Annotated in this window: 237 protein-coding genes, 3 tRNA genes, 1 other RNA gene and 2 pseudogenes (2 of these 243 running past the window's edge); 81 read left to right on the plus strand and 162 right to left on the minus strand. The window is 68.4% G+C overall.

Annotation, left to right across the window (positions count from 1 at the left end; all coding sequences use genetic code 11):
- The 6 genes from topA to LRQ07_RS13110 form a co-directional block, all read right to left on the minus strand.
- Positions 1–2439, minus strand: the 5' portion of a protein-coding gene (gene topA / locus LRQ07_RS13085; protein ID WP_256534859.1) for a type I DNA topoisomerase. It extends 438 nt beyond the left edge of the window; 2439 of the gene's 2877 nt are visible here — the first part of the coding sequence; its start codon is at positions 2437–2439; its stop codon lies beyond the left edge, outside the window.
- Positions 2440–2516: 77 nt separating this feature from the next.
- Entirely contained in the window at positions 2517–2846 is a 330-nt protein-coding gene (locus LRQ07_RS13090) for a helicase (protein WP_134351979.1), read from the minus strand.
- Positions 2846–3214: a TadE family type IV pilus minor pilin gene (locus LRQ07_RS13095; RefSeq protein ID WP_232763604.1), complete on the minus strand. Its 369-nt coding sequence runs from the start codon at positions 3212–3214 to the stop codon at positions 2846–2848. The genes LRQ07_RS13090 and LRQ07_RS13095 overlap by 1 nt, the downstream gene beginning before the upstream one ends.
- 14 nt (positions 3215–3228) lie before the next feature.
- The gene (locus LRQ07_RS13100; RefSeq protein WP_047521780.1) at positions 3229–3426 is read right to left on the minus strand and encodes a DUF4244 domain-containing protein; all 198 of its coding nucleotides are present in this window, start codon (positions 3424–3426) and stop codon (positions 3229–3231) included.
- Positions 3427–3482: 56 nt separating this feature from the next.
- Entirely contained in the window at positions 3483–4382 is a 900-nt protein-coding gene (locus LRQ07_RS13105) for a type II secretion system F family protein (protein WP_319944131.1), read from the minus strand.
- The gene (locus LRQ07_RS13110) at positions 4379–5380 is read right to left on the minus strand and encodes a TadA family conjugal transfer-associated ATPase (RefSeq protein ID WP_256534861.1); all 1002 of its coding nucleotides are present in this window, start codon (positions 5378–5380) and stop codon (positions 4379–4381) included. The genes LRQ07_RS13105 and LRQ07_RS13110 overlap by 4 nt, the downstream gene beginning before the upstream one ends.
- Before the next feature lie 402 nt (positions 5381–5782).
- Here LRQ07_RS13110 and acs point away from each other — a divergent pair, with 402 nt between their 5' ends.
- A complete protein-coding gene (acs, locus tag LRQ07_RS13115; protein ID WP_131491406.1) occupies positions 5783–7750 on the plus strand; it encodes an acetate--CoA ligase in 1968 nt (655 codons plus the stop codon).
- A gap of 81 nt (positions 7751–7831) precedes the next feature.
- Here acs and LRQ07_RS13120 read toward each other — a convergent pair whose 3' ends face one another.
- Positions 7832–8290, minus strand: coding sequence for a RidA family protein (locus LRQ07_RS13120; protein ID WP_256534862.1), 459 nt, complete (start codon positions 8288–8290; stop codon positions 7832–7834).
- Positions 8287–8511 (minus strand): hypothetical protein, encoded by a 225-nt coding sequence (locus LRQ07_RS13125; protein ID WP_047521785.1) that lies wholly within the window; start codon positions 8509–8511, stop codon positions 8287–8289. Before LRQ07_RS13125 ends, LRQ07_RS13120 begins: the two co-directional genes overlap by 4 nt.
- Before the next feature lie 89 nt (positions 8512–8600).
- On the opposite strand from LRQ07_RS13125, the gene LRQ07_RS13130 reads away from it, so the two are divergent.
- From LRQ07_RS13130 to LRQ07_RS13155, 6 genes are all read left to right on the plus strand, one after another.
- Positions 8601–11171 (plus strand): transglycosylase domain-containing protein, encoded by a 2571-nt coding sequence (locus LRQ07_RS13130; protein ID WP_232763600.1) that lies wholly within the window; start codon positions 8601–8603, stop codon positions 11169–11171.
- Complete coding sequence (locus LRQ07_RS13135; protein WP_256534863.1) at positions 11162–12103, plus strand: metallophosphoesterase; 942 nt, start codon at positions 11162–11164, stop codon at positions 12101–12103. The genes LRQ07_RS13130 and LRQ07_RS13135 overlap by 10 nt, the downstream gene beginning before the upstream one ends.
- Positions 12104–12159: 56 nt before the next feature.
- A tRNA-Pro gene (locus LRQ07_RS13140) sits at positions 12160–12236 on the plus strand.
- Between the two features lie 66 nt (positions 12237–12302).
- Positions 12303–12779, plus strand: coding sequence for a VanZ family protein (locus LRQ07_RS13145; protein WP_134351989.1), 477 nt, complete (start codon positions 12303–12305; stop codon positions 12777–12779).
- Positions 12776–13531 carry an HAD-IIB family hydrolase gene (locus LRQ07_RS13150; protein WP_256534864.1) on the plus strand — a complete coding sequence of 252 codons (756 nt, stop codon included), beginning with the start codon at positions 12776–12778 and terminating at the stop codon, positions 13529–13531. The genes LRQ07_RS13145 and LRQ07_RS13150 overlap by 4 nt, the downstream gene beginning before the upstream one ends.
- Before the next feature lie 53 nt (positions 13532–13584).
- Positions 13585–14427: a DUF1295 domain-containing protein gene (locus LRQ07_RS13155; protein ID WP_232763596.1), complete on the plus strand. Its 843-nt coding sequence runs from the start codon at positions 13585–13587 to the stop codon at positions 14425–14427.
- Positions 14428–14457: 30 nt separating this feature from the next.
- Here the strand turns inward: LRQ07_RS13155 and LRQ07_RS13160 are convergent, their stop codons facing one another.
- The 16 genes from LRQ07_RS13160 to ffs form a co-directional block, all read right to left on the minus strand.
- Positions 14458–15717 (minus strand): alpha-hydroxy acid oxidase, encoded by a 1260-nt coding sequence (locus LRQ07_RS13160; RefSeq protein WP_256534865.1) that lies wholly within the window; start codon positions 15715–15717, stop codon positions 14458–14460.
- A 10-nt stretch (positions 15718–15727) separates the two neighbouring features.
- Positions 15728–16450, minus strand: coding sequence for a FadR/GntR family transcriptional regulator (locus LRQ07_RS13165; protein WP_256534866.1), 723 nt, complete (start codon positions 16448–16450; stop codon positions 15728–15730).
- A 207-nt stretch (positions 16451–16657) separates the two neighbouring features.
- On the minus strand, positions 16658–17311 hold the full coding sequence (locus LRQ07_RS13170) for a thymidine kinase (protein ID WP_047521800.1): 654 nt from the start codon (positions 17309–17311) through the stop codon (positions 16658–16660).
- 9 nt (positions 17312–17320) lie between these two features.
- Positions 17321–18793, minus strand: coding sequence for a malate:quinone oxidoreductase (locus LRQ07_RS13175; RefSeq protein WP_232763593.1), 1473 nt, complete (start codon positions 18791–18793; stop codon positions 17321–17323).
- A 63-nt stretch (positions 18794–18856) separates the two neighbouring features.
- On the minus strand, positions 18857–19927 hold the full coding sequence (locus tag LRQ07_RS13180) for an aspartate-semialdehyde dehydrogenase (protein ID WP_256534867.1): 1071 nt from the start codon (positions 19925–19927) through the stop codon (positions 18857–18859).
- A 180-nt stretch (positions 19928–20107) separates the two neighbouring features.
- A complete protein-coding gene (locus tag LRQ07_RS13185) occupies positions 20108–21388 on the minus strand; it encodes an aspartate kinase (RefSeq protein ID WP_047521813.1) in 1281 nt (426 codons plus the stop codon).
- 113 nt (positions 21389–21501) lie between these two features.
- Positions 21502–22419, minus strand: a complete 918-nt coding sequence (locus LRQ07_RS13190; protein WP_256534868.1) for a DMT family transporter — start codon at positions 22417–22419, stop codon at positions 21502–21504.
- On the minus strand, positions 22416–23009 hold the full coding sequence (recR, locus tag LRQ07_RS13195; protein WP_047521806.1) for a recombination mediator RecR: 594 nt from the start codon (positions 23007–23009) through the stop codon (positions 22416–22418). The genes LRQ07_RS13190 and recR overlap by 4 nt, the downstream gene beginning before the upstream one ends.
- Entirely contained in the window at positions 23009–25267 is a 2259-nt protein-coding gene (locus LRQ07_RS13200; protein WP_256534869.1) for a DNA polymerase III subunit gamma and tau, read from the minus strand. Before LRQ07_RS13200 ends, recR begins: the two co-directional genes overlap by 1 nt.
- A 187-nt stretch (positions 25268–25454) precedes the next feature.
- Positions 25455–27962 (minus strand): glycoside hydrolase family 65 protein, encoded by a 2508-nt coding sequence (locus tag LRQ07_RS13205; RefSeq protein ID WP_256534870.1) that lies wholly within the window; start codon positions 27960–27962, stop codon positions 25455–25457.
- A complete protein-coding gene (locus tag LRQ07_RS13210; RefSeq protein ID WP_256534871.1) occupies positions 27959–28717 on the minus strand; it encodes a beta-phosphoglucomutase family hydrolase in 759 nt (252 codons plus the stop codon). The genes LRQ07_RS13205 and LRQ07_RS13210 overlap by 4 nt, the downstream gene beginning before the upstream one ends.
- A gap of 100 nt (positions 28718–28817) precedes the next feature.
- Positions 28818–30035 (minus strand): acetate/propionate family kinase, encoded by a 1218-nt coding sequence (locus LRQ07_RS13215; protein WP_256534872.1) that lies wholly within the window; start codon positions 30033–30035, stop codon positions 28818–28820.
- Positions 30032–32149: a phosphate acetyltransferase gene (gene pta / locus LRQ07_RS13220; protein ID WP_232763588.1), complete on the minus strand. Its 2118-nt coding sequence runs from the start codon at positions 32147–32149 to the stop codon at positions 30032–30034. Before pta ends, LRQ07_RS13215 begins: the two co-directional genes overlap by 4 nt.
- Positions 32150–32213: 64 nt before the next feature.
- A complete protein-coding gene (locus LRQ07_RS13225; RefSeq protein ID WP_232763587.1) occupies positions 32214–32912 on the minus strand; it encodes a hypothetical protein in 699 nt (232 codons plus the stop codon).
- Positions 32909–33517 carry a rhomboid family intramembrane serine protease gene (locus LRQ07_RS13230; protein ID WP_256534873.1) on the minus strand — a complete coding sequence of 203 codons (609 nt, stop codon included), beginning with the start codon at positions 33515–33517 and terminating at the stop codon, positions 32909–32911. Before LRQ07_RS13230 ends, LRQ07_RS13225 begins: the two co-directional genes overlap by 4 nt.
- 62 nt (positions 33518–33579) lie before the next feature.
- Positions 33580–33676, minus strand: an RNA gene (gene ffs / locus LRQ07_RS13235) — signal recognition particle sRNA small type.
- 173 nt (positions 33677–33849) lie between these two features.
- Here ffs and LRQ07_RS13240 point away from each other — a divergent pair.
- The 3 genes from LRQ07_RS13240 to LRQ07_RS13250 are packed head-to-tail and all read left to right on the plus strand — an operon-like array spanning position 33850 to position 38295.
- The gene (locus LRQ07_RS13240; protein WP_047522165.1) at positions 33850–34839 is read left to right on the plus strand and encodes an AAA family ATPase; all 990 of its coding nucleotides are present in this window, start codon (positions 33850–33852) and stop codon (positions 34837–34839) included.
- A gap of 11 nt (positions 34840–34850) precedes the next feature.
- Positions 34851–36041: a DUF58 domain-containing protein gene (locus tag LRQ07_RS13245; RefSeq protein ID WP_256534874.1), complete on the plus strand. Its 1191-nt coding sequence runs from the start codon at positions 34851–34853 to the stop codon at positions 36039–36041.
- The gene (locus tag LRQ07_RS13250) at positions 36028–38295 is read left to right on the plus strand and encodes a transglutaminaseTgpA domain-containing protein (protein ID WP_256534875.1); all 2268 of its coding nucleotides are present in this window, start codon (positions 36028–36030) and stop codon (positions 38293–38295) included. The genes LRQ07_RS13245 and LRQ07_RS13250 overlap by 14 nt, the downstream gene beginning before the upstream one ends.
- Positions 38296–38328: 33 nt before the next feature.
- On the opposite strand, the gene LRQ07_RS13255 is transcribed toward LRQ07_RS13250, so the two are convergent.
- From LRQ07_RS13255 to LRQ07_RS13310, 13 genes are all read right to left on the minus strand, one after another.
- Complete coding sequence (locus LRQ07_RS13255) at positions 38329–39219, minus strand: rhodanese-related sulfurtransferase (RefSeq protein ID WP_232763584.1); 891 nt, start codon at positions 39217–39219, stop codon at positions 38329–38331.
- 57 nt (positions 39220–39276) lie between these two features.
- The gene (locus LRQ07_RS13260; RefSeq protein WP_256534876.1) at positions 39277–40005 is read right to left on the minus strand and encodes a hypothetical protein; all 729 of its coding nucleotides are present in this window, start codon (positions 40003–40005) and stop codon (positions 39277–39279) included.
- The gene (locus tag LRQ07_RS13265) at positions 40002–40730 is read right to left on the minus strand and encodes an ABC transporter permease (protein WP_256534878.1); all 729 of its coding nucleotides are present in this window, start codon (positions 40728–40730) and stop codon (positions 40002–40004) included. The genes LRQ07_RS13260 and LRQ07_RS13265 overlap by 4 nt, the downstream gene beginning before the upstream one ends.
- A complete protein-coding gene (locus LRQ07_RS13270) occupies positions 40727–41443 on the minus strand; it encodes an ATP-binding cassette domain-containing protein (protein WP_256534880.1) in 717 nt (238 codons plus the stop codon). Before LRQ07_RS13270 ends, LRQ07_RS13265 begins: the two co-directional genes overlap by 4 nt.
- Positions 41436–43085, minus strand: coding sequence for a daptide biosynthesis intramembrane metalloprotease (gene mpaP, locus LRQ07_RS13275; protein WP_256534881.1), 1650 nt, complete (start codon positions 43083–43085; stop codon positions 41436–41438). The genes LRQ07_RS13270 and mpaP overlap by 8 nt, the downstream gene beginning before the upstream one ends.
- 31 nt (positions 43086–43116) lie before the next feature.
- Positions 43117–43956 (minus strand): daptide-type RiPP biosynthesis methyltransferase, encoded by an 840-nt coding sequence (gene mpaM / locus LRQ07_RS13280; RefSeq protein WP_256534882.1) that lies wholly within the window; start codon positions 43954–43956, stop codon positions 43117–43119.
- Positions 43957–44020: 64 nt separating this feature from the next.
- Positions 44021–44140 carry an MpaA3 family daptide-type RiPP gene (mpaA3, locus tag LRQ07_RS18530; protein WP_308191516.1) on the minus strand — a complete coding sequence of 40 codons (120 nt, stop codon included), beginning with the start codon at positions 44138–44140 and terminating at the stop codon, positions 44021–44023.
- A 34-nt stretch (positions 44141–44174) separates the two neighbouring features.
- Positions 44175–44300 (minus strand): MpaA2 family daptide-type RiPP, encoded by a 126-nt coding sequence (gene mpaA2 / locus LRQ07_RS13285; RefSeq protein WP_256534883.1) that lies wholly within the window; start codon positions 44298–44300, stop codon positions 44175–44177.
- A 42-nt stretch (positions 44301–44342) separates the two neighbouring features.
- A complete protein-coding gene (gene mpaA1 / locus LRQ07_RS13290) occupies positions 44343–44477 on the minus strand; it encodes an MpaA1 family daptide-type RiPP (protein ID WP_256534884.1) in 135 nt (44 codons plus the stop codon).
- 4 nt (positions 44478–44481) lie between these two features.
- Entirely contained in the window at positions 44482–45666 is a 1185-nt protein-coding gene (mpaC, locus tag LRQ07_RS13295) for a daptide-type RiPP biosynthesis dehydogenase (RefSeq protein ID WP_256534885.1), read from the minus strand.
- Positions 45663–46916 carry a daptide-type RiPP biosynthesis aminotransferase gene (mpaD, locus tag LRQ07_RS13300; protein WP_232763619.1) on the minus strand — a complete coding sequence of 418 codons (1254 nt, stop codon included), beginning with the start codon at positions 46914–46916 and terminating at the stop codon, positions 45663–45665. The genes mpaC and mpaD overlap by 4 nt, the downstream gene beginning before the upstream one ends.
- Positions 46917–46918: 2 nt before the next feature.
- Positions 46919–47968: a daptide biosynthesis RiPP recognition protein gene (mpaB, locus tag LRQ07_RS13305; protein WP_256534886.1), complete on the minus strand. Its 1050-nt coding sequence runs from the start codon at positions 47966–47968 to the stop codon at positions 46919–46921.
- Positions 47968–48690 carry a hypothetical protein gene (locus tag LRQ07_RS13310; RefSeq protein ID WP_256534887.1) on the minus strand — a complete coding sequence of 241 codons (723 nt, stop codon included), beginning with the start codon at positions 48688–48690 and terminating at the stop codon, positions 47968–47970. Before LRQ07_RS13310 ends, mpaB begins: the two co-directional genes overlap by 1 nt.
- Before the next feature lie 192 nt (positions 48691–48882).
- On the opposite strand from LRQ07_RS13310, the gene LRQ07_RS13315 reads away from it, so the two are divergent.
- A tRNA-Ser gene (locus LRQ07_RS13315) sits at positions 48883–48970 on the plus strand.
- 166 nt (positions 48971–49136) lie between these two features.
- Here LRQ07_RS13315 and LRQ07_RS13320 read toward each other — a convergent pair.
- From LRQ07_RS13320 to LRQ07_RS13355, 8 genes are all read right to left on the minus strand, one after another.
- Positions 49137–49739, minus strand: coding sequence for a GNAT family N-acetyltransferase (locus LRQ07_RS13320; RefSeq protein ID WP_232763577.1), 603 nt, complete (start codon positions 49737–49739; stop codon positions 49137–49139).
- A gap of 28 nt (positions 49740–49767) precedes the next feature.
- Complete coding sequence (locus LRQ07_RS13325; protein ID WP_232763576.1) at positions 49768–50397, minus strand: phosphatase PAP2 family protein; 630 nt, start codon at positions 50395–50397, stop codon at positions 49768–49770.
- 31 nt (positions 50398–50428) lie between these two features.
- A complete protein-coding gene (locus LRQ07_RS13330) occupies positions 50429–51817 on the minus strand; it encodes a multidrug effflux MFS transporter (RefSeq protein ID WP_232763575.1) in 1389 nt (462 codons plus the stop codon).
- Between the two features lie 127 nt (positions 51818–51944).
- Positions 51945–53111: a cystathionine gamma-synthase gene (locus LRQ07_RS13335; protein WP_153242749.1), complete on the minus strand. Its 1167-nt coding sequence runs from the start codon at positions 53109–53111 to the stop codon at positions 51945–51947.
- Positions 53112–53184: 73 nt separating this feature from the next.
- Entirely contained in the window at positions 53185–54561 is a 1377-nt protein-coding gene (locus LRQ07_RS13340; RefSeq protein WP_256534888.1) for a cystathionine beta-synthase, read from the minus strand.
- 98 nt (positions 54562–54659) lie between these two features.
- Positions 54660–55622, minus strand: coding sequence for a carbohydrate ABC transporter permease (locus tag LRQ07_RS13345; RefSeq protein WP_134352039.1), 963 nt, complete (start codon positions 55620–55622; stop codon positions 54660–54662).
- On the minus strand, positions 55619–56758 hold the full coding sequence (locus LRQ07_RS13350) for a carbohydrate ABC transporter permease (protein ID WP_256534890.1): 1140 nt from the start codon (positions 56756–56758) through the stop codon (positions 55619–55621). The genes LRQ07_RS13345 and LRQ07_RS13350 overlap by 4 nt, the downstream gene beginning before the upstream one ends.
- A 102-nt stretch (positions 56759–56860) precedes the next feature.
- Positions 56861–58177 (minus strand): ABC transporter substrate-binding protein, encoded by a 1317-nt coding sequence (locus LRQ07_RS13355; RefSeq protein ID WP_232763571.1) that lies wholly within the window; start codon positions 58175–58177, stop codon positions 56861–56863.
- 285 nt (positions 58178–58462) lie between these two features.
- On the opposite strand from LRQ07_RS13355, the gene LRQ07_RS13360 reads away from it, so the two are divergent.
- Positions 58463–59467, plus strand: a complete 1005-nt coding sequence (locus LRQ07_RS13360; protein ID WP_232763570.1) for a LacI family DNA-binding transcriptional regulator — start codon at positions 58463–58465, stop codon at positions 59465–59467.
- A gap of 78 nt (positions 59468–59545) precedes the next feature.
- Here the strand turns inward: LRQ07_RS13360 and rplL are convergent, their stop codons facing one another.
- The 3 genes from rplL to LRQ07_RS13375 all read right to left on the minus strand — a co-directional run bounded on the left by rplL (position 59546) and on the right by LRQ07_RS13375 (position 61827).
- Positions 59546–59929, minus strand: a complete 384-nt coding sequence (gene rplL / locus LRQ07_RS13365) for a 50S ribosomal protein L7/L12 (RefSeq protein WP_017829128.1) — start codon at positions 59927–59929, stop codon at positions 59546–59548.
- Positions 59930–59977: 48 nt separating this feature from the next.
- Positions 59978–60466, minus strand: coding sequence for a 50S ribosomal protein L10 (gene rplJ / locus LRQ07_RS13370; RefSeq protein WP_017829129.1), 489 nt, complete (start codon positions 60464–60466; stop codon positions 59978–59980).
- A 377-nt stretch (positions 60467–60843) separates the two neighbouring features.
- Positions 60844–61827: a type IV toxin-antitoxin system AbiEi family antitoxin domain-containing protein gene (locus LRQ07_RS13375; protein ID WP_256534891.1), complete on the minus strand. Its 984-nt coding sequence runs from the start codon at positions 61825–61827 to the stop codon at positions 60844–60846.
- Between the two features lie 309 nt (positions 61828–62136).
- Here LRQ07_RS13375 and LRQ07_RS13380 point away from each other — a divergent pair, with 309 nt between their 5' ends.
- Entirely contained in the window at positions 62137–62817 is a 681-nt protein-coding gene (locus tag LRQ07_RS13380) for a YqaJ viral recombinase family protein (RefSeq protein ID WP_232763568.1), read from the plus strand.
- 50 nt (positions 62818–62867) lie between these two features.
- On the opposite strand, the gene LRQ07_RS13385 is transcribed toward LRQ07_RS13380, so the two are convergent.
- The 5 genes from LRQ07_RS13385 to LRQ07_RS13405 are packed head-to-tail and all read right to left on the minus strand — an operon-like array spanning position 62868 to position 65863.
- Positions 62868–63362 (minus strand): hypothetical protein, encoded by a 495-nt coding sequence (locus LRQ07_RS13385; RefSeq protein ID WP_256534892.1) that lies wholly within the window; start codon positions 63360–63362, stop codon positions 62868–62870.
- A complete protein-coding gene (locus tag LRQ07_RS13390) occupies positions 63359–63991 on the minus strand; it encodes a hypothetical protein (protein ID WP_256534893.1) in 633 nt (210 codons plus the stop codon). Before LRQ07_RS13390 ends, LRQ07_RS13385 begins: the two co-directional genes overlap by 4 nt.
- Positions 63988–64614: a signal peptidase I gene (locus tag LRQ07_RS13395; RefSeq protein ID WP_256534894.1), complete on the minus strand. Its 627-nt coding sequence runs from the start codon at positions 64612–64614 to the stop codon at positions 63988–63990. The genes LRQ07_RS13390 and LRQ07_RS13395 overlap by 4 nt, the downstream gene beginning before the upstream one ends.
- The gene (locus LRQ07_RS13400; protein WP_256534895.1) at positions 64611–65228 is read right to left on the minus strand and encodes a SipW-dependent-type signal peptide-containing protein; all 618 of its coding nucleotides are present in this window, start codon (positions 65226–65228) and stop codon (positions 64611–64613) included. The genes LRQ07_RS13395 and LRQ07_RS13400 overlap by 4 nt, the downstream gene beginning before the upstream one ends.
- Before the next feature lie 8 nt (positions 65229–65236).
- Positions 65237–65863, minus strand: coding sequence for a SipW-dependent-type signal peptide-containing protein (locus LRQ07_RS13405; RefSeq protein ID WP_134352053.1), 627 nt, complete (start codon positions 65861–65863; stop codon positions 65237–65239).
- 274 nt (positions 65864–66137) lie between these two features.
- Here LRQ07_RS13405 and LRQ07_RS13410 point away from each other — a divergent pair, with 274 nt between their 5' ends.
- Both LRQ07_RS13410 and LRQ07_RS13415 read left to right on the plus strand, forming a co-directional pair.
- Positions 66138–67859, plus strand: a complete 1722-nt coding sequence (locus tag LRQ07_RS13410; RefSeq protein ID WP_256534896.1) for an MDR family MFS transporter — start codon at positions 66138–66140, stop codon at positions 67857–67859.
- Positions 67846–68334 carry a MarR family winged helix-turn-helix transcriptional regulator gene (locus tag LRQ07_RS13415; protein WP_248541130.1) on the plus strand — a complete coding sequence of 163 codons (489 nt, stop codon included), beginning with the start codon at positions 67846–67848 and terminating at the stop codon, positions 68332–68334. Before LRQ07_RS13410 ends, LRQ07_RS13415 begins: the two co-directional genes overlap by 14 nt.
- On the opposite strand, the gene LRQ07_RS13420 is transcribed toward LRQ07_RS13415, so the two are convergent.
- On the minus strand, positions 68273–69217 hold the full coding sequence (locus LRQ07_RS13420) for a LysR family transcriptional regulator ArgP (protein ID WP_194239284.1): 945 nt from the start codon (positions 69215–69217) through the stop codon (positions 68273–68275). The two genes, LRQ07_RS13415 and LRQ07_RS13420, sit on opposite strands and share 62 nt — an antisense overlap.
- A gap of 70 nt (positions 69218–69287) precedes the next feature.
- Between LRQ07_RS13420 and LRQ07_RS13425 the strand changes: the two genes are divergently transcribed.
- A complete protein-coding gene (locus LRQ07_RS13425; protein ID WP_256534897.1) occupies positions 69288–69950 on the plus strand; it encodes a LysE/ArgO family amino acid transporter in 663 nt (220 codons plus the stop codon).
- Positions 69951–69956: 6 nt separating this feature from the next.
- On the opposite strand, the gene LRQ07_RS13430 is transcribed toward LRQ07_RS13425, so the two are convergent.
- The 9 genes from LRQ07_RS13430 to LRQ07_RS13470 form a co-directional block, all read right to left on the minus strand.
- Positions 69957–70313, minus strand: coding sequence for an iron chaperone (locus tag LRQ07_RS13430; protein ID WP_256534898.1), 357 nt, complete (start codon positions 70311–70313; stop codon positions 69957–69959).
- Between the two features lie 39 nt (positions 70314–70352).
- Positions 70353–71156: an amino acid ABC transporter ATP-binding protein gene (locus LRQ07_RS13435; RefSeq protein WP_256534899.1), complete on the minus strand. Its 804-nt coding sequence runs from the start codon at positions 71154–71156 to the stop codon at positions 70353–70355.
- Entirely contained in the window at positions 71143–71808 is a 666-nt protein-coding gene (locus tag LRQ07_RS13440; RefSeq protein WP_047522873.1) for an amino acid ABC transporter permease, read from the minus strand. The genes LRQ07_RS13435 and LRQ07_RS13440 overlap by 14 nt, the downstream gene beginning before the upstream one ends.
- 3 nt (positions 71809–71811) lie before the next feature.
- Positions 71812–72633, minus strand: a complete 822-nt coding sequence (locus LRQ07_RS13445; RefSeq protein WP_256534900.1) for an amino acid ABC transporter substrate-binding protein — start codon at positions 72631–72633, stop codon at positions 71812–71814.
- Between the two features lie 186 nt (positions 72634–72819).
- Positions 72820–73509 (minus strand): 50S ribosomal protein L1, encoded by a 690-nt coding sequence (gene rplA / locus LRQ07_RS13450; protein WP_047522875.1) that lies wholly within the window; start codon positions 73507–73509, stop codon positions 72820–72822.
- An 11-nt stretch (positions 73510–73520) separates the two neighbouring features.
- Positions 73521–73952, minus strand: coding sequence for a 50S ribosomal protein L11 (gene rplK, locus LRQ07_RS13455; protein WP_033106100.1), 432 nt, complete (start codon positions 73950–73952; stop codon positions 73521–73523).
- A gap of 341 nt (positions 73953–74293) precedes the next feature.
- Positions 74294–75328, minus strand: coding sequence for a transcription termination/antitermination protein NusG (gene nusG, locus LRQ07_RS13460; protein WP_232763557.1), 1035 nt, complete (start codon positions 75326–75328; stop codon positions 74294–74296).
- A gap of 42 nt (positions 75329–75370) precedes the next feature.
- Positions 75371–75643 (minus strand): preprotein translocase subunit SecE, encoded by a 273-nt coding sequence (secE, locus tag LRQ07_RS13465; protein ID WP_017201518.1) that lies wholly within the window; start codon positions 75641–75643, stop codon positions 75371–75373.
- Between the two features lie 40 nt (positions 75644–75683).
- Positions 75684–75756, minus strand: a tRNA-Trp gene (locus LRQ07_RS13470).
- A gap of 195 nt (positions 75757–75951) precedes the next feature.
- Between LRQ07_RS13470 and LRQ07_RS13475 the strand changes: the two genes are divergently transcribed.
- Positions 75952–77775 (plus strand): HSP90 family protein, encoded by a 1824-nt coding sequence (locus LRQ07_RS13475; RefSeq protein ID WP_256534901.1) that lies wholly within the window; start codon positions 75952–75954, stop codon positions 77773–77775.
- A 23-nt stretch (positions 77776–77798) separates the two neighbouring features.
- Positions 77799–80597 carry a hypothetical protein gene (locus tag LRQ07_RS13480; RefSeq protein ID WP_256534902.1) on the plus strand — a complete coding sequence of 933 codons (2799 nt, stop codon included), beginning with the start codon at positions 77799–77801 and terminating at the stop codon, positions 80595–80597.
- Between the two features lie 8 nt (positions 80598–80605).
- Here the strand turns inward: LRQ07_RS13480 and poxB are convergent, their stop codons facing one another.
- The 8 genes from poxB to gabT form a co-directional block, all read right to left on the minus strand.
- Positions 80606–82330 carry a ubiquinone-dependent pyruvate dehydrogenase gene (poxB, locus tag LRQ07_RS13485; protein ID WP_256534903.1) on the minus strand — a complete coding sequence of 575 codons (1725 nt, stop codon included), beginning with the start codon at positions 82328–82330 and terminating at the stop codon, positions 80606–80608.
- Positions 82331–82550: 220 nt separating this feature from the next.
- Positions 82551–82988, minus strand: a complete 438-nt coding sequence (locus tag LRQ07_RS13490; RefSeq protein ID WP_047522352.1) for a pyridoxamine 5'-phosphate oxidase family protein — start codon at positions 82986–82988, stop codon at positions 82551–82553.
- A 112-nt stretch (positions 82989–83100) separates the two neighbouring features.
- The gene (locus tag LRQ07_RS13495; RefSeq protein WP_256534904.1) at positions 83101–84465 is read right to left on the minus strand and encodes an NAD-dependent succinate-semialdehyde dehydrogenase; all 1365 of its coding nucleotides are present in this window, start codon (positions 84463–84465) and stop codon (positions 83101–83103) included.
- A 58-nt stretch (positions 84466–84523) separates the two neighbouring features.
- Complete coding sequence (locus tag LRQ07_RS13500; RefSeq protein WP_047522356.1) at positions 84524–85990, minus strand: NAD-dependent succinate-semialdehyde dehydrogenase; 1467 nt, start codon at positions 85988–85990, stop codon at positions 84524–84526.
- 22 nt (positions 85991–86012) lie between these two features.
- Positions 86013–87560 carry an APC family permease gene (locus LRQ07_RS13505; RefSeq protein ID WP_256534905.1) on the minus strand — a complete coding sequence of 516 codons (1548 nt, stop codon included), beginning with the start codon at positions 87558–87560 and terminating at the stop codon, positions 86013–86015.
- Positions 87560–88444, minus strand: coding sequence for a universal stress protein (locus tag LRQ07_RS13510; RefSeq protein ID WP_256534906.1), 885 nt, complete (start codon positions 88442–88444; stop codon positions 87560–87562). The genes LRQ07_RS13505 and LRQ07_RS13510 overlap by 1 nt, the downstream gene beginning before the upstream one ends.
- The gene (locus tag LRQ07_RS13515; protein ID WP_256534907.1) at positions 88444–89826 is read right to left on the minus strand and encodes a flavin monoamine oxidase family protein; all 1383 of its coding nucleotides are present in this window, start codon (positions 89824–89826) and stop codon (positions 88444–88446) included. Before LRQ07_RS13515 ends, LRQ07_RS13510 begins: the two co-directional genes overlap by 1 nt.
- A gap of 105 nt (positions 89827–89931) precedes the next feature.
- On the minus strand, positions 89932–91299 hold the full coding sequence (gabT, locus tag LRQ07_RS13520) for a 4-aminobutyrate--2-oxoglutarate transaminase (RefSeq protein ID WP_052193443.1): 1368 nt from the start codon (positions 91297–91299) through the stop codon (positions 89932–89934).
- A 98-nt stretch (positions 91300–91397) separates the two neighbouring features.
- Between gabT and LRQ07_RS13525 the strand changes: the two genes are divergently transcribed.
- Positions 91398–92906: a PucR family transcriptional regulator gene (locus tag LRQ07_RS13525; protein WP_232763550.1), complete on the plus strand. Its 1509-nt coding sequence runs from the start codon at positions 91398–91400 to the stop codon at positions 92904–92906.
- Positions 92907–92983: 77 nt separating this feature from the next.
- Here LRQ07_RS13525 and LRQ07_RS13530 read toward each other — a convergent pair whose 3' ends face one another.
- Complete coding sequence (locus tag LRQ07_RS13530; RefSeq protein ID WP_256534908.1) at positions 92984–93391, minus strand: riboflavin kinase; 408 nt, start codon at positions 93389–93391, stop codon at positions 92984–92986.
- Positions 93388–93897 (minus strand): flavin reductase family protein, encoded by a 510-nt coding sequence (locus tag LRQ07_RS13535; RefSeq protein WP_131494309.1) that lies wholly within the window; start codon positions 93895–93897, stop codon positions 93388–93390. Before LRQ07_RS13535 ends, LRQ07_RS13530 begins: the two co-directional genes overlap by 4 nt.
- A 103-nt stretch (positions 93898–94000) precedes the next feature.
- Here LRQ07_RS13535 and LRQ07_RS13540 point away from each other — a divergent pair, with 103 nt between their 5' ends.
- Positions 94001–94600: a PadR family transcriptional regulator gene (locus LRQ07_RS13540; RefSeq protein ID WP_256534909.1), complete on the plus strand. Its 600-nt coding sequence runs from the start codon at positions 94001–94003 to the stop codon at positions 94598–94600.
- Between the two features lie 4 nt (positions 94601–94604).
- Here the strand turns inward: LRQ07_RS13540 and LRQ07_RS13545 are convergent, their stop codons facing one another.
- From LRQ07_RS13545 to LRQ07_RS13570, 6 genes are all read right to left on the minus strand, one after another.
- On the minus strand, positions 94605–95489 hold the full coding sequence (locus LRQ07_RS13545) for a ribokinase (RefSeq protein WP_256534910.1): 885 nt from the start codon (positions 95487–95489) through the stop codon (positions 94605–94607).
- Entirely contained in the window at positions 95482–96861 is a 1380-nt protein-coding gene (locus tag LRQ07_RS13550) for an NtaA/DmoA family FMN-dependent monooxygenase (RefSeq protein ID WP_232763546.1), read from the minus strand. Before LRQ07_RS13550 ends, LRQ07_RS13545 begins: the two co-directional genes overlap by 8 nt.
- 113 nt (positions 96862–96974) lie before the next feature.
- Positions 96975–97823 carry an ABC transporter permease gene (locus tag LRQ07_RS13555; RefSeq protein WP_256534911.1) on the minus strand — a complete coding sequence of 283 codons (849 nt, stop codon included), beginning with the start codon at positions 97821–97823 and terminating at the stop codon, positions 96975–96977.
- A complete protein-coding gene (locus LRQ07_RS13560) occupies positions 97816–98628 on the minus strand; it encodes an ABC transporter ATP-binding protein (RefSeq protein ID WP_131494303.1) in 813 nt (270 codons plus the stop codon). Before LRQ07_RS13560 ends, LRQ07_RS13555 begins: the two co-directional genes overlap by 8 nt.
- Complete coding sequence (locus LRQ07_RS13565) at positions 98613–99716, minus strand: ABC transporter substrate-binding protein (protein WP_256534912.1); 1104 nt, start codon at positions 99714–99716, stop codon at positions 98613–98615. The genes LRQ07_RS13560 and LRQ07_RS13565 overlap by 16 nt, the downstream gene beginning before the upstream one ends.
- Positions 99717–99828: 112 nt before the next feature.
- The gene (locus LRQ07_RS13570) at positions 99829–101271 is read right to left on the minus strand and encodes a helix-turn-helix domain-containing protein (RefSeq protein ID WP_256534913.1); all 1443 of its coding nucleotides are present in this window, start codon (positions 101269–101271) and stop codon (positions 99829–99831) included.
- A 249-nt stretch (positions 101272–101520) separates the two neighbouring features.
- Between LRQ07_RS13570 and aceA the strand changes: the two genes are divergently transcribed.
- Positions 101521–102846, plus strand: coding sequence for an isocitrate lyase (aceA, locus tag LRQ07_RS13575; RefSeq protein ID WP_131494298.1), 1326 nt, complete (start codon positions 101521–101523; stop codon positions 102844–102846).
- Positions 102847–102989: 143 nt separating this feature from the next.
- Positions 102990–104660, plus strand: coding sequence for a malate synthase A (gene aceB / locus LRQ07_RS13580; protein WP_256534914.1), 1671 nt, complete (start codon positions 102990–102992; stop codon positions 104658–104660).
- A 125-nt stretch (positions 104661–104785) separates the two neighbouring features.
- Here aceB and LRQ07_RS13585 read toward each other — a convergent pair whose 3' ends face one another.
- Positions 104786–105784 carry an aldo/keto reductase gene (locus tag LRQ07_RS13585; protein WP_256534915.1) on the minus strand — a complete coding sequence of 333 codons (999 nt, stop codon included), beginning with the start codon at positions 105782–105784 and terminating at the stop codon, positions 104786–104788.
- A gap of 69 nt (positions 105785–105853) precedes the next feature.
- Between LRQ07_RS13585 and LRQ07_RS13590 the strand changes: the two genes are divergently transcribed.
- Complete coding sequence (locus LRQ07_RS13590; protein WP_256534916.1) at positions 105854–107308, plus strand: PLP-dependent aminotransferase family protein; 1455 nt, start codon at positions 105854–105856, stop codon at positions 107306–107308.
- Between the two features lie 13 nt (positions 107309–107321).
- Here the strand turns inward: LRQ07_RS13590 and LRQ07_RS13595 are convergent, their stop codons facing one another.
- Positions 107322–107840, minus strand: coding sequence for an Lrp/AsnC family transcriptional regulator (locus LRQ07_RS13595; protein WP_413775523.1), 519 nt, complete (start codon positions 107838–107840; stop codon positions 107322–107324).
- A gap of 105 nt (positions 107841–107945) precedes the next feature.
- Between LRQ07_RS13595 and ald the strand changes: the two genes are divergently transcribed.
- Both ald and LRQ07_RS13605 read left to right on the plus strand, forming a co-directional pair.
- Positions 107946–109040, plus strand: coding sequence for an alanine dehydrogenase (ald, locus tag LRQ07_RS13600; protein WP_256534917.1), 1095 nt, complete (start codon positions 107946–107948; stop codon positions 109038–109040).
- Positions 109041–109121: 81 nt separating this feature from the next.
- Positions 109122–110321, plus strand: a complete 1200-nt coding sequence (locus tag LRQ07_RS13605; RefSeq protein ID WP_131492341.1) for a pyridoxal phosphate-dependent aminotransferase — start codon at positions 109122–109124, stop codon at positions 110319–110321.
- Positions 110322–110438: 117 nt separating this feature from the next.
- Here LRQ07_RS13605 and LRQ07_RS13610 read toward each other — a convergent pair whose 3' ends face one another.
- The 8 genes and pseudogenes from LRQ07_RS13610 to LRQ07_RS13645 form a co-directional block, all read right to left on the minus strand.
- Positions 110439–110840, minus strand: coding sequence for a VOC family protein (locus LRQ07_RS13610; RefSeq protein ID WP_047524843.1), 402 nt, complete (start codon positions 110838–110840; stop codon positions 110439–110441).
- A gap of 30 nt (positions 110841–110870) precedes the next feature.
- Positions 110871–112004, minus strand: coding sequence for a UDP-N-acetylmuramate dehydrogenase (locus LRQ07_RS13615; RefSeq protein WP_256534918.1), 1134 nt, complete (start codon positions 112002–112004; stop codon positions 110871–110873).
- A 13-nt stretch (positions 112005–112017) separates the two neighbouring features.
- A complete protein-coding gene (locus tag LRQ07_RS13620; RefSeq protein ID WP_256534919.1) occupies positions 112018–112416 on the minus strand; it encodes a MaoC/PaaZ C-terminal domain-containing protein in 399 nt (132 codons plus the stop codon).
- On the minus strand, positions 112416–112883 hold the full coding sequence (locus tag LRQ07_RS13625; protein ID WP_047524846.1) for a MaoC family dehydratase N-terminal domain-containing protein: 468 nt from the start codon (positions 112881–112883) through the stop codon (positions 112416–112418). Before LRQ07_RS13625 ends, LRQ07_RS13620 begins: the two co-directional genes overlap by 1 nt.
- Positions 112884–112912: 29 nt before the next feature.
- The gene (locus LRQ07_RS13630; protein WP_047524847.1) at positions 112913–113710 is read right to left on the minus strand and encodes a sulfite exporter TauE/SafE family protein; all 798 of its coding nucleotides are present in this window, start codon (positions 113708–113710) and stop codon (positions 112913–112915) included.
- A gap of 37 nt (positions 113711–113747) precedes the next feature.
- Positions 113748–115294 (minus strand): annotated as a pseudogene (locus LRQ07_RS13635) (tripartite tricarboxylate transporter permease).
- Positions 115294–115785, minus strand: coding sequence for a tripartite tricarboxylate transporter TctB family protein (locus tag LRQ07_RS13640; RefSeq protein WP_256534920.1), 492 nt, complete (start codon positions 115783–115785; stop codon positions 115294–115296). Before LRQ07_RS13640 ends, LRQ07_RS13635 begins: the two are co-directional and overlap by 1 nt.
- Before the next feature lies 1 nt (position 115786).
- Positions 115787–116806 carry a Bug family tripartite tricarboxylate transporter substrate binding protein gene (locus LRQ07_RS13645; RefSeq protein ID WP_256534921.1) on the minus strand — a complete coding sequence of 340 codons (1020 nt, stop codon included), beginning with the start codon at positions 116804–116806 and terminating at the stop codon, positions 115787–115789.
- Between the two features lie 163 nt (positions 116807–116969).
- Between LRQ07_RS13645 and LRQ07_RS13650 the strand changes: the two genes are divergently transcribed.
- Together LRQ07_RS13650 and LRQ07_RS13655 are read left to right on the plus strand one after the other, a co-directional pair.
- A complete protein-coding gene (locus LRQ07_RS13650; protein WP_256534922.1) occupies positions 116970–118190 on the plus strand; it encodes a PAS domain-containing protein in 1221 nt (406 codons plus the stop codon).
- An 88-nt stretch (positions 118191–118278) separates the two neighbouring features.
- Positions 118279–119853, plus strand: a complete 1575-nt coding sequence (locus LRQ07_RS13655) for an AMP-binding protein (RefSeq protein WP_256534923.1) — start codon at positions 118279–118281, stop codon at positions 119851–119853.
- 66 nt (positions 119854–119919) lie between these two features.
- Here the strand turns inward: LRQ07_RS13655 and rplQ are convergent, their stop codons facing one another.
- From rplQ to rpsL, 35 genes are all read right to left on the minus strand, one after another.
- Positions 119920–120477, minus strand: coding sequence for a 50S ribosomal protein L17 (gene rplQ / locus LRQ07_RS13660; RefSeq protein ID WP_153242811.1), 558 nt, complete (start codon positions 120475–120477; stop codon positions 119920–119922).
- 33 nt (positions 120478–120510) lie between these two features.
- Entirely contained in the window at positions 120511–121500 is a 990-nt protein-coding gene (locus LRQ07_RS13665; RefSeq protein WP_047524097.1) for a DNA-directed RNA polymerase subunit alpha, read from the minus strand.
- 133 nt (positions 121501–121633) lie between these two features.
- Positions 121634–122032, minus strand: coding sequence for a 30S ribosomal protein S11 (gene rpsK / locus LRQ07_RS13670; protein ID WP_017829189.1), 399 nt, complete (start codon positions 122030–122032; stop codon positions 121634–121636).
- A gap of 31 nt (positions 122033–122063) precedes the next feature.
- The gene (gene rpsM / locus LRQ07_RS13675) at positions 122064–122438 is read right to left on the minus strand and encodes a 30S ribosomal protein S13 (protein ID WP_047524098.1); all 375 of its coding nucleotides are present in this window, start codon (positions 122436–122438) and stop codon (positions 122064–122066) included.
- Between the two features lie 148 nt (positions 122439–122586).
- Positions 122587–122703: a 50S ribosomal protein L36 gene (gene rpmJ / locus LRQ07_RS13680; protein ID WP_005050492.1), complete on the minus strand. Its 117-nt coding sequence runs from the start codon at positions 122701–122703 to the stop codon at positions 122587–122589.
- A 64-nt stretch (positions 122704–122767) separates the two neighbouring features.
- The gene (gene infA / locus LRQ07_RS13685; RefSeq protein ID WP_017201569.1) at positions 122768–122989 is read right to left on the minus strand and encodes a translation initiation factor IF-1; all 222 of its coding nucleotides are present in this window, start codon (positions 122987–122989) and stop codon (positions 122768–122770) included.
- Positions 122990–123153: 164 nt separating this feature from the next.
- Positions 123154–123819, minus strand: a complete 666-nt coding sequence (locus tag LRQ07_RS13690) for a DsbA family protein (RefSeq protein ID WP_256534924.1) — start codon at positions 123817–123819, stop codon at positions 123154–123156.
- Positions 123819–124670 (minus strand): type I methionyl aminopeptidase, encoded by an 852-nt coding sequence (gene map / locus LRQ07_RS13695; RefSeq protein WP_256534925.1) that lies wholly within the window; start codon positions 124668–124670, stop codon positions 123819–123821. Before map ends, LRQ07_RS13690 begins: the two co-directional genes overlap by 1 nt.
- Position 124671: 1 nt before the next feature.
- Positions 124672–125277, minus strand: coding sequence for an adenylate kinase (locus LRQ07_RS13700; protein WP_047524100.1), 606 nt, complete (start codon positions 125275–125277; stop codon positions 124672–124674).
- Positions 125274–126596, minus strand: coding sequence for a preprotein translocase subunit SecY (gene secY / locus LRQ07_RS13705; protein ID WP_047524101.1), 1323 nt, complete (start codon positions 126594–126596; stop codon positions 125274–125276). The genes LRQ07_RS13700 and secY overlap by 4 nt, the downstream gene beginning before the upstream one ends.
- A 183-nt stretch (positions 126597–126779) precedes the next feature.
- Positions 126780–127415, minus strand: a complete 636-nt coding sequence (gene rplO / locus LRQ07_RS13710; protein ID WP_256534926.1) for a 50S ribosomal protein L15 — start codon at positions 127413–127415, stop codon at positions 126780–126782.
- Positions 127415–127600: a 50S ribosomal protein L30 gene (rpmD, locus tag LRQ07_RS13715; protein ID WP_017201575.1), complete on the minus strand. Its 186-nt coding sequence runs from the start codon at positions 127598–127600 to the stop codon at positions 127415–127417. Before rpmD ends, rplO begins: the two co-directional genes overlap by 1 nt.
- A complete protein-coding gene (gene rpsE / locus LRQ07_RS13720) occupies positions 127600–128277 on the minus strand; it encodes a 30S ribosomal protein S5 (RefSeq protein WP_269406194.1) in 678 nt (225 codons plus the stop codon). Before rpsE ends, rpmD begins: the two co-directional genes overlap by 1 nt.
- 20 nt (positions 128278–128297) lie before the next feature.
- Positions 128298–128657, minus strand: coding sequence for a 50S ribosomal protein L18 (gene rplR / locus LRQ07_RS13725; protein WP_017201578.1), 360 nt, complete (start codon positions 128655–128657; stop codon positions 128298–128300).
- Between the two features lie 2 nt (positions 128658–128659).
- Positions 128660–129196: a 50S ribosomal protein L6 gene (gene rplF, locus LRQ07_RS13730; protein WP_047524102.1), complete on the minus strand. Its 537-nt coding sequence runs from the start codon at positions 129194–129196 to the stop codon at positions 128660–128662.
- Between the two features lie 6 nt (positions 129197–129202).
- A complete protein-coding gene (gene rpsH / locus LRQ07_RS13735) occupies positions 129203–129601 on the minus strand; it encodes a 30S ribosomal protein S8 (RefSeq protein ID WP_047524103.1) in 399 nt (132 codons plus the stop codon).
- Between the two features lie 132 nt (positions 129602–129733).
- Positions 129734–130324 (minus strand): 50S ribosomal protein L5, encoded by a 591-nt coding sequence (rplE, locus tag LRQ07_RS13740; protein WP_047524104.1) that lies wholly within the window; start codon positions 130322–130324, stop codon positions 129734–129736.
- Entirely contained in the window at positions 130324–130683 is a 360-nt protein-coding gene (gene rplX / locus LRQ07_RS13745; protein ID WP_047524105.1) for a 50S ribosomal protein L24, read from the minus strand. Before rplX ends, rplE begins: the two co-directional genes overlap by 1 nt.
- A 2-nt stretch (positions 130684–130685) precedes the next feature.
- Positions 130686–131054 (minus strand): 50S ribosomal protein L14, encoded by a 369-nt coding sequence (gene rplN / locus LRQ07_RS13750; protein WP_017201583.1) that lies wholly within the window; start codon positions 131052–131054, stop codon positions 130686–130688.
- Positions 131051–131383, minus strand: a complete 333-nt coding sequence (rpsQ, locus tag LRQ07_RS13755; RefSeq protein ID WP_047524106.1) for a 30S ribosomal protein S17 — start codon at positions 131381–131383, stop codon at positions 131051–131053. The genes rplN and rpsQ overlap by 4 nt, the downstream gene beginning before the upstream one ends.
- Entirely contained in the window at positions 131383–131700 is a 318-nt protein-coding gene (gene rpmC / locus LRQ07_RS13760) for a 50S ribosomal protein L29 (protein ID WP_017829202.1), read from the minus strand. The genes rpsQ and rpmC overlap by 1 nt, the downstream gene beginning before the upstream one ends.
- Positions 131700–132119 (minus strand): 50S ribosomal protein L16, encoded by a 420-nt coding sequence (rplP, locus tag LRQ07_RS13765; protein WP_047524107.1) that lies wholly within the window; start codon positions 132117–132119, stop codon positions 131700–131702. Before rplP ends, rpmC begins: the two co-directional genes overlap by 1 nt.
- Positions 132119–132874 carry a 30S ribosomal protein S3 gene (gene rpsC, locus LRQ07_RS13770; RefSeq protein ID WP_017201587.1) on the minus strand — a complete coding sequence of 252 codons (756 nt, stop codon included), beginning with the start codon at positions 132872–132874 and terminating at the stop codon, positions 132119–132121. Before rpsC ends, rplP begins: the two co-directional genes overlap by 1 nt.
- Positions 132874–133272 (minus strand): 50S ribosomal protein L22, encoded by a 399-nt coding sequence (gene rplV / locus LRQ07_RS13775; RefSeq protein ID WP_021201121.1) that lies wholly within the window; start codon positions 133270–133272, stop codon positions 132874–132876. Before rplV ends, rpsC begins: the two co-directional genes overlap by 1 nt.
- Positions 133272–133553 carry a 30S ribosomal protein S19 gene (gene rpsS, locus LRQ07_RS13780; RefSeq protein WP_017829205.1) on the minus strand — a complete coding sequence of 94 codons (282 nt, stop codon included), beginning with the start codon at positions 133551–133553 and terminating at the stop codon, positions 133272–133274. Before rpsS ends, rplV begins: the two co-directional genes overlap by 1 nt.
- A gap of 12 nt (positions 133554–133565) precedes the next feature.
- On the minus strand, positions 133566–134405 hold the full coding sequence (gene rplB / locus LRQ07_RS13785; protein ID WP_017201590.1) for a 50S ribosomal protein L2: 840 nt from the start codon (positions 134403–134405) through the stop codon (positions 133566–133568).
- A 20-nt stretch (positions 134406–134425) separates the two neighbouring features.
- On the minus strand, positions 134426–134749 hold the full coding sequence (gene rplW, locus LRQ07_RS13790) for a 50S ribosomal protein L23 (protein ID WP_017829206.1): 324 nt from the start codon (positions 134747–134749) through the stop codon (positions 134426–134428).
- Positions 134746–135408 carry a 50S ribosomal protein L4 gene (rplD, locus tag LRQ07_RS13795; RefSeq protein ID WP_047524108.1) on the minus strand — a complete coding sequence of 221 codons (663 nt, stop codon included), beginning with the start codon at positions 135406–135408 and terminating at the stop codon, positions 134746–134748. The genes rplW and rplD overlap by 4 nt, the downstream gene beginning before the upstream one ends.
- Positions 135409–135410: 2 nt before the next feature.
- Positions 135411–136070 (minus strand): 50S ribosomal protein L3, encoded by a 660-nt coding sequence (rplC, locus tag LRQ07_RS13800; RefSeq protein WP_047524109.1) that lies wholly within the window; start codon positions 136068–136070, stop codon positions 135411–135413.
- An 8-nt stretch (positions 136071–136078) separates the two neighbouring features.
- The gene (gene rpsJ, locus LRQ07_RS13805) at positions 136079–136387 is read right to left on the minus strand and encodes a 30S ribosomal protein S10 (RefSeq protein ID WP_017201594.1); all 309 of its coding nucleotides are present in this window, start codon (positions 136385–136387) and stop codon (positions 136079–136081) included.
- A gap of 834 nt (positions 136388–137221) precedes the next feature.
- The gene (locus LRQ07_RS13810; RefSeq protein ID WP_045264638.1) at positions 137222–137434 is read right to left on the minus strand and encodes a hypothetical protein; all 213 of its coding nucleotides are present in this window, start codon (positions 137432–137434) and stop codon (positions 137222–137224) included.
- 150 nt (positions 137435–137584) lie between these two features.
- Positions 137585–138775: an elongation factor Tu gene (gene tuf / locus LRQ07_RS13815; RefSeq protein ID WP_047524110.1), complete on the minus strand. Its 1191-nt coding sequence runs from the start codon at positions 138773–138775 to the stop codon at positions 137585–137587.
- A gap of 157 nt (positions 138776–138932) precedes the next feature.
- Positions 138933–141047: an elongation factor G gene (gene fusA / locus LRQ07_RS13820; protein WP_047524111.1), complete on the minus strand. Its 2115-nt coding sequence runs from the start codon at positions 141045–141047 to the stop codon at positions 138933–138935.
- Positions 141048–141134: 87 nt separating this feature from the next.
- Entirely contained in the window at positions 141135–141605 is a 471-nt protein-coding gene (gene rpsG / locus LRQ07_RS13825; protein WP_017201608.1) for a 30S ribosomal protein S7, read from the minus strand.
- Between the two features lie 5 nt (positions 141606–141610).
- The gene (rpsL, locus tag LRQ07_RS13830) at positions 141611–141979 is read right to left on the minus strand and encodes a 30S ribosomal protein S12 (RefSeq protein ID WP_017201609.1); all 369 of its coding nucleotides are present in this window, start codon (positions 141977–141979) and stop codon (positions 141611–141613) included.
- A gap of 232 nt (positions 141980–142211) precedes the next feature.
- Between rpsL and LRQ07_RS13835 the strand changes: the two genes are divergently transcribed.
- On the plus strand, positions 142212–145427 hold the full coding sequence (locus tag LRQ07_RS13835) for a BTAD domain-containing putative transcriptional regulator (protein WP_256534927.1): 3216 nt from the start codon (positions 142212–142214) through the stop codon (positions 145425–145427).
- A gap of 34 nt (positions 145428–145461) precedes the next feature.
- On the opposite strand, the gene LRQ07_RS13840 is transcribed toward LRQ07_RS13835, so the two are convergent.
- The 11 genes from LRQ07_RS13840 to LRQ07_RS13890 form a co-directional block, all read right to left on the minus strand.
- On the minus strand, positions 145462–146295 hold the full coding sequence (locus LRQ07_RS13840) for an ABC transporter permease (RefSeq protein ID WP_256534928.1): 834 nt from the start codon (positions 146293–146295) through the stop codon (positions 145462–145464).
- Positions 146292–147293: an ATP-binding cassette domain-containing protein gene (locus LRQ07_RS13845; protein WP_256534929.1), complete on the minus strand. Its 1002-nt coding sequence runs from the start codon at positions 147291–147293 to the stop codon at positions 146292–146294. Before LRQ07_RS13845 ends, LRQ07_RS13840 begins: the two co-directional genes overlap by 4 nt.
- Positions 147294–147386: 93 nt before the next feature.
- Positions 147387–148034, minus strand: a complete 648-nt coding sequence (locus LRQ07_RS13850) for a spermidine/putrescine ABC transporter substrate-binding protein (RefSeq protein WP_194239285.1) — start codon at positions 148032–148034, stop codon at positions 147387–147389.
- 67 nt (positions 148035–148101) lie between these two features.
- A complete protein-coding gene (locus tag LRQ07_RS13855; protein WP_256534930.1) occupies positions 148102–148536 on the minus strand; it encodes a hypothetical protein in 435 nt (144 codons plus the stop codon).
- Positions 148537–148601: 65 nt separating this feature from the next.
- Positions 148602–149642 (minus strand): ABC transporter, encoded by a 1041-nt coding sequence (locus LRQ07_RS13860; RefSeq protein ID WP_256534931.1) that lies wholly within the window; start codon positions 149640–149642, stop codon positions 148602–148604.
- A 115-nt stretch (positions 149643–149757) separates the two neighbouring features.
- Positions 149758–149910: a hypothetical protein gene (locus tag LRQ07_RS13865; RefSeq protein WP_153242816.1), complete on the minus strand. Its 153-nt coding sequence runs from the start codon at positions 149908–149910 to the stop codon at positions 149758–149760.
- 73 nt (positions 149911–149983) lie between these two features.
- Positions 149984–150637, minus strand: coding sequence for an HAAS signaling domain-containing protein (locus LRQ07_RS13870; protein WP_256534932.1), 654 nt, complete (start codon positions 150635–150637; stop codon positions 149984–149986).
- Positions 150638–150639: 2 nt separating this feature from the next.
- Positions 150640–150966, minus strand: coding sequence for a PadR family transcriptional regulator (locus LRQ07_RS13875; RefSeq protein ID WP_256534933.1), 327 nt, complete (start codon positions 150964–150966; stop codon positions 150640–150642).
- Between the two features lie 67 nt (positions 150967–151033).
- Positions 151034–151942, minus strand: a complete 909-nt coding sequence (locus tag LRQ07_RS13880) for a sugar ABC transporter permease (RefSeq protein ID WP_131492372.1) — start codon at positions 151940–151942, stop codon at positions 151034–151036.
- Between the two features lies 1 nt (position 151943).
- Positions 151944–153548, minus strand: coding sequence for an ABC transporter permease subunit (locus LRQ07_RS13885; protein ID WP_256534934.1), 1605 nt, complete (start codon positions 153546–153548; stop codon positions 151944–151946).
- 73 nt (positions 153549–153621) lie between these two features.
- On the minus strand, positions 153622–154830 hold the full coding sequence (locus tag LRQ07_RS13890; RefSeq protein ID WP_256534935.1) for a maltose ABC transporter substrate-binding protein: 1209 nt from the start codon (positions 154828–154830) through the stop codon (positions 153622–153624).
- Between the two features lie 200 nt (positions 154831–155030).
- On the opposite strand from LRQ07_RS13890, the gene LRQ07_RS13895 reads away from it, so the two are divergent.
- Positions 155031–155675 carry a hypothetical protein gene (locus LRQ07_RS13895; protein WP_256534936.1) on the plus strand — a complete coding sequence of 215 codons (645 nt, stop codon included), beginning with the start codon at positions 155031–155033 and terminating at the stop codon, positions 155673–155675.
- A 9-nt stretch (positions 155676–155684) separates the two neighbouring features.
- On the plus strand, positions 155685–156176 hold the full coding sequence (locus LRQ07_RS13900; protein WP_047524120.1) for a YajQ family cyclic di-GMP-binding protein: 492 nt from the start codon (positions 155685–155687) through the stop codon (positions 156174–156176).
- Positions 156177–156199: 23 nt separating this feature from the next.
- On the opposite strand, the gene LRQ07_RS13905 is transcribed toward LRQ07_RS13900, so the two are convergent.
- Together LRQ07_RS13905 and LRQ07_RS13910 are read right to left on the minus strand one after the other, a co-directional pair.
- The gene (locus LRQ07_RS13905) at positions 156200–157285 is read right to left on the minus strand and encodes a tyrosine-type recombinase/integrase (RefSeq protein ID WP_256534937.1); all 1086 of its coding nucleotides are present in this window, start codon (positions 157283–157285) and stop codon (positions 156200–156202) included.
- Complete coding sequence (locus LRQ07_RS13910) at positions 157282–157818, minus strand: helix-turn-helix transcriptional regulator (RefSeq protein WP_256534938.1); 537 nt, start codon at positions 157816–157818, stop codon at positions 157282–157284. Before LRQ07_RS13910 ends, LRQ07_RS13905 begins: the two co-directional genes overlap by 4 nt.
- Positions 157819–157918: 100 nt before the next feature.
- On the opposite strand from LRQ07_RS13910, the gene LRQ07_RS13915 reads away from it, so the two are divergent.
- The 23 genes from LRQ07_RS13915 (at position 157919) to LRQ07_RS14025 (ending at position 172668) form a co-directional block, all read left to right on the plus strand.
- Positions 157919–158122 carry a helix-turn-helix domain-containing protein gene (locus LRQ07_RS13915; protein ID WP_256534939.1) on the plus strand — a complete coding sequence of 68 codons (204 nt, stop codon included), beginning with the start codon at positions 157919–157921 and terminating at the stop codon, positions 158120–158122.
- Positions 158122–158973: a hypothetical protein gene (locus LRQ07_RS13920; protein WP_256534940.1), complete on the plus strand. Its 852-nt coding sequence runs from the start codon at positions 158122–158124 to the stop codon at positions 158971–158973. The genes LRQ07_RS13915 and LRQ07_RS13920 overlap by 1 nt, the downstream gene beginning before the upstream one ends.
- Positions 158970–159215: a hypothetical protein gene (locus LRQ07_RS13925; RefSeq protein WP_256534941.1), complete on the plus strand. Its 246-nt coding sequence runs from the start codon at positions 158970–158972 to the stop codon at positions 159213–159215. The genes LRQ07_RS13920 and LRQ07_RS13925 overlap by 4 nt, the downstream gene beginning before the upstream one ends.
- A complete protein-coding gene (locus LRQ07_RS13930; protein WP_256534942.1) occupies positions 159212–159556 on the plus strand; it encodes a hypothetical protein in 345 nt (114 codons plus the stop codon). Before LRQ07_RS13925 ends, LRQ07_RS13930 begins: the two co-directional genes overlap by 4 nt.
- On the plus strand, positions 159556–159756 hold the full coding sequence (locus tag LRQ07_RS13935; RefSeq protein WP_256534943.1) for a hypothetical protein: 201 nt from the start codon (positions 159556–159558) through the stop codon (positions 159754–159756). Before LRQ07_RS13930 ends, LRQ07_RS13935 begins: the two co-directional genes overlap by 1 nt.
- Positions 159753–160076 (plus strand): hypothetical protein, encoded by a 324-nt coding sequence (locus LRQ07_RS13940; protein ID WP_256534944.1) that lies wholly within the window; start codon positions 159753–159755, stop codon positions 160074–160076. The genes LRQ07_RS13935 and LRQ07_RS13940 overlap by 4 nt, the downstream gene beginning before the upstream one ends.
- Positions 160077–160122: 46 nt before the next feature.
- Positions 160123–160572, plus strand: coding sequence for a hypothetical protein (locus LRQ07_RS13945; protein WP_256534945.1), 450 nt, complete (start codon positions 160123–160125; stop codon positions 160570–160572).
- Between the two features lie 103 nt (positions 160573–160675).
- Positions 160676–160873: a hypothetical protein gene (locus LRQ07_RS13950; RefSeq protein WP_256534946.1), complete on the plus strand. Its 198-nt coding sequence runs from the start codon at positions 160676–160678 to the stop codon at positions 160871–160873.
- Positions 160870–161169 (plus strand): hypothetical protein, encoded by a 300-nt coding sequence (locus LRQ07_RS13955; protein ID WP_256534947.1) that lies wholly within the window; start codon positions 160870–160872, stop codon positions 161167–161169. The genes LRQ07_RS13950 and LRQ07_RS13955 overlap by 4 nt, the downstream gene beginning before the upstream one ends.
- Positions 161160–162842 (plus strand): hypothetical protein, encoded by a 1683-nt coding sequence (locus tag LRQ07_RS13960; protein ID WP_256534948.1) that lies wholly within the window; start codon positions 161160–161162, stop codon positions 162840–162842. Before LRQ07_RS13955 ends, LRQ07_RS13960 begins: the two co-directional genes overlap by 10 nt.
- Positions 162843–162893: 51 nt before the next feature.
- Positions 162894–163943: a hypothetical protein gene (locus tag LRQ07_RS13965; protein WP_256534949.1), complete on the plus strand. Its 1050-nt coding sequence runs from the start codon at positions 162894–162896 to the stop codon at positions 163941–163943.
- 1 nt (position 163944) lies between these two features.
- The gene (locus tag LRQ07_RS13970) at positions 163945–165654 is read left to right on the plus strand and encodes a hypothetical protein (protein ID WP_256534950.1); all 1710 of its coding nucleotides are present in this window, start codon (positions 163945–163947) and stop codon (positions 165652–165654) included.
- Position 165655: 1 nt separating this feature from the next.
- Entirely contained in the window at positions 165656–166072 is a 417-nt protein-coding gene (locus LRQ07_RS13975) for a hypothetical protein (RefSeq protein ID WP_256534951.1), read from the plus strand.
- On the plus strand, positions 166062–166460 hold the full coding sequence (locus LRQ07_RS13980) for a hypothetical protein (RefSeq protein ID WP_256534952.1): 399 nt from the start codon (positions 166062–166064) through the stop codon (positions 166458–166460). Before LRQ07_RS13975 ends, LRQ07_RS13980 begins: the two co-directional genes overlap by 11 nt.
- Positions 166461–166462: 2 nt before the next feature.
- A complete protein-coding gene (locus LRQ07_RS13985; RefSeq protein WP_256534953.1) occupies positions 166463–166870 on the plus strand; it encodes a hypothetical protein in 408 nt (135 codons plus the stop codon).
- Positions 166871–166872: 2 nt separating this feature from the next.
- Positions 166873–167373 (plus strand): hypothetical protein, encoded by a 501-nt coding sequence (locus LRQ07_RS13990; protein ID WP_256534954.1) that lies wholly within the window; start codon positions 166873–166875, stop codon positions 167371–167373.
- On the plus strand, positions 167373–168683 hold the full coding sequence (locus LRQ07_RS13995; RefSeq protein ID WP_256534955.1) for a hypothetical protein: 1311 nt from the start codon (positions 167373–167375) through the stop codon (positions 168681–168683). Before LRQ07_RS13990 ends, LRQ07_RS13995 begins: the two co-directional genes overlap by 1 nt.
- Positions 168680–169033 (plus strand): hypothetical protein, encoded by a 354-nt coding sequence (locus LRQ07_RS14000; RefSeq protein WP_256534956.1) that lies wholly within the window; start codon positions 168680–168682, stop codon positions 169031–169033. The genes LRQ07_RS13995 and LRQ07_RS14000 overlap by 4 nt, the downstream gene beginning before the upstream one ends.
- Positions 169030–170736, plus strand: coding sequence for a hypothetical protein (locus tag LRQ07_RS14005; RefSeq protein ID WP_256534957.1), 1707 nt, complete (start codon positions 169030–169032; stop codon positions 170734–170736). Before LRQ07_RS14000 ends, LRQ07_RS14005 begins: the two co-directional genes overlap by 4 nt.
- Position 170737: 1 nt before the next feature.
- On the plus strand, positions 170738–171565 hold the full coding sequence (locus LRQ07_RS14010; protein ID WP_256534958.1) for a hypothetical protein: 828 nt from the start codon (positions 170738–170740) through the stop codon (positions 171563–171565).
- The gene (locus LRQ07_RS14015; RefSeq protein WP_256534959.1) at positions 171552–172166 is read left to right on the plus strand and encodes a hypothetical protein; all 615 of its coding nucleotides are present in this window, start codon (positions 171552–171554) and stop codon (positions 172164–172166) included. Before LRQ07_RS14010 ends, LRQ07_RS14015 begins: the two co-directional genes overlap by 14 nt.
- 38 nt (positions 172167–172204) lie before the next feature.
- Positions 172205–172375, plus strand: coding sequence for a hypothetical protein (locus LRQ07_RS14020; RefSeq protein ID WP_256534960.1), 171 nt, complete (start codon positions 172205–172207; stop codon positions 172373–172375).
- Positions 172375–172668: a hypothetical protein gene (locus LRQ07_RS14025; RefSeq protein WP_256534961.1), complete on the plus strand. Its 294-nt coding sequence runs from the start codon at positions 172375–172377 to the stop codon at positions 172666–172668. Before LRQ07_RS14020 ends, LRQ07_RS14025 begins: the two co-directional genes overlap by 1 nt.
- Positions 172669–172699: 31 nt before the next feature.
- Here the strand turns inward: LRQ07_RS14025 and LRQ07_RS14030 are convergent, their stop codons facing one another.
- On the minus strand, positions 172700–172936 hold the full coding sequence (locus LRQ07_RS14030; RefSeq protein WP_256534962.1) for a hypothetical protein: 237 nt from the start codon (positions 172934–172936) through the stop codon (positions 172700–172702).
- Positions 172937–172972: 36 nt separating this feature from the next.
- On the opposite strand from LRQ07_RS14030, the gene LRQ07_RS14035 reads away from it, so the two are divergent.
- Together LRQ07_RS14035 and LRQ07_RS14040 are read left to right on the plus strand one after the other, a co-directional pair.
- On the plus strand, positions 172973–173266 hold the full coding sequence (locus tag LRQ07_RS14035) for a hypothetical protein (RefSeq protein WP_256534963.1): 294 nt from the start codon (positions 172973–172975) through the stop codon (positions 173264–173266).
- Positions 173267–173609: 343 nt separating this feature from the next.
- Positions 173610–174248 carry a GntR family transcriptional regulator gene (locus LRQ07_RS14040; protein ID WP_256534964.1) on the plus strand — a complete coding sequence of 213 codons (639 nt, stop codon included), beginning with the start codon at positions 173610–173612 and terminating at the stop codon, positions 174246–174248.
- 25 nt (positions 174249–174273) lie between these two features.
- Here LRQ07_RS14040 and LRQ07_RS14045 read toward each other — a convergent pair whose 3' ends face one another.
- From LRQ07_RS14045 to LRQ07_RS14065, 5 genes are read right to left on the minus strand one after another with little or no spacing between them, the layout of a single operon-like run.
- Complete coding sequence (locus LRQ07_RS14045; protein ID WP_256534965.1) at positions 174274–175281, minus strand: alpha/beta hydrolase; 1008 nt, start codon at positions 175279–175281, stop codon at positions 174274–174276.
- Between the two features lie 60 nt (positions 175282–175341).
- Positions 175342–176715: an FAD-dependent oxidoreductase gene (locus tag LRQ07_RS14050; protein WP_047524122.1), complete on the minus strand. Its 1374-nt coding sequence runs from the start codon at positions 176713–176715 to the stop codon at positions 175342–175344.
- A 59-nt stretch (positions 176716–176774) separates the two neighbouring features.
- Complete coding sequence (locus LRQ07_RS14055; protein ID WP_256534966.1) at positions 176775–177836, minus strand: polyprenyl synthetase family protein; 1062 nt, start codon at positions 177834–177836, stop codon at positions 176775–176777.
- 46 nt (positions 177837–177882) lie between these two features.
- On the minus strand, positions 177883–178602 hold the full coding sequence (locus LRQ07_RS14060) for a class I SAM-dependent methyltransferase (protein ID WP_256534967.1): 720 nt from the start codon (positions 178600–178602) through the stop codon (positions 177883–177885).
- Positions 178599–179162: a DUF402 domain-containing protein gene (locus tag LRQ07_RS14065; RefSeq protein ID WP_256534968.1), complete on the minus strand. Its 564-nt coding sequence runs from the start codon at positions 179160–179162 to the stop codon at positions 178599–178601. The genes LRQ07_RS14060 and LRQ07_RS14065 overlap by 4 nt, the downstream gene beginning before the upstream one ends.
- Before the next feature lie 56 nt (positions 179163–179218).
- Here LRQ07_RS14065 and LRQ07_RS14070 point away from each other — a divergent pair, with 56 nt between their 5' ends.
- A complete protein-coding gene (locus LRQ07_RS14070; protein WP_256534969.1) occupies positions 179219–180472 on the plus strand; it encodes an isochorismate synthase MenF in 1254 nt (417 codons plus the stop codon).
- Here the strand turns inward: LRQ07_RS14070 and LRQ07_RS14075 are convergent.
- From LRQ07_RS14075 to LRQ07_RS14085, 3 genes are read right to left on the minus strand one after another with little or no spacing between them, the layout of a single operon-like run.
- Positions 180469–181311: a polyphosphate kinase 2 family protein gene (locus tag LRQ07_RS14075; protein ID WP_256534970.1), complete on the minus strand. Its 843-nt coding sequence runs from the start codon at positions 181309–181311 to the stop codon at positions 180469–180471. The genes LRQ07_RS14070 and LRQ07_RS14075 overlap by 4 nt on opposite strands.
- Before the next feature lie 16 nt (positions 181312–181327).
- Entirely contained in the window at positions 181328–182974 is a 1647-nt protein-coding gene (gene menD, locus LRQ07_RS14080) for a 2-succinyl-5-enolpyruvyl-6-hydroxy-3-cyclohexene-1-carboxylic-acid synthase (protein ID WP_256536443.1), read from the minus strand.
- 14 nt (positions 182975–182988) lie between these two features.
- A complete protein-coding gene (locus tag LRQ07_RS14085) occupies positions 182989–183339 on the minus strand; it encodes a PLD nuclease N-terminal domain-containing protein (protein WP_047524129.1) in 351 nt (116 codons plus the stop codon).
- A 75-nt stretch (positions 183340–183414) separates the two neighbouring features.
- Between LRQ07_RS14085 and LRQ07_RS14090 the strand changes: the two genes are divergently transcribed.
- From LRQ07_RS14090 to LRQ07_RS14110, 5 genes are all read left to right on the plus strand, one after another.
- A complete protein-coding gene (locus tag LRQ07_RS14090) occupies positions 183415–183843 on the plus strand; it encodes a hypothetical protein (protein ID WP_256534971.1) in 429 nt (142 codons plus the stop codon).
- A gap of 73 nt (positions 183844–183916) precedes the next feature.
- The gene (locus tag LRQ07_RS14095; RefSeq protein ID WP_256534972.1) at positions 183917–184567 is read left to right on the plus strand and encodes a DsbA family protein; all 651 of its coding nucleotides are present in this window, start codon (positions 183917–183919) and stop codon (positions 184565–184567) included.
- A 96-nt stretch (positions 184568–184663) separates the two neighbouring features.
- On the plus strand, positions 184664–185470 hold the full coding sequence (locus LRQ07_RS14100; RefSeq protein ID WP_256534973.1) for a tyrosine-protein phosphatase: 807 nt from the start codon (positions 184664–184666) through the stop codon (positions 185468–185470).
- Between the two features lie 41 nt (positions 185471–185511).
- Complete coding sequence (locus LRQ07_RS14105; RefSeq protein WP_256534974.1) at positions 185512–187590, plus strand: bifunctional lysylphosphatidylglycerol flippase/synthetase MprF; 2079 nt, start codon at positions 185512–185514, stop codon at positions 187588–187590.
- Positions 187591–187594: 4 nt separating this feature from the next.
- Positions 187595–188422, plus strand: a complete 828-nt coding sequence (locus LRQ07_RS14110; RefSeq protein WP_256534975.1) for a nucleotidyltransferase domain-containing protein — start codon at positions 187595–187597, stop codon at positions 188420–188422.
- Between the two features lie 237 nt (positions 188423–188659).
- On the opposite strand, the gene arfB is transcribed toward LRQ07_RS14110, so the two are convergent.
- The 4 genes and pseudogenes from arfB to LRQ07_RS14130 form a co-directional block, all read right to left on the minus strand.
- The gene (gene arfB, locus LRQ07_RS14115; protein ID WP_134352114.1) at positions 188660–189100 is read right to left on the minus strand and encodes an alternative ribosome rescue aminoacyl-tRNA hydrolase ArfB; all 441 of its coding nucleotides are present in this window, start codon (positions 189098–189100) and stop codon (positions 188660–188662) included.
- Positions 189101–189168: 68 nt separating this feature from the next.
- On the minus strand, positions 189169–190170 hold the full coding sequence (locus tag LRQ07_RS14120) for a TIGR00341 family protein (protein ID WP_256534976.1): 1002 nt from the start codon (positions 190168–190170) through the stop codon (positions 189169–189171).
- Positions 190171–190292: 122 nt separating this feature from the next.
- Positions 190293–190368, minus strand: a pseudogene (locus LRQ07_RS14125).
- Positions 190369–190452: 84 nt separating this feature from the next.
- Complete coding sequence (locus tag LRQ07_RS14130; RefSeq protein WP_256534977.1) at positions 190453–191439, minus strand: helix-turn-helix transcriptional regulator; 987 nt, start codon at positions 191437–191439, stop codon at positions 190453–190455.
- Between the two features lie 63 nt (positions 191440–191502).
- On the opposite strand from LRQ07_RS14130, the gene LRQ07_RS14135 reads away from it, so the two are divergent.
- The 4 genes from LRQ07_RS14135 to LRQ07_RS14150 all read left to right on the plus strand — a co-directional run bounded on the left by LRQ07_RS14135 (position 191503) and on the right by LRQ07_RS14150 (position 194671).
- Positions 191503–192543, plus strand: a complete 1041-nt coding sequence (locus LRQ07_RS14135; protein ID WP_256534978.1) for an ATP-binding cassette domain-containing protein — start codon at positions 191503–191505, stop codon at positions 192541–192543.
- On the plus strand, positions 192540–193319 hold the full coding sequence (locus LRQ07_RS14140) for an ABC transporter permease (RefSeq protein ID WP_232763510.1): 780 nt from the start codon (positions 192540–192542) through the stop codon (positions 193317–193319). Before LRQ07_RS14135 ends, LRQ07_RS14140 begins: the two co-directional genes overlap by 4 nt.
- 119 nt (positions 193320–193438) lie before the next feature.
- The gene (locus LRQ07_RS14145) at positions 193439–194356 is read left to right on the plus strand and encodes a hypothetical protein (protein WP_256534979.1); all 918 of its coding nucleotides are present in this window, start codon (positions 193439–193441) and stop codon (positions 194354–194356) included.
- Positions 194357–194365: 9 nt separating this feature from the next.
- Entirely contained in the window at positions 194366–194671 is a 306-nt protein-coding gene (locus tag LRQ07_RS14150; RefSeq protein ID WP_232763508.1) for a DUF4229 domain-containing protein, read from the plus strand.
- Between the two features lie 15 nt (positions 194672–194686).
- Here LRQ07_RS14150 and LRQ07_RS14155 read toward each other — a convergent pair whose 3' ends face one another.
- Genes LRQ07_RS14155 through LRQ07_RS14165 form a run of 3 tightly spaced genes read right to left on the minus strand, consistent with a single transcriptional unit; the run spans position 194687 to position 196384 of the window.
- Positions 194687–195661, minus strand: coding sequence for a 1,4-dihydroxy-2-naphthoate polyprenyltransferase (locus LRQ07_RS14155; RefSeq protein WP_047520930.1), 975 nt, complete (start codon positions 195659–195661; stop codon positions 194687–194689).
- A 51-nt stretch (positions 195662–195712) separates the two neighbouring features.
- Positions 195713–196003: a DUF4287 domain-containing protein gene (locus LRQ07_RS14160; protein WP_256534980.1), complete on the minus strand. Its 291-nt coding sequence runs from the start codon at positions 196001–196003 to the stop codon at positions 195713–195715.
- A gap of 18 nt (positions 196004–196021) precedes the next feature.
- Positions 196022–196384, minus strand: coding sequence for a cupin domain-containing protein (locus tag LRQ07_RS14165; protein WP_256534981.1), 363 nt, complete (start codon positions 196382–196384; stop codon positions 196022–196024).
- 45 nt (positions 196385–196429) lie between these two features.
- Here LRQ07_RS14165 and LRQ07_RS14170 point away from each other — a divergent pair, with 45 nt between their 5' ends.
- Positions 196430–197455 carry an ArsR/SmtB family transcription factor gene (locus tag LRQ07_RS14170; RefSeq protein ID WP_256534982.1) on the plus strand — a complete coding sequence of 342 codons (1026 nt, stop codon included), beginning with the start codon at positions 196430–196432 and terminating at the stop codon, positions 197453–197455.
- 9 nt (positions 197456–197464) lie between these two features.
- Here LRQ07_RS14170 and LRQ07_RS14175 read toward each other — a convergent pair whose 3' ends face one another.
- Entirely contained in the window at positions 197465–197923 is a 459-nt protein-coding gene (locus LRQ07_RS14175; RefSeq protein WP_226531346.1) for an Lrp/AsnC family transcriptional regulator, read from the minus strand.
- Between the two features lie 72 nt (positions 197924–197995).
- Between LRQ07_RS14175 and LRQ07_RS14180 the strand changes: the two genes are divergently transcribed.
- The gene (locus LRQ07_RS14180) at positions 197996–199435 is read left to right on the plus strand and encodes a DUF6421 family protein (RefSeq protein ID WP_232763505.1); all 1440 of its coding nucleotides are present in this window, start codon (positions 197996–197998) and stop codon (positions 199433–199435) included.
- 131 nt (positions 199436–199566) lie between these two features.
- Positions 199567–200226, plus strand: coding sequence for an SDR family NAD(P)-dependent oxidoreductase (locus LRQ07_RS14185; RefSeq protein WP_256534983.1), 660 nt, complete (start codon positions 199567–199569; stop codon positions 200224–200226).
- A gap of 24 nt (positions 200227–200250) precedes the next feature.
- Here the strand turns inward: LRQ07_RS14185 and LRQ07_RS14190 are convergent, their stop codons facing one another.
- Positions 200251–201714 carry an MFS transporter gene (locus tag LRQ07_RS14190; RefSeq protein ID WP_232763503.1) on the minus strand — a complete coding sequence of 488 codons (1464 nt, stop codon included), beginning with the start codon at positions 201712–201714 and terminating at the stop codon, positions 200251–200253.
- 55 nt (positions 201715–201769) lie between these two features.
- Between LRQ07_RS14190 and LRQ07_RS14195 the strand changes: the two genes are divergently transcribed.
- The gene (locus LRQ07_RS14195; RefSeq protein WP_256534984.1) at positions 201770–202837 is read left to right on the plus strand and encodes a threonine aldolase family protein; all 1068 of its coding nucleotides are present in this window, start codon (positions 201770–201772) and stop codon (positions 202835–202837) included.
- Between the two features lie 200 nt (positions 202838–203037).
- Here the strand turns inward: LRQ07_RS14195 and LRQ07_RS14200 are convergent, their stop codons facing one another.
- Positions 203038–203643 (minus strand): NUDIX hydrolase family protein, encoded by a 606-nt coding sequence (locus LRQ07_RS14200; protein ID WP_047524563.1) that lies wholly within the window; start codon positions 203641–203643, stop codon positions 203038–203040.
- A gap of 218 nt (positions 203644–203861) precedes the next feature.
- On the opposite strand from LRQ07_RS14200, the gene LRQ07_RS14205 reads away from it, so the two are divergent.
- On the plus strand, positions 203862–204518 hold the full coding sequence (locus LRQ07_RS14205) for an alpha/beta hydrolase (RefSeq protein WP_256534985.1): 657 nt from the start codon (positions 203862–203864) through the stop codon (positions 204516–204518).
- Here LRQ07_RS14205 and LRQ07_RS14210 read toward each other — a convergent pair whose 3' ends face one another.
- Positions 204519–204809 carry a hypothetical protein gene (locus LRQ07_RS14210; protein ID WP_256534986.1) on the minus strand — a complete coding sequence of 97 codons (291 nt, stop codon included), beginning with the start codon at positions 204807–204809 and terminating at the stop codon, positions 204519–204521.
- Positions 204810–205092: 283 nt separating this feature from the next.
- Between LRQ07_RS14210 and LRQ07_RS14215 the strand changes: the two genes are divergently transcribed.
- Genes LRQ07_RS14215 through LRQ07_RS14230 form a run of 4 tightly spaced genes read left to right on the plus strand, consistent with a single transcriptional unit; the run spans position 205093 to position 213029 of the window.
- Complete coding sequence (locus tag LRQ07_RS14215) at positions 205093–206784, plus strand: ABC-F family ATP-binding cassette domain-containing protein (RefSeq protein ID WP_256534987.1); 1692 nt, start codon at positions 205093–205095, stop codon at positions 206782–206784.
- A gap of 49 nt (positions 206785–206833) precedes the next feature.
- Positions 206834–211438, plus strand: coding sequence for an ATP-dependent helicase (locus tag LRQ07_RS14220; protein WP_256534988.1), 4605 nt, complete (start codon positions 206834–206836; stop codon positions 211436–211438).
- A gap of 23 nt (positions 211439–211461) precedes the next feature.
- Positions 211462–212256 carry an EI24 domain-containing protein gene (locus tag LRQ07_RS14225; RefSeq protein WP_131492426.1) on the plus strand — a complete coding sequence of 265 codons (795 nt, stop codon included), beginning with the start codon at positions 211462–211464 and terminating at the stop codon, positions 212254–212256.
- Positions 212256–213029: a DNA-formamidopyrimidine glycosylase family protein gene (locus tag LRQ07_RS14230; RefSeq protein ID WP_256534989.1), complete on the plus strand. Its 774-nt coding sequence runs from the start codon at positions 212256–212258 to the stop codon at positions 213027–213029. The genes LRQ07_RS14225 and LRQ07_RS14230 overlap by 1 nt, the downstream gene beginning before the upstream one ends.
- Here the strand turns inward: LRQ07_RS14230 and LRQ07_RS14235 are convergent, their stop codons facing one another.
- Positions 213030–213731: a helix-turn-helix transcriptional regulator gene (locus LRQ07_RS14235; RefSeq protein ID WP_256534990.1), complete on the minus strand. Its 702-nt coding sequence runs from the start codon at positions 213729–213731 to the stop codon at positions 213030–213032.
- A 73-nt stretch (positions 213732–213804) separates the two neighbouring features.
- Here LRQ07_RS14235 and LRQ07_RS14240 point away from each other — a divergent pair, with 73 nt between their 5' ends.
- Both LRQ07_RS14240 and LRQ07_RS14245 read left to right on the plus strand, forming a co-directional pair.
- On the plus strand, positions 213805–214545 hold the full coding sequence (locus tag LRQ07_RS14240) for an alpha/beta fold hydrolase (protein WP_256534991.1): 741 nt from the start codon (positions 213805–213807) through the stop codon (positions 214543–214545).
- Between the two features lie 98 nt (positions 214546–214643).
- The gene (locus tag LRQ07_RS14245) at positions 214644–215051 is read left to right on the plus strand and encodes a DapH/DapD/GlmU-related protein (protein ID WP_256534992.1); all 408 of its coding nucleotides are present in this window, start codon (positions 214644–214646) and stop codon (positions 215049–215051) included.
- A gap of 25 nt (positions 215052–215076) precedes the next feature.
- Here the strand turns inward: LRQ07_RS14245 and LRQ07_RS14250 are convergent, their stop codons facing one another.
- Both LRQ07_RS14250 and LRQ07_RS14255 read right to left on the minus strand, forming a co-directional pair.
- Positions 215077–215733, minus strand: a complete 657-nt coding sequence (locus LRQ07_RS14250) for a LuxR C-terminal-related transcriptional regulator (protein WP_232763495.1) — start codon at positions 215731–215733, stop codon at positions 215077–215079.
- The gene (locus tag LRQ07_RS14255) at positions 215726–216979 is read right to left on the minus strand and encodes an ATP-binding protein (RefSeq protein ID WP_256534993.1); all 1254 of its coding nucleotides are present in this window, start codon (positions 216977–216979) and stop codon (positions 215726–215728) included. Before LRQ07_RS14255 ends, LRQ07_RS14250 begins: the two co-directional genes overlap by 8 nt.
- Before the next feature lie 106 nt (positions 216980–217085).
- Between LRQ07_RS14255 and LRQ07_RS14260 the strand changes: the two genes are divergently transcribed.
- The 4 genes from LRQ07_RS14260 to LRQ07_RS14275 all read left to right on the plus strand — a co-directional run bounded on the left by LRQ07_RS14260 (position 217086) and on the right by LRQ07_RS14275 (position 220437).
- The gene (locus LRQ07_RS14260; RefSeq protein WP_256534994.1) at positions 217086–218624 is read left to right on the plus strand and encodes a PspC domain-containing protein; all 1539 of its coding nucleotides are present in this window, start codon (positions 217086–217088) and stop codon (positions 218622–218624) included.
- Positions 218624–218929 (plus strand): hypothetical protein, encoded by a 306-nt coding sequence (locus LRQ07_RS14265; RefSeq protein WP_256534995.1) that lies wholly within the window; start codon positions 218624–218626, stop codon positions 218927–218929. The genes LRQ07_RS14260 and LRQ07_RS14265 overlap by 1 nt, the downstream gene beginning before the upstream one ends.
- Before the next feature lie 61 nt (positions 218930–218990).
- A complete protein-coding gene (locus LRQ07_RS14270; protein WP_131494280.1) occupies positions 218991–219680 on the plus strand; it encodes a substrate-binding domain-containing protein in 690 nt (229 codons plus the stop codon).
- 40 nt (positions 219681–219720) lie between these two features.
- On the plus strand, positions 219721–220437 hold the full coding sequence (locus LRQ07_RS14275) for a glutamine amidotransferase-related protein (protein ID WP_232763491.1): 717 nt from the start codon (positions 219721–219723) through the stop codon (positions 220435–220437).
- A 1-nt stretch (position 220438) separates the two neighbouring features.
- On the opposite strand, the gene LRQ07_RS14280 is transcribed toward LRQ07_RS14275, so the two are convergent.
- Both LRQ07_RS14280 and LRQ07_RS14285 read right to left on the minus strand, forming a co-directional pair.
- Entirely contained in the window at positions 220439–220909 is a 471-nt protein-coding gene (locus LRQ07_RS14280) for a glutaminase (RefSeq protein ID WP_232763490.1), read from the minus strand.
- Complete coding sequence (locus tag LRQ07_RS14285) at positions 220906–222120, minus strand: cation:proton antiporter (protein WP_047524585.1); 1215 nt, start codon at positions 222118–222120, stop codon at positions 220906–220908. The genes LRQ07_RS14280 and LRQ07_RS14285 overlap by 4 nt, the downstream gene beginning before the upstream one ends.
- 86 nt (positions 222121–222206) lie before the next feature.
- Between LRQ07_RS14285 and purU the strand changes: the two genes are divergently transcribed.
- On the plus strand, positions 222207–222941 hold the 5' portion of the coding sequence (gene purU, locus LRQ07_RS14290; protein WP_047524587.1) for a formyltetrahydrofolate deformylase. Its footprint extends 117 nt past the window's final position; 735 of the gene's 852 nt are visible here — the first part of the coding sequence; its start codon is at positions 222207–222209; its stop codon lies beyond the right edge, outside the window.

A 222941-nucleotide genomic window follows, 5' to 3' on the forward strand; every position in this document is an offset into this window, starting at 1 on the left:
GGCACCGTACTTGGGCTGCGCGTAGATCTCGAGCGCCTGCTCGAGCGTGATGCTGAAGATCTGCGACTCGCTCTCGAGGGAGCGGGAGTCCGTGCCCTTCTTCAAGTACGGACCGAAGCGGCCGTTCTGCGCCGTGATCTCATCGCCGGACTCCGGGTCGACACCCACCACGCGCGGGAGGCTGAGCAGCTGCAGCGCCGTGTCGAGGTCGATCTCATCGACGGACATCGAACGGAAGAGCGATGCCGTCCGCGGCTTGGGAGCCGCTTCCTTCTTCGCTCCGCGCTTCGGCTTCGGGGCCTCGACGACCTCTCCGGTCGCTTCATCGATCGCGGCGTCTTCCGCCACCGGATCGTTCTCCTGCACATAAGGCCCGAAGCGGCCGTCCTTGACGACGACGATCTTGCCGTTCGCCGGGTTCTCCCCGAGCACACGGTCGCCCGCGACAGGAGCATCGATGAGCTCCTGCGCCTTCTCCGCTGTCAGCTCGTCGGGCGCCAGGTCTTCCGGCACGTTCACGATGCGCGGCTTCGCCTCCGGGTTCTCAGGGTCGGCGACCTCCAGGTACGGGCCGTATTTGCCGAAGCGGAGAGTGGCCGTGTCGGTGATGCGCGTGGAGTTCAGCGCACGCGCATCGATCTCGCCGAGGTTGTCGACGACCTGACGGAGACCGACGTGCGAGTCCGAGCCGAAGTAGAACGACTTGAGCCATTCGACACGGTTCTGTTCACCGCGCGCGATGGTGTCGAGGTCGTCTTCGAGCGCTGCCGTGAAGTCGTAGTCGACGAGGTCCGCGAAATGCTCTTCGAGCAGACGCACCACGCTGAACGCCAGCCACGTCGGCACCAAGGCCTGGCCGCGCTTGACGGCGTAGCCGCGGTCGAGGATCGTCTCGGGGATCGACGCGAAAGTGGAGGGACGACCGATGCCCTTCTCCTCGAGCACCTTGACGAGCGAAGCCTCGGTGTAGCGCGGCTTCGGCGTCGTGCGGTGGCCCTTCGCCTCAGCGTCCGACACCGCGAGCTGATCGCCCACGGCGACGGCCGGGAGCGACTGGTTCTCCGCGGCATCCGCGTCACCGCGCTTCTCGTCCCGCCCTTCCTCGTAGGCCTCGAGGAAGCCCTTGAAGGTGTAGACGGTTCCGGACGCCGTGAACTCGGCCTTCTTCCCCGCGGCATCGACGGCGATCGTGACCGTGGTGGTCTCGTACTTCGCGTCGGCCATCTGGCTGGCGACCGTGCGCTTCCAGATGAGGTCGTAGAGGCGCTGCTCATCGCGATCGAGATCGGACGACAGCGATGCCGGCGTCCGGAAGTTGTCGCCCGAGGGACGGATGGCCTCGTGCGCCTCCTGCGCGTTCTTGCTCTTGGACTTGTAGACCCGCGGCTTCAGCGGCACGGCGGCATCACCGTAGAGGGCCACCGCCTGGCTCCGCGCCGCCTGCACCGCCTGGGTGCTCAGCGACGTGGAGTCGGTACGCATATAGGTGATGTACCCCTTCTCGTACAGCCGCTGGGCGACACCCATCGCCTGCTTGGCTCCCATGGAGAGCTTGCGCCCGGCCTCCTGCTGCATCGTCGAGGTCGTGAAGGGCGCGTAGGGGCTGCGCGTTCCCGGCTTGGCCTCGACCTTGGTGACGGAGCCGGAGCCGACCGCGTCGATCGCCTCGGCGAGAGCGGAAGCCGCGGCTTCATCGAGGACGACGACGGCCTTCTTGAGCTTTCCGTCGTCGTCGAAGTCGGCGCCTCGTGCGAGCTGGCCGCCGTCGACGCGGACGAGGCGGATCTTGAAGGACGTGCCGGTCGCCGCGGCTGCGGCGTCGACGTCCCAGTACTCGGCGGAGGTAAACGCCATGCGCTCACGCTCCCTGTCGACGATGAGTCGGGTCGCCGCCGACTGGACGCGTCCCGCGGAGATTCCGGTCTTGACCTTGTACCAGAGCACCGGGGAGACGTCCCAGCCGTACAGACGGTCGAGGATGCGGCGGGTCTCCTGGGCATCGACGAGGTCGTGGTCGAGCTCGCGGGTGTTGCCGACGGCCGCCTGGATCGCATCCTTGGTGATCTCATGGAAGACCATGCGCTTGACCGGGACCTTGGGCTTGAGGGTCTCCAGAAGGTGCCAGGCGATCGCCTCGCCTTCGCGGTCCTCATCTGTCGCGAGCAGGAGTTCGTCGGCACTCTTGAGGGCGCGCTTGAGCTCGGCGACCGTCTTGGTCTTGCGATCGGACACGACGTAGTACGGGTCGAACCCGTTGTCGATGTCGATCGAGTACTTCCCGTAGGCCTGCTTGTCCTCCGCCGGAATGTCCTTCTTGTCGGCGAGGTCGCGGATGTGGCCGACGGAGCTGAGCACCTCGTAGCCGTCGCCGAGGTATCCCTGAATAGACCGCATCTTCGTCGGGGACTCGACGATGACGAGCTTCTTGCCTTCAGCCAAGGGTGCGTCCTTTCTTCGAAGCACACCATACACACCACTGTGTGGGGTCATTCACAGTGAGCGAGGTCGCGCGGCCGTCACTGTCCCTCGGGTGGCCCGGCACGGGCTCGGGAGACGGCTGCGAGTCCAGCGTACGCCGCCTGCACCTCCACGGTCGCCACGAAGCCCTCCAGAACGCATCCGGTGAGGTCGGCACCGGCGGCCTCCGCGACTGTCGCGGCGAGGGCGCACGGCTCCGCCGAGGTCGGCACGGCGCCGCTGGCGGCATCGGCCGCAGCGAGTGCCGCGGCATCCGCAGCGCCCGCCGCCCGCTGCGCCGTCACCGAGGCACCGGCCACCGCCGCCAAGCCGAGGGACAGCGCGGCCGCCACGGCGAGGACACCCGCAGCGAGCGCCGTGCCCGCCATCAGAGTCCTCCGTCGAGCGCGCAGCTCGACGCCCGCAGGGGCACCCGCACCGCCGCACCCCACGAGACCTCCACCGACGAGGTGACGCACACGAGCTCACCGCGGCGCGACGCGGACACCCCGGCGCCCGGGACCGCCGCACGCACAACCCCCTCCGCGGCGCCGAGTCCTTCTCCCCGACCGAGCAGGCGAGCGGCATCGGCCGACGCATCCTGCAGCGCGACCTGACGCGATGCGGCTCCGAGCGCGCCCGCGCCCAGCAGCAGCGCCAGCACCACAGCGGGCACGGCGAGCGCGAGCTCTGCCGCGACCGAGCCCCGCTCGCCCTCGACGGCGATGAGCGATGTCGTCCGTCGCCGCGGGGCCATGATCCGCAGGCTCCTCACGACACGGTCAGGGCGCGCCGCACGAGATCCGTCAGGATGCCGCGGACTTCATCGGATCTCATGATCACGACGAGGAGACCGGCGAACGCGACAGCCGCCATTGTCGTGATCGCGTACTCCGCTGTGGCCGCACCGGTGTCGTCGCCGAACAGCATCGCCGCCCTGCGCCGGTCGAGTCGGGGAATGGTCGTCATGGTGTTCCTTCTTTCTCTGAGATGTTCGTATGGAGGACGGATGGCCACGGGGGCGATCACAACGGCAAGGGTGTCGATGACAGGACGCTCAGGAGCATCGGGGCCACACCGAGCAGGAGGAACGCCGGCAGGGTGCACACTCCGAGAGGGATCAGGAGTCGTGTCGAGAGCTTCGCCGCGCGGAGACGGCCTCCGACCCGAGCGGCATGGCGGTCCTGCGCCGCGGACGCGCGGAGCAGTTCCACCGCGGGCACCCCCGCCGCTCGGGACAGATCGAGCACGGCGCGGATCCGCTCGTCACTCCCTCCCGAAGCGGAGCTGTCGTCCACGAGTGCAAGCGCCCGGTCGATGGACGCTCCTCCGGCGAGCGCGACGGCCACGAGTTCCGCGCGCATCCCTGGCGTGCCCGGCCCTGGCTTCGCCCGCCGCAGAAGTCCCTTCGTCCACTGTCGCGCCGCCAGCACCAGGAGCAGGCCCACGACCACGCAGCCGGCGCCGAGGGGGGTGCCGACGATGACGCCGAGGGTGTCGAAGCCGAGCGCGAATCCGAGAAGGAGCCCCGCGAGCGGCATCCAGAGCAGCAGACGGGCTGTTCCCGCGGGTTCCGCGAGGGCGATGCGGACGTCGTCGGCTGCCGAGGCGGCATCGCGCAGCGACTCCGCGATGATCCGGAGCACTTCCGCGAGAGGTGCGCCGACGGTCGTCGCGATCTCCCACGCGGCTGCGAGATCGGTCCACGCCCCCCGCTCGGCTTCGATCGCCGAGAGGAGAGGGACGCCCTCGTCGACCCGCCCGACCACGGCCACCGCATGCGGGTCGCCGGTGCCTGCGAGATGTCGCCACGCAGTGAGAGGAACCGCGCCCGCCTGCAACAGCACCGCCAGCGTCTGCACCGATGTCGCGGCCTCTGCGGCGCCTGCCGACTCATTGCGGTGCGCCTGCCTGAGTCGGATCACCACGGGGACACTTCCTGGATATCCAGGCGATCGGCCACGAGCACGAGGCGACCGGCCTGGCGTATCCGACGGACACCATCCGGGGTTCGATCGAGATGGAGAACCACGGAGAACGCGCTCACCGCCTGCCGTGCGAGCGCAGTGGCATCCATCCCCGCGAGCGCACCGAGCGCCTCGAGTCGGGCGGGCACGTCGCGCAGACCGCTGGCGTGCATCGTGCCCGCTCCCCCGTCGTGCCCGGTGTTGAGCGCGCTGAGCAACTCACGCACCTCCTCCCCTCGACACTCCCCGACCACCAGCCGGTCGGGCCGCATGCGCAGGGACTCCCGCACCAAGCGAGCAAGGGTGATTCCACCCACCCCCTCCAGATTCGCCTGGCGGGCTTCGAGCGCGACGTGGTGCGGGTGCCGGGGACGCAACTCCGCCACATCCTCGATCGTGACGATGCGCTCGGTCGGCGGGACCTCGGAGAGCAGCGCGGACAGCAAGGTGGTCTTGCCCGTTCCGGTGCCCCCGGTGATGAGGATGTTCGCTCGGTCGGTGACGAGCCCGAGCAACCAGGCCTGCTGGCGCGCGTCGAAGGCGCCGAGGGCGGCGAGCGCCGAGAGATCCGCCGCGCGCACCCTCGGGATGCGGATCGAGAGCGCCGTTCCCGTCGTCGAGACCGGCGCGAGCACGGCATGCACGCGGATACCGGAAGCGAGACGGACGTCGACGCACGGCGCTTGATCATCGAGGTGTCGTCCGCCGAGACCGACGAGAGCAACCGCCAGATCCCTGACCTCTCGCTCGGAGGCCCGCCACTGCGTCGCCGGTTCCGCGCCGCTGCCGCGGTCGACGAACAGCCCGGCCGTGCCGTTCACGAAGACATCGGTCACGGTGTCGTCGATGTGGGCGAGAAGCGGACCGAATGCGGGATCGAGGTGCAGGGGGTCGAGAAGGGAGTCCGTCCGGGCGGCGGCCGCTCCCCGGGGCTGGATGACGAACGAATCGGGCATACCGCGACGCTAGGCGGCGCCCCCGGCACGAGAACGTGGTCGAGTACGGGCGGAGCGAGGCCTGTGTAGAAGTGCCATCCGGCAACGCCCGTGCAGGAGTCGATCGGGCATCGCGGGAGCCATCACGCGGGAGCGCTCCCAAACGAAATGGGCGGCACCTCACGGGGGGAATGAGATGCCGCCCACGGTGGGCCACGATCGGGGGAATCGGGCGCACCAAGGCCGGAATGAGATTTCGGCTGTCGTCGAGTGTACGCAAGGCAACCGTCCTCACAAAACCGAAACCACTACCGACTTTCGGCAGTATGCGAGGGGAGTTCGCGGGGATAGATTCACCCTGAGCTGGTCGTCCACCCCACGACCATGCTCGAACGACCGAATGCCGCAAAGGAGCGCCTGCCGATGAGCAGCCAGATCGACCACCTTCTCGATGAGACCCGGCGATTCCCGCCGTCGGAGGAATTCATCGCCCAGACCATCTCCTCGCCGGAGCTGTACGAGCGCGCCGCGGCTGATCGCGAGGCCTTCTGGGGGGAGCAGTCCCGCGAACTCGTGCACTGGCACAAGCCGTTCACGCAGGTGCTCGATTGGACGAATCCGCCGTTCGCGAAGTGGTTCGACGACGGCGAGCTGAATGTGGCGTACAACTGCCTCGACCGTCACGTCGAGGCCGGCAACGGCGACCGCGTCGCGCTGCACTGGGAGGGAGAGCCCGGCGACTCCCGCCGCATCACCTACGCCGAGCTGACCGACGAGGTCAAGCGTGTCGCCAACGTGCTCGAAGGGTTGGGAGTGGGGCAGGGCGACCGCGTCGCGATCTACCTGCCCATGATCCCCGAGGCGATCGCCTCGATGCTCGCGGTCGCGCGTCTCGGCGCCATCCACTCGGTCGTCTTCGGCGGATTCAGCGCCGACAGCCTGCGCTCACGCATCGACGACGCCGGAGCGAAGCTGGTGATCACGGCGGACGGCGGATACCGCAAGGGCCGTGTCTCGGCGCTCAAGCCCGCGGTCGACCAGGCACTGGCCGATCGGGGCGACGGTGAGCAGCAGACCGTCGAGCACGTGCTGGTCGTCAAGCGCGGCGAGAACGACGTCGACTGGGTCGAGGGCCGCGACGTCTGGTGGCACGACGTCGTCCCCGCAGCGTCGTCCGAGCACACCGCATCGGCGTTCCCGGCGGAGAACCCCCTCTTCATCCTGTACACCTCGGGGACCACCGGAAAGCCGAAGGGCATCCTACACACCTCCGGCGGCTACCTCACCCAGGCGGCGTACTCGCACAAGTACGTCTTCGACCTGCACCCCGAGACCGATGTCTTCTGGTGCACGGCTGACATCGGCTGGATCACCGGGCACAGCTACGTGGCCTACGGCCCGCTCGCGAACGGTGCGACCCAGGTGCTCTACGAAGGCACGCCGGACACCCCGCATCCCGGCCGCTGGTGGGAGATCATCGAGAAGTACAAGGTCTCCATCTTCTACACCGCGCCGACCGCGATCCGCTCCTTCATGAAGATCGGCCGCAGCGTCCCGCAGAAGTTCGACCTGTCGTCGCTGCGCCTGCTCGGCTCGGTCGGCGAACCCATCAACCCCGAGGCGTGGATGTGGTACCGCGACGTCATCGGCGCAGGCAAGACCCCGATCGTCGACACCTGGTGGCAAACCGAGACCGGAGCGATCATGGTCTCCGCCCTCCCCGGCGTCACCGAGACCAAGCCCGGGTCCGCCCAGGTGCCGCTGCCCGGGATCTCGATCGATGTGGTCGACGAGAGCGGTGTCGAAGTCGGCAACGGCAACGGCGGCCTGCTCGTCATCACGGAGCCCTGGCCGAGCATGCTGCGCGGAATCTGGGGCGACCCGGAGCGCTACCGCGAAACCTACTGGGAGAAGTTCGAGGACCAGGGCTACTACTTCGCCGGAGACGGGGCCCGCCTCGACGAGGATGGCGACCTGTGGCTGCTGGGGCGCGTCGACGACGTCATGAACGTGTCGGGCCACCGCCTGTCCACCGCCGAGATCGAATCGTCGCTGGTCGCGCACGAAGCCACCGCCGAGGCCGCCGTGGTCGGGGCATCGGATGAGACCACCGGGCAGGCCGTCGTCGCGTTCGTCATCATCAAGGAGAGTTACCTCGCGGCGCATGAGCCCGCAGGACTCGCCCAGCTGCTGCGGCTGTGGGTCGGCGAGCAGATCGGCGCCATCGCGCGTCCGCGTGACGTCTACATCGTCGGCGAACTCCCCAAGACGCGATCCGGCAAGATCATGCGCCGTCTGCTGCGCGATGTGGCCGAAGGCCGCGAGGTCGGTGACACGACGACCCTCGCCGACACCGCAGTGATGAGCATCATCTCGGCCCAGGTGAAGTAAGCCCCCCTGAAAGATCGAAAACGCGCCTCCCGGGCTTCCGGGAGGCGCGTTTTCGATCCCGCACGCGGGCGGGGCGGCGGGTCAGGCGAGGCGGAAGGCCACCTCGACCTCGACCGGGCTGCCGAGGGGAAGCTCCGCGACGCCGACGGCCGCGCGGGCGTGGCGCCCGGCGTCCCCGAAGATCTCGCCGAGCACATCGCTGGCACCGTTGATGACCCCGGGCTGCCCGGTGAAGCCTTCGGCGGAGGCGACGAATCCGCCCACGCGCAGCACACCGGCGATGCGGTCGAGTCCACCCGCGGCATCCGCTGCCGCGGCGAGGGCGTTCAGCGCACAGGTCCGTGCGTAGGTCTTCGCATCCTCGGCGGAGACCTCCGCACCGACCTTGCCCATGGCGGGGAGCGCGCCTTCGACGAACGGCAGCTGGCCCGAGGTGTACACGAGCCCGCCGTGCACGACCGCGGGCACGTAGGCGGCCACCGGTGCGGCGACCGGGGGCAGCTCGATGCCGAGCTCGGCCAGGCGGGTTGCGACGGTCATGCCTGCTCCCCCTCGAACTGGCGGGCGGCCTGTTCCGCCGCAGCGAGGCCGGCGTTGGCAGAAGCCTCGGCTGTGACAGGGCGCTTGAGGTAGGCGACGAGCCCACCCTCGGGGCCCTGCACGACCTGGACGAGCTCCCAGCCCTGCTTGCCCCAGTTGTTGAGGATCGCGGCGGTGTTGTGGATGAGCAGCGGCGTGGTGAGGTACTCCCACGTGGTCATGGCACTCCTGTCGATCGGGGCGCGACGCCGTGATTCCGCGTCGGGCTCGTCAAAGGCGGTATTCAGGGAACTCCCCTACGATCAAGCGTATGCCCCAAAAGAATCGCACGGTGAGAGGCGTGCTCGGCGGACTCGTCGGGCTCGTCGGGCTGAGTGCCGTCGCCGGACTCCTGGTCGCAGCGAGCGTCACGCCCGTCCTCACGATGACCGGCCTCGCCGGCACCCAGGCCCTCACGCTCTTCGACCAGCTGCCCGAGAACCTCAACCCGGGTACGCCGATGGAGCAGTCCACGATCTACGCCACGACGCCCGACGGCAAGAACGTCGCCCTCGCGTCGTTCTACGAGCAGAATCGTGTGCCCGTGACCTACGAGCAGGTCTCCCCGGTGCTCTACGACGCGATCCTGTCCAGTGAGGACAAGAGCTTCTACAGCCACGGCGGCGTCAACGTCGGCGCGACGGTGAAGGCGCTGATCGACAACGTCCGCGGCACCTCCAGCCGCGGTGCATCGACCATCAGCCAGCAGTACGTGAAGAACGTGCTGATCCAGGAGTGCGAGCAGAAGGTCGACACGACCTCGGAGACGCACAACGAGGATCTGCAGCAGTGCTGGAAGGACGCGACCAACGCGACGGGCGCCGACGGCATCGAGCGCAAGCTCCAGGAGATGCGCTATGCGATCCAGATCGAGAAGGACTTCTCGAAGAACGACATCCTCCTCGGCTACCTGAACATCGCGAACTTCGGCGGAACGGTCTACGGCATCGAGGCCGCGGCCAACTACTACTTCAACACGACCTCGGCGAAGCTCACGGTCGCGCAGGCGGCGACGCTGGCCGGCATCGTGCAGAACCCCAACACGTACCGCATCGACAAGCCCGAGGGCACCGTCACGAATTCGAAGGGTGAGGCGCTCAACACCGCCGAGAGCGGCTACGCCCTCACGAAGGATCGGCGTCACTACGTGCTCGGCCGCATGCTCGCGGACGGCAAGATCACCCAAGCGCAGTACGACGAGGCGGACGCCTCCGAGATCACGCCCTCGCTCAACCCGCCCACGCAGGGTTGTGCCTCCGCGGGCGCCAACGCCTACTTCTGCCAGTACGTGAAGTCGATCGTGCTGAACGACGAGGCATTCGGCAAGGAGCCGCAGGACCGGGCGGACCTGCTCCGCCGCGGGGGCCTCAAGATCTACACCTCGCTGGACTACCGCATCCAGGACCCCGCCGCGCAGGCGATGAAGGACATCGTGCCGGCCAACTACGACAACGACTACTTCGGTGCTGCCGGAGTGTCGATCGAGGTGGGCACCGGACGCATCCTGTCGATCACGCAGAACACGCAGTTCGATGAGACGAGCACGGATGACCTGGCGAAGAGCTCGCTGGTCTTCGCCGGGGATATGAAGAACGGCAACTCGGGCGGGTTCCAGGTCGGATCGGTCTACAAGCTCTTCACCCTGATCGACTGGCTCGAGAAGGGCCACTCCGTCAACGAGGTCCTCAACGGCCGGGTGCAGACAAACATGAAGTTCACGACGGCGTCCTGCGGCGGGGGAACCCTCATCGCCGACACCAAAGAGATCGGCAACTTCGGCGGCGGCGGCGGCTACACCGCCAGCGTCATGGACTTCACCCGGCAGTCCCTGAACAGCGGATACTTCGCGATGGCCTCGAAGCTGGACATCTGCGAGATCAACCAGGTCGCCGACCGCATGGGCGTCACGCTCGCCAACGGTACAAAGGTCACTAAGGAGAACGTCGTGTACGACGTGCTCGGCCCGAAGAACATCTCCCCGATCGCGATGGCCAACGCCTACGCCACGGTCGCCAGCGGCGGAAAGTACTGCACGCCGCGCGCGATCGACCGCGTGGTCGGCCCCGACGGCAAGGACCGCGAGCTCCCGAAGTCGTCCTGCACCGACGGCGTCATCTCGAAGGAGGTCGCGGCGACCGCCGCCTACGCGCTTCAGGGTGTGATGTCCGGCGGCGGCACCGGTGCCCGCGCCAACCCGTTCGACGGCACGCCGCTCATCGGCAAGACCGGGACCCACGACCGCTGGTCGACCATGATGATCGAGTCCAGCACCAAGGTCACGACCGCGGTGTGGGCCGGGCGCTGGAAGGGCCAGTCCGACATCTACCAGAAGTGGGCCGGGAACTACCAGCTCAACAACATGCGGTACCCGCTGGCGTTGGCTGCGCAGGCTGCGGCCAACGGTGCCTATGGCGGAGACGCCTTCCCCCGCCCCGACAACAACCTGACCCGTCGGGTGCTCACCGAGGTGCCGAATGTCGTCGGGATGACGATGGACGAAGCGCGGTCGACGCTGGAGAGCCGAGGCTTCTCGGTCACAGACGGGCCGGCTGTCGACAGCGACCAGCCGACGAACATCGTCGTCGCCCAGGATCCCTCCGGGCAGGCCGCAGGAGGCACGACCGTGACGATCTCCCCCAGCAACGGGCAGGGGACCACGGTTCCGGGGAACCTGGCCGGGATGTCCCGTGCGGACGCGGCGGCCGCGCTGGGAGCCGCCGGCTTCACGTCGATCGACTTCGACAACTCGTGCAACCCGCCGAACGCTGTCGTGAGCTCCACGGATCCGGCACCCGGCACCGCCACGAGCAAGTCCACCGCCGTGCGAGTGACGTGCGAGTAGCCTCGCGCCGCACGGCCCACCCGGCCCTCATCGCGCTCGGCGCGGTGGGGGCCGTCGGTGCTGCTGCCGCCGTCTGGGGCATCGGCATCGAGCGCTACCTGTTCACGGTGCGCGAGGTCACCGCCCCCGCCCTCCCCGCCGGTTCAGCTCCGATCCGCATCCTGCACCTCTCGGATGCGCACATGGCGCCGTGGCAGCATCGGAAGCAGGATTGGCTGGCATCGCTCGCGGAGTTGAAGCCCGATCTGATCGTCAACACCGGCGACAACCTCGGCCACCTCGACGGCCTCGCCGGCATCCGCCGGGCGTTCGATCCGCTCGCCGGTATCCCCGGCGTCTTCGTGCACGGGTCGAACGACGTCACCGCTCCCTCCCCGCGCAACCCGCTGCGTTACTTCCTCGGTCCGTCGAAGAAGCATCATGAGCCGACGCCGCTGGACACTGCGGCGATGGACCGGTACTTCACCGACGAGCTGGGGTGGACCGACCTCAACAACTCCGCAGCGCGCCTCACGGTCGCCGGCACGGTGGTCGACGCCTTCGGCGTGAATGACGCGCACCGGGACTGGGACCGCCTCGATGTGCTCCCCGACGCGATCGGTGCCCTCGGTCCGCGCGACGCATCGACACCGTTGCTCGGCGTCACCCACGCCCCCTACCAGCGCGTGCTCAATGGATTCACCGCCCTCGGCGCCGATGCGATCCTCGGCGGCCACACACACGGCGGTCAGGTCTGCCTGCCCGGATACGGTGCACTCGTCGCGAACTGCGATATCCCGCTCAAACAGGCCAAGGACCTCAGCACCTGGTCGCACGGCGGGCGCACGGTCCCGCTCAACGTCAGCGCGGGGTGCGGTCACTCGATCTACGCCCCGGTCCGCTTCGCGTGCCGCCCCGAGGCGACGCTGCTCACGCTCACGGCCCGGAACTGATCCCGGTCTCGATTCGGCGCACGGAGCATTTCCCTGTAGACTCGGAGGGTTGCAAACGGGGTGTGGCGCAGCTTGGTAGCGCGCTTCGTTCGGGACGAAGAGGTCGCAGGTTCAAATCCTGTCACCCCGACCAGTGACACCGGAAGGCCGCCCTCAGGGGCGGCCTTCTCTGTATCGGCTTCACGCACGAAGGGAACGCATGGGGTCTCTGCTCCCGCCGCCGCGCCGGTTCACCCGCGCCTGGGCCCTCGCCCTCGGCATCCCGTTCCTCCTCGTCCTCGCGGCGCTCACGCTGACGCCCTCACGCGTCGAACACACGATGCCCAATCTGCTCGACGTGATCCTCGGCATGGCCCATCGCCTCGGCTGGGCGTCGCTCGACTTCACCCGCCTCGAGATCCTGGCGAACATCCTCGTCTTCATCCCGGTCGGCATCCTCGCCTTCGTGCTGCTCCCCCGCCGCGTCTGGCCTCTCGCACTGCTCGTCGGACCGGCGCTCTCCCTGGCGATCGAGACAGTTCAGCGCCTCGCACTCCCCCATCGTGCAGCGACCCTCACCGATGTCCTGGCGAACTCGACGGGCGCCGTGTTCGGCGTGGCCCTCGCTGTCATGTGCACCCTGCTGTTCGCGCCGCGAGCTTCCCCGCGCCCACCTTCTAGGCTGGAGACACCATGACCACGCCTGTCCTCGTCGCCTTCGATCTCGACGACACACTCGCGCCGTCCAAGGGAGTGATCGACCCGCGCATCGCCGAACAACTGCGGGCTCTGCTGCGCACCGTGGACGTCGCGATCATCTCGGGCGGCAACGAGGCGCAGTTCCGCTCGCAGGTCGTCGCCCGCCTCGGTGACGCGGCCCCTGCGGCGCTCGCACGACTCCATCTGCTGCCCACCTGCGGCACGCGGTATCTGCGCCATGACGGGGCGGACTTCGTGCCCGTCTACGCGCACGACCTCAGCGACGAGGAGAAGCAGGCGGCCCTGATCGCTCTGCGCGAAGAGGCCGAGCGTCTCGGGCTCTGGGAGGCGGACCCCTGGGGCGAGATCCTCGAGGACCGCGGATCGCAGATCACCTTCTCCGCGCTGGGCCAGCGCGCCCCGCGCGAAGCCAAGCACGACTGGGATCCGACCGGGGCGAAGCGCGCGGCTCTGCGGGATGCGGTCGCCGCTCGCCTCCCCGGCCTCGAGGTGCGCTCCGGCGGATCGACCTCGATCGACATCACCCGCGCCGGCATCGACAAGGCCTTCGGGATGACGCAGCTCGCCGCTCACACCGGAATCCCGCTCACGGACATGCTGTTCTACGGCGACCGGCTCGACGAGGGCGGGAACGACTACCCGGTGCTGGCCATCGGCGTGCCGTCGGTCGCCGTCGACGGCTGGGAAGACACCGCCGACAAGCTCGACGAGCTCCTGCGCTCGCTCTGAGCCGCCGCGGTGTCGCACGGCACGACGTCACCGCGTGGCCCTAGCATGGCGACATGGACGCCTTGCTGATCGTGATCATCGTCGCCGCGGCCACCAGCGCGGCCTGCTGGATCCTGTCCCTGGCCACCCGCGACACCTCGTGGGTCGACCGTGCCTGGTCGATCGTACCCGTGGCCTACGTGTGGATCTTCGTCGCCGGTGCCTTCGCGCAGGGCGACGGATCGGCGCGCGTCGTGCTGATGGGGGTGCTCGTGACCGCCTGGGGAGCCCGCCTGACCTTCAACTTCGCGCGCAAGGGCGGCTACACGGGCATGGAGGACTACCGCTGGGCGATTCTTCGCGCACGCATGCGGCCCTGGCAGTTCCAGATCTTCAACCTGCTGTTCATCATCGGCTATCAGATGACACTGCTCGTCCTCATCACCTTGCCGGCCCTCGTCGCCGCGCAGAACCCCTCGGCGCTGACGGGGTGGGACGCGCTCTTCATCACGGCGTTCCTCGCCTTCCTGGTCGGCGAGACCATCGCCGACCAGCAGCAGTGGGCCTTCCATCAGCGCAAGAAGCAGGCGGGCGGCTCCCTCTCCCCCGGCTTCGCGACCACCGGGCTGTTCCGCTACAGCCGACACCCGAACTTCTTCTTCGAGCAGGCACAGTGGTGGGCCCTCTACGCGATCGGCGCGACGGCCGCCACTGCGGCGGGCGCGGGTGTGCTCGGTGGCGTCCTGAATCCGACGATCATCGGCCCTGCCCTGCTGACGGTGCTCTTCATCGGCTCGACGATCTTCACCGAGTCGATCACCGCGTCGAAGTATCCGGCCTACGCCGAGTATCGCCGTACGACGTCGATGCTGGTGCCGTGGCCGCCGCGCCGCAGGGCCGTCGCCCCGCAGGCCTGAGCCTGTCCGGGGGCGCCCCGCCACTCCCGCTCAGCGCGTGCGCGCGTCCGCAGCCGCCCTCGCCACGGGCACCAGGCGCGTGAGCTGAGTGACGTGTCCCGGTTCGAGCTCCGCAAGTGAGGAGACCCCCAGCAGACGCATCGTGCGCTCGATCTCACTGCGCAGGATCGCGATCGTCCGGTCGACCCCCTGGCGCCCGCCGGCCATCAAGCCGTAGAGGTACGCGCGCCCGATCAGGGTGAAGTCCGCCCCGAGCGCCACGGCGGCGACGATGTCGGCACCGTTCATGATGCCGGTGTCGATCATGACCGTGAAGTCGTCGCCGACGGCCCGTCGCACCTCGGGCAGGAGATGGAACGGAATCGGCGCGCGATCGAGCTGTCGTCCGCCGTGGTTCGAGAGCACGATGCCGTCGACTCCCGCATCACGCAGGCGCACCGAGTCCTCGACGTTCTGCACGCCCTTGATCACGATCTTCCCGGGCCAGATGTCACGGATCACGCCGAGATCGTCGTAGCTGATCGTCGGGTCCATCGCGGCGTCCAGCAGCTCACCGACCGTTCCGCCCGTGGTGCTCAAGGAGGCGAACTCCAGCTTCGGAGTCGTCAGGAAGTCGAACCACCACCACGGCCGCGGGATCGCGTTGATGATCGTGCCGAGCGTGAGCTGCGGCGGGATGCTGAAGCCGTTCCGCTTGTCCCGCAGACGGGCACCCGCGACCGGGGTGTCCACTGTGAACTGGAGGGTGTCGAAGCCGGACGCGGCGGCGCGGCGGGTGAGCTCGTACGAGATCTCCCGATCGCGCATGACGTAGAGCTGGAACCAGTTGCGACCGTGCGGGTTGGCGGCCGTGACGCCCTCGATCGACGTCGTGCCGAGGGTGGACAGCGTAAACGGGATGCCCGCAGCGCCGGCGGCTCCGGCACCGGCGACCTCGCCCTCGGTCTGCATCAAGCGGGTGAAGCCGGTGGGCGCGATCCCGAAGGGCAGCGCGGAGGGGCCGCCGAGGATCTCGACGCTCGTGTCGACGTCGGGGGCGGGCCGCAGGATGCCCGGGTGGAACTCCACGTCCTGGAACGCCTGCCGGGCGCGCGAGAGCGAGAGTTCGCCCTCGGCGGCGCCATCGGTGTAGTCGAAAGCCGCCTTGGGTGTGCGGCGCTTGGCGATCAGACGAAGATCGTCGATCGTGAGCGCGGCATCGAGACGGCGCTTGCGGCCGTCGAACTCGGGCTTCTTGAACTTCATGAGGTCGAGGAGTTCGACGGGATTCGGGAGCTGGCGCTGCACCATGGTGTGCCTCTCAGTTCAGGGGATGGAGGTCGCGGGTCAGCCCCGCGGACGTGTAGTAGCCGGTGATGTGCGAATGGACCAGAGTGCGAGCGGCATCGCCATCGCCCTCGTCGATCGCGGCGACCAGGGCCCGGTGTTCGGTGCGCAGCCGCTCCGCCATCGCGTCCCAGTCGGGGATCGCGGCGACGCCCGCCTGCACGTAGGACTCGATGGATGAACGCAGGCCCGCCATCATCGCGGCGATGACCGTGTTGCCGCTGGCTTCAGCGAGGGAGAGATGCAATTGGGCGTCGAGGGCGAGGAACTCCGCCGCAGCAAGGCCTGTCGCGTCCATCGCCTCGAGCAGCTGGTGCGCGCGTGTCGTGTCGCGATCTGCGGAGGCGGCGAGAGCCGTCACCACTGCGTCTTCGAGCACCAGGCGCGTGCGCACCACGTCGTCCAACGGGAAGCCCTGCGCGGCGACCTGCAGCCGGAGGAGCGCGGACATCCCTCCGGTCGGGGTCGCGATGACGATGGCGCCGGACTGCGGACCCGAGCCTGTCGCGGTGCGGATGAGACCCATCACCTCGAGCACACGGAACGCCTCACGGACGCTGGAGCGCCCGACACCGAGCTCGCTCGCGAGGTCACGCTCCGAAGGGAGCCTGTCCCCCGGGCCCAGACGAGCGTCGAGGAGGTCGCGCTCGATGTGTTCGAGTACGAGCTGCCAGGCGCGCGCCGGCTGTTCACCCATCGATCCTCCTGTGGTCTGACCACAGCGTATCCTCCTGTGGTCAGACCACGCAACACAGGCAGCCTCGGGTTCGTTCAGGTGCACAACTCCGCAAGAATTCACAGGAGACCCTGCGGAGCGGCGTCAGCATGGGATCCGGTCGAGGATCTGCGGAGTTGTGAAGCGAGGAGGCGGCGAAACCACTGCGGGAGCAGGACCGGGAGGGGCTCAGCCCAGGCGCCCACCGGATTCGTCGAGGTAGCACGTCCCGCACAGCGACTCGTAGGTCGTCAGCTCGGGGGAAGCCGTTCCGACCGCGCCCTCGTCGATCGCGACCTGATCGCCGTCGAAGACGAAGCGCCCGCCGACCACCCGGCCGTTGAACACGGCCTTCCGCCCGCACCGGCAGATGGTCTTAAGCTCCTCGAGCGAGTGCGCGATCGCGAGCAGCCGCGCGGATCCGGGGAAAGCGTGCGTGAGGAAGTCGTTCCGGATGCCGTATGCCATCACCGGCACCCCGTCCTCCACAGCGATCCGGAAGAGATCGTCGACCTGCGACGGAGTGAGGAACTGTGCCTCGTCGACGAGGAGGCATGCCACATCCACGGGCCCGCCGGGGAGCAGTTCTTCATCCGTGGAACGACGGAGGCGGTCACGATGCTGGGTGAACAGCTCGCGGGCGTCGTCGGCCTGCCCGACGAGGAAGTCGACCTGACGGGTGACGCCGAGCCGACTCTCGATCTCGGCCGCACCCTTGGTGTCGATCTCCGGCTTCGCGAGCAGCACGTGCTGTCCGCGCTCCTCGTAGTTGTACGCGGCTTGGAGCAGGGCGGTCGACTTGCCGGAGTTCATCGCGCCGTAGCGGAAGTAGAGCTTCGCCACGGGTCGGGCTCAGGCGTTGATGCCGAGGGCGGCGGCGGTCGCCTCCGTGGATTCCTCCGCGAGTGCCGGATCCGTGTTCAGCTTCTGGCCGAACGTGGGGATCAGGGCGCGAAGCTCGGGCTCCCAACCGGGGTACTCCGACGGGAAGCAGGTCTTCAACAGACCCAGCATGATCGGGACCGCCGTGGAGGCACCGGGCGAAGCACCGAGGAGCCCGGCGATCGAGCCATCCGCAGACGAAACCACTTCTGTGCCGAACTGCAGGATGCCCCCCTTCTGCGGGTCCTTCTTCATGACCTGCGCACGCTGACCGGCGTCGATGAGGGTCCAGTCCTCATCCTTCGCCGTCGGCATGAAGGTCCGCAGACTGTCGACCTTCTTGGCGTGGTTCTTCAGCAGCTCGCCCACCAGATAGGTGATGAGGTCGGGGTTCTTCACGGCCACCTGCAGCATCGGGAGCAGATTGTGCGCCCGCACCTGCGACACGATGTCGAGCATCGATCCGTTCTTCAGGAACTTCGGACTGAACGTCGCGAACGGCCCGAACATGAGCGAGGACTCCCCATCGACGACGCGGGTGTCGAGGTGCGGGACCGACATCGGCGGCGCACCGACCGAGGCCTGCGAATACACCTTCGCCTTGTGCTGCGCCACGATCTTCGGGTTCGTGGTCTTGAGGAATTGTCCGCCGATCGGGAAGACACCGTATCCCTTTATCTCGGGGATACCGGAGTTCTGCAGGAGCTTGAGGGCCCAGCCGCCGGCGCCGACGAACACGAAGCGCGCCTTGACCTCGTTCGGCGTGTGGCCGATGCTGTTGCGGTACTTGACCAGCCAGGTCCCGTCCTTCTGCTTCTTCAGGCTGCGCACCTCATGGTTGGTGCGCAGCGTGACGCCCGACTCGGTGAGGTGGTCGAAGAGCTGGTGGGTGAGCGCGCCGAAGTCAACGTCGGTTCCTGCGGGAACGCGGGTCGCGGCGAACGGCTCGCCCTTGCGGCGCTGCTGCATCAGCAGAGGCGCCCAGGTGTTGATGACGCGCGAGTCCTCGCTGTACTCGATGCCCGCGAACAGCGGCTGCTCCTTGAGCACCTCGTAGCGTGCCTTGAGGTAGGCGACATCCTTCTCACCGCGGACGAACGTCATGTGCGGAGTCGCGTTGATGAACGTCGACGGCGCATCGAGCACACCACGGTCCACGAGCGACGACCAGAACTGGCGACTCTGCTGGAACTGCTCGTTGATCGACACCGCCTTGGCGGGGTCCAGCGGGGCATCCCCCTGCTGCGGCATGTAGTTCAGCTCACACAGGGCGGCGTGACCCGTGCCGGCGTTGTTCCACGGGTTCGAGCTCTCCTGGGCCACATCGGAGAGTCGCTCGAAGGCGACGATCTTCCACTCCGGCTGCAATTCGTGCAGCAGCGTACCCAGGGTGGCGCTCATGATGCCACCGCCGATCAGGACGACATCGACGTTTTCAGTCACCGAACCAGTCTAGTTCGCGGGCACGCCACCGCGGACCATGCGACGGTGTCCGCGGCGAAGAGATCAGCGCGCGACGGCGAGACGCTCCGCGAGGACCTCGGCGATCTGCACCGCATTCAGTGCGGCTCCCTTGCGGAGGTTGTCGTTGCTGAGGAACAGCACGAGCCCCTTGCCCTCAGGCGCGGACTGATCGGCCCGGATGCGACCGACGAAACTGGGGTCCTTGCCGGCAGCCTGCAGCGGCGTGGGGACCTCGTCGAGGACCACGCCGGGAGCCGCGCTCAAGACTTCGCGCGCACGCTCGGGCGAGATGGCACGGGCGAACTCGACGTTGATCGAGAGGGAGTGACCGGTGAAGACCGGGACACGCACGCAGGTGCCCGCGACCCGGAGATCGGGGAGTTCGAGGATCTTGCGGCTCTCGTTGCGGAGCTTCTTCTCCTCGTCCGTCTCGTTGTCCCCGTCTTCGACCAGATTGCCGGCGAACGGGATCACGTCGAAGGCGATCGGAGCGATGTACTTCTCGGGCTCCGGGAAGTCGACGGACGAACCGTCGTGCACGAGGCGCAGGGTGTCGCCCTGCGCGAGCACTCCCTCGACCTGACCGAGGAGCTCCTGGGCGCCGGCGAGCCCGGAGCCGGAGACCGCCTGGTAGGTGGACACGATGAGACGCTCGAGGCCGGCCTCGGCGTCGAGGGCCTTCAGCACCGGCATGGCCGCCATGGTGGTGCAGTTCGGGTTCGCGATGATGCCCTTGGGGCGATCGTCGATCGCGTGCGGGTTGACCTCGCTGACCACGAGGGGAACCTCGGGGTCCATCCGCCAGGCGCTGGAGTTGTCGACGACCACGGCGCCGGCGGCGGCGAAACGCGGCGCATAGGCACGGCTCGCGGTAGCTCCTGCCGAGAACAGGGCGATGTCGACGCCCGAGGCATCCGCCGTCTCGACGTCTTCGACGATGACGGTCGCGCCGCCGAACTCGATGGCCGTGCCCGCGGAGCGTGCGGATGAGAACAGCCGCAGGTCGCGGATCGGGAACGACCGCTCGGCGAGAATCTCGCGCATCACGGTGCCCACCTGGCCGGTGGCGCCGACGATGGCGACGGAGAGTCCTGATTCGGAGATGCGGGTCATGATGTTCCTTGGCGTCGTGCGGTACTGCGTACGAGGCTTCGGGCGCGGCGTCGGGATGTGGATGCTGCGCCTGGCGCCGGTGTCAGGGTTTCGGTGAGTCTACCGTGCCTCGATGGACCGTCGGCTCTGCGCTCCGCGACCACTCACCTGTGTCAGGAAAACGGCGACGATCGGCAGAGATCAGCGGCCGGTGCCGGCGTGGACCGTGGCTTCGGCGTCGCCGTCGAGTCCGTAGGCGGTGTGCACCGTCCGCGCTGCCTCGGTCAGGTCGGTGTCGCGCAGCACCACCGAGATGCGGATCTCCGAGGTGGAGATCATCTCGATGTTGATGCCGCCGGCCGACAGCGCCTCGAAGAGGGTCGCCGAGACCCCCGAGTGCGTGCGCATTCCCGCACCGACGACCGAGAGCTTGCCGATCTGATCGTCGTGGATCAGGTTCTGGAACCCGACTTCGGTCTGATCGCCGGCGAGCGCCTTGAGCGCAGCCGCCGCATCCGCCTTGGGAACCGTGAAGGAGATGTCGGTGCGTCCGGTCGCAGAGACGTTCTGCACGATCATGTCGACGTTCGCGCCCGACTTCGCGACGATCTTGAAGATCTCCGCGGCCTTGCCCGGCACGTCGGGCACGCCCGCGACCGTGATCTTGGCCTGGCTGAAGTCGGTGGCGACACCGGCGACGATCGGTTCTTCCATGACTGCTCCCTCGGCTTCGCGCGGGTTCTTCATGCCCTCGCCCAGAACGTATGTGCCCTCGGCCGACGAGAAGGTCGACCGAGCATGAATGAGGACGCCGTGACGGCGTGCGTACTCGACGGCGCGGATGTACAGCACCTTGGCGCCGTTGGCGGCCAGCTCGAGCATCTCCTCGCTGGAGACGTGATCGAGCTTCTGCGCCTTCGGGATGACGCGCGGGTCAGCGGTGAAGATGCCGTCCACGTCACTGTAGATCTCGCACACGTCGGCGTCGAGCGCGGCGGCGAGAGCGACGGCCGTGGTGTCGGAGCCTCCACGGCCGAGCGTCGTGATGTCTCTGGTGTCGCGATTGAAGCCCTGGAACCCGGCGACGATCACGATCGCCCCCTCATCGAGGGCTTCGCGCAGACGAATCGGCGTCACGTCGACGATGCGTGCGGCACCGTGCTGGGAGTCCGTGATCATGCCCGCCTGGCTGCCGGTGAATGACCGCGCCTCGAATCCCATCGAGTGGATCGCCATGGCCAGCAGCGCCATCGAGATGCGTTCTCCGCTGGAGAGCAGCATGTCGAGCTCACGCGGTGCGGGGATCGGGGCGACCTCGTCCGCGAGCTCCAACAGCTCATCGGTCGTGTCACCCATGGCGCTGACCGCCACGACCACGTCATGACCGGCACGACGCGTGTCGACGATGCGCTTGGCGACGCGCTTGATGCTCTCTGCGTCGGCGACGGACGAGCCGCCGTACTTCTGCACGATGAGGGCCACGATCACTCCCTGGGATGTCGGGCGGATCCGCCCACGCTCATTCTATGATCGGCGCGTATGCCCTGCTGCGCATGTGTCATCGCTTCCGACGGCGAGGAACGGTGCCTCGACGATCAGAGCGTCGGTGGGAGCGCCTGCGCAGACACGGGGCGCAGGCGACCGCCCGTGGCGGCGAACCAGCATCCGGTGATGATCAGCGGGAACCCGAGGAGCAGACCCGGCGTCAACGGTTCGGCGAGGACGATCGCCCCGAGGACGATCGCGACCACCGGGTTGACGTACGTGAACAGCGGAGCGCGTACCGGCCCCACCTCGCGGATGAGCGCGAAGAACGCGAGGAACGCCACCGCCGTGCAGATCACGGCCAGCGCGAGCAGCGCCCCGATCGACGGCAGCGTGGGCACCTGATGCTGCGTGAGCAGGCCGATCGGGAGGTAGAAGATCCCGATCATGAGCAGCGACAGCGTGATGGTGCCCAGAGACGGGACGGCGTTGAGCTTGCGAGCGACGATGAAGGGAGCCGTCGCGTACAGCACGGCCACCAGGAGCACCTCCCCCGCAGCGAGAAGGCTCACTTCGCCCCCGAAGAGTCCCGGGCCTGCGACCACGACGGCGACACCGAGGAATCCGACGAGCAGGCCGATTGCGCGGGCGGGCCGGAGCACCCCGCGGTCGCCCCCGCCGAGGGCGATCAGAGCGGCGAACAGCGGCACTGTTGCTACCAGCAGCCCGGTCATCCCGGAGGTCAGCGTCATCTCGGCATGGCCGAGCAGGAGGAAGGGACCCGCCATCTCGACCGCGCCGAAGGCGAGGACCCAGGGCCAGTGCTTCAGAGCGGCCCGCAGCGCGCCGCTCCGGATCGCGAAGGGCAGCAGCAGCACTGCGGCGATCAAGGTACGTCCGGCCACGATCGCCGGCGGGGAGATCGACTCGACCGCGACACTGATGAACAGGTACGGCACGCCCCACAGCAGGGCCATGGCCCCGAAGAGCAGCCAGCCGCGACGCGAGAAACCCGCGCTCGGCGTCACAGGACGCGCCGGCCCTCGAACGCGCGCCCGAGCGTGACCTCGTCGGCGTATTCCAGGTCGCCGCCGACGGGCAGGCCGGAGGCGAGACGGGACACGGTGATCTGCATGGTGGTCAGCAGTCGGCTCAGGTAGCTCGCCGTCGCCTCCCCCTCGAGGTTCGGGTTGGTGGCGAGGATCACCTCCTGCACCGTGCCGTCGGCGAGACGCGTCATGAGCTGCGCGATACGGAGGTCGTCGGGACCGATGCCGGCGATGGGGCTGATGGCCCCGCCGAGGACGTGATAGAGCCCGCGGAACTCCCGGGTGCGCTCGATCGCGGCGACATCCTTCGCGTCTTCGACCACACAGATCAGTGCCTGGCTGCGACGCGGATCACGGCAGATCCCGCATCGCTCCTGCTCGGCCACGTTGCCGCAGATCTCACAGAACCGCACGCGGAGTCGGATCTCGCTCAACAGCTCGGCGAGACGCGCGACGTCGAACGTCGGCGTCTGGAGGATGTGGAACGCGATCCGCTGTGCGGACTTCGGGCCGATGCCGGGGAGCCGACCGAACTCGTCGATCAGCTCCTGAACGATGCCGTCATACATCAGGAGAACCTCGTCGGGGGCTCGTAGGGCTCTTCGCGCAGGAACGTCGCGCCGAGCACCTGGCGGATCACGGCCTCACCGTAGCGCTGCACTCCCCCGGCAGTCGGAGCGCGCTCGATGACGACCGGGGGGGCTATCGCCGTGCGCTGCACAGGTGCCGACCGTTCGGGCTGAGCCTGGCGCGCCACCGGCGGTTCGTACGACGGGTCGTAGGGCGGCTCATCGTCATATGCCGGAGCCTCGTCATCACCGGGAAGCGGTGGTGCGTCGCGATCGACAGCACCATCGGACGGCAGCAGGGGTGCGGATGCCGCCGCTTCGACCTCTTCCGGCTCGTCGTCGACCGGAAGCGGAGCGGCGGCTGCGGGCGGCACGCTCGGCTGCTCCACGGCGGACGGGATCGGCGCGACGGCCCACTCCGTCACGGTGGAGGCCGACGCATTGCGGACCTGCGGACGGGACGACCCCGCTGACGCAGGCTCCGATGCGGGAGCAGGATCGGCGGGTGCCGACGGGCCGGACGCCGCGGACTGCCGCGGAGCTCCTCCGGTGGGCATCGGTGCGGGCAGGTACTTGACCCGCACGCCCAGCTCGCTCTCGATCGCCGACCGCAGATGGTCGGAGGGTCCGGAGCCCGGAGTGGTGCCCTTGAACTTCGCGACATCATGCTGGCTCGTGAAGCCGAGCGTCAGGACCTCGGTATCGGTGGCGTAGGCGAGCGGTTGCACCGCGGTCGCCAGCAACCAGGACGTGCGGCTGATGCTCTCGAGGCGGGTCAGCACGGCGGGCCACGAGGCGGTGATGCGTTCGAGGGTGACGGGACCGTGCGCGACGGCGGGCTCCGGTGCGGGTGCCGCCTCGGGTGCGGGTGCGGGTGCTGCCTCGGGTACCGGTGCGGGGCTCGGCGCTTCGTTCTCGGTGTGCGCGGCGGCCGGCTCCTCGGCGGGGGCGGTCTGCGCAGCAGCGGGGGCAGCGGCTGGAGCGGCCGGCGTCGCCACCGGAGCAGCAGCCGGGGAGCCCGCTGCGGGCGCCGGGGTCGAGACGGCGGCAGGAGTCGCGACAGTCGCGGGAGTCGAGCGGGCCGGTGCGGCCGCACGCTCGGGCGCGGTCGCGGGTGCCGGATCCGATGTCGACGCCTCCGACGCAGCGGCGAGCACGCGAGCCACCATGAGTTCGAGGTGAAGGCGCGGAGAGGTCGCACCCGACATGTCGTCGAGGGCGGCGCTGACCACATCGGCCGTGCGCGAGAGCCGCGCCGACCCGAAGGTGGCCGCCTGGGCACGCATGCGCTCCAGATCGTCTTCGGCTATGCCGCGGAGGACCGCCGAGGCACCGGCTCCGACCGCCGCGATGACGATGAGGTCTCGCAGGCGTTCGAGCAGGTCGTCGACGAAGCGGCGCGGATCCTGACCCGTCTGCACCACACGGTCGATCGCCGGGAAGGCGGCGGCCGCGTCTCCTGCGGCGAGCGCGTCGACGATCTCGTCGAGGAGGGCGGCATGTGTATAGCCGAGCAGCGACACGGCACGCGCGTAGCCCACCGTCACCGTCTCGGAGTCGGCCGGGGCGTCGGATCCGGCGATCAGCTGGTCGAGCAGCGACAGCGTGTCTCGAGGCGAGCCACCACCGGCGCGGACCACGAGCGGGAGGACGCCCTGTTCGACGATCACACCCTCTTCGGCGCACAGCTTGGCCACGTATTCGAGCATGGCGGCGGGCGGCACGAGCCGGAACGGGTAGTGATGCGTGCGGGAGCGGATCGTGCCGAGGACCTTCTCGGGCTCGGTGGTCGCGAAGATGAACTTGACGTGCTCCGGCGGTTCTTCGACGAGCTTGAGCAGCGCGTTGAAGCCCTGCGGCGTCACCATGTGCGCCTCGTCGAGGATGAAGATCTTGTACCGGTCGCGGCTGGGGGCGAACGTCGCCCGTTCACGCAGGTCTCGTGCGTCGTCGACACCGTTGTGGCTCGCCGCGTCGATCTCGACGACGTCGAGGGATCCGCCGCCGGCACGCGACAGCTCGACGCAGCTCGGGCACACGCCGCAGGGAACGTCGGTCGGCCCCTCAGCGCAGTTCAGGCAGCGCGCGAGGATGCGGGCAGAGGTCGTCTTGCCACAGCCGCGAGGACCGGAGAACAGGTACGCATGGCCGACTCGATCGCCGCGCAGAGCCGTCATCAGCGGATCGGTCACCTGGGACTGCCCGATCATCTCGCCGAAGGTCTCGGGTCGGTAGCGGCGGTAGAGGGCTGTGGTCACCTCAACAGCCTACGGCGTGCCACCGACCTTCGCTTCGGGAGACCGGCATCCTGGCCCGATCCGTCCACACACGCCGCCGAGACCCCCGCTGGTCGTCCGCGCCCCCTCGCTTCGGCGCACGCCAGCGGGGGCGCCGACGAACAGCGGGGGTCTCGGCACAAAAGAGAAAGGAGAGAAGGAGGGAGGGTCAGTCGATCGGTTCGATCACCGGGACCGCGGTCGTGATCACCGGAACGGATGCCGACATGCGCGTGCCGTCCTCGCGTCGTGCATCGGCGAACTGCCGCAGCGTCGGACGCCCCGGGAGCATCGGCCCCTGATCGGCGAGGGGTACGACGGCCGCATCCTCCACGGTGGCGAAGTAGGCGGTGTCGCGCACGCTGAACGGCACCGGCGGACCACTGCGCACCTCCACGCGGAGCTCGTCCCTCGTCACGGTCACCTGCATCGTGGACCCCTGCCACTGCAGCGGGAACGAGAGGGAGGGCCAGTCCACCGGAAGCCGCGGATCGAAGCTGAGGTCGCCCGCGTAGTCGCGCATGCCGCCGAAGCCGCACACCAGCGCGGTCCACACCCCACCGGCGGAGGCCACGTGCACACCATCTGCGGCGTTGTGGTGCAGATCGTGCAGGTCGACGAACAGCGACTGCTCGAAGTACTTCCTGGCGAGGTCCTGGTAGCCCACCTCGGCGGCCATGATCGACTGCACGACCGCCGACAGGGTGGAGTCGCCCGTGGTCAGCGGGTCGTAATAGTCGAAGTCGGCCTTCTTCTCCTCGGGCGTGAAGTGGTTGCCCTGCAGGAACAGCGCGAGCACGACGTCCGCCTGCTTGAGCACCTGGAACCGGTAGATCACCAGGGGGTGGAAGTGCAACAGCAGCGGCCGCTGCTCGGAGGGGGTGTTGGCGAGATCCCAGACCTCGCGCTCGAGGAAGAGCGAGTCCTGCGGATGGATGCCGAGGCCCTCGCTGTACGGGATGAACATCGCCGACGCCGCCCGCTCCCACGCCTCGGCCTCACCGGGACCGAGCCCCGTGCGATCGACGAGCTTGACGTAGTCCTCCGGGTGGCTCTCCTTGATCTCGCGCACCACCTTGGCCGCATACCGGAGGTTGTAGCGCGCCATCACGTTCGTGTACAGGTTGTCGTTGACGACCGTCGTGTATTCGTCCGGGCCCGTGACGCCGTGGATGTGGAAGGTCTCGATGCCGTCTCCGGAATCCACCTCATCCACCAGACTCGAGGCGCGCCAGAACCCGAGGGTCGCCCACAACCGTGCGGTCTCGATCGCGATGTCGGCGCCCTCGCGCCGCAGGAACTCCTCGTCCCCCGTGGCCCGCACGTACTTGCCCAGCGCGAAGCTGATGTCGGCGTTGATGTGGTACTGCGCGGTGCCTGCGGCGTAGTAGGCGGAGGCTTCCTCGCCGTTGATGGTGCGCCAGGGGAAGAGCGCTCCCGCCTCGTTGAGCTGTGCCGCACGACGACGCGCAGCGGGGAGCATGCCCGCGCGGGCGCGGAGCGCGTTGTACGCCCACCGCGGCGTCGTGTAGGTCAGGAACGGGAGCACGTAGATCTCCGTGTCCCAGAAGTAGTGGCCGCTGTACCCCGACCCGGAGACGCCCTTGGCGGGGACCCCGGCGCCGTCGGCGCGCGCCGATGCCTGCGCGAGTTGGAACAGGCACCAGCGAGTGGCCTGCTGCAGGTCGTCGCGCCCGCCGATCTGCACGTCGCTGCGCTCCCAGAACGCGTCAAGCCACTCCCGCTGACGCCGGAACACCGTCTCGACGCCCTCATCCGCCGCACGGTCGAGCGAACGACGGCAGCGGTCGACGAGTTCACGCGGCGGCACCCCGCGTGAGGTGTGGTAGCTGACAAGCTTCGTGACCGTGATCGGGACGCCGGCCTTGGCCTGCACGCGGAACACGTTCTTCGCGATGTCGGGCTCCACGAGCGTGCGTGCGTTGTACTCGTTCTCGGTCTCGACGATGTGGTCGGCGACCACGGCGACGGTCATCCCGGAGTCTGCGACCCGGTACGACAGCGCCGAGCGCAGTCCGTCCTGCCAGTGCTCGGCCGGCTCCAGCACGCGGTCGGCGATCTTCTCGGCCTTGCGCGGGTCGAAAGCGGCCGCCTTCGTGCCGATCGGCGTCCCGGCGTACACACCGGCTCCGTCCTGGCGGTTCAGCAGCTGGCAGCTGATCGTGACCGGGGCATCGGCGTTCTCGACGACGACCTCGAGCCGGAGGACGGCGAGGTGGCGCTCCTCGAAACTCACGATGCGCTCGTCACGCATGCGCACGCGCTTACCCGACGGGGTCTCCCACACCACCAGGCGCTCCAGGACACCGGTGCGCATATCGAGGGTGCGCCGGTACTCGCGCACGTCGGCGTCGTCGAGCGAGATCGGCTCGTCGTCGACGTACACACGCATGACCTTCGCGTCGGGGGCGTTGACGATCGTCTGCCCGACCTCCGCGAATCCATAGGCCTGCTCGGCGTGCCGGATCGTCCAGGTCTCATGCAGTCCGTTGATGAAGGTCCCGTGCTCCTGGGCACCCCGACCTTCGATGTGGTTGCCGCGGAGGCCGAGGTAGCCGTTGCCCACGGAGAACAGCGTCTCGCTGACGCCTTCCTCCGAGTAGTGCGTGTCGATCAGACGCCACGCGTCGACGGGGAAGCGGTCGCGGTCGATCATGCGGTCTCCGGGATGTCGGTGCGGGTGGCGGGGACGAAGACGGCGAGATCGTCGACGACGATCGTGGCGCCGGCGGCTCGCAGGGCGTCGGCACCGGCCCCGCGATCGACGCCGATCACGGTGCGGTAGCCGGCTGCGGAGGCGGAGGCGGCACCGGAGGTGGCATCCTCGACGGCGACGGAGCGGCTCGGGTCGACCCCGAGGGCCGCGGCGCCGGCGGCGAACATGTCGGCGGCAGGCTTGGAGGCGAGACCATCGCGCTCCGCCACGACGCCGTCGACCACGACCCGGAAGAGGGAGCGGATGCCAGCGGCGGCCAGCACCTCCTCGGCGTTCTTCGAGCTCGACACGACGCCGAGCGGGATTCCGGCGTCACGCAGGCTCTCGACGAGCGCGAGCGACCCCGGGTACGCAACGATGCCCTGCGCGCGTAGAGACGCCGCGAAGGCGGCGTTCTTGCGGTTGCCGATGCCGCAGATCGTCTCGGCGGAGGGGTCGTCGTCGGCGTGTCCCCAGGGGACTTCGACGTTGCGGCTGCGCAGCAGACTCGCGACGCCGTCGTAGCGCTTCTTGCCGTCGACGTAGTCGTAGTAATCGGCATCCGTGTACGGCGGGGTGATGCTCCACCGGGCGAACACATCGTCGAACACGGCCTGCCAGGCGCGCATGTGGACCTCGGCGGTCGGGGTGAGGACGCCGTCGAGGTCGAAGAGCACGCCGTCGGCGTGGAACAGGTCGGGCAGTGCGTCTGGCACAGAGCCTCCAGGAGACGGGCGATCAGCGGGCCGGCACCTCTCCGTGCCACCGCTCAAGCGTAATGCGGCATCGCGTCACGGGGTAACCCCCGCGAGCGGATCAGAGGAGCTCGGCCGTCTGCCTGGCGATCTGCAGTTCCTCATCGGTCGGCACGACGAGCACCGTCACCGCGGAGGCGTCCGTGGAGATCCGACGGATGCCGCGCTCACGAGCGTCGTTCCTCGCCGGATCGATCTCGACGCCCGCGAAACCGAGGGTCGCCAGCGCAGCGGCCCGCACTGGCGCGGCGTTCTCGCCCACACCGGCCGTGAACGAGATGACGTCCACTCCGCCGAGCTGTGCGATGTACGCCCCGGCGTAAGCCCGCAGGCGGTGCACGTATACGTCGAAGGCGAGCACGGCGGACTCGTCTCCGGCATCCACACCGGCGAGGATGTCGCGCATGTCGCTGCGGCCGGCGAGTCCGGCGAGACCGCTGCGGGTGTTGAGCAGCGAGTCCAGGTCGTCGATCGAGTACCCGGCACGGCGGGAGAGGTGGACGAGGGCCGCCGGATCGATGTCTCCCGAGCGCGTGCCCATCACCAGGCCCTCGAGCGGGGTGAGCCCCATCGACGTCTCCACCGAGCGCCCGCCCTTGATCGCGGTCACGGAGGCGCCGTTGCCGAGGTGGAAGACGAGCTGCCGGAGCTCGGCGAGGTCGCGCCCGAGGAATGCCGCCGCCGCCTCGCTCACGTACTGGTGGCTCGTGCCGTGGAAGCCGTATCGCCGCACCCGATGCTCGGCGGCGAGCGCTGCGTCGATCGCATAGGTGTACGCGGCGGGCGGAAGCGTCTGATGGAACGCGGTGTCGAACACGGCCACGTGCGGAACCTGATCGAACACGGCGCGTGCGGCCTGGATCCCGGCGAGGTTCGCGGGGTTGTGCAGGGGGGCGAGCACCGCGAGCTCGTCGATCTGACGCTCCACGTCGGCGTCGATCAGGGTCGGGGCGTAGAAGCGCGCGCCGCCGTGGACCACGCGGTGTCCGACCGCGACGGGGCGACGCTCGTCGAGCGAGGGCCCGTGCGCGGCGAACTGCTCCCGCATCACCTCGAAGGCGGCGGCGTGGTCGGCGATCGGCTGCTCGCTGCGGTACGTCGCGTCGAGCATCGTCGGCACGGCGGCGTCCACGGCGGGGCGGACGGTGTGCGCCACGGGACTGGACTCCTGCCCGATGCGCTCGATCAGTCCGCTCGCGAGCAGGTCCTCCTGTTCGATGTCGATCAGGCTGTACTTCAGCGACGACGACCCGCTGTTGATCACCAGGATCGCGCTCATGCCCCATCTCCCTGCGCCTGGATCGCCGTGATCGCGACCGTGTTGACGATGTCATCGACGAGCGCGCCGCGGGACAGGTCGTTGATGGGCTTGTTGAGCCCCTGGAGCACCGGTCCGATGGCGACGGCTCCTGCTGAGCGCTGTACGGCCTTGTACGTGTTGTTGCCGGTGTTGAGGTCGGGGAACACGAACACGGTCGCCCGCCCGGCGACCGCCGAGTCCGGGAGCTTGGCCTTGGCCACCGCCGCATCCGCCGCCGCGTCGTACTGGATCGGCCCTTCGACCGGGAGCTCGGGGGCACGCTCGCGGACGAGCGCGGTCGCGGCGCGCACCTTGTCGACGTCGGCCCCGGAGCCGGACTCCCCGGTCGAGTACGACAGCATGGCCACGCGCGGATCGATGCCGAACTGGCGGGCGGTCTCGGCGGAGGAGATCGCGATGTCGGCGAGCTGCGCGCTCGTCGGATCGGGGATCACCGCGCAGTCTCCGTAGACGAGCACACGATCGGCGAGCGCCATGAGGAAGACGCTGGAGACCACGTTCACGCCCGGCTTGGTCTTGATGATCTCGAACGACGGACGGATCGTGTGCGCCGTGGTGTGCGCCGCGCCGGAGACCATGCCGTCGGCCAGACCGAGATGCACCATCATCGTGCCGAAGTACGACACGTCGGTCACCGTGTCCGCCGCTTGGGCGAGGGTGATGCCCTTGTGCGCCCGCAGCCGTGCGTACTCGGCGGCGAACCTCTCGACCAGTTCAGGGTCGGTGGGGCTCAGCACCTGGGCCGCCGCGATGTCGATGCCCAGCTCGACGGCGCGGGCACGGACGGCCGCCTCGTCGCCGAGGATCGTCAGATCCGCGACCTCCCTCGCGAGAAGCGTCGCCGCGGCCCGCAGGATGCGGTCGTCGTCGCCCTCGGGCAGGACGATGCGACGCCGATGTGCGCGTGCACGCTCGATGAGGCCGTACTGGAACATCAGCGGGGTCACCACGTGTGCCTCGGCGAGCCCGAGCTGCTCGGTCAGCTCCACGATGTCGACGTGCGCCTGGAACAGGCCGAGCGCGCGGTCGTAGCGGCTGCGCGAATCCACGGAGAGGCGCCCGCGGGTGCTCATCACACGCACGGCGGTGTCGTAGGTGCCCAGATCGGTCGTGATGATCGGCACCGATGACGCGAAGCCGTCGAGCAGGCGCACGATCTGCTCGGGAAGAGGGAACGGGCCGTTCAGGATGATGCCGGCGATGCGTGGGAAGGTGCCGGACGCATCGGCGAGCAGGGCGGCCAGCAGCACCTCGGTGCGGTCGGCCGGGATCACCACGACCGCCTCCTCGGTGAGCCGCGGCAACACGTTGACCATCGACATGCCGGCGACGACGATCGTCAGCGCCTCCCTGGTCAACCGGTCCTCGTCGCCCGTGAACAGCGTGCCGTCGACGGCGGTGAGGATGTCACGGATCGACGGGGCCACGAGCGCACGGTCCTCGGGGATCGCCCACACCGGCGTGTGGTCCTCGGGGAGCACGGCGTGGACCGCGTCGATGACGGCGTCCAGCGCATCGGGGTCGGCACGGTTCACCGCGACGGCGAACAACTCCGCACGCTCCTCCGAGAGCTCGGACAGCGCGAGTGCAGCGATCTGTCCGATCGCCGCGGCCTCACGGGCGGTCGTGGTGCCGAGCTGTTCGGCCTGGCGCTGCTGATCGCGACCGCTGAGCACGAGCAGCACGGGGACACCGAGGTTGGCGGCGATCCGCGCGTTGAACCCGAGCTCGGCGGGGCTCGCGACATCCGTGTAGTCGCTGCCGATGACGACGACGGAATCGCACTGCGCCTCGACGGACTTGAACCGCGCGACGATCGTCGACAGCGCGCTCTCCGGGTCGGAGCGCACATCGTCGTACGTCACGCCGATGCAGTCCTCGTAATCGAGGTGTACGCCGTCGTGGGCGAGCAACAGTTCGAGGATCTCGTCGCGCTCGGTCGTGGACCGCGCGATCGGGCGGAACACCCCCACCCGCGGCGAGACGCGCATCAGGGCGTCGAGCGCCCCGAGGGCGATCGTCGATTTGCCGGTATGACCTTCGGCCGAGGTGATGTAGATGCTCCGCGCCACGAGCCCAGCTTAGGCGCGGCGTTCAGGAAGCCGCCGGGGAAACCACCGGGAGAAACGCGGGGTCTCACTCGCACGGACCGGACAGTGCGTCGACGACGGCGGCGGCATCTTCCTGGAAGCGCGCGTAGTAGTCGCGATCGGTGTTGATCTGCACCCGGTGGATCGCGTGCGAGGGCTCCAGTTCTTGCCATCCGGGCAGGCGGCCCAGCCGGTCGTAGAACAGCGTCGCCGCGGTCTGCGGATCCATGCGCTGCTCGACGCTCCCCCACCACTCCTGCTGCTGGAAGAGTCCGATGCTGGTCGTGCGCGATCCGTCGGGGTTGGTGAACCCGCTCGTCTCCCAGTCGCCGTAGTCGATGTTGCGCAGGCTGCTCTCGCCCATCGCCGTCATCACCCCGAGGATCTGCCCGTCGCGGCGGAACCCGAGGTCGCCCGCCGTCCGGATGATCGTCGCGGCATTGTCGAGCTGTTCCCCGCTCCAGCCGCGGATGCCCGCCTCGGGGAACGTCCGGGGTTCGTCGAGGCAGATCGGGGCGGGATCACGGGCGAGTCCCAGCGGGATCAGCGCGAGCAGTCCCCCGAGGACGACGACCGCCGCCGCGGAGAGCAGCACCCGTTGCAGGATCTTCCTCCGGCGCGCCCGGATCGCGGCACGTCTGCGCGCGCCGGTCTTGCGTCGCCGCGTCGCGCTCTTGCGGCTCTTCGCGGTCTTCTTTGTCGCCGCTCGACCTTTCGGCCGGGAGGCCGTGCGCCCCGGAGTCATGTCGCCACGCTGCCGCGCGCCGTGCGGGGGCGACCGGCGAACGCAGCCATACCCCCGCCGATCGCGCCGAACAGGTGACCCTGCCAGGAGATGCCCTCTGCGGCACCGAACACTCCGGCCACCATCGAGCCGCCGTACAGCGCGATCACGACCAGAGCGATCACGGCGTAGAGGATGCGGTGGGCGACGCGTCCGGGGGCGAACACCCGCATCACGACGTAGCCGAAGTAGCCGAACACGAGCCCGGAGGCGCCGACCGTCAGCGTCCCCGGAGCGTTCACGACCCAGGTCCCGATGCCGCCCACGATCGCGACGATGGCTGTGACGGCCCAGAACCTGCGGGCACCTTCGACGGCGACCAGGCATCCGAGCACCAGGAAGGGCACCGAGTTCGCGATGAGGTGCTGCCAGTTCGCATGCAGGAGCGGACCGAGCACGATGCCGCCCAGACCCGAGACATCCCAGGACCTCAGACCGAAACCGGTGAACGACCCCGGAAGGACCGCATCGGCGAACTGCACGATCCACATCGCGACGATCAGGAGCACCGGCGAGGCGAATCGGCCGAGCGGATGCTGCGCCTTCGGAGGCGGGGAGACGGTCACCGGACGATTGTCTCAGGTGCGGCTGACGTTCGAGTGGGCGTCACGACAGGGCACCCGCACATGAAAAAGACTCTCCGCGCACCCAGCAGAGCCCGGTTACCCTTGCTGCGTTTCCGCCCTGGGGGAATTGGCCTGGATGCTGTCACGCGGAGAGCCGTCAACCATCCTAACCCGAGCACGTGGGGTGCGACGACACCGCTCGAGCGCTCGACGGACCGGCTGGGTCACGGACGCCGCCGCCGCCCTCTCAGGGGAAGCTTCCAGAGCGGGGACCGCGCCGCCGGGTTACGATCGAGTAACGCGCACCGCAGCGCCGATGTGAGAGGGAACGCATGCCAGAGAACGCCCCCCTGATCCCGGTGATGATCGATGCCGAACGGTTCGCCGCGCAGACCTCTGCGATCCTCGGCTCCATCGGCCGGGTCATCGACGGGAAGCCAGACGCCGTGCGCAGCGCCCTCGTCTGCCTCCTCGCCGAAGGGCACCTGCTCATCGAAGACGTCCCCGGTGTGGGCAAGACGATGCTCGCGCGTGCCCTCGCCGCGAGCGTGGACGCGACCGTGCGCCGCATCCAGTTCACGCCCGACCTGCTGCCCGGCGACGTCACGGGTGTCTCGGTCTACAACCCGGTCGACCAGGAGTTCGAGTTCAAGCGCGGCGCGGTCTTCGCGCACATCGTGATCGCCGATGAGATCAACCGCTCCTCCCCCAAGACGCAGTCGGCCCTGCTCGAAGCGATGGAGGAGGGGCAGGTCACCGTCGACGGGTCGACCCACATGCTGCCGACACCGTTCCTGGTGGTGGCGACCCAGAACCCGCTCGAGATGGAGGGGACGTATGCGCTCCCCGAGGCACAGCGCGACCGCTTCATGATGCGCATCTCGATGGGGTACCCGGACGCGGAGGCCGAGACACTCATGCTCCGTCAGCGCGATGTGGTGAACCCGCTCGCCGCGGTGTCACCCGTCGCCGACGCGACCGCCATCTCCCAGCTCATCGCCTGGGCGCGCTCGGTCCATGTCGCCCCCGCGCTGGAGGAGTACACGGTCGCCCTCGCACAGGCGACCCGCTCCGACCCGAACCTTCACCTCGGTGCCAGTCCGCGGGCGACCCTGCAGCTGATCCGCGCCGCGAAGGTGTGGGCGGCATTGGACGGCCGCGACTACGTCATCCCCGACGACATCACGGCCCTGCTCATCCCGGTCCTCGCCCACCGGCTGCTGCCGGCGCGTGGTGCCCACCGTGCGGGCGCACAGCCCGTCGAGGCCGCACTCACCCAGATCGTCGAGCGGGTGCGCGTCCCCGTCGCGACGCGTTCCTGACCGGGTCGATCATGCGAAGACGCCGACCTCTCACCGTCCGTGGAGCCGGCGCGCTCGTCGCCGCCCTGTGCTGCGTGATCGCCGCCAACGTCTTCGGCACCCGCATCCTGCTCTACATCGGGCTGCTCCTTGCCGCCCTCACGCTCTTCTCGCTCCTCGCCGTCCGCCTGCCCCGCCGCTCGGGGACGGTCACGCGTCAGATCTCCACCGATCTGCTCACCGTGTCGGAGACGTCGCGCGTGACGGTGCGGATCTCGCTCCGCGCGCTGCGGGTGCCGCACGGGCTGTGGCACGACATCCTCCCCGCGGCGGTCGCCGGCGATTCCGGCGGTGAATATCCCCCCGAGTCGGGTCAGCTGACGTACCCGATCACCGGTGTGCGACGGGGTGTCTGGCCGCTCGGCCCGCTGATGCTGCGCACCGTCGATCCGTTCGGCCTCGCACAGCGCGAGCAAGCGTTCGGAGAGACCCGGAGCATCACCGTCGTCCCCGAGGTCTTCGCCCTCGCCCCGCTGGCCGTGCGCGTCGGAGCCGCCGGCGGAACCGCGCACACCTCGTCGACGCGCCTCGGGCAGGGCAGCGACAACCTCTCGCCGCGGGGGTACATCCCCGGAGACTCGATGCGCCGCATCCACTGGCGTGCGACCGCCCACCGCGGACAGCTCATGGTGCGCCAGGAGGAGGAGGAATCCAGCCCCGACGCGGTCGTCGTCCTCGATCGCAGTGCGGGCCGCTGGGATGCGTCCGGCGCCGATGCCGACCCGGCCTTCGAAACCGCCGTGTCGCTCTGCGCCTCCGCGGCCGTGCACCTCGCCTCCGAGGGGTACAGCGTCGACGTGATCGACAGCGCCGGCACGCTGCTCGGTGCGCTGCGCGGGCACGAGGACGATCGCGACGGACTGCTGGTGGCGCTCGCGATGGTCGCCCCCAGGGGTGAGGGCCGTGATCTGGCGGCACTCATCGGCGGCACCCCGCCCGGGCCTCTGGTCTTCATCACCGGTCGGCTCGATGAAGAGGACGCCGCCCGGCTGCGTCCGGCCGGAGCCGCCGCGCCGATGCTGTTCAGCACGGAGCTTCTCCCCGGCGCCGCGGAGGCGGCCACTCCACACGGCTGGACGGTGGCGACGCTCGGGCCCGTCATCGCGGACGCGTGGGAGGACGCCGTCTCGGCGCGGATCGGAGTCGGCGATGTTCCGCGCTGAGCAGCACCCGAAGGCGACCGCGCCCCCCGCGCACACGGCGCCGACGTGGCACCGCGACGAGGAGGAGCCGACCGGTGTCGTCGGTCCCGGTGTGCTGGCCGCGACGGCGACGATCGTGGCGATGTGGCCGTACACCTCGGTGATCTCCCCCGGAGCGTGGTCTTCTTCGGTCCTCATCGTGATCCTCGCTGTAGCGGGTGGGGGCATGCTCCTGCGGCGACTGCTGCGCCGACGGACAGCCTGGCTCCGGGACGCCGGGACGTTCCTCGGTCAGATCATCGTCGCGGTCGCGATGGTGACCCTGCTGGTGGCCGGCGATACCGCGCTCTTCGGCGTGTTTCCGACACCGACGACCTTCGCCGTGTTCGGCACTCTCGGTGCTGCGGCCCTCGAAGCGATCGTGTTCGGCTCCGCGCCGTTGGATGCCTCGCCGGCTCTCACCGCCGCCATGGCCTCCGGCTTCGCGGGCGTCGCGATCCTGGTCGATCACCTGGTGGCGCATCGCTCCGCGGTGCTGGCGACCCTGCTGACAGGGATCGTCGGCGCCGTGCCGATGATCATCACCCTCGGCGACACGAACGTCGTGTGGTTCGTGCTGTTCGCCCTCGTCGCACTCTTCCTGTTCCGGTACACCGCGAGGCGGCGTCCGGAATCCCCCCGCAGGTCCTCGCTCTCGGTCGCCGTCGGTGTCGGAGCCGCCGCTCTGGTGACGACCCTGGTGATCGCTCCCGCGCTTCCGGTCGCGACGAGCATGGCGGGCACCGGCGTCGGGGTCACGGTCGATGCCTCGTTGCGTCTGGGCGATGATCTGCGTCAGCCCAATCCGGTCGAAGTGCTGACCATCGCGGCGAAGGCCGACGTGGCCCCCTATCTGCGGCTGACGACACTCTCCCGTTTCGACGGCCGGGTGTGGCAGCCGGACCGGGGCGACCTGCAGTCGCAGGACGACGGGTTCGGCACTCCGGAGTGGGGACCGGAGATCGCGACGGAGGAGGAGAACACGTCCATCCGCGTGCTCCGCATGTCGAGTTCGTGGCTGCCGGTCCCGTACCCGGCGACCGACGTGCAGGGGCTCAGCGGCTCGTGGCGGGTGTCCCCCCTCAACCGCACCCTCTTCTCGCGCAGCGCCGACGCGGTGGGGAACGACTACACCGTCACCTCCTCCCGCCTCGTTCCGACGCTCGAGCAGATCCGTGCGATCGATGCGGCATCGCCCGTGGTCGATCCCGACGCCGAGCCGGTGGAGCTGCCCGAGATCATCGCGGAGCGTGCCGCCGAGGTGACGGCCGCCGCGAGCACCGACTACGACCGGCTGATCGCCCTGCAGAACTGGTTCCGCTCGCAGTTCGCGTACTCGCTGGAGACGCCGGTGGAGGAAGGCTTCGACGGCACCGGCGCCGAAGCCGTGGCGCAGTTCCTCGACGTGCGATCGGGGTACTGCGTGCACTTCGCGGGGGCGTTCGCGCTCATGGCGGAGAGCCTGGGGATGCAGGTGCGCATCGTCGTCGGCTATCTTCCCGGCTCGCTCACCGACGAGAAGCGCGGCAGCGAATCGGTCTTCTCCGTGACCAGCGATCAGCTGCATTCCTGGCCGGAGGTGCTCTTCCCCGGTATCGGCTGGGTGCCGTTCGAGCCCACCGCATCCTTGGGCGTGCCCACCGCGTTCCGTGCGGGAGTGACGCAGGGCGGCGAGTCCGGATCACCCGCCACCCCCGCACCGACCACGGCCCCGCAGAGCGAGGAGACCTCGGGACCGGAGATCGACCGTGCGGACGCCGGGGGCGACTCGGCCGACGGCGCCGCGCAGCGTCGTCTCGAGCCGACGCCGGTCGTGCTCATCGCTTTCGGCGCCGTGGCGCTGCTCCTGGTACCGGCACTGATCCGCATCATCGAGCGTCGCAGACGATTCACGCAGGCGAGGCGCGGCGATCCCGCGGCAGCCTGGGCCGAGCTCCGCGACACTCTGATCGACCTGCAGCTGCCGGTCTCCGACGCCGACACCCCGCGGGTCCGTGCTGCCAGCCTGGTGCGCGACCGTCGTGTCGACGCGGAGACGATGCGACGACTGACGCATGCAGTCGAGCAGACGAACTACGCGCGATCGGCCGAGCTGCAGACGGATCTCACCGAACCGCTCAGCGAGGTGCTGCGGGCATTGCGCCGGAGTGTGGATGGGCCGACGCGTGTGCGGGCGACGCTGCTGCCCCGGTCACTGTACGCTCCCCGCGCCGCGGAACCCGGGGTCGCCGTCTGAGCATGCCCGCACGCGGGCGAGTCTCCTGAGCGGTCACGCGGCATGGGCCGTGCAGGGCACGGCCACGCAGGTCTCGCACACCACGAACTGCGAGCGGCACGACAGGTCGGGGCAGTTCGCGGTGCGCTTGGTCGGCACCCCGCACCCGACGCACTCCCCGATGACGCGCGCATGGTCCGAGAAGTCGACCGAACCGCGGCCGTCGAACACGTAGAGCGATCCGTCCCACAGCCCGTCGTCGCCGTACTTCTCGCCGTAGCGGACGATGCCGCCCTCGAGCTGGTACACCTCGCCGAAGCCGCGCGCCGTCATCAGGCTCGACAGCACCTCGCAGCGGATGCCGCCGGTGCAGTAGGTGACGACGGGTTTGCCCTTGAGATCGTCGTAGGCACCGGAGTCGAGCAGTCTCACGAAGTCCCTGGTCGTCTCGGTGTCGGGCACGACCGCGCCGCGGAACCTCCCGATCTGCGCCTCGAGGGCGTTCCGGCCGTCGAAGAAGACCACCTCGTCTCCGCGCTCGTCGATCAGTCCGTGCAGCTCTTCGGGCGTCAGTCGGGTGCCTCCGCCGACGACCCCGTGCTCATCGACGCGCAGTTCACCGGGCGCACCGAATGAGACGATCTCGTCGCGCACCTTCACGCTGAGCTTGGGAAAATCGAGGCTGCGCCCCTCAGCATCCAGCCCCGTCCCCTCACTCCATTTGATGTCCGCATCGGCGAACGGGCCGTAGGAGCGGAACGATCGCAGCCACTTCTTCAACACGCCGATGTCGCCGCCGAGGGTGCCGTTGATCCCGTCCTTCGAGATGAGCAGGCGCCCACGCAGGCCGAGCGCCTCGCCGAGGTCGCGTTGCCAGACACGGACGGCCTCGGGATCGGCGAGGGGCGTGAACGCGTAAAAGAGGACGATCTTGGGGGTTGCCACCTAGGGATCCTACGTCGTCACCCGAGCGGTTCCGAACCCCGGTGCGGCTCGAGACCGCTACGTCACATCGCGTTTCAAGAAGGTGACTCCCCCCGCGACGAGAGCCGCCAGCATCCATCCGACGGCGACCGGCACAGAGCCACCGGGTCCGTCGGCTGGCGACACCCCCACAGCCGTGACGTCGAACCCGAAAGCGTCGAGCAGCGCGATCAGCGGGAAGCCGTGGGCAGCGGCGCTCCAGAACATCGCGACGAGGACGGCGCTGCCCAGAGACATCGACGCGACGAAGAGCGCCACGAGATGGTTCTGGACGACGATGCCCACCCCCAGTCCCCAGAGGCCGGCGCCTGCGCCGACGGCCAGTGCGGATCCCACCGATGCCCAGCCCACCGGGACACCGCCCATCGCGACGGCCAGCGCGATGTGGCCACCGGCGAGTCCCGCGAGAGCGACGACGGTGCCGCCGAGAGCAGACCCGAGTGTCCGGCTGAGCAGCGTCACCCACCGGGGTTGCAGCATCAGCCGCTGCGCGACGACGCCATCCCGCCGGTCGACGGTGTAGCGGAAGGAACCGTAGACCGCCGCGAGCACCGCACCATAGGTCGCGTGCACCGCGCTGAACGGCGCACTGAGTGCGGCGCGGACCCCGGCCGGTGCCTCGGCGAGCTCCGCAGGAACGCTCGTCGCCATCGAAGTCGACAACACGAAGGCGGCCGCGACCACCCAGAGGAGGACGATGTCGCCGGTCACACCGCGCGCGTGGGCTCGGAGCGCGCGGACGATCATCCCACCCTCCTGCGACCACCGGTCCACGCCACCGCGACCAGCCCTGCGGTCCACGCGAGTGCGACGACGAGCGCCGGGCCGAACTCGAGCAGGCGGCCCTGATACCCGGGCACACCCAAGGCCGCGAGCGCCAACCCGGGCGAGAACTTCGCCACCTCCGGCACCGTGCGCAGCAGTGCGAGTTCCCCCACCATCGGCAGGACGAGGACGAGGACGGCCGTCACGTAGTAGTTGCGGGTGATCCAGCCGATGGAGCCCCCGATGAGCGCACCGAGCACGCCGCCGACCAGAGCTCCCGCGCAGAGGCGCCACCCGTCCGGCGTCAGAGTGAGCGACAGACCGCTCCGGCTCAAGAAGACGGCGACACCCGCGGCCCACACGACGAAGAGGCCGACGGACAGGGCGAGCGCGACGAGGACGCCCGCGACGAGCTTTCCGGCGAACGCACGCCGGAATCCGACGCTGGTGAGGGTCCGGCCCATCGAGCCGTAGTAGTACTCACGAGTGACGCCGTACGCGCCGACGAACGCCGCGGAGACCGCCGACCAGGCGAGAGGTTCCAGGAGACGGGTGGTCTCCGCGGCGGAATCGAGGCCGGCCACGTCGAGGCGCGATCCGTCGGAGAACAGCACGAAGGCGGGCAGGAGGAACGCGACGAGGTAGACGGCGAGGAGGGAGAGCCCGCTCACGGAGCGCAGGGCCTCGCTCTGGACCGTGCCCCTCATACCGGCACTTCCTCGACGAGTTCGAAGTACTTGCTCTCCAGGGAGTCGCCGTTGCTCGTGACCAGGTCGCCGAGTCGTCCGGCGAAGAGTGCTCGCCGTTTGATGACCACGACCTCATCCACGATGTGTTCGAGTTCTGACAGCTGATGACTGGCGACCAGCACGGTGCCGCCGCGTTCGGCGAAGCGGCGGAGGAACCGGCGCAGCCAGCGGATCCCGTCGGGGTCCAGACCGTTCGCCGGTTCGTCGAGGATGAGCGTGGGCGGCGCCCCGATGAGGGCGGCGGCCAGGCCGAGCCGCTGAGCCATCCCCGTCGAGAACGTCTTCACGCGACGACGCGCGTCGGCGGTGAGCCCGACCTCCTCGAGGACCTCGTCGGTCCGGCCGCGCGGCGCACCGGCCGCGAGCCGACAGATCTCCAGGTGCCGCCGTGCAGTGATGCCCGCCTCGAAACCGAAGCCGTCCATGTGCACACCGACGTGCGATGCGGGGTTGTCGAGCGCCGAGAACGACACACCATCGATGAGGCTCTCGCCGCTCGTCGGCCGGAGCAAGCCGACGATCGTGCGCAACGTCGTCGATTTGCCCGCGCCGTTCGGCCCCAGGAGCCCGACGATCGTCCCGCGCGGGACGACGAAGGACAGGTCTTCGACAGCGGTCCGGCGGCCGTACCTCTTCGTGAGGCCTCGGACCTCGATCGCATGTTCAGTCATCTTCCTGCCTCTCGTGCTTCTGGTCCAGAAGGGCGGACAGCGGCGACACCACGCCGGTCGCCCAGAGCGTCTGCCACAGACTCCGCGTGCCGAGCGCGACCTGCGCCCGTCCGGTCGGCGGCGTGCTCCCGCCGCCGTCGTCCACGTCGACGCCGGCGATGACCGTTGCGGGGACGTCCACGCCGTCCGCCGCGACGGGGACGAGCACCGCCCAGGGGACCTCCGTCGGCATCGGCGGCTCCGGCCTTATGGTCCCCCCGGCGACCCGCGAGCTCGCGAGGAGCCCGGCGCTCATCAGCTCGACCGGGGCTCCGTCCGGCACCTCCGCCTCGGCGGCGGTGCCCGGCTGCACGAGGAGCACACGGTCACCTCGGGTGACGAAACCGTACGTCGCCGTCACCGGCAGCGGGATCACGGCGCCCACGACCACGATGCTCGCGATCAGCGTCGCACCGACGGCGAAGAAGCGGAGCCGGGAGACGCCCGACCGAAGGACGCGGCGCAGCGCCCTCGAGAGGATCACGATGCCGACGAGCACCACGGCAGCTTCCAGGACGACGACGAGGACCCCCAGCACCGGTCCGCCTCCGGCGAGCGCTCGCACCACGCGGGAGACCGCGAACAGCACGAGCGCGATCGGGGCGACGAGACAGGCGAGACCGAACGGCACGCTCCACCACCGATCGAGGCTCCGTGCGGTCCGCGGACCGCCGAACAAGATCCGGGTCAGGAAGTCCACTCCGTCGTGAATCGTCCGGTCCCGGAGGTTCGGTTCGTCGAGCGCACTCATGAGCGCGATGTAGCCGTCGAATCGCACGAACGGAATCAGGTTGACCAGCACGATCGCGACGCAGGACACGGCGAGGAGCAACAGCGCCTGGTGGATCAGAGGGTCCGGAAGGACGAGCGCGGCGAGGAGGGCGACCGCGGCGGCGACGGCGTGCACGGCCGGCCCGGCGAGCGCGACCGCGACACGTTGCCACCGGTCGGAGAGGCGCCAGCCGTCGGTCACATCGACGAAGAAGGCGGGGGTGAGGTAGTAGAGCATGAAACCCGCGCGGCGCGGTTCGCCGCCGAACCGTGTGAGCGCGAGCCCATGAGCGCTCTCGTGGAGCAGCGTCATGACGGACAATGCGATGACGACGCCCACGAGTCCGGGCAACGACACCGGCATGGTCAGGACGTCCCACACCTCACCTGTCTGCAGGGCCGCAGCGCCGAAGCCGAGGCAGAGCACCACCAGAAGGGATGCCAGAACCCCTCGGCGTGAGAGCGGGACGATCAGGCGATTCCAGCGGTCGAAGAACGCCGGTGCACGCAGCGTCGCGAACTGCAGCGTGAACGGGGGCCGATAGGTCACTCTGCCGGGCGGGGGCTTCATGTCACCGGCCAGGAGCCCGCTGGCGCGAAAGCGCTGGATGAGCAGGAGGAAGTCCTCCCGCGGCTCGGATGCGGCGAAGCGCGTGTGCAGGTCGCGGAGCGTGGTCTCGCCGTCCATCGCCGTGAGCAGATCGACGACGGCCCGCGAGACCCTCGACGACGGCACCCCCTGCAGCAGCGCGATCCACACCCCGGCCTCCCCCACTTCCTCGAAGACGACACCGGGGGCGAGTAGCGGACGATCATCGGCCGTGAGCGGCACCGGGGCGCGAGAGTCTCGCCGCCGAGCGAAACTAGGCGGTGTCATCGTCACGCGCCCGATCCCGGGTTCCGACCCACGTCGTCGTGAGGAGAAGGATGTCCGCTCCGGGGTGCGTCCGCACGGACGAGACGGCAGGTTCAGCGAAACCGGCGTCCACGAGCTCGCTGGAGAGGAGCTCGTGGCTGAGCACACGCAGCCGACTCGTGAGCACGCGCACGTCGCCGCCCGCCACGACATCGGCGAGGCGCACCCAGTTGACCAGGCGAGCCGCGCCGCCCTCCTCCATCTGCTGCGAGAACAGATAGGTCTCCTCGCCGCCGGGTCCGGGACCGGGCCCGGGGACACGGATCTCCTGCTCGCTCGGCACCGTCAGGCTCTCCGCTGCGGCGCCTCCGGCGACGGAGAAGGCGAAGACCCCTCCCGGCGCGAGGTGGCGTCGCACACTCGCGTACAGGCGCGCCCTCCCCTCCCTGTCCAACAAGGTGATGGAGGTCGCACCGAGGACCACGAGGTCGTACGGACGCGGCAGGCTGAAGTCGCGCATGTCGGCGATCACGCAGTCGAGCCTCGGATGGTCGGGCAGGGCACGACGAAGGTGCGAGAGCATGTCGTCGGAGAGATCGAGCGCGGTCACCGATCGGCCGGAGCGCACCAGCGGGATCGTCAGCCTCCCGCTGCCGGCGGCCACATCGAGGACCGGACCCGCGGCTTCTCTCGCGAGCGCCAGCACCTCTCGGATCTCCGCGGCATCGGCGCCGACCAGTCGCTCGTAGAAGTCGGTCCCCTCTCCCGTGTACAGGTCCTGTTCCCGAGGGACCGCACCCGCCCGGTCGAGCCGCGCCGCGATGGCTTCGGTTATCGTTCCTGACATTCACCACACCTCTCCGCGGGAGTGAGGGGGTGCGGGCGCGCGGAACCGCCCGCACCCCGACCGGTCACGTCGCGATCGCCGCGGCACCGCCGACGATGGCGATGATGTAGCTGACGTGCTCCCACCACTCGAGTGGCGCGTCGATTCGTTCGAGTTCCTGGAACTCCAGCAGATCAGTCTGCATTTCGTACCTCCTTCATCACGTGGCGATGCGCTTCCTAGGTCAGCGCGAGAATTCCGATGATGACGCCGACAGCGAAGCCCCGCACGAAATCATCGGAGTTGTTCAGAGCGTCCATCGCCTCGAGTTCAGTGAATTCGAGCCTCTGCACTTCGGTGTTCATACCTCTCTCCTTCCTCGTCTCGATCTCCGTCGGGCGACGGGATCACGTCGCAGCGGCAGCGCCGATCCCGATGAGGATCAGCGCACTGATGGCGCCCTGATAGAAGCTCTCCCAGCTGGGAGCCTCCATGTCGTCCAGCTCCTGGAACCGGAGTCGCTCTTCCACGTTCTTGATCATCTCTTCACCTCCTCTGCACGGCAGTCGAGGGCCGGCGTTGATCGCCGGCACACGGATCGCTCCACCGGGAACCGCGGAGGACCTCACGGATGTCGTCGGCGACGAGGCCGGTGAGCATCGGGCGGCGATCTCCCCACGACGCCTCGGTGGACATCGAGATGCGGCCGACCTCCCGCGTGGTCGGTCGCGACGGAAGCGGGATATCCCAGCGCTCGAGGAGGGCGGCGATACCCGCGGCCGGTTCGAGAGGCAATGCCACCCCGCTCGCGACCCGCGACCAGAAGTCCTCGAGACTCTGCCGATCTCCCCAGCGGGTGTCACCCGCGCAGATACGACGCCAGACCGCGGCGATCACCGCTGCCGTGGCGACCATCTTGCGAGTCCTGAGCACGAAGGCCACTTCGTTCGCGACATACCAATGGCGAGCGCTGTAGGGATCCTGTCCGCGCAGAGCCGCACCGCGTTGGGTGGCTGCGCTCAACCGTGCGAGGCGCAACCGCCCCGCGGGCGAGCCGGCGTCCTGGGTGGCGGTCTCGAGGAGGGCTCTCCCGAGGATGACGGCCTCGCTGTTCCCCCGGGCGCTTCGTCGCGAACTCGTCGACGTACCGGCGAGACGCAGGAATGCCTCCAGCGCTCCCTCACGGACGGCGCCGTACGTGAGGGACTCCAGGCTGCGTGGATCGATGACGGCATGACGGGGTCTGAGCGAGCGTCCGACGATGAGCCGATAGCCGTTCCCGTTCTTGAGGATACCGACGCTGTTCGTCTCCGACGAGGTGCCCAGAGTCGTCGGCACGGCGATGATCTCCACGGGCGGCGGCGCATCCGGCAGCACGGTCAGCGCGGACCTCTCCGCATGACCGATGGCATAGTCGAAGACCTTCCCCGGAGCGAGCGCGAGCGCGGCGATCTTGCTGGCGTCGAGCACGCTGCCCCCACCGACGGCCACGATGACCTCGGGCGACCGACGAACGATGTGCCGCGCGATCCTGGAGACCGACGTGACATCCACCGACGGCGCGTCCACCATGATGGTCCTCACCGCAGACCCGGCCCGGAAGGGAACCGTGACTGCCGAGTCCGAGATCACGAGGACCTCTCGTCCCGCGATGAGGTGCGTCATCACCTGATGCGCGACGCCGGGGCCGTGCCACAGGGTCGGGACGCGTCCGGTGAAGTGCGCGGTCATGCTGCCGCTTCCTGCACTCGCGCGAGGCCGGAGCGCACGGCGGCTTCCACCGTGCGGAGCTCCTCCGAGGTGAATCCGTAGGCCGGGATCAGCTCGATGGAGCTGGGGCCGGGCTGCACCAGGACGCCGTGGTCGGCGATGGCGGAGACCACACGGAGAACCTCGGAGGAGGACAGCCGGCGCTCATCGTGGTGTCGGAGCCCCATCCCCACGAAGCAGCCCCGCCCCGTGACCTCCGTGATCAATCCGTCGGACTTCAGCGCCGTCGCCAGACGGAACAGCTCGGCCCCGAGTGCCTTCGTCGTCGTTTCCACGTCGATCCGACGCAGTTCCTCGAGCACCGCGGTGATGGCCGCCGCGCACACCGGCGTTCCCGCCTGCGTCTCCCCGTGGACGAAGGTCCACCCGCCTCGCGCGAACTCGGAGGCGACACGGGGACCCACGAGGATCGCGGCTGCACCCGTCGCGCCGTTCGTCAGTGCTTTCGAGAGGAGGAGCACGTCGGGAGCGGCCGGCCACTCGTCGGTGGCGAGCATCGCGCCGGTGCGCCCGAATCCCGTCGCGACCTCGTCGGCCACGAGCAGGAACCCGTATTCCTCGCGCAGCAGCACGAGGCGATCGATGAACGCCTCGGTCAGCGCATATGCGCCACTGCCCAGGACGGGCTCTACGACGACCGAGGCGACTCGGGACCCTTCCCGCTTCAACAGAGTGGCGAGCTCTTCACCGTCATCGCTGGACGAGACGTGCCGCACCGACCTGCGATCGACCGAGTAGACGGATTGCAGGAGGTCGTCTCCGCTGAGCGCGTGGCTGCCGTACATCGTGCCGTGGTAGCTGCCTTTCAGCCCGACGATGAGGGATCGGGATCCTGCGCCCTTCTGCGCCCAGTACTGTCGTGCGAGCTTCATGGCGGCATCGTTCGCGGCGCCGCCCGAGGTGGAGAAGATGACGCGGCTGTACCTGGTCGGGTCCGCGAGGTCGAGAAGACCTTCCGCGGCGGCTTCGGCATACCGATGCGACGCGCGGAACAGGGTCAGGTACGACGCATCGTGTGTGGCTCTGGCCACGGCCTCGCCGACGACCGGATTCCCGTACCCGAGAGGAACGTTCCAGAGCCCGCTCGTCGCGCACAGGCGTGTGGATCCGTCGGCGAACTCGATGCGATGTCCCGCGGCGCGGACGGCGACGCGATCAGGAGGGAAGGTCGCATCCGCGGGGAGCATCGAGCTCCACACGGCGTTCGGCACGCTCAACGCCGGATACCGTTCGCCGGGCGAGCGAGGCCCGCTCGGGTACCGAAGCGGATGTTGAGGATGGTGACGGCCTCGAGGCACAGGGCTCGCGCGTCGTCCACGGAGCCGCCCAGCTGCCGAGCCACGCGCTCCGCCGCGACCTCCGGCGTCGTGGACGTCTGCGTGACGGCGACCACCTGCGCGGCCACCGGGGACAGCAGCTGTCGACGCAACGTCCGCGTGTCTGCGAGGACGAAGCCGTCCGCGGTCTCGATCAGGAACGGATCCGCGGCCCAAGGGTCGGCATCCGCGAGGCCGTCGTCGACGAGCGCCCACCCGAACCCCGAGATGCGGGCTTCGCCGTTGGACAGGCGGAGCATCTTCACGAGGTCCGTCGCACAGAGGTATCGCGTCGTCCCCTCGCGCAACGTCCGATCGGCGACGAACGCCTCTCGAGGAACCGATCCTCCCAAGGCCACGGCCCGGGGTCGCGGCACGGCGAGCACGGCGGGCAGCTCGTCGACGGTTCCGAGGGGATCGCCCTGGACCCCGACGCTGACGGCGCCGTCCGCCCGCACTCTGATCGCGCTCGGGGTCGCGAGCTCGCCCGGTTCCGTGAGTGCGCCGCGGTCCGCCAGGAGGACTCGCGGATCGATCAGTGCCGAGGGAAACACGCCCGTCCGTCGCGCGAGCTCGGCATCGTCGAGGAGAGCCTGCCAGCTGACCGCGTCGAAGAGGCTGAGAGCGGTCGGCCCGGTGAACTGCAGGAATGCCGCAGCGACGTAGTCCTGGAGTTCGACGCCGCGCTCACCGAAGAACAACTCATCCCCGATGTCCTGCAGCGCGCCGGTGTACCGGACGACACGGGCCGGTCCGGCACAGGGCCCGCTCCCCTCGGGCAGAAGAATCACATCGTCTCGTCCTGCTGCGCCTGCGACACGATCCGCCTGCGCGCCGCTTTCGACCAGGAACACCCGCGCGTACCGGTCCGGCATCCCGGTGATCCACTCCCGGAGCGCCCGGGCTCCGACCAGGTCCGCCCCGGGCCCGCGGTGTGCGTCGCGCATCAGACGCGGTCCCGTCGACTCGCCGTCACGAGCGACACGTACAACTCGATCCACGGCCGATCGTCGAGATCCGCCTCGAGGACCCGCGGGTCCACGATGCGCGCGAATGCTCGACCACGACCGGCGTTCTCGGTGGCCACGGCCTCGATGTCTGCGCGCCCGTCGCCCACCCGTCCGAGCAGGAGTCCGTCAGGGCCGTCCCGGTACTCGCCGTCCGCGGTCACGTGCACGCGCACCAGAGAGTCCGGTACCGGATACGCGCGGGTGAACGACGCGGCGGAATCCAGCAGCAGAGCACCGTCGAGGAGCCGTTCGGCGAAGATGCCGGTCGCCCGGGCCGTGTCGGCATCACGGAGGAATGCAGCGAGTCCTTCCGCAGACCCTTGTCGGACGACCGTGAGCCCGCCGTGGAAGCGGAAGCGACCGGCGAGGTAGTCCTGCAGCTGGAACGCGTGGCGCCCGCCGAAGCTCATCTCGTCGCCGGGCGCGTGAAGCGCCCCGGCGAACGGGACGACCCGAGGATCCACTTTCGGGAGGGACCCCGCAGGGACGAAGATCACATCGTCGCGTTCGGCGAGCGCCCGCACCTCGTCGAGGTGCACTGCGGACTCGAGGAAGAACACCGCGCACCCCGGAATCGCGCGCTCCGCGGTCACGTACTGCTCGAAGGCCGCCACCGTGCGGTGACTGTCCGGTCGTGCCGTGGTCGAGCTGGCGCGCATGGTCTCCCCCAGTAGCGTCGGATGCGGTACGGCGTTGGTCCGTCCTCATCTGAGGCTATTGAGCACTCACACAACTAGCAATATATTCCATACGCGTCATATTGGTCATGACAGGATCGCATGCTGGGCGTCGCCACAGCGCTCTGTCACGTCGCGCTCCGCCGATCGGATAGGATGGACAGGTTGTTCCTTGGTGACGTGTCCGAGCGGCCGAAGGAGCACGCTTGGAAAGCGTGTGTTGTGCAAGCAACCGCGGGTTCGAATCCCGCCGTCACCGCCAAACATGAAAGAGCCTCCGCGCCAGCGGGGGCTCTTTCGTGTTAATCCGGATGCGGGGATTCGGGGAGGAGCGAGTGCAGTGAGCACCGGAGTCCCGCCGTCACCGCCACGCGCGAAAGAGCCTCCGCGCCGGCGGGGGCTCTTTCGCGTTCATCCGGATGCGGCGTTCAGGCGTCGAAGCGCACGCCGTAGGTCTGTCCGCCCGGTTCCGCCGGGAGTCGCGTCATTCCGAGCCGTTCGTAGAACGCGGCGGCCCCCGCGTTGTTCGGGTCGATGCCCAAGTGCAGACCCTGGATGCCCCGACGCGTCAGCTCGGCGAACAGGGTCTCGATGAGGGCACGGCCGAGCCCTTGTCCCTGCGTCTCCGGAAGAAGGTCGATGTGCAGGTGGGCCGGGTGGTCTGCGGCATTCGGCTCGATGCCGGGCGCGCGACTGTAGCCGTAGTCGACCATCCGATCCTCGCGGGTGACCACCTCGGCCGGCCGGGGGTACCGCTCCTGACGCGTCGGCCACCACTCATCGCGGAACCAGGTGTAGAAGGCGTCGGTGTCGTCGGTCGCCACGATGTAGCCGATCGTGCGCCCGTCGTCGCTCTCGACCACCCAGGAGAGGTCCGGATGCCGCTCGGCGTAGGGGACCGCGAACAGGTCTCCCCAGAGCGCATCGTCGGAGAGCACCCCGGTCGCATCGACGCCGGCGTCAGCCGTCTTCACGCAGATCTCGTACAGCGCGGCGCGGTCGGTGGGGCGGTAGGGACGGATGCGCGACACGAAGGACTCCTCTGGACGACGGGCCCGTTCAGCCTATCGGCGCCGCGACCTCGGACCTCGGTTGCCGCACCCACGGGAGCAGCCACGCGGCCAGGACCAGGACCACCCCGGCGCCGACGAGCGCGCCGCCGAGCGTGTCGCTGGCCCAGTGCACCGACAGGAAGGTGCGCGAGAGTGCCATCGCGAGCACCCACAGCACGCCGAGGACCGCTGTCCAGACCCGCGGGAACAGCACCCAGACCACGAGCGCGATCGTCGCGGCGTTCGCCGTGTGGCCCGAGGGGAAGGAGCCGTAGTCGCTCACCACCAGCATGTCGTCGGGGCGGGCCCGCCCGAAGAGCAGCTTGAGCAGTTGCACCGCACCGGCACTCGCGGCGAAGCAGAGGGCGGCGAACGCCGCAGCCCGCCATCGGCGAGCGAGCACGAGAGCGATGATGGTCAGCAGCGGCACCGCGAAGATCGCCACCCAGCCGCCGCCGATCCAGTTCAGGACGAGGGCGAAGTCGACCATGCCGTCGGCACGGGCTGCGGCGATCATCTCGTTCCACCACCGGTCGAACCCCGGCGTCTCCGGATACGCGAACACGACCAGCGCACCGAGCGCCGTTGCGAGCGCGAGGAGGCCCACTCCCCACCACAGCAGCATCCGCCTGTCCATCGTCCTATTCTGTCGGACGATGCCTGGGCACTCAGGGAGTGAGCATCCCCACGGTGCGCGGACGCACGATGAACCACAGCGACAGGACACCGATCGCCGCACAACCGACCATCACGGAGGCCATGGTCGTCGCCGTGATCCCGGCGTCGTGCGAGAGCCAGCCCGCGAGCGGCGAGATGAGCCCCGCCACTCCGAAGTTCGTCGCCCCGATGATGGATGCCGCCGTCCCCGCAGCTTTGCCGTGCCGGTCGAGCGCCAGCACCTGCACGTTGGGGAACGTGAAACCGCACGCCGTCATGAAGACGAACAACGGGATCACCGTGCCCCATAGCCCGAGTCCGAGCTGGTCGGTGACGATGATCGCGACACCCGCCAGGAGCAGCACAGCGGTCGAGTAGGCCATGACCCACTGCGGTCCGAAGCGGGCGGCGAGCCGTGAGGCCGTCTGCACCCCGGCGACGACACCGAGCGAGTTCACGGCGAACAGCAGACCGTACTGCTGGGCGTCCAGCCCGTGGGTCACCTGGAAGAGGAACGGCGACGCCGAGAGGTACGAGAACAATCCGGAGAAGGTCATGCCGCCGATCACGAGCACGCCGAGGAAGACGCGATCAGAGAGCACCGAGCGGTAGCGCTGCGCCATCGTGGCGCCGCCGCCCTGCCGACGCGCGACCGGAAGCGTCTCCGGGATGAACAGGAGCGTGGACAGCAGCATCACGACGCCGTAGGCCGCGAGCACGCCGAAGATCCCCCGCCAGGGCATCAGGGTCAGCAACCAGGAGCCGATCAACGGTGCGATGACCGGTGCGACACCCGACACCAGCGCGAGACGCGAGAGCATGATGACCAGTCGCCGCCCGCCGAACAGGTCGCGCACGATCGCCATGGCCACCACTCCACCGGCGGCCGCTCCCACCCCCATCAGCACCCGAGCCGCGCTGAGCAGGCCGAGGTCCGGCGCGAGGGCCGCCCCCACGCTCGCGAGGACGTGCAGGGCGGTGACCACGATCAGCGGCACCCGGCGCCCGACCTTGTCGCTGAGGGGCCCGACGACGAGCTGACCCAGGGCGAAGCCGATCATCGTTCCGGTCAGGGTCAGCTGGATCGCGGCAGCCGTGGTCTGGAAGTCCTCCTCCAGCACCGGGAAGGCCGGGAGATAGAGGTCGATCGTGAACGGACCGAGCGCGGTCAGAGCTCCGAGCAGGACGATGTAGAGCGTCCGCCTGCCGAGGGAGATCGCATCTCCCGGGTGCAGCATGATCGGCGCCGTCGCGGGATTCGCGCCGAGGGTGCGGATCGCTCCGGTCGCCGTGGAGGTGCGGATGCTCCCGGTCGCGGTGCGCGCGGGCTGCGGAGTCTCTTCGGACTGCTGCTCCGACGAGGCGACGGGGATGGAGTCAGTGCGGGGCGCGTCGGACACGACGTCCTTCCAGAGTTCAGGGCTTTTGCGGATCGAATCGATTCGCCGCAGGAAGCCCCCATGCTAGCGCGTCCATCTCCCCCGTCGCGGGATCAAATACGTCCCTCGCGACGACCCCGTAGGCACGTTATTGCTCCCGCACGCGCCTCACGCGCGCCAGCGCCTCGTCCAGGTCGGCGATCAGATCTCCGAGGTCTTCGATGCCGACGGAGAGCCGCACGACGTTCTCCGGGACGGCGAGCTCCGTTCCGCGCACCGACGCATGCGTCATGTCCGACGGATAGCCGATGAGCGACTCCACGCCGCCGAGCGACTCGGCGAGCTGGAACACCGAGGTGCTCTCGGCGAAGGCACGGGCAGCGTCGGCGCCGGCAGCGAGCCCGAGCGACAGCATGCCGCCGAAACCGCTCATCTGCGCGGCGGCGATCTCATGCCCGGGGTGCGAGGCGAGTCCCGGGAAGTACACCTGCGAGAACTCCGGCTTCGCCGCCGCCCACTCCGCGATCGCCTGCGCGTTCTCGGAATGCTGCCGCATGCGCAGCGCGAGTGTCTTGATGCCACGGGTCGTCAGCCACGCATCCATCGGCGCGGACACCGCGCCCACGGCGAACTGCTGGAACTTGACCTGCTCGACGTAGCGGTCATCGCCGAACACGACCGCACCGCCGAGCACATCGGAGTGCCCGCCCAGGTACTTCGTCGTGGAGTGCACGACCAGATCGGCACCGAGCGCGAGGGGCTGCTGCAGCGCAGGAGAGGCGAAGGTGTTGTCCACGACCACGATCGCACCGGCCGCGTGCGCGAGCTCGGTGATCACGGCGATGTCGACGATCTTCAGCAGAGGGTTGCTCGGCGTCTCCAGCCACACGATCTTCGTCTCCGGACGGATCGCGGCACGGAGCAGGTCCACGTCCGAGAGCTCGACCGTCGTCGTCTCCACACCCCAGGGAGCCAGCACCCGGGTGAGCAGACGGTAGGTGCCGCCGTACACGTCGTTCCCGAGCAGGACATGATCTCCGGGCTTCAGGATTCCCCGCAGCAGCGCGTCCTCCGCCGCGAGCCCCGAGGCGAAGGAGAGCGCGCTCACTCCGCCTTCGAGAGCCGCGAGCTGGGTCTCGAGGGAGGAACGCGTGGGGTTGCCCGCACGGTTGTACTCGTAACCCTCGCGGAAGCCGCCGATACCGTCCTGCACGTGCGTGGAGGACTGGTAGATCGGCGGGATGATCGCCCCCGTCGTCGGGTCGGCAGCTTGTCCTGCGTGGATGGCGCGGGTGGCGAAGGCGTGGTCGGACATGACCTCAGCCTACGTCCGCGCCCGGAGCCGCGGACGTCCCGTTACGCCACGGGTCGCCGCTCCGCGGAAGACGTCAACGGGACAGGTACGCGAGCAGGTCCTGGCGGGTCAGCACCGTGTGCGGCTTGCCGCCCTCCGTCACCAGCAGCGCGTCGGCCTCGGCGAGCGCGGCCCGCGCCTGTGCGACCGAGGCGTGGATGCCGACGAGCGGAAGCCGCTCCCCCACGTGCTCCCCCACGGCGTCGGTCGCGTTCGCCTCGCCACGGAACAGCAGGTCGAGCAGCCTCTTCTCGTCGACCGCGCCGAGCACCTCGCCCATCATGACGGGCGGCTCGGCGCTGAGCACGACCAACTGCGAGACGTCGTACTCGGTCATCATGCCGATCGCCTCGAGCACGGTGTCGGTCGGATGGGCGTGCACGAGGTCCGGGATCGCCGCTCCCCGTCTGTGCGGACGTGCCGCGAGCACGTCGGCGACGGTCTCCCCGTCCTCCACATCGCTGAACCCGTAGGAGCGCATCCATCCGTCGTTGAAGATCTTGCCCAGGTAGCCGCGGCCTCCGTCGGGCAGCAGCACGACCATGACGGCATCCGCCGGGAGGTCCCGTGCGACGCGCAGCGCACCGACCACCGCCATCCCGCTGGATCCGCCGACGAGGATGCCCTCCTCGCGGGCGAGGCGCCGCGTCATCGCGAAGGCATCGGCGTCGCCCACCGCGACGATCTCGTGCGGCACGGTGGGGTCGTAGGCGCCCGGCCAGATGTCCTCCCCCACGCCCTCGACGAGGTACGGCCGTCCGGTACCCCCGCTGTACACGCTGCCCTCCGGGTCGACACCGATGATCCGCACCCGGCCCTCCGAGATCTCCCGCAGGTAGCGACCGGTGCCCGTGATCGTGCCGCCCGTGCCGACCCCGGCGACGAAGTGCGTGACCCCGCCGTCGGTGTCGCGCCAGATCTCCGGACCCGTGGTCTCGTAGTGGCTGCGCGGGCCGTTCGGGTTCTCGTACTGGTTCGGCTTGAACGCGCCAGGGATCTCCCGCGCCAGCCGATCGCTCACGCTGTAATACGACTCCGGACTGTCGGGCGCGACCGAGGTCGGCGTCACCACGACCTCCGCCCCGTACGCGCGCAGCACGTCGATCTTGTCCTCGCCCACCTTGTCGGGCAGCACGAACACGCAGGTATAGCCGCGCTGCTGGGCCACGAGTGCCAGACCCACACCGGTGTTGCCGCTGGTCGGTTCGACGATCGTCCCGCCCGGCTTCAGGTCGCCGGCGGCTTCGGCGGCGTCGATGATCCGCGCGGCGATCCGATCCTTCGACGAGCCGCCCGGGTTCAGGTACTCGAGCTTCACGAGGACCGTGCACGCGACGCCCTCGGTGACGTGACGGAGCTTCACGAGGGGCGTGTCGCCGACGAGGTCGACGATGGAGTCTGCGTACTTCATGCCTTCAGGGTAGACGCGCGGATGCCGCGGGCGGGGTTGTGTTTCTCCCGACCGCGGCATCCGTTCTCACGAAAGGCCCCTCTGTCTTCCGAAGTGCGTCAGCCCTTCGTCGATCCGGCCAGCAGGCCTCGGACGAAGTAGCGCTGGAGGGCGAAGAACACGATCAGCGGCACGATGATCGAGACGAAGGCGCCTGCCGTGAGCAGGTACCAGTCGTTTCCTCGCGTGCCCGTGATCTCGGCCAACAGCTTCGTGATCGGCGCCGCGGCTCCGTCGGCGAACACCAGCGCCACGAGCAGGTCGTTCCAGACCCACAGGAACTGGAAGATCGCGACCGAGGCGATCGCCGGCATCGTCAGCGGAAGCACCACACGGAAGAAGATCTGCCCGCGGGATGCACCGTCGACGCGTGCGGCCTCGATGATCTCGCCGGGGATCTCCGACATGAAGTTGTGCAGCAGGTAGATCGCCAGCGGAAGCGCGAACATCGAGTGCGCGATCCACACCTGCGCGTAGCCCTGGGACGCATCGAGCGGCAGTGTGACCTGCAGCCCGAAGAGGTTGAGCCCGCGGGAGAACGAACTCAGCAACGGCACCAGGGCCATCTGGATCGGCACGATCTGCAGCGCGAACACGAAGATGAACAGCGCGTTGCGGCCCTTGAAGTCGATCCAGGCGAACGCGTAGGCCGCCATGGAAGCGATCATCAGCGGCACGATGGTCGCCGGGATCGTGATCGCGATCGAGTTGACGAACGACTCCAGGATCGTGAGCTGCGTCGTGCCGGACTGCAGCACGTCGACGTAGTTCTCGATCGTCACCTGCGGATCGGCGAAGAACGTCCACCATCCCGTGGTCTGGATCTGGTCCCGCGGCCGGAACGACGAGATGAACAGTCCGAGCGTCGGGATCGTCCACAGGAACGCGATGACGATGGACGCCACCGATGCCCACGGCCGCGACAGCTTCTTGCGAGTGCGGCCTGCGGCGCCCTCGAACCCGCCGCCGGTGGTGATCGCGCGTGTGCTGAGGGCGGCGTCTGACTTCACGGTGTCGGTCATCGGATCTCCCGCTGCTTCTTGATCTGGCGTGCGTTGTAGATCACGATCGGCAGCACCAGGATGAACAGGATGACGGAGAGCGCGGCACTGCGTCCCGCCTCGAACTTCGAGAACTGCGTGTACATCTCGTTCGCGAGAGTCGAGGTGCCGTAGTTACCGGCGGTCATCGTCCGCACGATGTCGAACACCTTCAGCGATGCGATCGAGATGGTCGTGAGGACCACGATGAGCGCGGGGCGGATCGCGGGGACGGTCACCGACACGAACCGCTGCCAGGCGTTCGCGCCGTCCAGCTCTGCCGCCTCCAGCAGTTCCGCCGGCACTCCCTTGATCGATGCCGACAGCACGACCATCGCGAAACCGGTCTGCACCCAGATGAGCACGACGATCAGGAACAGATTGTTCCACGGCTCATTGAGCAGCCATTGCTGCGGCGTGCCCCCGAGCCACACGAGGATCTGGTTGAGGAGACCGATCTGCTCGTACTGCGGCCCGCGGTACTCGTAGATGAAGCGCCAGATGATGCTCGCCCCGACGAAGGAGATCGCCATCGGCATGAAGACCAGGACCTTGTAGATCTTCTCGCCTCGGGTGCGGTCGATGAACACGGCGTAGGCGAGGCCGACGATCGTGGAGACCGTCGGCACCAGGAGCACCCAGACGATCGTGTTGATCACGGCCGTGATGCCGTCGGACTGCGTGAAGATCCACAGGTAGTTGTTCAGACCGACGAACTCCTTGCCCGAGGAATTCATGAACGACGAGAACATCGTCTGGATCGAAGGCAGGACGAGGCCGACGAGCAGCAGCAGCAGCGCCGGAGCCATGAAGGCCACGAGCTGGATCAGATACCCCGCGCCATCGCGGGAGCGATAGTCGAGCCAGAAGAACAGAGCGCCGACGGCGACGGCCACTCCCATCGCCCAGTAATAGGAGTTGAAGAAGAACATCACCACGAGGGGGATGAGCAGGCACATCGCCAATCGGACGAAGGTGTAGAGCTTTCCCCTGCGCGGAGCGATGTCCACCAGGAGCAGGATGATCGCCACGACCACCGCGAAAGCGATGACCACGGCGACGGCCTGCAGGACCGGCGGGAGCGAGCCGATCCAACGGAAGAAATTAGTCGCGTTCACGGATTCCCCTTCATCACGCGGACCGGATCACCGGCGCGCACGTCGGTGTGCGCGCCGCGGGGGCTGAGGGGCCGCCCCGTGCGGGACGGCCCCTCCCCCGGATCAGCTGCTCGGCCAGCCGGTCTCGATCTGCGTGAGCACCTCATCGGTCGAGGTGCCGTTGACCCACGCGACCATGCCCTTCCAGAAGGTCCCGGCGCCGACGGCACCAGGCATCAGGTCGGACGCGTCGAAGCGGAAGGTCGTGTCCGGGTCCTGCAGGATCTTGATGGTCTCCTGGAGGATCGGGTCCTTCGCGTTCGCGGGGTCGAGTCCGTTGTTGGCGGACGTGACGCCACCGAGGCTGACGCGGCTGTTCGCCCACTCGGGGCTGGACAGGTACGCGAGCACCTTCTGGGTCGCCTCGGAGTCGCTGAACCCGCCGACGATCTCACCGGCACCGGTCACGGCCGTGTCACCCTCGGACTCACCCGGGAGCATGAACGCCCAGATGTCGCCGTCCTCAGCGATCTCCGTGCCCTCCGGGAAGAAGCCGGAGAGGAACGATGCCTGGTGGGTCAGTGCGCAGTCGCCCGCAGCGAGAGCAGGAGCGACATCACCGAATGCGGTCGAGTTGATCGAGCGCACGTCACCGAAACCGGCGTTCACGTTCGCCGGATTCAGCAGGATCTCACCCACGGAGTCGAACGCCGACTTGATCTGCGGGTCGGTGAACTTGACGTCGTTGGTGACCCACTGGTCGTAGACGTCCGGGCCGGACTGACGCAGCACGTAGTCCTCGACCCAGTCCGTTCCCGGCCAGCCGGTCGCCGTTCCGGACTCGAAACCGGCGCACCACGCGGGAGTACCGGTCGCCGTCTGGATCGTCTCGGTCAGCGCGGACATCTCGTCGAGCGTCTTCGGAACCTCGACGCCCCACTCCGCGAACTTCGCCGGCGAGTACCAGATCCAGCCCTTGACGTTGGCCATCAGCGGCGCCCCGTAGAAGGTGCCGTCGACGGTGCCGTAGTTCACCCAGTCCTCGGTCCAGTACTCGTTGGCGTTCTTCTCGACCTCTTCGGGAGCAGGCTTGAGGAAGTCGCGCTTGGCGAAGTCGGCGAACAGACCGGGCTGCGGGAAGATCGCGATGTCCGGCGGGTTCCCGCCCTGTGCGCGGGTACCGAGCTGCGTCTCGAAGTCCTGGCTGCCCTCGTACTTGATGGTGATGCCGTTCTCGTCGGCCCAGTCCTTCCAGGACTCCTGGAGGAGCTCCGCCTCCGAGTCGACGATCGTGCCGTAGATCGTGACAGTGGCGTCGCCACCATCACCACCGTCTGTGCCCGGCGCACCGCCGGGAGCGCCGCAGCCTGCGAGCGCGATGCCCGCGACCCCCAGCAGGGCGATCGGCGCGTAACGCCGGGAACGCTGTGACAGAGCCATGTGAATTCTCCTCTTCGAGTACAGGTTCCCTCCTGGTGCGACGCCACCCCGCGGCATCGTTAGGGAACCGATTCCAGGCCAACCTACTGTCCCTGTGCGCCCCCGCACAACACGCAAGGGTCACAAGCTCGCAACCATTCGGCGCACGGAACCTCCGGGCTTGGGAGCGCTCCCTCACCTCGGGCCTGGAACCGGTTCCTTTTTCCCCGTCCACGGGCTACGCTGACACCCGGCGCGCGCTACGCCGCCGCCCACGAAACCGCGTGATCAGGTCGAGGAGGACCGATGAGCACGATCGCGGATGTCGCGTCGCGTGCCGGGGTGTCGAAGGCCACAGCGAGCCGCGCCCTGAGCGGACGGGGCTATGTCTCGGACGAGACGCGGACGCGCGTCGAGGTCGCCGCCCGCGAACTCGCCTACGTCGCGCACTCCTCCGCGACGAGTCTCGCGACGGGGCGGACGCAGACGGTCGGGATCGTGATGCCGCCCGTCGACCGCTGGTTCTTCGCCGAACTCCTCGCCGGGATCCAGGAGTCGCTGTTCGCCCTCGACTACGACCTCTCCCTCTACGGGGTGCCCGAAGGGTCGCAGACCAGGGAACGGCTGTTCGAGAACGTGCTGCCCGGCCGTCGTTTCGACGGGATCATCGCCGTCGGCATCCAGCCGAGCGCGCATGAGCTCGAGCGCCTGCAGCGCACCGGAAGACCGCTGGTGAGCGTCGGGCCTTACGGCGAGGGCTCGAGCGCGGTCTCGATCGATGATGCGGCGGCCGCACGCATCGCGACCGAGCATCTGATCGAGCTCGGCCACACCGAGATCGCCTTCGTCGGCGGCCCGACAGACGCGACGGGACGGAGCTTCGGCGACACGCGACGGCTCGACGGCTACCGCGACGCGCTGAGCGCCGCGGGACTCGCTTCGCACGCCCGGGTCGCGGGCACGGCCCCGACCATGCCCGGCGGCTACACCGCGGCGGCGGGGCTGCTCGGCGATCGGCGAAACCGACCGACCGCGATCGTGGGCGTGTGCGACGAGGCCGCCATCGGGGCGATCATCGCCGCCCGCCGCCTGGGCATCGCCGTACCCACCGAGCTCAGCGTCGTGGGTATCGACGACCACGAGCACGCGGACATGTTCGCCCTCACCACGATCGGGCAGTCCCCGAGGGAACAAGGCCACGAAGCCGTTCGCCTGCTGATGCAGCGGATCGAGCGACCGGACGCTCCGCTGGAACATGTGGCTGCCTCATCCGCCCTCGTGGTGCGCAACTCGACCGCTCCCCCGCGCTGACGGCGGCCACACACACGCCCGGAACGCACGAAGGCCCCGGGCGAACCCGGGGCCTTCGCAGAAAACGCTGAAGCGTGATTACTTGAGGGTAACCGTCGCGCCGGCCTCTTCGAGAGCAGCCTTGGCCTTCTCGGCGGTCTCCTTGTTGGCGCCCTCGAGGACGGCCTTCGGGGCACCGTCGACGACAGCCTTGGCCTCGCCGAGACCCAGCGAGGTGAGCTCGCGGACGGTCTTGATGACCTGGATCTTCTTGTCGCCAGCGGCCTCGAGGATGACGTCGAAGGAGTCCTTCTCTTCCTCAGCCTCTGCAGCGCCTGCGCCACCCGCAGCGCCGGCAACGGCGACGGGAGCAGCAGCGGTGACCTCGAACTTCTCCTCGAACGCCTTCACGAACTCGTTGAGCTCGATGAGGGTCAGGCCGGCGAACTGCTCGAGCAGTTCCTCGGTGGAAAGCTTCGCCATGATGTATCTCCTAGATAGATGGGGTTTGTAGACGAGATCGCAGGTCGCTTACGCGGCCTCTGCGGTCTCCAGCTTTTCGCGAAGAGCGTCGATGGTGGCGGCAGCCTTGCCCATCGTCGCCTTCATCATGCCCGCAGCCTTCGCCAGCAGAACCTCACGGCTCTCGAGCGCGGCGTACTTGTTGACCTCGTCCGCGGTGAGGGCGTTGCCCTCGAAGATGCCGGACTTGATCACGAGAAGCGGGTTGGCCTTGGCGAAGTCACGCAGAGCCTTGGCGGTGGCGACGAAGTCACCGTGCACGAACGCGACAGCCGACGGACCCTTGAGGTCGTCGTCCAGCGCGGAGATGCCAGCCTTGTTGGCGGCGATCTTGGTCAGCGTGTTCTTCACCACGGCGTACTCAGCGTCCTGACGGATGCTGTTGCGCAGCTCCTTGAGCTGGGCAACCGTCAGACCGCGGTACTCGGTCAGCAGAACGGCAGTCGAGTTCTCGAATGACTTCGTGAGCTCGGCGACCGATGCATCCTTCTGCGCCATGGTCACTCCTTGGTGTGTACGAGGCGCCGCACGGTGGTGGGGCGCCGACCTGGACCACCTGCATAGAAAAAGCTCCGGCGCAAGCGCACGGAGCTTTGGAAAGTTCGTGTCCTGCGCGGGCCCCTGCTGTGCAGAGCTTCGATCGTTGTGCGCATGTGCTCACGACGATGACCAGCGGTCTTCGGTTACGACAACTGTACCCGACGCATCCCCCTCCCCCAAATCCACTCCCCGGTCCCCTTCTCCTCCCGGTCCCCGAATGCCGGTCTCCGAATGCCGGTCTCCGAATGCCGACACCCCCTCTGAGCGCCGAGGCCCCTCCTGCGCCCCGCGAACCCGACGGGGTCTCGGCGGCGTGCGGGGGCGTCGACGCGGGGCTAACCGGGAGGGCGGATGCCGTACGCGGAGAGCGTGGCGCCGAGCGCATCCGGGGAGGCGATGTCGGACGACCCCCACCGGACCATCCGCCATCCGGTCACCCCTCGGATCGCGTCTTCCCGGCGCTTCTCCTCGAGCACGACCTCCTCGACGCTCCGTCCTCGGCGAAGGATGGCGTCGCGGTACTTGTCCTCTCCGTCGAACTCGCCGAAACAGTGCGAGCGACGGAACCCGAAATCGACCCAGTAGTCCTCCCCTCCCGGCCCGCGCACGTGCACCTGCAGTTCGGGCGCCGCGAAGCCGAGCCTGTGCAGCTGCAGGCGACTGACGCTCTCACCCGGCAGCTGTGCACGTCCGTCGGCGAACTCGATCACCCGTCGCGCCCGGCGCACGCCCCGCGAGTGCGAGCGGAGCGCTCGCACCATCATCCGTGCCCGCCAGCCCTCGACCGCCCCGGAGTCCTGGACCTGACCCGAGACGGCCTCGCGACGGAGTGCGGCATCCGCGGCGGACAACCCGACCTCCTCGCGGCTCGAGCAGGCCAGGTCGAGGATCGTGCGGTCGAGCGACGTGCACCTGATGCCATCGACGTCGACGACCTCCGCGGGAGGAACCTCGACGTCGTGCCACATCACCCCGGACCGGGTCCTCCCATGCCGGGCCCCGGCGATGACCACATGGACCTTCCGGGGCGCCAGCCGATATAACGGAAGGCCGTGCAGGACCGCGGCGGACGGCCCCCAGAACACCGGCCCCGGACCGTCGGAGTTGAGAGCGGTCGCAACCACTTCGACGAGATGACGCCCCTCGTTCCAGAGCCCGTCCCATCGGTCGGCCTCGACGTAGCGACCCCGGCGCACTCGGCGGAGGGACCCCGCAGCGACACGCGATCCGATCTCCCGTTCCGTGTGCCCCTTCACGAGCAACTCGCCCCGCGTTCTGAGGAGCGAGCGGACGTCGGTGACATCGATCCTGTTCGGCATCCCGTCATCGTGAGGCCTCCGACGCCCCCTGCCACCGTCGCTCACAGGGTCGAGCCCAGGTCTCGAGGTCGCCTGATTGGTGCAGGAAGAGTCGCAACCGCCCCACACCCCCTCTGACCGTCCGCACCCCCGCTGAATTGCGCAAGCACGCGGGGGCGCGGACGAGCAGAGGGGGCGTCGACCGAAACGGGGAGGGACGGGGAGGGGAGGGAGGGACGGGAGGGGAGGGGAGGGACGGGGCGGGGAGGGACGGGAGAGAGGACGGCGTGTGGGAGGGGAAGGGTCGGCGAGCGGGGTTAGGGTCGAAGGGTGACCCCGGAACTCGCTGCACGCATCGTCGCGGACTCTCGCGATCGCGTGGCATGGATGCGGGCTCGCTCGCGCGGGATCACGGCCACCGACGTCGCCGGACTCACCTCCGAGAGGTCGATCGCCCGGGCTGCGGACTCGAAGCTCGGCGGCGGCCCGCGCTTCGGCGGCAACGCGTACACCGACCACGGTCGCCGTCGCGAACCCGAGATCGCCGCCTGGGTCGCCGCGACCCATGGCATCCTCCCCTCCTCCGCCCTCTTCCGCGCCGAGGTCGAGCACCGCCACCTCGCCACGCCCGACGGCATCGCGGTCGATGCCGAGGGCCGCGTGAAGCTCGCCGAGATCAAGACGACGAACAAGGCGTTCCGCGGGATCCCGCGCACCTACCTGCGCCAGGTGTGGTGGCAGCAGCACGTGCTCGGCGCCGAGCGGACGCTGTTCGTGTGGGAGGAGCACGTCGACTTCGCCCCGATCCACGACGAGCCCCGGTGCGTGTGGATCGACCGGGACGACCGTGAGATCGCCAAGCTCGTCGGCCTCGCGACCGATCTCATCGACGAGCTCTATCGGCGCACGACCGGCCAACAGGTCCCGAGTCGGACCGCGGACCCTGCAGTGAGCCGCCGCGAGCAGCTGCGCGAACGAGACGCCTTCCGCGCGCTGGCCCTCGCCGACTGACGCTCGCCGACGGCCCCTCGCCGACCCTGTGCGGCGGAGCAGGGCCCGGCTCAGGTGCAGGTGTTGTTGCCGCCGAGCCCGAGCAGTCCGCCCACGGACAGGGAGCGCGTCGCCGCCGGTGAGAGCCACGATGTTCCGGGGTAGATGGTCTCGACCCTCACTGTGTTGGTCGAGCCCAGGAGGCTTCCCAGGAGCGTGTTCAGCAGTCCGGAACTGATCGTCGACGAGTACGTGTAGGGGCCGGTCCCGGTCTGCGTGACGTTGGTGTTGTCCACGACGACGCCGTTGATGGAGAAGCGCTGTTGGAGCTTCACAGCGGGCGATGTCCACGTGATCGTGAACCCGGTGAAGGTCCCGAGGAAACTCGTCACCGTGCAGGATGCGACCACCGGGGTCGGGAGGGTCGCCGCGGTGAAGGCTCCCGCGCCGTACTCGCTGTCGGTGAACCTCGCCTCGGTCGACTCCACCGGCGGGAACGACGCGACTCCGACCAGGATCGCGACGCCGACCGCGCCCGCGAGGATCCGCCGCCGCCCGCCTCTCATGGCCGCTCTCCGAGTTCTGCCTCCGCCCGACGCCGGCGTAGGACGGCGAGCGCACCGCCCCCCACCGCGAGAAGGACACCGCCGACGACCGCCCAGCGAGCCCCGGGCGCGGGGCCGGTGCTCGCGAGGCCTCCTCCGGGCCCGACGTCCGCGGTCTCCCCCGCCCCCGTCGCGATCACGCGCAGGTCAGTGCTGCCCGCACCGTCGGTCGGGTCGAGGGCGACGGAGAGGCGCAGATGGGCGGTGTCGGCGTCGCTGATCTCGGCGAGCGGGACCACGGCACCGTCCCGCGGAATCCGCCACTCCGTGCGCAGCACCGTCTCCGACCCGGGGCACCCGGCATCGCGCCAGGCCCGCGAGCACGTCGAGATGTCGACGAGCAGTCGGGCCGTGCCGGTCGCACTCACGCCGATCCGCACCACACCGGGATCGGGAGCATCCGCGCTCACAGCGACGTCCCATCGCACCGGCGCCCCGGGAAGCAGGCCGGCCGCGGCATCCCAGTCCGCCACCGAGACGAGGCGGAGCACCTCTCCCTGGATGACCTGCGTGGTCGGCGCCGCCCAGGCAGCGCTCGGCGTCATGACCGCGGCGGCCGCGATCGTGAGGATCCCGAAGACACGCCTCATCCGCCTCGCCCGCCCGCTCCGATACGACCGCCCCGATCCGCACGACGATGCGTGCGGGGCCAGAACGCCCAGACGACCAGCGTCGTCGCCGCCAGGGTCAGCGTGCCTAGCACGACGGGGTTGCCCATGCCGACGATCAGCGTCGTGACGCCGGGAACCGAGAACAGGACGATCCGCACGCTGGAGACCGTGTACGGGAAGGGATCCTCCGAGGCGTTCGCATCTCCGCGCATGGTGATGATCCGCTCTTCAGGCCCGACCCCGGGTGCGATGGTCGTGACGCGGTGCGTCACCGGAAGCTCTCCGACGCGGTCCACGGTCACGACGTCTCCGACCTCGATCCCACTCGCCGGGATCCGCTGCACCACTGCTACGGATCCGGCGGGGATCGTGGGCGACATCGACCCTGTCCGGAACAGGATCAGGGTGATCTGCGCCGTGAACGCCAGGACCACGAGCACGATGCAGATCACGCCGGCCAGCGCGGCGAGCCAGAGGAGCGCATCGCCGATCATCCGACCGGGTCGGGGTCGGACACGTGCCGGGGTCCGGACGTCGGCGCCGTCGTCCGCGCGAATCCCTTCCGCCTGTGCGCGCGCGGTGCGCCGGGTCAGCTGCGTCACGACGACGTCCCCTGGATGTGCCAGGTCTGCGTCATCGTGAGCCCCTGCGCGGCGTTGAGCGCGGTGGTCGGCAGCGTGACGGCGATGCAGTAGTTGACCTGCGCGGCACCGTTGGCGCTCACCGCCTGGGTCGAGGCGCCTCCTGCCGTGAGGGCGGAACCGTCGGTCACGACGGAGGTTCCCGCGGCGTACGTCGTCGCATTGCACGCGGTCCCGGCGATCGTGCGCACCCCATAGGTCAGATGCGCTGCCAACCCGGTGCCACCGGGGGTCCCGGCCGTGAACTGCAGGGTCCCCGCCACCGACGGGTTAGCAGTCTTCACGCTGAGCAGCGCATAGGTCGTCGTCCCCGGCGCCATCGCGGTGGGCGGAAGCTGGAAGGTCAGAGTGGATGCCGTGCCGGTGGTCGCGTGGCTGGAGAACGTCGCCCCATCCGCAGCACCGACGATGTCGAACCGTCCGGCGGTGAACGTCGCTGCGCCGTACTCCGAGTCGTTCCAGGCGGCGAGGGTCGCGGCCGCGCCGACGCCGAGCACCAGTCCGCCCGCGAGGAGGGCCCGGATGCGACGGGAGCGCAGTCGCCGCTTCTCCCGCATCTCTCTGCGGGTGACCATCAGAGGACTCAGTTCGTCGACGTCGCCGTGAACTTCCACGTGGCGTCGGTCACCAGTGAGGGTTCGAGGTCGGCGTCCGCGGTCACCTTGATGCACAGCTGCACGTCGACGCCGGGATCGATCGCGGTCGCCCCGGGAGCGAGCGCCACCGCGGTCACCCCGGTCTGCGCGTCGAGGGTGGCGCCCGTCGCGATCGGCGTGCCGACGGCGGTCGTGGCGTCGCAGGTGTCCCCGGGTGCGAGCTGATAGATCTGATACGACAGGTGGTCCGAGTTGGAGGTGCCTGCGGCGTCTGCCGTGGTGCCGTCGGCCTCGAGATCGGCCGCACTCGTCGTCCCCGCCGCCAACCGCACCCAGAAGCCGGCGTAGACCGAGTCGGTGGGCGACATGTTGTCGACGACCCCCGCCGGCAGGCTGAAGGCCAGCGTCGCCGCCGCGTCTCCGTCGTCGGTGTTGTGATCGCTGAACGTCGTGCCGTCCGTCGATCCCTCCAGGTTGAAAGCGCCGGCGGTGAAGGTGCCGTTGGCGAACTCGGAGTCGTTCCACGCGGCGAGCGTGACGGCGACGCCCACGCCGAGGACGAGTCCGCCTGCCAGGACCGCGAGAACCTTGCGCTGTGTCTCTTTGCTAGCCATCGGTGTCCCCCTCAGGAATCAGGCGATCGCGTGGATGTCCGAGAACGGCTGCCCCTCAGAAGCCCCGCATCCCCGCTGTGCCCTCATCCTCATCCACGCCTCCGAACAGGACAAGGCGATTTCGCGCATGCTCCGCGCTCATCGCGCGCAGTCCCTCCGCAGTCGAAGATGGTTGACGTAAATCAACGATCGACGTATAGTTGACCCAGTTCAACCATCTCGTGCGCGCCAGAGCCGTCGCCGCATCCCCGTTCACGACAGCGAAAGGTCCCGCATGACCACGGACTCCCCCGTCAAGATGACGCACCGGCAGGTGCTCGAGGCCCTCACCGGGCTCCTTCTGGGCATGTTCGTCTCGATGATCGCGACGACGGTGGTGTCCACCTCGATGCCGGTCATCGTCCACGACCTCGGCGGAGACCAGGCCGCCTACACCTGGGTCATCACCGCGACGCTCCTCACCACGGCGATCTCCACACCGATCTGGGGCAAGCTCGCCGATCTGTTCAACCGCAAGCTGCTGATCCAGCTCGCCCTCGTCATCTTCGTGGGTGCGACGGCCGCCGCCGGGTTCGCGCAGGACACGAACACGCTCATCGCGTTCCGCGCCATCCAGGGCATCGGCGGTGGCGGACTGGCCGCCCTCAGCCAGGTCATCATGGCCGACATCATCAGTCCGCGTGAGCGCGGCCGCTACATGGGCCTGTTCGGCGCCGTGATGGCCGTCGCGACCGTGGGCGGCCCCCTGCTCGGCGGGTGGATCACCGACGTCGCGAACTGGCGCTGGAACTTCTTCATCGCGCTCCCCTTCGCCGTCGCCGCCCTGATCATCCTGCAGAAGACGCTGCGCATCAGCACCGAGCGCACGCGCAAGGTCTCGATCGACTACGTCGGCATCGTGCTGCTCTCGGCCGCCGTCTCGCTCATCCTCATCTGGATCACCAACGCAGGCTCGACCTTCGACTGGTGGGGCACCGAGACCGTGCTGATGGTGGGCGCGGCGATCATCGCGACCATCGCGTTCATCATCGTCGAGCTCAAGGTGCGCGAGCCGCTCATCCCCCTCACGCTGTTCCGCGGCCGTACGTTCACCCTGTCGGTGCTGGCATCGATCTCCATCGGCGTCGCGATGTTCGGAACCTCGGTCTACCTCGCGCAGTACATGCAGCTGTCGCGCGGCGCCACCCCCACCGAGGCCGGACTGATGACGCTGCCGATGATGGCCGGCCTGCTCATCTCCTCGATGGTCGTCGGTCAGCTGGTGACCCGCTTCGGCAAGTGGAAGGGGTACCTGATCCTCGGCTCGGTGCTGCTGATCGCGGGCTCCGTGATGCTGTCGACGCTGCACTACGACACGAACTTCATCCTCGTCTCGATCTACATGTTCGTGATGGGCGCGGGCGTCGGCATGACGATGCAGAACCTCGTCCTCATCGTCCAGAACGTCGCGAAGCCGAGTGAGATGGGCGTCTCCAGCTCCGGAGTGACGTTCTTCCGCAGCCTCGGGGGCACGATCGGCGTTTCGGTCATGGGCGCCGTGCTCGCGAACAGCCTCACCGGACTGTTCTCCGACGGCAAGGAGCGCATCGGCGCGGCGATCGCGAAGCTCGGGGACAAGGGCGCCGAGGTCGCCGCACAGCTCTCGTCCGGCACTCTTCCCCAGGTCCGGCTCCTCCCCGAGCCCGTGCGCTCGATCATCGAGGACTTCTACGCGCAGGCCATCTCGCACGCGTTCCTGATCGGCATCCCGCTCGCGGTGATCAGCCTGATCGCGATCCTGTTCCTTCCAAACCGTCCGCTCACCACGATGACGACCTCCGAGCGCGCACGGGCGGATGCCTCCGAAAAGCAGACGGTCGACGGTTCCGTGGAGGATGCCGCAGACGTCGCGATCGCCGACGCCGAGGCACTCTCCGGAGCGCCCACCGGTTCCGTGACCGTGATCAGCCGATCCGGCGACGACCGCGGCGATACGGCATCCGATGCCGGCCGCTGACGACGTGCTCGACACTCCGGAGGCGCGGGCCGAGGCGGTCCGCGCCCTCGAAGCGGAGTTCGGCGAACTGATCACGCATTTCCGTCGTGTGATCACCGAGAACGCCAACCGGGTGAGCCCCGGGATGCTGCCCGGGGCCTACAAGATCTTCACCACGATCGCGCGCTGCGAGATGGTGACGGTGTCGACCCTGTCCGAGCGGATGCTGATCGACAAGGGGCAGGTCAGCCGGACGGTGCGGGAGCTGGAGGAGCTCGGCCTGATCGAGCGCTCGGCGGATCCCACCGACGGCCGTTCGTTCCTGCTGCAGCTGACGGCGACGGGTGCACAGCGCCTCGCTGCCGCCCGGCTTCCGCAGGAGGGCCGGTTGCTCGAGACACTCGCAGAGTGGAGCCTCGCCGACATCGGGAGCCTCACCCGGCTGCTGCACGCCCTGGCCTCCGGGGCGGCTCCGGACGAGAAGCCGTCTGCGTGACCCCTGTGCCGCCGAGCACACGGCGGGCCTCGGCGGCGACCTCCCCGGCGATGGTGTCGAGCAGTTCCGAGCGCAGGTTCCACTGCTGCCAGTAGAGCTCGACGCGCAGAGTCGGCCCACCCAGCGGAACCAGGCCCGGTCGCTCTTGGAGCAGCGGGACCATTCCCCAGCCGAGGCCCAGACCGACCGCGAGCGCGTAGTCGTTCGAGGCGGGGACGTAGTGCCGTGGCACGCCCTCCTGCCCGACCGACATCGCACGCAGCCACTCGTGTTGCAACGTGTCTCGACGGTCGAAGTCCACGAAGGGGGCCGACCCCAACGCCTCCGTCGTGACCCCCTCGGGGAACCAACGCGCCGCGAACCCCGGCTCCGCCATCGCCCGGTATTCGAGCACCCCGAGCGGCGACACCGAGCACCCGGCGACGGGAGCCGCCTCGCTGGTGACCGCAGCCATCACGGTGCCCGACTCCAGCAATCTGGCGGTGAAGTTCTGATCATCACGATGCAGATCGAAGTCGATGTCGTGCCCGGCGGACAGACGCGCGAGCGGAGCGAGGAACCACGTCGCCATCGAGTCGGCGTTCACGGCCAGCGGGATGCTGATGCGACGCGTCCCGCCGGCCTCGTCGATGCCCACGCCGAGCAGAGCATCGTGTTCGAGCAGGGCGACCTGTCGCGCCAGCCGCACGACCGCTTCCCCCGCCTCCGTCACCCGCGCGGGCTTGGCGCGCACGAGCAGGATGCGGCCGAGCTGCTGCTCGAGCATCTTCAGCCGCTGACTCACCGCGGACGGCGTGATCCGCAGACGCCTCGATGCGGCGTCCAACGTCCCCTCATCGACGATCGCGGCAAGGGTGGTGGCCAATTCCGGGTCGATCCTCACATTAGGGATACTAATGGTTCTGAAGAAACCATCGCTTCCTCTCATGTCCAACGGTTCCTAGGCTGAACCCGTGCTCACCGTCCTCGCCGGGCTCGGACTCGGACTCTCTCTCATCGTCGCCATCGGCGCGCAGAACGTCTTCGTGCTGCGTCAAGGGATCCGCCGGGAGCACGTGCTCGCCGTCGTGATCATCTGCGCCGCCTCCGACGCCGCCCTGATCGCCGCCGGGGTGGCGGGGCTGGGCTTCGTCCTCTCGGCGGCCCCGTGGCTCGTGGTCGTGGCCCGGTGGGCGGGCGCACTGTTCCTGCTGACCTACGGCGTCCTCGCCGCACGTCGTGCGTGGCGCGGCGGGGAGGAGCTCCGGGTGGACGGGACGGAAGCCGTGGATCCGAGCGCGCCGCTCCCCCACAGCGCGACGCCGACGCTCGTCCGCCCACGACTGGCACCGGTCGTCCTGACGACCCTCGCGCTCACATGGCTCAATCCGCACGTGTACCTCGACACGGTTCTGATGCTGGGATCGATCGCGGCCACGCACGGCGACGACCGCTGGCTGTTCGCCGGCGGAGCGATCGCCGCGAGCATCCTGTGGTTCACCGCGCTCGGCTTCGGCGCGCGCTATCTCGGACGCTGGCTGCGCACCCCACTCTCCTGGCGCATCCTCGATGCCGTGATCGCCGTGGTGATGATCACGATCGCGGTCAGCCTCGTGCTTCCGGTGCTTGGGGGCTGACGGCGTTCACGCTCCGTCGATCTGTGCGAGCCGCGCCCGCACGAGGCTCTCGAGCACCGCGGTCGGGATCGGATGCTCGGGCTGGAATCGGATGGTGCCCTTGTCGACGCTGATCCCGGGACTGCCCTCGAGCAGGCCCGCGACCGCCGCGACCGCGTCCGGGCTGAACGGGTAGATGCCGATGTGCTTCTTGGCGCGCATCACCGAGAGGAGTGCCTTGCCGCGGTGCACGAGTGCCGGCATGCCGTATCCCTTGCCCTGTTCCGCATCCGGAACCTCCCGGCGGGCGACCGCGTAGACCCGGTCGATCGCCTCACGATCCGCGGGGTCGAGTTCAGCGAGGTAGTCGTCGATGGTGCCCATCACGTCATCCTTCCAGCCGTCGCCCGCGACCGCGAGTGGTCAGGCGCCGTCGAGCGGGCGCAGGATGCGCGTGAGGAAACGCTGCGTGCGCTCGTGCTTCGGCGCGCGGAAGAGCTCGGCGGGAGGCCCCTGTTCGACGACCACCCCGCCGTCCATGAACAGCACATGATCCGCGGCCTCGCGGGCGAAGCTCAGCTCGTGGGTCACGACCGCCATCGTCCAGTTCTCGTCCGCGAGCTCCTTGATGACCAGGAGCACCTCGCCCACCAGTTCCGGGTCGAGCGCGCTGGTCGGCTCGTCGAACAGCAGCAGGTCGGGCTTGAGGGCGAGTGCACGCACGATGCCCACCCGTTGCTGCTGCCCACCCGAGAGCTGATGCGGACGCGCATCGGCCTTGTCACTCAGCCCCACCCTGTCGAGCAGCACGAGCGCCTCGGCGACGACCTCGGCCTTGGGGCGCCCCTGCACCCGCCACGGCCCCTCGATGACGTTCTCGAGCACGGTGAGATGCGGGAAGAGGTTGTGATGCTGGAACACCATCGCGGAGCGGTCCCGGAGCGCGAGCCGCTTGCGTTTCTGCTCCCGCGTCGACGGCTTCGCCGACGGGGCGAAGCCGAGGTCGGGGCCACCCGCGACCACGATCGTGCCGGCATCCGGGGTCTCGAGTCCGTTGAGCGCTCGCAGGACGGTGGTCTTGCCGGAACCGCTGGGGCCGATGAGCACGACGACCTCGCCGCGGTGCAGCGTCAGATCGATGCCCCGCAGCACCTCATTGTCACCGAAGCTCTTGCGGAGGCCGCGGGCGGTGAGAAGGGCGTCGGTGGTGTTCTCAGTGGGCGACACGGCTGTCGAGCCTCCTCTCGAGGGCGCTCTGTCCGAAGGAGAGCACCAGGCAGAACACCCAGTAGACCAGCGCGGCCGCGAGGTACACCACCATGAACTCGAGGGTCGTCGCGGCGATCTGCTGCGCCACCTTGAACAGTTCCGTGACGAGGATCAGCGAGGTGAGAGAGGTGTCCTTGACGAGGGAGATGAACGTGTTCGACAGCGGCGGCACCGACACCCGCGCCGCCTGGGGCAGGATGATGCGCGTGAGCGTCCGCGTGCGATTCATGCCGACCGTGTACGCGGCCTCCCACTGCCCCTTCGGGACGGAGAGGATCGCCGCACGCACGACCTCGGCACCGTAGCCGCCGACGTTGAGCGACAGTGCGATGATCGCGCTCGGCCACGGGTCCAGCGTGATCCCTACCGACGGCATGCCGTAGAAGATCACGAACAGCTGCACGAGCATGGGCGTGCCCCGGATCACGGAGATGTAGAAGCGCGCGACCCCCGCGACCACCGGATTCACCGAGATCCGCATGAGCGCGACACCGACCGCGATCGCGAGTCCCAGCGCGAACGACAGCAACGCGAGCGGCACCGTCGCCGTCAGACCCGCCCAGGCGATCGGCCCGAGCGCATCGAGGAACAGCTGCCAGGGACTCTCCATCGGCTACTTCGTGACGTCTTCGCCGAAGTACTTGTCGCTGATCTCGGCCAGGGTGCCGTCGGCGCGGAGCTCCTCGAGCGCGCCGTCGACGGCCTCGACCAGCGCCTCCTTGTCTTTGGTGAAGACGAAGGCCTGGGTGCCGGCCTCGTCCGTCTCGGCCGCGATCTTCAGGCCGGTGGGGCTGTTGGTGGTCTCGTAGTCGAGGAAGGTCAGCTTGTCGTTGACCGTCGCATCCACACGCCCCTGGCGCAGCAGCTCGACGGCTTGAGCCCAGCCCTCGACCGCTTCGACCTTGGCCCCCGAATCCGTGGCCAGCTCATACCAGTTGCTCGTGAGCGACTGCGCGGTGGACTTGCCATCGAGGTCAGCGAAGGACGAGATCGAGTCGTCGTCGTCCGCTACCACGATGACGCCGGGCGAGACCGTGTACGGCGTGCTGAAGAGGTACTTCGCCTCGCGCTCGTCGTTGACCGACACCTGGTTCGCGATGACGTCGAACCGTCCCGCATCCAGCCCGGCGAAGATCGCATCCCACTGCGTCTCCTGGAACTTCACCTCGAGGCCCAGCTTGTCGGCGACGGCCTGGATGATCTCCACGTCGAAGCCCGTGAGGTCGCCAGCGCCGCCGTCGTCGTGGAAGCTGAAGGGCCGATAGGTGCCTTCGGTCGCGACCGTGAGCGTGCCCTCCTGCACCAGCCCGAAGTCGGCGTTCGCGGATCCGTCTCCGCCGCCCGAAGTACTCGCGGGAGTGCTCGACCCGCTGCAGGCGGTGAGCACCGCGGCAGCGGCGACGAGTGCGGTGACGACGATGAGACGACGGGACATGGACCCTCCTGGGGTGTGAAGCGCGGTGCGAGTTTACGTGACCGGCGCGGGAACTTCCTCACAGTACGCGGGGGCCGGCGGTTTCCCTCATCCGATGACGTTTCGTTTCACCGCGCACGCCGGGCCGGGTGCAGGGACGCGAAAACGCCCCCGGGCGAACCCGGGGGCGTTCTCTGCGAGTCAGACTCAGATGGCGTTGACGTCCAGCGGGATGCCGGGGCCGAACGTGGTCGACACGGCGCCCTTCTGGATGTAACGGCCCTTCGAGCTCGACGGCTTGAGGCGGACGATCTCCTCGAGCGCCGCGCCGATGTTCTCGCCCAGCTGCTCTGCGGTGAAGGAGGCCTTGCCGACGACGAAGTGCACGTTGGCGTGCTTGTCGACGCGGAACTCGATCTTTCCGCCCTTGATCTCCTCGACGGCCTTGGCCGGGTTCGGGGTCACGGTGCCGGTCTTCGGGTTCGGCATCAGACCGCGCGGTCCGAGCACCTTTCCGAGACGACCGACCTGGCCCATGAGCTCCGGGGTGGAGACCGCGGCGTCGAAGTTGGTCCAGCCGTCGGCGACCTTCTGGATGAGCTCGGCGCCGCCGACCTCATCCGCACCTGCGGCGATCGCTGCCTCGGCCGCGGGGCCGGTGGCGAAGACGATGACGCGGGCGGTCTTACCGGTGCCGTGGGGCAGGATGACGGTGCCGCGCACCATCTGGTCCGCCTTGCGGGGGTCGACAGCGAGCTTCAGCGCGACCTCGACGGTCGAGTCGAACTTCGACGAGCCGGTCTCCTTCGCGAGGGCGACGGCCTCGGCCGGGGTGTAGAAACGGTCTGCCTCGATCTTCTCGGCGGCAGCCTTGTAAGCCTTGGACTTGGTAGCCATGATTATTCTCCTCAGCCCTCGACCGTGATGCCCATGGAACGGGCGGTGCCGGCGATGATCGAGATAGCGGCCTCGACGTCGTTCGCGTTCAGGTCGGCCTGCTTGGTCTCTGCGATCTGACGGACCTGGTCCTTGGTGATCTTCGCGACCTTGACGGTGTGCGGGGTCGAAGAACCCTTCGCGACGCCAGCGGCCTTCTTGATGAGCTCCGCGGCGGGCGGGGTCTTCAGGATGAACGTGAAGCTGCGGTCCTCGTAGACGGTGATCTCGACGGGGATGACGTTGCCGCGCTGCGACTCGGTCGCGGCGTTGTACGCCTTGCAGAACTCCATGATGTTGACGCCATGCTGACCGAGCGCGGGGCCGATCGGCGGCGCCGGGTTGGCTGCACCGGCGTTGATCTGAAGCTTGATCAGGCCGGTCACCTTCTTCTTCGGTGCCATTCTCTTTCCTTTCATCGAATCGGATACCGGAGCATCCGCTTCTCCCACAGATCCGGCGTTTCCGAACCGTGGTCGTCTCTGCGCACGCCGAAGCGGCACACAAACCACACAATCCTACCTCATCCCCCGCCCCCTCCCGTCCCTCCCGCCCCCGGATCGCCCCCGCCCCTCCCGTTCCAGCCGGCTGCGGGATCAAAAACGTTCCTCGCGGAGGGTTCCCGGGCGCGTTTTTGATCCCGCATCGGACGGGGGGACGGGGGGGACGGGGAGACCGGGGGGGGGGGGGGACGCGAGAACGGCCGCCCCGAAGGGGACGGCCGTTCTCGTGAAGGATGTGTGCGTCAGACCATCTTGGTGACCTGATCGAACGACAGCTCGACCGGGGTCTCGCGCTCGAAGAGGGAGACGAGGACCGTGAGCTTGCCGCTCTCGGGCTTGATCTCGCTGATCGAACCGGGAAGCCCCGCGAACGAGCCTTCCTTGATCGTGATGGTCTCGCCGACCTCGAAGTCGACCTCGGCGGGGAGCGGACGAGCGACGGCGACGCCGCCCTTCGACGCGATGTTCTTGGCCGTGGGGACGTCCTTGACCTCGACGAGCGACTTCAACATGTTGAAGGCCTCTTCGAAGCGCAGCGGCGTCGGGTTGTGAGCGTTGCCCACGAAGCCGGTGACACCCGGGGTGTGACGCACGACCGACCAGGTGTCTTCCGTGAGCTCCATGCGCACCAGCACGTAGCCGGGGATGCGCACGCGGGTGACCATCTTGCGCTGGCCGTTCTTGATCTCGACCACGTCTTCCATCGGGACCTCGACCTGGTAGATCTCGTCCTCGACCTCGAGCGTCGACTTGCGCTGCTCGATGTTGGCCTTCACCTTGCGCTCGAAACCGGCGTAGGAGTGGATGACGTACCACTTGCCGGGGAGCATGCGCAGGTCCATACGGAAGGCCTCGTACGGGTCTTCTTCCGCACCCTCGTCCGCCGAGGAGTCCTCATCGCTCTGGACTTCATCGGCACCGACCTCGGGACCGTCGTAGGGGGTGACCTCTTCGGCCGCAGCCGCGTCGTGGTCGGCGGCCTCTTCGGCCACAGATTCGTTGAGGACCTCAGCGGCAGCCTCAGACTCTGCCGCTTCGTCCAGGTTGAGAGCGTCGTTCACGATCGCGTCCGCCTCCGGGTCGTCGATGTCGATGTCGATGTCTTCCGTGCCGTCTTCTTCGCCGTCTTCGCCTTCGACGTGGACCGCGACGTGCTCGGCCGAGGTGACCGAGAGCTCCTCCGCGGCGAGGACGTTGCCCTCCTGGGCCTCGTCCTCCTCGCTGGACTGCTCTGCGGCGGTCGCCCAGTCGGCGTCGTCGGAATATCGTTCAGACACGTTGCTTCTTCTCCATAGCTGCGGCGTGAGCCGCGGGGGTCATCAGCCAGGGATTCCGAACACCCAGTGCGTCACGAATGCGAACAGCGTGTCCAAGCCGTAGACGATGCCCATGACGATGATCACGAAGACGAGCACGACACCGGTGAACTTGAACAGCTCCTTGCGAGTCGGGGTGACGACCTTGCGGAGCTCGGCGATGACCTGGCGGATGAACAGGGCGATGCTCCCGAAGAACCGGGAGAAGGGGTTGCCCTTCTTCTCGCGGGTGGCGCCGGCCGCGACGACCTCGCCGCGCGGTTCGTCCTGATCCATCCTGAATGTACCTTTCGTGTGTCAGCGTTGCGCTGACGCGCAGGGCGGACAGGAATCGAACCTGCAACCTGCGGTTTTGGAGACCGCTGCTCTGCCAATTGAGCTACCGCCCTAGAGACCGGGAGGTCTCGGGGTGTTCTCCCCATTCTGCCGCCGTGACCGTGGTCGGGAGACCCCAGGCATGGCGAAAGAATGCAGACAACAACTGCCCCACAAGCATACGGCATCGATCCGGTCGCGCCGAACCGGGATCGCGATGGCGTGTTCTTGTTAGGCTCGGCGAGCGTGTGCAGGAGGAGGGAGCGCCGGTGAGCGCTGAAGTGCAGCAGTTCCAGGTGGATCTGCGCGGAGTCGTCGATCTGCTCAGTCGACACATCTACTCCAGCCCCCGGGTGTACCTGCGGGAGCTTCTGCAGAACGCCCGCGACGCGATCACGGCGCGTCGCGAGGTCGACGGCGGGGGCGGACGCATCCGGATCACTCCGCTGACCGCCGAGAGCGGCGAGTTCGTGCTGCGCGACGACGGCGTGGGGCTCACCGCGACCGAGGTCGCCGATCTGCTCGCGACCGTCGGCCGAAGCTCCAAGCGCGACATCTTCGACCTGCCGCGCAGCGACTACCTCGGACAGTTCGGCATCGGACTGCTGAGCTGCTTCATGGTCGCCGACACGATCGTCATCCGCTCCCGCAGCGCCCGCGGCGGGGCCTCCGTGGAGTGGACGGGAAGCGCGGACGGCACGTTCCAGGTGACCGAGATCGACGAGGAGCTGCCGATCGGCACCAGCGTGCATCTCGTCCCGCGCTTCGACGCCGGAGACCTGCTGCGCCCGGCCAGCGTGCACGAGCTGGCGACGACGTTCGGGGAGTTCCTGCCGGTGCGGGTCACGATCGACGCCGCCTCCGGCGACATCGACATCACCCGGGATGCGCCGTTCCTCGAGGCCGCGCAGGACCCGGAGGCCGCCGTGAGCTACGGACGCGACCTCCTCGGGGCCGGCCCTCTCGATGTCATCGAGCTGAGCGAGCCGGCCACCGGCACCCGCGGCCTCGCCTACGTGCTGCCCTACGCCCCGCCTCCCGGTGCACGTCAGGCGACGCGCATGTATCTGGGACGGATGCTGCTCTCCGAGCGCGTCGACGACGTGCTGCCCGAGTGGGCCTTCTTCGTCCGCGCCGTGGTGGATTCCACCGGGCTCGCACCCACCGCGAGCCGGGAGTCGCTCGTCGAGGACGACGCCCTGGAGCGCGTGCGCGAGCAGCTCGGCGCCGGCATCCGCCGCTGGGTGCTCGAGCTCGGGCTGAGCGAGCCGCACCGCCTGGCGCAGTTCGTCGCCGTGCACGAGGTCGGGCTGAAGTCGCTCGTCCGCCACGACGAGGAGTTGGCCCGTTTCATCTCCCGCTGGCTGACCGTCGAGACGACGCACGGCACCCTCCGGATCGGCGACCTCGTCGAGCGTCACCCGCACATCCGGTACGCGAACACCGTGGACGAGTTCCGCCAGGTGGCCGGCATCTCCCCCGGCGGCGAGGTACTGGTCAACGGAGGGTATCTCTACGACGCCGATCTGATCCGGATGCTTCCCGACCTGTACCCGCACGTCACGGTCGAGCAGGTCGATGTGACCGCCGAGCTGGACCGCCTCGATCCTCCGCCGCTCGACGACCGCGATGCCGCCGTCGCACTGGAGGCCCGCGCCGAGGCCGTGCTCACGGCATCCGGATGCTCCGTGGTGGTGCGCTCCATCGACCGCGCCGACCTCGCAGGGCTCTACGTCGCCGACCCCGAGGTGCTGCGCGCGATCGACCGCGGCCGCACCAAGGGCGTCACCGGGGCACTCTGGGGCGGAGTGCTGGACCGCATCGACCGGACGCTGTCGTCCGGACGCCAGGAAGATCTCCGTGCGCGTCTGTGCCTGAACTGGTCGAACCGTGTCGTCCGCGCGCTGGTGCGCGTGCACGACGACGCCGTGTTCGCCCGCACGGTGCAGCTCCTCTACATCCAGGCACTGCTCGCCGGGCACCATCCGCTCGCCGACGCCGACCGCGCGCTCATGACGAGTGCGCTCGCCGATCTCGTCTCGCTCTCGGCCGGCCTCGAAGGGGATCAGATCCCCTTCGAGGACGTCCGCTGACTCTCCATCGAAGGGTTCCGTCCATGGCACGTCCGAAGAAGCGCTTCCAGCAGCTGATCGAGGAGATCGATCGCACACCCTGGGGCCCCGCCGAGCAGGCCCTCGTCGCGGAAGCCGTGGCGTTGGCGGTCGAGGTCGGCGACGAGCGCCTCGAGTACGAGGCGCGGATGCGGCAGACGGCTTCGGCCAACATGGGCGGCGCGACCGACGTGATGCTGAACTCGTTCGCGTGGTGCCTCGCGCACCATGACGCGGATCCGCAGCGGTTCCCCGCCGACCTCGAGAACGGCGGCGCCGACCTGATGTGGCAGTTCAAGTGGATGGCCTCCTCGTTGCGGTCCTCGCCCGCGTTCTCGCAGGAGCAGATCGCCGCCGTGCTGGACGATATGGAGGCGCACTACCGCGCCGCCGGACTCGGCCTGAGCGGCGTGCTCACCGCACGCTTCGAGGATGCCTGGGACGCCGGTCGCATGGACGATGCCGAGGCACTGCGCGTGCAGCTCGAGGCCACTCCCCGCGACGACCACAGTCACTGCGACGCCTGCGGTCGCAGTCAGGTCGCCGGCTTCTATGCGGACACCGACCGCGACGACGAGGCGATCCAGCTGGTCGAGGAGATGATCGAGGGCGGCTTCTCCTGCGGCGAGGAGCCGGAGCATGCGCTCTCCCGGGCCCTGCTCCCCTACCTCCGCGCCGGACGCCCGGCGGAAGCGAAGACCGCCCACCTGCGCAGCTACCGCCTGGCGAAGGACAACCCGGACAACCTCCGCATCGTGGCCAACAACATCGTCTTCGCCGCGATCACGGGCAACGAGGCGCGGGCACTCGCCATGGTGGAGAAGCACATCGCCTGGCTGGCGCACGACGGACTGAACGTCGATGCGCATTTCGCCGCCCTCGCCGCCCTCGCCGTGGCCCTGGACCGAGTCACCGCCGCGGGGCACGGCGAAACCCCCGTGCGCGGTGCGGACGCTCCCTCCCTCGTCCCGTTCTTCGGCGAGCACGACGGCCCGTGGAGCGCGACCGACCTCGCTGCGGCGGCCTGGTCCGCCGCAGAGCGGATCGGCGCCGCGTTCGACGAGCGGGACGGGACCCGGGGACACGCCCGCAGTCTGGACCGGATGCGCGCCCTCGCCACGGAGCAGTACGACGTGCCGATCCGCTCGGATGCGTTCGTCGCCCCGACCCCGTCCGCCGCCCCGGTGGATGCGGACGGCTGGTTCGAGCGCGCGATGCAGCTCGCCCAGTTCGGGGCCGAACACGAGACCCTCGACGCTCTTCCCCGGGCTCTCGAGGTGGAGGAACCCGACAAGCGCGCCCAGCTGCTGTCGATGCGTCTGGGCATCCTGATCGCCCTCGACCGCGCCGAGGAGGCCCTGCAGCTGCTGCCCGAGCGCATCGCCGCGCTCCGGGCCGCCGGACGCGAGGTGCAAGCCGCACTGGAGGAACGCCTGGAGCTCGCGACCTTCGGGCTGAACACCCCCGAGACGACCGCCGCGCTGGAAGAGGCGATCTCCGACGCGGCTTCGCTTCCGGCCTGGTCGCGCGGTGACCTCGCGATCAGCCGCGCCGCACTGCACCTGCAGGCCGGCGAGGCGGATGCGGCACTGGATCTCGCAGAGATCGCCGCCCGCTCGTTCGCCGAGGCCGAGGACGTGCGCCTCTCGAACACCACGACCTTGCTGGCGATCTCGGCGGTGCTGAGCAAGGGCGACCTGGAACCGGCGATCACATTGCTCGACGGCTTCCTCGCCCAGGAAGACCTCAGCACCGGGCACCGGGCACAGGCCCTGCAGATCAGGGCGCGGGTGCGTGGCGGCACCGACAACTACGTCGAAGGCGCCACGGATGCAGACGAGGTCTGCCGGCTGCTCGCCGAGCTGGGAGCGACCCGCGCGCTTGGCGATGCGCACCTGCTCGCCGGGGCCCTCTGGGAGGACGCGGAAGAGCCCGAGAAGGCCGTTTCGCGCTACCGTCTCGCGTCGCGGCTCGCCGGAGAGGCCGGGGGCGACTCCACCGGTGTCGACTTCCGTCTCGCGCGCGCCATGCTGCGGGTCGGGGATGCGGAGGAAGCGGCGGAGCTGTTCGGCGATGTGCTGCAGCGGGAGGAGATCGCGGAGGTGGCCGCCGGCTCTCGCGCGATGACGGCATCGATGCTGGCCCGCGCCCTGGGCGCGGCCGGTGAGTTCGGCCAGGCCGTCGGGGCGCACGGCTACGCCTCCGAACTGTTCGGCCAGGCCGAAGAGCACGCCGATCAGGCGATGTCGATGACCGAGCAGGCCAAGATCCTCGCACGCTTCGACGAACAGGAGGACGCGATCGGGCTGCTGGAGGCGGCCGCCGAGATCGTGCGCCGCGCACCCGACGCCGTCGGAGCGCTGACCGAGGTGCTGCACAGTCTCGGGCAGGCGTACGGCGGTCGTGGTGACGAGCGGGCGTTCGCGCTCTTCGACGAGGTCGCCGCGCTCGCGCAGCAGCACGAGGCGGAGTGGCTCCTCGCCGATGTCACGGATTCGCGCGGTCGCGCTCTCGCCGAGCTCGGCCGGATCGACGAGGCGGTCGCGGCCGCGCTCACCGCTGCCGACGGGTTCGCCGCGCTCGGAGACCTGGGCTCTGCAGGGAGCTCTGAGCTGTTCGCCGGACGCGTGCTCGCCGGAAACGACAGGTCAGCCGATGCGGTACCCGTCTACCGCAGTGCGATCGAGCACGCCGCCGGCCACCCTCCGCTGCTGCAGGTGGCCGCGCTCGAACTCGGCAACGTCTTCGAGTCGCTCGGTCGGCACGGTGAAGCCGCCGAGATCCGTTCGCACCTGGAGAGCTGAGCGCCCGCTCAGAAGAACTGGCGCCAGTTCGCCCTGGCGAGATCGAGGAGCTCGTCTCCGCGCCCGGACATCACCGTGCGGATCGCGTACAGCGCGAAGCCCTTGACCTGGGCGGCCTCGATCGCGGGCGGCATCGACAGCTCCTGCCGTTCCGTCACCACGTCCAACAGGGCGGGTCCGTCGTGGGCGAGCACCTCGCGCACGGCCTCCGGCAGATCCTCGCTGCGCTCCACACGACGGGCGAAGATCCCCATCGCCTCGGCGATCGCGGCGAAGCTGGGGTTGTCCAATCCGGTCCCGTACGTCACGAAGCCCGCGGCCTTCATCTCGAGCTCGACGAAGTTCAGCGACGAGTTGTTGACCACGATGGTCTTCACGGGCAGTTCGTTCTGCGTCAGGGTCAGCAGCTCACCGAGCATCATCGAGAGACCACCGTCACCCGCGAGGGCCACGACCTGACGGTCGGGGTGTGCCACCTGCGCTCCGATGCCGTGCATCAGCGCATTCGCCATGGAGCCGTGCGTGAACGAACCGATCAGCCGGCGGTCCTGGGTCATCGACAGGTAGCGGGCCGCCCACACGGTCGGCGACCCCACGTCGGCGGTGAAGATCGCGTCGTCGGTCGCGTACTCGTCCAGGAGCCGAGCCAGATACTGCGGATGGATGGGGCGGTCGCCCTTCGCGGGCACCGCCAGCTCGTCGAGCTTCTTGCGCGTCTTGCGATAGTGGGCGGTGGCGTCGTCGAGGTGGCTCCGGTCGTCCTTGCGTGCCAGACGCGGCAGCAGGGCATCGGCGGTCGCGCGCACGTCACCGACCAGCCCCAGATCGAGGGGATGCCGCTTCCCGAGCTGTGCACCCCGGATGTCGACCTGGATCGTCTTCGCACCGTCCGGATAGAACTGCTCGTAGGGGAAGTCGCTGCCCAGCACGAGCAGGGCGTCGGCGGCCTCCATCGCGCGGAACCCGGAGGCGAAGCCCAGAAGCCCCGTCATCCCGACGTCGAAGGGGTTGTCGTACTCGATGAACTCCTTGCCGCGGAGGGCGTGCACGATCGGCGCGCCGAGCGTGTCGGCGAGGGCGATGACCTCGTCGTGGGCGCCCTCCACACCGGCACCCGCGAGGATCGTGACGCTGTTCGCCGCGTTCAACAGCGTCGCCGCCTTCTCGAGCTCCGCAGCGCTCGGCACGATCACGGGATGGCTGCGCTCGATCACGACGGTGCGATCATCGGCGATGTCGGCGAGGGCGACGTCCCCCGGGATCACGAGCACCGCGACGCCGCGCTCCTCGATCGCGGCGCGCATGGCGATCTCCAGCAGGCGCGGCATCTGTGCGGGATCGGCGACGTACTCGACGTACACGCTGCACTCGCGGAAGATCTCCCGCGGATGCGTCTCCTGGAAGTACCCCGTGCCGATCTCGGTGGTGGGGATCTGCGCGGCGATGGCGAGCACCGGCACACGCGAGCGGTTCGCATCGTACAGTCCGTTGATGAGGTGCAGGTTGCCCGGTCCGCAGGATCCTGCGACGACCGCGAGCTCTCCCGTCGTGGCGGCATCCGCAGCGGCGGCGAACGCGGCGGACTCCTCGTGGCGCACGTGCACCCATCGGATCGTGCCGTCCTTGCGCAGGGCGTCCGTGAAGCCGTTCAGCGAGTCCCCGGGGATGCCGTAGACCCGGTCGATCCCATTGGCGTGCAGAGTCTTGACGATGTTCTCAGCGACGTTGGCCATGCTTCGACCCTACGCCCGGGCACCCACACGAAGGAGATCTCATGCTCTGAAGGAGCGAATGCTGTCGTCGCTCCTTCATCCTGTGAGATCTCCTTCATCCTGTGAGATCTCCTTCATCCTGTGAGATCTCCTTCATCCTGTGAGATCTCCTTCATCCTGTGAGATCTCCTTCAGGACGGGAGATCTCCTTCAGGACACGCGCCGCGCAGTGCCGGTGCGGTCAGTACTCCTGGGGACCGTCGCGCTCCGGCTCGGCACTGCGGCGGAACGCCCGCCCCGAGACCGAGGTCGGGGCGATGCGCACGAAGACGCGCTTGAGGGTGGGGATCCAGGGCCGGAGCCCCGCGGCCTCCGCCCGCTGCACGTCGGCATCCGACTCCAGTGCGGTGGCGTACCCGCGGATGATCACGCTCCAGGCATCCGTGTCGGTGTGGTCGTCGACCTCGAACAACACGTCGGTGTTGACGGTCAGCTCGAACAGCTTGCTGCCCGGCGCCGTGCGGAACAGGATGCCTTCGCCGTCGACCACGTAGTTCACCGGGAAGATGTCGATCGTGTCGCCCACATGGGTGACGAGTCGTCCCAGTTCCTGCGTGCCGAGCAGCTCCCAGCTCCGGTCCGAGGTCAGGGTCTCGATGGGGTCGGTGTGCGCGCTCATGCCGCCATTGTCTCCCACTCGATGTCTCCACCGACAGGCCATTCGTCACGCGTTCCGATGACGGCACGCGAACGGCCCCTCGCGGTCTGCGAGGGGCCGTTCATCGTGGCGCTCAGCCGATGCGGATGAGCTTCTTGTTGACGAACTCGTCGGCGGCCAGGTGGCCCAGCTCGCGGGCCGTGCCGCTGCGCTTGACACCGCCGAAGGGCAGCTCGGGGCTGTCGGCCAGCACGAGGTTGACGTAGACCATGCCCGCCTCGATCTTGTCGGCGACGCGCTCGGCCTGCTCGGCATCCGTGGTGAAGACGTACGAGCCGAGACCGAACGTGGTGTCGTTCGCGAGCTCGACCGCAGCGTCCTCGTCCGCCACACGGTAGACGACGGCAGCGGGCCCGAAGAGCTCCTCGCGGTACACGTTCATCTCGGGCGTCACGTCGGCCAGCACGGTCGGAGCGAAGAACGTGCCCTCGCGCGTTCCGCCGGTGAGCAGGGTCGCCCCCTGCTCGACGGCCTGGTCGATCTGCTTCTGCAGGGTGACCGCGGCCGTCTCGGAGGACACCGGACCGAGGACCGTGTCGTCGAGCATGGGGTCGGTCGCCTCGACCGCCGCCATCGCTGCCGTGAACTTCTCGACGAAGGCGTCGTACAGCCCGTCCACCACGATGAACCGCTTCGCGCCGTTGCAGGCCTGTCCGTTGTTGTCCAGACGAGCATCGACGCCGGCCTGCACGGTGGCGTCGAGGTCGTCGGTGGAGAGCACGATGAACGGGTCGGAGCCACCCAGCTCCAGCGCGACCTTCTTGAGGTTGCGGCCGGCGATCTCGGCGACGGCGGCGCCGGCGCGCTCGGAGCCGGTGAGCGAGACACCCTGCACGCGCGGGTCGGCGATCATCGTCGCGATCTGCTCGTTCGTCGCGAGCACGTTCTGGTAGGCGCCCTTCGGGAAGCCGGCATCGTGGTAGATCTTCTCGATCGCAGTCGAGGACTCCGGGCACTGCGGCGCCGGCTTCAGCAGGATCGTGTTCCCGACGATCAGGTTCGGGGCGGCGAAGCGGACGATCTGGTACGCCGGGAAGTTCCACGGCATGATGCCGATGAGCGGTCCGAGCGAGGAGCGGCGGATGACGGCCGAACCCTCCCCCAGGATCGCGATCGGCTGGTCCGCCATGATCGACTCCGCCTGGTCGGCGTAGTAGTCGGCGATGTCCGCGGCGAAGTCGACCTCGCCGAGCGCGGCCTCACGGGGCTTCCCCATCTCGCGCACGAAGATGTCGGCGAGCTCTTCCCGTCGCTCGCGGTGCAGCTCGGCAGCGCGGTGCAGGAGTGCGGCGCGCTCGGCGACGGTCGACGAGCGCGACCACTCGCGGTGGGCGTCGTCGGCGGCGGCAACGGCCTCCTCGATCTGGGCGTCGGTGAAGGTGTCGAAGGACGCCAGCGTCTCTCCGGTGGCGGGGTTGATGACGGCGTAGTCGGTCATGACATGTCCTCTCGTGTGGTGGGGCGGGACCCGACGGCGCGGGCCCCGCGCATCGGAATCAGGAGACCGGGATCAGCGTGTACTTGGTGGACAGGTACTCGTGGATGCCCTCGAACCCGCCCTCGCGGCCGACGCCGGACTGCTTGACGCCGCCGAAGGGGGCAGCCGCGTTGGAGACCACGCCCACGTTGAGACCCATCATGCCGGTCTCGAGCTTGTCGATCATCCGCTGTCCGCGCTGCAGGTTCTCGGTGAAGACGTACGAGACGAGCCCGTACTCCGTGTCGTTCGCGAGGTGCACGGCTTCATCCTCGGTCTCGAAGGTCGCGATGGCGAGCACCGGTCCGAAGATCTCCTCGCGGAGGATCGCGCTCCCGGCGACGACATCGGTGAGCACGGTGGGTTCGTAGAACGTGCCCGTGCCCTCGACGGCCTTGCCACCCGCGAGGAGGGTCGCACCGCGTCCGACCGCGTCGTCGACGAGCTCGCCGGCCTTGGCGACGGCATCCGCGTCGATGAGCGGACCGATCGCGACGCCGTCCTCCGTGCCCCGACCGATCTTCATGCTGTTGACACGTTCGGTCACGCGCTTCGCGAACTCGCCCGCGACGTCCTTGTGCACGATGAAACGGTTGGCCGCGGTGCAGGCCTGTCCGATGTTGCGGAACTTCGCGGCGAGCGCCCCGTCCACCGCCTTGTCGAGGTCGGCGTCGTCGAACACCACGAACGGCGCGTTGCCTCCGAGCTCCATCGACACGCGCAGCACGCCCTCCGCCGCCTGAGCGATCAGCTTGCGGCCGACTTCGGTCGAACCCGTGAACGACAGCTTGCGCAGACGCGGGTCGGCGATGATGGGTGCCGAGAGCGCGCTGGACTTCGACGTCTGCACGACGTTGACCACGCCCGCGGGCAGTCCGGCCTTCTCCAGCAGCGAGACGAAGAAGATCGTGGTGAGCGGCGTGAGTGCCGGGGGCTTGATCACGACGGTGCAGCCGGCGGCGAGCGCGGGGGCGATCTTGCGCGTCGCCATGGCGAAGGGGAAGTTCCACGGCGTCACGAAGAAGGACGGTCCGACCGGGCGCTGCGACACGACCATGTGGCCGGTGCCCTCCGGGTTGATGCCGTATCGGCCGCTGATGCGCACGGCTTCCTCGCTGAACCACCGCAGGAACTCGCCGCCGTAGCCGACCTCACCCCGGGCCTCGGCGAGGGGCTTGCCCATCTCGAGGGTCATGAGCAGGGCGAGATCCTCCTTGTGCTCCTGCACGAGGTCGAACGCCCGGCGAAGGATCTCGCTGCGCACGCGAGGAGCCGTCGCAGCCCAGTCGTCCTGAGCAGCGACCGCGGCGTCGAGCGCACGGATGCCGTCCGCGGGCGTCGCGTCAGCGATGGTGCGGATCACGGCACCGGTCGCGGGATCCTGCACGTCGAAAGTGCCGCCGGTCTCGCCGTCGATCCACTGACCGCCGATGAAGAGACCGGTGGGGATGCTGTCGAGGAGGGCCTGTTCGGTCTGGGTGCTCATGATTCTCTTTCTGTGAGGAGGGCTAGGAGCGCGGGCGTCGGCTGGGCGGTGCGTCGATGCCCAGCGTCTGTCCGCGGAAGAACGCCGGCCGTCGGACCGCGTTCCAGATCATGACGACGATGCCGACGACGATGATCAGCATCCCGAGGATGAAGACGATGCCGACGCCGCCGATCTGCGAACCGGACCCGTAGGCGGGGTCCATCGAGTCGATCAGCGTGGTGAAGAACAGCACCGCGAGGATCGCTCCGCCGACGAGCGGGAACAGGAACGTGAAGAAGAAGTTCCGCGTCGAGTCGAACCACTGCTTGCGGAAGTACCAGACACACGCGAAGGCGGTGATCCCGTAGTAGAAGCAGATCATCATGCCGAGCGTGAGGATGGTGTCCCACAGCGTGTCCTCGCTGACCACGCGCATGACGGCGTAGAAGGCCGATGCCACGATCGCCGAGACGATCGTCGCGTACCCGGGCGTGAAGAAGCGCGGGCTGACCTTCGCGAACGACTTGGGCAGCGCGCCGTAGTGCCCCATCGCGAGCAGCGTGCGCGCCGGTCCCACGAACGTCGACTGCAGCGACGAGGCCGAGCTGGTGAGCACGGCGAGCGAGACGAGGAACGCGAGCGGACCGAGGATCGGGCCGGAGAGGTGGAAGAACACGTTCTCCTGGATGTCCTCGTTGCCGAGTCCCAGCGCACCGGTTCCGACGCCGGCGAACATGATCATCGCGACGGCGAGCAGCAGGTACAGCGAGACGATCGTGAGCACCGTGAGGGTGGCCGCACGCCCCGGGGTCTTCTCGGGGTCCTTGGTCTCCTCGTTCATGGTGAGCGTGACGTCCCAGCCCCAGAAGATGAAGATCGAGAGCGAGAGGCCGGCCGCGATCGCGCTGAACGACGAGATCGCGAAGGGGTTGAACCAGTTGAGATCGAACGGCTGGTAGTCGAAGCCGTTGCCGGCGACGGCCTGGACGATCGCCGAGATCGCGAAGAAGACGAGGACGAGGATCTGGAAGCTCACCAGCCAGTACTGCAGCTTCTGCGTCGTCTGCATGTCGCGGTACGAGACCCAGGTCGCGCCGAGCATGAACAGCAGGCACACGCTGATGTTGATCCAGGTGACGCTCGCCAGCCCGGCGATGTCCGGATTGCCGGTGATCTGCGAGATCAGGAGGAACAGGAAGTCGACCGCGATGCCGGCGAGGTTCGACAGCACCAGGATCGTGGCGACCACCAGGCCCCAGCCCGCCATCCAGCCGACCCACGGCCCGAAGGCGCGGGCAGCCCACGTGAACGAGGTGCCGGAGTCGGGCATCCGGTTGTTCAGCTCGCGATAGCCGAAGGCGACCAGGAGCATCGGGATGAACCCGACGAGGATGATGGCGGGGATCTGCGACCCTACCGTGGACGCGACCGGGCCGACGGCCGCGGTGAACGTGTATGCGGGCGCGATGCACGAGATGCCGATCACGACCGCGCCGATGAGGCCGACCGTTCCGGCGCTCAGGCCCTTCGTGGAGATACCGGTGGTGACACCGGATTCGGGCTCCGTCGCCCGGTTGGTGCTGCTCATCAGCGTTCTCCTGCCTCGTTGCGGGTGCGCGGGACGACGATCATGGGGACGGGGAGCTCGTGCAGCATCTTCGCTGCCGTGGACCCCAGGAAGAGACGACGGGGCTGGGCCAGGCGGCTGGAGCCGACGAGGACGACCTCCCCGGGAAGCCAGTGGAGCTGCGCGACGGCATCCTCGACGGAGTCGCCCGGTGCCTTCTCGACTGCGGCGGTGCGACCGTCCGGCAGCAGCTCCGTCGCCACCGCCAGCACCTCCTGCGCGTGCGTGTCGCCGACCGTGCGGATCGCGCCCGTGTCGAGCCCCGGAGGCACGTCGAACGGCACGAGGGACACGAGTCGGAGATCGACACCGCTGTCGCCGGCGATGGCTACGGCCTCGTCGAGAAGGGCATCGGCGCCCGGCCGCGAGCCGACCGCGACGGTGACGCGCGGGATCACGTGGTCGTCCTGCTGCGCGGTCCCCACGGGGGCGAGGGCCACCGGGATGGTCGACGAGTGCAGGAGCTCGGAGGCGACGCTGCCGAGACGGTGGCGTCCGAAGATGCCACCACCCGCTGCGCCGATCACGATGACCCTGGCGCCGAACTCCTCACCGGCGGCGATCAGTCCTTCGGCGAACGACTCGGAGAAGCGCACGTGACCGCTGCGGGTCAGCTCCTGCGGAAGGCTGACCACGGCCTCGCCGAGCCACTTCTTGGCCTGCGCCCTGATGTGCTCTTCGTAGGCCCGCTCCGGCGGCACCGCGGCGTTGCGGGTGCCCTCGTTGGGAAGCACGATCACCAGGTGCAGCGTCGCGCCGAGGCTGCGGGCGAGCCGCGCACCGAGGGCGGCAGCATCCGCTCCCGCATCCGTCGCCGTGTACCCCACGACGACCGAGCCGTTCATCAGCCGACGCTCTCTGCGGAGCCGTTCTCACGGCTTGCTTCGACGATGTTCGAGGCCACCAGGTGCCCCATCCGGATCGCACCGTCCACGTGCTGGTACCCGGCACCGGCGATGTCGCTGCAGGCGAAGTGGATCGGGCCGACCGGGGTGCGGAGGTCCGCGCCGTACCGGTGCAGGCCGCCCATGTCGAAGCTCGCGGCATAGGCGCCGCGCGTCCATTCCTCACTGCCCCAATCGCTCTCGTAGTAGACGACCGGGTTCTTGGCCTCGGGACCGTAGTAGTGCGACAGCGACTCGAGGATGCGCTCCTTGCGCTCCTCGGCCGAGAGTTCGAAGACCCCGTCGGCGTTGGCGTCGGACACGAAGCCGACCAGGGTGCCGCGCTCATCGCCGTGGTTCGTGTTGTCATAGGCCTCGTGCGAGAGCTCGTACGGGCTGAACGCGGTACCGCTGAGACCCTGCTCGCGCCAGAACGGACGGTCGTAGACCGCGTGCACCTTGATGACGAAGCCCATCGAGAGGTGCTGGTGCAGCTGATGCTGGCGGCGCGGCAGCGGCGGCACGAACGAGATGCGGCTGTACAGCACCGGCGCGTGCGCGAGGATCGCGTGGCGGGCACGGACCGTGAGGTCGTCGGTGGTGGCGACGACGCCGGCATCCGACCACTCGAGGCTGCGCACGGGCTGGTTGAGGAGCACATCGTCGCCCAGACGCTCGGCGAGACGCAGCGGCACTTGCTGGAGCCCGCCGACGACCCGCTTGTCGAGGATGAAGTCGGCATCCACGAGGTTCGAATAGGAACCGGCGGACGAGGCCATCAGCAGCGACTGGAGCAGGGAGAACGCGTGCGTCGGCTTGGTGAGCATCGCGGATCCCGTGGCGAAGGCCAGGTTCCGCACGGCCTCGTCATCGTCGGTCTGCTGACGCAGCCACGCGTCCCAGGTGATGGAGTCCCAGTCGGCGGCGCTCGGGTGCGCCCAGGGACGATCCGGGTCGATCTCGGCGACGAGCGCATCCAGGATGTCGGTGATCCGAGCGATCTCCGCCTCGGTCTCCGGGGCGACGGGGAACATCTCGCCGGTGAAGCGGTGCACCTGCCCATCGGGTCCGATGTAGACGCTGTCTCCTTCGCGGTAGCGGCTGTAGGTCTCGAGCCCCAGCTCCTCGATCGCGTCCTTGAGTGCATCCTGATCGGGCGAGACCCACTGGCCGCCGATCTCGAGCATGGCGCCGTCGATGACGTCGGTCCACAGTCGTCCGCCGACGCGGTCGCGGGCTTCCAGCACGGCGACCGACAGGCCGGCCTTCCGGAGGTCGTTCGCCGCCGTGAGCCCTGCGGCTCCGGCACCGACGATCAGTACATCGCGGGTGATCTCAGACATCTGCAACTCCTTCGTTGGGAAGTAGTGCCGGTCGCGACCCGAAATCCCCCGATTGGGGTCGCGACCGGACAGGGGGTCAGGCCACGCGGCAGCGCGGCCTGCACATCATTCCGTGGCCGCGGCGAGGGCGGCGGCCACGACGTCGAGGCCTTCGTTCAGCAGGTCGTCGCCGATCGAGAGCGGAGGAAGGAAGCGGATGACGTTGCCGTAGGTTCCGCAGGTGAGGACGATGACGCCCTGCGCGATGCAGGCCTTGGCGACCGCGGCCGTGAGAGCGGCGTTCGGTGCCTTGGTCTCGGGGTCGACGAACTCGGCCGCGATCATCGCACCGTGGCCACGGATGTCGCCGATGCGAGGGTCGCTCTCCTGGATCGCGGTGAGGCGGTCCGTGAGGATCGTGCCGATCTCCCGGGCACGCTCGATCACCCCGTCGTTCTCGAACACGTCGATCGACGCGAGCGCCGCGGCGCACGCGATCGGGTTCCCGCCGTAGGTGCCGCCCAGACCACCGGAGTGCGAGGCGTCCATGATCTCCGCGCGGCCGGTGACGGCGGCGAGCGGAAGACCGCCGGCGATCCCCTTGGCGGTGGTGATCAGGTCGGGCTCGATGCCGAAGATCTCGCTCGCGAACATGTGCCCCGTGCGGGCGAATCCGGTCTGCACCTCGTCGGCGATGAAGACGACGCCGTTCGCGCGGCACCAGTCGACGATCGCCGGCAGGAAGCCGTCGGCGGGGACGATGAAGCCGCCCTCGCCCTGGATCGGCTCGATGATGACCGCGGCCAGGTTGTCGGCGCCGATCTGCTTCTCGAGCTGGAGGATCACGCGGGCAGCGGCCTCGCCACCCTCGAGCCCGTCACGGAACGGGTACGACATCGGCGCGCGGTAGACCTCGGGGGCGAACGGGCCGAACCCGCTCTTGTAGGGCATCGACTTGGCGGTGAGCGCCATGGTCAGGTTGGTGCGGCCGTGGTAGCCGTGGTCGAAGGCGACGACCGCCTGGCGACCGGTGTGCTTGCGGGCGATCTTGATGGCGTTCTCGACCGCCTCCGCTCCCGAATTGAACAGGGCGCTCTTCTTGGCGAATCCACCGGGGGTGACGCGGTTGAGTGCTTCAGCGACGTCGACGTACGACTCGTAGGGCGAGATCATGAAGCAGGTGTGGGTGAACTGCGCGGCCTGGGCGGCGACGGCGGCGGCGACCTTCGGGTGCGCGTTGCCGACCGTGGTCACGGCGATGCCCGAGCCGAGGTCGATGAGGGAGTTCCCGTCGGCATCGACGACGACTCCGCCGCCGGCCGCGACGGCGGCGATCGGCACGGTGTGACCGACACCCGCTGCCACGGCATCCGCCTTGCGCGCGAGCACCTCGGCCGAGCGGGGCCCGGGGAGGTCCGTGACCAGACGACGCTCCTGCGGGAGGTCGGGTCCGCCGAGAGGGACTGCGGGGGCTGCGGTGTCGAGGAGTGCCATGATCGCGAGCGTACGGCGGTGCCGAAGATCCCCGCACTCGCCGAGACGTACAATCTGAGGAGAGAATTCGCCATGTTGTACATACGAGAGGACGTGCCGTGCCCACGACCGAGCAGCCGACACTGCGCGCCCTGCTGCGTCGCCGCGATCTCGGACTCGCACTCGTCCCCCGCGAGGCCGAGCTGGCGGACGGAGCTCTCGACCGTCCCCTGCGCTGGGTGCACAGCTCGGACCTGGCCGATCCGACACCGTTCCTCTCGGAAGACCTCGCCCTGCTGACCACCGGCACACAGTTCGACGAGGCCGTCGGCATCGACACCTACGTCGGTCGCCTCGCCGATCGGGGTGTCCTCGGACTCGGTTTCGGCACCGAGGTGCACCGCTCGGGCGTTCCGGACGAGCTGGTCGCCGCCTGCGCCACGCACGGCATGCCCCTGTTCACCGTGCCGTACCGCACACCGTTTATCGCGGTCGCCCGCGCCCACTCCGAGGCGATCGCCGCGCAGGCCTATGCCCGCCGATCCTGGGCGCTGGACACACAGCGCGCCCTCGCCCTCGCCGCCCTGCGTCCGAGCGGACTCGATGCGACGATCGCGGAACTCGGACGACGGCTCGAGGTCTGGGCGGGGATGTTCGACGCCGCGGGAACGGTCGTCGCCTCCCACCCCCGAGACCGCCTCGACACCGAGGTGCGCGACGCCCTGGGCGAGCGGGTGATGGAGATCCTCACCCGTGGGCTCGAAGCCGGGCAATCACTGGTCCTCGGCGAGCACACGTTCATGCTGTTCACCGTCGGTCGCGGCGGACATCTGCGCGGGGTGATCGCCCTCGCCATCGACGCGCTGGACCCGGAAGCACGGTCGGTCGTGACATCGGTGATCGCGATGGCCGGACTCGCGATGGAGCAGAGCGAACAGCTCGCACGGAGCCGTCGACGCCTGCATGCACAGCTCCTCGGCTCGCTCCTCGCCGACGACCCGGGCTTGGCCAGAAGAGTGCTGGGAAGCATGCCGCCCGCTCCGGTGGTCGTGGCCGTCGCCGCTGATGCCCCGGCCGGCCCGCTCGCGGACTGGTGGGAGCGGAACCGGGTCGAGCACGGCACCGCCGTCTTCCTGGCCGAGTCCGAGGACGGCGTGACGATGTGTCTCTCCGTCGGCGATGAGTCCCTGCTCGATGAGGCGGCCGCGCGCTTCGGCATCCGCATCGGCGTCTCCGAGCCCGAGGGGTACGGCTCCTTCTCCCGGGCGCACGCTCAGGCACTCACCGCACTGCGGCAACAGGGCACCCACGGCGTCGCACGCTATGCCGACACCGTCGGTTCCCGCATCCTCACCGCACTCGCGACGGATGAGGCACGCCTGGTCGCGGAATCACGCCTCGCACCGATCCGTGAACACGATGCCCGCACCGGTGCCGAGCTCGAGCGCTCGCTGCGCACCTGGTTGGAGCACGACGCCAAGGCCGAATCCGCCGCGATCGCACTCGGGGTGCATCGGCACACGCTGCGCACCCGCATCGCCCATGCGGGTGCGCTGCTCGACATCGATCTGTCGACCTTCCCCGCGCGCGCGGAGCTCTGGACGATCCTGCAGACCGCTCGCGACTGACCCCTCGGTGAGCCGTTCCGGTCGCAATTCGTACCACCTATACGGCGCTTTTCCGAGAGAGAGTGCGACCGGAACGATCAGCCGGGATCGATCGCCGACGCGCCCAGCACGGACCGGCAGCGGACCACGTCGTCCGCGGTCTGGGCGATCAGGTCGTCGACGCGGTCGAACCGGAGCGTCGGACGCAGCAGCGCGATCAGGGTCACATCCAATCGTCGGCCGTACAGGTCGATGTCCGCGTCGTGCAGATGCACCTCGACCCGCCGCTCACGGTCGCCGTCGAAGGTCGGGTTCGCTCCGACGCTGACGCTCGCCGCCCAGGGATGCGCGGCTCCATCGATCCGGACCCATGCCGCGTAGATGCCGTCGTCGGGGAGGCTGTCGTCCGCGAGCTCCAGGTTCGCCGTCGGGAAGCCGAGCTCCCGTCCCCGACCGTCACCGGGGACGACGAGGCCGGCGATCGCCCCGAGCGGCTGAGCGCTCACGCGCTCTCGGGGGCGGCGATGGCGCGGTAGCGGCTCTGGTGGAAGACGAGGGGCTCGACGTCGTCGAACAGCGTGAGATCGGCGATCTCGTACAGCGCGATCTCGTGATCCCCGCCGTCGAATGTGCTGTGCAGGCGGCAGGTGAGCCAGAGCGCGGCATCCGAGATGAGCACGGCCCCACCGTCGGTGCGCTGCCACTCGTGACCGCCGAACCGGTCCCCCTCACGCGCCGACAGCGAACGACTGAGCGGCTCGTGGTGCGCGGCCAGCACACTCATGCCGAGTTCGGGGACCTCGCGCAGCACCGGCCAGGTCTTCGAGGTGCGCGCCGCGCTGATGGCGACGAGCGCCGGTTCGAGCGAGATCGACGTGAAGGAGTTGACCGCCATCCCCACAGCCCGATCGTCGATGTGCGCAGCGAGGGCGACGACGCCGGTCGGGTATACCGAGAACGCCCGGCGGAGGGCGAGGTCGCGCGGGAGGGCTTCGGTCACGGCAGACGTCATTTCGGCTTCCTTTCGTTAGTCAACTTTGACTAGTTTCGATAATAGGCAACTTTGATCATGCAAACAACCGGAATCTTGGACCCCAGCCGTTAGCATGAGGGGCATGTCGACCACCCGCCTCGTCGTCCTCGGCGCCGTGAAGCAGTTCCAACCCGTACACGGGTACTTCCTCCGCCGAGAGCTCATGACATGGCATGTCGACGAGTGGGCGCACATCCAGCCCGGATCCATCTACAACGCCCTGCGCGCCCTCGAGGTCGACGGCTACATCGCCGAGAGCGGCACCGAGGCCGAGGGCAAGCGACCCGCGCGCACGACCTATCGCATCACACCGTCCGGCGAGGTCGAGCTCCAGCGGATGCTGCGGGAGAACCTCTGGAACGTCGCCGCCTTCGACACCCAGGCCATCATGACCGTCGCCTCGTTCATGTTCGTGCTGAGCCGGCAGGAGGTCATCGCCGGCCTCGAACATCGCCTCATCAAGAGCGACGCGATCATCACTCAGAACGGCTTCGACGTGCAGGACACGCTGCGCTCCGAGACGACGCCGAAGTACGTGCGCGAGATCTTCGACCTCTCCACCGCCCGCCTCACTGCCGAGAAGCAGTGGCTGCTCGACCTGCTGGAGCGCCTCCGCGGCGGCGAATACACCTTCGCCGGCGAGACGGTGAGCACGGACGACGACACCGCCCGCACGGAGTAGCGACTCAGCGCGAGGCGACGAGCGTCGCGATCGACTCGGCGGTCAAGGCCGCGGTGGTCGCCCCGCGGTGCCGGGCCACGATGGCTCCAGCCGCGGAGGCGCCGATCAGAGCTTCCTCGATCCCGTCGCCGCGGGCGAGGGCCGCGGCCAGGGCCCCGCAGAACGCGTCGCCGGCCCCGGTCGTGTCGACCGGGTCGATCCGGAAGGCCTCGGTATGCAGGGGGTCGCGCCCCGCGCGGTGGAGGACCACTCCCCCGGCACCCTGGGTGAGCACGATGGTCCGTGCACCCGCCACATGCAGCCGGTCGATACCGCCGAGCTCGGCGCACTCCGTCTCGTTCACCACCAGCACATCGACATCGGGGAGCATCTCGACCGCGGCGGGGTGGGCGGGCGCGGCGTTGAGAATCGTCAGCGCGCCGGCCATCCGTCCCGCATGCAGCGCGGCGGACACACTCGCGGCCGGCACCTCCAGCTGGGCGAGCACGACCGCTGCGCCCTCGATCCCGGCGATCGCATCGTCCGCGTCGAGCTCGGCGTTCGCGCCGGCAGCCACGATGATGCTGTTGTCTCCGTCAGCGAAGGCCAGCACGTGGGCAACCCCGGTCGGAGCTGCGGCGCTGCGGCGCAGGAAAGTCGTCACGCCGGCGTCCGACAGCGTCCGCTCGAGCACGTCAGCGGCCTCGTCCTGCCCGACGACCGCGCAGAAGCGGGTACGAGAGCCGCTGCGCGCGGCGGAGACGGCCTGATTCAAGCCCTTCCCTCCGGAGAAGCGTCCGCCGGCTCGACCGAGCAGGGTCTCACCGACGAGCGGGGGGCGCGAGACCTCGACGACCAGGTCGAGGTTCGCGCTCCCCACCACGGCGACACCGGTGCGGGTGTCAGACACGCGACATCGTCCGCCGGTACTGCGAGCCCGTGTGCGAGTCGGCGAGCGCAGGAGTGGGCGTGCCGATCAGACGCTCGCGCAGCGACTGCGACTCGGACGAGGGGTCGACCACCGCACCGCGCTCCTTGAGGATCGGCAGCACGTGCTCGATGAAGTCGACGGTCGAGGCCGGCGGGATGACGGGGGCGAACAGGAAGCCGTCGAGGTCGGCGCCGTCGGCGAGCTCGATCATCCGGTCCGCCACCTGCTCGGGGGTGCCCACGATCGGGCGGGCGCCGACGCCGTGCGCGTGCCAGTCGCCGAGCACATCACCCACAGTCTTGTCGGCGAAGCGGGCCACCTGCGTCTGCGACAGCTCGGTGCTCAGCTCTGACATCGGAGTGCTCGGCGCGTAGGCCGAGAGGTCGAGCCCGGTGAACCAGGCGTACGAGGCGACCGTGACGTCGGGGTTCTGCGCATCGGCGACCTCGGCGTACTTGCGCTGCGCCTCCTCCTCCGTGCTGCCGACGATCGCGGCGAACGCCGACATGATCTTCACCTCGTCGGCCGCGCGGCCGTTCTTGACCGCCTCCTCACGGATCGCGGCGGAGTGGGCGCGGAGCTGCTCGACCGAGCCGCTGCCGACGAAGATCGCCTCCCCGTGCTTGCCTCCGAACTCGCGGCCTGCGGGTGACGCACCGGCCTGGAAAAGCACCGGAGTGCCCTGCGGCGAGCGCGAGGTGTTGCCGTAGCCGTGCGAGCGGAAGTAGGGGCCGTCGTGCGCGATGCGGTGCACCTTGGACGGATCGGCGAAGCGGCCGGACTTGTCGCGCTCCAGCGCGCCCTCCTCCCAGGCCTGCTCCCACAGCTTGTACACGACCTGCATGAAGTCGTCGGCCATGAGGTAGCGCTCGTCGTGGCCGACCATCGGCACACCGAAGCCCTGCACGGCGGTGTCGGCGGTGCCCGTGGTGACGACGTTCCAGCCGATGCGTCCGCCGGACAGGATGTCGAGCGTCGCCATGCGGCGCGCGAAGGCATAGGGCGGCTCGAGCAACGTCGACCCCGTGGCGACGAGTCCCAGTCGCGTGGTCTCGGGGATGAGGGCGGCGAGGATGATCGCGGGGTCGAGGCGCGGCAGGTCCAGCCCCTCCACCGAGCAGATGTCGGGACGCTCGCCGGCGACGTCGGCCCAGCCCCAGGCATCCGCGAGGAAGAGGAAGTCGAACCCGGCGTCCTCGACCATGCGCGCGGTGTCGCGCCAGTACTCGAGCTTGTCGAACAGGTAGCGCCCGTTGTCGGGGTGTCGCCAGGTCGCCGTACCGGAGTCGTTCGCCTGGGCGTTCTCGAAGAGGCCGAGACGCAGCGGCTTGACGGTGTTCTGATCGGTCATGTGCGGGTGCCTTCCTTGTGGGTGGTTCTGGTCGTTCTGAGGTGGTTCCGGGCACGCCGGAGGAACCCCGGGACGAGTCGGGGGCTCTCGTCCCGGGATGAGGGGGTGCGGCGTCAGCCCTTGGCGGTGACCTCGCCATCGCTCCACCAGAGCACACGCTTGCGCACCAGGGCGAGGACGATGATCAGCAGCACACCGAGCAGACACAGCAGGGCGATGCTGGCCCAGGTGACGGGCAGGTTCGCCTGCGCGGCCGAGGTGGTCACGAGCGAACCGAGGCCGGCCTGCTGACCTGCCGCGACGAACTCGGCGACCGCCGCGCCGACGACCGCGAGCGGCAGGGCGATGCGGAGCCCCGCGAACACGTAGGGCATGCTGCCGGGGAAGCGCAGCTCGCGGAAGATCTCCCACCGAGAGGCGTGCAGCGTCTTGAAGACGTCGAGCGCCTTCTGGTCGACATCACGCAGACCGGCGAGCGAGTTCACCAGCATCGGGAAGAAGACCACGAGCCCGGTCACGATGAATTTCGGGACCATCCCGAAGCCGAAGGCCACGACCAGCGCCGGGGCGATCGCCACGATCGGCGTCACCATCACGATGATCACGAGCGGCATCACAGCCCGTTCGATGACCTGGAACTCCGCCATCACCACCGCCAGCAGGAAGCCGGCGAGGATGCCTGCGGCGGCACCGACCACGACCTCGAGCAGGGTGACGAGGAAGTTCGACCAGTACATGCCGGCATCGTCGACGAGACTCCCGCCGATCGCCTCGAGTGTCGGAAGCACATACGGGTTGGTCCAGGCCACGATCTGCCACAGCAGTGCGGCGATCACGAAGGTGATCAGGGTGGGACCCCACGACCCCCAGCGCAGCCACGGCGGGACGCCCCGGCGCGGCTGCGCCTTCAGGCGGGCGGTCGCGAGGGTCGCGGTGGTGTCTCTCATCGTCAGCTCAGACATGGGCCTTCTCCGTCTGCGCGCGCAGCGCACCGCGCACGACTGCCTCCAGCTCGCGGAACTCGTCCGTCGCATAGGCCTCCTCGGTGCGCGGCCGCGGGAGGTCGACGTCGATCACCTGGGCGATGCGCCCGGGGTGGGCGGCCATCACCACGATGCGGTCGGAGAGCATGATCGCCTCCGGCACGGAGTGCGTGACGAACATGACGGCCTTCCGGTTGGACTGCCAGAACTCCAGCAGGGCGATGCGCTGCAGGTCCCGGTTCATCTCGTCGAGGGCCGAGAACGGCTCGTCCATCAACATGATGGCGGGGTCGAACACGAAGGCCCTGGCGATCGCGGCACGCTGCTGCATGCCGCCGGACAGCTGCCCGGGATACTTCGTCATGGCCTGGCCGAGACCGAACGTCGACAGCAGCTCCGCCGGGTCGCGCAGAGCTCTTCCGGCGTTCGCCTTGGCGTTGATGCGCACCGGGAGCTCGACGTTCTCGCGCACGGTCTTCCACGGCAGCAGCGCGGGCGACTGCGGCACGAGGCCGATCTTCTTGTCCCGCGATGCCGCCGTGACGCTCTCACCGTCGATCGTGACCGTGCCGGAATCGGCCTCGAGGAGACCGGCGACGACCTTGAGCAGCGTGGACTTGCCGCAGCCGCTCGGGCCGATCACCGACACGAACTCGCCCATGCCGATCGTGAGGTTCACGTCGTCGAGCACCGTGACCTCGGCGCCGTCGACGCCGAACGACTTCGAGACGTTCCTGACCTCGACGCCCGTGCCCTGTGCGACCGACATCACTTCGCCGGCCATGTCAGAGTGTCGCCGTCGTAGAGGTCGGCGACCAGGTCGGCGTCCATCATGTCGGCGATCGCGGGCAGGCCCTTGACGCCGCCGTACTTCTTCACGAGGGCGTACTCGGGCTCCCACATGGACTCGTTCTGCACGCCGGGGTTACCGCCGGCGCTCTCCCGGACCCATGCGGACTCCACTTCCCACGTGCGGGCGAGCTGATCGCGCGGGAACGCGGCGCCCTGATTGTTGTCCTCGGCCAGCTTCGCGAGCGTGTCGATGCAGGCATCCGACTCGTCCAGGCAGTACTGCAGCGCCTTGAGACTCGCCCGCATGAAGTCCGCGGCGACCTCGCGGTGCTCGTCGAGGAAGCGAGAGTTGACCTCCATCACGTTGTACGTGCCCTCGACGCCGAGGTCGGAGGGGAGGAACTCACTGAACGGCAGGCCCTGCGCCTTGAGCGACTGCGGCTGGTTGGACGCGTAGCCGACGATGGCGTCGACCTGCTCACGCACGACGACGGTCGGGTCGTAGTTGGTCATCTTGACCATCTCGACCTTCGACACGTCGACACCGGCCTCATCGAGCATGGCCGAGGCGATCGGGGTCAGGTTGATGAAGTATCCGAGCGATCCACCCTCGAGGTCGGTGAGGCTCTCGAGCTTCTCGTTGCCGAAGATCGAGAACGGCGGGGTGGTGCCGTAGGTCGCGACCGCTGTGAGGTTCTTGCTGTTCGCCGCTGCCAGCATCACATCGGATGCGGAGCCGAGAGCGGTGAACTGCGCCTGGCCGGATGCCACGAGCTGCTGCCCGTTCGCACCGGAGGCGTTGATCTCCACGTCCAGGCAGAGATCGTCGAAGTAGCCCAGCTCCTCGGCGAGGAACACGTCGAGCTGCCCGGCGCTGGCGGAGTAGCCGTAACCGGAGATGTAGGTGATGGTGCCGGCATCCTGATTCCGCTTGCAGGCGTCGGTGTCGCTCGCACTCGTGGGGGCGGTATCGCCGCCTGGCGTCTGCGCGGAGCATGCTCCGAGCGTCAGCGTGGCGGCGAGAACGCACGTCAGGGTGGCAGTGATGCGGAATCGGGTTTCCGCAGAGGAAGTAGCCATGAGGGTCCCTTCTCGGCCGTTCGTCGTTGATGGCTCGATGAAAGTAACATAGTCAAGATTGACTAAGCAAGATCGAACTAATTTTTGACGAACCGCGAAGGGTGGCAAAGACTCAGCGAGGGGCGTGGGCCTCCAGGAACTCGTACACGTCGGTCGTGTCGACGCCGGGGAACGACCCGGTCGGCAGGGTCGCCAGCAGGGTGCGCGGAGTCTTCACATTGGGCCAGGAGTTCTCACGCCAGCGCTCCTCGAGCTCGGCAGGTGCCCGTCGACAGCAGACCTCGACGGAGTGCTTCGAGACGCCGCGGTGCGAGGTGTCGCGCCCCACGAACCACCGCGTGTCATCGAAGCGCACGCCCACGCTGACCGAGTGCAGCCCCTCGCTCGACGCCTCGACCCGCGCGGTGCACCAGTACGTCCCGTTGCCGGTATCGGTGTACTGGTAGTACGGGTTGAAGCGGTCGTCCTCGTCGAACACCACTCGCGACGTCCACTTGCGGCAGCACATCTGCCCCTCGATCGCCCCGAGACGGTCGGTGGGGAAGTTCACGTCGTCGTTCTCGTACGCCTTCGTGATCGTGCCCGACTCGTGCACCTTGAGGAAGTGCACCGGGATGTCGAGATGCCGCGTCGCGAGGTTCGTGAAGCGATGCGCCGCCGTCTCGTACGACACCGAGTACGCGTCACGCAGATCCTCGATCGAGATCGCCCGCCGCTGCTTGGCGTCTTTCAGCGCCGGGACCACGTGCCCCTCGGGGATGAGGAGCGCACCGGTGAGGTAATTGGTCTCGACGCGCTGCCGCAGGAACTCGGCGTAGCTGCGCGGCTCGGAGTGCCCGAGGATGCGGCTCGACAGCGCCTGCAGCACCGCGGTGCGGGCATCCCCCTTGGCCGGCACGCTGCTGGACAGGTACAGCCTTCCGTTCGCGAGGTCCGCGACGCTGCGGGTGGTCTGCGGCAGGTCGGGCGCGTAGTGCAGCGTGAACCCGAGGTACGCCGCGATCTCGGAGGCGGTGCGCTGGGTGAGGGGGCCACCGGGGTGCCCGACGGCGGCGAGGATCTCCGCAGCCTTCGTCTCGAGCTCGGCGAAGTGGTTGTCCTGACGACGCATCAGGTGCCGCAGCTCCACGTTCGCCCGCCGCGCCTCCTCCGGCGTGGCGGCCCGCTCGTCCTTGAGCCGGTCGATCTCGCCGTGCAGCGCCAGCAGCGCCTTCAACGCGTCGGTCGGCAGGCTCTTCGCGATCCGGAACGGCTCGATGCCGAGGGCCTGGAACGTCTGCCCCTTCATCGCCCGCTCCAGCGCGATCTCGATCGCACTGCGTTCGTCGAGCGGCTCCCCCTCCAGCAGCGCGTCGATGGTGACGCCGAGCGCCCGGGCGATCGTCTGCAGCTGCGTGAGCTTCGGCTCTCGCTTGCCGGTCTCGATCATCGACATCTGACTGGGGGCGCGATCGACCGCCGAGGCGAGGTCGTCGAGCGTCATCCCCCGCGCGGTTCGCAACTGTCGGATGCGTCGACCGATCGTGAGGGCGTCGGTCTCTTCTGCGGTATCCATCCCACTCCTCTTTTGCTCGCACCTCGTGCTCGCACCCCGTGCGGGATCAGAAACGCACCTCCACGAGGCACTTCCGGCGCGTTTTTGCACTTCGACCGCCGATGGTCGGAGCGAGTGGAGGCGATTCTGTCACAGAAGCAGAAGAATGACGAAACTTCTGCGTGGAATCGGTCGTTCTGATGCCTGAACTTCACGCACAGTGGAACCACGCCACACCGGCACCGCAGCCGGATCCACCGAGGAGACATCATGACGAACACCGCCCACACCCCGACGCCCCGCCCCGCCGGTCTGCGAGCCGGCGACCAGGTTCAGACGGCCGCCGAACTCCAGGAGATCTGGGACACCGATCCCCGCTGGGACGGCGTCGAGCGCACGTACTCGGCGGAGGACGTCATCCGCATCCGGGGTTCGGTCCGCGAAGAGGCCACGCTCGCCCACCGAGGCGCCGACAACCTCTGGAACCTCCTGCACACCGAGGACTATGTCCGAGCACTCGGCGCCTACACGGGCGGCCAGGCCGTGCAGCAGGTGCGGGCCGGTCTCAAGGCCATCTACCTCTCCGGATGGCAGGTCGCCGCCGATGGCAACCTGGCCGGACAGACCTACCCCGACCAGTCGCTCTACCCCGCGAACTCGGTGCCGGCCGTCGTGCGCCGCATCAACAACGCGCTCCTGCGTCAGGACCAGCTCGAGCACGCGGAGGGCGAGACCACCCAGGACTGGCTCGCCCCGATCGTCGCCGACGCGGAGGCCGGCTTCGGCGGACCCCTCAACGCCTACGAGCTCGCGCAGTCGCTCATACAGTCCGGTGCCGCCGGCATCCACTGGGAGGACCAGCTGGCCAGCGAGAAGAAGTGCGGCCACCTCGGCGGCAAGGTGCTCGTGCCCACCCAGCAGCACATCCGCACTCTGAACGCCGCCCGTCTCGCGGCCGACGTGGCAGGCGTCCCGACCGTGATCATCGCCCGCACGGACGCCCTCGCCGCCGACCTGCTCACCAGTGACGTCGACGAGCGCGACCAGGAGTTCACCACCGGCGAGCGCACCACCGAGGGGTTCTACCGGATCCGCCCCGGCCTGGAGTCGGTCATCAGCCGCGGCCTCGCCTTCGCCCCCTACGCCGATCTGCTGTGGGTCGAGACGGGCGAGCCCGACATCCAGCTCGCCCGGGACTTCGCCGCGGCCATCCACGCACAGTTCCCCGGTAAGCTCCTGGCCTACAACTGCTCGCCGAGCTTCAACTGGAAGAAGCACCTCTCGGACGCCGAGATCGCGACGTTCCAGCAGGAGTTGGCAGACCTGGGCTACAAGTTCCAGTTCATCACCCTGGCCGGCTTCCACGCCCTGAACCACTCGATGTTCGACCTCGCCCGCGGCTACGCCGATCGCGCCATGAGCGCCTACGTGGAGCTGCAGGAAGCCGAGTTCGCCGCCGAAGCCCACGGCTACACCGCCACCAAGCACCAGCGTGAGGCGGGCACCGGATACTTCGACGTCATCTCCACCGCGCTCAACCCCGAAAGCGCGACCCTCGCCCTGGCCGGCTCCACCGAGGCCGCACAGTTCCACTGATCCGTCAGCCGATGCCGCCTCCGTCGAGGCCCCCTCTCCCCGTCGAGACCCCCGCCCTCCCACGCGAGCCGGAGGGGGTGTCGACGACAGGAGGGGGCGTCGACCTTCTCTCGGCATCCCCGCAACGCAAAGGACCCACGATCATGACCACGCCCACCGCTCCCCCGACCACCGCTCCCCCGACCACGGGCCCGATCCAGACGACCCAGCTGGGCCCTGCGATCGAGGTCACCGGACCCCTCCGCGAACGCTACGAAGAGATCCTGACGCCCGAGGCGATCGCCTTCCTGACCGAACTGCACCACCGGTTCGCCGCCCGTCGCCATGACAGACTCGCCGACCGGATGCGCCGGCGCTTCGAGATCGGCAACGGACACGACCCGCGCTTCCGCGAGGACACGGCACACATCCGGGAAGACCGTGACTGGCGTGTCGCCGGCGCAGGACCCGGCCTCGAGGACCGGCGCGTCGAGATCACCGGCCCGACCGACCCGAAGATGACGATCAACGCGCTCAACTCCGGCGCACGCGTGTGGCTCGCCGACCAGGAGGATGCCACGAGCCCGACCTGGAAGAACGTGATCGAGGGGCAGCTCTCACTGCGCGACGCCATCCGCGGCGAGCTGTCGTTCACCTCCGCGGAAGGCAAGGAGTACCGCGTCACGGCGGAGCGCACCCCCACGATCGTGATGCGCCCGCGCGGATGGCACCTGCCGGAGAAGCACATCGCGTTCACCGACCGTGCGGGTCGTCGCACCTCGGCGTCCGGCTCCCTCGTCGACTTCGGGCTGTACTTCCTGCACAACGCGCAGGCGCTGATCGAGAGCGGCCGCGGACCGTACTTCTACATCGCCAAGCTCGAGTCGAGCGAGGAGGCGAAGCTGTGGGACGACGTCTTCTCCTTCAGCGAGGAGTACATCGGCATCCCGCACGGCACCATCCGCGCGACCGTGCTGATCGAGACGCTGCCCGCCGCGTTCGAGATGGACGAGATCCTCTACGAGCTGCGCGACCACTGCGCGGGGCTGAACGCCGGGCGGTGGGACTACATCTTCTCGATCATCAAGAACTACCGGGGTCGCGGGGCACGGTTCGTGCTCCCCGACCGCAGCGAGGTCACGATGACGGTGCCGTTCATGCGGGCTTACACCGACCTGCTCGTGCAGACCTGCCACAAGCGGGGAGCCTTCGCCATCGGCGGCATGAGCGCATTCATCCCGAACCGTCGTGACCCCGAGGTGACGGCGCGTGCCATCGAGAAGGTCACCGCCGACAAGAAGCGCGAGGCGGGCGACGGCTTCGACGGCACCTGGGTCGCGCACCCCGACCTGATCCCCACGGCGCAGGCCGAGTTCGACGCCGTCCTGGGCGATCGTCCGAATCAGGTCGACCGTCAGCGCGACGACGTGCATGTGGAGGCGCGTGATCTGCTCGACCTGCACATCGGACGGCCGATCACCGCGCAGGGTGTGCGGGACAACGTTTCGGTCGCCATCCGCTACCTCGAAGCCTGGCTGCGCGGACTGGGCGCCGTGGCGATCGACAACCTGATGGAGGATGCCGCGACCGCGGAGATCAGCCGTTCGCAGGTGTGGCAGTGGATCCACCAGGACCGCACCACCGAGGACGGCACCCCCATCACCGCCGAGTACATCGAGGGACTGATCGCGCAGGTGCTGGCTCAGGCGACGCGCAGCCACGGCGACCGCTTCGACGATGCGGCGGAGATCTTCCGTGAGGTCGCGCTGCGGGAGGAGTTCCCGACCTTCCTCACACTCGGTGCCTACAGCCGGTTCCTGGTCGACGAGGACTGAGCGATAGACGAAGAGCCCTCGGGGTCGCGGCGGACACCGCACCCGGGGGCTCTTCCCGGTCCCGAGCCGGCTGACCGGGAAGGCTTGGCCGGGAGCGCGGTACGGCGCCTGACTCGCGAGCCTGCTCAGCGAGCCTCGCCCGGCTCGGCGTCGAGGCGTTCGCGGATCTCCGCGTCCAGCACGAGATCCGCCGCACCCAACGCCTCCTCCAACTGGGCGAGCGACGACACCCCGACGACCGGGATCACCGGCACCTGTGCACCGAGGAGCCACGCCAGGACGACCTGGTTCGGTGTCGCGCCGATCTCCCCGGCGACCTCGTGCAGCAGCGCACGGCGAGCATGACTGGACGGATGATCGACGCCGCCCCACAGCGGCTTGTCGAGACGCGCGATCCCTCCCTGATGCAGCGGGGAGTACACGGTGAGGGCGAGCGGCGGACGCTCGGCGGTGCCGGTGGAGGCCGCGTAGTCGAGCAGCCCGGGCGTGACGAAGTTGTTCCGCCCGAGGCGTGGCGCGGGGTACAGGTAGCTGTACTGCTGCTGCACCACGCCGTAGGGCGCGATGCCGAGTCGCCGCGCTTCCTCTCGCGCCTCCACCACCCTCCAGGTCGGGACGTTGGAGATGCCGGTGATGCCGACGAGGCCCTCCGCCTGAAGCTCGCCGAACGCGCCGACCGTCTCAGCGAGCGGAACCTCGCCGTCGTCCACGTGCCCGTACAGCACGTCGATGTGATCGATGCCCAGGTGCCGTGCGCTCTCGGGAGCCTGCCGTCGGATGACCTCGGCGGAGAGACCCTCGAAGTTCGTCGGCGGCGTGTTCGACAGGGGCTTGGACAGATCCTTCTGCGCGGCGCCGAGTTTGGTGGCGATGCGCAGCGCGTCACGGTTGCCGCGGTCACCCATCCAGCGCCCGAGCAGATCCTCGCTGTCGCGACCGGTGCCGTTGCCCCACAGGCTGTAGTTGTTGGCGGTGTCGATGAACGTGCCGCCCGCCTCGACGAAGCGGTCGAGGATCGCACGCGAGGTGGCCTCATCGGTGCGGGTGCCGAAGTTCATGGCGCCCAGGCACAGGGTCGAGACGTCGAACGAGGTACGGCCGTCGGAGAGGGTGCGGTATTGCATGGAGGTCCTTTCTCGGGGGGATGCCCCCACGCTAGAGACCAATCGGCTCGGGGATACACTCCAATCACGATGCAGAACTCCAGACCGATTCTCGCGTGGGAGACCCTCCTCGACCTGGGTGCCGAGAGCGGGTCTTCCGTGCGCCTGCCGCTACGGGATCGGGTGGAGTCAGCCGTACGCCGAGCGATCGACGAGGGACGACTCTCCCCCGGAGCCGCGGTGCCGCCGAGCCGGGCCCTGGCGGAGACGCTGGGAGTCTCACGGTGGGTCGTGACCGAGGCCTACGGGCAGCTCGTCGCCGAGGGCGTGCTGGAGGCGCGGACCGGGTCGGCGACGAGGGTCGCCGAACGGCCGGTGGTGCCGAACGCCGCCCGCCACCCCGATCGCCCGTGGCCGCGCGACCTCGCACGGACACCCGCAGCGGCCCCCGCGCCGCCCATCCGCTACGACCTGCGCCCGGGCATCCCCGACCTCCGCGCCACTCCCCGATCACGGTGGGCGGCAGCCGTGCGCGCCGGTCTCGCCGACCTCCCCGATCGCGACCTCATCGCCGCGCATCCCTTCGGATACGCTCCCGCCCGCGCCGCCGTCGCCGCCTACCTCGCCCGATCACGCCATGCGGATGCCGAACCCGATCGCGTCTCGATCACCCACGGCGCGACCGACGGCATGGACATGCTCACGCGGGAACTGCACGGGCGCGGGCACCGGACGATCCTCGTGGAGGACCCGAGCTGGCCACGACTGCGCGTGATCGCCGAACACAACGGACTGCGTCCGGTACCCGTCCCGGTCGATGACGACGGCGTCGACACCGAGATGCTCGCCGCCCTCGCCGCTCGCACGGGAGCACGTGCCGCGCTCGTGACTCCGGCGCACCAGTTCCCGCTCGGAGCCGCGCTGGCGCCCGTCCGTCGCGAGCAGCTGGTCCGCTGGGCGCGGGAGTGCGCGGGGCTGGTCATCGAAGACGACTACGACGCCGAGTTCCGCTACGACCGGCGTCCTGTCCCCGCGCTGCAGCGACTCGCGCCCGACAGCGTCGTGCTGATCGGTTCGCTGTCGAAATCGGTCTCGCCCGCGCTGGGCCTCGGGTGGATGGTGCTGCCGCCGGGCCTCACCCCCGCGCCGTCCCCGAGTGCGCCGTCACTGATCGATCAGGCCGCCCTCGCGCACTTCCTCACCCAGGGTGACTTCGAGCGACACCTGCGATCTTCGCGCACACGGTTCCGTCGTCGGAGGCAACGGCTGCTCGACGCGCTCACGGCCGAGCTCCCTGAGCTGCGGGTGTCGGGCATCGCCGCCGGCATGCACCTGGTGCTGACATTGCCGACCCACGCCCGTGCGTCCGCCGTGGTCGACGCCGGGTCCGCCGAGGGGCTCGCGCTCACCCCGCTGCACCGCTACACCGACGCGGCCGATCCTCCGGATGCGCTCGTCCTCGGGTACGGAAACCTCGATGATGCACTCGTCGAGGAGGCGGTGGCTCGCTTGGCGGCGGTCCTGGACTCCCCGCTCGTCCGCTGACGACTCACTCCGCTCAGTGGAACGACGCGGCCACCGAGTTGCGGTGATAGTCGAACACGATGCTGGTGCGGGTGGAGGCGACGCTGCTCTGGGCCGACAGATGCTCGAGCACGAACTCCCGCATCTCCGATGAGTCGGCGACCGCGATGTGCAGGAGGAAGTCGTCGTCACCGCCGAGGAAGAACACCTGAATCACGGGCGGGAGGACACGCACCCGGTCCGCGAACTCGACGATGCTCTCCCGGCGACCGCTCGGACGCAGGGTCACCCCGATGATCGCCTGGAGCCCGGCCCCCAGCTTCCGCTCGTCGACGCTCGCGTGGAACCCGGTGATCACCCCCCGATCGATCAGCGCGCGCAACCGCGTGTGGGCCGTCGACGGTGCGACCCCGAGCCGAGCGGCGAGCTCCGCATTCGTCATCCGTCCGTCGGCGGTGAGCAGCTGCACGATCCTCGCGTCGATCGCATCGAGCGCGGGTGCCCGAACGCTGTTCGACACCGGGGCGTCAGAAGGCATCTCCATACGAAACATTATTCAGGATTTCGGGCATCGACGAATAGTCTTCAGTGATTCTGTTGATCTGGCGATGTTTCTGCGATCCTGGGTCGGTCACCTCATCACACCCCTGGAGGATCAATGAAGATCGGCGTCCCCACCGAGGTCAAGAACAACGAGAACCGCGTCGCCCTCACCCCGGCCGGCGCCGATCGGCTGGTCCACGAAGGCCACCGCGTGCTCGTGCAGACCGGCGCAGGGCTCGGCTCCGGCATCACGGACGAGACCTACCGCGCCGCCGGCGCCGAGATCGTCGCGACCGCCGCCGAGGCCTGGGGCGAAGCCGATCTGCTGATCAAGGTCAAGGAGCCGATCGCCCAGGAGTACGGCTTCCTGCGGCCCGACCTCACGCTCTTCACCTACCTCCACCTCGCCGCCGACCGCGCGCTGACCACCGCGCTCGTGGATGCCGGGACGACGGCCGTCGCCTACGAGACCGTGCAGCTGCCCGACCGCAGCCTGCCGCTGCTCGTGCCGATGAGCGAGATCGCCGGACGACTCTCCGTGGTCATGGGCTCGCACTCGCTGCTCCGCTCGCAAGGTGGTCGCGGAATGCTCCTCGGTGGCATCGCCGGCACCCCTCGCGCCAAGACCGTCGTGATCGGAGGCGGCGTCGCCGGTGAGCATGCCGCCGCGAACGCCCTCGGACTCGGCTCGAACGTGACCGTGATCGATGTCTCCCTCCCGCGCCTGCGCGAGCTCGAGCACCGCTACGGCGGCGCGCTGGAGACCCGCGCCTCGAGCCGCTACGACATCGCCGAAGAGCTCAGGACCGCCGACCTCGTGATCGGCTCCGTGCTGATCCCCGGCGCCGCTGCCCCCAAACTCGTCACCGACGACATGGTCGCCGCGATGAAGCCGGGATCCGTGCTCGTCGACATCGCGATCGATCAGGGCGGATGCTTCGAAGGCTCGCGCCCGACCACTCACGACGACCCCACGTTCGCCGTCCATGACTCGATCTACTACTGCGTCGCGAACATGCCCGGCGCGGTTCCCGCGACCGCGACCCGTGCGCTGACCAACGCGACGCTGCCCTACGTCTCGGCGATCGCCGGCAAGGGCTGGGAGCGTGCCGCGTCCGAGGATGCCGCGCTCGCGAAGGGACTGAACGTCCAGAACGGGCACATCACCCTCCCCGCCGTCGCGCAGGCGCACGGCTTCCCGACGGACTGACCTTCCAGACCCGAAAGAACCTCGGATCTTGGCGACATCCCACACCTCGCGCGCCGCATCGACCCGAGTACGCTCGTAGTCGTGACCGAACGCGCTCCTCTCTCCCGCAAGCTGTCCGCCATCGCCGAATCCGCGACCCTCAAGGTCGACGCCAAGGCCAAGGCCCTCAAGGCCGAGGGCAAGGACGTCATCTCCTACGCCGCAGGCGAGCCCGATTTCGCGACGCCGCAGTTCATCGTGGACGCCGCCGCGGAGGCACTCGCCGACCCCGCGAGCTACCGGTACACGCCCGCTCCCGGCTTGCCTGCGCTGCGTGAGGCGATCGCCGCGAAGACCCTGCGCGACTCCGGCCTGGAGGTTTCCCCCAGCCAGGTCATCGTCACGAACGGTGGCAAGCAGTCCGTCTACCAGGCGTTCCAGGCCGTCGTGAACCCCGGCGACGAGGTGCTGCTCCCCGCGCCGTACTGGACCACGTACCCCGAGGCCATCCGTCTCGCCGACGGCACCCCGGTCGAGGTCTTCGCCGGCGCCGACCAGGACTACAAGGTCACGGTCGAGCAGCTCGAGGCCGCGCGCACCGCACGAACCACCGTGCTCGTCTTCGTGTCGCCGTCGAACCCGACCGGATCGGTGTACACCGCGAAGGAGACGCGTGCCATCGGACAGTGGGCGCTCGAGCACGGCATCTGGATCATCAGCGACGAGATCTATCAGAACCTCACCTATGAAGGCGTCAAGGCCACCTCGATCGTCGAGGCGGTGCCCGAGGTCGCCGGTCAGACGATCCTCGTCAACGGGGTCGCGAAGACCTACGCCATGACCGGGTGGAGGGTGGGCTGGATGGTCGGCCCGACCGACGCCATCAAGATCGCCGGGAACCTGCAGTCGCACCTCACCAGCAACGTGAACAACGTCGCGCAGAAGGCTGCCATCGCCGCGCTCAACGGTCCGCAGACCGAAGCCGAGCAGTTCCGCGAGGCCTTCGACCGCCGCCGTCGCCTCATCGTGTCGGAGCTGTCGAAGATCGACGGCCTCGTCGTCCCGAACCCCCTCGGCGCGTTCTACGTCTACCCCGACGTGCAGGGCCTGCTCGGTCGGACCTGGCGCGGCGTCACGCCGACCACCTCGCTCGAGCTCGCCGACCTCATCCTCGACGAGGCCGAGGTCGCGGTCGTGCCCGGCGAGGCCTTCGGTCCCTCCGGCTACATCCGCATGTCCTATGCGCTCGGCGACGACCAGCTGCTCGAGGGCGTACAGCGCCTCCAGCGCCTGTTCGCCTGACGCGGTCCCGCTCCGTCCGGTCCCGCTCCGTCGGCCGAGACCCCCGCTGACCGCCGAGACCCCCTCGCAGCCGCGGCGCTGCGAGGGGGCTTCGACGTGTGGCGGGGGTCTCGGCGGTCAGTCCTCGGGATGGAAGCCGATCAGCCAGCGGATGCCGTAGCGGTCGACGAGCGTGCCGTCGTAGTCACCCCAGGGGCGCTTCTGCAAGGCGTCGAGCACTCGCCCGTCGGCGGCGAGCTTGTCGAACCACTCGGTGAGGGTCAGAGCGTCGGCCGTGCCGAGGAGCGACAGGAACATGCCGCCCATCTGGACGGCGTCGTCATCGGCACCGGCATCCGCGCCGGCGAGCTCGACGAGTCCGCTCAGCTGCCCGTGCGCGACCGCATCGCCCGGGCCGTCATGACGCCCGGCTGCGGCGTAGTCGAACAGCTGCAGATCACCCCCGAACACGCCCTGGTAGTGATGGAGCGCCTCTGCGGCGTTGCCGGGGAACAGCAGGTACGGGATCAGTCCGCTCATGCCGCGAGTGTATCCGCGACCGTCGAGGTCCTACAGGTCGACGCCCACCAGCACGGGCTCCGGCTGCAGCACGAGACCGAACTCGGCGTGCACCCTGCTCTGGATGAACCGTGCGAGCTCGGAGACCTCTGCCGCCGTCGCACCACCCCGGTTGGTCAGGGCGAGCGCGTGCTTCGTCGACACCGATGCGCGTGAGCGCGGGAGCTTGAACCCCTTGCGGATGCCGGCCTGTTCGATCAGCCAGGCCGCGCTCACCTTGACGTCGGAGACGGTCGCGGGCTTCGACGGCGGAACCTGCCCGTCGTAGGCGGCGAGGGGGATCACGGTCACCGCATCGAGGTCCGGGGCGACCGGCCAGCGCGGGCACTCGGGCGGCAGCGACCTGGCCACCGCCGCGGTCACGATGGCGTTCTGGAAGAAGGATCCGACGCCGTGCGTGTCAGGATCCGCATCGTCCAGGATCATCCCCTTCGACGCACGGGTGGCGAGGATCCGCTCCCTGACCCAGCTGAGCGGGACCGGCGTCTCGTCGACGAGCCCGAGCGCACGCCGCAACTGCTCGCCGCGGACCACGCGCTCCCCGGCGATCAGCAGGTCGACGGTCACCGTGAGGATCACGGCGCGACGCTGCGGCGCGCTTCCGTGGTGATGCTTGAGCACCGAAGTACGGAAGCCGAGGCCCAGGTCGGCCGCTGGAACGGTCGAGATCTCGCCAGTCGACTCGTCGATCAACTCGACCTCGACCAGCGTCTCCTGGATCTCCTGCCCGTACGCGCCGATGTTCTGCACGGGGGCGGCGCCGACGGTGCCCGGGATTCCGCTCATCGCCTCAAGTCCCGCGTAGCCGCGGGCCACCGCGTAGGCGACCAGGTCGTCCCAGCCGTGTCCGGCCTGCGCGCGCAGACGGATGCGACCCGGGTGCGGGGAGGGGAGCTCTTCGATGCCCTCCGTACGCACTCGGATCACGGTGCCTTCGAAGGGCTCGTCGCCGACGAACAGGTTGGAGCCGCCGCCGAGGACGAACCACTCGTCGCCGCGCGCCCACGTCTCACGAAGGGACTCGACGAGACCCTCGGTCGTCGTCGCCTCGAACATCCGCTCCGGCGCTGCGCCCGTGCGGAGCGTCGTCAGCTCCGCCAGACGAACCGGCTCGATCTCCCGCATCAGACCGCCCTCATCAGACGGCGACGCGCAGCTGCGCCTTGACGAGCACGGTGGTCTCGCCGAACGTGACCTTGAGGTCGATGCGTGCGACCTGCTCGTCGACCGCACCGACGGTCGCGACGACCTTCACGTCCGCACCGTCGACCGGGTCGACGACGACCGGCTTGGTGAAGCGCACGCCGTAGTCGAGGATCCGCGTCGCGGGGTCGAGGGCTGCGACGACGACCGAGGACGCGATGCCCATCGTGAGCATGCCGTGGGCGAGGACGCCCGGGAGCCCGACGGACGCGGCCACATCGTCGCGGTAGTGGATGGGGTTGAAGTCTCCGGATGCTCCCGCATAGCGCACGAGCGATTCGCGGGTGAGGTGCACGGTGCGCTCGGCGATCACGTCTCCGACGGCGTAGCCCATCAGACGGCCTCCCCTTCATCCGTGCTGTCCGCGCCGACCAGCAGCACGCTGGTCGCGGTCACGACGTGGGCACCCGCGGGGTCGGTGATCTCCGCCTCGCTGGTGATCATCGCGTTGCCCCCCATCATCCGGATGCCGGTCACGCGCAGCTGTGCGGTGAGCTCGTCGCCCGCGACGATGGGCCGCGTGTACGTGAAGCGCTGCTCCGCGTGGATGGTGCGCGCGAGTACGATGCCCGAGTCCTCCTGCCCCAACAGCTGCTGGAGCGTGAGGTCCTGGATGACCATCGCGAAGGTCGGCGGCGCCACCACGTCGGAGAAGCCCGCCGCGCGGGCCGCCTTGACGTCGGTGTGCTGCGGAGCGTCGGCGAAGACGGCACGCGCGAACTCGCGCACCTTCTCACGGCCGACGAGGTACGGGGCCGTCGGCGGGAACTCCCGGCCGACCAGTTCTTGGTTCACTGCCACCCCTCGATCCTACCGAGGCCACCTCTCGGTCAGGCGCGCTTACGTCCTCTGACCGCCTTGATCGCCATCTGCACGGCGATCACCACGAGATATGCCGCGAACAGCATGTTGCCGAGGGTCGGATCGACGATCGTCGCCAGCCACGCCCCGAGCGCGGTCGTGGTGCACGCGGAGACGCCGATGAGCAGCGCGGCGAGCAGGTCGACATTGCGGTTGCGCAGATTCCCCACCGTGCCCGAGATCGCCGTCGGGATCATCATGAGCAGCGAGGTGCCCTTCGCGACGAGGTCGCTGGTGCCGAAGGCGAGCATCAGCACGGGGACGACGATGACGCCGCCACCCACCCCGATCAGACCGGCGAGGATGCCGGTGCCGATGCCGACGCCGACCAGGGCGATTCCGGTCAGCCAGGTGAGCTCGAACGCGGCGTCGCGCGAGGGGATGACGAGGAAGAGACTGACGATCACGACGAGGAGGAAGCCGACGAAGCCCCAGCGCAGGGCTGTCTGCGAGATGCGCGGCAGCAGGCGCGTACCGATCTGCGCGCCGAGCACGGCCCCGGCCGCGAGGATGATGGCGGGGATCCAGGCGACGGATCCGGTCGTGGCGTATGAGATGACGCCGACGCTGGCCGTCGGGACGATCGCCGCGAGCGAGGTTCCGGCCGCGAGGCGCTGGTCGAAGTGGAGCAGAAGGACCAGCAGCGGGACGATGACCGTGCCGCCGCCGACGCCGAAGAGGCCGGAGAGGAGACCGGCGAGAAGGCCGATCCCGATGAACGTGATGTAGGCGCGAGGCCCTCGTGCCCTGGCCTGTACGTCACTCACCGGATCAGCCTACTCCCGGCCTCCTCCCGTCCCGAACTCAGACCTCCGAGTCCGCCTTGATCGGCACGGCGATCGACTCGGTGAGCGCCTGCTCGTAGCGACGCTGCCGCCGACGCAACCACAGCCCACCGATGATCAGCAGAGCGAGCACCCCGTAGGCGATGGCTGCGAACGGCTGCATCACCAACGTGCTCAGGTCTCCCTGGCTCAGCTGCAACGCCTTGCGCAGCTGCTCCTCGGCCATCGGCCCCAGGATCATCCCGACCACCAGCGGCGCCACCGGGTATCCGTACCGGCGCATGAAGTATCCGAGGATGCCGACGATGAGCAGGATCAGGATGTCGGTCGGGGAGCTGTGCAGCGCGTACGCCCCGAAGACGGCGAACAGCAGGATCCCCGCGTACAGGTACGGCCGCGGGATCTGCAGCAGCTTCACCCACATGCCCACGAGCGGCAGGTTGAGCACGATCAGGATGACGTTGCCGATGTAGAGGCTCGCGATCAGCGCCCACACCAGGTTCGACTGGTTCTCGAACAGCAGGGGTCCCGGTTGGATGCCGTACGACTGGAACGCCGTGAGGATGATCGCCGCGGTCGCGGTCGTCGGCAGCCCGAGTGTGAGCAGAGGCACGAGCACACCGGCGGCAGCCGCGTTGTTCGCGGACTCCGGACCGGCGACGCCCTCGATGGCACCTCGTCCGAACTCCTCGCGGTGCTTCGACAGCTTGCGTTCGGTCGCGTACGAGAGGAACGTGGCGACGTCCGCACCGCCGGCGGGGATCGTGCCGATCGGGAAGCCGATCGCCGTTCCTCGCAGCCACGGCTTCCACGACCGGCGCCAGTCCGCCTTCGTCATCCATGACGCCAGCCCCGGGTGACGGGGATGACGTCGACGCCGCCGTGACGCAGCCGCGCGGCGATGTAGAACGTCTCCCCCACGGCGAACAGTCCGACCGCGACCAGCACGATGTCGACGCCGTCGGACAGCGCCGGGATCCCCAGCGTGTAGCGCTGCTGCCCCGAGAGCCAGTCGGTGCCGACGAGTCCGAGGAACAGCCCGACGCCGAGCGAGAGCATCCCCCGGGAGATCGAGCTGCCGATCAGCGCACCCACCGTGACGAACGCGATGACGATGAGGGCGACGTAGTCGGCCGGTCCGAGGTTCACCGCGAACTGTGCGAGCAGCGGCGCCAGCAGGGTCAACCCCAACGTGGCGAGCGTGCCGGCGATGAACGAGCCGATGGCCGCCGTGGCGAGTGCGGCTGCGCCCCGCCCCATCCTGGCCATCCTGTTGCCTTCGATCGCGGTGACGATCGACGCCGACTCCCCCGGGGTGTTGAGCAGGATGCTCGTCGTCGAGCCGCCGTACATGCCGCCGTAGTAGATGCCCGCGAAGGTGATCAGCGCCGCCGCGGGGTCCAGCGTGTACGTCAGGGGAAGCAGCAGGGCGACCGTCATGGCGGGGCCGATCCCCGGCAGCACCCCGACCGCGGTACCGACGAAGACGCCGAGGAAAGCGAAGGCGAGGTATTCGGGTTGCAGCGCCGTCGCGAAGCCTTCGAGGAGCAGCGTCCAGCTGTCCATCAGAACATCCTTCCGAGCCAGCCGAGGGCAGGACCCCACGGGAGCGAGAGACCGAGCAGACCACCGAAGGCGATCTGGATCACGACCGCGACGACGATCCCGATCAGGAAGGCCATCCACCAGCGCTTCGCGGCGAGGGACCAGGCGACACCGCCGAACAGGAGTGCGGCGGCCGGCGCCCAGCCGAGCGGCTCGATCAGCAGGAGGTGCGCGACCACCAGACCCACCAGCTTGGCGAGCGTCACCCAGTCGGTCGGCAGTGTGGTGTCGACGTCCTCCGCCTCCTCGGCACCGCCGCGCTCACCGCGCAGCACGCCGATCAGCACGGCGACTGCAGAGGCGAGCAGGATGACCGACACGAAGATCGGGAACACGGTCGGGCCGGCCTTCATACCGACGGGGACATGGATCAGGAAGATGCCGACGACGGCGAAGACGCCGAGCGCGACCATGATGCCGGCGAACACGAGCTCGCCGAGGGGGACCTTCATGTCACTGCACCAGCCCGATGTTCTTCAGCGTCGCCGTGACCTCCTCGATGTTGCCCGTGAGGAACTCGTCGAACTCGTCCCCGACCAGAAAGGCGTCGGTCCAGCCCTTCGTCTCCAGCTGTTCGGTCCACGCCGCCGATTCGTGCAGCTCGGTGATCACGCGCACGAGCTCGTCCTTGGCGCCGTCGGAGATGCCTCCGGGGGCGATCACACCACGCCAGTTGGTAAGGACGACGTCGTACCCCTCTTCGGTGATGGTCGGGACGTCGGGGAGCTGTTCGACCGGCTCCTCGCTGGATACGGCGAGCGCCTTGAGCGCACCGCTCTCGACATGCTGGGCGAACTCGCCCACGCCCGAGATGCCCGCGGACACCTTTCCGCCGATCAGCAGCGGCACTGCCTCACCGCCACCGGAGTTGGGGGTGTAGTTGAGCTTCTCGGCGATCTCCGCTTCGTCGAGGCCCGCTTCTTCGAGCATGAGCCCGGCGAGGATGTGGTCGGCGCCGCCCGCCGACCCGCCGGTGATGGTGACCGACTGCCCGTTGTCGACGATGTCCTCCACGAGGTCCTCGAGCGTGTCGTACTTCGAGTCGGCGGGGACCACCACGACGAGGGGTTCATCCGTGAGCCGGGCGATCGGTGTCGTGTCCTCGATGCGCACGGCCGAGGCGTTCGTCTCGACGGCCCCGACCATCACGAGGCCCATCACCATGAGCGTGTTCGGGTTCTTCTCGTTGGCCAGCTGCGCCAGGCCCACGGTGCCGCCGGCTCCACCGACGTTCGTGACGGGTGCAGAGCTGACGATGTCGTCCTCCGTGAGCACCTGGGACAGCGCACGACCGGTCTGGTCCCATCCGCCGCCCGGATCGGCCGGGACCACGATCGAGACGTCGGTGACCGCAGCGGCCTCGGCGTCCCCACCGCCGCCGCCGTCCGTCGGTGCGCTGCCTCCGGCGCAGGACGTGAGGGTGAGTGCGGCCACCGCCATGGCGGCCAGGACTCCGATGCGTGCGTGCTTCATGTGCGCTCCTCCTTGAGCGTTCGTGGTGCTGTGCGTCCACCTTGCGAGCCGGAGAGCCCTCGCTCAAGCTTCGGAAACCATTGGTCGGAGTTTCGAAACTATTGGTCGGGGACAGTGCCGTCCCCCGCTCGCACGGTCCGCCGTCTGGGGCGACAATGGTCAGGTGGCCTCGAAGATGACGCTCCGCATGCAGCTGCTCGTGCTGCAGGCGCTGATCGTGTTCCTGGTGACCCTCGCGACCGGCATCGTCGCCGGGACGTTCCAGGAGCAGGCGCTCCGCGAGGCCTACAAGGACCGGATGCAGGCCGTCGCCCAGTCGATCGCCGCCCTCCCCGCCGTCCTCGCCGCGTTCGACGACATCGAGCCGTCGACGGCGATCCAGCCCATCGCCGAGGTCATCCGCGAGGCGTCCGATCTCGCCTACGTGGTGGTCGCCAACGAGGAGGGCATCCGCTACTCCCACCCGAATCCGGACCGCATCGGAGAGACCGTCTCCACCGACCCCTCCATCCCCCTCTCCGGCGAGGTGTACGTCGGCACGCAGACAGGAACGCTGGGCACGTCCTGGCGAGTCAAGGTGCCCATCCGCGACGACCGCGACGAGGTGATCGGCACGGCGTCCGTCGGCATCCTCGAATCCGAGCTGAATGAGGAGTTCACATCCAACCTCGCCTGGCTGATCTCCGCCATGCTCGCCGCGGCGGTTCTCGGGGTCTTCGGATCCGCGTGGGTCACCTCGGTCATCCGACGGCGCATCTACCGTCTCGAACCCCACCAGATCGCGGCACTCGTGAAGAATCAGGAGACGACGCTGCACGGCCTCAGCGAGGGCGTGATCACCGTCGACGACGAGGGCCGGATCACGCTCGTCAACGACGCAGCGGCGCGGTTCCTCGACCGCGATGCCGCCGAACTCGACGGCTCCCCCGCTGCCGACGTGCTCGGCGAAGAGCTGACCACGGTGCTGCGCGAGGGCGAGTCCGCCGGACGGCCGGTGATCGTCGGCTCCCACGTGCTGGTCGCCCGCAGCACCGGCAGCGAGGGCGAGGACGGCGGGATCGGGGCGACGCTGCTGCTGCGCGACCACACCGAGCTCCACGATGTCGTGCGCAGAGTCGAGGCGGCCGATGCGATCATCGCCTTCCGTCAGCGCTTCGGCATCCCCAAGGGGCTCAGCGCCGAGACGCTCGACCGGGTGTCCGCCGCCCTCGCTGCGCGTCCCGACGCATCCGCCACCGAGATCGGCGCGGATCTCGACATCTCGCGGGTGAGCGCACGACGCTACCTCGAGCATCTCGCGAGCTCCGGACGCGCGGTCCGCGCACTCGACTACGCGACCAAGGGCCGCCCCGGCACGCGCTACCGCATGAACGGGACGATCTGAATCTTCCCCTGGGACGCAGTGCCGTTGTATGCGACACTGGATCGCACTCGACGACGCCGTCAGCACACCCAGGATCGAAGGAGATCTCATGGTTCGCAGCACCTACCCCGATGTGGAGATCCCCGAGGTCTCCATCCACGAATTCCTCTTCGGAGGTCTCGGCGAGGAGGAGCTCGACACGATCGCTCTCGTCGACGGAGTGAGCGGGGCGACCACCACCTACCGACAGCTCGTAGGCCAGATCGACCTCTTCGCCGGTGCCCTCGCCGCTCGCGGAGTCGGTGTCGGGACCACGATCGGAGTCCTCTGCCCCAACGTCCCCGCGTTCGCCACGGTGTTCCACGGCATCCTGCGCGCCGGAGCGACCGCGACGACGATCAACTCCCTCTACACCGCAGAGGAGATCGCGAATCAGCTCACCGACGCCGGGGCGACGTGGCTCGTGACGGTGTCTCCGCTGCTGCCCGGTGCCTCGGCTGCCGCGGAGAAGCTCGGTTTCGCGGCCGACCACCTCATCGTGCTCGACGGCGCCGAGGGGCACCCGTCGCTTCCAGCGCTGCTGGGCGAAGGCCACTCGGCGCCGGACGTGTCGTTCGACCCGGCGACGCACCTGGCCGTGCTGCCGTACTCCTCCGGCACGACCGGTCGCCCGAAGGGTGTCATGCTCACCCACCGGAACCTCGTCGCCAACGTGTCGCAGTGCCGTCCGGTCCTGGGCGTCGAGGCCAGCGATCGCGTGCTGGCCGTGCTCCCCTTCTTCCACATCTACGGAATGACGGTGCTGCTCAACTTCGCGCTACGGCAGCGCGCGGGCCTCGTCACGATGCCCAGGTTCGACCTGCCGGAGTTCCTCCGCATCATCGCGGAACACCGGACGACCTGGGTGTTCGTCGCTCCCCCGATCGCGGTCGCGCTGGCGAAGCATCCGATCGTCGACCAGTACGACCTCTCCGCCGTGAAGGTGATCTTCTCCGGAGCCGCCCCGCTCGACGGGGCCCTGGCCTCGGCGGTGGCGAGCCGGCTCGGCTGCACCGTCACGCAGGGCTACGGCATGACCGAGACGAGTCCGGCGGTGAACCTCATCTCCGAGACCCGTGACGACATCGATCGTTCCGCCATCGGCCCACTCGTGCCCAACACCGAAGCACGCCTGGTCGATCCGGACTCCGGCGAGGACGTGGCCGTACCGGCCGAGGGTGCCAGCGAGCCGGGTGAGCTGTGGGTGCGCGGACCGCAAGTGATGGTCGGCTACCTCAACCGCCCCGACGCCACGGCCGAGATGCTCGACGCCGAGGGCTGGCTGCACACCGGAGACGTCGCGACCGTCACCCAGGACGGCATCTACCGCATCGTCGACCGGCTGAAGGAACTCATCAAGTACAAGGGCTACCAGGTCGCACCGGCCGTCCTCGAGGCGGTGCTACTCGAGCATCCCGCCATCGCCGATGCTGCCGTCATCGGCGCGCTCGACGCCGACGGTCAGGAGGTCCCGAAGGCCTTCGTGGTTCGACAGCCGGACGCCGACCTCGATGCGGAGGCCGTGATGGCGCATGTCAGCGCCCACGTCGCGCCGCACGAGAAGGTGCGACAGGTCGAGTTCATCGAGGTGATCCCGAAATCGAGCTCCGGAAAGATCCTCCGCAAGGATCTGCGTGCACGCTGACCGGCCCGGAAACGAAGAAGCCCGCCACCCCGAATGGGGCGGCGGGCTTCTTCGTGAGCGAAGTGCTTACTCGGACTTCTTCTCGACGGCGTCCTCGGCGGCAGCCTCAGCGGCTTCGCCCTCGGCCTGCGACTCGGCACCGGCGTCGGCGGCGTCCTCCGCGGGAGCCTCCTCAGCGGGAGTCTCCTCGACGACCTCAGCCGGCTCCTCGACCTTTTCGGCCTTCGGCGCAGCGGCCTTCTTGGTCGACTTCGCCTTCGGGGTGACGGGCTCGAGGACGAGCTCGATCACGGCCATCGGAGCGTTGTCGCCCTTACGGTTGCCGACCTTCGTGATGCGGGTGTAGCCACCCTCACGCTCGGCGACGAGCGGCGCGATCTCGGAGAAAAGGATGTGCACGACTTCCTTGTCACCGATGACCGACAGCACGCGACGACGCGCGTGCAGGTCGCCACGCTTGGCGAACGTGATCAGACGCTCAGCGAGGGGACGAAGGCGCTTCGCCTTGGTCTCGGTCGTCTTGATCGACTTGTGGGTGTAGAGCGCCGCCGCGAGGTTGGCAAGCATGAGGCGCTCGTGTGCGGGGCCGCCTCCGAGGCGGGGACCCTTAGTGGGCTTGGGCATAATCGTCTAACTCCTGGTCAGAAAGGTCGGGTATCAGAAGGACTCGTCTTCGCTGCCGCCGTAGAAGTGGGAGCCGTCGAAACCGGGCACCGAATCCTTGAGCGACAGACCGAGCGAGATGAGCTTGTCGCGCACCTCGTCGACCGACTTCTGGCCGAAATTGCGGATGTTCATGAGCTGCGTCTCCGACAGGGCGACGAGCTCAGAAACGGTGTTGATGCCCTCACGCTTCAGGCAGTTGTACGAGCGGACCGACAGGTCGAGGTCCTCGATCGGCATCGACAGCTCGCTGGAGTTCACAGCCTCCACCGGCGCCGGGCCGATCTCGATGCCCTCGGCCTCGACGTTCAGCTCGCGGGCGAGACCGAACAGCTCGGTGAGCGTCTTGGCAGCCGAAGCGACAGCGTCGCGGGGGCTGATCGCCGACTTGGTCTCGACGTCCAGGACGAGCTTGTCGAAGTCGGTGCGCTCCCCGGCACGGGTCGCGTCGACGCGGTAGCTGACCTTGAGGACCGGCGAGTAGATCGAGTCGATCGGGATCTGACCGGCCTCGGCGTACTCGTTGCGGTTCTGCGTCGCGGAGACGTAGCCACGGCCACGCTCGATCGTGAGCTCGAGCTCGAACTTCGCGGTGTCGTTGAGCGTCGCGATGACCAGCTCGGGGTTGTGTACCTCGACACCGGCCGGAGCCGAGATGTCGGCGGCGGTGACTTCGCCCGCTCCGGTCTTGCGCAGGTACGCGGTGATGGGCTCATCGCGCTCCGAGGAGACGACGAGCTGCTTGATGTTGAGGATGATCTCGGTGACATCCTCCTTCACGCCGGGGATGGTGCTGAACTCGTGCAGCACGCCGTCGATGCGAACGCTGGTGACAGCAGCACCGGGGATCGACGACAGCAGGCTGCGGCGCAGCGCGTTGCCGATCGTGTAACCGAAGCCGGGCTCCAGAGGCTCGATGATGAACCGGCTACGGTTCTCGACGATCTTTTCCTCGGTCAGTGTGGGACGCTGTGCAATAAGCACTCTGTGTTCCTTTCGATCACATGCCCGCTATATGACATGTGGTGGGGTGAGGTCTTGAGTTGTGGAAGTCGATGCCCGTACGCGGGCGTCGAGCCGCTCGGACCATGGAGGGCCGAGCGGCTCGAAGCGCGTATCAGACGCGGCGACGCTTCGGCGGGCGGCAACCGTTGTGCGCCTGCGGAGTGACGTCCTGGATCGAACCCACCTCGAGGCCGGCGGCCTGCAGCGAGCGGATCGCCGTCTCGCGGCCGGAGCCCGGACCCTTCACGAGGACGTCGACCTTCTTGACACCGTGCTCCGCGGCCTGACGGGCTGCGGACTCGGCTGCCATGCCGGCGGCGTACGGGGTCGACTTGCGGGAGCCCTTGAAGCCCACGCCACCCGACGATGCCCAGGCGATGACGGCGCCGGACGGGTCGGTGATAGAAACGATGGTGTTGTTGAACGTCGACTTGATGTGGGCCTGGCCCAGCGCGATGTTCTTCTTTTCCTTGCGGCGCGGCTTGCGCGCGGCGGCCTTGGGTGCAGCCATGAAAATGTTCTCCTAGTCCCTGGGGCCGCGCTTAGCGGGCCTTCTTCTTGCCTGCGACGGTGCGCTTCGGGCCCTTGCGGGTACGGGCGTTGGTCTTGGTGCGCTGACCACGGACCGGGAGACCACGACGGTGGCGGATGCCCTCGTAGGAGCCGATCTCGACCTTGCGGCGGATGTCTGCGGCGACCTCGCGGCGCAGGTCACCCTCCACCTTGTAGTTGCCTTCGATGTAGTCGCGGAGGGCGATCAGCTGGTCGTCGCTGAGGTCCTTCACGCGGATGCTCTCGTCGATCTCCGTCGCCTTGAGGATCTCGACCGAGCGGGTACGGCCGACGCCGTAGATGTAGGTAAGGGCGATCACCACGCGCTTGTCGCGCGGGATGTCAACGCCGGCAAGACGTGCCATGCGGTTCTCCTGGGTGTTGTGGAGGTGTGGGACAGGATCGGTGCCCGGGCCTCCGCCCGAGGTGTCCCCCGCTTCCGCGGGTTCTGATCCTGCCGTCGTGTGTGTTCAGTTGTGAGATGTGCGTGAGCGATGCCGCACAGCGAGGGACTCAGCCCTGGCGCTGCTTGTGACGCGGGTTGCTCTTGCAGATCACCATGACGCGGCCGTGACGGCGGATCACCTTGCAGTGATCGCAGATGGGCTTGACGCTGGGGTTGACCTTCATGATGTTTCCTGTTCGCTGTCTTCGTACCGCCCCGGACAGGGGCAGGCCGTTACTTCTCGACCGATCAGCGGTAGCGGTAGACGATACGGCCGCGGGTCAGGTCGTAGGGGCTGAGCTCCACGACCACACGGTCCTCGGGGATGATACGGATGTAGTTCTGCCGCATCTTGCCGGAGATCGTTGCAAGGACCTTGTGTCCGTTGCTGAGCTCAACGCGGAACATCGCGTTGGGCAGAGCCTCGGAGATCACGCCCTCGATCTCGATGACACCGTCTTTCTTAGCCATAGCCTCGCTGACGCTTCTGCAGATCGGTCGATCTGCGGTGGGTGAATGGGTTGTGGTGCTGCACCGACGGACACGCCGAATCAAGGCACAAAGCACCAAAGATCTATGTTAGACGCTCGATTACCATCCGGCAACTCGGACGTCCGGGGCGCGAAGCCGACCGGTCAGCCGATCAGCTGCTCCATCTTGGAGATGTCCCCGGCCTGGAGGTCGAGACGCTCGCCGTTGACCTCGATGGTCGGCGTCCCGGCGATCTCGTGGGCCTTCGCCTGCGCCGCACCGAACTTGCGGTACGTCTCGTCGGTGATGCACGAGACCGCGTCATCCGCACCGACCTGCGTCGCGAAGCCGGCGATCTGGTCGTTCGTGAGACCGGAGGAGTTCTCCGCCGGCTGGTTCTCGAACAGCGTCTTCGCGAAATCGAGGTACAGGTCAGGGTTCGACTCCGCGACGCAGAAGGCCGCACCGGCAGAGCGCGACGAGAAGTCCGTGCCCTGCGAATAGCGGTCGAGGATCGCGATCGGGTGGTACTCGAGCGTGATGCGCCCGTCTGCCGCAGCCGCCTCCAGCTGCTCTCCGTACTGATCCTCGAAGCTCTTGCAGATGGGGCACTGGAAGTCCAGGAACACCGCGACGGTGTCTTCACCGTCCCCGAAGGAGATCGCGCCCGTCTCCGGGTCGAACGTGTCGTTGGCACTGGGTGCGGCGCCGGGCGAGGTCGCCTGGTTGTTGAGGAACACCACGAGTCCACCGATCGCCACCAGCACCACGACCACGGCGATGGAGACGCCGATCGCGAACCAGTTGGTGTTGCTCTTCGCCGCTGCCATTACTTTCCGATCTCTCGAGGCTCGACCCCGAACGGGGCGAGTCCGGCTCTTCCACCATCGGGCGCGGTCAGCACCCAGATACCTCCATCATGCAGGGCGACGCTATGTTCCCAATGGGAGCCATCGGTTCCGTCGACGGTCGTGACGGTCCAGTCATCCTCTTCGATGAAGGTCGCTTCTCCGCCGGCGGTGACCATCGGCTCGATCGCGAGCACGAGTCCCGGTTTGACGTCTTCCCCGCGATCGGGTGTGCGGTAGTTGAAGACGCTGGGGGCCTCGTGCATCTTGCGGCCGATGCCGTGACCGACATACTCGCGAAGGATGCCGTACGTCTCACCGGAGACCGCGGAAGGGCCCTGCGCCTCGATGTACCCCTGGATGGCCGCACCGATCTCATCGATCGACGACGCGGATGCCATGGCGGCGATTCCGGCCCACATCGAGCCCTCCGTGACGCGCGAGAGCTCCTCGCGCTGTGCGACCAGCTCGGGCCGCTCCGGATCGGGCACCACGACGGTGATGGCACTGTCGCCGTTCCATCCCTGGAACTGCGCACCGCAGTCGACGGAGACGATGTCCCCCGGCTGCAACACCCGCTCCCCCGGGATGCCGTGGACGACCTGCTCATTCACCGAGATGCAGGTGGTGTGGTGGTAGCCGCGCACGAGTTGGAAGTTGGACTCCGCACCGCGTGACAGGATCGCGCGGTTCGCTACGGTGTCGAGCTCCAGCGTGGTGATGCCGGCCGTGATCATCGGGCGGACGGCGTCGAGTGCTGCGGCGGTGATCAGCCCGGGCTCGACCATGGCTCGCAGGTGAGCCGGGGTCTTGTAGATCGACCGGCGGAACATCTCAGGAGGCGGAGGCCGCGAGACGCAGACCGCGCGCGGCCAGAGCATCCGCGATGCGCTCGGTGATCTCGTCGAGGGAGCCGACACCGTCGATGCGGTCGACGATGCCCTTGGCGCCGTAGACCTCGAGGATCGGCGCGGTCTCGCGCTCGTAGATGTCGAGGCGGTGGCCGATGGCCTCCGGGGTGTCATCCGAACGTCCCTGCTCGGTCGCGCGCAGGGACAGACGCGACAGGCTCTCCTCGCGCGGCACGTCGAGGAGGATGACGGCGTCGAGGGCCTCCCCCCGCTCCGCGAGGAACGACTCCAGGTGAGCGACCTGCGCGGTGTTGCGCGGGTACCCGTCGAGCAGGAAGCCCTGCGCGGCGTCGGGCTGCGAAAGCCGGTCGCGCACGATCTCGCTCGTCAGCTCGTCCGGAACGAGGTCGCCCTTGTCGAGGATCGCCGTGACCTGCTGGCCGAGGGGCGTGCCCTCCTTGATGTTCGCGCGGAAGATGTCACCGGTCGACACGACCGGGATGCCGTAGGACTCGGCGATGCGCACGCCCTGCGTGCCCTTTCCGGAGCCCTGCGGGCCGACGATGAGAAGACGTGCGGATGCTGTCATCGGAGAAGCCCTTCATAGTGACGCTGCTGGAGCTGCGCATCGATCTGCTTGACCGTCTCGAGACCGACACCGACGATGATCAGGATCGACGCGCCACCGAACGGGAAGTTCTGGTTGGCGCCGACCGTGGCCAGCGCGATCAGCGGGATGAGCGCGATCAGACCGAGGTACAGCGAGCCGGGAAGCGTGATGCGGGTGAGCACGTAGTCGAGGTACTCGGCCGTGGGACGCCCTGCACGGATGCCCGGGATGAAGCCGCCGTACTTCTTCATGTTGTCCGCGACCTCGACCGGGTTGAACGTGATCGCCACGTAGAAGTAGGTGAAGCCGATGATCAGCAGGAAGTACGCGGCCATGTAGACCGGGCTGTTGCCCGTCGTGAAGTTCGCGCTGATCCACGAGACCCAGGCGGGCGGCGTCGAGCCGTCCTGTGGGGTGTTGAACTGAGCGATGAGCGCAGGGATGTACAGCAGCGACGACGCGAAGATCACGGGGATCACACCCGCCATGTTGACCTTGATCGGGATGTAGGTGTTCGTCCCGCCGTAGGTGCGGCGACCGACCATGCGCTTGGCGTACTGGACGGGGATCCTTCGCTGGGATTGCTCGACGAAGACGACGAGCCCCATCACGACGATTCCGACGAGCAGCACCAGGAGGAAGACCTCGAAGCCCTTGGTCTGCCAGATGAGCCCCATGGCGCCGGGGAACGTCGCGGCGATCGAGGTGAAGATGAGCAGGGACATGCCGTTGCCGATGCCGCGCTCGGTGACGAGCTCGGCGAACCACATGATCAGACCGGTACCGGCCGTCATCGCCATGATGATGAGCAGCTGCGCCCACCACACGTCGTTGGTCAGGAGCTGCTGGCAGGCGGCGAGATCTGTCGTCCCGAAGAGCTGACCGCTGCGCGCGACCGTGACGAGAGTCGTCGACTGGAGCAGCGCGAGAGCGATCGTGAGGTAGCGCGTGTACTGGGTCAGGCGGGCCTGACCGGCCTGGCCTTCCTTGTGCAGCGCCTCGAAGTGCGGGATGACCACGCGCAGGAGCTGCGTGATGATCGTCGCGGTGATGTACGGCATGACACCGAGCGCGAAGATCGACAGCTGCAGCAGCGCGCCACCGGAGAAGAGGTTGACCAGTCCGAGCAGACCATCGGTGCCCGCGTTGGCGGCGAGACACTCTTCGACGTTCGGGAAGTTCACGAACGGTGCCGGGACGTTGGAGCCGAGCCGGTAGATCGCGATGATGGCGAGGGTGAAACCGATCTTCCGACGCAGGTCGGGGGTGCGGAAGATCCGCGCGATGGCGCTAAACAAGGACGTTCCTCCTGAAAAGGTTGCCGATTCCCGAAGGACGGCTGAAAGACCAGGGTAACGCAAACCGGGCTTCCCGGAATTCGCCACCGATACCAGGCCCGCCGGATGCGGCCCCAGAGCGAGGTCTCGGAGTGTGAAACCACAAGAGGGGCCGGAGAATCTCCGGCCCCTCTTGCACTGCGGTTACTTGACGGATCCGCCCGCCGCGACGATCTTCTGCTCGGCGGAACCCGAGACCTTGTCGACCGAAACGGTGAGCTTGACGGCGATGTCGCCGTTACCGAGAACCTTGACCTTCTCGTTCTTGCGAACGGCACCCTTGGCGACCAGGTCGCCCACGGTGACGTCGCCACCCTTGGGGTACAGCTCCGCGAGCTTCTCCAGGTTCACGACCTGGTACTCCACGCGGAACGGGTTCTTGAACCCGCGCAGCTTCGGGGTGCGCATGTGCAGCGGCATCTGCCCACCCTCGAAGCCGACGCGAACGGTGTTACGCGCCTTGGTGCCCTTGGTACCACGACCAGCGGTCTTACCCTTGGAGCCCTCACCACGGCCGACGCGAGTCTTGGCGGTGTTGGATCCGGGGACGGGACGCAGGTGGTGCACCTTCAGCACGCCGGGGCGGGACGCCGGAGCGTCCTTCGCGGGCGCAGCCTTCTTGGCAGCCGGCTTCTTGGCGGGAGCCTCAGCCTTGGCGTCGGCTGCTGCGCTCTTGGCCGGAGCCTTCTTCGCAGCAGGCTTCTTCTCGGCGGCAGCCTTGGGAGCTGCAGCCTTCTTCGCGGCCTTCTCGGCCTCGACGGCCTCGTTCTTCTCAGCCATTAGTCGATCTCCTCAACCTTGACGAGGTGGGCGACGGTCTTGACGTAACCGCGCGTCTGCGCGTCGTCGGGGCGGACGGTGGTGTCACCGATCCGCTTGAGACCGAGGCTGCGCAGCGTGTCGCGCTGGTTCTGCTTCTCGCTCACCTTGGACTTGATCTGCGTGACCTTCAGTCGCGCGGCCATCAGGCACCTACCTTCTGTGCGGCGATGGCCTCGGCCTCGGCGCGGACGAGACGCGCAGGGGCGACCTGGTCGAACTCGAGGCCACGACGTGCGGCGACCGCACGAGGCTCCTCGAGCTGCTTCAGGGCGGTGACCGTCGCGTGCACGATGTTGATCGTGTTCGACGAGCCGAGCGACTTCGACAGCACGTCGTGGATACCGGCGCACTCGAGCACGGCGCGGACCGGACCACCGGCGATGACACCGGTACCGGCAGCGGCCGGGCGGAGCAGGACCACACCAGCGGCGGCCTCACCCTGCACGGGGTGCGGGATGGTGCTGCCGACGCGCGGAACGCGGAAGAAGTTGCGCTTGGCCTCTTCGACACCCTTCGAGATGGCCAGGGGGACCTCACGGGCCTTGCCGTAGCCGACGCCGACCAGACCGTTGCCGTCACCGACGACCACGAGAGCGGTGAAGCTGAAGCGACGACCACCCTTCACGACCTTCGAGACACGGTTGATGGTGACGACGCGCTCCAGGAACTGGTTGTCACCACGGTCGCGCGAGTTGCGGTCGCGGCCACCCTGGTTGCGGTCACCACGGCCACCACGGCGGCCGTCGCGCTGATCGCGAGTCGGCTCTGCCTGCGTGGTGCCTGCAGCCGTCTCGGAAGTGGCAGCAGCCGCTTCGGTCACTTCGTTCTCCTTGTTGTCACTCACAGTGCCAGACCCCCCTCACGGGCGCCGTCGGCGATGGCGGCGACACGACCGGCGTAGCGGTTGCCGCCACGGTCGAACACTGCCTCGGAAACGCCTGCGGCCTTCGCGCGCTCGGCGAGGAGCTCGCCGACCTTGCGGGCCTTGGCGGTCTTGTCACCCTCGAGCGAGCGCAGGTCGGTCTCGAGCGTCGAAGCCGACGCGACGGTGTGACCCTTGCTGTCGTCGACCAGCTGCACGAAGACGTGGCGGGCCGAACGGTTGACGACGAGACGCGGACGCGCCTCGGTGCCGACGACCTTCTTGCGAAGGCGGGCGTGACGACGCGCGCGGGCGTCAGACTTTGACTTGAGAGCCATGGTTACTTACCACTCTTTCCGGCCTTGCGACGCACGTTCTCGCCGGCGTAGCGCACACCCTTGCCCTTGTACGGCTCAGGCTTGCGGATCTTGCGGATGTTCGCAGCTGCCTCACCGACAGCCTGCTTGTCGATCCCGCTGACGGTGAGCTTGGTGGTGCCCTCGACCGTGAGCGTGATGCCGGCGGGCGGGTCGACCAGGACCGGGTGCGAGAAGCCGAGGGCGAACTCGACCGAGCTCCCCTTCTGCTGCACGCGGTAACCGGTGCCGACGACCTCGAGACCCTTGGTGTATCCCTGGGTCACGCCGATGATGTTGTTGTTGATGAGCGTGCGGGTCAGGCCGTGAAGCGACCGCGACTCGCGCTCGTCGTCGGGACGGGAGACCAGAACCTGGTTCTCCTCGACCGCGACCTCGATGGGGCTGGCCACCGTGAGGGTGAGCTCACCCTTGGGGCCCTTCACCGCGACCTCACGGCCGTCGACCGAAACGGTCACGCCCGCAGGAACGTCGATGGGAAGTCGTCCAATACGCGACATTTCGAATTACCACACGTAGGCGAGAACTTCTCCGCCCACGCCCTTCTGCTCAGCCTGACGGTCGGTGAGAAGACCGGAGGAAGTGGACAGGATGGCCACGCCGAGGCCGCCGAGGACCGTGGGCAGCTCGGTCGACTTCGCGTAGACGCGGAGACCGGGCTTCGAGACGCGCTTGATGCCGGCGATGGAGCGCTCACGGTTGGGACCGTACTTCAGCGTCAGCGTGAGGTTCTTCCCGACGCGAGCGTCAGAGGTCTCCCAACCGGCGATGTAGCCCTCCTGCTGGAGGATCTCAGCGATGTGCGTCTTGAGCTTGCTCGACGGCAGGGTCACGGAATCGTGGTGCGCCGAGTTCGCGTTGCGCAGACGGGTCAGCAGATCTGCGACCGGGTCTGTCATTGTCATTGTTGTTTTCCTTTGTTCATGAGGTTCCGGCTGCCGTTACACGACAGACGGCCTGCGATGACACGCAATTTTCAATTGTACGTGCACATCGACGGGCTCAGTGACACGAGACCACTGAGCCCGTCAAGGGTGTTACGCCTGTGCGTCTTCCGAGCGGAACGGGAAGCCGAGGTGGCGGAGCAGTGCCCGACCCTCGTCATCCGTCTTCGCGGTGGTGACGACGGTGATGTCGAAACCGCGAACCCGGTCGATCTTGTCCTGATCGATCTCGTGGAACACGCTCTGCTCCTGGAGACCGAAGGTGTAGTTGCCGTTGCCGTCGAACTGCTTGGCCGAGAGACCGCGGAAGTCGCGGATACGGGGCAGAGCGAGCGAGACGAGGCGGTCGACGAACTCCCACGCGCGGTCGCCACGGAGAGTGACGTGCGCGCCGATGGCCTGACCCTCACGCAGCTTGAACTGCGCGATGGACTTGCGGGCCTTCGTGACGATCGGCTTCTGGCCGGTGATCTTGGTGAGGTCGTCGACCGCGCCATCGATCACCTTGCTGTCGCGAGCTGCCTCGCCGACACCGGTGTTCACGACGACCTTGACCAGTCCGGGGATCTGCATGACGTTCGAGTAACCGAACTCTTCCTGCATCGCCTTCTTGATCTCGGTGTTGTACTTCTGCTTCAGGCGCGGCTGGATCTTGCCAGCCGGCGCGGCAGTGTCGGTGCTCATCAGAGGTCCTTACCGCTCTTCTTCGCGTAGCGCACGCGGACGGTGCGCTTCACGCCGTCCTTCGTCTGCTCCTCGACCCGGTGGCCGACCTTGGTCGGCTTCTTGGTCGAGGGGTCGACGAGTGCGACGTTCGAGATGTGGATGGAGGCTTCGACGGTCTCGAGGCCTCCGGTCTTGGTGCCACGCTGCGTCTGTCCGACGCGGGTGTGCTTGGTGACGTAGTTCACGCCTTCGACGATGACGCGGTTCTTGTCGGAAAGGACATCGAGGACCTTGCCCTGCTTACCGCGGTCGCCGCCACGCTCCTGCGTGGCACCCGTGATGACCTGAACCAGGTCACCCTTCTTGATCTTCGCCATGATTAGATGACCTCCGGCGCCAGCGAGACGATCTTCATGAACTTCTTGTCACGAAGCTCACGACCGACCGGTCCGAAGATACGGGTGCCGCGGGGCTCCCCGTCGTTCTTCAGGATCACGGCGGCGTTCTCGTCGAACTTGATGTAGGAGCCGTCCGGACGACGGACCTCCTTCTTGGTGCGGACGATGACCGCCTTGACGACGTCGCCCTTCTTGACGTTGCCACCGGGGATCGCGTCCTTGACGGTCGCGACGATGGTGTCGCCGAGGCCCGCGTAGCGGCGCTTCGAGCCACCGAGAACGCGGATCGTGAGCAGCTCCTTGGCGCCGGTGTTGTCGGCGACCTTGAGTCGGGATTCCTGCTGGATCACTTGGCCTTCTCCAGAATCTCCACCAGGCGCCAGCGCTTCGTGGCGCTGAGCGGGCGGGTCTCGTTGATCAGGACCAGGTCGCCGATGCCGGCGGTGTTCGCCTCATCGTGCGCCTTGACCTTCGAGGTGCGGCGGATGACCTTGCCGTAAAGCGGGTGCTTCACGCGGTCCTCGACCTCGACCACGATGGTCTTGTCCATCTTGTCGCTGACGACGTAGCCGCGACGCGCCTTGCGGTAGCCGCGTGCAGCGGTGTCGCGGACGTCGTGCTCGGACGACTCGTGTCCTGCGGCCTGCGTCTCCGCAGTCGCTTCCTTCTTGGTGGCCATCACTCAGCCTCTTCCTTCACGGCGTCGTCGGCGGAGTCCGCCTTCTTCGCCTTCGACTTGGTCGCCTTCTTGGCCGGAGCCTCGACCGGAGCGGGCGTCGCACGGATGCCCAGCTCGCGTTCGCGGATCACGGTGTAGAGACGCGCGATGTCGCGCTTGACGGCGCGGATGCGGCCGTGGCTCTCCAGCTGGCCGGTGGCCGACTGGAAACGGAGGTTGAACAGCTCCTCCTTGGCCTTGCGCAGCTCCTCGACGAGGCGCTGGTCTTCGAATGTGTCGAGCTCTGCCGGGGCGAGCTCCTTGGTGCCGATCGCCATTACGCGTCGCCCTCCTCGCGCTTGATGATGCGTGCCTTGAGCGGCAGCTTGTGAATTGCTCGGGTCAGAGCTTCGCGAGCGAGCTGCTCGTCGACACCCGCGACCTCGAAGAGGACACGGCCCGGCTTGACGTTGGCGACCCACCACTCGGGGGAACCCTTACCGGAACCCATGCGGGTCTCGGCAGGCTTCTTCGTGAGCGGACGGTCGGGGTAGATGTTGATCCACACCTTTCCACCACGCTTGATGTGACGGGTCATCGCGATACGAGCGGACTCGATCTGACGGTTCGTCACGTAAGCGGGCGAAAGCGCCTGGATACCGTACTCGCCGAAGGAGACCTTCGTGCCGCCGGTGGCCTGACCCGAGCGCCCGGGGTGGTGCTGCTTGCGGAACTTGACCTTACGGGGGATGAGCATTATGCCGACGCTCCTTCTGCGACAGGTGCCTCGTTGCGCGGGGCACGGCGGCGGTCGCCACCACGGTCGTCACGACGAGCCTTGGGTGCGTTGGCCTGCTCGCGAGCGAGCTCCTTCGCGGTCAGGTCGCCCTTGTAGATCCAGACCTTCACGCCGATGCGGCCGAAGGTGGTCTTCGCCTCGTAGAAGCCGTAGTCGATGTTCGCGCGCAGCGTGTGCAGCGGCACACGACCCTCGCGGTAGAACTCCGAACGGCTCATCTCGGCGCCGCCGAGGCGGCCGGAGACCTGAATACGGATGCCCTTGGCGCCGGCGCGCTGAGCGCCCTGCAGACCCTTGCGCATCGCACGACGGAACGCCACACGAGCAGAGAGCTGCTCGGCGATGCCCTGCGCAACGAGCTGAGCATCGGCCTCGGGGTTCTTGACCTCGAGGATGTTCAGCTGGATCTGCTTGCCCGAGAGCTTCTCGAGGTCGCCGCGGATGCGCTCGGCCTCGGCTCCACGACGACCGATCACGATGCCCGGACGGGCGGTGTGGATGTCGACGCGGACGCGGTCACGGGTGCGCTCGATCTCGATGTTCGAGACACCGGCGCGGTCGAGCTGCGTCTTGAGCAGGTTGCGGATCTTGATGTCCTCGGCGACGTAGTCGGCGTAACGCTGCCCCGGCTTCGTCGAGTCAGAGAACCAACGCGAGACGTGGTCCGTCGTGATGCCGAGACGGAAGCCGTACGGGTTTACCTTCTGTCCCATTACTTGCTCGCCTTCTTGTTGCTGTCGCCCGTGGCGGCCGGAGCTGCCTCAGGCGTCGAGAGCACGACCGTGATGTGGCTCGTGCGCTTCTTGATCTGGAAAGCGCGACCCTGTGCACGGGGCTGGAAACGCTTGAGCGTCGTGCCCTCGTCGACGTACGCGTTCGCCACGTACAGGTCCTGCTCGTCGAGGAATTCGCCGTCGCGATCCGCCTTCACCTGCGCGTTGGCCATGGCCGACGCGACAAGCTTGTAGATCGGCTCGCTGGCGCTCTGCTGCGCGAACTTCAGGATGGCGAGAGCCTCCTGAGCCTGCTTGCCCTTGATGAGCGCGACGACACGGCGAGCCTTCTGAGGGGTCACGCGGATGTGTCGCACGCGTGCGATCGATTCGACCATTAGCGGCGCCGCCCCTTCTTGTCGTCCTTCTCGTGACCGCGGAAGGTGCGGGTGGGCGCGAACTCGCCCAGCTTGTGACCGACCATGGTCTCGGACACGAACACAGGGATGTGCTTGCGTCCGTCGTGGACCGCGATCGTGTGACCCAGCATGGCCGGGATGATCATGGACCGACGGGACCAGGTCTTGATGACGTTCTTGGTGCCGGCTTCGTTCTGCACGACCACCTTGCGAAGCAGGTGATCGTCGACGAAGGGGCCCTTCTTAAGACTGCGAGGCATCTTCTCTTACTCCTACTTGCGCTTCTTGCCGGCGTTACGACGACGCACGATGTACTTGTCGCTTTCCTTGTTGGCGTGACGGGTACGACCCTCCGCCTGGCCCCACGGGGAGACGGGGTGACGACCACCGGAGGTCTTACCCTCACCACCACCGTGCGGGTGGTCGACCGGGTTCATCGCGACACCACGGACCGTCGGGCGGACGCCCTTCCAGCGCATACGGCCGGCCTTGCCCCAGTTGATGTTCGACTGCTCGGCGTTGCCGACCTCGCCGATGGTCGCGCGGCAGCGCGCATCGACGTTGCGGATCTCACCCGAGGGGAGACGCAGCTGGGCGTAGGGGCCGTCCTTGGCGACGAGACGGACGGATGCACCGGCCGAACGTGCCATCTTCGCGCCGCCGCCGGGGCGGAGCTCGATCGCGTGGATGACGGTACCGGTGGGGATGTTCTTCAGCGGGAGGTTGTTACCCGGCTTGATGTCAGCCCCAGCACCCGACTCGACGATGTCGCCCTGCTTCAGCTTCGCCGGGGCGAGGATGTAGCGCTTCTCACCGTCGAAGTAGTGCAGCAGCGCGATGCGCGCGGTGCGGTTGGGGTCGTACTCGATGTGAGCGACCTTGGCGTTGACGCCGTCCTTGTCATTGCGACGGAAGTCGATGACGCGGTACTGGCGCTTGTGGCCACCACCGATGTGACGGGTCGTGATGCGGCCCTGGTTGTTGCGACCACCGGTCTTCGAGAGCGGGCGCAGCAGCGACTTCTCCGGCGTCGATCGAGTGATCTCGGCGAAGTCAGCCACCGACGAGCCGCGACGGCCCGGGGTCGTGGGCTTGTACTTGCGAATAGCCATGATTGTCCTTATCCCCCGGATCAGCCGATTGCCGTGAAGATGTCGATGGTGCCCGACTTCAGGGTGACGATGGCGCGCTTGGTGTCCTTGCGCTTGCCGGTTCCGAAGCGGGTGCGGCGAGCCTTGCCGACGCGGTTGAGGGTGTTGACCCCTGCGACCTTGACGCCGAAGATCTTCTCGATGGCGAGCTTGATCTCGGTCTTCGAAGCGCGCGGGTCGACGAGGAAGGTGTACTTTCCTTCATCGATGAGCCCGTAGCTCTTCTCGGACACGACCGGCTTCAGGATGATGTCGCGCGGGTCCTTGTTCAGGGCCGTCTGGAGAACAGATGCCTGCTCGCTCATGCGGAGACCTCCTGGTTGGCGCCGGACTTGGAGGCGATGAAGCCCTCGAGCGCGGCCTGGGTGAAGACGATGTCGTCGGAGACGAGCACGTCGTATGCGTTGAGCTGGTCGAACGTCAGCACGTGCAGGTTCGACAGGTTGCGGATGCTCTTCAGCGTCACGTCGTCGCCCCGCTCGATGACGACGAGCACGTTCTTCGACGAGACGACGTTGGTGAGGAAGCTCACCGCGGTCTTGGTCGAGGGCGTGCCGTCAATCCCGAAGGAGTCGATGGCGTGGATGCGGTCTCCGCGGAAGCGGTCGCTGAGCGCGCCCAGCAGGGCGGCGGCGATCATCTTCTTGGGGGTGCGCTGCGAGTAGTCACGCGGCTTCGGGCCGTGGACGATGCCACCACCGGTCATGTGCGGCGCGCGGATGGAACCCTGACGGGCGTTACCCGTGCCCTTCTGCTTGAAGGGCTTGCGGCCGGCACCAGAGACCTCGCCACGACGCTTGGTCGAGTGCGTGCCCTGGCGTGCCGCCGCGAGCTGCGCGACGACGACCTGGTGGATGAGCGGGATGTTCGTCTTGGCGTCGAACAGTGCGGCGGGAAGCTCGATGGAGCCTGCCTTCTTGCCGTCTGCCTTGAGGACGTCGAGCGCGAGAGTGGAGTCAGCCATGATCAGGCACCCTTCACTGCGTTGCGGACATAGACGATGCGACCACGAGCACCGGGGACGGCGCCCTTGACGAGCATGAGTCCCTTCTCGATGTCGATGGCGTGCACCGTGAGGTTGAGGACGGTCACGCGCTCGCCACCCATACGGCCGGCCATGCGCATGCCCTTGAAGACGCGGCTCGGGGTCGACGATGCGCCGATGGAGCCGGGCTTGCGGTGGTTGCGGTGTGCACCGTGCGAAGCCGAGACGCCCTTGAAGTTGTGGCGCTTCATGACACCGGCGAAGCCCTTGCCCTTGCTCGTGCCGACGACGTCGACGAGCTGGCCTGCCTCGAAGGTGCCGTCGACCGTGAGCTCCTGGCCCAGGGTGTAGTCGCCGGCGTCCGCGGTGCGGATCTCGGTGACGTGACGACGCGGCGTGACGCCGGCTGCCTCGAAGTGAGCGGAGAGCGGCTTGTTCACCTTGCGGGGGTCGATCTGGCCGTAGGCGATCTGCACGGCGTTGTAGCCGTCCTTCTCGGGGGTACGGACCTGGGTGACCACGTTCGGTGCCAGCTCGATGACGGTGACGGGAACGAGCTTGCCGCTCTCGTTCCAGACCTGGGTCATGCCGAGCTTCGTGCCGAGCATGCCCTTGGAAACCTTGGAATTGATGTCAGCCATGTCGAACCTCAGAGCTTGATCTCGATGTTGACATCGGCCGGCAGGTCGAGACGCATCAGCGAGTCGACAGCCTTGGGCGTCGGGTCGACGATGTCGATCAGACGCTTGTGGGTGCGCATCTCGAAGTGCTCGCGGCTGTCCTTGTACTTGTGGGGCGACCGGATGACGCACACGACGTTCTTCTCGGTCGGAAGGGGCACGGGGCCGACGACGGTTGCGCCCGCACGGGTCACGGTGTCGACGATCTTGCGTGCGGACGTGTCGATGACCTCGTGGTCATACGACTTCAGGCGAATGCGGATCTTCTGTCCCGCCATTGTCTGCTCTCTCTCTTTAGGCGTCTTACCGTCCGGGACCGGGTGGCCCTGGGGCATTGGACGCACGTCGGCGCTGTTCGCGCCTCGGCACGAGAACGGCTCTCACGAGTCGATCTGCTGCACCACTGTTCTTCTGTCAGCCGGAAGCCGTGAGGCGACCGGATGCCGACCTTCCACCGCGCACGGCGGAACCCTTCATGATGAGGGGGTGTCGGGGTGTGTTCTGCTACCCGCGGCCTAGAACCCTGCGCCGTCCCGGAGGAGGCGCCGTCTATGCACTGCCCTGGCAGTGATCCGTCGCACGCACAGCGGCAACGGAATATCGAACCTGTCTATTCTGCCACGGCCCATTTCACTTCTGCAAACCCGGGCGTGTCGCGGTCGTCTCGCGTCCCTCAGAAGCGCAGCGGAGACGTCAGATCGCAGGAGATAGCGGGGCGAGGCATCCCCATGCCTCGCCCCGCTTGGGGAGGGCGTTCAGTGCGAGGGGGCACACCGAACGCGAGTAGCCCGGCGTGAAGGGACGCCAGGCTCCTCGACCGAGGGCGCGGCGGAAGACCCGCCGCGCAGGCAGGGAGACGCTCAGGCGCAGTGACTGCGCGCGTCGCACGATGATCCCCAAGATCGCATATCCCCAGTTTGGACGCGGATGACCGCGTGTTCCCGGAAACCGAACCCCTTCGGCTTCCATGACCGCAAGATCCCCAGGCGGTCGAGACGATCCTACTCGATGCAGCAGCGAATCCGCCACATTTGACACCGGGTCTCACCGCCCGGCACCGAAAAGCGGCGCCCCCCCCCCGGGGGGGCGCCGCTCAGCGACGACGGGCGCGGCTACTCGTTGCCGACGGCCTTGTCCGCGCTGTCCCGGATCTCGTCGATCTTGTCCGCCGCGCCGGGTGCGATCTTCTTCGCGAAGTCGGCGACACCGTCGAGCACCTTGTCGCTGATGTCCTCCGCCTGCTCGCTCTTCACGGCTTCGGCGATCTTGTCCTTGTTCTGCTCGTAGAGGTCCTTGCCCTTGTTCACGGCGTCCTCGATACCCATGTGACTCCCCTTCTGAGACGTGTGCGGTCGTCCGATCGGGGCGACCACACTCATTGTGCATGTCCACCCCGCCGAAGGGAACCCTCGCCGCCCGTCCACGACAAAGGGGCCGGACCCGAAGGCCCGACCCCTTTGCGAGGAAGCAGATGCTTACTTGATGATCTTCGTGACCGTACCGGCGCCGACGGTGCGTCCACCCTCACGGATGGCGAAGCCGAGGCCCTCCTCCATGGCGATCGGCTGGATCAGCTCGACCGTCATGTCGGTGGTGTCGCCGGGCATGACCATCTCGGTGCCCTCGGGCAGCGAGATGACGCCGGTGACGTCGGTGGTGCGGAAGTAGAACTGCGGGCGGTAGTTCGTGTAGAACGGGTTGTGACGGCCACCCTCGTCCTTCGACAGGATGTACGCGGTGCCCTCGAAGTCGGTGTGCGGCGTGACCGAACCCGGCTTGACGATGACCTGACCGCGCTCGACGTCTTCACGCTTGGTACCGCGGAGCAGCAGACCACAGTTCTCGCCGGCCCAGGCCTCGTCGAGCTGCTTGTGGAACATCTCGATACCCGTGACCGTGGTCTTGACGGTCGGACGGAGTCCGACGATCTCGACCTCGGAGTTGATGGCCAGCGTGCCACGCTCGGCGCGACCCGTGACGACGGTTCCACGACCGGTGATCGTGAAGACGTCCTCGACGGGCATCAGGAACGGCTTGTCGCGGTCACGCTCCGGGTCCGGAACGCTGTCGTCGACGGCCTGCATCAGGTCCAGGATCGCCTGGACCCACTTCTCGTCGCCCTCGAGGGCCTTGAGAGCGGAGACGCGGACGACAGGAGCGTCCTCGTCGAAGCCCTGGCCGGCGAGCAGCTCGCGGACCTCGAGCTCGACGAGCTCCAGGATCTCCTCGTCGTCGACCATGTCGGACTTGTTCAGCGCGACGAGCAGGTAGGGAACGCCGACCTGCTTGGCGAGCAGCACGTGCTCACGCGTCTGAGCCATCGGGCCGTCGGTGGCGGCGACCACGAGGATCGCGCCGTCCATCTGAGCCGCACCGGTGATCATGTTCTTGACGTAGTCGGCGTGGCCGGGAGCGTCGACGTGCGCGTAGTGGCGCTTCGGGGTCTCGTACTCGATGTGCGAGATGTTGATGGTGATACCACGCTGGCGCTCTTCCGGCGCCGAGTCGATGGAAGCGAAGTCACGCTGCACGTTGGTGTCGGACGGGTACTTGTCAGCAAGCACCTTCGAGATCGCTGCGGAGAGCGTGGTCTTGCCGTGGTCGACGTGACCGATCGTTCCGATGTTGACGTGCGGCTTGGTCCGCTCGAACTTGGCCTTAGCCACTGGGTCCTCCTCAGGACGTCGTTGTAGAGGTGACCGGGCACTGGTTTGCGACCGGTTCTCTACGGGTTAGGTTCTCAGTTTAGTAGAGAGGGAATGTGAAGTTGTAGGTGACCTGGGAACCCCGCGGCGCTTCGCCGTGGGGAACCCAGAAGGGTGATTACTCGCCCTTGGTCTTCTGGACGATCTCGTCCGCCACCGCGCGGGGAACCTCAGCGTAGCTGTGGAACTCCATCGAGTACACGGCGCGGCCCGAGGTCTTCGAGCGCAGGTCGCCGATGTAGCCGAACATCTCGGACAGCGGCACCTGAGCGCGGACGACCTTGACGCCGGCGGCGTCTTCCATCGACTGGATCTGGCCACGGCGCGAGTTCAGGTCACCGATGACGTCGCCCATGTACTCCTCCGGAGTACGGACCTCGACGGCCATCAGCGGCTCGAGCAGCACGGGGTTGGCACGGCGAGCGGCCTCCTTGAAGCCCATGGAGCCCGCGATCTTGAACGCCATCTCCGAGGAGTCGACGTCGTGCGCTGCACCATCGACGATGGTTGCCTTGACGCCGACCATCGGGTAGCCCGCGAGCACACCGACGTTCATCGCGTCCTGGAAACCAGCATCGATCGAGCCGATGTACTCACGAGGGATGCGACCACCGGTGACGGCGTTCACGAACTCGTAAGTCGTCTCGGAGTCGAGCTCGAGCGGCTCGATGTTGAACTGGATCTTCGCGAACTGTCCAGAACCACCGGTCTGCTTCTTGTGCGTGTAGTCGTGCTTCTCGACGGTCTTGCGGATCGTCTCACGGTACGCGACCTGCGGCTTGCCGACGTTCGCCTCGACGCGGAACTCGCGCTTCATGCGGTCGACGAGGATGTCGAGGTGTAGCTCGCCCATGCCCTTGATGGTCGTCTGACCGGTCTCGGGGTTGAGCTCCGTGCGGAAGGTCGGGTCCTCCTCAGCGAGCTTCTGGATCGCGAGACCCAGCTTCTCCTGGTCGGCCTTGGTCTTCGGCTCGATCGCGACCTCGATCACAGGCTCCGGGAACGTCATCGACTCGAGGACGACCGGAGCTGCCGGGTCGGCGAGGGTGTCACCGGTGGTGGTGTCCTTCAGGCCGATGACCGCGTAGATGTTGCCGGCGGTCAGCGAGTCGACCGGGTTCTCCTTGTTGGCGTGCATCTGGAAGATCTTCCCGATGCGCTCCTTCTTGCCCTTGGTCGAGTTGACCACGGCGGAGCCCGAGTCGAGGTGACCCGAGTAGACGCGCACGTAGGTGAGGCGACCGAAGAACGGGTGCACGGCGACCTTGAAGGCCAGCGCCGAGAACGGGTCGTTGGCGTCGGGGTGACGCTCGATGATCGTGTCGTAGTCCTTCGGGTCGTGCGCCTCGATGGCACCGACGTCGAGGGGGTTCGGCAGGAAGTCGACGACCGCGTCGAGCATCGGCTGGACACCGCGGTTCTTGAACGCGGAACCGCAGAGCACCGGGTAGATCTCGCTCGCGACGGTCAGCTTGCGGATCGCGCCCTTGATCTCGGCGACCGTGAGCTCCTCGCCGCCGAAGAACTTCTCGAGCAGCGCGTCGTCGGTCTCGGCGACGACCTCGAGGAGCTGCTGACGGTACTCGTCCGCCTTCTCCTTGAGGTCGGCGGGGATCTCCTGGACTTCGTACTTGGCGCCCATGGTGACATCACCCTTGGAGTCGCCGGGCCAGACCAGTGCACGCATCTCGATCAGGTCGATGACCCCGATGAAGTCGTTCTCCGCACCGATGGGCAGCTGGATGACCAGCGGCTTGGCGCCGAGGCGGCTGACGATCGTGTCGACCGTGAAGTAGAAGTCGGCACCGAGCTTGTCCATCTTGTTGACGAAGCAGATGCGCGGCACGTTGTACTTGTCGGCCTGACGCCACACGGTCTCGGACTGGGGCTCGACGCCCTCCTTGCCGTCGAACACGGCGACAGCGCCGTCGAGGACGCGGAGCGAGCGCTCCACCTCGACCGTGAAGTCCACGTGACCGGGGGTGTCGATGATGTTGATCTGGTTCTTGTTCCAGAAGCAGGTCACGGCGGCAGACGTGATCGTGATGCCGCGCTCCTTCTCCTGCTCCATCCAGTCGGTGGTCGAGGCGCCGTCGTGCGTCTCGCCGAGCTTGTGGTTGACGCCCGTGTAGAACAGGATGCGCTCGGTCGTCGTGGTCTTGCCGGCATCGATGTGCGCCATGATGCCGATGTTGCGGACCTTGCTCAGGTCCGTGAGCACGTCTTGTGCCACAGGAGTGTCCTTATCTTTTGGAGCAGTCTTACTGCGAAGAGGGGGTGCCCGTCCCCCGACGGGAGGCCGGGGGACGGGCGAAGCTGTTTACCAGCGGTAGTGAGCGAACGCGCGGTTCGACTCGGCCATCTTGTGCGTGTCCTCACGGCGCTTGACCGCGGCACCCAGGCCGTTGGACGCGTCGAGGATCTCGTTCTGGAGACGCTCGGTCATCGTCTTCTCACGACGGCCCTTCGCGTAGCTCACGAGCCAGCGCAGAGCGAGCGTGTTGGCGCGGTGAGGCTTGACCTCGACCGGCACCTGGTAGGTCGAACCACCGACGCGGCGGCTGCGGACCTCGAGGGTCGGGCGCACGTTGTCGAGCGCCTTCTTGAGCGTGGCGACGGCGTCCTGGCCGTTCTTCGCCTCGACACCGCGGAGGGCGCCGTAGACGATCGACTCGGCCAGCGACTTCTTGCCGTCGACGAGGATCTTGTTCACCAGCGAGGTGACGATCGGTGCGCCGTATACCGGGTCGTTGACGACGGGGCGCTTCGGGGCGGGTCCCTTACGAGGCATCTAACTCAACCCTTCTTCGCGCCGTAGCGGGAACGAGCCTGCTTACGGTTCTTGACTGCCTGGGTGTCCAGGGCGCCACGGACGATCTTGTAACGCACACCGGGAAGGTCCTTGACACGACCGCCGCGCACGAGCACGAGCGAGTGCTCCTGCAGGTTGTGGCCCTCACCGGGGATGTACGCGGTGACCTCGGTGCCGTTGCGGAGCTTCACACGAGCGACCTTGCGCATCGCCGAGTTCGGCTTCTTCGGGGTGGTGGTGTAGACGCGGGTGCAGACCCCGGCCTGCTGCGGGTTCGACTTGAGCGCCGGCGCCTTGGTCTTGGTGACCTTGGGCGAGCGACCCTTGCGAACCAACTGCTGAATGGTTGGCACGTTCTCTCCTCATAGTGCTGCACGGTGACAGCGTGATGGGTTTCACATCATGACCCACCGGCACGCCGGAATCGACGAGCTTTTGGTGTGGTGGGTATGCCGTGGGGGCGGACCGGCATGGTGCCGACGCCCAGCGCGCACGTCGAGACGTGCACACACCTGGTCAAGTGTAATGCCGCGTAACGTGGCGGTCAAATGAGCGCCACTCCCCCGCGGCTAGGCTGGCGTGGTGATGAAGGAGCCGCCTCGGGTCGCCGTGTTGGGTCCGACGACCGTGCACGGGGCGTCGAATGCGGCACCCGTCGAGCTCCCGGGACCGACCGCACGTGCACTGCTGGTCTCGCTGGTCCTGAACGCCGGTCGCCCCCGCGGCATCGAGGCGCTGGCGGCCGAGATCTGGACCGACGAAGACCTCCCGCAGAACCCACGGGGATCACTCCAGACACTGGTCTCACGGCTGCGGGCAGCCGGCGGCGCCGACCTGATCCGCAGCGAACCCGGTGGCTACGCGCTCGCCTCCGGAGAAGACACCGACCTCGCCCGTGCACGCTCCCTGGAAACCGCGGCATCGCGACTGCCGGAGGGGGATCCGGCGCGCCTCGCGCTCGCCGACGAGGGGCTCGCCCTCTGGCGTGGGGAGCTCGGCGCGGACCTCGGTGGCTCCCCCGTCGCCACGGAGCTCATCGACGTCGCGACCTCCGTGCGCGAACGACTGGAAGACCTCCGCAGCCGCACACTCGTCGCGGTGGGGAGGGCGGAGGAGGCGATACCGTCCTTGAGCTCCCAGGCCGTGGCGCATCCGTACGACGAGAACGTGCACGTCCGGCTGATGGAAGCCCTCGCCGCTGCGGATCGCTCTCAGGAGGCGATCGTGGTCTTCGCCGAGCTGCGCGAACGACTGCGCGACGAGCTCGGTTCCACCCCGGGCGCGACGGCCACCGCGCTGAACGCCCGCATCCTGCGCGGCGAGGCCACCCCGCAGGCCGCTCCCCTGCGCATCGGCCTGCGATCCGCCGCCAATGTTCTGATCGGGCGTGACGATGACCTCGCACGCGTCGAGGCCCGACTCGCGCGAGGTCGCCTCGTGACGATCCTCGGTGCGGGCGGTCTCGGCAAGACCCGCCTCGCCCAGGCCGTGGCGGCCGCCTCCGAGGCCCCCGTCGTCGCCGTCATCCCGCTCGCGAGCATCCGTGCGGACGCCGACCTCGAACCGGCGATCGGTGCCGCGCTCGGCATCAGTGAGAACCGTGCCGGCAGCACACTGGCCGATGCCCGCTCGCAGCCGGATCTGCGCGCCCGCATCGTCGCACTGCTGGCGGAGCGGCCCGCTCTGCTCGTCCTCGACAACTGTGAGCAGATCATCGACGCGGTCGCGGCGTGGACGAGCGACGCGCTCGCCATCCTCCCTGACCTCCGCATCCTCGCGACGAGCCGCACGCCCATCGCCATCGGCGCCGAGGCCGTATACCCCCTGGCGCCCCTCCCGATCGGGGAGTCAGGCGACGTCGGTCCCGCCGTGCGTCTGTTCCTGGAGCGTGCGTCCGCCGTGCGACCGGATGCGATCCTCCCCCCGGAGGTCATCGCTCGCCTGTGTCGCAGGCTGGACGGGCTGCCGCTGGCCATCGAGCTCGCCGCCGCCCGCATGCGCACCATGACGGCACAGCAGATCGAATCGCGACTGGAGAACCGCTTCGCACTGCTCACGAGCGCCGACCGCTCCGCGCCGGAGCGGCACCGGACGCTCCAGGCCGTGATCGAGTGGAGCTGGGACCTCCTTGATCTCGATGCCCGACGGGCGCTCGGTCGACTCTCGCTGCTGCCCTCCGGCTTCTCCGCCGCCACCCCCGCCGCCGTGCTCGGTGACGAGGCGGTCGATGACCTGCTCGACCGCCTCGCCGGACAGTCGCTCCTCGTCGTCACCGAGACGGCCGAGCAGAGCGGAGTGAGATTCCGGATGCTCGAGACCGTCCGCGAGTTCGGTCTCTCCCGGCTCCGCGACGACGGTGAGGAGGAGGAGGCGTGGGACGCGGTCCTGCGTTGGGCGTCCGCCTTCAGCCAAGTGCCCGGAGCCGGGCTGTTCGGTGCGTTCTCGCCTCTGCAGCCCGACGTGCTCCGCGAGCTGAACGTCGAGAACGACAACCTCGTCGCCGCGCTCCGACGCTCGCTCGACCTCGGACGAGGACCGGAGGCCACCGCCATCTTCGCAGCCCTGACCTCGTCTTGGGTGGCCCGGGGCGCCTTCACCGAGCTGATCGGCTTCACCCCGTCGATGATGGCGGCCATCCACGACATGCCCGACGATGCCGTGCCTGCGGATGTGCTGGCCCCGGTGTTGCTGGTCAGCGCGCTGATGGCGATGGTCGATGAAGGGCGCCGCAGCCTACGGGTGTTCCATCGGGTCCGACGCCTGCGGAACGAGGCCGCCGACCTGAGCCCGGCGTGGACTGCGCTCGCGGAGATCGCCGATACCGCGGCGCACCCCGACCGCATGTCCGCGCGGCTGGCCGAGCATCGCCTCTCCCCCGACCCCTCCGTCCGCCTCGTGGGCGAGTTCCTCACGGCGCAGTCCGCGGAGAACGAGGGCCAGGCGGACCTGGCCGGTGCAGCCGCACAGCGCGCGTGGGAGCTGGCGGAGCGCATCGGAGATCGTTGGCTCGCCGGACTGTCGGCGAGCTCCGCAGCCCAGGTCGCCAGCCAGTCCGCGCGCCCGGCGGAGACCCTGACGTGGCTCGATCGCGCCCGACGCGGCCCTGACGGGTTCGACGACCTGGACGAGCGCCGTCAGCAGGACTGGGTCCGTGGTGTGAGCCTCGTGAGCCTGGGACGACTCGACGAGGCGGATCAGCTCTTCGAACAGCTCACCCACGTCACCGAGCTCACACCGCAGGGGCTCGAATTCGCGTCCGTCGGTTGGGTGGGACTCGCGGAGACGGCTCGCGCGCGCGGTCGGATCGAGGTCGCAGCCGCTCACTACGAACGAGCGATGACCACGTTCCGCTCCGACGATCAGCGGGCTTCCCCGTGGTATCTCCTGGTTATGTCGGGCTTCGTCTCGGCGGCGGTGCTCGACGGCTTCGCGACCTCGCAGAGCACGGAACGTTGGGCTCGACGGCTGCGCACCCGCATGCTGGCCATCGTCCGGATGCGTTCGGGGTACATCGACCGCCCCGTCCTGGGCACGACCTTGGCCGGCTGGTCGACCTGGGCGCTCACCGTGCCCGCGCTCCAAGACCGCGGCCTGCTCGCTCTGGCGCTCGCCGAAGCACTCGGCGGCCGGCAGGACCTCCCGGGCCTGCACCTCGACGTGCTCCGGGCTCACGCCACGTCGCTCGTCGGCCGCGAAGCCGTGGCCGCGGCGCGCGCCCGGGTCGCCGGCTACCCGGCCGAGGAGCTGACTGCCCGCGCACTCCGCGTCTTCGACATGCGGGAGACGCCCCGAGTCGTCTGAACCACTCGGGGCGTCTCGGGATTCGGCGCTCTCGTCAGGCTTTGCGCATGTAGGCCCGCACCGTCAGCGGCGCGAACACCGCGACGATCACGGCGGCACCGAGGAGCGAGATCCAGGCGTCGACACCGAAGACGCCGTTGTTGACGATCTCGCGGACCGCGGTGACCAGGTGCGAGACCGGGTTGATATTCACGAAACCCTGCAGCCAACCGGGCATCGTGTCGACCGGCACGAAGGCGTTCGAGAGGAACGTCAGCGGGAAGAGCACGAGCATCGAGATGCCCTGGACGCTCGAGGCGGTCCGCGCGATCACCCCGAAGAACGCGAAGATCCAGCTGATCGCCCACGAGCATGCGATCACGAGGAGTCCCGCGCCGATCACCGCCCCGATACCGCCCTCAGGCCGCAGCCCCATGAGGTAACCCATGGTGAAGGTCAAGGTCGTCGCGATCGCATACCGGATCGTGTCTGCCAACAGTGCTCCGGACAGCGGCGCGATGCGTGCGATCGGCAGAGAACGGAACCGGTCGAACACGCCCTTGTCCATGTCTTCGCGCAGTTGGGTGCCGGTGACGACCGAGGTGGTGATCACCGTCTGGACGAGGATGCCGGGGATGATCGTCGGCAGATACGAGGCAACGTCCCCCGAGATCGCTCCGCCGAAGATGTACGTGAACATCAGCGTGAAGATGATCGGCTGCAGTGTGACGTCGAAGAGCTGTTCCGGTGTCCGCCGGATCTTCACGAGCCCCCGGTAGGCCATCGTGAGGGTGTTCTGAACGGTCTGCGTGATGCTCGTGTGGTTCTTGAGGCGGCGCTCCGATGCCGGGACGATCCTCCGCCCCGGGTCCGTGGCGATGGCACTCATGCGTGCACCTCTTCCTTCTCTGCGTCGGGGGACGGTGCCGCCTGATCGGCGGCGTCGTGACCCGTGATGGTGAGGAAGACCTCGTCGAGCGTCGGCTTCTGCACGCTCAGCTCCGTCACCCCGATCCCGCTTTCGCGCAGCGCGATGAGCAGATCGGCGACGCGATCGGCATCCGCCATCGGTGCGGTGATGCGGGCGGCCTCGGGCGAGAGCGTGCCGCGCACACCGAGGATGCGTTCGATGGCCAGGAGCGCATCCGCTGTATCGGTCGCCTCGGCGAGACGCAGCTGCAGGCTCGAGCTCCCGACCGATCCCTTGAGCTCGTCCGCCGTCCCCTCCGCGACGACACGGCCTCGATCGATCACCGCGATCCGGTCGGCGAGTTGATCGGCCTCGTCGAGATACTGCGTCGTGAGGAGCACCGTGGAGCCGGTCGAGACGAGTTCGCGGATCGTGTCCCACATCTGCCCCCGGGTGCGCGGATCGAGCCCGGTCGTCGGCTCGTCGAGGAAGATGAGCGGAGGTTGGGCGATGAGGGATGCGGCGAGGTCGAGACGCCGCCGCATCCCCCCGCTGAATTGCTTGAGCGGTCGGCGGGCGGCCTCGCTCAGGCCGAAGCGTTCGAGCAGTTCGACGGACTTGCCCCGAGCCTCTGCGCGTGAGAGTCCGAGCAGACGGGCGAAGATCAGCAGGTTCTCGGTCGCGGAGAGGGTCTCGTCGACCGAGGCGAACTGCCCGGTGACGCCGATCAACTGCCGGACGATCTGCGGCTCGCGGACGACGTCGTGACCGAACACGCGGCCGACGCCGCCGTCCGGACGCATGAGCGTCGCGAGCATGTTGATGGTCGTGGTCTTCCCTGCGCCGTTCGGACCGAGGACACCGTAGACGGTGCCGGTCTTCACCCGGAGGTCGACGCCGTCGACCGCCCGGTTCTGACCGAACACCTTCACGAGTCCCTCGGCCTCGACGGCCCAGTCTGATGTGAGATCTGTCATGCCCACAGCCTCCGACGCGCCGCTTTCACGGGTCTGTCGTCACGCTGTCAGGCGCTGTCCTTCGCCGACAGCGTGGAGGCTCCGTCGCGAGGATCAGGGGATGTCGGGATCGAAGGGCGAGTCCAGCGACTCGGTCAACTCCGCCAGCAGCGCCTCGATCTGAGGCTCGACATGCTGGGAGATCGCCGCCTGGATGACGATCCGGTGCCCGAGCAGCATGTTGCAGATCTCCCGGCCGACCATGTTGGCGTACTCGTCGGCGAGGGCGACTTCTTGGCGGAGAGCGATCTTCGCCTCCTCCGTGAGCGGTGGCAGCGCCGGGAGCTCTGCGGCGGAGTCGTCGGCGAGGCCGGCGATCGTGAACAGGAACGGTGCTCCGGGTACCGGCTCCGGATCGAGCGGGAGCCCGTCGAACTCGGGGTCGAGGTCTTCGGCCGGTCGGTAGCTGCGGGCGCGATTGCGTGCGGCCTGCTGGTCGAGCTCTCGCTGCAGCATCGGGAGGTTCTGCGCCGTGTACTCGGCGACCGCGTGGTCGACGATGGTCTTGATCCGGGTCGAGAGCCCATGCTGCACGCCGTGGGGCGCGTTCGCTCCGATCCCGGCGGCGGCGAGGATCGGAGACCCCAGACAACGGCGGCAGGGCGCGACGCGGCCTCGATGGGTCGCCGGCTCCCAGCGCGGCACCCAGCGCAACCAGGCCTCGACGGCTTGGTCCACCTGCGTCTCCAGTGAGCGCTCCACCCCACCAGCGTACGGCGCGTCGCCCTTCACCGCGTCGATTTCCCCTTCCGCGGCGGGGCGTGGAAGGTCACTCGTCCTCGTCGCGCTCCCAAGGCCAACGCGGATGCTCAGCACGAGTGCGTCGGAGAGCGACGCCACCCCACGCGGCGATCAGCGCCGCCACGAGCAGCACCGCGCTCACTCCACCCCGGACGAGGTCCCCGGCGACCGCCGTGGCGATCACGACGTCCGACGTTCCGAGGAGAACGGCGAACCACACGACCACGAGATGCGCGAGGACAGTGACGAGCGCGATCGTGATCGTGGAGACGAAGGACGGACGCCGGGTCCGGAGGGTCACCCACAAGAGCACCGCGAAGGCGACGACCGCGGCGAGCATCCCCACCACCCCCGGAGCCTGACCGAGGTCGGGGGTCGAGATGATGTCGGTGTCGGTCGCCACGCTCAGGGCACCGAGCCCGAACACCGCGAGCGCGAAGAAGCTGATGGTGGCGAGCACCACCGCCAAGACAGCCGAAACCCCCGCGGACTCGGGCCCGCGGGGGTTCGGCGTGGTGGAGTTCGTGATTACCTCGACAGCGTCGGACCGGCTTCGAGGGTGCGCTCGTACTCGCGCTGCGCCTCGGCGTTCAGCTCGGTCTTGCGCGCACCGCTGCGGGACACCCATGCGCCGAACCAGATGGTCAGCTCACGGGCGAACACGAACGCGGCGATCGCCAACGGCGCCAGCAGCTGTTCCCCGACGAGGTCGAGTCCCTGCGAGGCGGTGAGCTTCCAGAACGGCGCCTCGAACAGCTGCCCGAGGATATGGCCGGCGTACGCGATGACGCCGACGAGGAGACCGAACACGACCCAGAGGCCCCAGCGTCCGCGGTTGATGATCGCGCCGAGCAGCCAGAACCCGAGGAAGAACACGACGACGGGCGTCCAGTATCCCCACGTGAGCAGCGGCGCGAGCGCCGCTTCACCGATGTTCTCGCCCGTGACATCACCGGCGACCGCGCCGAATCCCAGCGCCGCGCCCAGGTAGAGCACGGCGAAGACGAGGGTCGCGAGCAGACCGATGAGCCCGGCGGTTCCGCGGTTGCCGCGATCACGTGGCGGCTCCGGAGCCTGCACGAAGATCGGCTGCGGCTGGGCCGCCGCCGCACCCGCGCTCGCGGCGACCAGCGGCTCCGACGGGACGATGCGGGTGTCGGCCTCATCGCCATACTGCGCGTAGGCACCGCCGGCCATGCCGGACTGTTCGTGGCCGAACGGTGCGGGCTCGGCCACGACCGGTTCAGGGAAGAAGGAAGCACTGTCGGCGTCGGCCTCAGCGCGGACATCGCGCACGTCGGGGTTCGATGCGGCGGCCGGCGTCGCTGTCGCGGCGGGGGGCGGAGGAGCGAACGTGCCGGGGTGTTCCCGCTCGGCCTCTTCGAAGGCGGCGAGGTCGGGGTCGACGGGCGCGGCGACGGGGTCGACGGGACCGCCATCCACGCTGTCGTTCGCGCCGGGAACATCCGCGCCCGCTGCGGCGGCGTCTGCGAGACCGGCGTTCGCGCTGCCGACGACGTCGTCGACGTCAGCCGGCTTCTCGGGCTGGGGGCCGTCGGGATCACTCATGGGGTGCGCCTCTCATCGGATATGTGCATTGAGAGGGTACCGCCGCGTGAACGGCCGCTCACGCAGGCGTGCCGACGTGTCGCCATGCAGGTGAGGACGGGCCGGTCGCCACCGCTCAGGGGAGGGCGGTGCGCAGGGCGTCGCCCGCGAACGCGGCCAGCACGGGAAGGATCGGGAGGGACAGCCAGACGAGCGCCCCGATGATCGCGGCACACACGACACCGGCGAACCAGCTCATCGCGATGCTGCGCCCAGCCACTCGTGCCATAGCCCCACGCTACGACGGGCAGGGCGAACTCGCGCGCCGCAACGCCGAGCGATGGCGCGGTCGCTGCACGGTCTCACGCGGCGGTGCGCCCCCGCAGCCTCCAGAGCAGCCAGAGGCCCGATGCGGGGATGAGGAGGAAGCCGAAGAGGAGCAGGAGGTGCCAGATGCTGAGACTCGGCACCAGCGGATTGTTCGTGACGTCGTCCGGCCCCGGACCGGACCCGGAGGAGCTTCCCGAAGAGGCGAACTCCACGAAGCTCATGAACTGCAGGAGCAGCAGCGACAGGGCGCCGAAGACGAACGGCACGACGATCGCGACGACCTTCTCCCACGTCTTCCACAGGGCGCTCAGCGAGACGAGCACCGCTCCGACGAACCACCCGAGTACCGGAACGACGAATCCGCCGAAACTCAACGTCAGTGCCGCCGTGATCGCGAACCCTCGCGTCGACGTCGATGGGCGGCGCGGCGCCGGCGGGGCGGAGACCGGGGCGGCGACCACGATCCTCGGGCTGTCCGGGACCTCGTCCTGGGCCTCGCGCGCGATCGCGGCCGGATCCCCCAGCCGCGCGATCCGTGCGGCCATCGCTTCGGCGTCGAGCCCCTCAAGCTCTTCGACGATGCCGCCGCGGATGTCGGAGGCGACGCCGTGCGGGAGGTCTCGCATGGCCTCATCGAGCCGCGCGAGGTAGTCGTCGCGCAGTGCGTGTGCGTCTGTCTGTGTCATGGTCATCCCTCTCCGACGATGCCCGTGACGACACGGGCGAACGGTGTCCATTGGGCGCGGAAGCGCTCGAGCTGCTGCACACCCGCCTCCGTGAGCCGGTAGTACTTGCGCACCGGACCGCTCTCGGACGGCTGGTCGAACGTGCTGACCCAGTCGGCGTCGCGCAGCCGCCCCAGAAGCGGATACAGCGTGCCGATGCTGGCGATCAGTCCGGCGCGTGTGAGTGCGTCCGCCAGCTGCCAGCCGTACATCGGCTCGCGCGCGAGCAGGCCGAGCACGCAGTACTCGACGACCCCCTTGCGCATCTGGGCACCGACGTCAGCTGTCATGCATCACAAGATAGCATGCGACACAAGCTACCGCGACCGGCGGATACGCGAGGCGGGCCGAAGGAGGTCAGCCCTTGGTCGCGCCCGCCGTCAGTCCGCCGACGATGTACTTCTGCAGGAACAGGAACAGGATCATCACCGGGATCGCCGCCATCACGGCACCGGCGGAGAACGCCGACCAATCCGCGTAGCGCGGGTTGGCCACGAGCTTGGTGAGCCCGACGACCAGGGTCTGCTGGTCGACGTCGACGAGCATCACACTCGCGATCACGTATTCGTTGACGGTGCCGATGAAGGACAGCAGCCCGACGACGGCGAGGATCGGCGCGACCAGGCGCAGGATGATCGTGAAGAAGATCCGGGCATGTCCGGCGCCGTCGATGCGGGCGGCCTCGTCGATCTCCTTGGGGATCGTATTGAAGAAGCCGTACATCAGATACGTGTTCACGCCGAGCGCGCCCCCGAGGTACACCAGGATGAGTCCCGTGTGGGTGTTGAGCCCGATCGCCGGGAACCAGTCCCCCAGCGTCGACATGAGCAGGAAGATCGCGACGACGGCGAGCAGCTGCGGGAACATCTGCACCACGACGATCGTGACGAGTCCGACGCGGCGCCCGGCGAATCGCATGCGGGAGAACGCATATGCGGCGCACGCGCCGATGAAGACCGTGACGGCGCCCGTCACGACCGCGATGAGCAAGGTGTTCAGGAACCAGGTGCCGTAGGGGTTCTGCGGATCACTCAGGATGCGCACGTAGCTGTCGATCCCGATCGCCGAGAACAGCTGATTCGATCCGGTGAGCGTCCCCTTCGGGTTCAGCGAGGCCGACACGACGTACAGGAGGGGGAACAGGGCGAACACGCTGACGACGATCGCGACGAGGTGGCGCCACCCGGTGTCGGCGAACCAGGCGCCGAGAGTGCGTCGGCGCGCGGCGGGGGCGTGTGCGTCGGTGGCGGGACTGGCGGTGCTCATGTCAGTTCAGCTCCTCGAGGGCCTTGGTCTTGCGGAAGCTGATGATCGAGATGGTCGCGACCACGATGAAGATCAGGATGGTGAAGGCGGAGGCGAGGCCGTAGTCGCGCGTCTGCCCGGTGAAGGCCACCTTGTACACCATCGAGATCAGGATGTCGGTGTGTCCCACGGGGATCGACACGTCACTGAATCGCGGCCCGCCCTTGGTGAGCATGTAGATCAGGTTGAAGTTGTTGAAGTTGAACGCGAAGGACGAGATCAGCAACGGCGCGACCGTGACGAGCAGCAGGGGGAGCTTGATGCGCCGGAACACCTGCCAGGGGTTCGCGCCGTCCATGACGGCCGCCTCGTTCACATCCTCCGGGATGCCCTGGAGGGCACCCATGCACACCAGGAACATGTACGGGAAGCCGAGCCACAGGTTGACCAGCAGGACCGACACCTTCGCGAGCGTCGGATCCGTCAGCCACGGGATCGCCGCACCTCCGAAGAGGACCTGGTTGATGAACCCGAAGCTCTCGTTCATCATCCCGGCCCAGACGAGTGCGGAGAGGAAGGCGGGGAACGCGTACGGCAGGATCAGGATGATCCGGTATCCGTTGCGGAAGCGCATCCGGGTGTTGTTGAACACCAGCGCGAGCAGGAGCCCGAGGAAGAACGTCGACGCGACCGAGATCACCGCGAACGCGAACGTCCACAGGGTGACCGAGATCAGCGGCCCACGGATCGAGGAGTCGGTGACGGCACGGACGAAGTTGTCGAAGCCGACGGTCGTCTGCCACCCGGGCAGCAGCTGCTCCCCGTCCGCCGCGGTGAAGGCTCCGTCACCCTCGTCGGAGTAGACGGTGCCGGTGGTGGTGTCCGTGATCGTGTCGGCAGCCGCGTCGTACTCGAGCGTCGAGACGTACAGATACCCCTTCTGGCCGTCCGGAGCCCGCAGGCTGCCGTCGTTGGGGTCATCGCTGAACGGGACCGAGAGCTGCTCGAGCTCTTCCGAAAGCGTGAAGACGGTCGCGAGCGGGAGCGTCGTCCAGCCGTCAACCGCGACGGCCTGACCGCCCGCGAACTCGGCGTCGACCTCTTCGAGCGGCTGCTCGGATGTGCCGAGGAGGGCGTCGCCGGACTCCGGGTCCGTCACGAGGAACCCGTACGTCCCGAACTGCTCGACGACGGTGACGGGGTAGGTGGGCGAGTCCTCGACCCGCTCCTGTGCCGAGGCGAGGAGCGAGGAGATCGCCTGCTCCTTGGTGCCGTTGTGGCCGGTGCCGTAGTTGGTGAAGCCGATGTACCCGGTGTAGAGGAGCGTGAACACCTGGAACACGACCAGGAAGATGATGCCGGGGGTGAGGTACTTCGCTGCGATGCGCTTGCGCGAGAAGTAGATGTAGTTGACGAGGACGGCGACCGCGACGACGATGCCGAGGATCAGCCACTCCCGGTTCGCGAAGAGCACGAACGCGGCGTAGAGGGCGATCGCGTCGACCACCGCCAGCAGGAGGATCTTCAGCAGCATCCAGCCGATCGGTCCGGATGCGGCCTCCGCGATCTTCGCGGCCTGGCGCTGACGTCGGGTCGGAGGAGCCGTGCGCTCGTCGGTGTCTGTCATGTCGTCCTCGTCATGATCCTGCCGGGGCGGGCGGTGGTCGCCGTCCGCCCCGGCAGGGCCCGTGTGATGGCTGTTACTTGATCGCTGCGGTGACGTCGTCGACGAGCTTCTGCCACGTCGTCGTCGGGTCCGCACCGTTGATGATCGCCGCCTCGGCGACACCCCAGAACTGCCAGACCGAGCCCATGGCCGGGATGGCCGGCATCGGGACGGCGTCGGCACCGACGGCCTGGAAGCCGGCGATGATCGGGTCGGATGCCGCCGTGTCGGCGGCCGCAGTGAGCGCGGGCAGAACGTTGCCGGCCTTGAACAGCTCGAGCTGGACGTCTTCCGTGCCGAGGTAGTTGACCAGGAAGTCGTTCGCCGCGACCTTGTTCTTGGACTCGGAGCTCACGAAGAAGCCCTTGACGCCGGCGAACGGCGATGCGGTCTCACCGGTCGGGCTCGGGATCGGGTCGATCGCGACGTTGATGCCGGCGTCGGTGGCCGCCCCCACGTTCCAAGGACCGGTCAGCCAGAAGGCCGCGGTGCCGTCGAGGAACTGCTGCTTGGCGATCTCACCGTCGATGTCGGTGTTCAGCACGCCGGCCGCGCCCTGCACGCCGAGCCAGTCGGCGAAGGCGAAACCGCCCTCGCTGCCGAGCTGCAGGTCGGTGGCGTCGTAGCTGCCCGTGTCATCCGTGCCGAAGACCGGGGCGCCGAACGCCGTCTGGAAGGGGTACAGGTGGTAGGGGTTGCCCTCGGCGCCCTGCTCCACGACGAACGTGCCCTGGGCGATCATGTCGTCGAAGCTGGCCGGGGCGGTCGGGACCAGGTCGGCGTTGCGCAGCACGGCGATGTTCTCGACGGCGTAGGGAAGCATGTAGACGGTGCCGTCATACGTCGCGGCCTGCAGCGCGACCGGGAGGTAGTCCCCCGCGCTGTCGCCGAGCTCGATCGGAGCGACGACGCCGTTCGTCGACAGCTCCCCGAGCCAGTCGTGCGCGCCCATGACCACATCGGGTCCCTTGCCGGTCGGCACCTGCTGGATGAAGTCGTCCTTCATGTCGTCGACGGACTTGCCCAACAGCTCCACCGTGACCCCGGTCTTGTCCTCGTATGCGTCCGCGGCCCCCTTCAGGGCGTCGACGCGCTCGGCATCGACCCAGACGACGAGCGTGCCGCTGTCCTCGGAGCCGGAGTTGTCATCGCCGCTGGTCCCCGTGGAGCAGCCGGCGAGCGTCAGAGTCGAAACGATGGCGATCGCGCCCGCGGCGGCGATGCCCCTCTTGTTCACCTTCATTGGTGTGTGCCTCTCTCAGTGCTGGGTGGCCTGCACAGACTGCAAGCGCTTACAGTATGCATCGAAGCAAGGGCGATTTGCAACGAAGAGAGCGGGTGATATCAACCTGTGACCGGGGCGAACTCGCAGTATCGGAGTGAAAACGCTTCCACGACGGCAGAAAATTGGGAGGTAGCGGCACGACGCGTTACCGTCGAGAGATGCGGAAAATCCGACGCTCGTGGCTGCTCGGCGGTATCGGACTGATCTCGTGCGGCATCGTCGGCATCGCGCGGAGTTCCGTCTTGGGCGCTCCCGGAGCGGACGTCATCCTCGCGCTCCTCAGCGACCTCCTCTGGGCCGGCGCGATCCTCCTCCTGTCCATCGGCCTGAGTCGTGAAGCGAGCGTCGTCGCACGAAGACCCTTGGGACTGACCGCCTCCGCGGTCGTCGCCCTCTGGCCCGTGACGGCCACAGTCCTCGGCCCGCTCGTCCTCCCCCAGGAGCCGACGGCGACGGGAGCATGGCAGACCTGGGCGTATCTGTCGGTGCTGATCCCGCTCATCTCCGGGGTGATCGCCGCGATGCAGGTGGCCCGCGCGCGTACGGTGCCCGCGCCCTGGAACGGGGCTCCGCTCTGGGCGCTCGGCGTTCAGACGATCGTCTGGGTGGTTCCGCAGGCCGTCGGCGCGAGCTCCCCGCGCGCGCTCATCGAGATGGCCGCCGTTCTTCCCGTGCTCGGACTCCTCGGCTTCTTGTCCACCACTCTCGGGCTCGGCATCGTGGCGGTGACGCTCGCCGGCCACCGTCGGGTCAACACCGTGCCTGTGTTCGAATCATCGGGTCCCGACACACCCGTTGCCTAGAATTGCAGAATGGCAAACGACTCTAGCTTTGACATCGTCTCGAAAGTGGATCACCAGGAGGCTGAGAACGCCGTGAACCAGGCCCGCAAGGAGGTCGAGCAGCGCTACGACTTCAAGGGCACCGGGGCGTCGATCGCCTGGAGCGGCGAGCAGATCCTGATCACCGCGAACACCGAGGAGCGGGCGAAGGCCGTGCTCGACGTGTTCCAGTCCAAGCTCATCAAGCGCGGCATCTCCCTGAAGAGCCTCGAGTCGGGCGACCCCTTCGCCAGCGGCAAGGAGTTCCGCATCGTATCGACGCTCAAGGACGGCATCTCCTCGGAGAACGCGAAGAAGATCGGCAAGATCATCCGCGACGAGGGCCCCAAGGGCGTCAAAAGCCAGATCCAGGGCGACGAGCTGCGCGTCCAGTCGAAGAGCCGCGACGACCTCCAGGAGGTCATCGCGCTCCTCAAGGGGGCCGATCTCGACCTCGATCTGCAGTTCATCAACTACCGGTAAGCACCCCGTCTGACCAGGGGTTTCTAGGCGGGAGTCCGCGAGGAGTCCGCAGAACCTAGAACAGCACCCATAAATGTGGCCGTCGCGGAGCGCGTCTTGTCCTCCGCCGACGGCCACAAGTGGCTGTATACGTTGAGCGTGATCGACGGCTGAGAGTGCCCCAGCGCGCGTTGCACAGTCACGACGTCACAGCCGGACGCGATCAGGTTCGAGGCGAACGTGTGGCGCAGGTTGTGGAGAGTCACATCGTCACCGAGCCCTGCCGACTTTCGGATGCGCCGCCACTCCTCTCCTGCACTGTTCCGGTTGTACAGGTGCCCCAGCGGCGTTCGAAATAGGAACGGCTCAGGTGTGTCATTTGACACACCTGCCAACATCTCGATGAGCTGAGCCGGCACGAAGATCTCACGCTCGGATCCAGCCTTCGGCGGGGTGATCTTGGTGGTCGGAATCGACGTGCCTTGCACCTGGCGTCGCACCGAGATGTTGTTGCGATCTCGGTCCACATCGCCAACCTGCAGACCAGCCGCCTCACCGAGACGGAGCCCAGCGAACACGCACACCGCGACGAACGGCCGGAACTCCCCCGCCGCCTCGAGCGCGGCGTTGACCTGCTCCGCGGTGAGGATCTTCATCGTCGCTTCACGTTTGCGGATCCGTGGAGTCTTCACCCGAGCTGCCGGGTTGCGAGAGATCACCTGGTTGTCGACCGCGGCGCGGAACGCCATCTGCACATAGTTCAAGCGGGTGCGGATCGTGGAGGCCGCCAGGCCGCGCTCAGACTCCTTCGTGACCCACGTCTGCACATCGCCGTGCTTCACATCACGGATAGCCGTCAGCCGCCACGGGACGGACTCCACGGCCGTCGTCGCCGCTGTCGCCGTTCCGTCCGCCCAGACCTGCATCCCGATCCAGCGAGACACCCACTCATCCCACGTAATGCGGCCGGCGCCAGGATCCGCCCACTGGCCAGTGACCATCGCGGCCGTCTGTTCGTCAAGCCACTTCTGAGCCGCACGCTTCGTCTTCTCGTGCTTGGAGTGCTCCTTGCCATTCTGATCGCGATAGCGCGCCCGCCACGCGCCATTGGGACGTTGCTTGACGCTCATGGCGCGGAAAGCCTCGTCACGTCCTCGTCGATCGCTCGGAGGAACTTCGAGACGTACTTGCCCTTCTCCGCTTCATAACGCTCGATGTAGTCGCGCAATCGCGGGCTTATCGGAACATCCATCGTGAGCCGAGCCGGCGTTCTACCGGACGGCATGTCTTCGATGAGTTCCTCGTATGCACCCAGGCTGTCGGACCTATCCGCCTCAATCGCAAGATGCAGCAGAGCGTCTAGGTATGCGGTCATCGAATCCCGGTACCGCTGTTGTGCGGACGAGACGTCGCCGAAGGCGGCGCGCAGCCTATCGCCGGCACCAACGATGCTCGACACGGGCGCGTCGAGCGCGTCCGCGATGGCAAATAGTTGCAGGACGCTGAGATCGGCCTTGCGGCCATTCTCAAGATTCGCGATCACCGAGCGCGTGATGCCCATGCCCACGCGATCTGCGAGTTCCGCTGCACTCAGGCCCGCCTTGCCCCGGTAGTAGGCGATGCGGCGCCCCATCGCGAGGACTCGATCAGTGTTCTGGGTCATGGTGTTACACAGTACAGGGAATCTGTGTTACTTTTGTCGCCCAACGGGCATCTACACAAAAGTTCTACCTTGTGTAATCAAACGAACGGAGAACACCAAAATGTCGATCACTGCCCCGCAGGCCGTCGCAATCAGCCTGCTCACAGTCGACGAAGTTGCCGAGCGCCTTCGTCGCACACCGACGTCCGTCCGACACCTGATCGCGAGCGAGCAGCTCAAGTCAGGTCGCGTCGGTGGACGTCGCATGGTCCGCGAGTCGGACCTGAACGAGTTCATCAACGCCGCCTTCGCGGAGGCGTCGTGATGTCCACTCCCAAAGAAAAAGCCGCCGTCCTGCTGGAACAGGGCGACGGCACGATCCCGAAGGAATCAGTTGATATGTCCACGACAGTACCACCCGCCACCGGCTCGCTTCCTGTGAAACAGCGGACAACGATCGCGAGGCGACGGAGCAACTACACCGCCGAGGAGCGAGCATTCGCACGCACCGAGGGTCTCCACAGTATGGATACCCGATACCTGCTGACCGTCGACCCTCGCAGCGAAAGCTTCACCACGCCTGATGGCGACAGCTTTCGCAGTGCGGGCCACCTCTGGATTCGGACCTGCCGCGACGGCGTACGCAGATTCACCGCCTACATGAACGACGAATCCACCAACCACGACTTCCAGTACCTCGACGAGGTCATTCTCGACGCCAGGAACGGCCGAATGGACGGATGGGAGAGGCACGTCTTCCGCGACGGCGACGAAGGCTGGCGGTACGACTACCCCAACTATCAGATCGACCGCCTGACCGACTTCAAGCCGGCCCACGTGATCATCACTCACGGATCCACCGCCAAGAAGCTCGTCGGCTACGGCGAGGCGTGGGGTTACCCCTGCGAAGAAGCGCGGTGCCGCGAGGCCTTCCACGAAGCCCAAGAGGTCAATCACACCCTCGACACGCTCGACAAGCAACTGACCAAGCGATCGAGCTACGAGATCGAGATCTGCAAGGACATCAGCCAGCCCGACAGCGAGTGGTACGTCAATTTCTGGACTTCGCCCGACATGACCGAGCTGACTCCCGAGCAGATCGCCACGCTCGCCAACGACCTGCAGTGGATGGGCCTCGAATGCGCCACCACCAACGCCAAGGAGAAGAGCGCATGACCATGATGACGATGACGAAGAACACGACCATCTCCTGCAGTCGGTGTCGGCGCAAGACGAAGTTCAAGCGCTCCACCGGCTGGAACGCGGCGTTCATCCAGGGCGCAGTCGCGGGCTTCATCTGCCCGACCTGCCAGACCCCCGAGGAGAACGCCGAGGCCGAGATCAACGAGGCCACCCTCACCTACAAGATCGACGCATTCGGTCGCACCATCGCCACCACCAAGGGAGCATCAGCATGACCGCCGAGATCGTCACCGTGAGCGGCGTGTGGAAGGACGGCATGTCGGCGCAGGAGTACATCGCCCAGCACGTCACCCGCACGACGGACCCCGCCGCCGTCGCCGCGCACATCGTCAACCGCGGTGAAGACCTGCCGTGGGAAGGCGATCCAGTCGCGCACCCCAAGATCGTCATCCTCGACGCCGACGAAGAACCGATGTGGTGGCTCGACCCCGCACAGGCGCTCGCTGTCGCCGACCGCATCCGCGAACGCGTGCAGGAGATCTTCGACGGGCGTCCGCTCGGACGTGAGCTCCGACGCCGAGAATCCGTCGATGAGCGGTTCCGGGAGATGGAGTGATGAAGGACCCGACAGCGAACGCCGCCGCGCGCAACGTGACAGGGCAGGAGCGCGCCGCCGTCATCCGGTTCAACGAAGACGGCCAGCCCGCTCGACTCTGGCTCGACCGAGCCACCTTCACCAAGCTCGCCTCCCTCGTCGTCATCCTCACCGACGACGAGGGCGAACGACACATCCGATTCCGCGAGGACAAGAAATGACGATCAACACCTACAACGCCGACAAGAGATACGAGATGATGGCCGCGATCCTGCCGGACCCGAAGACCGAGAACCTGCCCGACGCCGAGTCGATCCTGGCCGACCTGCAGAAGATCATCGAGCTCTGCTACATCTACACGACCGACGCGGGCACGGCGAAGGAACTCGACGCTTCCGACCTCGCCGAGGCGATCATCACCTACCTCTTCACCGAGTGGGCATGGAAGGCGCCCGACCTCGAGGCCGCGGCCCGCGCGCACTGGGGCTACCCGACGCAGGAGGTCGAGTACCGCCTCGGGACCGATGGGGCCAGTGACTGACGGTCGCATCCCCGGGAAGTGGATCAACGAGCCTCGCTTCGCGGAGATGAACGTGAGCACCTGGTGCATCCTCACCAAGGCGATCACCTGGTGCAACGAGGCCGGCACGGATGGGCTGATCAAGCGACGCTATCTCGGCCTGTTCCACCCAGAAGGACTCATCCCGTCCGCGTACGCAGAACTCGTCGAGATGGGCATCTGGGCCATCGTTGACGGCGGATATCAGTTCGTCGACTGGGCCAAGCCTTCCTACCAAGGGGGGCTTGGCCAGTCGACGGCGGAAGCGGTGAAGACCGGCAAGGCGAACGCCGCCGCCCGAGCTCGCAACTACCGCGCGAGGAAGGAAGCAGCACCCGTCACGCGTGACGCAACGGGTGATATCACGGGTGACGTAGGACAGGACAGGACAGGACAGGCTCTATACGCAAGTGGTTCTCAAACAGCAACTTGGGAAACAGCAACACCGGGCCAACCCCATCTCAAGGTCGTGAGCTGAGATGACTGTCCAGGTAGAGCGTCCGTACGACGGGGGTAGCGCTGTCTGGTCGTGCACGACATGTGAGGGCGGTGGGTGGTGCTCCGATCACACCACCGCCCTCATGGAGGCACGCACGCACGCACAGGGCCACAAGGACAAGGTCACCATCGTCGGGGCACGACGAGGACCACGCCCGAACCTTGAGCGCGACGAGAAGATCCGCACCATGCGCACCAACGGCTCCACTATCCGCACGATCGCGACCACGGTCGGCATCAGTGCAGCAGGAGTGATGAAGGCGTTGAGGAGGACAGCGTGACCGAGAAGCACCGCGACCCCGAATGGCGCAAAACCTGCCGCATCATCCGTGCACAGGTCCGCCAAGCATGGGCCCGAGGCGAAGACGTCGCGTGCTGGCGCCACGGCCACATCATCCCCGAGGGTGCACCCTACGACGTCGGACACATCACCCTCCACGGCGGCAACGGCATCGACAACGCCGCACCCGAATGCCGACACGGCAACCGCAGCCACGGCGGGAAGATCGGCGCCCGCATCACCAACACCCGCCGCCAGGCCAAGACCACAGGGATCGTGAAGCCATCATGGGCATGAGCCAGCCAAAGCCGACGACAAAGCGAACCGAAACCGAACTGGAAAGCGAATCGGTTTTTTCTGGGCCAAACGCGCGGCCCCCCGCCTCCGGCTCAACACGTGCCCCTCTCCCTTCCGTTTTGCCGACGATGGAGGATCTGAAGACCGAGGCGACGTGGCTCGAGTGGCGGTCGCTCATCCCTGCTCCTGCAGGCATCACGGAGATGGTGACGACGGAGGAGACTCGGCTTGAGTTCCTCGAGGGTGCACGGCTGCTGCGGATGGACAAGCGCCGTCGGTCGGATGGCGGCTTCGGTCCGTCTCCGATTCAGCTCGTGATCGCGGACGTCCTCAACGCCGGCCACAAGTTCAACGGGATCCTCGAGCCTCGACGCACGACCAAGACGACGGCGGTGCAGGCGGTGATCATGGGGCGCTGCAGTCTCCGTGACGACTACCTCGTGGGCTGGACGATGGCGAAGGCGGATGGTGGGCAGAAGACCGGCGAGCGATTCCGGAAGGACATCGTCTCGCACGTCGAACGGCTATACCCGGATAAGCCGACGCGGCCCTTCATTGTGAACACCGGCAAAGGCACTGAGCATATTCGCTGGCCGAATGGCTCCTACTTCAACGCCTATGCGCCCGGGAATGATGCTTTCACGTCGGGCGCGTACGACATCGCCTGGGTCGACGAGGGGCAGGATGCGACACCCGAGCTGACGGCCGACATGATGACGTCGATCCCCCCGACTCTCGATGGTCGGTACAGGCCGCAAATGATCGTGTCGGGCACCGCCCCTGAGTACCAGAAGGGGAACCTCCTGTGGCACGTGCTGACGATGGAGGGCGCCGGGGTGATCCGCCACGGCATCGACGAGGACACGGACCCCGAGGAGCTGGAGGCATGGGAGCCGGACGACGATCACCCGAAGGCGCGAGTGCGGGAACTCATCGAGCTCCACCACCCGGGCATCGGGTTCACCACTCCCCTGTCCGATGTGCGGGACAACTTCCATGCGATGAAGGCGACACCCGGTGCGTTCAACACCGAGTACCTGGGCATGCCGGGATCGGAGGGCTCGGCGTCTGCACTGATCAAGCAGCCCGATTGGACCGGATCTCGGAAGGATGCCACCGCCGCTGACGTGTCCCTGCCGCCTGTCGTCGCCCTCGCGATTGCGATCGACCCGGACGGGCGGTGGTGTTCGCTCGTCGCAGCGTGGAAGGGGCGTGGGCGCAAGCGACACATCGCTCTCCTGCATCATCAAGCGACAGTCGAGGGGTTCGCGAAGGAGGTCATGCGCACTGCCCGCAAGCTTCGCCGCCAGGTGATCTTCGACCCGGGACGCCCGACCGAGAACGTCGAGATCACCGCCATGACCGCGAACCGTCGCGACGTGCGCACCAAGGCGCTGACACGGTCGGAGATCCCCCGCGGCGCGGTGCTGTTCATGAAGACCTTGAAGGCCGGCAACCTCGTCACCTACAACGGCCAGCAGCCGCTCGACGATGCCGCCGAGATCGCGGTGAAGCGCGCGTTCGGGACGACAGGCTCATGGGCGTTCGGTCGCCCCGACGAGAAGAACCGACCCGAAGACGACATCACCCCGCTCGAAGCGGCGGCACGCGCGCTCTACGCACTCGACGACGAGAAAGGCGCAGCGAACACGCTCGGCATCGTCGCGGCTTAGCACTCTGCTACCTGTTCACGGTTTCCACTACGCATAACGCACAGTGGATGTATGGGAATCTTCAAGCGCAAGATCGCTGCCGCGTACGCGACGCGGCCGTCTGTGCCGAATACTCCCGTCTCCCCCTGGGGCGCGCAGGATTCCCTTCAGGTCGCGCTCAACTCGGAGCTCTTCGGCACCGACACCGGCGCGATCACGCGCGAGATCGCGATGCGCGTCCCGGGGCTGAAGCGTGCGGTGCAGATCCACGCTGACGTCGTCGGCGGGATGCCCCTCGTCCAGTACAAGGACGGCGTGAGGGTCGCACAGCAGCCGCGATGGTTGTCGAACTCGAACAGCGGCATCCCTCCGCTGATCCGCACCAAAGGCCTCGTGAAAGACCTCGCACTCGAAGGATGGGCGCTTCTCGGGTGCGAGGTCACCAACGGGGAGATCACCGACGCGATCCACATCCCGAAGGCCACTCACTGGCAGTTCGTGAACGGCGGGCAAGTCGAGTTCACGCAGCTCGTCGATCCCCGCTACCTCGGCAAGCTGATCCTCATCCCCCTCGGTGACAACGGCATCCTCATCGACGGCGTCGACACGATCCGTCAGGCCCGCGCCCTCGACATCGCACGCACAACCCGACTCGAGTCTCCCCCAGCCGGCACCGAGCTGCACATCACCGACCCTGCCTTCGATGGCATGTCGGCGAAGGAGCAGATGAAGGAAGTCAAGGCGTACGCGGAGCAGCGTCGCAAGACGTCCGTGTCCATGACGAAGTCGTACGTCGAAGTGAAGGAACACACCGGCGAGGCGATCGACCTGTTCGACTCCGCGACGAACAGTGTCCGTCTCGACATCGCCAACCATGCTAGCGTCCCCGCGTCCGCGATCGAGGGCGCGAAGACCAGCGGCGGCGGCGGCGACATGACCTACACGGGCAAGGGCGATGAGCGCTCAGAGCTCTATGACCTCGGCTCCCGCCAGTTCGCCGACGCCATCGCCGCCCGCCTTTCTCTCGACGATGTGTGCCCCGAGGGCGAGTACATCGCATTCGACAAGTCGGAGATGTTCGCCGTTCCGACACCCACGACACCGCCTGTCCTGGAGGACTGACATGGATCACATCATCATCGACGCCGGCACTCTCGAGTTCAACGAAGAGGACATGACCGCGACTGGTCTCCTCATCCCCTTCGGCGTACCCGCCCGCTCCAACCTCGGAACCTTCACCTTCGCCGCCGGCGATGTCGGGCTTCCGGAAGACCTCACGGGCATGTCTCTCAACCTCGAGCACAAGCGTGAGGACGTCGTCGGTGCCTTCACCAAGGTGTGGGAGCAGCCCGCAGAGGGTGTCATGGCGACGTTCAAGTACCGCAACACCCCCGAGGGGCGAGCAGCATTCGAGGAGGGCAAGAGCGGCAAGCGGAAGAACCTCTCCGCAGAGGTCGCGAAGGTCCGCGTCCAGGGCGGCAAGGCACTCCCCGGCTCCGTCTTGTTCGCCGCGGCTCAGGTCGAGAAGCCTGCGTTCGAGGGCGCAACGCTCCTCGCCGCCGAGGACACCGAGACGCCCGCCGAGCTGGACTCCACCCTCGGGCCCGACGAGGACGGGCATCTCTCCGTGCTTTCGACCGCCCTTCCCACCGACATCTCCGTCTCGACGCCCGAAGGCGACCAGGCGACATACACCCCCGAAGCCGCCCCGGCCGAGGACAACCCAGAAGGAGGGTCCACCGTGACCGCCAGCGCAACCGAGCCGGGGCAGACTCCGGCTCCCGTCACCGCCCCGGGCACTCTGCTCGCGGGCAACGCCACCCCGTCCGGTGAGGAGGTGGACCTCGGTACCGTGTTCGCATCGATCGCAACGGTCAAGGCGAGCCCGTCCGCCATGTCCGCCGACGCACAGACGCTCCTCGCAGCGCTCAGTGACATCAAGTACAACGCCACCGGTGGACTGACCACCGCCGCGTCCGGAGTCCTGCAGCCCGCATGGGTCGGCAAGCTCTGGCAGGGCAAGCGCTACCAGCGCAAGTACCTCGACCTGTTCACCCACCTCTACGGCGGCATTCAGCTCGGCGGTCGCAAGGGCTTCAAGCTCAACCAGGGCACGGCGCTCGTCACCCGATGGAACGGCAACAAGTCGGAGATCGGATCGGGCACCGCCTCCACGTCCGTCACCGGCTCGAGCATCCAGCCCTACGGCTACGCCGCCGACGTCGCCCGCGAGTGGTACGACCTCGAGGGCGGCGCTGAGGTCATCCAGGCGTTCTTCGAAGGTGTCGTGGACTCCTACGCGAAGATCACCGACGAGGACGCGCTCGCACAGGTCTTCGCTGCAGCGGCAGGAACCGACCTCGCCCGCCTCATCACACCCGGCACCTTCCCCTCCGTGGCCGGCCACGACTACCCGGAAGCGATGGGAATGGTCATCCAGGCGATCGAGGCCGTGTCCGACGCAGACGACGACGCTGCTTCCGTCGTGGTCAACCCGACCGCATGGAACCAGCTCCTCTTCACGCCGAAGGATCTCGTCCCGGAGTACGTCACCTTCGGCGTCACCGCCGGCACAGGTGAGGGCAACAGCGACGGCAAGGTGGTCATCAAGAAGGCCAAGGACGACTTCTTCCCCGGCCTCGACACGGCAGAGCCCGCAGTCCTCGGCGGCGCGAAGAACGCCATCGAGTTCCGTGAACAGGGTTCCACGCCCATCCAGGTCGACGCGCTCGACATCGCCAAGGGCGGCATCGACAAGGCCGTCATCGGCTACCTCGAGACGTTCCTGGTCCGCCCCGAGTCGCTCGTCCTCATCGGAACCGAAGCCGCCTGACATGCAGTGGTACAGCGCATCCGACCAGGCGTCTCTCGATCGCATTGAGGACGCCTGGTCGGATGCGCCTGTCGACAACCCGGAGCTCTGCGAAATGCTCCTCGATGTCGCACGCGGCGATGTCGTCTTCTACGCCGAAGCGGAAGACCCCAACGAGCAGATCACGGAACTCCTCACCCTGCTCGGATACTCCGATGAAGCGATCGCCGCTGCCCTCGCCGCACTGGGCGAAGACGTACCCGAGACCCCGCCACGGTACGTCTTCGCCCAGCTGCAGCAGGCCAAGAACCTGTACAACGCTGGCCGCATCGTCGGCAGCCAGGTCGGCGGCGACGGGTTCTCATTCGTACCCCGCCCGCTCTCCAAGGAGATCCAGAAGATCATCCGCCCACAGTCGGGGGTGGCACATGTTCTCTGACATCGCGGGCATCCGCACCGCTCTCAAGGAGCGCCTCGCCACCTCCCTTCCATACGGGTGGGAGATCTCCGAGTACCTGAAGCAGCCGCCCACCGAATACCGCTCGCCGCTGATCACCTTCGAATTCACCCGCCTCGACTCCGCCCCCGATGGGCGCGAGCTCGGCGCCGGCCAGGTCGGCGCAGCAATAGACCTCGTCCTCGGCTCTCCGAAGACCGCGGACGCCACGGGCGAAGACGACGTCGACCAGCTCGCGCTCACCCTCGTGCAGGTCATCGACGCCCAGTCAGACATGTACTGGTCTACCGCCGAGAAGCAGCGCCTCGAGACCGGTCAGTGGGTCTGGCGCATCCACACCATCGTCCTCACCGAATCCAAGGAGCAGTAGTCATGTCGAACATCACGAACAAGGCCTACATCGGCCAGGCGGGAACCATCGTCCTCAACGGGGACACACACTTCGGTGTGACCGCCTTCGGCCTCACCCCCACGACCCCGCGTGAGCAGGTCGTCGACATCTCCGGCGACGTGCAGGTCTTCACCGGGAAGCCGACGTGGCTCGCCAACGTCGCCTTCCACCAGGACCACATCACCGATGGCTCTCTGTCGCGGAAGTCGCCGGAGTGGGCTGGCACGGTCATTCCCTTCACGTACACGCCGCAGGACGGCGGCGAGGGCCGCGAGGGGAACCTCCGATGGGAGGATGTGCCCTTCGGTGGGGATACGGCCCGTCACAGCGTCTCGCAGGCTTTCGGTGTCGTCGGGCAGCCGACGATCATCACACCGGCCGAGGCCTGATCATGCGCACGGGGCGGATCAGTCTCCTGATCGATTCGCCTCTGCGGGATCTGCTCGTCGCACTCCGGGCAGTGCCCGCAGAGGCCCGCAAGCATGTAACCGCGCACACCCGGAAGAGCGCCGAACCGATCTGGATCGAGGAGACCCGGGACCGTGCCGCGACGCGCCTGCAACAGCGGGCGCTCGTGAACACGGCCCGCGTCGGCGTCGCGACCCGCAACATCTACCTCCGGTCTGGGGCAGTGGGGCAGCTCTCCAGCGGGACGCCGGCGTCGGTGGTCGCCTTCCCCGCTGAGTTCGGTGCGAACCCGGAGAAGCAGATCGAGCAGCGGTCCAGGAAGGGCAAGCCGTACAAGCGGCGTCTCGGAAACACGTTCGGGTCTCCTCGCCGCGGCGGCAACGTCGTCTACCCGGCTGCTCGCGAGTCCATCCCCCGGATCGCCTCGGTCGCCATCCAGTCCGCCTACCGGGCACTGCTCGATGCCTTCGATGGGGGGAAGTGATGGCCAAGGTACATGAGATCGGAATCGGTGCCGACACCCGCGGCTTCGAGGACAAGATCAAGAGCGGAGTGATCAAGCCAACCGAGGACGCCGAAGCAGCGATGGAGCGGCTCGGTGGCTCGGTCGGCGACGTCGGCTCGGCCACCAGCAAGGCGGGTGACGATGTCGACACCTTCGCCGACAAGCTCGCACAGGCCGCACGGAAGGCCGGGAAGAGCGACGACGACATCCGCGACGCTCTCAAGCAGATGGGCGTCCAAGCCGATGACGCCCGCCGCGCAGTCGACAAGCTCGGCGACGAAGTCAAGGACGCCGGCCGCGACGGAGAACGGGCCGTCAACGACCTCGAGGATGCACTCAAGGACGCACAGCGCGAGACGAAGGATCTCGGAGACAAGGCCGATGACGCGGGCGACAAGGCCAAGCGTGGAATGGAGCGCGCCGAAGACGGCGTGAAGGACTTCAAGGACGAAGCCCAGCAGTCGGCACGCGAGACCGCGGCGAGCTTCGACGGCTCCTTCGAGTCGATCGCCGACTTCGCCCAGGAGGTCGCCGCCAACGCCTTCTCCGGCTTCGGCCCCGCTGGTGTCGCCGCCGGTATCGCCGTCGCCGCGGGACTCGGCGTCGCGGCCGATCAGATCAACAAGATCGAGGAGGCATCCGAGGATGCGCTTCAGTCCGCGTTCGACTTCGCATACGGGATCGGCGCAGCGTTCGACGCCGCCGACAAGCTCAAGGCGGTGCAGGACTGGACCAGTGACCAGGAGAAGTTCAAGCAGGTTGTCGACCTCACGAATGCCTCCGGTTGGGAACAGGTCGACGTCATCGACGCCCTGGTGGAAGGCGGGCCCAAGCTCGACAAGCTCACGGAGGCGTACGCGGCCGGCGCGAACGGCGCGGGCCTGACGGTCGGACGGATGCAGGAGCTTGACGCCGTGCTCCCAGCCATCAAGCAAGGTTTGGAGGACGGTGCCACCGCGGCCAACGCTCAAGCCGAGTACCTGTACAAGCTCTCCCAGGAAGCGGGCACCGCGACCGGCGAAGTCGACGCCCTCGGAAACGAGATCTCGCTCCTTCCCGGAGATGTCGAAGTCGCCGTGAACGCGGAGACGAAGACGGCAACGACGGACATCCAGCGTGTCGAAGACAAGGTGAACGAGGTCGACGGCACCGAGGCGGTCGTCAATGCACGCGTCACCGGTCTCGACAAGGTCCGCGTCGACCTTGACGCACTCACCCGACCGCGGACCATGACGGTTACCGCCAAGCTCAACCAGGCGTTCTCTTCGAGCATGGGGTGGGATCGATGAGCACAACAATCACCCATGCCGGCGGCGTCATTACCGCGTCGCTGGAGGAGTGGAGAGTTCTCTCCGAAGCCCGGTCGATTGTGCACACCATCCTCGGGCGAGTCGATCCGGACATCACCCTCCGTCCGACGAGTCCGCGTCGGGGCGCATTCACCCTGGCGTTCGAGACGGGAGCCGCCGCACAGTCGGCTCGGCTCGCGCTCGCCGTCCCACAGGTACTCACGCTCTCCAACTCGGGTGTTGCTGAGGTCTCGATGCAATTCGTCATCGCAGGCGGGGATCTGGGCGACGCGCTCAGCAGGAGCGGGGTCTGGACGCTCGAGGTGCCTTTCCAGGAGGTGTCGGTATGACGAGTGTGTCTCGGCACGTCTACACGGCGCGCACCGATCTTGGTGCGGAGCTGTCGCTTCGCTCTGGACGCATCACGCTCGATGCGGGTTCGATCCCGCACGTCACGGCATCGCTGACGCTGGCCGTTGAGGATGTGGCGTTGCTCGATGAGCTCGACCCGCGCGGCTCTCGTCGGATCACCGTGGGAGCGACTCGGCAGGGGCACATGGACGGCGGTGAATGGGTGCCCGAGGGATTCCGTGAGTTCGATCTGGGCATCCGATCGACGACGCCGAACCGGGCAGACGGCACCGTATCGGTAGAGCTCGCGTCAGACGAAGCCCTCCTCGCAGACTTCGCCCAGCTCGACGAGGACATCACACCGCGCTCGCTGGAATCATCACTCAGGGACGTGGTGGAGTACGCGCTCGGGAAGATCGGGGCCGTTCTGCAGCCGGGAACGCTCGATGCTGACGTAACCGCGTTCTGGCCTGTCTCGCTGCTGAACTCCAACCCCGCCGGCATCACGAACACCGCGGGGTACTGGACCGGCACGGGCGCGTCCGCGTTGACGTCGGTCGTGGTCAACAGCCCGGCGCCCGCGCTCGGCAATCGTACGGTGCGTTGGACCGCCGCGGCCGGTTCGTCGGCGGTCGGCGTTGCCGGGTGGGACGGTACCTCTTCCACGAAGGAGGGCCGGGTGACGCCCGGTCGACGGTACGGCACGGTGGTGCGGATGCTGTCCAATCCTGGCCGGTCGACGACGATCACGATGGGCTTCCGCGACGAGAACGGCCGACACTTCAGCAGCGTGACGAGCCCCGCTCAGGTCACGTCGATTGGCGCGTGGACGGAGTTCTATCTCAACGCCGAGGCGCCTCCCGGTGCGGCGTACGCCTACGTGTCGGTGACCACCGTCGGGAACTCGTCGGGACAGAACCACTGGGTGCAAGCGATCCTCTATGAAGGCCGCTGGCGCATCCCCATGTTCTACGGAGACAGCGCCGGTGGCGGGTACACGTACGCGTGGTCTGGTGATCCGAATGCGTCGCCGTCGAAGCGCACCCCGGTTCTCGAGCGCGACCCCGAATCCCTCGTGTGGCCCGCCGGCGTCTCGGCGATGGACTTCCTGCACCCCGTGTTGCTCATGACGGGAACACGGCTCGTGTGCGACGAGGGGCGACTGTTCTCGCTCCGTGACGAGGACTACCGGGCCGCAGGTTCCCAGTCGTGGCGGTACGGGGTGAACATCACCGCTGCCGACGAGAAACTCTCCCGCGATGACGAGACGTGGTTCGACGCCGCCGTCTACCTCTACACGTGGACGGATTCCGACGGTATCGAGCAGAGCCGTGTTGACGCTTACAGTCTGACGGGCAGCCCGACCAAGGTGCTCCGGGTCGAACTGCGAAACACTCCCTATCCGGGGCCAGGGCGCGCCCAGCACGTTGTTCAGCGGGCGCAAGGCAAGGGCCGGGAAGTGACCGTCACTGGCATCCCGTCGTGGTCGGAGCAGACCGATCAGCCGCTCTCGATCATCCTCGACGGCACCCCGGTGCAGACCGGCATCAGCGCCCGTATCCGGTTCGACCTGGACACCGACTCGGTGTCGGTGACGACCCGCACCACGGACACCCCCGCCTTCGCATGGGAGCTGCTTCCCACCGACGAGGCATGGCTCGACTCGCCCCCCGGCGCGTCCTGGATAGGAGAAGTGATCTGACATGGCCAACGGAGACGACGCCCTCGCGGCCGGGATGGACATCCTCGCCGGCACCGACGACCGCCGCAACGGATGGGATGAGGAGAACAAGACCCGCGACTACATCGCACAGCGCACGAACGCCATCACCCCACTCGTCAAGGGCGGGACCGGGGCCGACAACGCCGAGGCCGCCCGCGCGAACCTCGGGCTCGTCAAGTGGGCGTCGTCCGCCGATGCCGACGGCAAGGTGCCGATGTACCACAGCGGCGGGCGCATCGCCGTCGCCCGGCCGACGTCGAACGGGCATGCCTCCGACAAGGAGTATGTCGACGACATCTACAACCTCCTCAACGGCAACAAGCTCGACAAGTCCGGCGGCACCATCACCGGCAGTCTCTTCCTGCCAAACGCGACCCCCGCGACGAGCGGCTACGCGGTCGCCTACGTCAACGGCGACGGACGCCTCGCGAAGAACGCGTCGAGCGAGCGATACAAGAAGCACATCAGCGAAATTGACCCCGGCGCGCTCGGCGACATCTGGCCGCAACTCCACCGCTACCAGATGCGCAACGGAGACGGATCGTGGAAGTACGGCTACATCGCCGAACGGCTTGCCGAGTCCGACGATCTGCGACCGTTCGTCGTCTACCGCACCGAGAGCACCACCGACCCCGAAACAGGACTCACCGAAGTCAGCCTTGTCCTAGACCGGGACGGCGGTGATCCGGTCCCGGAATCGATCGACTTCATCGCACTGCTCATGGCACAGAACGCGCAACTGCACCAAGCCGTCGACCTCCTCGCGCAGCGCCTCGACGCCCTGGAGACCCGTGATGAGCCCGCTTGATATCCTCCCGATCCCCGGCCACCCCGGCATGCACGCACGCCGGATCGCGGTCGAGGCATGGCGCGCCGCCGGTTCGCCCCCGATCAACAGCGCGGGCCGACTCTACGGCGACCAGAAGCACTTCTGGGACGGATGGGCGCAACGGCTCCCAGGTTTCAACCCGGCCGACAATCCCGACGACGAATCGCAGCGCCTCGCGCACGTGCGGTTCGTCGCGTTCGACATCGACCCGACCCCGGACCGCATCCGTCGTCTCAGCGCAGCGGGCATGATCCGCCCCTACGCATATGAGCCGTGGCACTGGGAGCTTCCCAACGTCCGCAGCTACGCGATTGTCCGATCCCTCCCGTCAACCGCCGGCGGGACCACCCCACCCACACAAAGGAGAGACCCGATGGGAATGCAGATCGCTCGAAACAAGGACGACTCATCAGCCGAAGGCGCACGGTTCCTCTGGGGCGACGGCAAAACCCCCGAAGTCATCAGCGCCAGCACCGCCGAGATCTTCAAAGACGCCGGCGTGCCCGAGTCACCGATGCAACGCAAGCGCTGGCTCTGGCTCCTGGAATGGGCACGCGAACGCGCCCGGACCAACCCATGATCCTGGACGCATAGCGTCGCCAAGAGAAAGAGCAACGTATGAACATCTTCAACTCGAAAGTACGGAAGTGGCTCTACGGCGTGTGCATCGCCGCGGTCCCCGTCCTGGTGTACTTCAAGCTGCTCCCGCCCGAAGCCTCACCCATCATCCTCCCGCTCGTGCTCGCCGTGCTCAACGTCAACGAGACCGACACGGAGCGCCCGGAGTAGTGGCCGAGGTGGACGAAGCAGCCGCGACCCTCGCCGTCGTCGTCGCACGGCTCGACGACGTACGCGAGGACATCCGCGACCTACGAACAGACCTCTCAGCACACCGAATCGAGATGGTCTCTCGCGGCGAATGGGAGATGCGCAACCGCGCCGTCGACAACCGCTTCGATAGCCAAGGGCGCGAGATAGCCGAGCTCAAAGCCGCCCGCGCGCCGTGGTGGTCATGGGCATCCGTGCTCGTCGCCAGCGCCGCGTTCGCATGGGCAATCCTCGGACCGGTTATCGGCAGTTAGCTCCGGCTGCTGCTGACGTAGAGAGCAGCAGCTACTCGGAGTCGAGACCGCAGGCGGCAGAAGCCTCGCGCAGCCCCTCCCACGTGAAGTCGTCGTTCGGGGTCTCGTCGAGCGCGTACCCCTTCTCCTCCATGCAGGCAGCTATCCGCTCTTCCTCGGTCATGGGATTGTTGATCGAATTCAGGATCAGCACCCCGATGATCGCGACCGCCACCAAGAGGACAGCGACGACGGACCCGATCACGATGACCCCGCGGTTCTGCTTCATGGGTCGATCTTAACTTGGGGCACCTAGAGTGGCCGCATGTTTTCCGACGACGAGGTCCAGCAGCTCGAGACGCTCATGCGACGAGTGATCCGCGAAGAGCTGCGTCAGCACGGTGTAAGTTACACGCCGCTGAAGCGGCATCACTCGGATCGACCACAGAGACCGCCAGCGGAAGAGCGACCGCGAGGGGCGATCGGCCCCGACGACGAGGGAATGCAGAACGTGAGTCAGGCACTCGCCTACCTGGAGCGCATCGACCCGGACGCGCGAATGACCCAGGCGGAGGCGCGCAACGTTCTCTGGGCGCAGTTCCCGCAGTGGCGTCCCTAGTCCGCAAACAGTCCGCAAAAGGTACGCTCACCCACGATAACCGGCACTCACCCACGTCAACGCAACCCCAGTGATTCCAACGTAGACGCGAACCTACGCCACCCCGCGCGAAGCGCAAGGCCGTTCATCAACTACCGCTGACCCCGGCGGCGGGTACGCAAGAGGGGGCTGGATGCCACGGTATCCGGCCCCCTCTCTGCGTATGTCTCCGAATGGATGCAGATGTACTGCTCGTGTTGGCGCGAGGGTGGAGATCTTCGGGATCCACGCGACCTCCTGGTGCAGTGGCCCTCCGAGCCTGAACGTCGGGTGCTCGGGACACAAGCGTACGGGGAGCGCATCCATGCGGAACATCGGATCGACATCGACGGGCATCGGTGAGAGCAAGCAGCTTCTGGCGGAGGAGGTCTTCCGGCACATCGGCACGCAGATCGTCACAGGCACACTGACGGAGGGCGAACGCATCCGCGACGTCGACGTCGCCGAGGAACTGCACGTCTCGCGGACACCGGTGAGAGAGGCTCTACAACGTCTCGAACGGCTCGGCATGGTGATGATGTATCCGAGCCGGTACACCGAGGTCACCTCCGTGACGGCGGAGACCGAGGCGCAGTCACTCGTCTTCGCCGGCTGCCAGGCCGGCATCGCCGCGCGTCTGGCGGTCCCCCGGCTCACCGCGACGCAGCGCGCACACGTCGTCCGCCTCGTGGCGGCGATGTACGCCACACTCGACGACGGCGCGAAGACGTCCGACGCCCGCTGGGCGGTCTTCTCCTACCTGGGTGAGCATTGCGGCAACACCCAGCACCGGGCGCTGATGGAGGACGCGAGCATGGCTGTCCTCCGCAACCTCCGGAACTGGAAGATCACGCCGACGGACCGCGACCGCATGCGACAGATCTACCTCGACTTCCGCGACGCCGTCCTCGACGGTGATGGGGAACGCGCCGAGCAGCTCGTCCGGTCGATGCACTACCTCTGAGGAAACTCCGTACCTCTGAGGAAACTCAGTCGGCCGCTCGCCAGCCCGTGACCCATCGGTCCAGCCGCCGGTACGCGTCTTCTCGCGCCTCGTGACGTGAGAGGAAGACATCGTGCAGAGCTCCGTCGATGCGCTCCACAGTGACCGTCGAGCCGAGACGGAGTGCCGCGCGGGCGATGTCGTCGACGACGAGCACGGAGTCCGCCGACGTCAGCTCCTCCGACCACCGGGTCGGAGGCACGAACCTCGCGGAGAGCAACACGCACACCGGAGCGGTGATCGAAAGTCCCCCGGCGACGGTCTTGTGACCCGAGAGGATCGCGTGCAGCCATCCGGCATAGACCGCCATGGTCTGCACCGGGCGCCAGAGCAGGTTCACCTCCATCGGGTCGTCAGGGTCGGCGACCTCCTGCTGTGCCCGGGTGTAGAAGCCGAGGTCGACCTGCGGCGCGGCCTCCATCGGACGGATCCATGCCTGGAACTCGACCATCGGCGCGATCGCCGCCCTGGCGGGGGCGAACTGGAACTCCAACCACGGGCTGTTCAAGATGACCGCGTCGGCCACGCCCGGATGCCGCGACGCCCACAGGCTGAGCGTGAGGCCGCCGGTGGAATGCCCGAGCAGGACGAGGCGCCGGTCGGATTCACCCCCGCCTTCCCCGCGTCCCATCTCCGTCAGAGCCGCGGCGATGTCCTCGTCGTAGGTGGCCAGGTCGGCGACGTAGCCGGGCGTCTGCCCCTCGCGGAGGCTGCGCCCATACTTGCGGAGATCGAGGGCGAAGAAGCGCGCACCCCGCGAGGTCCAGAAGCGCGCGAGTCGCTTCTGGAAGAAGTAGTCCGACCACCCGTGCACGTAGAGCACATCGACGCCGTCGAGCTGCGGCGACTGGCGGCGCAGGCGGTCCCACCATCCCGGTTCCGCGGGAAGGGCACGTACCAGCGTCGCGACGACGGGCCCTTGATCGTCCGCGCCGAGGTCGAGCGTGAGCTGCTCGAACTCGTCACCGAGCACGTCGGGCGTCCAGTCGGCCATGCGGTCCTCCCCCGTCATCGCCAGGCTAGCCCAGGCGCGACGCCGGGAGCGGGTCCGGCGCTACTCGCCCCGGGAGACGCGGACCATCTCGTCGCGCGGGACGACCTTGACGCGAGCGCGCTCCTGCGGAGCACCGAGGGCGATCTCGTGCTCGTCGAGGCGGTGCCAGCCGTCCAGGTCGGTCCACTGCACGCCGCGCTCCTGCAGGAGAGCGACGATCGCCTCCTCCGACGGGTCCTCCGGGTGCCACCAGGAGCCCTGATCGTTGATGATGTGCCGCACGGTCTCCATGGCGTCGGACTTCGTGTGGCCGATCAGACCCACCGGGCCGCGCTTGATCCACCCGGTCGCATAAATGCCGGACACGCGCTCGTTCGAATCCTTCGCGAGCACCTGGCCCTCGCGGTTCGGGATCACACCGTGCTTCTTGTCGAAGGGCACACCCGGCAGCGGCGAACCGAAGTAGCCGATGGCGCGGTACAGCGCCTGGAGCGGGACCTCGCGCATCTCGCCCGTGCCCACGGCGCCGCCCTGTCCGTCGGGCCGCGTGCGCTCGTACACCAGCGCCGCCACGCGACCGTTCTCGTCCTTGCGCACTTCGACGGGGCGCGCCCAGAAGTGCAGGTGGAGGCGCCGCGAGGCCGTGCCTCCGGCGTTGTTGACCGAGTCGCGCTTGCGCCAGGACTGCAGGATGCGGTCGATGACCATGACCTGCTTGTTGCTGGCGACCGCGTCCTTCGAGGCCTCGTCGTAATCGAAGTCCTCGTCGTACACGACCATGTCGACGTCGCGCAGCTCTCCGAGCTCGCGGAGCTCGAGCGGCGTGAACTTGACCTGAGCGGGGCCGCGCCGACCGAAGACGTGCACGTCCGTGACCTCGCTGGCCTGGAGCCCCTCATACACGTTCTGCGGAACCTCGGTCACGAGCAGGTCCTCCGCGTGCTTCGCGAGCATGCGGGCGACATCGAGCGCGACGTTGCCGTTGCCGAGGACGCCGACGGACGCGGCGTCCAGCGGCCACTCGCGCGGAACATCGGGGTGACCGTCGAACCAGCTGACGTAGTCCGCCGCTCCGTAGGAGGCGACCGCATCGATGCCGGGGATGTCCAGCGAGGTGTCGCGGATCGCGCCGGTCGCGAAGATCACGGCGTTGTAGTGCTTCTTGAGGTCGTCGAGCGTGATGTCCTCGCCGAAGCGCACGTTGCCGAAGAGGCGGATGTCGCCGCGGTCGAGCACGTCGCGCAGAGCCGTGATGATGCCCTTGATGCGAGGGTGATCGGGAGCCACGCCGTAGCGCACGAGACCGTACGGCGCCGGAAGCTGCTCGAAGAGGTCGATCGACACATCGAACTTGCGCTCGGCCTTCAGAAGGATGTCCGCGGCGTAGATGCCGGCGGGGCCCGCACCGACGATGGCCAGTCTGAGCTTGGTCATGGAGGTCCTTTCGTATGCCGTCGCAGCCGGCGCGCGGCCCGACGGGCCGCCCGCGCAGATCAGCTGGATCGCTCGGCGAGGGTCTCTGCGAATCGGGTCAAGGCCTCGCGCACCGTGCCGCGCGGCAACGGACCGAGGGCGTCGATGGCGTCCTGCGTCCAGGCGTGCGCGAGCTCGAGGGTCTTCTGCGTCACCGGGTGGTCGCGCAGCTCGTCCAGGGGCTCGTCGAGGATCGCCGGGTCCGCACCATCCGCGATCCGGACGACCCCGTCATCGATGCGCGCAGCGAGGTCGGCGGACGCCTCGTCGGCTTCGGCCTTGAGCAGCAGATACGGCATGGTCGGGACGCCGGCGCGCAGGTCGGTTCCGGGCACCTTCCCCGTCTCCTCCGGCTTGGCCGAGAGGTCGATCACGTCGTCGAGCAGCTGGAAGGCGACGCCGATCTTCTCGCCGTACACCCGCAGCGGCTCCTCGTACTCGCTCGGGGCGTTGGAGAAGATCACACCGCCCTGCGTGGCCGCGGCGATCAGCGAACCGGTCTTGTCGGCGAGCACCTGGATGTAGAACGCGATCGGGTCGTCGTTCTCCTGCGGGCCGAGAGTCTCGTGCATCTGCCCGAGCACGAGACGCTCGAACGTATCGGCCTGGAGCCGGATCGCGCGCTCGCCCAGCCGGGACATCAACTGGCTCGCGCGGGAGAACAGGATGTCCCCCGTGAGGATCGCGATGTTGTTCCCCCACACCGCGTGCGCGGCCGGGACGCCGCGTCGGCGGTCCGCCCCGTCCATGACGTCGTCGTGGTACAGCGAGCCGAGATGCGTGATCTCGAGCGCCTTGGCGACGTCGACGACCTCGCGGGTGTTGCCGTCGCCCAACTGCGCGGCGAGCAGCGTGAGCACCGGTCGGATGCGCTTGCCGCCGGCCTCGTACAGGTAGCGGCTGGCCGCGTCGGCCAGCGGATCGGCGACACGGACGTCCTCGGCGAGTCCGGTCTCGACCAGCTCCAACCCGTCTTCGATGGCGCGCGCGACGCGGCGGGCGGCGGGGCCGATGAAGACGCGATCGCTGAAGCCGAGACGGCTCGCCAGTCGCGAACCCGGGGCGATGGGGCTCGAAGTCACGTTCCCAGCCTACCTTCGTCGGGTGCCGCGGTTTCGCGCGGAGGAATCACTCCGGCTTGCGTGCTCTGTGCAGGGCGACGATGCCGAACGTGAGATTGCGGTACGCGACGTCCGTCCACCCCGCCTCACGGATCCAGGCCGACAGCTTCTTCTGGTCGGGCCACTCCCGTATCGACTCGTTGAGGTAGTCGTACGCCTCGCCGTTCGTGCCGGCCACGCGTGCGACGCGCGGCAGGACCTGATCGTTGTAGAGCCGGTAGGCGCCACGGAACAGCTTGCCCGGAGGGGTGGAGAACTCGTTGATCACGAGCCTTCCTCCCGGCTTGGTCACCCGGTACAGCTCCTGGAGAGCCTTCTTCGGGTCGTTCACGTTGCGCAGTGCATACGACATGGTGACGGCGTCGAACTCGGCATCGGCGAACGGCAGGGCCGTGGCGTCCGCCTGCACGAACGAGAGGTTGCGCATCGCCCCGTGGCGGCGCTGGCCCTCGGCGAGCATCCCCGGCGAGAAGTCGGCCGCGACCACGTCGGCTCCGCTGCGGGCCAGAGAGGCCGACGAAGACGCGGTGCCCGCTCCGAGGTCGAGGATCCGCTCCCCCGGCTTCGGCGCGACCGCGCGGGTCGTCGCCGCCCGCCACAGGATGTCGTTGCCGAAGGTCATGGCCGTGTTGGTGCGGTCGTACCCTGCGGCGACCTGGTCGAACATGCCGCTGACGCGGGCGGGGTCCTTGCCGAGATCGGCGCGGTTGGCTTCGTTCGGGGTCACGGCTTCAGTCTAGGCGCGAGACCCAGGGCTTCGAGGCGGTCGAGCCAGGGATCGGCGGTGGCATCGTCGAACGGGGCGGTCTGCGCACGCACCCGCTCCTCGAGGTCGAGGGCGAGCGCCTCGAGATGCGTCATCACGTCGGCGGGATAGCCGTACCGGGCGCTGTGCTCGGCCCACTCGTCGCGGTCGTCGACCCAGGTCCCCCGCGCACCCGCCACCCGCACGACGTCGAGGTCCATGTCGATGCCGGTCGCGAGCAGCGGGTCGTCGGACCAGCGGATGTCCCACCCCAGGTCGATGTAGATGCGCACCCCGCGGCGGTGACGGCGGTTCACGGTCACCGCATGGTCTCCGCTGGCGGGGATGAGCGTCACGTTGGGGCCGCCCGCATGGAACGCGGCCCCGGGGCGCTCGCTGTGCCATCCCACGGGTTGCCCGAGCCAGTCCCCCCACCCGTCGGCCCCGAGGTAGACGCATTCGTGGCGCCAGTGCGGCGAGCCGTCCCACTTTCGCCACTGGAAGACCATCTCGGTGCCGGGTGCGGGGCGTGCATCACTCATCCGCTCACCCTACGACGGCGCGGATCCTTGCCCCCTGAGCGGCATAGGCTGGAACCGTGCACACCACCCCCCTGGTCGTGGAGACCCGAGAGATCGACCCGGTCGAAGATCTGCTCGCCTACACGGATCCCGCCCGCCCGCTCGCCTGGCTGCGGCGCGGGGACGGGATCGTCGCGGTCGGCGAGACGCTCGCGGAGATCCGCCCTCCGGCGCGTCCCGGCGGATCACGCGTCGAAGCCCTCGCGACGGCCTGGCGGGGGATGGCCGCCGAGGCCGAGATCACCGATCCGATCGGGCTCCCGGGCACCGGGCTGGTCGCCTTCGGTGCCTTCACCTTCGATGAGGAGTCGACGGCCGACAGCGTGCTCCTGGTGCCGACGCGCGTGCTCGGCCGACACGGCGACCGGTTCTGGGAGACCCGCATCCGCCTCGCCGACGCAGCGGTCCACGAGGATGCACTCGCCACGGAGCCGTACGGACCGCACTGGGCCGGCACGGTCGGACCGGGCGCGCAGACCCCGCAGCGCTACCAGGACGCGGTGCGCCGGGCACTGACCCGCATCGCCGACGGCGAGCTGAGCAAGGTCGTGCTCGCGCGCGACCTGACCGGCAGCATCCCTGCGGGGTCCGACCTGCGTCGCCTCGTGCGCGCCCTCTCGACCGGCTACCCCGACACCTGGGCCTTCGCGGTCGACGGCCTGATCGGGGCGAGCCCGGAGACCCTGGTCACCGTGCACGACGGCACCGTCACGGCGCGTGTGCTCGCCGGCACGATCGGGCGCGGGGCCGACGCCGACGCCGACACCGCGGCATCCGCACACCTCGCTTCGAGCGTGAAAGACCTCGACGAGCACCAGTACGCGGTGCAGAGCGTGCTCGCGTCACTGCGCTCCCACACCAGAGCCCTGGCCGCGAGCGAACAGCCCTTCCTGCTGAAACTGCCCAACCTCTTCCACCTGGCGACCGATGTCGAGGGCGAGCTGGCCGACGGCGAGTCGGCCCTGGACCTGGTGCGCGTCCTGCACCCGACCGCAGCGGTCGCCGGCACCCCGACCCCGACGGCGATCGCCGCGATCCGCGACCTGGAGCCCTTCGATCGCGGACGCTACGCCGGACCGGTGGGCTGGGTGGACGCGGCAGGCAACGGAGAATGGGCGATCGCCCTCCGGTGCGCGCAGTTCACGGCAGGCACCGACGCGATCGGGGTGACCGCCTACGCGGGTGCCGGGATCGTGGCCGGCTCCGACCCGGAGAGCGAGTTGCTCGAGACCCGGGTCAAGTTCCGCCCGCTCGTCGACGCCCTGGCCTAGCTCGCGGCGAGGCGCTCCTTCTCGGCCTCGACGTCGAAGTCGGCGACCGGCCACTGCGGATCGATGTCCTCGAGGGCCGCGAGCAGCAGCTCCTGCACCGCAAGGCGCGCATACCACTTGGCGTTCGCCGGGATCACGTGCCACGGGGCGACCTCCGTCGAGGTGCGGTCGAAGACCCTCTGGTACGCCTCCATGTACTGCGACCACAGGAGCCGTTCGTCCACATCGCCGGGGTTGTACTTCCAGTGCTTGTCCGGCCGGTCGAGTCGCTCCATGAGCCGCGACTTCTGCTCCTCCGGCGAGATGTGCAGCATGACCTTGATGATGCGGGTGCCCGATGCTGCCACCCGCGCCTCGAACTCATTGATCGCGTCGTAGCGGCGCTCGATCTCTGCGGCGTCCGCGAGCCCGCGCACCCGTCCGATCAGGACGTCCTCGTAGTGGGAGCGGTCGAAGACGCCGATGAACCCCGGCTCGGGCAGGCGCTTCTCGACGCGCCACAGGAAGTCGTGGGCGAGCTCTTCCGGAGTCGGGGCCTTGAACGCGGCGAGCGCGACCCCCTGCGGATCGACACCCCCGACGACATGCCGCACGATCCCACCCTTGCCTGCCGAGTCCATCGCCTGCAGAACCAGCAGCACCGCGTCCTTCGTCACGCCCACCCGGCTTTCGGCGAACAACCGCTCCTGCAGATCGTTGAGCGCGTCGAGCCCGGCCGCGAGATCGCGCACTCCGTGCGACTTGCCGCCGACATAGCCGGGCTTGGTGTCGGGGTCGAGGTCAGCGAGACGGAAACCCTCGTCGACGCGGAGCCGCTGCGTCCAGGTGTGCGCGTTCATAGGCACATCCTGCCAGTCAACGCGGCAGCGGCACCTCGATGATCTGACGTCCACCTCGCGGCGTGGTGAGCGCCTGATCCAGCGCGGTGCGGGTCGTGACCCGCTGGTACTCCCAGCTGTACGCCGATGCCAGGTGTTCCAGTCGCACGGTGTGCGGGGTGTAGAAGGCGCGATCGAGGTCGGCCGGGGGTGCGGAGGCGGCGACTTCCAGCGCGTCGAAGATCGTCCCGCCGCCGTCGTTGCCGACGATGACCTGGAGACGCGGTTCCGGCTCATCCGGCGGCAGCAGCAGGGCACCGACGTCATGCAGGAAGGCGAGGTCGCCCAGCAGCACCCTGGTCACGCCGGGAGCGCCCGCGGCCTGGCTGGCGAGGGCGATACCGGTCGCGGTCGCGATCGTGCCGTCGATCCCAGCGAGACCGCGGTTCGCGTGGACGGGCACCTTCTTGCCTCCGAGCACCTGGTCGGCCACGCGCACCAGCCGCGACGAGCCGAAGACGAGCCGATCGTGCGGCCAGGTGGCCCGCCACACGGCATCGACCAGCAGCTCGCGATCGAGCGGGCGCCGGACCGCGTCGAGTTCGGCCTTCACGGCCTCCCGACGGGCGGCGAAGTCCGTGGAGGCGAGGCCTTCCGGATCCGGGGCGTTCTCGCTCAGGTCAACGGTCTCGGCGGCGGAGGCCTGGAGCCACGCACCGAGCCACGCACGATCGGCGGCACCGGGGGCGACCGTGACGGCCCCGACGGCGCGCGTGCGGTGGTTGAGATTGAGCTCCTCCCCTCCACGACGGACGGCCACCACGTCGACATCCTGGCGCGAGAGCAGGGCCGTCGCTTCCCGGCTGAGGGTCGGGTGACCCAGCACGACCACGCGCTCGATACGTCCACCGAGCTCTTCCTGCGCGAGGAGGCGGCGATACCCGTGCACGATCTGCCGACCGAACCGGGCCCCGCTCACGATCTCGGCGATCAGCGGCCACCCACCGGCGTAGGCGATCTCCTCGGCGTCCGGCCCGGCATCGGCACCGGCCAGCACGACGGTGCGCGGACCCCGGGCGAGCTCGAACGGGTCGGCCGCGCGCAGGACGGGCGTATCACCGGGAGTCACCACGACCCCGGGGAATGCACCGGAGAGCGGCTCGCGCGACGGCAGGTTCAGGTGGACGGGTCCTGCGACGCCGGGAAGCGCGTCGACGTCGCGCACGCCCATCGCCGCGGCCACCGCACGCTCGGCGAGCCCTGCCCACTCGCCGTCTCCCGGAACCGGCGCGTCGACCTGATCGCGCACCCAGGGGTGGAACAGACCGTTCTGCAGCGTCGCCTGGTTGGCACCGACGCCCCGCAACTCGGGTGGGCGATCAGCGGTAAGCAGCAGCAGCGGCACGCCCGAGTGGAACGCCTCCATCACCGCGGGCAGCAGATGCGCGACGGCCGTCCCCGAGGTGCAGATCACCGCGGCGGGGACCTGCGTCTCCCTGGCGATGCCGAGCGCGGTGAAACCGGCGACCCGCTCATCGATGCGCACATGCACACGGAGGTGACCCTCATCCGCCAGACGCACCGCGGCGAGCGCGAGGGCCTGCGATCGCGAACCCGGAGAGACGACGACGTCGCGGACTCCATGGGCGACGAGATCGGCGAGCAGGGACGCCGCCGCATCCATCGCCGGCGACGAGCTCACGGGCGCGGGTCCGAGGCGGGAGGCTCGTCGGTCTCCTCGTCCAGGCGCGCGAGCTCCTCTTCGAGACGGCGGATGCGCGCATCCTGCTCGGTCTTGTCGATGCTGCGCAGGAAGGCGGGATCGTCATCCGGGGCGATCACCGGGCGAGCACCGGAACCGTTGGCCCGCCGACGACCGATCACGAACCAGAGGATCCCCCCGATCACGGGGAGGAGCACCACGATGGCGATCCAGGCGGCCTTGGGCACGCCCCGGTGCCGCGTCGCCGGCTGCACAGCGCAGTCGACGATGCTGAACACCCAGAACACGGCGGCGAGGAAGCCGCCGATGATCAGTAGTCTCGCCACCCCTCCAGTGTAGGCATGTCCTCAGCGTCCGGGGTTCGGAGGAGGCAGAGGCGCCGTTGCTAGACTGCGCGGGAAATGCTGCCCTCATCGCCGGATCGGATGCCGCGAGCACGGGCCGAGCGGACGATGATCGCGCGTGTGGTCCTCGCCGTCGGTCTCGCGCTCCTGCTCGTCGTCGGCGCGTGGTCGACGTCGCGCGGCTCCGCCGAGGTGCACGCCACGCTCTGCCTCGCCTCCGGCATCACGGCGTCGGCGGGCACGGAATCCGGCACCGCGGTGGCTGACGGCGCGACCGCGGTCGACGTCCTCACCGCCGACGCCGGGGTCTGCCTGGTCGTCGCGCTCTGCTGCGTCGCACTGGTGCTGCTGTTCCTGCGTCTCCGTGGTCGCGGCACACGGCTGCTCGTCTCGCGCGCCCCGCGCACAGCACCGCCGGCGCGCGCCGGACCGCGTCCCCTCCTCTCCGCGCTCTCGCTCACAGAGCTCTCGATCTCCCGCACCTGAACGCCGACGCGTCCCTCGGGCCGCCTTCGCGCGGCATCCCCTTTCCCGTCGTACCCGTGTGTCTGGAGACCCCATGAAGAACTCTGTCAAAGCGACCCTGATCGCCATCGCCGTCGCCATCGTCCTGCTGATCGTCGCCCTCGTGTTCGCGCTCAACCAGCGCGCAGCCCCCACGCCACCCGAAGGCGCGGGGCAGCAGACCGTCCGCACCGACTCGCACGTGCTCGACGACGGGGGCGAGGGCGCCGTGACCGTCGTCGAGTTCCTCGACTTCGAGTGCGAGGCCTGCGGGGCGTTCTATCCCGTCGTCGAAGAGCTCAGGGAGAAGTACGACGGCGAGATCGCGTACGTCGTCCGCTACTTCCCGCTCCCGGGCCACATCAACTCCACCCAGGCCGCCCTCGCCGCCGAGGCGGCGGCGCAGCAGGACCGGTTCGAGGACATGTACCACCGACTGTTCGAGACGCAGGCGCAGTGGGGCGAGCAGGGCGAGGAGACGCCCGAGGTGTTCCGCGCCTTCGCCGAGGAGCTCGGGCTCGACATGGCCGCCTACGACGCGGCGATCGCGGACCCGGCGACGGCCGAGCGCGTGCAGGCGGACAAGACCGACGGGGAGAAGCTCGGCGTGACCAGCACCCCGACCTTCTTCGTGGACGGCGAGAAGGTCGTGCTCGAGACCTGGGACGACCCGGAACAGGCGATCGAGAAGGCCCTGAACGGCTGAGTCCTGGCGCCCGTCGCGGCAGCTCCGCCGAGAGTGAAGGCCGGACGCGAACCCCGATACTCTGAGATCAGATTCAGGGAGAGGGCCCGGACGACGATGGAACTGACTTCGCTTCTGCAGGGGACGCATAACGCCCGGGAACTCACCGGGTTGCCGGTCTCAGGAGGCGGGACCATCGCGTCCGGGCTCTTGTTCCGAGCCGATGCTCTCGCCGGACTGACCGACGACGGACTGCGGGCTCTGACGGATCTCGGCATCGGCACCGTGATCGATCTGCGCACGGATGCCGAGCGGTCCCGTGCAGCCGACCGTCTCCCCGCGGACGGCAGCGTGACGCTTCTGCCGTTGCCCATGCAGGGCGGAGCGATGGACGAGATGGTGAAGCATCTGCTCCCCGCGGCCGGCAGCAAGAGCCTGTCGGTGACCCAGGTCGCCCAGCTCCTGAAGCAGGTGCCGACCCTGGAGGAGCTGTACATCGCGATCCTCACGGACAGCGCCGCGCAGTTCGCGACCGTGGCGCGCACGGTGCTCGACGCTGCGCGCACACCCCGCCCCGGCGTCCTGTTCCACTGCACCGCGGGCAAGGATCGGACGGGTCTCGCTGCGGCGATCCTGCTCTCCGTCGCAGGCGTGCCGCGTGAGGCGATCGTCGACGACTACACGGAGACCGAGAAGAACCTCGCGCTGGGATTCGCGGAAGCACTCACCGGCCTCATCACCTCGCTCGGCGTTCCCCTGACCCCCGGGCTCAAGACCCTGGCGACCGAATCGCCCGCCTCAGCCATCGAGACGGCCCTGGACTGGATCGACGCGACTCACGGTGACGTCGCGGGCTACCTCCGCAGCGGCGGTCTGACGGACGACGAGGTCGCCGACCTGCGGCGGGTGCTTCGCGGCGAGTAGTCCCCTCCCCGCATCACCGGAGCCGTCGCTACGCTGATCGCATGACTGAGGAGCGCTCCCCCTCGCTGCACCCGCTGCCGGCGTTCGCGCGGCGGATCCCCGCGACGCTGACGATGGTGGTGCTGATCCTCGCCGTCGGGGTCATCTGGCGCGGCCTGTGGACGCCGTTCGAGGACAGCGACCTGTTCCCGACCGTCGCCTACGGATTGCCCAATCTCGCCGAGGGGAAGTGGTGGACGCCGCTGACGGGCACGTTCTTCGTGAACCAGCCGTGGGTCTACGTGTTCACGATCGCCGGGTTCTGGGGCATGGCCTACCTGGAGTTCCGGCGCGGAACGCGCGTCGCCATCGCGTACTACGCGGTCGGCCAGCTGTTCGCGATCTTCGCCACCGCCCTGGTGCTCCTCGTGCTCTCCTCGTTCCCGTGGGCGTGGGCGACCACGCAGGCGCAGGCGCTCGATGTCGGGGCCTCCGGAGGCACCATGGCCTGCATCGCTGCGGCGGTGGGCCTGTTCCGGCCACCGCGGCGGGTGCGCGGGTGGCTCATCCTGCTCGGCTTCGTCTTCATCGCGATGCTGTTCTGGGGCAAGCTCGCCGACCTCGAACATCTGCTCGCGGTGCTGCTGATCCTCGTGGTGGACCGCACCCTGCGTGTGCGTCACACGACCGTTCGCGAGCAGCGGCTGATCGCGGTGATGGCGATCCTCGTGCTCGGCGCGGTCGAGATCATCACCACTCTCCTGCCGACCGACGGTCCGTTCGGTCCGACCGAGCCCGCCTCGGGCGGCTTCATCGACCTCGCCATCGACCTGGTCGTGATCCTGGTGCTCGTGAACGGGCTGCGTCGCGGACGACGCTGGACCTGGGTGCTCGCCCTCCTGCTCGGGATCCTCAACATCGTCACGGCCGCGCTCGTGCTGACGCTGATCACCGTCTTCAGCCAGGCCCAGGTGGACGTCCGCTGGGACGGCGAGACCGAGCTCGCCCTCGCGAACGGCTTCCTCTGGCTGATCATGCTCGTGTACCTGATCTGGGTACGCCGCGCGTTCCATGCCCGTCGGAAGTCGAAGCTCGGCATGCAGCCCTCCCCCACCGCGGACGACATGAAGCACGAACTGCGCACGCACGGCGGCGGCACCCTCTCGTGGATGACGACCTGGGACGGCAACAGCTACGCGCGTGTGCCGGGCGGCATCGTGGCGTACCAAAGGCGCAACGGCGTCGCGCTCGCGCTCGCCGACCCGATCGGCCCGGCGCATGCCCGTGCCGAGGCGGTGCAGGAGTTCATCCGCACGGCGGAACTCGCCGGTCTCGTCCCGTGCTTCTTCAGCGCGGACGAGGCCACCCGCGCCGCGGTCCCCTCGACCTGGCGGAGCATCGTCGTGGCGGACGACACGATCGTCGATCTGCCGGGACTCGAGTTCACGGGAAAACGGTGGAACTCGGTGCGCACCTCGCTCAACAAGGCCGGGCGCGAGGACATGACCTTCCGGATGACCCACTTCAAGGCGGAACCGTGGGGGGTGCAGCAGCAGCTGCGGGCGATCTCGGAGGCATGGGTCGGCGACAAGGATCTGCCCGAGATGCGGTTCACCCTCGGCACGCTCGACGAGGCCGAGGATCCCGAAGTGCGGCTCGCCCTCGCGCTCGCCCCGAACGGCGACGTCGACGGCTTCCTCTCCTGGCTGCCCGTGTACGGCGACGACGGCGAAGTGCGGGGCTGGACCCTCGACCTCATGCGCCGCCGCGAGGGCGGGTTCGGCCCGGTGATGGAGTTCCTGATCGGCTCCTCCGCCCGGCAGTTCTCCGACGAGGGCGCACAGATCATGTCACTGTCCGGCGCGCCCCTCGCCCACGACTATCCCCCGGATGCCGGTGTGATCGCAGCACTGAGCGACCGCCTCGCCGAGGCCTTGGAACCGGTGTACGGCTTCGGTTCGCTGCACCGGTTCAAGCAGAAGTTCCACCCTCGCTACGAGACCATGTACCTGCTCTTCCGCGACGAGAGCGACCTCACCCGCATCGGGGGCGCCCTCACCAGGGCGTTCCTGCCGGATGCGACGCTGCGGCAGTTCGCCGGCGCAGGACTCGAACTCGTCCGCGGCGGCGGGAAGGACTGAACCCGTGCTCGATGAAGTCCGCCTCCGCTCCATGGCCGACGACCTGGGCCGCGTCCCCGGCGTGCGCGCGGTCGCGCTGGGCGGGAGCCGCGCCCGCGGGACCCATCGCCCGGACTCCGACATCGACCTGGGACTGTACGTGGACGCGGACGTCGACCGCGCCGGTATCGCCCGCGTCGCGAGCGGCTGGACGGGCGAACACGTCGAGGTCGCCGAGCGAGGCGGATGGGGCCCCTGGGTCGACGGCGGCGCCTGGCTGATCGTGGACGGCGTGCCCGTGGATCTCATCCTCCGAGACGTGGAGCGGGTGACGGAGCAGTGCGCCCGCGCCGTCCGGGGCCAGTTCGCCTTCCATCCCCAGCCCGGGCACCCGCTCGGCTTCCTCGACGTCGCGTATGCGGGCGAGGTCGCGACGAGCGTGCCGCTGCGTGATCCGGACGGGCTGCTGGTCGCGCTCGCGCGCGGAGTGACCCCCTACCCCGATGCGCTGCGGGAGGCGTTCCTCGCGAACCTCTGGCAGGTCGACTTCCTGCTGAACGCCGCGGTGAAGGGCGCGAAGGCCGGCGATGTCGCCTACGTGTCGCTGTGCGGCACCACGACGACCATGCTCACCGCACACGCGTGGCATGCATCCGCCGGCACCTGGGTCACGAACGAGAAGGGTCTCGTCCCGAACGTGGCCCGCCTTCCGATCGACACCGGCGGGTTCAGCGCGGCCGCAGCTGCCGCTCTCGGGAATCTGGGCACCTCCGCCGAGGAGTTGCTCGCGGCAGTCGGCCGCTTGCGGAAGCTCCCACGCCCCGTCTCACCCGAAGGCTCCGAACTCGTCTGACAGTGGTGGCGGGTCACCCCCGGGCGCGCTCCTCGAGGTAGCGCTTCTCGACCTCATTGGTGGAGCGCGCGGCTGCCTCCGCGAAGCCGGCCCGCGCCGCGCACCGAAGGCACGGGAGACGGCACGTTCAAGAAGTGAGCACAGGCGTTCCCGTCGCACTTTCGACGGCTGTCGAGCCGTTTTGCGGGCGAAAGTGCGACGGGAACGCGGGAAGGAACCGCGCAGGTCGCTCCGCGCTCAGGAGTCGCGAGGCGGTCGACGCAGGTTCTTGGTCTCAGTGCGGCGCTGCTTCGCCTTCAGCCGACGCTCTTTCGATCCGCGAGTGGGTGCGGTCGGGCGACGCGGAGGAGCCGGCGGGCGCAGCGCCTCGGCCACCAGCGCGACGAGCCGATCCCGCGCGGCGTCTCGATTGCGCAGCTGTGCACGGTGCTCGGATGCCGCGATCGTGAGCACCCCGTCGACCAGACGCCCGCTGAGCCGGTCGAGCAGCCGATTGCGCTGATGCGGGGAGAGCACCGCCGAGTTCGCCGCATCCCAGACGAGCTCCGCCCGCGAATCCGCGGTGTTGACACCCTGCCCGCCGGGTCCCGACGACCGCGAGAAGCGCCACGACAGCTCGGACTCGGGGATGGTGAGACCCGACGAGACCCGCAGACCGGGGCGATGGGCAGAAGGCATACCTCCATCATCGGCCCTTGCGAGGCCGTACTCGACGTCGCGCGGTCGTTCCCGACGGATGGGGGTTCTCACTGCACGACGAGCTCGGTCCCCTGGCCCGCGTCGACGACGACCCCGATGTATGAGGGCACGGTCTTGGCGATCTCCTCCTGAAGGTCGTCCAGCGGCGGAGTCGAGCCGTCCGGGGTGGTGAGGGAGACCGTGGCCGTCAGCCCGCTCCACTGCACCGGCCCGTGGATGTGCCCGCCGCTCTCGTCTCCGAGCCAGTCGGCCGTCACATTCCGGATGCTGACCGACCAGCGGGCGACCGCGATCGAGGCGATCGAGTTCGCCGCCAGCGGGAGAGCGATGATCAGGGCCAGCGTCACGACGATCGCATAGGCCCGGCGGCGATTGGCGGTGGGCGAGGATCCCGGGTCGCGGGCATAGCCCGCCACCGTGAACACGATGCTGCCCGCGATCACCAGCGCGAACACGTTCGAGAGGAAGAGGACGAGAGCACCGAGCGCCTCGGGCCACTGCCCCTGCCCCGCGCACACACCGACCACACCGAGCGGCGGCACGAGGGAGATCGCGATCGCGACGCCCGGCATCACCGCGCTCAGGTCCTTGCGGCACATCGCGAATCCGCCGGCGAACCCGGTCGCCAGCGCGGCCATCAGATCCATCAGGCTCGGCGAGGTGCGTCCGATCACCTGCGAGTTGGTGGACAGGCTCTCCGGGGTCGCGACGAAGACCGCGAACACCAATCCGAGCGCGACGACGATGACGACCCCGCTGAGGACCCACAGGATCGACGAGAGGACCCTCCGCGGATGGCCGGTGACGATCCCCCAGGCGATGCCGAGGATCGGTGTGCCCAGCGGGGCGATGATCATCGCCCCGATCACGGTCGCCGTCGAGTCGGTCAGCACTCCCGCGATCGCGATCACGCCGGAGAGCGTGAGCATGATGAGGAATCCCGTCCGCTTGCTGAGGGCGTCTCCGGCGCCCAGGTTCAGCGCATCGTCCAGGGCCTCGGCTGACAGCCGCTGCGACGGCGGGATCAGAGTCTGCGTCAGTCTCGACATGCCGCGGACCCCGTCTCCGCGCCTCGTGTTCTCGTCATGACCGAAAGCTAGGCACGCGGACCCCTGCGCGCAAGATCCCCTCGCCCGCACGGGAGGAGGTGTGGCGGGCCGTCGGGAAGAAGTGGACGCGACGGCGGGAGTCGAACCCGCAACGCCGTCAGGTATGAGCTGAGGCCCGGGACCACCCGGATCGCCGCGATGCGAACGACGTTACCCGGCCGTGATCTTCCTCGCTAGAACCGTTTCCTGGGATGACGCTCCGAGTCTTCGGATGACCGGCCGTCACTCGAGTTCATCCGGCGCAGCGGCGTCGAGGGCGCGCAGCAGCCGTCCGACGGCCTCGCGCAGCTCGCTGCGGTGCGGCTCGGCCAGCGCCACCGTGTACTCGACCCCCTCGGGGATCCAGAGCAGTCCGTACATGGCCTCCCGCCAATCGGAGCCGCCGACCGGCCAGTGCGTGCGGTCGTCGCCCACGGGCGTCGCCCCCTCCCACCACGGCCCGAAACGCTCCTGCACCTCGGCGAGCGGCAGCTCCATCACGGCCGCGGCCGTGACGTTCTGCGGCGACCAGGACGCCGCCACGAGCACGCGCTCTTCGATCTCCTGTTCGGTGATCTCGTGCCGGCTGAACAGCACGCGGGTGTGCTCGACCGACACGATGCGGTCCACTCGGAAAGTGCGCCAATCGTCACGATCGAGATCCCAACACAGCAGGAACCACTTGCGGCCGGCCGGTGCGAGAGCATGTGGCTCGACCCGGCGGACGCTCTCCTGCCCTTCCCCGTCCACGTAGCGCAGCCGCAACCGTTCTGTGTCGCGCGTGGCGAGGGCGATCTCTCCGAGCACCTCCGGCGAGACCACCGGAGCATCGCCGATACGGGGCGCCTGCACCGACGCGGCGAGCGCGTTGACCCGCTGTCGCAATGCCGAAGGCAGCACCTGTTCGAGCTTCGCGAGCGCCGTGAGCGTGACATCCGGCCCCCCGACCAGCTGCTGAGTGGCAGCCACCCGCAGCCCGATGGCCATGGTCACCGCCTCATCGTCGTTGAGCAGCAGCGGCGGCACGGCGCTCCCGGCCTCCAATCGATAACCACCCGCCACCCCGGGCGTCGACTCCACCCGGTAACCGAGCTCCCGCAGACGATCGACGTCGCGACGCACTGTGCGCTCGGTGACGCCCAGGCGTGTCGCGAGCTCGGCTCCCGGCCAATGTCTGTGCGTCTGCAGCAGATTGAGCAGAGCGAGGGCGCGGGTGGTCGTGTCGGTCATGCGTCACAGATTGCCAGACAACGAGGACGAGATCTGTCCGCATTTCTTTCTACGCTCCCCCTCATGAACGAATCCCTCATCGAGACCGAAGGCCTGACCAAGGTCTTCACCGTCAAGAAGACACCGGTGCACGCGGTGACCGATGTCTCCTTCACCGCCGTGCGCGGCGAGCTCGTCGCCTTCCTCGGCCCGAACGGCGCAGGCAAATCGACCACCCTGCGGATGCTGACCACTCTGATCCCGCCGACCTCCGGTCGCGCGACGGTCGTCGGACACGACATCCGCACGGACGCAGCCGGTGCGCGCGCGCGCATCGGCTACGTCGGGCAGCTGACGAGCGGCAGCTTCTCGCAACGCGTTCGAGATGAGCTGCTGAGCCAGGGCGCGTTCTACGGGATGTCTCGCCGGGACAGCGCACGGCGGGCGAGCGAGCTCATCGAATCGCTCGATCTCACCTCTTTCGCGAACCGCAGCGTGCAGCAACTCAGCGGCGGGCAGAAGCGTCGACTCGACATCGCGCTGGGGCTCATGCACGCGCCGCCCCTGATCTTCCTCGACGAGCCCTCCACCGGACTCGACCCGCAGAGCAGGGCCAACCTCTGGGAGCACATCCTCGACCTGCGCACCCAGCACGGCACAACCGTCTTCCTCACCACGCACTACTTGGAGGAGGCCGACCGTTACGCCGAACGAGTGATGGTCATGGACAAGGGCCGCATCATCGCGGACGACGACGCCACCTCCCTCAAGGCGAAGCTCGCCGGAGACGTGCTGACGTTCGGATTCGCGGATGCTGCCGACGCGGCGAGCGCGCGGGGCGTGGTCGCTCGTCTCAGCGCGGCTGAGGTCACGGTCGAAGACTCCGAGATCTCGCTCGCGGTCCCGGAGGGCGACAGGCTGCTCCCGGTGATCGTGCGAGAACTCGACGCCGCCGGCATCACCGTCCATCGGACGACCGGAGTGCCACCCACCCTCGACGACGTGTTCCTCGCTCTCACCGGACGCACCCTGCGCGAGGCCGGAGAGGGCGCCGAGGCCCCCGTCGACTCGCCCGATCCCGCACCCTCCCTCTCGGGGAACGACATGACAGGAGTCCACTCATGACCGACAACGACACACGCGTGCGCCCGAACCTCGCGCGCGACACCGGCAATGTGCTGAGCCGGGAGCTCAAGCCCGTTCTGCGCGACCCGTTCACGCTGATCTTCAGCCTCTTGCAGCCGCTCATCTTCCTGGGACTGTTCGCCCCGCTGTTGATCGGCGACTCCGGCCGACCGGCCGGCGAGACCCTGGACTGGTTCGTGCCGGGCGTGCTGGTGATGATCGTGCTGTTCGGCACCGGGTCCACAGGATCGAACCTGCAGTACGAGATGATGACCGGCTCGCACGAGCGCACACTGGTCGCCCCGCTCGCCCGCTCCTCGCTGCTGATCGGCCGTGCACTCAAGGAGATCGCGCCGATCGTCGTGCAGGCGCTCGTGATCGTCCTGATCGCGTGGCCCTTCGGATTCACGGTCGACGTCCCCGGCCTGCTCATCGGGCTGGCTTTGCTGGCCGTGTTCGGGGTGGGCCTCGGCTCACTGTCGTACTCGCTCGCGCTGGCGACGAAGGACCGGGAATGGCTCTTCTGGGGTGTGCAGCAATCGTTGATCTTCCCGCTCCTGATCCTGTCGGGGATGCTGTTGCCGCTGGACGCGGCACCTGGATGGATGCGAGTGGTCGCCTCGTTCAACCCGGTGAACTGGGTCGTGCAGGCTGAGCGCGCACTTTTCGCAGGCGACCTCGGGGATGCGACAGTGATGTGGGGCTGGCTCTCGGCGCTCGCGGTCGCGGTCGTCGGACTCGCCGTCGGCGTACGCGCCATCCGTCGCAGCAGTTGACGCGAGTGCGAAACCCGGACGCGGCGTCGGCCCGTCAGCAAGTCGTCCCGCGACACACCGACAACCGCACAACGCGTCTGGGTTTCGACAACGCCCTCGGATCAGGGACGATGAGGAGCATGCTCTGGCCCTTCGGATCGACCTGGCGCCCGGTGCGGTGGAGACGGCGCGACGCCCTCGAGCTGCGCTGGCTCTCGGCCCGCACGTGGACCCGCCGCTGGTATCCCCAGGGCATCGACCTCGGCAGCTGGCGCGACCGCCCCACGATCGCCGTGAGCTGGTTCCGGCAGCGCCTCGACGGTGTCCATCTCGCCTCCCGCGTCACCCTCGTCGACCGCGAACGCGCGCGACACCTGGACATCGTCCTCGCGGTCACCGGGGACGAGGGCGAGCTCGAGCCGGCGCCGATCCACGCCGGTGGCCTCGCCTGGTTCGAGGATCGATTGTTCGTCGCGGCGACGGGACGCGGCATCTGGGAGTTCGATCTCTCCGACATCCGCCAGGTCCGCGGCGCCGACGCCCGACGACTCGCCGGAGCGCGCGCCCGCCGGAGCCGTGCCACCGTGCTCGTGGCCGTGCGCACCGTCGTGCATCCGGTCGCTCTGCGCTGCTCCTTCCTCGGCCGGGTGTTCGACGACGACGGCTCTCCCCTCCGACGCGTGCTCATCGGCGAGAACCGCACCGACGGCAGCGGCCGGATCGGTGAGTTCTCCATCCCCGAGGGCCCCGAGGACGCCTTCATCGAAACGGACCGCTTCTCCCCCGACATCGCCCGCATGCAGGGGGCGGTGCGGTGGGGCGACCGCTACTTCGTGTCACAGTCCGACCAGTTGCACCCCGGCGTGCTGTGGAGCGGTCCGCAGTCCGCACTCACCCGAGATCGCGCGGCACTGCCGGTCGGCTGCGAGGACCTCGCACTCGACCTCGACGCCGAGCTGCTGTGGACGCTGGGCGAACACCCCTGGCGGCGCGTGGTGCGTGGCATCCCCTTCGCTCACCTGGGCATCGGCGACGGAGGCACGGCGCAGCGAACGTAGACTGAAGAGGTGAAGAAGCCCGCCCCTTTCCTCGTCTACACCGTGCTGCGGCTGCTGGCATTCCTGGTGCCGCTCGCCATCCTGTGGTTCTTCTTCCCGATCTTCCGCGAGTTCTGGTGGCTCGCGGCGATCTTCGCCGCCCTCATCGGGATGAGCATCTCGATGCTGTTCCTGCGCACACCCCTCACCGACGCCTCCGCCCGCTTGCAGGAGCGTCGGGAGAGCCGCTCCTCCGGCGGTCAGGCCGACGCGGAGGCTGAGGACCGGGCCATCGACGATGCGAACGAATCCGTCGACGACGACCCGCGGGTCTGACCTTCGCGCGCTGGATCAGCCGACGAACGCCCAGAAGAGAGCGCCCGCGTAGAGCAACGCGGTGAGCGAGGTGAGCGCCAGCGCGGTCACCAGCTCCTTCGGCTGCCGGTATGACCAGACGATCGCGATGGCGGGGAGACCTGCGAGCAACGCCAGCAGCGAGATCCACGCGATCGGGAACAGCAGCGCCAGCACGGCCGCGATGCCGAACGGCACCAGGACGAACAGCGTGAACAGCACCTGGGTGGCCCGGCGCCCGATCAGCACGGTGAGCGTGCGCTTGCCGACCTCGCGGTCCTGATCGATGTCTCTCAGGTTGTTGGCCAGCAGGACGGCGCATGCGAACAGGCCGGCGGCGATCGCCCCGAGCCAGGCTTGCTGCGGCAGGTCGAACACCTGCACCCACGTGGTGCCGAGCGTCGCCACGAGCCCGAAGAACACGAACACGAAGACCTCGCCCAGGCCGTAATAGCCGTAGGGACGCTTGCCCCCGGTGTAGAACCACGCTGCGATGATGCACGCGGCACCGACGGCGAGCATCCACCACTGCCCCGTGCGGATCACGATCGCCAGCCCGACGGCTGCGGCAAGCGCGAAGAAGCCGAGACCGATGATCAGCACGGTGCGGGGCTTCACCCGTCCGGAGGCGGTGAGCCGGGCCGGGCCGACGCGGTGGGCGTCCGTCCCGCGGATGCCGTCGCTGTAGTCGTTCGTGAAGTTCACGCCGATCTGCAGCAGCACCGCGACGGCGAGGCAGGCGAGCGCGATGACCCAGTGGAACTCGGGACCGGTGCTGCGTGCCGCCCCCGTGCCGATGACCACCGGCGCGATCGCGAGCGGCAGCGTGCGCAGCCGTGCAGCCCCGATCCAGTCGGATACCGTCACCGGCCCCGCTTCGACGACCGGACGCTTCGCCGGGTTGCCGCTTCTGCGGGTCGGCGTGCGCTGGGCACTCGGGGCCTTCTTCTTGCGCTGGGAGGATGCTGCCACGCAGGGAATCCTACTGGCCGGGACGAGGCGCGGCCTGCGCGTGCGGAGGGATCAGGCGTTCGGATTGCTGTCCTTGCCGTCGAGCCACAGGGTGTCGGAGGCGTCCCGGTGGGCGCCGCCCTTGCCCACGTGCTTGTCGCTGATCTGCGGACCCTTCGTGATCACGTGCACGAGCGCCATCGCGTGGCCCTGTCCCAGCTGATAGTCCTCTTTGAGCCAGGCGACGATGGGCGCGGCCTTGGTCGTCTGGTCGAAGCCCTTCTCCGTGGCGCGTTCGATGAACTGTCGCGGGGTGAGGCCGGTCTTGGTCTCGATGTTGTCGAGGTATGCCTGGAAGGACATGGGGTCTCCTACGGTGTGTCAGTCCTCGTCGAGGAACGTCTGGATGATGGCGGCGGAGGCGTGGATGCCGATGATCTTGAGAACCCCGTCGCCCGCATTGGTGAAGCGGTGCGGGATGAAAGCGGGGCCGGTGGCGGTGTCTCCGGCCTCGGCGACGAACGTCTCCTCGCCCACCGTGATCGAGGCGACGCCCTCGATCACGACCCAGGTCTCAGGATAGGGATGCCAGTGCAGCCCCGGCCCCTCGCCCGGTTGATTCTCGACGAAGAAGTACGACACCTCGGCGCCGTGTTCGACCCCGACGAATCGGCGGCTGCGACCCGAGCCGATGCGGATGTCGGCGCCGGCGACGACCCCGACGGGAAGAGATGTGCTGTTCATGACCCCAGTCTCGACAGCGAAGGACGTACCCCCTAGAGTTTCGATGTGCATCGAAACTCCGGTCCGATCGAGGGCATCGAGCATCCCGATCATCGCGTCGAGTTCCATCTCACCCCCGGCGACGTCGAGGCGGTGCGGTTCGGCATCTCACCCGGTCACGAACTGGCTCACGCGGTACGTGTGCTGCGGCGTCCCACCGCGCATCCACTGCAGTGGGGATGGCTGCGGGCCGTTCGCGATCGTCTTCCGCGCGACGACTTCGCCCTGCTCACCACCGTGATCGGAGATGACGGCTACCTGCCCGACTTCCTGACCACCGCTCCACGGTGGGATCTGACGCCCGAGGTCGAGCTCAAGGAGCTGCGCGGCGCACCGCTCGAGCCGATGCGCGTCGACTTCGGGAAGATGGTGGTGCGTTCGACCGGCGCTCGACGACAGGCGCTGCGCGAGATGCAGGATCACCCCGAGCGCGCCCGCGGCCTCATCGCGGACGCCTGCGCCGCCGTCTGGGACGCGGCGCTCGCCCCGGTGTGGCCGCAGCTCGAGCGCCTGCTGCGCGCCGACATCGCCGTCCGCACGCGCGCGATCGCGAGCACGGGCATCGCGGGGATGGCCGGCGACCTGCACCCTCAGGTGACCTGGGGTGCAGGTGCCGTCCGTGTCTCCCTCCGCCGTCACAGCGAGCAGGTCGACTGCCGGGGAAGCGGTCTCGTCCTCGTCCCCTCGGTCATGTCGTCGTGGGGGTGCATGGTGCTCACCGAACCTCCCGCGCAACCCACCCTGTTCTACCCCGCCCGAGGCGTCACGGCCGGCTGGGCGCGGAACGCGACCGACATCGCCGATGCCCTCGGCGCGCTGCTGGGGCCGGCCCGCGCCGGCATCCTGCTTCGGGCCGGCACCGCCCGCACGACCTCCCAGGTCGCCCAGGAGGCCGACCTCGCGATCTCCACCGCCTCGCATCACCTCGCCGTGCTCCGAGGCGCCGGCCTGATCGCCAGCGAACGCGATGGCGCCAGGATGCAGCACCTGCGCACCCCGCTCGGCGAGGCGATGGTGGGCGCCGTGCTCTGAGTCGCGCGGCTACTCGGTCGAGCCCACCGGGATGATCGGCCGGTGCTCGTAGTAGGTCTGCAGCACCACGGTGGTGCGCGTACTGACGTTCGCCGCGAGGCGCACGTCCCGCACGAGTTCCTCGAGCGCCCGCGGAGTCGGGACGCGGACGAACAGCATGTAGCTCGCATCGCCGGCGATGGAGTGGCAGGCCTCGATCGCGTCGAGGTGCTCGAGCATCTCGGGCGCGTTGTCGGGCTGAGCCGGATCGAGCGGCGTGATCTCGATGAAGGCGGAGAGCGGCGTGCCCACCTGCTCGGGGTCGAGGATCGCCCGATATCCGGAGATCACGCCGCGCGTCTCCAACCTGCGCAGGCGGGACTGCACCGCCGAGACCGAGAGGCCGACTGCATCCGACAGCTGGGAGAGCGTGGCACGCCCGTCACGGGAGATCGCGGTCAGGATCGCGCGGTCGACAGAGTCATCCATAGCTGTAAGATTATCGTCAGGATTCCGATTATGCAGGAATCTTTCCGTCCAAATCTCTGATCGGAGGTCCCGATGTCCCTTCTTTCCGCCAACAGTTCCGCTGTTCAGGCCATCGTCGGCGAACCCGAGGTCGTCGAGGACGCAGCGATCGCCGAGCAGTCCGCCGCCTGGGCGCAGCTCAAGGACGCCGCGATCGCGATCCGCGAGATGCAGATCAAGGACGGCTCGATCCCCGACGCCGCGCACCACGCCGCAGCCCGCGAGCTCGTCGGTGCGATCACCGGCGCGATCCGCGCACTCGCCCCCGCCTTCCCGCATGACGCCGAGTACCTCGCCGCATCGGTGGTCGACTTCGACCGTTGGGCATCGGAGGACTTCGGCGTGCCGGACTTCCTCGACTCGCTCGTGGCCTTCCAGCCGCAGCAGCACCGAGTCGACGGCATCCGCCACCTCGTCGTGTTCCCGATGTACACCCAGAACGGCTCGAGCGATCGCCTGGTCGAGGCTTTGATCGTCGAGACCATCTGGCCTGAGTTCATCGCTGCTCTCGAGGCCGGCGACTACGGCAACAAGCTGTTCGTCTCGCTGCGTCTGGTCGATTTCACGCCCGGCTACGACACGAACTCGGCCGTGCTGTTCCCCGAGACCGTCGCGATGCGCGAGATCCCGACCTTCACGTGGGGCGCGATCTTCCAGGACCGTGAGGCGGCCCGCTACCGTCGCGTCACCCGTGCCGCGGCCGAGATCACCAACCTCGAGCTGCCGGAACGCGCGGCCGCGATGCTCGACGACCAGCAGGTGGCGGAGAAGACCTTCGTCATGTGGGACATCATCCACGACCGCACGCACATGCGCGGGGACCTGCCGTTCGACCCGTTCATGATCAAGCAGCGGATGCCGTTCTTCCTCTACTCGCTGGAGGAGATGCGCTGCGACATGACGGCGTTCCGCGAGTCCGTGAAGATCGAGCGCGCGCTCGCAGCCCGCATCGCCGCCGGCGAGGAACTCACCGAGACCGAGCAGGAGATGCACGACTACGCGCACCTCGTGCAGTACGCGGTGATCTTCGACCGCATATTCCGGTTCGCCATCACGGGCACCCGCACCCGCAACTACGACGCGGTCGGCGGCCAGTTGCTGTTCGCCTGGCTGCACCAGCGCGGTGTGCTGCACTGGACCGACACCGCCCTCGCGTTCGACTGGGACAACGTGCCCGATGCCGTGGTCGCTCTGGGAGATGCGATCGACGACCTGTACTGGCACTCGATCGACCGCCCGAAGGTCGCACACTGGCTCGCCGCATACGAGCTCGTCCGCGGCACGCTGACCCCGCACCCCGCCTCGCAGTGGGCGCGCGGTCTGTCGGACGAGATCCTCGCCGGCGCACCGAAGGGCTACACGGACGCGGTGATGGACGACGAGTTCCCGCTGTCGATGTTCTTCGAGACCCTCCACAAGAAGATGAAGCCGGTCATCGAATCGACCGTCGGCATCCGCGGCACGGACGACTGATGACCACGCGCGCACCGCGCGCGTTCCGAGTGTGACGCTGGGGCGCACCGCGCTGCGGCCGGAACCTGTTCTGCGAATTCTTCCGCGGGTTCCGGCCGCAGAAGCCCCTCCGACGCGGAAGAGTGGAAGACATGGCTGAACAGACGGATTCGAGACTCTCCGGCCGCAGGGTCGTGCTGGCGGGAGCGACCAGCACTGCGGGTCTCGCGGTCGCGCGTGCCCTGCACGGAGCCGGTGCGCACGTCATCGCCACCGGTCGCTCCGCCGACAGACTGCAGGAGCTCGCCGATGTCGGCGCCGAGGTCGTGGTCGCCGATGCGACCTCCCTCGCGGAGATGGCCACACTCGCCTCCCGGTCGGGCGCCGTCGACGCGGTGATCCCGCTGGTGGGCGGCTGGCGCGGCGGCGGCGGCCTCGCCGGGCAGTCGGACGAGGACTTCGCCGCATTGCTGCCCGCCCTCGAATCCGTGCGCGCCACGAGCCGGGCCTTCGATGCCGCGCTGCGCGCCTCCGAGGCCGGACGATTCGCGATCGTGTCGTCGACCGCCGTCGCACGACCCCTCGCCGGCGGAGCGAACTACGCCTCCGTCAAGGCCGCCAGTGAGGCCTGGGCGCGGGCGGTTGCTCAAGGGTACGCCAAGGCCGCGCGGGAAGCCGGCGAACCGTTGCGCACCGCCTCCGTCGTGTTCCGTGCCAAGGCGCTCGACCCCGAGACTCTCGCGACCCGGATCCTTTCCCTGTGGGACGCGGACGCCACCGACCTCAACGACCGGGTGTTCGACCTGGAGTGAGTCCGGACGGGATCCCCGCCGCGCTCAGCGGGGTTCCGGCGGTATGCCCGGCACGACGGGTGGAGCCTCCACGTGCCGGACCTCGGCGTGCTCTTCTGGCTCTTCTCCCCCGCTCGCGTCCGGGGTGTGCGGCGCCGACCCCTGGGCGTCTCCCTCGGGCGTCGGGATGTCCTGCTCCGGCGCCTGCGCATAGAGCTCGGTGAGCTTGCGGTACGAGCGGGTGAAGAAGGCGAGCGTCGCGGCCACCACCATGACCAGCCCCGCGAAGAGGCAGATGAGGGCGATGCCCCGGGCCTCGCCCTCTCCGAGCAGCCAGCCCCACTGCTGCTGCCCCCCGGCGGTGTTCATGTACGGGATGATCAGGAACTCCGCGATCGGGGCGATCAGGAACGCGGTGATCGGCGCCGCCGCCGCTTCCATCGCCGCCGCGACCCCGAACACCCGCCCCTGTCGCTCGAACGGGACGACCTTCTGGATCACGGTCTGCTCCGCGGCCTCGACCGGCGGCACCAGTGCCATGTACACCCACATGCCGACCACGTACAGCGGCCACCACTCGCGCAGCATGAACACCGAGCCCAGCAGTCCCATCGCGATGACCACGAGCAGCATCGTGCGCATCGGCTTGGGGCCGAGGCCGAACTTCGCCACGAGCGCACCACCGATCAAGAAGCCGGTCGACGCGAACGCCAAGGCGAAGCCCCAGGTCTGCGCGTCGAACAGGGTCAGCCCGTACGGATCCATCAGCGCCATGTAGACGCCGCCGATGAGGTTGTTGAACGTGGAGAAGATGATGAGCGCGAACAGCCCGGGGGCGAGGCGGATCGCCTTCACACTGCCGCGGAAGTCGAGAGCGCTCGACGCCTCGGGGTCGGGCTTCGGCGTCCCCTCGGGGATGCGGATGAAGAGCAGGTGCGCGAAGGTGAGCGCCATCGCAGCGATCGCGATCGCGAGGGTCCAGCCCATGCCGAGGAACCCGATCGAGAGCCCCGAGAACACGCTGGTGACCAGGAAGGCGATGCCCTGCACGGTTCCCACGAGGCCGTTGGCGTTCGCGCGGCGGTCTTCAGGGATGAGCAGGGTGACGGTGGTCGAGAGGGCGATGTTGCGCAGCTGCTCGATCACCCCGCCGAACAGGATCACGCCAGAGAACAGCCAGAACCACGGGCCGCCCAGATCGAGGAGCGCTGCTTCGGGCTGCCAGAGATACAGAGCTCCGGCGACCAGGAAGGCGGCCGCCGAGATGACGCTCGAGATCACCATGACGGTGTGCTTGCGGTTGCGGTCGACGATGGTGCCGAACGCCATCGCGAAGAACGCGATGAAGAGCATGTACGCACCGCCGATGATGCCCGTGGCCAGCACGGACTGCGTCTCGATGTAGACCCAGAACGTGAGCGCGAACCAGAGGAAGCTCGTCGTCACGTTCGCAATGAGCGTGTTGACGAGGACGTTGCCGAAAGCCCTCTTGGCTGCGGTGCGCTCCATGGGATAGAGGGTAGGGCGGGGCGGGGACATTCGGTAGGGCGATTAGGCTTGAGCGGTGAGCATCCAGCATGATCCCGCGATCCGCGGCTTCGCCAGTGACAACTACTCCGGCATCCACCCCGACGTCCTCGCGGCGATCGCCGCGGCGAACGGCGGTCACCAGAGCGCCTACGGCGAGGATGCGTACACCGCCCGCCTGCAGGAGGTCTTCCAGGCGCACTTCGGCGACGGCGTGGAGGCGTTCCCCGTGTTCAACGGCACGGGTGCGAACGTGACCGGCCTGCAGTCCATGCTCCCGCGCTGGGGCGCCGTGATCGCGGCGTCGACTGCGCACATCAACGTCGACGAGGCTGCCGCCCCGGAGAAGATCGGCGGCTTCAAGCTGCTGACGGTTCCCACCGACGACGGCAAGCTCACCACCGAGCTGATCGACCGCGAGGCGTGGGGCTGGGGCGACGAGCACCGGGCGCAGCCTCTGGTGGTCTCGATCACGCAGAGCACCGAGCTGGGCACCCTGTACAGCGCAGAAGAGATCCGCACGATCGCCGATCACGTGCACGAGCGCGGCATGAAGCTGCACCTCGACGGCGCCCGCATCTCCAACGCCGCCGCCGCCCTCGACCTGCCCCTGCGTGCTTTCACCCGGGACGTCGGCGTCGACGTGCTCACGTTCGGCGGCACCAAGAACGGTGCGATGATCGGCGAGGCGATCGTGGTGCTGAACCCCGACGCCGCCGAAGGCCTCAGATTCTCGCGCAAGTTCAACATGCAGCTGTCGTCGAAGATGCGCTTCGTCTCGGCCCAGCTGATCGCGCTGCTCGAAGGCGACCTCTGGCTGCGCAACGCCCAGCACGCCAACGCCATGGCGGCCCGTCTGCGCTCCGAGATCGAGGCCGGCATCGCCGAAGGATCCATCCACGGCGTCGGCTTCACGCAGCCGACCCAGTCGAACGGCGTCTTCGCGACGCTGCCCGACGGCGTCGCCGACCAGCTCCGCGACTCGTTCCGTTTCTACGACTGGGATGCCGCCCGCAAGGAAGTCCGCTGGATGTGCGGCTTCGACACCGAGGAGGCCGACGTCGACGCGTTCGTCGCCGAGCTCTCCCGCCTCACCCGGCGCTGACCCGGGCGACCTCGGCGCGGTGCAGGGCTCGGAGCCGCAGGTACGCCCCAGACCCCCGTTGCGCGCCGAAACCCCCTGCTACTGACGCGGACAGGGCGGGGTCTCGGCGCGCAGGCGGGGTCTCGGCGCGCAGGCGGGGTCTCGGCGCGCAGGCGGGGTCTCGGCGCGCAGGTCTGGCGCGGGGGTGCCGGGCGCGGGTGCTAGCGCAGAAGACCCAGGCTCGCGAGAGCCTGACGGATCAGCGTGCCTCGACCGTTCTCCATCTCGGCCGCGACCGCGTCGGATCCCGCGGCCTCCGGCGAAAACCAGGTGACCTCGAGCGCGTCCTGGCGCGGCTCGCACGTTCCAGTGACGGGCACGACGAAGGCCAGCGAAACGGCGTGCTGCCGATCGTCGTGGAAGGCGCTGACGCCGGGGATCGGGAAGTACTCGGCCACCGTGAACGGCAGCGGCTGCGGCGGGAGCAGCGGGAAGGCCATCGGGCCCAGGTCGTTCTCCACGTGTCGGAAGAGCGCCTCGCGGATCGTCTCCCCGAAGCGCACACGTCCGGAAACGATCGTGCGCGTCATCTCCCCCATCGGGGTGGACCGCAGCAGGATGCCGATCTCGGTCACCTGGCCGGAGCCGTCGGTGCGCACGGGGATCGCCTCGACGTAGAGCATCGGCAGTCGCCGCCGCGCCTCCTCCAGCTCGAACTCGCTCAGCCAGCCGGGGTTCGCATCCGGAGCCGGCGGGTTCGCGTCTCGGAAAGCGCCGAGACCTTCGTCTTCGGGCTCCGGGTCGGGATCAGGTGTACGGACCGCCATGTGTCCTTTCTACCAGCCGCCTCCTCGGACCGACACCGGCCCCTCTCCACCGCACGCTTCCCGCGTGCGCTCCCCCGTGCGCTTACTCCGTGCGTGCGGCCCGACGTGCACCGTTTCGCCGGCCGACACGCCAGATGTCGGACGTTGCCCACTCCTCGGTCCCACATCTGGCGTGTCGGCGGGGATCGTGTGTCGGCGGCTGCTGGCAGGATGACGGTGTGAGCGAGAACCTGAGGATCGACGACACCGCGACCCGATGGTCGTCCCTCGACCGCGGACGGATGCCGCTGCTGGTCCTTCTGCACGGCTACGGGGCGGACGAGCACGACCTCTTCGGGCTCACCCCTTATCTGCCGGAGGGCATCGCCGTGGCTTCTGTCGCCGCACCCCTCACGCCTCCGTGGCCGATGCCGGGCCGCTCGTGGTACCCGATCGAGGGACTCGATGGGCGCGCCCCCGAGGCCGTGACCGCTGCCGGGGAGGCCTTCCTGCAGTGGCTCGCCACGGCCGTCGGAGATGCCCCATCGGTCGCTCTGCTGGGCTTCTCGCAGGGCGCCGCGGTGGCGCTGCAAGCGCTGCGACTCGCGCCCGAGCGCATCGACGCCGTGGTGGCGCTGAGCGGATACGCCGCACCGGGCGAGCTGCCGAACGACGAGGCGCTGACCGAACTGCGCCCCTCCGTGTTCTGGGGCCGCGGCACGAACGACGACATCATCCCGACCGCACTGATCGACCACACGGCACAGTGGCTCCCCGCGCACTCCGAGCTTTCCGGACGGGTGTACACGGGTCTGACCCACAGCATCTCCGAAGAGGAGCTGGTCGACGTGCATCGGTTCCTGGCGAAGTGGCTCGACCGGATCCCGTCACCCTGATCAGCGCGGGGGCCGATCCCCGTCGGCATCAGGCTCGTCCGTGGGAGAGTCACCCTCCCCGTCCTCGGGTTCCTCGTCCTCGGCCTCACCCTCGGCAGGGCGGCGTGATGTGCCGCCGGACGTGATGGCGACCGAGAACGCGATGCCGATCGCCATCCCGATCCCGATGCCGAGCGCCCAGTTCTGCAGCGCGGAGCCGAGGGACACGCCGATCGCCATACCGAGTGCGAGGCCGACGCCCAGCCCCATCCGCGAACGGGACTCCTGGGGACTCGGACCTCGATCTGCCATGCCTCCACGCTACGCATCCCTGCACACGACGGCATCCCCCGCGCGACGGATGCGCGACACGCCCGGGTTGCGCGGCACCGACACGCCCGGGTATCGTCGGGGAGTCCTGTCCGCCGTGTCTGGAAGTCCTTTGATCTGATCCGTCGCCTCCGCGCCTCTCTTCCCGCGCGCTGACCCGACGATCGCCGACTCCACGGCAGACCCGCTCCTCCGCGACCTGTGACTCCACACGTCCGGCCGGTGCTCGGTGTCAGTGCACCCTCGCACTCGACAGGAGACACCCATGTCAACACCCACTTCCCTTCACGCGTCGGTCACCCTCGACCGGCTCGCCTTCGCCTGGCCGGACGGCACGATCGCGCTCGACGGCGTCTCCGGCAGCTTCGGTTCCGGTCGCACGGGCCTGGTCGGTCGCAACGGTGCCGGCAAGTCCACACTGCTGCGGCTGATCGCCGGTGAGCTCGACCCCACCTCGGGCATCGTCACGGCGTCCGGCGATGTCGCGTATCTCCCGCAACAGCTGACGCTCGATGTCGACCGTCGGGTCGCGGAGCTTCTCGGCGTCTCCGCGGCGCTCGACGCAGTCCGGGCGATCAGCGCGGGCGACATCGATCCCGCGCACTTCGATGCCGTCGGCGACGACTGGGACATCGAGGCGCGCGCCGAGGCCTCGTTGGCGGAAGCCGGCCTCGCGCCGGATTTCCTCGATCGCAGGGTCGGCGAGCTGTCCGGTGGCGAAGCGGTCTTGGTCGCGATCGCCGGCATCCGCCTGCGCCGCGCGCCGATCACGCTGCTCGACGAGCCGACCAACAACCTCGACCGTGACGCCAGGGCGAAGCTCGGCACGATGGTGCGCGCCTGGAAGGGCACGCTCATCGTCGTCAGCCACGACCTGTCCCTGCTCGAGTTGATGGACGACACCGCGGAGCTGTACGCCCAAACGCTCAGTGTGTTCGGCGGACCGTACTCGCAGTGGCGCGCCTGGCTTGATGCCGAGCAGGATGCGGCGAAACAGGCCGAAGTCACCGCCGCCCAGGCGTTCCGCAAGGAGAAGCGCCAGCGGATCGAGGCCGAGGTGAAGCTCGCCCACCGCGCACGCACGGCGAAGAAGGCCGAGATCGAGAAGCGGGTCCCGAAGATCATCGCCCACGGCCGCAAGATGGCTGCCGAGGTGTCGGCCGGCAGGCTCCGCACCGAGGTCGGGGCGAAAGAGGATGCCGCACGGTCGGTGCTCGACGACGCCGGGAGACGCGTGCGCTCCGAGGCGTCGATGAAGATCGAGTTGCCCGATCCCGGGATGTCGCGCAGCCGCCGGATCGCGACGATCGGCGATCACGAGCGGGCCTGGGTGATCCAGGGCCCCGAGCGGGTGGCGTTGATCGGGCGCAACGGTGCCGGGAAGACGACCCTGCTGGAGCGGTTGGTGGCCGGCGGGGTTCACAACTCAGGAGAAACGGCTCCCCTCGAGGCGCCGAGGGCGGAGGAAGGCGGATCCGAGACGGAAGTCCTGAGTTCTGAACGCCCGAGCCTGCATGCCGAGGCCCACACCGACCTGATCGGCTACCTGCCGCAACGCGTCGACGGTCTCGACGAGGAGCGCTCGGTGTTCGAGAACATCGCCGCCGCGGCGCCGCACGTACCGGAGAAGGAACTGCGCAACCGCCTCGCCCGGTTCCTCATCCGAGGGGCCACCGCGGACCGCCCGGTGTCGGCGCTGTCCGGCGGCGAGCGCTTCCGTGTCGCACTGGCGACGCTGCTGCTCGCCGACCCCGCCCCGCACCTCGTGGTGCTGGACGAGCCGACGAACAACCTCGACCTCGACACGGTCGACCAGCTCGTCGACGCCCTCCGCGCCTACCGCGGTGCGGTGCTCGTGGTGAGCCATGACGACGCGTTCCTGCGTCGGCTCGACCTCACCCTCACCCTCGAGATCGACGGGGACGGCGCGCTGCGGGAGGTCTCGCTGGAGCCCTGACGCGCGGGAGGACGACCCGGATGTCCCCGGCCTCGACGAAGATGGAGACATGAGCGACGTGCTCGACCGCTTCACCCCGGCCACACAGGACTGGTTCCGGGGTGCGTTCCCCGCGCCCACCCCGGCCCAGGCGGGTGCGTGGGAGGCGATCTCCGCCGGGAAGCACGCTCTGGTCGTGGCGCCCACGGGCTCCGGAAAGACGCTGTCGGCGTTCCTGTGGTCGATCGACAGCGTCTTCCGAGAACGCACGTCAGAGGCCGCGCTCCCGGCGAAGGGCGAGCCTCGAACCCGCATCCTCTACATCTCCCCCTTGAAGGCACTGGGCGTCGATGTCGAACGCAATCTGCGCTCCCCGCTGATCGGCATCGGCCAGTCCGCGCGCCGCCTCGGTGTGCCCGCGCCCGCGGTCACGGTGGGAGTGCGTTCGGGCGACACCACGTCGAGCGACCGCCGCAAGCTGGTATCGGATCCGCCCGACATCCTGATCACCACCCCCGAGTCGCTGTACCTCATGCTCACGAGCCGCGCGGGCGAGACGCTGCGGGGCGTGCACACCGTGATCATCGACGAAGTGCACGCCGTCGCCGCCACCAAGCGCGGCGCGCACCTGGCCGTGAGTCTCGAACGCCTCGACGCGCTGCGCCGCACGAACGGCATCGAGACACCGGCACAACGGATCGGCCTCTCGGCCACCGTTCGTCCGATCGACGAGGTCGCGCGGTTCCTCGGCGGGTCGGCTCCGGTGGAGATCGTGGCACCGCCGGCGTCCAAGACCTTCGAACTCGGGGTCATCGTACCGATGGACGACATGACCAATCCGCCGCCCCCGCCCGGTGTCGCGGGGGAGACCGTGGATGCGGAGTACACCGAAGTCACCGGCTCGGTCTGGCCGCATGTGGAGGAGGCGATCGTCGACCGCATCCTGCAGAACAACTCGACGATCGTGTTCGCCAACTCGCGGCGCCTGGCCGAGCGGCTCACAGGTCGTCTCAACGAGATCCACTCCGAGCGGATCGGCGTCGAGCTGCCCGCAGCGACCGTCCCTGCGGCAATGATGGCGCAGGCCGGAGCCACGGCCGGCGCCGACCCCGTGCTCGCCAAGGCACACCACGGATCGGTGTCGAAGGAGCAGCGCGCCCAGGTCGAGGAAGAGCTCAAGTCGGGCGTCCTGCGCTGCGTCGTCGCGACGAGCAGCCTCGAACTCGGCATCGACATGGGTGCGGTCGACCTCGTGATCCAGGTCGAGGCCCCGCCGTCGGCGGCTTCCGGCCTGCAACGCGTCGGACGCGCAGGACACCAGGTGGGTGAGATCAGCCGTGCCGCGCTCTTCCCCAAGCACCGCGGCGATGTGCTGCACACCGCGATCGTCACCGAGCGGATGCTGGCGGGGAAGATCGAGGCGATCCAGGTGCCGCGCAATCCGCTCGACATCCTCGCCCAGCAGACCGTCGCGGCGAGCGCCCTCGGTGCGATCAGCGTGGAGGAATGGTTCGAGACCGTCCGTCGTTCGGCACCGTTCCAGTCCCTCCCGCGTTCTGCGTACGAGGCCACGCTCGATCTGCTCGCCGGGCGCTTCCCGTCCGATGAGTTCGCCGAGCTGCGTCCGCGACTCGTCTGGGACCGCGACGCGGGGACGCTGACCGGGAGGCCCGGCGCGCAGCGCATCGCGGTGACCAGCGGCGGGACGATCCCCGACCGCGGACTGTTCGGCGTCTTCGTGGCCGGCGAGACCACCGGCGCCCGCGTGGGCGAGCTCGATGAGGAGATGGTCTACGAATCGCGGGTGGGCGACGTGTTCACGCTCGGCACGACCAGTTGGCGGATCGCCGAGATCACCCACGACCGTGTCAACGTGATCCCCGCCTACGGACAGCCCGGCAAGGTGCCGTTCTGGCACGGCGACGGCATCGGCCGGCCGTTCGAGCTCGGCGAGGCACTCGGCGCCTTCGCGCGCGAGGTGTCGACGGCACCTCCCGAGAAGGCAGCACAGCGACTGATCGATGCGGGCCTCGACGAGCAGGCTCGAGCGAACCTCCTGGCGCACCTCACGGAGCAGCGCGAGGCGACGGGCACGCTCCCCACCGACCGCACGCTCACGGTGGAGCGGGGTCGCGACGAGGTCGGCGACTGGCGGGTCATCCTGCATTCCCCGTACGGCATGAAGGTGCACGCGCCCTGGGCTCTGGCGATCAACGCCCGCGTGCGCGAACGCCTGGGCGTCGAGGGATCGGCGGTCGCGAGTGACGACGGCATCATCGTGCGGATCCCCGACGCGGAGGCGGAGCCGCCGGGCGCCGAACTGTTCGTGTTCGAGCCCGAAGAGCTGGAGCACATCGTGACGGAGGAGGTGGGCGGCTCGGCCCTGTTCGCCTCCCGCTTCCGCGAGTGCGCGGCACGCGCGCTGCTCATGCCCCGCATGAACCCGAACAAGCGCACCCCGCTGTGGCAGCAGCGGCAGCGGTCGGCGCAGCTGCTCGAAGTGGCCAGGCGCCACCCCACGTTCCCCGTGATCCTCGAGACGCTGCGCGAGGTGCTCCAAGACGTCTACGACCTCCCCTCCCTGCGCGCCCTCGCGACGTCGATCGCCGACCGCCGGATCCGCCTGGTGGAGACCGAGCCCGGCCAGCCGTCGCCCTATGCCCGCGATCTGCTGTTCGGCTATGTGGGCGCGTTCATGTACGAGGGCGACTCGCCCCTCGCCGAACGCCGGGCAGCCGCGCTGTCGGTCGACCCTGCGCTCCTCGGCGAGCTACTGGGCACGGTGGAACTGCGTGAACTCCTCGATCCCGAAGTGCTCGCCCAGTTCGAGCGCGAGGCCCAGCGGCTCGACCCCGACCGTCGCGCGCGTGGCATCGAGGGCGTGGCCGATCTGCTGCGTATGCTCGGGCCACTCGATGCGGAGGAAGTGGCCCTGCGCCTCGACCCGGAGAGCGTGCCCGGCGCAGCGGGAGACACCGTCGGGGCGGATGCCGCCGCCGCACTGCTGGGCGACCTGGTCGCGGCCCGGCGCGCGATCCCCGTGACGGTCGGCGGGATGAGCCGTGTCGCCGCCATCGAGGATGCCGGACGACTGCGCGATGCGCTGGGCGCCGCGCTCCCGACGGGGATCCCGGTCGCGTTCCTCGAACCCGTCGCCGATCCGCTGGGCGATCTCATCGCCCGGTATGCCCGCACGCACGGCCCGTTCACGACGGACGCCGTCGCCAGCCGGTTCGGACTCGGCGCCGCGGTCGCCCGTCATACGCTTCAGCGCCTGGAGACCGCGGGGCGCCTCACCAGCGGGTATTTCCTCCCCGAGGCCGCCGGGAGCGGCGACGCGATCGAGTGGTGCGACGCCGAGGTGCTCCGCCGACTCCGCATGCGCTCGCTCGCCGCGATCCGCGGATCCGTCGAACCGGTCTCCCCCGAGGCCTACGCCCGTTTCCTCCCCGACTGGCAGCACATCGGTCGGCCTCTCGAAGGCGTCGACGGCGTGCTCACCGTGATCGAGCAGTTCGCGGGTGTGCCGATCCCTGCGAGCGCGTGGGAATCGTTGGTGCTGCCCTCTCGCGTGCGCGACTACACGCCCGCCCTTCTGGACGAGCTCACGGCAGCCGGCGAGGTGATCTGGTCCGGCCACGGCACGCTCCCGGGACGCGACGGCTGGGTGTCGATGCACCCCGCCGATCTCGCGCCGTTCACGCTGCCGGAGCCCGATGCCGAGATCGCCTCTGATTCCTTGGAGTCGCGGATCCTCATCGCCCTCGACGTCGGTGGCGCGTACTTCGCAGGGCAGCTGAAAGACATGGCAGCCGCCGAGAACGAGCAGTCCGTCCTCGAAGCGCTGTGGTCGCTGACCTGGTCGGGCTACGCGACCAACGACACCTTCGCGCCGATCCGCTCGCTGCTCGCCGGCGGCTCGCAGGCGCACAAGGTGAAGCGCCGCGCCCCGCGCGCCCGCACCTACCGCGGTGTGTCCTTCACAGGTTCCGCCGCGCCGAGGCCGCCGTCGATCGGAGGCCGATGGTCGTTGCTGCCTCCCGTCGAGAAGGATGCTTCCCGCCGGGCCACCGTGACCGCGGGTCTCCTCCTCGATCGCTACGGTGTCGTCACCCGCGGTGCGGTCCAGGCGGAGGGCCTCCCCGGCGGCTTCGCCCAGGCGTACCGCGTGCTGGCGGGCTTCGAAGAGGCCGGGCACTGTCGTCGCGGCTACGTGATCGAGAAGCTCGGGGCCGCCCAGTTCGCCGCGTCCGGAACGGTCGATCGTCTGCGCACCTATGCGGGACTCGCCGATCCGCCCCCACGCGATGCCGTGACCCTCGCCGCCACCGACCCCGCCAACCCCTACGGTGCCGCTCTCGGCTGGCCCAAGCTCGACGGGGTCTCGCACCGCCCGGGGCGCAAGGCCGGAGGGCTCGTGGTCCTCGTCGACGGAACACTCGTCCTCTCCCTCGAGCGCGGCGGACGCACGGTGCTGGCCTTCAGCGAAGACGGCGACGTGCTGCGGGCCGCGGCCACCGATCTCGCGGCGACCGCACGCGCACGCCGGCTCGACACCCTCACGGTCGAGAAGATCAACGGCGAGGGCGTCTACGGCACCGAGCTCGCCCTCGCCCTGCAGGAGGCGGGGTTCGTGGCGACGCCCCGCGGCTACACCCTCCGCAAGGCCACCTGAACGATGCACCTACGCTGGAAGCCATGATCCGAGAGTTCGCCACCGGCGTCCGCACGCTGTTGCACGGGTTCGGATTGTGGCGCACGCGTCCCGGGCTCATGATGCTCGGTCTGATCCCTGCGATCATCGCAGTCCTGATCCTCGCCGCAGCGCTGATCCCGCTCGTGATCGGCATGCCTTCGGTCTCCGCGTGGCTCACGCCGTTCGCGGAGGGATGGATCGAGCCGTGGAAGGGCCTGTTGCGCGCGGCCGTGGGCTTCGTGGTCGTCGCAGCCGCCCTCGCCCTCGCCAGCGTGGTCTTCAGCGCACTGACGCTGACCATCGGCGACCCGTTCTACCAGCGCATCTGGCACGCCGTCGAGGTCGATCTCGGTGATGCTCCCCCTGCCGACGGCGGCAGCTTCTGGACCACGATCGGCGAGGGGCTGCGTCTCGTGGTGCTCGGCATCCTGATCGCGATCCTGGTCCTCCTGATCGGCTTCCTCCCTGCCGTGGGGGGATTCCTCGGCGCGATCGCGGGTGTGGTGCTGACCGGCCGACTGCTGGCGCGCGAACTCACCGGGCGTGCCTTCGACGCTCGTGACCTCAGTCCGGCCGACCGTGCCGCCCTGTTCTCGGGCAGCCGGGCGCGGGTGCTCGGTTTCGGCGTCGCCACCCAGCTCTGTTTCCTGATTCCCGGTGGTGCCGTCGCGGTCATGCCGGCTGCGGTCGCCGGCAGCACCGTGCTGGCGCGCGACATGCTCGCTCGTGCCGCCGTCACGGCCTCCCCTCACCCCCCGCTGCTCCCGCCTCCACCCGCGCCGTCCGAGGCTCCCTGATGCCCGAGGGTGACACGGTCTTCCGCACGGCGCGACGCCTCGACGAGGCTCTGGCCGGGTCCGAGGTGACCCGGTTCGACCTTCGTGTCCCCCGCTTCGCCACCCTGGATCTGACCGGTCAGCGGGTGCACGCGGTGATACCCCGGGGCAAGCACCTGCTCGCGCGCATCGGCGACAGCACCCTGCATTCCCACCTGCGCATGGACGGGGCGTGGTTCGTCTACCGCCACGGCGAGAAGTGGCGGCATCCGGCCTTCAAGGTCCGCGCGATCATCGGCACGGCCGACCGTGAGGCCGTCGGTGTCGATCTCGCCGAGATCGAGGTCGTACCGACCCGCGACGAGGAACAGCTGGTGGGCTATCTCGGCCCGGACCCGCTCGCCGACGACTGGGATGCAGACGAGGCGAACCGGCGGCTCGGTGCCGACGCCCGCAGTATCCACGTCGCCCTCCTCGACCAGCGCAACGTCGCGGGATTCGGCAACGAGTACGCTGCAGAACTCTTGTTCCTCCGGGGTATCCTGCCGACGACGCCGACGCCTGAGGTCGATGTCTCCGCTCTTCTCGACCTCGGTGTGCGCACCATCCGCGCCAACCGCGACCGCCGCAGCAGGACCTTCACGGGCATCGATCGACCGGGTCAGGGCACCTGGGTCTACGGCCGCGCCGGACGCCCCTGCCGACGCTGCGGCACCCTCATCCGACGCGGCGAACAGGGCGCGGATCCGACACGCGAGCGCGTGACCTTCTGGTGCCCGTCGTGTCAGCGCTAGTCACTCGCCGTCGCTGACGAGCACGGGCCTGGCGTTCGGCGGAGGGGTTCCGACCTCCGCAACGGTATGGCCGCTGCAGGCCGCGCTCGTCAGGGTCGCCTTTTCGATGTTCGACACGACGAACCAGCGCATCGCGTCGCGCAGCAGGCACCACCCGACGAGGTACCACTGCCCGTTCGTGGAGGCGAACATCACGGGCTCCACTTCCCTCGTGGTCGTGGCCCCGACGCGCGACGTATAGCGGATGCGGACCGTACGCTGCGCGGACATCGCCTCCTCCAGGACCGATCGGACGGCGCGGGACGGCGAGGGCGAACCCTCCACCCAGACCCGACGCGCGAGGTCGGCCGCGCGGCCGCGCGTGGCGGGGTCGAGGACGTCCAGGATCTTCCGGACCCCGGCCGAAGCCAGATCGGCGTACGGGGCGTCGGACGCCGCGGAGACAGCCGCCAGGAGCGCCACCGCCTGGGCCGGCGAGAGGGTGATCGGCGGCAGATTCGCGCTCGGAGCCAGACCGTAGCCTCCTCCGGGTCCGGGTCTCGACCAGACAGGCGCGCCACTGCTCGCCAAGGCGGCGAGGTCTCGCTTGACGGTTCTGACGGACACCTCGAACTCCGCCGCCAGCCGCTCGGCCGGGTAACCCCTGGTTCCGCCGCGACGCAGCATCTCGGACAGCGCATGAAGTCGTTCGCTCCGCCTCACTCTGCACACTCCGATGAATTCATGACAGAAATAGTGCCATACAGCTGTCCGCACACAGTGCGAGCATCGGGTCATGACGACAGCATCGAGTACTCCGACCATCCTCCTGATCGCGGGCCACTGGCTCGGCGCATGGGCCTGGGACGAGGTGCACACACACCTGGCGGCGGACGGATCGGACGCCATCGCGCTCACGCTCCCCGGCCTGGACCCGGACGACCCCGACCGTTCCTCACGGACCCTCGACGAGCAGGCGGCGGCGATCGAAGCGGCCGTCCTGCGCTCCGGAGCCACGGTGGAGCAGCCGGTCGTGCTCGTCGGGCACAGCGGAGCCAATGCCCCGGTCAGCATCGTCCTCGATCGACACCCCGCGCTCGTCCGCCGTGTGGTGTGGGTCGATTCCGGCCCGGTCGCGCCGGGAAGCGTGTTCGCACCGGACCTCCCGGAGACGGTGGAGGCGCTGCCCCTGCCACCGTTCGACGTTCTCGGACAGCAGGCCAGCATCGAGGGCCTGAGCACCGCGATCCTCGACCGCTTCCGCGAACGCGCGGTCCCCGAGCCGGGACCCGTGCTCCGGGATCCGGTGCCCCTCTCCGACGATGCGCGCCGCCGGATCCCCACCACCATCGTCTGCTGCTCGATCCCGAGCGCGCAGCTGCAGGAACTCGCCCGCGCCGGACACCCCATGTTCGCCGAGGTCGACGCACTCGAGAATCTGGAGCTCGTGGACCTGCCCACCGGCCACTGGCCCATGTGGAGCCGTCCCGCGGATCTCGCAATGGCGATCCGCGACGCGGCCTCGCGCGTGGGCTGAGCACCGCGGACACCGAGGACATCCATCCGAGGGAATGAATCCACCCCTGCCGTGGTTGTTGATATATCCGGAAGAGACTCCGGAGCACGGGAGGAATCGTGGGTAAGAACTACGTCGACATCGAGAACGACCAGGGAGCGACGCTGCGGTACCGCAAGCACGCGAACGGTCGGGGTCTCGTCGCGCATGGCGCGAAGGTGCATCCGAAGGCGCATATCGAGGCGGGTGCCTACATCGAACCGGGCGCGCGCGTCGGCGCCGGGGCGACCATCGCCCGCGGCGCCTGGATCGACGAAGACGCCGTGGTCGGGGAGGGCGCGTTCGTCGACGCGCACGCGCACATCGGCCAGGGTGCCGCGATCGGCGACCACGCCTACGTGGGTGTCCGCACCGATGTCGGCGCCGGAGCGCGCATCATCCGCGGTGCAAGGATCGGCGACGACGAGACCGTCGCGGCCGGGCTCACCATCGCGACGGATCATAAGGGGCTGTGGCTCGCGGCCTGACAGGGTGACAGCCGGGCCGTCACGACTACAGCAGGCGGCGCTCCGACGCCCACGCGGTGAGTTCGTGGCGGGAGGAGAGCTGCAGCTTGCGCAGCACGGATGACACGTGCGTCTCGACCGTCTTGATCGAGATGAAGAGCTCCGAAGCGACCTCCTTGTAGGCGTAGCCGCGGGCGATCAGCCGCATGACCTCCTGCTCACGCGCGGAGAGGCGATCCAGTTCGTCGGTCGCCGTCGCGGTCTCACCGGCGACCGCTCCGAAGGCGTCGAGAACGAACCCGGCGAGCCGTGGTGAGAAGACCGCATCCCCGTCCGCCACGGCGTGCACGGCGCTGCTGACCTCGATGCCCGATGACCCTTTGGTGATGTAGCCGCGGGCACCCGCCCGGATCACGCGCACGACGTCGGCGGCAGCATCCGAGACGCTGAGCGCGAGGAACCGCGCCGCCGTGGCCGACCCGCGGATCACCGCTTCTCCGCCCGCGGCATCGTCGCCGCTCCCACCCGGCAGATGCACGTCGAGCAGGACGACGTCCGGCTGTGTCTCAGCGATCACGGCGATCGCGGTCGGCACGTCCGCCGCCTCGCCGACCACGTCGACACTCGCATCGAGGTCGGCACGCAAGCCGGAGCGGAAGATCGAGTGGTCGTCGACGATCACGACGCGGATGCTCTCAGGCATGGTCGTCCTCCCGGGTGGGGATCGGTCGCCCCGCCGCCCGGTCATACGGCGGGGCCGCAAGAATGCTCAGATGCACTTCGGTCCCGTTCGCGTCGCTGCGGACCGCTCCGGTACCACCGGCACGACGCATCCGGCCGATGATCGACTCCCGCACCCCGAGGCGATCGCTCGGCACATCGTCGAGGTCGAAGCCCTCACCGCGGTCCCGGATGAAGACGTCGACGCCCGCGGCGCTCCCCTCGATGTACACCGAGATGTCCCCGCCGGCATGCCGCGCGGCGTTCAGGATCGCCTCTCGGGCCGCCGCCGCGAGTTCCCCGCTGGCGCGCTCGGTGGACAGGCCCGCCGACACGACGTCGATGCGCACCGGATAATCGAGCTCGAGGGCTCCTGCGTAGTCACGCAGATCTGTCGGGAGGTCGCTGTCGGCCGGTGCGTCGCCGTCGTACAACCATGCGCGCAGTTCGCGCTCCTGTGCCCTGGCGAGGCGGGCCGCCTCGCTGGAGGCTCCTGCCCTGTTCTGGATCAGCGCCAGTGTCTGCAGCACGGAATCGTGCAGGTGCGCGGCCATCTGGCTGCGCTGCTCCTCGCGGATGCGGCGCACCCGTTCGCCGGACAGTTCGCGCCATCGCGGGATGAGGGCCGAGGAGATCACCGCAGAGAGCCCGGCGAGAGGGAGGAGCACGAGTGCCACCCCCGAGCGCGCGACGGGCCAGGAGAGCAGCACGGTGAACAGCAGGGCGAGCAGCACGAGAGCCAGGATCCGGACGGTCATCGTGTGTCGCGGTCCGCGCGCGGTGTCGGTGCGATCGATCAGGGTCGCCCAGAGCCCGGCGCCCGTCGCGAAGCCCACGGTGCCGCCGACGACGACCGCGGCGAGATCGGGCGGGATCGATCCGCTCAGCCAGTCACTGCCGCCGCGCCAGGCCAGCACGATGAGGATCCCGACACCGGCGGGAGCGAGCAGCAGCCAGGCGACCGGTACGCGTCTGGTCGGGGCCTCCTCCCCCTCGCTCCACGGCGTGAAGGCCCAGCACCAGGCGTAGAGGAGGATGCCGGCGCCGCCGCACAGGGTCAGCGCGAGGAACAGTGCTCGCACCAGGCCCACCCGCACGCCCAGGTGTCGCGCGAGGCCCGCACTCACCCCGGCCACCAGGCAGTCGCGATCACGGGTCAGCGGCGGGCGCGGCGCAGCGATGGGCGCTGATCGCGTGGGAGCATGCGCCGAAGAGGACATGTCGCCCATCCAATCATCCGCATGGGCGCTCCGGGTCCTCCCCTGGCCAGATTCAGGGGCCACTCAGGGGTTCCCCCCATGGCAGGGGACCGACGGATGACGCCAGGATCGAAGCATGACGATTCCGACTGCACCCCCGCCTCCTGCCGACCAGGCCACTCCGGCCGTCGGCGCACCGGGCACCGGCATCCCCCGCGGAGCCGAACGCTTCCTCCTCTGGGTCGCCGGCCTCGGCGTCGCCCGGTCCGAGGGCTGGCTGGGCGGTGTCGCCGCGGGGATCGCTGCCCGGCTGCGCATCGATCCGCTCATCGTCCGCGGGATCCTCGTGGTCGCGGCGCTCTTCGGCCTGCCGGTGATCTTCCTGTATGCCGCGGCCTGGGCGCTGCTGCCCGACATCGACGGACGGGTCCACCTCCGCGATCTGTTCCGCCGCGACTATCAGCCGGCGCAGTGGGGCATCCTCGCGATGGCCGTCATCGGTCTCTTCCCGACCGCACCACTGGCCGGACGTCTCTTCGGACTCGGCTACGACGGGTGGTCGGCCCTCTCCGTCGTCAGCTGGATCGTCGGGCTCGGGCTCGTCGCCGGTCTGCTCTTCCTGATCGTGCGCGCCATGCGCCGCACCCCGGGTGCTTCCGCGCCGGATCTGCCGATGGCTTCCGCAGATTCGGCCGCCCCGGCCGCATCCGACCCCCTCAGCGATTCGGGTACCGCTGAGGGGGCGGATGCCACTCTCGCCGATGAGGTCTCCGACACCGCGCTCGCCTTCACTCCCCCGGAACCGCCCGCCCCCCTCCCGCCCGGTTCACAGGACCCCACCGCTCTCGAGGCCTGGCGCGCCCAGCATGCGGCCTGGAAGGAACAGGATCAGGCGTGGCGCCGCCAACAGCAGGACATCGAGCGGGCCGCCCGCGACCAGCTGCGTCGTGAACGCCAGGCCGAGGCTGCGGTGTTCGCGACCGAAGCCGCGGAGCGCCGACGCCTCCGCCGTGCCTCGAACCCCCGGGCCGGCTTCGCGTTCGCCGCGACCATCGTCGGCCTCGCGATCATCACCGGCTCTGCCGTCGGTCTCGTCACGGGCGGTGAGGCCCTCGGCGGCGCGCTGGGACTGCTCGCGGCGGCGCTCATCCTGGCACTCGGGATGATCGTGGCCGGGGCGTTCCGTCGGCGCAGCGGTTTCCTGGCCTTCGCGACCGTGGTGACGCTGATCGGCGGACTCGTCGCCGGCGCTTTCTCCGCCTTCCCGGGCGTCACGCTGGGCTACGTCGCGCTCGGCAACAACGAATCCGCGCACGTCCGGCAGCCCTTCGGCGATACGTTCCTCACGCTGAATCCGTTCGAGGATGGTGCGCGGTCGATCGTCGTGGACAAGGGATCCGGCAACACCTACATCGACGTCCAGTCGGGCGTCGAGCTCGATCTGCGCGCCGTCGTCGGGTCGGCGACCGTTTCGTGGACCCGAGTGGATGAGGAGACCGGCCGGATCACTGCGCACGGCACCTGGACTCCCGTGCGCAGGAACGGGGAGTCGATCGTCCTGCAGAAGGTCGCCGCTGAGGACACCGAGCCCACCCTCGTACAACCCGTCACGATCGATCAGACCAGCGGAGTGATCTCCGTCACCCTCTACGAGCCCGCGAAGGAAGACCAGTGATGAGTACGCCGGAAGCCCCCTCCCCTCCCCGCACGCGCTGGGCCGCCATCATCTGGGGCCTCCTGTTCGCCGCGATCGCCGCGGTCGCCCTCTGGATGCTGGCCGACGCCGACCGGAGGGACACCGTCGCCGATGGGCTCCTCGCTCTGACGCCGACCACGATCGTCACGATCCTCCTCCTGACCGTGGGCGTGCTGATCCTGGTCGGGGGAGCCGCAGGGCTCATCCGCCGTGCGCAGCGGAAACTCGCGACGGCGACGGACCCCGCCACGCGGGCGGACGTGCCCGCCTCCCCCGCCGAGTAGCCTGGACCCCATGGCGAATCAGGGAAGGCGGCCCGGGAAGGGCGCAGGTCGAGGTACCCCTGTGCGTCGCAACAAGGCCGCCCCCGCCGAGCGGTTCCCGCCGCAGAAGCCGAAGAAGAAGACGGCCAAGGTCGTCTTCGATGCCCCTCAGCCCGAGCCCGAGGCACCGCGAACCTTCCGTCTGGGAGCGGTGCCGGGCGCGACACCGGGCAAGTGGATCGACGCGTGGAAGCAGCGCATGCCGAGAGTGCCGCTCGAGCTCGTCCCGATCGAGGTCGCCACCCAGCGCGAGGCGCTCGACGCGATCGATGCGGCGCTGGTCCGTCTGCCGCTCACGGACGAGTCCCTGCACATCATCCCTCTGTACGACGAGGTGCCGGTCGTGATCGCCGCGGTCGACTCGCACCTGATGGCGGCCGAAGAGCTCTCCGCCGCGGATCTCGAGGGCGAGGTCGTGATCGGGCTGTCCGATGACGTGCTGGGCCCGCTCGACCTCCCCGGCACACTCCCGGCCGCCTTCGCCGCACTGCCGACCGGAGAGGCGATCGCCACGGCGGCCTCCGGCGTCGGCATCGTGATCGTCCCGATGTCGCTGGCTCGCCTGCACCACCGCAAGGATGCCGACCACCGCGTGCTCGCCGATGGCCCGACCTCCACGGTGGCGCTGGTGTGGCCTCGCGATCGCACCACGCCTGACGTCGAGACCTTCGTCGGCATCGTCCGCGGCCGGACCGCGAACTCCTCCCGGTGACCGCGTCGGCTCGGCCCCGCGCGCTCGTTAGAATCTCCTGATGGCCTCGCTTCTCTACGTGTGCGTGCGACCCGAGATCGGGGCGGCGGACGCCGAGCATGCGTCCTTCCGACGGGCGCTCGGCGTCGACGTCGTCGATCGACTCGACTTGCTGCAGACACCGCTGCACATCGAGCGTCTGCGCGGATACCGCGGCGTCGTGGTCGGGGGCTCGCCGTTCAACGTCTCCGACACGGTGAAGTCCGCGGAGCAGCTGCGGGTCGAAGCCGACCTCCGCACACTGGCCGACGCGGCGATGGCCGCCGAGATCGCGGTGTTCTTCACCTGCTTCAGCATCGGTGTCGTGACCCGCATGCTCGGGGGCGAGGTCGTGACGGACACTCCCGAGCCCGCGAGCGCCACCGTGATCGATGTGACCGAAGCCGGCGCCGCCGATCCCGTCTTCGGGCCGAGCGGACCCGCTCTCACCGTGTTCACGGCACACAAGGAGAGCGCGGCGAGCACCCCGCCCGGCGCGGTGCTCCTGGCGACCAATGGGGCCTGCCCGGTGCAGGCCTACCGCGTGGGCACGCACCTGTATGCAGCGCAGTTCCATCCGGAGCCCACCCCCCGCGACTTCGCGGACCGCATGACGTTCTACCGCACCACCGGCTACTTCGACCCGGAGGAGTTCGACGCGGTGCAGCAGCAGGTGCTCGCCGCATCGGTCACCGAGGGCGCCGCGCTTCTGCGCCGCTTCGCCGAGACCTTCGCCTGACTCAGCCTTCTGCCGAATCCCGCAACAGGGACACGCGCTCACGCAGGTATGCCTCCAAGGGCATGAACCCGCCGGCCGCGCTCCACCGCACCGAGGGGACGCCGTCGACGAGCGCCAGCGGACCGGAGGAGCCGCCCGCATCCACGGCGTCGACGTCGATCACACTCCATCCCACGTGGACGACATCGCCCTCGTCGAAGCCGCCCCGCAGGGCTTCGGCACGACGTTCGGCGCGTGCTCTGGCCGACTCGGCCGTGTAGCCGCGGCGTCCGGGATCAGCCGCGCGGAGCACCTCGGCCGTGGCCAGCGCGTGCGTGTCGGTCAGCAGCAGCACGCCCAGATGCCATGCTTCGCCGACCCGCACGATGCGGCGCCCGCGCCACCGCGAGACGCGCTGCTCGCCGAGCCCCTCCTTCGCGATGCCGTCGAGGCTCTGCACCGTACGGGTCAGGAGCGCCGACGCACTCGTCACAGCTCCCCCTGCACGGCGTCGCCCGCACGGGCGGGCCCGACGACGTCGGCGCGATCCCCGCGCAGGGTCATCCCGATCAACGGATAGAGCAGCACCGAGAGCATGCCCGCTCCGACCAATGCCGCCGCGGTGCCGGTGTCGAGCATCTTCTCGTCGACGCCGATCGCGGTGACCGCGACGATGATCGGCAGTCCGGTGGCGGCGAGGAGCCCGAGGGCCGCACGGTCGCGGACGCTCATCCCCACCGGGGCCGAGAGCTGCGCGGCCGCCCCACGGATGGCCAGCAGCGCGATCAGGAAGATGGGCACCAGGGCGAGGGCCGTCGGCGAGGTGAGCAGGGCCTGCAGGTCGAAGGTCACGCCCGTGTAGAGGAAGAAGATCGGCACGAGGAATCCGAATGCGATCGCCTCGATCTTGCTCTCGACCTCCTCGGCGGATTCCTTCGGCGCCCGCGTCATGATGATGCGCCACACCGCTCCCGCGACGAACGCGCCGAGCAGCATGTCGAGGTCGAGCATCACGCTCAGGCCGACCAGCGCCGCGATGAGTAGGATCACGAAGCGCACCCCGAACTGGTCGGACGTGTGCAGCGTCGCACGGACGATGCGGTGCAGGCGCCCGTGCGGCACGCGGTGCGCGAGCAGCACCGCGAGCCCGGCCAGCACCACGAACGTCAGCAGGACGGCCGTGGCGATCGGTGTGGTGCGCGTGCTGAGGAAGATCGAGATCGCGATCAGGGGCAGGAACTCGCCGACCGCGCCGATCGCACTGATCGCACGACCGAACGGCGTGTCCAGCTCGCGGGCGTCGCGCAGGATCGGCATCAGCGTGCCGAGCGCGGTGGAGCTCAGCGCGATGCCGATCACGACCATCCCCTCACCGGGGGCGAAGAAGAAGCCCAGGCCGATGCCCAGCAGAACGCTGAGGAGCCAGCCGAGGGAGGCGCGGGCGAGCGGTTTGCCCGCCACGGTCTTGAAGTCGATCTCGGTGCCGGCGACGAAGAACAGCAGCGCCAGACCGAAGTCGCTGAGCTTCTCCAGCAGGGGGCCCGGTTCGACCCAGCCGAGCACCGCCGGCCCCACGAGGATCCCGAGCACGAGTTCGAACACCACGATCGGCACCCGCACCACCGGGCGGACCCCGCGGGCGAGCAGGGGCGCGGCGACGGCCAGCAGGGGGATCAGCACCAGGCCGAGATCGCTCGCTTCCACGATTCTCAGAGTAGCGAGTCGCCTCCCGCGATTCGCCCCCGGTGTGCATCCACGGCAGAATCGATGCACACCCTCGAGGAGCCTCCATGTCCCAGCCCGATACCGCCCGCCTGCTCATCGCCTGTGACGACCAGCCCGGGATCGTCGCCGCCGTGGCGGGCGTGCTCGCCCAGCACGGTGCGAACATCATTTCGCTCGACCAGCACTCGACGGATTCCGAGGGCGGACGCTTCTTCCAGCGCACCGTGATCCACCTCGATGGACTCGCCGCCGCACGCCCCGCGCTCGAAGCCGACATCGCCGTCGTCGCCGAACGCTTCGGCATGGAGTGGTCGCTGCACGACGTCGCCCGCCGCAAGCGCGTGGCGATCTTCGTCTCGAAGTACGACCACTGCCTGATGGAGCTGCTCTGGCGCACACAGCGCGGCCAGCTCGACATCGACATCACGATGGTCGTCTCCAACCACCCCGACCTGGCCGAGTCGGTCCGCTCCTTCGGCGTACCCTTCGTGCACATCCCCTCGGGCGACAAGGCCGCCATGGAGGAGCGACAGCTCGAACTGCTGCGCGGGAACGTCGACCTCGTCGTGCTGGCGCGCTACATGCAGATCCTCACCGACGACTTCATCACCCGCCTCGAAGCGCCGGTGATCAACATCCACCACTCCTTCCTGCCCGCGTTCATCGGGGCGAACCCCTACGCACGCGCCAAGGACCGCGGTGTGAAGCTGATCGGCGCGACCGCGCACTATGCGACCGCCGACCTCGACGAGGGGCCGATCATCGAGCAGGACGTCACACGCGTGACCCACTCCGAGTCA

It is taken from the genome of Microbacterium sp. J1-1, from assembly GCF_024498615.1.
Lineage (GTDB): Bacteria > Actinomycetota > Actinomycetes > Actinomycetales > Microbacteriaceae > Microbacterium > Microbacterium aurugineum.

What these genes read in the sequence shown, in the direction of transcription:
- LRQ07_RS13245 (WP_256534874.1), top strand. Translation starts at nt 34,851, where the DNA reads ATGCGAAGACGCCGACCTCTCACCGTCCGTGGAGCCGGCGCGCTCGTC.
- LRQ07_RS14220 (WP_256534988.1), top strand. Translation starts at nt 206,834, where the DNA reads ATGAGCGACGTGCTCGACCGCTTCACCCCGGCCACACAGGACTGGTTC.
- LRQ07_RS14010 (WP_256534958.1), top strand. Translation starts at nt 170,738, where the DNA reads ATGGCCAACGGAGACGACGCCCTCGCGGCCGGGATGGACATCCTCGCC.
- LRQ07_RS14210 (WP_256534986.1), bottom strand. Translation starts at nt 204,809, where the DNA reads ATGGCAGATCGAGGTCCGAGTCCCCAGGAGTCCCGTTCGCGGATGGGG.
- LRQ07_RS13480 (WP_256534902.1), top strand. Translation starts at nt 77,799, where the DNA reads ATGGCACGTCCGAAGAAGCGCTTCCAGCAGCTGATCGAGGAGATCGAT.
- rpsC (WP_017201587.1), bottom strand. Translation starts at nt 132,874, where the DNA reads ATGGGACAGAAGGTAAACCCGTACGGCTTCCGTCTCGGCATCACGACG.
- LRQ07_RS13110 (WP_256534861.1), bottom strand. Translation starts at nt 5,380, where the DNA reads ATGCCCGATTCGTTCGTCATCCAGCCCCGGGGAGCGGCCGCCGCCCGG.
- rpsM (WP_047524098.1), bottom strand. Translation starts at nt 122,438, where the DNA reads ATGGCACGTCTTGCCGGCGTTGACATCCCGCGCGACAAGCGCGTGGTG.
- aceB (WP_256534914.1), top strand. Translation starts at nt 102,990, where the DNA reads ATGACCACGCCCACCGCTCCCCCGACCACCGCTCCCCCGACCACGGGC.
- LRQ07_RS13880 (WP_131492372.1), bottom strand. Translation starts at nt 151,942, where the DNA reads ATGAGCACCGCCAGTCCCGCCACCGACGCACACGCCCCCGCCGCGCGC.
- LRQ07_RS13560 (WP_131494303.1), bottom strand. Translation starts at nt 98,628, where the DNA reads ATGGCCGGCGAAGTGATGTCGGTCGCACAGGGCACGGGCGTCGAGGTC.
- menD (WP_256536443.1), bottom strand. Translation starts at nt 182,974, where the DNA reads ATGGATGCGGCGGCGTCCCTGCTCGCCGATCTCGTCGCCCATGGAGTC.
- LRQ07_RS13260 (WP_256534876.1), bottom strand. Translation starts at nt 40,005, where the DNA reads ATGATCGTCCGCGCGCTCCGAGCCCACGCGCGCGGTGTGACCGGCGAC.
- LRQ07_RS14175 (WP_226531346.1), bottom strand. Translation starts at nt 197,923, where the DNA reads ATGGATGACTCTGTCGACCGCGCGATCCTGACCGCGATCTCCCGTGAC.
- infA (WP_017201569.1), bottom strand. Translation starts at nt 122,989, where the DNA reads ATGGCTAAGAAAGACGGTGTCATCGAGATCGAGGGCGTGATCTCCGAG.
- LRQ07_RS13430 (WP_256534898.1), bottom strand. Translation starts at nt 70,313, where the DNA reads ATGGGCACCATCGACGACTACCTCGCTGAACTCGACCCCGCGGATCGT.
- LRQ07_RS14185 (WP_256534983.1), top strand. Translation starts at nt 199,567, where the DNA reads ATGGCTGAACAGACGGATTCGAGACTCTCCGGCCGCAGGGTCGTGCTG.
- LRQ07_RS13360 (WP_232763570.1), top strand. Translation starts at nt 58,463, where the DNA reads ATGAGCACGATCGCGGATGTCGCGTCGCGTGCCGGGGTGTCGAAGGCC.
- LRQ07_RS13160 (WP_256534865.1), bottom strand. Translation starts at nt 15,717, where the DNA reads ATGGTGCAGCGCCAGCTCCCGAATCCCGTCGAACTCCTCGACCTCATG.
- LRQ07_RS14145 (WP_256534979.1), top strand. Translation starts at nt 193,439, where the DNA reads ATGCTCTGGCCCTTCGGATCGACCTGGCGCCCGGTGCGGTGGAGACGG.
- LRQ07_RS13335 (WP_153242749.1), bottom strand. Translation starts at nt 53,111, where the DNA reads ATGTCCGACCACGCCTTCGCCACCCGCGCCATCCACGCAGGACAAGCT.
- LRQ07_RS13340 (WP_256534888.1), bottom strand. Translation starts at nt 54,561, where the DNA reads ATGAAGTACGCAGACTCCATCGTCGACCTCGTCGGCGACACGCCCCTC.
- LRQ07_RS13640 (WP_256534920.1), bottom strand. Translation starts at nt 115,785, where the DNA reads ATGAAGGTCCCCCTCGGCGAGCTCGTGTTCGCCGGCATCATGGTCGCG.
- LRQ07_RS13205 (WP_256534870.1), bottom strand. Translation starts at nt 27,962, where the DNA reads ATGATCGACCGCGACCGCTTCCCCGTCGACGCGTGGCGTCTGATCGAC.
- LRQ07_RS13390 (WP_256534893.1), bottom strand. Translation starts at nt 63,991, where the DNA reads ATGAGGCGTGTCTTCGGGATCCTCACGATCGCGGCCGCCGCGGTCATG.
- acs (WP_131491406.1), top strand. Translation starts at nt 5,783, where the DNA reads ATGAGCAGCCAGATCGACCACCTTCTCGATGAGACCCGGCGATTCCCG.
- LRQ07_RS13410 (WP_256534896.1), top strand. Translation starts at nt 66,138, where the DNA reads ATGACCACGGACTCCCCCGTCAAGATGACGCACCGGCAGGTGCTCGAG.
- LRQ07_RS14120 (WP_256534976.1), bottom strand. Translation starts at nt 190,170, where the DNA reads ATGTCGAGACTGACGCAGACTCTGATCCCGCCGTCGCAGCGGCTGTCA.
- LRQ07_RS14040 (WP_256534964.1), top strand. Translation starts at nt 173,610, where the DNA reads ATGCGGAACATCGGATCGACATCGACGGGCATCGGTGAGAGCAAGCAG.
- LRQ07_RS14275 (WP_232763491.1), top strand. Translation starts at nt 219,721, where the DNA reads ATGGCCTCGCTTCTCTACGTGTGCGTGCGACCCGAGATCGGGGCGGCG.
- LRQ07_RS13985 (WP_256534953.1), top strand. Translation starts at nt 166,463, where the DNA reads ATGTCGAACATCACGAACAAGGCCTACATCGGCCAGGCGGGAACCATC.
- LRQ07_RS14240 (WP_256534991.1), top strand. Translation starts at nt 213,805, where the DNA reads ATGACGACAGCATCGAGTACTCCGACCATCCTCCTGATCGCGGGCCAC.
- LRQ07_RS13700 (WP_047524100.1), bottom strand. Translation starts at nt 125,277, where the DNA reads ATGACAGCATCCGCACGTCTTCTCATCGTCGGCCCGCAGGGCTCCGGA.
- rpmJ (WP_005050492.1), bottom strand. Translation starts at nt 122,703, where the DNA reads ATGAAGGTCAACCCCAGCGTCAAGCCCATCTGCGATCACTGCAAGGTG.
- rpmD (WP_017201575.1), bottom strand. Translation starts at nt 127,600, where the DNA reads ATGGCCGCGCGACTGAAGGTCACGCAGATCAAGTCCAAGGTGAGCGAG.
- LRQ07_RS13375 (WP_256534891.1), bottom strand. Translation starts at nt 61,827, where the DNA reads ATGCCGAACAGGATCGATGTCACCGACGTCCGCTCGCTCCTCAGAACG.
- LRQ07_RS14200 (WP_047524563.1), bottom strand. Translation starts at nt 203,643, where the DNA reads ATGGCGGTCCGTACACCTGATCCCGACCCGGAGCCCGAAGACGAAGGT.
- map (WP_256534925.1), bottom strand. Translation starts at nt 124,670, where the DNA reads ATGTTCCGCCGGTCGATCTACAAGACCCCGGCTCACCTGCGAGCCATG.
- LRQ07_RS14065 (WP_256534968.1), bottom strand. Translation starts at nt 179,162, where the DNA reads ATGAGTGATGCACGCCCCGCACCCGGCACCGAGATGGTCTTCCAGTGG.
- LRQ07_RS13515 (WP_256534907.1), bottom strand. Translation starts at nt 89,826, where the DNA reads ATGTCTGAGATCACCCGCGATGTACTGATCGTCGGTGCCGGAGCCGCA.
- LRQ07_RS14180 (WP_232763505.1), top strand. Translation starts at nt 197,996, where the DNA reads ATGTCCCTTCTTTCCGCCAACAGTTCCGCTGTTCAGGCCATCGTCGGC.
- LRQ07_RS13595 (WP_413775523.1), bottom strand. Translation starts at nt 107,840, where the DNA reads ATGTTTCGTATGGAGATGCCTTCTGACGCCCCGGTGTCGAACAGCGTT.
- rplP (WP_047524107.1), bottom strand. Translation starts at nt 132,119, where the DNA reads ATGCTCATCCCCCGTAAGGTCAAGTTCCGCAAGCAGCACCACCCCGGG.
- LRQ07_RS14165 (WP_256534981.1), bottom strand. Translation starts at nt 196,384, where the DNA reads ATGAACAGCACATCTCTTCCCGTCGGGGTCGTCGCCGGCGCCGACATC.
- aceA (WP_131494298.1), top strand. Translation starts at nt 101,521, where the DNA reads ATGACGAACACCGCCCACACCCCGACGCCCCGCCCCGCCGGTCTGCGA.
- LRQ07_RS13385 (WP_256534892.1), bottom strand. Translation starts at nt 63,362, where the DNA reads ATGAGAGGCGGGCGGCGGCGGATCCTCGCGGGCGCGGTCGGCGTCGCG.
- LRQ07_RS14140 (WP_232763510.1), top strand. Translation starts at nt 192,540, where the DNA reads ATGACCGACAACGACACACGCGTGCGCCCGAACCTCGCGCGCGACACC.
- LRQ07_RS14095 (WP_256534972.1), top strand. Translation starts at nt 183,917, where the DNA reads ATGAAGAACTCTGTCAAAGCGACCCTGATCGCCATCGCCGTCGCCATC.
- mpaM (WP_256534882.1), bottom strand. Translation starts at nt 43,956, where the DNA reads ATGTCAGGAACGATAACCGAAGCCATCGCGGCGCGGCTCGACCGGGCG.
- LRQ07_RS13325 (WP_232763576.1), bottom strand. Translation starts at nt 50,397, where the DNA reads ATGGACAGGCGGATGCTGCTGTGGTGGGGAGTGGGCCTCCTCGCGCTC.
- LRQ07_RS14225 (WP_131492426.1), top strand. Translation starts at nt 211,462, where the DNA reads ATGATCCGAGAGTTCGCCACCGGCGTCCGCACGCTGTTGCACGGGTTC.
- LRQ07_RS13930 (WP_256534942.1), top strand. Translation starts at nt 159,212, where the DNA reads ATGACCGCCGAGATCGTCACCGTGAGCGGCGTGTGGAAGGACGGCATG.
- LRQ07_RS13810 (WP_045264638.1), bottom strand. Translation starts at nt 137,434, where the DNA reads ATGGGTATCGAGGACGCCGTGAACAAGGGCAAGGACCTCTACGAGCAG.
- LRQ07_RS13935 (WP_256534943.1), top strand. Translation starts at nt 159,556, where the DNA reads ATGAAGGACCCGACAGCGAACGCCGCCGCGCGCAACGTGACAGGGCAG.
- rplF (WP_047524102.1), bottom strand. Translation starts at nt 129,196, where the DNA reads ATGTCGCGTATTGGACGACTTCCCATCGACGTTCCTGCGGGCGTGACC.
- rplJ (WP_017829129.1), bottom strand. Translation starts at nt 60,466, where the DNA reads ATGGCGCAGAAGGATGCATCGGTCGCCGAGCTCACGAAGTCATTCGAG.
- LRQ07_RS13585 (WP_256534915.1), bottom strand. Translation starts at nt 105,784, where the DNA reads ATGCAATACCGCACCCTCTCCGACGGCCGTACCTCGTTCGACGTCTCG.
- LRQ07_RS13540 (WP_256534909.1), top strand. Translation starts at nt 94,001, where the DNA reads ATGTCGACCACCCGCCTCGTCGTCCTCGGCGCCGTGAAGCAGTTCCAA.
- LRQ07_RS13895 (WP_256534936.1), top strand. Translation starts at nt 155,031, where the DNA reads ATGCGGAAAATCCGACGCTCGTGGCTGCTCGGCGGTATCGGACTGATC.
- LRQ07_RS14015 (WP_256534959.1), top strand. Translation starts at nt 171,552, where the DNA reads ATGAGCCCGCTTGATATCCTCCCGATCCCCGGCCACCCCGGCATGCAC.
- LRQ07_RS14050 (WP_047524122.1), bottom strand. Translation starts at nt 176,715, where the DNA reads ATGACCAAGCTCAGACTGGCCATCGTCGGTGCGGGCCCCGCCGGCATC.
- LRQ07_RS13925 (WP_256534941.1), top strand. Translation starts at nt 158,970, where the DNA reads ATGACCATGATGACGATGACGAAGAACACGACCATCTCCTGCAGTCGG.
- LRQ07_RS13975 (WP_256534951.1), top strand. Translation starts at nt 165,656, where the DNA reads ATGCAGTGGTACAGCGCATCCGACCAGGCGTCTCTCGATCGCATTGAG.
- gabT (WP_052193443.1), bottom strand. Translation starts at nt 91,299, where the DNA reads ATGGCACTCCTCGACACCGCAGCCCCCGCAGTCCCTCTCGGCGGACCC.
- LRQ07_RS14190 (WP_232763503.1), bottom strand. Translation starts at nt 201,714, where the DNA reads ATGGAGCGCACCGCAGCCAAGAGGGCTTTCGGCAACGTCCTCGTCAAC.
- LRQ07_RS13860 (WP_256534931.1), bottom strand. Translation starts at nt 149,642, where the DNA reads ATGAGTGATCCCGACGGCCCCCAGCCCGAGAAGCCGGCTGACGTCGAC.
- LRQ07_RS13655 (WP_256534923.1), top strand. Translation starts at nt 118,279, where the DNA reads ATGGTTCGCAGCACCTACCCCGATGTGGAGATCCCCGAGGTCTCCATC.
- LRQ07_RS13355 (WP_232763571.1), bottom strand. Translation starts at nt 58,177, where the DNA reads ATGGCTCTGTCACAGCGTTCCCGGCGTTACGCGCCGATCGCCCTGCTG.
- LRQ07_RS13090 (WP_134351979.1), bottom strand. Translation starts at nt 2,846, where the DNA reads ATGGCGGGCACGGCGCTCGCTGCGGGTGTCCTCGCCGTGGCGGCCGCG.
- LRQ07_RS13145 (WP_134351989.1), top strand. Translation starts at nt 12,303, where the DNA reads ATGGGGTCTCTGCTCCCGCCGCCGCGCCGGTTCACCCGCGCCTGGGCC.
- LRQ07_RS13990 (WP_256534954.1), top strand. Translation starts at nt 166,873, where the DNA reads ATGCGCACGGGGCGGATCAGTCTCCTGATCGATTCGCCTCTGCGGGAT.
- LRQ07_RS14250 (WP_232763495.1), bottom strand. Translation starts at nt 215,733, where the DNA reads ATGCCTGAGAGCATCCGCGTCGTGATCGTCGACGACCACTCGATCTTC.
- LRQ07_RS13270 (WP_256534880.1), bottom strand. Translation starts at nt 41,443, where the DNA reads ATGACTGAACATGCGATCGAGGTCCGAGGCCTCACGAAGAGGTACGGC.
- rplE (WP_047524104.1), bottom strand. Translation starts at nt 130,324, where the DNA reads ATGAGCACCGACACTGCCGCGCCGGCTGGCAAGATCCAGCCGCGCCTG.
- mpaA3 (WP_308191516.1), bottom strand. Translation starts at nt 44,140, where the DNA reads ATGCAGACTGATCTGCTGGAGTTCCAGGAACTCGAACGAATCGACGCG.
- rplQ (WP_153242811.1), bottom strand. Translation starts at nt 120,477, where the DNA reads ATGCCCAAGCCCACTAAGGGTCCCCGCCTCGGAGGCGGCCCCGCACAC.
- rpsH (WP_047524103.1), bottom strand. Translation starts at nt 129,601, where the DNA reads ATGACAATGACAGACCCGGTCGCAGATCTGCTGACCCGTCTGCGCAAC.
- rplX (WP_047524105.1), bottom strand. Translation starts at nt 130,683, where the DNA reads ATGGCGAAGATCAAGAAGGGTGACCTGGTTCAGGTCATCACGGGTGCC.
- rplL (WP_017829128.1), bottom strand. Translation starts at nt 59,929, where the DNA reads ATGGCGAAGCTTTCCACCGAGGAACTGCTCGAGCAGTTCGCCGGCCTG.
- LRQ07_RS13690 (WP_256534924.1), bottom strand. Translation starts at nt 123,819, where the DNA reads ATGGCAGCGGCGAAGAGCAACACCAACTGGTTCGCGATCGGCGTCTCC.
- LRQ07_RS13120 (WP_256534862.1), bottom strand. Translation starts at nt 8,290, where the DNA reads ATGACCGTCGCAACCCGCCTGGCCGAGCTCGGCATCGAGCTGCCCCCG.
- LRQ07_RS13150 (WP_256534864.1), top strand. Translation starts at nt 12,776, where the DNA reads ATGACCACGCCTGTCCTCGTCGCCTTCGATCTCGACGACACACTCGCG.
- LRQ07_RS13835 (WP_256534927.1), top strand. Translation starts at nt 142,212, where the DNA reads ATGAAGGAGCCGCCTCGGGTCGCCGTGTTGGGTCCGACGACCGTGCAC.
- LRQ07_RS14265 (WP_256534995.1), top strand. Translation starts at nt 218,624, where the DNA reads ATGAGTACGCCGGAAGCCCCCTCCCCTCCCCGCACGCGCTGGGCCGCC.
- LRQ07_RS13500 (WP_047522356.1), bottom strand. Translation starts at nt 85,990, where the DNA reads ATGAGCACCCAGACCGAACAGGCCCTCCTCGACAGCATCCCCACCGGT.
- secE (WP_017201518.1), bottom strand. Translation starts at nt 75,643, where the DNA reads ATGGATCAGGACGAACCGCGCGGCGAGGTCGTCGCGGCCGGCGCCACC.
- rplV (WP_021201121.1), bottom strand. Translation starts at nt 133,272, where the DNA reads ATGGTCGAATCGATCGCACGCGTGCGACACATCCGCGTGACCCCTCAG.
- arfB (WP_134352114.1), bottom strand. Translation starts at nt 189,100, where the DNA reads ATGCCTTCTGCCCATCGCCCCGGTCTGCGGGTCTCGTCGGGTCTCACC.
- rpsG (WP_017201608.1), bottom strand. Translation starts at nt 141,605, where the DNA reads ATGCCTCGTAAGGGACCCGCCCCGAAGCGCCCCGTCGTCAACGACCCG.
- ald (WP_256534917.1), top strand. Translation starts at nt 107,946, where the DNA reads ATGAAGATCGGCGTCCCCACCGAGGTCAAGAACAACGAGAACCGCGTC.
- LRQ07_RS13980 (WP_256534952.1), top strand. Translation starts at nt 166,062, where the DNA reads ATGTTCTCTGACATCGCGGGCATCCGCACCGCTCTCAAGGAGCGCCTC.
- LRQ07_RS13440 (WP_047522873.1), bottom strand. Translation starts at nt 71,808, where the DNA reads ATGGAGAGTCCCTGGCAGCTGTTCCTCGATGCGCTCGGGCCGATCGCC.
- LRQ07_RS13570 (WP_256534913.1), bottom strand. Translation starts at nt 101,271, where the DNA reads ATGGATACCGCAGAAGAGACCGACGCCCTCACGATCGGTCGACGCATC.
- rplR (WP_017201578.1), bottom strand. Translation starts at nt 128,657, where the DNA reads ATGGCTCTCAAGTCAAAGTCTGACGCCCGCGCGCGTCGTCACGCCCGC.
- LRQ07_RS13130 (WP_232763600.1), top strand. Translation starts at nt 8,601, where the DNA reads ATGCCCCAAAAGAATCGCACGGTGAGAGGCGTGCTCGGCGGACTCGTC.
- LRQ07_RS13645 (WP_256534921.1), bottom strand. Translation starts at nt 116,806, where the DNA reads ATGAAGCACGCACGCATCGGAGTCCTGGCCGCCATGGCGGTGGCCGCA.
- LRQ07_RS13345 (WP_134352039.1), bottom strand. Translation starts at nt 55,622, where the DNA reads ATGACCGACACCGTGAAGTCAGACGCCGCCCTCAGCACACGCGCGATC.
- mpaC (WP_256534885.1), bottom strand. Translation starts at nt 45,666, where the DNA reads ATGACCGCGCACTTCACCGGACGCGTCCCGACCCTGTGGCACGGCCCC.
- rplW (WP_017829206.1), bottom strand. Translation starts at nt 134,749, where the DNA reads ATGAGCGAGCAGGCATCTGTTCTCCAGACGGCCCTGAACAAGGACCCG.
- LRQ07_RS13890 (WP_256534935.1), bottom strand. Translation starts at nt 154,830, where the DNA reads ATGAAGGTGAACAAGAGGGGCATCGCCGCCGCGGGCGCGATCGCCATC.
- rplD (WP_047524108.1), bottom strand. Translation starts at nt 135,408, where the DNA reads ATGGCTGACTCCACTCTCGCGCTCGACGTCCTCAAGGCAGACGGCAAG.
- rpsK (WP_017829189.1), bottom strand. Translation starts at nt 122,032, where the DNA reads ATGGCTGCACCCAAGGCCGCCGCGCGCAAGCCGCGCCGCAAGGAAAAG.
- LRQ07_RS13615 (WP_256534918.1), bottom strand. Translation starts at nt 112,004, where the DNA reads ATGCGGGAGATCGAGCCGGTTCGTCTGGCGGAGCTGACGACGCTCCGC.
- LRQ07_RS14230 (WP_256534989.1), top strand. Translation starts at nt 212,256, where the DNA reads ATGCCCGAGGGTGACACGGTCTTCCGCACGGCGCGACGCCTCGACGAG.
- mpaB (WP_256534886.1), bottom strand. Translation starts at nt 47,968, where the DNA reads ATGCGCGACGCACACCGCGGGCCCGGGGCGGACCTGGTCGGAGCCCGG.
- LRQ07_RS13405 (WP_134352053.1), bottom strand. Translation starts at nt 65,863, where the DNA reads ATGGCTAGCAAAGAGACACAGCGCAAGGTTCTCGCGGTCCTGGCAGGC.
- LRQ07_RS14035 (WP_256534963.1), top strand. Translation starts at nt 172,973, where the DNA reads ATGTTTTCCGACGACGAGGTCCAGCAGCTCGAGACGCTCATGCGACGA.
- LRQ07_RS13265 (WP_256534878.1), bottom strand. Translation starts at nt 40,730, where the DNA reads ATGAGGGGCACGGTCCAGAGCGAGGCCCTGCGCTCCGTGAGCGGGCTC.
- LRQ07_RS14030 (WP_256534962.1), bottom strand. Translation starts at nt 172,936, where the DNA reads ATGAAGCAGAACCGCGGGGTCATCGTGATCGGGTCCGTCGTCGCTGTC.
- LRQ07_RS13620 (WP_256534919.1), bottom strand. Translation starts at nt 112,416, where the DNA reads ATGGGCTACGCCGTCGGAGACGTGATCGCCGAGCGCACCGTGCACCTC.
- LRQ07_RS14260 (WP_256534994.1), top strand. Translation starts at nt 217,086, where the DNA reads ATGACGATTCCGACTGCACCCCCGCCTCCTGCCGACCAGGCCACTCCG.
- LRQ07_RS13900 (WP_047524120.1), top strand. Translation starts at nt 155,685, where the DNA reads ATGGCAAACGACTCTAGCTTTGACATCGTCTCGAAAGTGGATCACCAG.
- LRQ07_RS13400 (WP_256534895.1), bottom strand. Translation starts at nt 65,228, where the DNA reads ATGGTCACCCGCAGAGAGATGCGGGAGAAGCGGCGACTGCGCTCCCGT.
- poxB (WP_256534903.1), bottom strand. Translation starts at nt 82,330, where the DNA reads ATGGCCAACGTCGCTGAGAACATCGTCAAGACTCTGCACGCCAATGGG.
- rpmC (WP_017829202.1), bottom strand. Translation starts at nt 131,700, where the DNA reads ATGGCGATCGGCACCAAGGAGCTCGCCCCGGCAGAGCTCGACACATTC.
- LRQ07_RS13180 (WP_256534867.1), bottom strand. Translation starts at nt 19,927, where the DNA reads ATGACCCGCATCTCCGAATCAGGACTCTCCGTCGCCATCGTCGGCGCC.
- LRQ07_RS14045 (WP_256534965.1), bottom strand. Translation starts at nt 175,281, where the DNA reads ATGGCCGACTGGACGCCCGACGTGCTCGGTGACGAGTTCGAGCAGCTC.
- LRQ07_RS13565 (WP_256534912.1), bottom strand. Translation starts at nt 99,716, where the DNA reads ATGGCTACTTCCTCTGCGGAAACCCGATTCCGCATCACTGCCACCCTG.
- LRQ07_RS13950 (WP_256534946.1), top strand. Translation starts at nt 160,676, where the DNA reads ATGGAGGCACGCACGCACGCACAGGGCCACAAGGACAAGGTCACCATC.
- LRQ07_RS13100 (WP_047521780.1), bottom strand. Translation starts at nt 3,426, where the DNA reads ATGACGACCATTCCCCGACTCGACCGGCGCAGGGCGGCGATGCTGTTC.
- rplO (WP_256534926.1), bottom strand. Translation starts at nt 127,415, where the DNA reads ATGGCTGAGAAGAACGAGGCCGTCGAGGCCGAGAAGGCCGCGAAGAAG.
- LRQ07_RS13550 (WP_232763546.1), bottom strand. Translation starts at nt 96,861, where the DNA reads ATGACCGATCAGAACACCGTCAAGCCGCTGCGTCTCGGCCTCTTCGAG.
- rplA (WP_047522875.1), bottom strand. Translation starts at nt 73,509, where the DNA reads ATGGCTACCAAGTCCAAGGCTTACAAGGCTGCCGCCGAGAAGATCGAG.
- LRQ07_RS14000 (WP_256534956.1), top strand. Translation starts at nt 168,680, where the DNA reads ATGAGCACAACAATCACCCATGCCGGCGGCGTCATTACCGCGTCGCTG.
- LRQ07_RS13535 (WP_131494309.1), bottom strand. Translation starts at nt 93,897, where the DNA reads ATGACGTCTGCCGTGACCGAAGCCCTCCCGCGCGACCTCGCCCTCCGC.
- LRQ07_RS14160 (WP_256534980.1), bottom strand. Translation starts at nt 196,003, where the DNA reads ATGTCCTTCCAGGCATACCTCGACAACATCGAGACCAAGACCGGCCTC.
- LRQ07_RS14100 (WP_256534973.1), top strand. Translation starts at nt 184,664, where the DNA reads ATGGAACTGACTTCGCTTCTGCAGGGGACGCATAACGCCCGGGAACTC.
- LRQ07_RS13940 (WP_256534944.1), top strand. Translation starts at nt 159,753, where the DNA reads ATGACGATCAACACCTACAACGCCGACAAGAGATACGAGATGATGGCC.
- LRQ07_RS13885 (WP_256534934.1), bottom strand. Translation starts at nt 153,548, where the DNA reads ATGACAGACACCGACGAGCGCACGGCTCCTCCGACCCGACGTCAGCGC.
- LRQ07_RS13945 (WP_256534945.1), top strand. Translation starts at nt 160,123, where the DNA reads ATGAACGTGAGCACCTGGTGCATCCTCACCAAGGCGATCACCTGGTGC.
- LRQ07_RS14075 (WP_256534970.1), bottom strand. Translation starts at nt 181,311, where the DNA reads ATGAACGCGCACACCTGGACGCAGCGGCTCCGCGTCGACGAGGGTTTC.
- LRQ07_RS14255 (WP_256534993.1), bottom strand. Translation starts at nt 216,979, where the DNA reads ATGGGCGACATGTCCTCTTCGGCGCATGCTCCCACGCGATCAGCGCCC.
- LRQ07_RS13310 (WP_256534887.1), bottom strand. Translation starts at nt 48,690, where the DNA reads ATGCGCGCCAGCTCGACCACGGCACGACCGGACAGTCACCGCACGGTG.
- rplK (WP_033106100.1), bottom strand. Translation starts at nt 73,952, where the DNA reads ATGGCACCGAAGAAGAAGGTGACCGGCCTGATCAAGCTTCAGATCAAC.
- rpsQ (WP_047524106.1), bottom strand. Translation starts at nt 131,383, where the DNA reads ATGGCCACCAAGAAGGAAGCGACTGCGGAGACGCAGGCCGCAGGACAC.
- LRQ07_RS14090 (WP_256534971.1), top strand. Translation starts at nt 183,415, where the DNA reads ATGCTGCCCTCATCGCCGGATCGGATGCCGCGAGCACGGGCCGAGCGG.
- LRQ07_RS13095 (WP_232763604.1), bottom strand. Translation starts at nt 3,214, where the DNA reads ATGGCCCCGCGGCGACGGACGACATCGCTCATCGCCGTCGAGGGCGAG.
- LRQ07_RS13845 (WP_256534929.1), bottom strand. Translation starts at nt 147,293, where the DNA reads ATGACAGATCTCACATCAGACTGGGCCGTCGAGGCCGAGGGACTCGTG.
- LRQ07_RS13920 (WP_256534940.1), top strand. Translation starts at nt 158,122, where the DNA reads ATGTCCACTCCCAAAGAAAAAGCCGCCGTCCTGCTGGAACAGGGCGAC.
- LRQ07_RS13445 (WP_256534900.1), bottom strand. Translation starts at nt 72,633, where the DNA reads ATGTCCCGTCGTCTCATCGTCGTCACCGCACTCGTCGCCGCTGCCGCG.
- LRQ07_RS13125 (WP_047521785.1), bottom strand. Translation starts at nt 8,511, where the DNA reads ATGACCACGTGGGAGTACCTCACCACGCCGCTGCTCATCCACAACACC.
- LRQ07_RS13495 (WP_256534904.1), bottom strand. Translation starts at nt 84,465, where the DNA reads ATGACCGACTACGCCGTCATCAACCCCGCCACCGGAGAGACGCTGGCG.
- LRQ07_RS13965 (WP_256534949.1), top strand. Translation starts at nt 162,894, where the DNA reads ATGGGAATCTTCAAGCGCAAGATCGCTGCCGCGTACGCGACGCGGCCG.
- LRQ07_RS13510 (WP_256534906.1), bottom strand. Translation starts at nt 88,444, where the DNA reads ATGAACGGCTCGGTCGTCGTGGGGTACACGGCGACGGATGCGGGAGCG.
- LRQ07_RS13905 (WP_256534937.1), bottom strand. Translation starts at nt 157,285, where the DNA reads ATGAGCGTCAAGCAACGTCCCAATGGCGCGTGGCGGGCGCGCTATCGC.
- rpsJ (WP_017201594.1), bottom strand. Translation starts at nt 136,387, where the DNA reads ATGGCGGGACAGAAGATCCGCATTCGCCTGAAGTCGTATGACCACGAG.
- LRQ07_RS13155 (WP_232763596.1), top strand. Translation starts at nt 13,585, where the DNA reads ATGGACGCCTTGCTGATCGTGATCATCGTCGCCGCGGCCACCAGCGCG.
- LRQ07_RS13970 (WP_256534950.1), top strand. Translation starts at nt 163,945, where the DNA reads ATGGATCACATCATCATCGACGCCGGCACTCTCGAGTTCAACGAAGAG.
- LRQ07_RS13870 (WP_256534932.1), bottom strand. Translation starts at nt 150,637, where the DNA reads ATGACACAGACAGACGCACACGCACTGCGCGACGACTACCTCGCGCGG.
- LRQ07_RS13590 (WP_256534916.1), top strand. Translation starts at nt 105,854, where the DNA reads ATGCAGAACTCCAGACCGATTCTCGCGTGGGAGACCCTCCTCGACCTG.
- LRQ07_RS13840 (WP_256534928.1), bottom strand. Translation starts at nt 146,295, where the DNA reads ATGAGTGCCATCGCCACGGACCCGGGGCGGAGGATCGTCCCGGCATCG.
- LRQ07_RS13610 (WP_047524843.1), bottom strand. Translation starts at nt 110,840, where the DNA reads ATGAGCGGACTGATCCCGTACCTGCTGTTCCCCGGCAACGCCGCAGAG.
- LRQ07_RS13215 (WP_256534872.1), bottom strand. Translation starts at nt 30,035, where the DNA reads ATGAGCGCGATCCTGGTGATCAACAGCGGGTCGTCGTCGCTGAAGTAC.
- LRQ07_RS13490 (WP_047522352.1), bottom strand. Translation starts at nt 82,988, where the DNA reads ATGAGCGCGCACACCGACCCCATCGAGACCCTGACCTCGGACCGGAGC.
- mpaA1 (WP_256534884.1), bottom strand. Translation starts at nt 44,477, where the DNA reads ATGATCAAGAACGTGGAAGAGCGACTCCGGTTCCAGGAGCTGGACGAC.
- LRQ07_RS13165 (WP_256534866.1), bottom strand. Translation starts at nt 16,450, where the DNA reads ATGGGTGAACAGCCGGCGCGCGCCTGGCAGCTCGTACTCGAACACATC.
- LRQ07_RS14135 (WP_256534978.1), top strand. Translation starts at nt 191,503, where the DNA reads ATGAACGAATCCCTCATCGAGACCGAAGGCCTGACCAAGGTCTTCACC.
- LRQ07_RS13995 (WP_256534955.1), top strand. Translation starts at nt 167,373, where the DNA reads ATGGCCAAGGTACATGAGATCGGAATCGGTGCCGACACCCGCGGCTTC.
- LRQ07_RS13240 (WP_047522165.1), top strand. Translation starts at nt 33,850, where the DNA reads ATGCCAGAGAACGCCCCCCTGATCCCGGTGATGATCGATGCCGAACGG.
- LRQ07_RS14215 (WP_256534987.1), top strand. Translation starts at nt 205,093, where the DNA reads ATGTCAACACCCACTTCCCTTCACGCGTCGGTCACCCTCGACCGGCTC.
- recR (WP_047521806.1), bottom strand. Translation starts at nt 23,009, where the DNA reads ATGTATGACGGCATCGTTCAGGAGCTGATCGACGAGTTCGGTCGGCTC.
- rplB (WP_017201590.1), bottom strand. Translation starts at nt 134,405, where the DNA reads ATGGCTATTCGCAAGTACAAGCCCACGACCCCGGGCCGTCGCGGCTCG.
- LRQ07_RS13250 (WP_256534875.1), top strand. Translation starts at nt 36,028, where the DNA reads ATGTTCCGCGCTGAGCAGCACCCGAAGGCGACCGCGCCCCCCGCGCAC.
- LRQ07_RS13225 (WP_232763587.1), bottom strand. Translation starts at nt 32,912, where the DNA reads ATGACTCCGGGGCGCACGGCCTCCCGGCCGAAAGGTCGAGCGGCGACA.
- LRQ07_RS13555 (WP_256534911.1), bottom strand. Translation starts at nt 97,823, where the DNA reads ATGTCTGAGCTGACGATGAGAGACACCACCGCGACCCTCGCGACCGCC.
- LRQ07_RS14020 (WP_256534960.1), top strand. Translation starts at nt 172,205, where the DNA reads ATGAACATCTTCAACTCGAAAGTACGGAAGTGGCTCTACGGCGTGTGC.
- LRQ07_RS13915 (WP_256534939.1), top strand. Translation starts at nt 157,919, where the DNA reads ATGTCGATCACTGCCCCGCAGGCCGTCGCAATCAGCCTGCTCACAGTC.
- mpaA2 (WP_256534883.1), bottom strand. Translation starts at nt 44,300, where the DNA reads ATGAACACCGAAGTGCAGAGGCTCGAATTCACTGAACTCGAGGCGATG.
- LRQ07_RS14005 (WP_256534957.1), top strand. Translation starts at nt 169,030, where the DNA reads ATGACGAGTGTGTCTCGGCACGTCTACACGGCGCGCACCGATCTTGGT.
- LRQ07_RS13415 (WP_248541130.1), top strand. Translation starts at nt 67,846, where the DNA reads ATGCCGGCCGCTGACGACGTGCTCGACACTCCGGAGGCGCGGGCCGAG.
- LRQ07_RS13960 (WP_256534948.1), top strand. Translation starts at nt 161,160, where the DNA reads ATGGGCATGAGCCAGCCAAAGCCGACGACAAAGCGAACCGAAACCGAA.
- LRQ07_RS14105 (WP_256534974.1), top strand. Translation starts at nt 185,512, where the DNA reads ATGACTGAGGAGCGCTCCCCCTCGCTGCACCCGCTGCCGGCGTTCGCG.
- LRQ07_RS13865 (WP_153242816.1), bottom strand. Translation starts at nt 149,910, where the DNA reads ATGGCACGAGTGGCTGGGCGCAGCATCGCGATGAGCTGGTTCGCCGGT.
- LRQ07_RS14130 (WP_256534977.1), bottom strand. Translation starts at nt 191,439, where the DNA reads ATGACCGACACGACCACCCGCGCCCTCGCTCTGCTCAATCTGCTGCAG.
- LRQ07_RS13505 (WP_256534905.1), bottom strand. Translation starts at nt 87,560, where the DNA reads ATGAGCAGCACCAACCGGGCGACGGAGCCCGAATCCGGTGTCACCACC.
- rpsS (WP_017829205.1), bottom strand. Translation starts at nt 133,553, where the DNA reads ATGCCTCGCAGTCTTAAGAAGGGCCCCTTCGTCGACGATCACCTGCTT.
- LRQ07_RS13910 (WP_256534938.1), bottom strand. Translation starts at nt 157,818, where the DNA reads ATGACCCAGAACACTGATCGAGTCCTCGCGATGGGGCGCCGCATCGCC.
- LRQ07_RS13875 (WP_256534933.1), bottom strand. Translation starts at nt 150,966, where the DNA reads ATGACAGCTGACGTCGGTGCCCAGATGCGCAAGGGGGTCGTCGAGTAC.
- rplC (WP_047524109.1), bottom strand. Translation starts at nt 136,070, where the DNA reads ATGGCTGACATCAATTCCAAGGTTTCCAAGGGCATGCTCGGCACGAAG.